This window comes from Micromonospora sp. CNZ303, assembly GCF_004345505.1.
Map to the genome: position 1 here is coordinate 57136 of NZ_SLVT01000007.1, position 228589 is coordinate 285724.

Here is a 228589-nt window from a genome sequence, read left to right on the forward strand (position 1 = left end):
GGCGACTACCGACTCGGCACGCCGGCCTACTCGGGCGACCTGGCCGACCTCTACGACGTCGGGGCCGACCGGCTGCTCAAGCTGCCCCGGCGACCCACCGACAACGACCTGATGGCCCGCGAGGCGCACGCCCTGCGCACCATCGCCGAGCGCGGCGACCCGCGCTACCTGCCGTACGTGCCCCGGCTGGTCGAGGACTTCCGGCACCTCGACGCCGCGACCGGCGCCGAACGGCGGATCAACGTGCTCGCCACCGCGCCCGGCCTGCACGACCTCGACGAGGTCCGGCGCGCGTACCCGGACGGGCTGGACGCCCGCGACGTGGCCTGGATGTGGCGCCGGCTGCTGGTGGCGCTCGGCCTGGCCCACCGGGCGGGCGTCGTGCACGGCGCGGTCCTGCCGCCGCACGTGCTGATCGAGCCGGACGCGCACGGCGTGGTGCTTGTCGACTGGTGCTTCTCCGCCCCCGTCGGCGGCACGATCCCCGCGCTGGTGCCCGGCTACGACGACTGGTACCCGCCCGAGGTCTACCGGAAGCAGCCCTGCGGGCCGGGCAGCGACATCATGATGGCCACCCGCTGCATGACCTGGCTGATGAACCGCCACGCGCCGCGCGAGCTGCTCACCTTCGCGCAGGGCTGCCGGCAGCGGTTCCTGCGCGACCGGCCCGACGACGCCTGGCGCCTGCTCGGCGAACTGGACGAGGTGCTGGACCGGCTCTACGGGCCACGCACCTTCCGACCCTTCACCCTCAACCCCTAAGGAGCTGTCATGGGCAGTGGAATGTGGTCCACCGACGTGTACGACGCCGCCGACCGCTACCGCCGGAAGACCGGCAAGAGCGCGTTCTCCTACAGCGACAGCGGGGCACGCAAGGTGCACCCCGCCCTCGACCCGCGCGACGCGACGCGCGAGAGCCGCGACTCCGACGAGCACCCCCGCTCGACGCCCATCGCGGTGCTCTTCGATGTCACCGGCTCGATGCGCAACGTGCCGCGCGTCCTGCAGACCAAGCTGCCGCAGCTGCTCGGGCTGCTGCAACGGCAGGGCTACGCCAGCGACCCGCAGATCATGTTCGGCGCGATCGGCGACGCCACCTGCGACCGGGTGCCGTTGCAGGTCGGCCAGTTCGAGTCGGACAACCGGATGGACGACGACCTCGGCCGGATCGTGCTGGAGGGCGGCGGCGGCGGGCAGATGACCGAGTCGTACGAGCTGGCCATGTACTTCATGGCCCGGCACACCGTGACCGACTCCTGGGAGAAGCGCGGCCGGCGCGGCTACCTGTTCATCATCGGCGACGAGCTGGCGTACCCGCAGGTGAAGGCCCGGGAGGTGGCCCGCCTGACCGGCGACGACCTGCGCGAGGACGTACCGCTGCGGCAGGTCGTCGACGAGGTGACGCGCCGCTGGGACACCTACTACCTGCTCCCCGCCGGCAGCCACTACGCCGGCAACGCCAAGGTGCTCGACTTCTGGCGGGACCTGCTCGGGCAGAACGCCGTCGTGCTGGACGACCTCGACGCGGTCTGCGAGACCATCGCGCTCACCATCGGCCTCGGCGAACAGGCCATCGACCTGGACGAGGGCCTGCGCGACCTGGACCGCGCCGGCTCGGGCGCCACCGGCACCGTCTCCAAGGCGCTGGCCCGCCTGCGCGGGGGGCGGCGTGCCGAGGTGTCGACGCTGCCCGCGTTCCGCGACACCGGCGGCGAGGTGACCCGGCTGTGAACCACGTGACGGCGGTCGGCGGCGGCTCCGGCCGCCGCTGCGGCAGCGGGCAGGGCTCCGGCGGCGGCTGCGGGGAGGTCCGGTGAGCAGGCACGTCGCGGTGGTGGACCTCGGCTACGGCGACGCCGGCAAGGGCACGGTCGTGGACTGGCTCTGCGCCACCCGGCCCGTGCACACGGTGGTCCGCTTCAACGGGGGCGCGCAGGCGGCGCACAACGTCGTGCTGCGCGACGGCCGGCACCACACGTTCGCGCAGTTCGGCGCCGGCACGTTCCACCCCGGCGTCCGTACGCACCTGTCGCGGCACGTGGTGGTGGACCCGCTGGCGCTGGCCGCCGAGGCCGACCACCTCGCCTCGGTCGGGGTGCCCGACGCGCTCGACCGGCTGACCGTCGACGGGGAGGCGCTGCTCGCCACCCCGTACCACCGGGCCGCGAACCGGGCCCGGGAGATCGCCCGGGGAGCCGACCGGCACGGCTCCTGCGGGCTCGGGGTGGGCGAGACCGTCGCGTACGGGCTCGCCCACCCCGACGAGGCGCCCCGGGTGGCCGACTGCGGCGATCCGGCGCTGCTGCGGCGGCGGCTGACCGCCCTGCGGGACCGGCTGACCGCCGAGCTCGGCCCGCTGGACGCCCCGCCCGTCGACGACTGCCTGCCCGCGTTCACCGGCTTCGCCGGGCGGGTCGCGATCGTCGACCGGAGCTGGCTGGCCGGGGCGCTGCGGGCCGGCACCTGCGTCTTCGAGGGCGCGCAGGGGGTACTGCTCGACGAGTGGCACGGCTTCCACCCGTACACGACGTGGAGCACCACCACCTTCGCCAACGTCGACGGCCTGCTCGCCGAGGCGGGCCAGCCCGGCGACGTCACCCGGATCGGGGTGCTGCGCGTGGTCACCACCCGGCACGGGCCCGGCCCGCTGGTGACCGAGGACCCGACCCTGTCGCTGAGCGACCCGCACAACCCGACCAACCCGTGGCAGGGCCGGTTCCGGTTCGGCCACTTCGACGCGGTCGCCCACCGGTACGCCCTCGCCGCGGCTGGCGGGGTCGACGGCCTGGCGCTCACCCACCTCGACCTCGCCGGCCCCGGACTGCGGATCTGCCGCCGCTACGACACCACCGACCGGCTCACCCCGGGACCGCCCGGCGACCTGGACCGGCAGGCCGCGCTCACCGCCCGCCTGCTGCGCTCCCGCCCGGTGTACGACGACGCCCCGCCCGACTGGGTGGAGGCGGTGTCCACGGAGCTGACCGCGCCGGTGGTGCTCACCTCCCACGGCCCCACCGCCAACGACAAGGCCTCACACGGCCCGCTCCTGACCCCACCCTCCCTCCTCACCACCCCCTGACCCCCCTCAGGCGCCCCCCACCCCGCCTCAGGCGTCGATCTTGCACTTCCGTCCTCCCGATGCGAGTTTTGCAAAATTTGTCCGGACCTCAAGTGCAAGATCGACGCTCAGGGTGGACGGGAGGGCGAGGGGGTGGGGGAGAGGGTTCTGGGAGTCGGGGACCGGGGGCCTGTCGGGCGGCGAGCATGGGAGGCATGGAGTCCGTGCTCGACCTGCTCCGGCAGCTGGTCGCCTCACCGTGGGTGTACCTGCTGATCTTCGGGCTCACCGCGGTCGACGCGTTCTTCCCCGCCGTACCCGGCGAGACGGCCGTGATCACCGCCGCGGTGCTCGCCACGGGCGGCGACCCCGACCTGGTGGGGGTGATCGTCGCCGCCGCGCTGGGGGCGTGCCTCGGCGACCACGTCTCGTACGCCATCGGGCGCGGCGGCGGCGCGAACCGGCTCGCCCGCTTCCCGGCGGGCAGCCGGCGCCGGGCCAGCTCCGAGTGGGCCCGGCGGGCGGTGCATCGGCGCGGCGGGCTGATCCTGACCACGTCCCGGTACGTCCCCGGTGGCCGGACGGCGGTCACCCTCACCATGGGCGCGGTCCGCTACCCGCTCCGGTCGTTCCTGCTCTTCGACGCCATCGCGGCGGTGAGCTGGGCGCTCTACTGCACCCTGCTCGGCTACTTCGGCGGGCTGGCCTTCGAACGCGACCCGGTCAAGGGCATCCTCGCCGGCGTGGGCCTCTCGCTGGCGGTCACCCTGCTGCTGGAGTCCGCCCGCTGGCTACGCCAGCGCAGGCGCCGCGCCACGTCTCGCCATTGAACGCGCGACCGTGGAGCCGCCGCTCAGCCGGGGGGCACCCGTGGGTGCCAGGTGACGCCGTGGAGGAGTTGACCGGCACCGAGCCAGGCGACGTTCATCATCCGGGTGGCGGTCTTCTCCGGGTCGGCCTCCGGGTGGTCGGCGAGCCAGTCCGCCAGCGACTCGGTCGCCCCCACGAGGGCGTACGCGACGACCTCCAGGTCGGTCTCGCCCACCTCGCGGCCCTCGGCGCGCAGCGCGTGGTCGAGCATCCCGGCGACCACCTCGACCAGCCGGGCCCGCATGCCGGCCAGCTCGCCGGCGAAGGGCTGCTCGCCCCGGGCCTGCCGGTAGAGCACCGCCCACCCGTCGCGGTGCGCCCCGACGAAGCCGAAGAAGGCGCGCAGCCCGCGCCAGAGCCGCTCGTCGGCCGGCAACTCGGGGGCGGCGGCCCCGGCGATGGCCTGCATCATCCGGGTGCCCTCCCGGTGCAGGCAGGCGACGAAGAGTTCTTCCTTCGTGCCGAGGTACGCGTAGACCATGGGCTTGGAGATGCCGGCGTCCTCGGCGATCTCGTCCATGCTGGCCGCGTGGAAGCCCCTGCGTGAGAACACTTTCACGGCCGCGTCGAGCATCTGCTGCTCGCGTACGGCCCGGGGGAGGCGCTTGAAGGTGGGTGGGGTGGACACCTTGCGAGCATACCTACTCGCCCGTAAGGTTACGCACGAGTAGCCAATACCCGGAAGGTGCAGCCCCATGACTGACTTCGACCCGGCCAACTTCGCGAACGTCGGCCCCAAGGAGTTCGCCCAGCTGGTCAAGTCCACCCCGGACGACAAGATCGCCGAGGTGATGTCCGGCGACCTGCGCGGCAAGATCCTCGGCGAGGTCTTCGGCCGGATGCCGCAGCTCTTCCGCGCCGACCGGGCCGGCTCGACCAACGCGGTCATCCACTGGAACATCACCGGCCGTCCCGACGGGGGCACCGACACCTACGAGGTGGTCGTCGCCGACGGCACGTGCACCGTCAACGAGACCCCGCAGCACGACCCGAAGCTCAGCCTCACGATGGGCCCGGTCGAGTTCCTGAAGATCGTCTCCGGTGGCGCGAACCCCGTCATGATGTTCATGACCGGCAAGCTCAAGGCCAAGGGCGACCTGGGCCTGGCCGCCAACATCGCCAACCTGTTCGACATCCCCAAGGCCTGACATGGCCGAGTTCTCGCTCGACCTGAACGAGGAACAGCGGGATCTGCGCGACTGGGTGCACGGCTTCGCCGCCGAGGTCGTGCGCCCGGCCGCGGCCGAGTGGGACGCCCGGGAGGAGACCCCTTGGCCGATCATCCAGGAGGCGGCGAAGGTCGGCCTCTACGGCTTCGAGTTCCTCGCCACCTGCTGGGCCGACCCCACCGGCCTCTCCCTCCCGATCGCCAGCGAGGAACTCTTCTGGGGTGACGCCGGCATCGGGCTGGGCATCTTCGGCACCTCCCTCGCGGTGGCCGCGATCTACGGCGCCGGCACCCCCGACCAGATGGTCGAATGGGTGCCGCAGTGCTTCGGCACCGTCGACGAGCCGGCCGTCGCCGCGTTCTGCACCACCGAGCCCGAGGCCGGCTCCGACGTCGGCGCGATGCGCACCCGCGCCGTCTACGACGAGGCGACCGACGAGTGGGTGCTCAGCGGCCAGAAGGCGTACGCCACCAACGGCGGGATCGCCGGGGTGCACGTGGTCACCGCCTCGGTCGACCCGACGCTCGGCTCCCGCGGGCAGGCGGCGTTCGTCGTACCGCCGGGCACCGCCGGCCTGGCCGCGACCCGCAAGCTGCGCAAGCTGGGCCTGCGCGCGTCGCACACCGCCGACGTCTTCCTCGACGACGTACGCGTGCCGGGGCGCTGCCTGCTCGGCGGCCGGGACGCCCTGCTCGAACGGCTCGACCGGGCCCGCTCCGGCAAGCGCGTCTCGGGCCAGGCCGCGATGCGCACCTTCGAGCTCTCCCGGCCCACCGTCGGCGCGCAGGCGCTGGGCGTGGCCCGGGCCGCCTACGAGTACGCCCTGGACTACGCGAAGGAGCGGGTCCAGTTCGGCCGCCCGATCATCGAGAACCAGGCGGTCGCGTTCGCGCTGGCCGACATGAAGATGGAGATCGACGCCGCCCGGCTGCTGGTCTGGCGGGCCTCCTGGATGGGCCGCAACAACCGGCCCTTCACCGCCGGCGAGGGCTCGATGTCCAAGCTGAAGGCCGGTGAGGTGGCCGTCTCCGTCACCGACAGGGCCGTGCAACTGCTCGGCGGGGCCGGCTTCCTGCGGGACCACCCGGTCGAACGCTGGTACCGGGACGCCAAGATCTACACCATCTTCGAGGGCACCTCCGAGATCCAGCGGCTGGTCATCTCCCGGGCCATCTCCGGCGTCCAGATCCGCTGACCACCGCCGGCGCGGTCGCCGTCCAGGGGCCGGACGTCCGCCGCGCCCGTACCGCTGCGCGCTCGATCTCCAGATCGCCCGCGTGGGGTCCCCGGCCCGGGGGCCCCACGCGCACCGCACGAGGAGGCCGCGTCATGGACCTGCCGTTCGTCGTCGCCACCCTGACCCGACGCGGGCTGCTCGCCCCCGGCCGACCGATCCGCGTCGCCTCGCAGCTCCAGGCGCTGCGCAGGTGGGGCTGGAACATCGCCGGCGAGCTGCGCCAGGCCGCCGCCCGCGACCCCGACCGGGCGGCCGTCGTCGACGAGCAGGGCACCCGCCTGACGTACGCCGAACTGCTCGACCGGTCGGAGCGGCTGGCCCGGGGGATGCGGACGGCGCTCGGGGTACGACCCGGGGACCGGGTCGGCGTGCTCTGCCGCAACCACCACGGCCCGGTCGAGACGATCGTGGCCGCCACCCTGCTCGGCGCGGACGCGGTGCTGGTCAACACCGGGCTCTCCACCGGCCAGCTCGCCACCGTCGCGCAGGAGCAGCGGCTGCGGGTGCTGGCGCATGACGCCGAGTTCGGCGACCGGGTCGCCAACCTCCCCGCCGAGGTGCAGCGGCTCGACGAGCGAGCCCGGGAGGCGCTCGTCGCCGGCGTGGTCCCCGGCGAGCTGCGTCCCCCCGAGCGCGACGGCCGGATCATCGTGCTGACCTCCGGCACCACCGGCGCCCCCAAGGGTGCCCGGCGCCCCACCCCGAACGGGTTCGGCCCGCTCGTCTCCATCATTGACCGGATCCCGCTGCACGCCCGGGACACCGTCATGATCGCCGCGCCGCTCTTCCACACCTGGGGCTACGCGGCCCTCCAGGTCTGCTTCGCCCTGCGGGCCACCGTCGTGCTGCACCGCCGGTTCGACCCGGCCGCCACGCTGGCCGCCCTCGTGGCGCAGCGCTGCGACGCGCTCTTCGCCGTGCCGGTGATGCTGCAACGGCTCCTGGAGGTGCCGCCGCCGGACCCCCGCCCCCCGCTGAAGGTGGTCGCGGTCAGTGGTTCCGCGCTGCCGGGCGGCCTCGCCCTGCGGTTCATGGACGTCTACGGCGACGTGCTGCACAACCTCTACGGCTCCACCGAGGTCTCCTGGGCGTCCATCGCCGGCCCCGCCGACCTGCGCGCGGCTCCGACCACCGCCGGCCGCCCGCCGCACGGCACCCGGCTGGCGATCCTCGACGCGGCCGGCGAGCCGGTGCCGGCCGGACAGGTCGGCCGGATCTTCGTCGGCAACGAGATGCTCTTCGAGGGCTACACCTCGGGGGCGGTCCGGGAGCACCGCGACGGCCTGCTCGACACCGGCGACCTGGGACGGCTCGACGCCGGCGGGCTGCTCTTCGTCGACGGCCGGGCCGACGACATGATCGTCTCCGGCGGGGAGAACGTCTTCCCGGCCGAGGTGGAGGACCTGATCGCCCGGCTGCCGCAGGTACGCGAGGCCGCCGTGATCGGCGTACCGGACCAGGAGTACGGCCAGCGCCTCGCCGCGTTCCTCGCCCTGCACCCCGGCGAGACGCTCGACCCGGAGGCGGTCCGCGAATACGTCCGGCACTACCTGGCCCGGTTCTCCGTACCCCGGGACGTGGTCTTCGTGAAGTACCTGCCCCGCAACGCCACGGGCAAGGTGCTGGCCCGCGAGCTGCGCCGCTACTACGGCTGACCGTTCCCCGGCCGTTACTGCCCGGATGCCCGGCCGCCCCTAGGCTGACGGCACCATGATCGGCTCCGGACCGCGCCGCCGTGCCCGTCACCGCCACCATCCCCGTCACCGCCAGCCGGCACCACGGAAGGCACCGCTGCTGCTGGTCGAAGCGGCGACCCTGCTCTCCAACACCGGCAACGGCGTGGCGAACGTGGCCCTGCCCTGGCTGGTGCTGGAACGCACCGGCAGCCCCACCGCCGCCGGCGTCGTCGCGGCGGCCACCGCCCTGCCGCTGCTGCTGTCCGGCCTCGTCTCCGGCACCGTCGTGGACCTGCTCGGCCGGCGGCGTACGGCGCTGGTCTCCGACACGCTCTCCGCCGTCTCGGTCGCCGCGATCCCGGTGGTCGACGCGCTGCTCGGGCTGAACCTCGGCTGGATCGTGGCGCTGGCCGTGCTCGGCGCGGTGTTCGACCCGGCCGGCCTGACCGCCCGGGAGACGCTGCTGCCGGCCGCCGCGCAGGCCGCCGGCTGGCGGATCGAACGCGCCAACGGGGTGCACGAGGCGGTCTGGGGGCTCGCCTTCCTGATCGGGCCCGGCGTCGGCGGCATCCTCATCGCCGCGATCGGCCCCGGCTCGACCCTCTGGGTCACCGCCGCCGGGTTCGCGCTGGCCGTCGCGATGATCGCCGCCGTCCGGCTGCCCGGGGCCGGCCGCCCCGAACGTCCCCCGTCCGGGCTGTGGCGCGGCACCGTCGAGGGGCTGCGGTTCGTCTGGCGGGACAAGCTGCTGCGGACCATCGCGCTGCTCACGATGGTGCTGGCCGCGCTCTACCTGCCGGTCGAGGGCGTGCTGCTGCCGGCGTGGTTCGTCGGCCGGGGGGAGCCGGCCAGGCTCGGCGCGCTGCTCATGGCGATGAGCGCCGGCGGGGTCGTCGGGGCGCTCGCCTCCGGCATGGCGGGCCGGCTGATCCGGCGCCACACCCTGATGGTGATTTCCCTCGTCGTCATCGGGCTGGCCCTCGTGGGGCTGGCCACCCTGCCGCCGTTCCCGGCCATGATCGGCTTCGCCGTCGCGATCGGGCTCGCGTACGGGCCGGTCAACCCGCTGTCCAACTACGCCATGCAGACCCGCACGCCGGAACGCTTGCGCGGGCGCGTGGTCGGGGTGATGACCTCGTTCGCGTACGCCGCCGGCCCGGCCGGCTACCTGCTCGCCGGGCCGCTGGTCGGATGGGTCGGGCTGCGTACCGCCTTCCTGGTGCTGGCCGGGGCGCTGCTGGTGGCGACGCTGGCCGCCGCGCCGCTGCCGGCGCTGCGGGCGCTGGACGAGCCGCCCCGCTACCCGCCCGCCCCGCCCGGCGGCCCGGGCGACCGGGTGGAGGAACTCGTGCCGCTCAACGGCCAGTACGCCTCCGCGACGCGCCGCGACACGCCCCGCGTACAGGGGCGCGTCCGGGTCGAGGGGCTGTGGACGCCCGCCACGCACCGGGACGCGCCCGTAGGGGGGTGACGGCACCGGGTCGGAGGCGAGGCGGGTGGAGGTTGCCCGGTCAGCCCGGAATGCTGATCCGACCCTCGACGGCGGCGGAGGCGATGTCGGTGCGGTGGTGCGAGCCGGCCAGCTCCACCCCGGTGACCAGCGCGTACGCGGCGTACCGGGCGGCGGGCAGGTCGGTGCCGGTGGCGGTGGCGCAGAGCACCCGGCCGCCGGAGGAGAGCAGCGCCCCGTCGGCGCCCCGTCGGGTGCCGGCGTGGACGATCCCCGGTCCCTCGCCCCCGGTGATCACGTCGCCGGTACGCGGGGCGGCCGGGTAGCCCTCGGCGGCTACCACGACCGTGACGGCGGCGCCGTCGCGCCAGCGCAGCGGCGGGTGCGCGGCCAGCGTGCCGGTCGCGGCGGCGTGCAGCAGCCCGGCCAGCGGGGTCTCCAGCAGCGCCAGCACCACCTGCGTCTCCGGGTCGCCGAAGCGGGCGTTGAACTCGATCACCCGGGGGCCGTCGGCGGTGATCGCCAGCCCGACGTAGAGCAGGCCCGCGAACGGGGTGCCCCGCCGGGCCATCTCCGCCAGGGTCGGGTGGACGACGTCGCGCATGACCTCGTCGACCAGGCCGGACGGCGCCCAGGGCAGCGGCGCGTACGCCCCCATGCCGCCGGTGTTCGGGCCGGTGTCGCCGTCGCCGACCCGCTTGAAGTCCTGCGCCGGCAGCAGCGGCACCGCCGCCTCGCCGTCGGTGACCACGAAGAGGGAGACCTCCGGGCCGGCGAGGTATTCCTCGACGACGGCCCGGCCGCACTCCTCGGCGTGCCGCAGCGCGGCGGCGCGGTCGTCGGTCACCACGACGCCCTTGCCGGCGGCGAGCCCGTCGTTCTTCACCACGTACGGCGCGCCGAACTCGTCCAGCGCCCGGCCGGTGCTCTCCGCGTCCGCGCAGGTGTATGCGCGGGCGGTCGGCACGCCGGCGGCGGTCATCACGTCCTTGGCGAACGTCTTCGAGCCCTCCAGCCGGGCCGCCTCGGCGGACGGCCCGAACGCGGGGATCCCCTTGGCGCGTACGGCATCGGCGACCCCGGCCACCAGCGGCGCCTCCGGCCCGATCACCACCAGGTCGACCCCGGTCTCCACCGCCAGCGCGGCAACGCCCGCCGGGTCACACGGATCGACGGCCCGTAGCTCGGCGACCGAGGCGATCCCGGGATTGCCGGGCGCCGCGATCAACTGCTCGACGGCCGGATCCGCAGCCAACCCGAGCGCGAGCGCATGCTCCCGCCCCCCACCACCAAGAAGAAGAACCCGCACACCGGCATCCTACTGACCCCCACCCCCCACCCCGTTGATCATGAGGTTGACGGCGCTGACGGCGATCGACTTCGCCGCCAACCTCATGATCGACGGCGTCGTGCCGCGGCTGCGATGGCCTCGCGGACGGTCCAAGGGATGTAGTCGGGGTGGAGGGTGTCGGCCCAGGTGAAGCGGAGGACGGTCCAGCCCGCGTTGACCAGGCGGTTCTGCCTGCGCCGGTCGGCGAAGGCCGCCACGGGAGTGCCGTGGGGTCCTCGGCCGTCGGCCTCGGCGATCACCTTCGGTCCTCGCCAGCCGAGGTCGCCGACCCCGAGCAGATAACCGTCGCCGTCCCGCACCGCCACCTGGAGGACGTCCGGCGGAACCTTCCCGTCGACGCAACGGAGCCGGGTGCGGGTCTCCAGCGGGGACTGCGCCCGGCCGTCCGCCTCGGCCAGGTGACGGCGCGCGGCCACGGCTCCCCGCCGGCCTCTGACCAGGCGCGGAATGGTCAGCAGGTCAGCCTCGGTGATCAGACGACGGTTCAGCGCCGAGTCCAGGACCGAGACCGCCGGATACCGGCCGACGCGACGGATCACCTCCGTCACGGTGCAGAGCGGGCTCGTGGCGGGCATACCGCCGATGCGGACGACCGAGGCCGCCGGGTGCTCGATCTGATGGACCACGAGACCGGGTTCCCGAACCCGCGTCTGCCTCGCGGAGGTGCCGGGCAGCGCCACGTGGATCTCGTCACTGGGCGGAAGACCGGCGATGCCGTGAAGCTCGGCGGCCGTTCCCAGCACCGCATGCGCCCGGGGCCCCAGCGACAGCAGGGCCGCGCGGACCAGTTGCCGTCGGGACGCCTCCTCGACCGCCCCGCCGTCAGTCAGATAGACGGCCCGCGCCACGCGACGCCAACGGCCGAACGCGACCAGGTTGTCGATCTCGTGCCGGCCGAATCCGACACCCATGGCCTGGCCCCGGGTGACCAACCCGTCCTGCCCACCGGCGATCCGCCGCAACTCCCCCGAACGGTCCATGGCTGACCACCATGGACCAATCCATCCGCCTCACGCTCCCTCTGTGGACAACCACCCCACCCTGTGGAAAACCTGCCCCTCCCCCACCCCGCCCCCGCCCCCCGCCTCCCGCCGAGTCGATCATGAGGTTAGCAGCACCGATAGCGATCAACTTCGCCGCCAACCTCATGATCACCGCGCAGGGGCCCGGGAGGGGGTGGGGGGGAGCTGGGGGTTAGGGGAGGAGGGGGTGGCGGAGGACGTTTTCCTCGCGGCCCGGGCCCACGCCGACGACGCTCACCCTGGTGCCGCAGAGTTCCTCGATGCGGGCGACGTAGCGGCGGGCGTTCTCCGGGAGCTCGTCCTCGGTCCTCGCCTTGGTGATGTCCTCCCACCAGCCGTCGAGCTCCTCGTAGATCGGAGTCGCGTGGTGGAAGTCGGTCTGGGTCATCGGCATGTCGTCGAAGCGCTCGCCGTTGATCTCGTACCCGACGCAGATCGGCACCTTCGGCAGGCCGGTGAGCACGTCCAGCTTCGTGACCACCAGGTCGGTGACGCCGTTGAGGCGGCAGGCGTACCGGGCGACGACGGCGTCGAACCAGCCGCAGCGGCGCTCCCGGCCGGTGGTGGTGCCGTACTCGTGGCCGACCTTGCGCAGGTGCTGCCCGTTGTCGTCGAAGAGCTCCGTCGGGAACGGCCCGGAGCCGACGCGCGTCGTGTACGCCTTGCTGACCGCGATCACCTTGCTGATCGCGGTCGGCGGGATGCCGGCGCCCACACAGGCGCCGCCGGCCGTCGGGTTCGACGAGGTCACGAAGGGGTACGTGCCGTGGTCCATGTCGAGCATGGTGGCCTGGGCACCCTCCAGTAGGACCGTCTCGCCGCGGTCCAGCGCGTCCCAGAGCATGACCCGGGTCTCGGCGATGTACGGCTTGAGCCGCTCCGCGTACCGCAGGTATTCCTCGACGGTCTCCTCGACGTCGATCGCCTTGCGGTTGTAGATCTTGAACAGGAGCTGGTTCTTCTCGCGCAGCGCCAGTTCCAGCTTCTTGCGCAGGATGCCCGGGTCGAGCAGGTCCTGGAGCCGGATGCCCATCCGGGCGACCTTGTCCCCGTACGCGGGGCCGATGCCCCGGCCCGTGGTGCCGATGCGGGAGCTGCCGAGGTAGCGCTCGACGACCCGGTCGAGGGCCCGGTGGTGCGGCATGATCAGGTGCGCGTCGCCGGAGATCCGCAGGCGGCTGACGTCGACACCGCGCTCGGCGAGCCCGTCGATCTCGGCCAGCAGCACCTTCGGGTCGACCACGACGCCGTTGCCGATGACGATCATCGCGCTCGGGGAGAGCGCACCCGACGGCATCAGGTGCAGCGCGTACTTCTGGCCGTCCGGCGTGATCACCGTGTGGCCGGCGTTGTTGCCGCCGGAGTAGCGCACGACGTAGTCGACCCGCCCACCCAGCAGGTCGGTAACCTTGCCCTTGCCCTCGTCGCCCCACTGGGCACCGAGGAGCACGATCGCTGGCATCTCTTCGCCTCCAGAAGGCTCGGGTGCCAGGTGGCGACCGGTCAGCGAGCCCGGGGTGTCAGGCTAACAAGTAGTGGCGGCGCGGCCGGCAGGGGTCGCGTCGGGAGGCAGGAGGCCTTTCCGTGTACGACGTGGTGCTGCTCACCCTCGGCTCGGAGCGCGACGCGTCCGGCGGGGCCTGCGGCAGCGGCGGCTGCTGCGGCGCGGCGCCTCTAGAGGGGGGCGCCCAGGCCGCCGACGCCTGTGCCCCCGCCGGTGGCGCTACGGCCGACGGGCGCTGCGACACCCCGCGGGTGCCGGTGCTGGCCTGCGCGGACGCGCTCACCGCCCGGGGCGCCCGGGTCGAGACGGTCACCGCCCGCTCCGACGCCGAGATCGACGAGGTGCTGGCCCGGTTCGACGGCCCGCCCCGCCCGGACGGCCTCACCTGGCCCGACCCGGACTCCAAGGCCCGGCTCGTGGTCGCCTCGGCCAGCGACGCCCAGTTGCGCGCCGTCGTGCGCCGGCTCGTCCGGCGGTACGCCCCACCGCCCAGCCGCCGCCCCGACGACCTGCCCGGCAACCGGACGGTGCCGGACCTGCCGTCGATCGGCGTACTCCCGCTCGATCCGGCAGGAAGCACGACGCACCGTGACCTGGCGGCGCAGCTCGGGCTGCCCCGCGACCCGGCGGCGGTGGCCGCCGCGGTGCTGGACGGCACGCCCCGCCGGCTCGACCTGCTGCGCAACGACGGCGGCTCGGTGACCCTGGACGGCGCGCTCCTCGGCGCCGCCGACGACAGCGGCCGGCCGCTGCACTGGCGCGGGCGGGTGGAGGTGGACGACGCCGTGCTCTCGAACGGCGACGATCCGCTGCTGGCCTGCGCGGTCGGCAACGCGGGCGGGTACGCCCGGCTCGACGACGTGGCCCTGCTCGACGACCCGGACCCGACGGACGGGCTGGTCGAGGTGGCGGTCGCCGTTCCCGTGGTGACCCGCTCGGCGTTGGGCAGGAAGCGGGTCCGGCTGGAGGTACGACGCGCCCGGGGCCGGGCCGTGGCCGTGCTGCCCCGCGAGGGGAAGGTCCCGTTCCTCGACGACGGGGCCGAGGGCGAGCTGAGCCGGAAGCGGTCCTGGTGGACCGAGCCGGGTGCCTGGGCGGTCTGGGCGGGCTGACCTCGGCGTCCCCGACGCGACCGACGCGGCCGGCCCGCGACGGCCGGCCCGGCGCGGTCACTGGGCCTATCCTCGGCAGGAGGAATGGGGAGGAACCGTGGTGGACGAGAACGTCGACCGGGTCCACGGGCCCGGCCAGCAGCCGATGCCGGAGCGGGACATCGAACCACTCTGGCCGCCGGAGCAGATCGACGGCACCGACACACCGCCCTGGGCGTCGACCGCCGCGCCCCCGTCCCCCGTACCGCCCCAGGGCCGGCCGGGTGAGCCGCCCTCGCCGGCCGACTACCCGTCGCTGCACGGGGTGCCGCTCCCCGACGCGGGGACGACCGCCCCGCAGGGCGCGAACACCGGCTGGGCGTCGCCACCACCCGCACTTCCGGGCCATCCCCCGGCCGCAGTCCCGGGGCCCACACCGGCCACAGTCCCGGGACCTCCACCGGCCGCGATCCCGGGGCCTCCGCCCACCGCAGTCCCGGGGCCTCCACCGGCCGTGGCCCCTGGGCCTCCGCATGCCGCCGCCTCGGGCCACCCAGCGATCGGGGTGTCGGCCCGTCCACCGGCCGAGGCCTCTGGTCCCCCACCGGCCACGGCGTCGGGATGGGGGCCGGACGCCTCGGCCTGGGCACCGCCGACGCCCACCGCGCAGGCCACCCCGGCCACCCCGAACGCCCCCACGGGCCCGACGAGCCCGATCTCAGACCCGAGCCCGACCCCAGGCCCGAGCCTGGGCCCGAGCCCGACCGCAGGCCCCAGCCTGGGCCCGACCGCAGGCCCGGGCCCGGGCCTCGGCGCGGTCGGCGCGCCTGCCACCGGCCCCGCCGGCGACCGCATGTCGGTCGGTGCGGGCAGAGGTCCGTCGGTGGCCGCCGGAGGTGGCGTACCGGCTCCTCGGGCTCCGCAGACCGGGCCCGCCCCGGTCGACCTCGACATGCCGTTCAGCCTCGACCAGCCGGCCGTGCCCGTTCCGGTGGCGTCTTCGCAGCCCGTGGGCACCGCCCGGACCGACACGGCACCGGCCAACTCGACTCGTCCCAGCGGTCCGGGCGAGCCGACCGAGGGGCTCGCCAAGCGGCAGGACAGTCCCTCGCCGGACGCCACGGCCGACGCCATCCCGGGTGGTAGGCCGTCGCCCCACGACACGGCGCCCGGCCCCGGCGGATCCGCCGGGGCTGACGGCCTCCACCGGACCGGCGACGCCCCGACGGCCGGCACGCCGACGGGCGGGAACGGAACCGGCGACCCGACCAACGACGGCCCGACCAACGGCGGCCCGACGAATGGGAGTACCAGCGTTCCGACGGATGACGGTGTCGGCGACCCGGCGAAGGGCGGTGCCGGCGGACGGGCGGATGACGGTCCCGGCGACCCGACGCACGGGGATGCGGGCGGCGCCGCGAATGACGGCGCCGGCGGTCCCGCGAACGGGGGTGCCGGCGGGGCGGCGACGGGCGGCGGCCAGGCCAACGGCGGCGGGGCGCGGATGCCGGCCGAGTCGCCGTGGGCGCAGCCGCCGCAGCGGCCGGCCACGGCGGCCGTCGAGCCCGGACCGGGACCCGGCGCGACCGATCCCGCGCCCACGCACCAGGGCGCCACGCTCCGACCGACTCTCCACCACCAGCAACCGGCCCAGCCGGGCACGGCCGGCCAGGCCCTCCCCCCGCCGGGTCCGGCCGACCAGGGCCCACTCCGGCAGGCCCCGCCCCGGGCGGGTGCGCCCCAGGTGCCGTTCCCGCGCGATTCGGCTGGGCAGGGCGTGCCGGTCGGCCCCACGCCGAGCCATGAGCCGAACCCCGGGCGCGACCCGGCGACGCCACAGCAGAACTTCGGAGCCGATCCGGCGGCACAACAGGACTTCGGACCCGCCCCGGCGACGGCACAGCAGGGCCTGGGACCGAACCAGGCGGCGGCACAGCAGGACTTCGGGGCCGGCCCGGCGGCGGCACAGCAGTCCGCGCCGCCCGGGCCCTACCCACCGCAGCAGGGCGCCCCCTACCCGGGGCAGCAGGCCGGTCCGCCGGGGCCGTACCCGCCGCAGCAGGGTGCGACGCCGCCCGGGCCGTACCCGCCCGGCTGGTATCCGCCGCCCTGGCAGCAGGCCGCCCCGGGGGGCCACGCCCCGGCTCCGCAGCAGGCGTACCAGCCGGCGGAGGGGGTCGTCGCGGTGCCGCCGGCACAGCCCGACCCGAACTGGCGCCCGGCGATCACCGACCCGCCGACGGCCGAGGACTTCGCGCGCCGCCGGCAGGTCCGGCCCGCCGACCCGGTGGCCACGATGGGCGTACGGGCGGTGGCCAACCGGATGGGGCTGCGGCTGCCGCCCGGGCGGCACGAGCAGGAGATGCGGCGGGACATCGAGACGGTACGCCGCAACTTCGGCGGGCTGCGCCAGGTGACCGTGGTGAACCCGAAGGGCGGGGCCGGCAAGACGGTGGCCATCCTGCTGCTGGCGATGACGTTCGGCCAGAAGCGCGGCGGTTACGTGCTGGCCTGGGACAACAACGAGACCCAGGGCACCCTCGGGATGCGCGCCCAGCAGGACTTCCACTCCCGTACGGTGCGGGACATGCTGCGGGACCTGGGCCAGTTCCAGGGCGCACACGGGCGGGTGGGCGACCTGTCGCAGTACGTCCGCTCGCAGGGCGAGGGGATGTTCGACGTCCTCGCCTCGGACGAGTCGGCCACGGGTGGCGAGATGCTCACCGCCGCCGCCTTCGCCGAGATCCGCGAGGTGGTCAGCCGGTTCTACAAGTTGATCTTCGTGGACACGGGCAACAACGTCCGGGCCCAGAACTGGCAGGCCGCCATGGACGCCACCGACCAGTTGGTGGTCACCATGTCGGCCCGCAACGACTCGGCGGAGACGGCCGCCCGGATGCTGGACCACCTGGAGCAGAGCGGCCGGCAGCGGCTGGTACGGCAGGCGGTCACCGTGGTCTCCATGCCGCCGTCGCGCAAGGAGATCGACCTGCCGGCGATCCAGGAGCACTTCGCGGCGCGCACCCGGGCGGTGCTGCTCGCGCCGTACGAGCGGCTCATCGACACCGGCGAGCCGATCCGGTACGGAGGGCTCTCCGCAGCCGCCCGGGACGCCTGGCTGAAGATCGCCGCCGCCGTCGCGGAGGGGCTGTAGGCCCTCGCGGGCGCGGCGGGATGGCGGACTCGGCCGAGCCGACGGCCGGCGGGACTGACGCCGCGCCGGCCGTCGGCTCGGGCGTCAGTTGCTCGCGAGCGCGTCCGCCGCGGCGGGGTCGCAGTCGCGCAGGAACTGGGCGCAGCGGGCCGCCTCGTCCGCCTCGCCGATCTCGTCGGCGGCCCGGGACAGCACGTAGAGGCAGCGCAGGAAGCCCTGGTTCGGCTCGTGCGACCACGGCACCGGACCGAATCCCTTCCAGCCGCTGCGGCGCAGCTGGTCCAGGCCCCGGTGGTAGCCGGTGCGCGCGTAGGCGTACGCCGGGATGACCTGGCCGGCGGCGAAAGCCCGCGCGGCCAGCGCACCCCAGCCGGCGCTGTAGGTCGGGAAGCGCGCCGCCACCTGGGCGTACGCCTCGTCGCTGCCGGCCTGCTCGGCGGCGGCCAGGGCGGCGTCGGCCTCGTCGTGCGCGGGGAGGAGAGTGGCCGGTGGTTCCGGCAACAGGTTCTGCATCGCCCCATTCAACCCGCTTCGCCCTGGGGCGCGCGAGGGGGTTGGGCGAGCCGGCTGGCTGAACGGCTGAGGAGTTGGTCACGCCTGCGGCCCATGCCCCGGGCCGATGCTTTCGACTACAACTATTGGTCCGGAGCCTCCCCAGGACCCGGTACCGCGGAAGCCCGGTGGTCACGGCCGCCGGGCTCCCGTCGTTCCAGCGCGAGTGCGGTGACGCGCGGGTCAGGCGACCTCCGGCGGCAGGGTCGCCGGAGCGCGGAGGGCTCCCAGGTTTGGCCGGTTGACCCGGCGGGGCAGGATGGCCAGGGTGCCGACCCCACCTCCCGCGGACGTCATCGAGCCGCACACCTGCACCGACGAGATCGAGACCCGCGCCGAGTTCGACCGGCGGCTGACCACCGGCAGCCTCGTCGGGCTGACCGTGCAGGGGCTACGGCTCGACCTCGATCCCGTCCCCGACCTCACCGCCGTCGAGGTGACCGGCACCCTCTTCGTGGGCTGCCGCTTCGCCTCCCGGGAGGTCGGCGCCGACCTGGTCCGGCGCGGCGCGAACGTGGTGCCGCCGTTCTCCGGGCTGCCCTACCCGACCCAGCCGTCGCACCTCTACACCCCGGAGGAGCTGGCCGCCGGGTTCGCCGAGGGCGGGTTCGCCGGGATGTACGACACCCGCGTCTACGAGCACTTCCGGGCGCACGGCGGGGCGCTGCCGGACGTCCGGGAGGCGCTCGGCCAGCGGCTGCACGACCACGGCGTGGACAACGCGTTGGCCGACGCCACCCGCGCCTGGCTGGCCACCCACGGGCCGCAGTCGGTGGTGGGCATCATGGGCGGGCACGCCGTGCCGCGCGGCAGCGCGCCGTACCGGATGGCGGCGGTGCTGGGCTGGGAGCTGGCGCGGGCCGACCGGCTGGTGGTGACCGGCGGCGGCCCCGGCGTGATGGAGGCCGCCAACCTCGGCGCCCACCTCGCGCTGCGGCCGGTCGAGGACCTGGACGCCGCGATCGACCTGCTGGCCGGGGCGCCGGACTTCACCGACCACGACCGCTACACGGCGGCGGCGCTGCTGGTCCGGGAGCGCTACGGCCGGCAGGTGGTGCCGCCCCGGCCCCGGGACGCCGACGCCGACAGCGTGTCCCGCGCCGACTCGGCAGCGCTGGCCGCCGGCGACGTGGACTGGGCGCGCGCCGGCGGGCTGGCCATCCCCACCTGGCTGTACGGGCACGAGCCGGCGAACCTGTTCGCCGGCCGGATCGCCAAGTACTTCTCCAACGCCATCCGCGAGGACACCATCCTGCGGCTGGCCCGGGGCGGGATCGTCTTCGCCCCCGGTCGGGCGGGCACGGTGCAGGAGGTGTTCCAGGCCGCCACGAAGACCTACTACGGCACCGACGGGGCCAGCGGCGCGTACGTCTTCCTCGACCGCGCGTACTGGACGGACGAGCTTCCGGTGGAGGCGCTGCTGCGGCCGCTGCTGGGCGCCTCGCCGTTCGGCGACCTGTCGTCCTCCGTGCACCTCACCGACGACGTCCACGAGGCGGTCCGGGTGCTCACCGCCGGTTAGGAAGGGCACCTTCCTATCGCATTCCGATGTGCAAGGTGCCCTTCCTAACCAAAGCGACGGCCGGCCCCCCGGGTGGGGAGCCGGCCGTCGGCGGTACAGGTCAGCGCGTCACTTGGCCAGCGTGGTGCCGGTCGAGCGCAGGTGCTCGCAGGCCTCCGCCACGCGGGCGGCCATGCCGGCCTCGGCGGCCTTGCCCCAGACCCGCGGGTCGTACTGCTTCTTGTTGCCGACCTCGCCGTCCACCTTGAGCACGCCGTCGTAGTTGCGGAACATGTGGTCCGCGACGGGCCGGGTGAAGGTGTACTGGGTGTCGGTGTCGATGTTCATCTTCACCACGCCGTAGTCCAGCGCCTCGCGGATCTCCGAGAGCAGCGAGCCGGAGCCGCCGTGGAAGACCAGGCTGAGCGGCTTCTCCTTGCCGTACTTGGCGCCGACCGCCTCCTGGATCTGGTTGAGGATCTCGGGGCGGAGCTTGACGTTGCCCGGCTTGTAGACACCGTGCACGTTGCCGAAGGTCAGCGCCGCCATGTAGCGGCCCTTCTCGCCCAGGCCGAGCGCCTCGACCATGGCCAGGCCGTCCTCGACGGTGGTGTAGAGCTTGTCGTTGATGGCGTTCTCGACGCCGTCCTCCTCGCCGCCGACCACGCCGACCTCGATCTCGAGGACGATCTTGGCCTCGGCGGCCCGGTCGAGCAGCTCGGCGGCGATCTGCAGGTTCTCCGCCACCGGCACGGCCGAGCCGTCCCACATGTGCGACTGGAACAGCGGCTCCTGGCCGGCGGCCACCCGCTCCTTGGAGATCTGCATGAGCGGCCGGACGAACTTGTCCAGCTTCTCCTGCGGGCAGTGGTCGGTGTGCAGGGCGATGTTGACCGGGTACTTCTTGGCCACCTCGTGCGCGTAGGCGGCGAACGCCACCGCGCCGGTGACCATGTCCTTCACGGAGGGGCCGGAGAGGTATTCCGCGCCACCGGTCGAGACCTGGATGATGCCGTCGCTCTCCGCGTCGGCGAAGCCCTTGAGCGCCGCGTTCAGGGTCTGCGAGGACGTCACGTTGATCGCGGGGTACGCGTACCGGCCGGCCTTGGCGCGGTCCAGCATCTCCGCGTAGGTCTCGGGGGAAGCGATGGGCATGTCGAACGCTCCTTACTTACCGCTGTCGGCCGTCACCGGCCGCTGTTGTCCCTGGGTGCGCCGGACCGCGCTGTCCACCGTCGGCAGTATCCCGTAGAAGACCGGTGCCGGCACAACCGACCCGGTACGCGCCCGGTCCCTGGCCACCGTCCCGCCGCCCCTCCCACCTGTCGGGCGCGGAAGACGCCGATCAGCCAGGTCGCCACGGCCAGCACGACGGCACCCCGGGACGCGGGCACGCGACGGCGGTGCTCGCCGACCGGATCAGGAAGCCCACCGTCCCATCCTGGCACCGGGGGCGGCGGCCGGTGGGTCGATTCGGTCGACTCGGCTTCCGAGCGGCGGGCGGGCGCAACCCGTACGGTGTGTGGGGAACTGTCCGCTGAGATCCCGGGAGGGACTGATATGGGTCAGCCCGAAGAGGACTTCGCACCCAGCGACCACCTCAGCCCCGAGGAACGCGACATGGAGGCGGAGCCGGCCGACGCTATCGAGCAGGCCGCCGCGGTCGACCCCGGCGACGCCGACACCGAGCCGCACCGCGGCCTGGAGGTCGACGACTGGGACGCGATGGAGCAGGCGCGGGTGGTCGCCGCCGACGAGGACGACTACCGCTGAGCCGTACGTGGGCCGGACGCCGCCGGAGGACCGGTGCCGTCCGGCCCGCGCGTCAGCGGGTGCGGTGGACCCGTTCCGGATGCCGCGCCGCCCACTGCGCCAGCCGGTCCTCCCGCAGCGCCGCGAGGAACTCCGGCGCTTCCTCCCGGTCCGGTGTCAGCCGCCAGCCGAGGCCCTCCGGCGGCCCGACCGGGAGGCTGAGCCCGACCGGGTCGACGGACGCCAGGCCCGGAAGCACCCTCAGCAGGTCCACGAGAGGCGTGCCGCCGCCCACCACCAGCCCCGCGCCGGCGGCGTCGACGAGGGCGCGGAGCCTGACGGGGCTGGTCAGCACCCCCTGTTCACCTGCCCGACGGATCAGCCCGGCGGCGAAGAGCTGCGCGTGCCGGTCCCGGTCGAGCCCGCCCTCGGGCAGTTCCCGCCGCTGCCGCAGCAGGTCGACCGAGGCGGCGCCGTCGAGCCGCTGGCAGCCGCTCGGGAAGACCCGCTCTGTGTGGAAGGAGCGCACCTCGCGCGGTAGGCAGACCTCCACCCCGCGGACCTCGTCGGTGAGCCGGCGCAACACCGGGTAGGTGAGCACCGCGCCGGCGTCGACGCGTACGCCGGTCAGGTCGGCGACCGTCCGGCGGGTCAGCTCGTAGCCGCGCTCCAGGTCGGGCCGGCCGTTGCCGGCGCCGTGCAGGAAGGCGCTGCTGAGCTTGTCGGTCCCGTGCCCGGGGATCGGCACCGCCAGGTCGCGGGGCAGTGAGATGAGGTACGGCCGGCTGCGGTCCGCCGGAATGTGCACCAGCAGGATCGAGTCGGCCATCCGGGCGGGGGCCTTCGTCGAGCCGTCCGCGCCGAGCAGCAGGATGTTCAGCGCGCCGGTCGGTGCCGGCCCGGTGGGCCCGGCGAGCACCGTGGCGTCCTCGGCGACCCGGTCCGGCGTGAGCTGTGGCACCCCGATCCCGAGTACGCCGAGCAGGGCCAGCGCGGCACCGCCGGCCCGGAGCCGCAGCCGGCGACGACGGCGGGCAGCCGCGAGCCGGTCGATGGCGGACCGCAGCGGGTCGGCGGGCGGCGTCAGGGTCTCGTGCCGGGCGAAGGCGGCACGCAGGTCGTCCTCGATCACGATCGGGCCTCCACGTATTCGGCGCGCAGTGTGGCCAGGGCTCGGGAGATGGACGAGCGGACCGTCCCGACGGCGCAGCCGAGGATGTCGGCGATCTCCGCGTCGGGCAGGTCCTCGTAGTAGCGCAGCACCAACGTGGCCCGCTGCCGGCGCGGCAGTCGGGACAGCCAGGACCAGACCTGGTCCCGCTCCACGGCGTGCTGGGCGTGGTCGGCCGGCACCGGCACCGCGTCGTCGGGCTCGGCACGCAGCAGCACCCGGCGCATCCAGGAGCCCCGCCGCCAGTCGACGTACTGGTTGGTCAGCATCCGGCGGACGTAGCGCTCGGGCGAGTCGGCGCGGGCCACCCGGCGCCAGTTGAGCTGGACCCGGACCATGGTGTCCTGCACCAGGTCCTGCGCCTGGTGCGGGTCGCCGGTCAGCATGACCGCGTACCGCAGCAGCGCGGCCAGCCGCGAGTCCGCGAACTCCTCGTACGTCACTGCACCTCCAGGGCTCCTGACCCTGTTGACGCATGCGGGCGACCGGAACGTTGCGGCGGTCCTGGGCAGCCGTTCGGTCGATGTTCGGCCGTTGCCGGCGAGGCGGGCAGCGCCGGCGCTCAGGGATTCCTAGGATTCACTGACCGGTCCGGGCATCGCATGGGAGGAACCCCCACATGCTCAAGCACTCCATCCGGCGGTGGCTGGCCGGGCTGGGCGTCGTAGGCGCGCTGGTCGCAGCCTCCGCCATTCCCGCCTCCGCCGCTCCGACCGGGAGCCTCAAGCTCATTGCCAACGACGTGATCGTCGCCCCCGGCGGCGCGACGAAGTGGATTACCCTCTCCGCCCTCGGCATCGAGTGGTCCGACGACATCGTCGTGAAGGTGGACCGGAGCGAGGTCGCCGGGTTCGCCGACGTGCGGAGCACCGCCCCCGCCGGCGTCTGCACCGAGGCCGGCGTGATCCTGACGTGCAGGGTTCCCGACCTCGGCGATGGTGACCCGCCCGTGCAGGTCGAGCTGTCGGTGCGGGCGAAGGACGGTGCCAGGCCGGGCCAGGAGGGCAAGCTGGCGTTCACCGTCACCGCGCCCGGTTCCGGTTCGGGCAGTTTCCGCTCGACCGTCGCCGTCGGTGAGGGTGTGGACCTCGCCGCCGCCTATTCGTTGAAGCTGACCGGCGCCCCGGGCGGCACGCTCAAGGCCCCGCTCACCCTGGAGAACCGGGGCGAGACGGCCGCCCGCGGTGCGGTGCTGCTCGTCTCCGCCAGCTACGGGCTCCGCCCGTCGCAGCGATACGAGAACTGCCGGTACGCCAGCGGCGCGTTCAAGGACTACGCGTTCGTCTGCACGTTCGACACCGTCATCGCGCCGCACGGGGCCGCCGCGCTCGACCCCAGCTTCGGCTTCACCGTGCCGGCCGACAGTTGGGCTCCCGCCGTCTACTCCGGCTCCGCGTTCTGGTTCACCCCGGCGGACTGGAAGGAGTACAAGGCCCAGACGAACCTGGATGACGATCTCGGGCCGGGGGGCACCGACGGCAAGCTCGAACTGCGGCCCGTCACCACGCGTCGTTCGGCGCAGACCGATGTCGACCCGTACGACAACCAGACGTGGATCGAGCTCCAGGTGACCGGCGACCAGCGGGCCGACGTGGCGGCGCTCGGGGCGAAGGTGGACGCCCGGGTGGGCAGGACCGTCCCGGTGACCTTCGGTTACGTCAACCACGGCCCGGCGGCGGTCGGCACCGGAAGCCGCCCGGGCGTCGAGGTCTCGACCACCGTCACGCTGCCGAAGGGTGTCACCGCCGTACGCGCCCCGAAGACCTGCGTCAGCAACGCGAGCGGCGAGGGCGAGCCGGGCGAGCCGGGAGCCTCGGCCTATCGATGCTTCCTGATCGGCCCGGTCGGCAAGGGCGAGAAGGTGGAGTTCGCCTTCACGCTGCGCATCGACAAGGCCGGCAGCCACACCGGTGAGGTGCGGCTGCGCACGGGCGACGAGAACCCGGCCAACGACACCGCCAGGATCCTGGTGAACGCGACCGGCGGCCAGGGCGGCGGGAACGACGACGGTGACGGTGGCACCCTGCCGATCACCGGCGGGTCCACCGGCCTGATCGTCGGCGTCGGCGGGCTGTTGCTCGTCGCGGGCGTGGGTGGCTACGTGCTGACCAGGCGCCGCAGGACCCGCTTCGTCGCCTGATCGACCCGGATCGCGGGAAAACGGGACGACGCAAGATCGACGCGACTGACACCATGGGCGCGTGCTGCTCACCCTGACCACCACGCACCGGCCGGCCACCGACCTCGGGCACCTGCTGGTCAAGCACCCCGACCGCGCGCACGCCTTCGACGTGCCGGTCGGCACCGCGCACGTGTTCTACCCGGAGGCGGACGAGCAGCGTTGCACCGCCGCCCTGCTGCTCGACGTCGACCCGCTGCGGCTGGCCGGCGCGCGGGGCCGCAGCCGGCAGCAGGCGCCGACCCCGGACAGCTTCACCCTGGGGCGGTACGTCAACGACCGGCCCTACGCGGCGTCCAGCCTGCTCTCCTCCGCGCTGTCCAAGGTGTACCGCTCGGCCCTGCGCGGCGAGTCCCGCGAGCGTCCCGAGCTGGCCCGTACGCCGATCCCGCTGGAGGTGCGGGTGCCGGTGCTGCGCTGCCGGGGCGGCGCGGACGTGGCGGTCCGGATGTTCGGCCCGCTCGGCTGGGCGGTCACCGCCGCCCCGATCCCGCTCGACGAGCGGCACCCGGAGTGGGGCGACAGCCGGTACGTCGACCTGACGCTGACCGGCACTCTGCGCGTCGCCGACGCGCTCAACCACCTCTACGTCCTGCTGCCGGTGCTGGACGACGCCAAGCACTACTGGGTCGCCCCGGACGAGGTCGACAAGCTGCTGCGGGCCGGCGAGGGCTGGCTGGCCGACCACCCGGAACGCGACATGATCACCCGTCGCTACCTGGCGCACCGGCGGGCGTTGGCCGGGCTGGCCCTGGCCCGCCTGGCCGAGCGACGCCCGACCGACGAGCCGGCCGCCGACGATGCGACCGCGGACGAGGCGAGCGGCGACGCGACGACCGGCGACGGGGTGGGCGGCGGCACCGGGGGCGGGCAGGTCGCCGCCCGCCGGGCGTCACTGGCCGCGCGCCGGCGGGAGGCGGTGCTCAACGCGCTGGCCGGTGCGGGCGCGGGCCGGGTGCTGGATCTCGGCTGCGGCGGCGGTGCCCTGCTCGCCGCGCTGGTCGGCGACCGCCGGTTCACCGAGATCGTGGGCACCGACGTGTCCACGCACGCGCTGGCCCTGGCCGCCCGGCGGCTGCGGCTGGACCGGTTGCCCGAGCGGCAGCGGGACCGCATCCGGCTCTGGCAGTCGGCGCTGACCTACCGGGACGACCGGCTGCGCGGGTACGACGCGGCGGTGCTGATGGAGGTGATCGAGCACGTCGATCCGCCCCGGCTGCCGGCGCTGGAGGACGCCGTGCTCGGTCACGCCAACCCGGCGACGGTCGTGGTGACCACGCCGAACGCCGAGTACAACGTCCGCTACGAGGGGCTGCCCGCCGGGCGGTTCCGGCACGCCGACCACCGCTTCGAGTGGACCCGCGCGGAGTTCGCCGCCTGGGTCGACCGGGTGTCCACCACGTACGGCTACGCCGCCGCGATCAGCGGGGTCGGCGACGACGATCCCGAGGTCGGCGCCCCCACCCAGCTCGTCGTGCTGACCCGGAAGGAGAACCCGTGACCACCCTCGACATCCCCGAGCTGGCCCTGGTCGCACTCGTCGGCGTCTCCGGCTCCGGCAAGTCCACCTTCGCCCGCCGGCACTTCGCGCCCAGCCAGGTGCTCTCCTCGGACACGTTCCGGGCGATGGTCGCCGACGACGAGAACGACCAGTCCGCCTCCGCCGACGCCTTCGACGCGCTGCACCACGTCGCCGCCACGCGGCTGCGCCGGGGCCGGCTCACGGTGGTCGACGCGACCAACCTCCAGCCGCACGCCCGGGCGGGCCTGGTGCGGGTGGCCCGCGAGCACGACGTGCTGCCGGTGGCCGTCGTGCTGGACGTGCCCGAGGCGCTGGCCTGGGAACGCACCGAGGGCCGCGCCGACCGCACCTTCAACCGGCACGTGCTCGCCCGGATGCAGCGCGACCTGCGCCGCTCGTACAAGCTGTTGGCCCGGGAGGGCTTCCGCAAGGTGCACGTGCTGCGGGGCGTCGAGGAGATCGACGCCGCCGAGATCCGCTACGAGAAGCTGTTCAACGACCGGCGCGAGCTGACCGGGCCGTTCGACATCGTCGGGGACGTGCACGGCTGCCGCGCCGAGCTGGAGGCGCTGCTCGTCCGGCTCGGCTGGGAGCTGCGCCGCGACGAGCGGGGCCGGCCGGTGGACGCGACGCACCCGTCGGGGCGTACCGCCGTCTTCGTCGGTGACCTGGTGGACCGCGGCCCGGACTCCCCCGGCGTGCTCCGCCTGGTGATGGGCATGGTGGCCGCCGGGCACGCGATCTGCGTGCCCGGCAACCACGAGCAGAAGCTGCTGCGCCGGCTGCGCGGCCGCGAGGTGCGGCTCACCCACGGGCTGGCCGAGACGATGGCGCAGCTGGCGGCGGAGCCGGACGCCTTCGTGGCCGAGGTGGCGGGCTTCATCGACGGCCTGACCAGCCACTTCGTGCTCGACGGCGGCCGGCTGGTGGTCGCGCACGCCGGGCTGAAGGAGGCATACCAGGGCCGCGCGTCGGGCCGGGTGCGCTCCTTCGCGCTGTACGGCGAGACCACCGGCGAGACCGACGAGTACGGGATGCCGGTGCGTTACCCGTGGGCGCGGGAGTACCGGGGTTCGGCGATGGTGGTCTACGGGCACACACCGGCCGCCGTGCCGGAGTGGGTGAACAACACCATCTGCGTCGACACCGGCTGCGTCTTCGGCGGCCGGCTCACCGCGCTGCGCTACCCGGAGAAGGAGCTGGTCTCGGTGCCGGCGGAGCGGGAGTGGTACGCCCCGGTCCGCCCGCTGGCCGCCGCGCCGGCCCGACCCGACCAGGTGCTGGAGCTGACCGACGTGACCGGCCGGCGGCACGTCGAGCACCCGTACGGGTCGCTGACCGTGCCGGCGGAGAACGCGGCCGCCGCGCTGGAGGTGATGAGCCGATTCGCGGTCGACCCGCGCTGGCTGGCCTGGCTGCCGCCGACGATGGCGCCCTGCTCGACGGCCACGGCGGGCGGCTTCCTGGAGCACCCGGCGCAGGCGTTCGCCGACTACCGCGCGGCGGGCGTGGACCGGGTGGTCTGCGAGGAGAAGCACATGGGCTCGCGGGCGGTGGTGCTGGTCTGCCGGGAGCCCGACGGCGGGCCCTTCGGCCCGGGTGGCGGGGTGGTGCACACCCGCACCGGCCGCCCGTTCTTCGGCGCGCCGCTCGACACCGAGCTGCTCGACCGGGTGCGCGCGGCGGTCGGCGGGGCGGGGCTCTGGGACGAGCTGGGGACCGACTGGCTGCTGCTCGACTGTGAGCTGCTGCCGTGGTCGGCGAAGGCGGGCGGCCTGATCCGCGAGCAGTACGCCGGGGTCGGCGCCGCCGGCCGGGCCGCCCTGCCGGCGGCGCTGGCCGCGCTGGAGGCAGCGGCCGGGCGGGGGCTGCCCGTGGTGGAGCTGCGCGACCGGATGGCCCGTCGCCGCGACGAGATCCTGGCCTACTCGGACGCCTACCGGGCGTACGTGGGGCCGACCGACGGGCTGCGCGGGGTGACCCTGGCCCCGTTCGCGGTGCTGGCCGGCGCGAAGGCCAGCTACGCCGACCGGGACCACGGCTGGCACCTCGGGCTGGCCGACCGGCTCTGCGCCGCCGACCCGGAGTTCTTCACGCCGACGCGCCGCCAGGTGGTCGACCTGTCCGATCCGGCCGACGAGGCGGCGGCCACCGAGTGGTGGCTGGCGCTGACGGCGGCCGGCGGCGAGGGCATGGTGGTGAAGCCGTACGCCGGCCCGGCCGCCCGCACCGAGCGGGGTTCGCTGCTCCAGCCGGGCATCAAGTGCCGGGGCCGGGAGTACCTGCGGATCATCTACGGCCCCGGCTACGACGAGCCGGAGCAGTTGGCCGCGCTGCGCCGCCGGTCGCTGGGGCGCAAGCGGGGGATGGCGCTGCGCGAGCACGGGCTGGGGCTGGCGGCGCTGGACGCGCTGGTCGCCGGCGCTCCGCTGTGGCGCCGGCACGAGCTGGTGTTCGCGATCCTGGCCTGCGAGTCCGAGCCGGTCGACCCCCGGCTGTGACGACGCGCGACGGGTGACGGCGGTCGACGGCGGCCGTCACCCGTGACCGCCGGGCGCCGGCTGTCGGTGGCCGCGGGTATGGTCGCCGGCCATGACGTACGAGGCGTTCTACGAGCCGGCCGGCGGTGGTCGGTTCGGGTCGACGCCGGCGACCGCCGGTCCGTGGGATCCGGCCGCCCAGCACGCCGGCCCGCCCTCGGCCCTGCTCGCCCGGGCGCTCGCCGGTCACGACCCGGTCGACGGCCAGCTCCTCACCCGCGTGTCGGTGGACATCCTGCGCCCGGTGCCGGTGGCGGAGCTGACGCTGCGGGTCCGTACGCTCCGGGCCGGCCGCCGGATCACGCTGGTGGAGGGGATCGCGGAGGCCGGCGGGCAGGAGGTGCTGCACGCCCGGGGCTGGCGCATCCTGGCTCCGGCCGAGCCGACGCCCGCGACGGCCGACGACGGGCCACCGGTGCCGGGGCCGGACGCGGGCACCGAGCCTGCGGACTGGGCCAGCGCCCACTCCGGCGGTTACCTGTCGGCCATGCAGTGGCGTTTCGTCTCCGGCGCGTTCGTCGAGCCGGGCCCGGCGCGGGTGTGGGTACGGCCCCGGATCCCGTTGCTGCCGGGCGAGGCCGTCGCCCCGGCGGAGCTGGCGCTGCTGGTCGCGGACTCGGGCAGCGGGGTGAGTGCCCGCCTGGACCCGGCCCGGTGGCTGTTCGTGAACGTCGACCTGACGGTGACCCTGCACCGGCCGCCGCGCGGCGAGTGGATCCTGCTCGACTCGGCCACCACGATCGGGCCGCACGGTTCGGGCGTGGCGGCGAGCCGGCTGGCCGACGCCGACGGCACGGTGGGTGGCGCCGTGCAGACGCTCGTCGTCGCACCCCGCTGAGGCGGCGCGGCGGCCGGGCCCCGGTGCCGGATGTCACTGCCCGGCGGGGGACGGCACCGCCTCGCGCGCTGTGACGTCGAGCACCGGGCCGGCCGGCGGCCACCTAGACTACGGACGTTCCGTCACCGACCGGCATACATCGGAGGTCGCCTCGTGCCGACGCCCACCACCACCCTGGCCCTGGGGCCGAGCTGGCTCGATCCAGAGGTGTTGATCTCGACGTTCGGGCTGATCGGCATCTTGGTGATCGTCTTCGCCGAGTCCGGCCTGCTGATCGGGTTCTTCCTGCCGGGCGACTCGCTGCTGTTCACCGCGGGGCTGCTCACCGCGGACGGGAAGTACATCACCTACCCGCTGTGGCTGGTCTGCCTGCTCATCACCATCGCGGCGATCGCCGGCGACCAGGTCGGATACGCGTTCGGCCGCAAGGTCGGCCCCGCGCTGTTCCGCCGGCCGAACTCGAAGCTGTTCAAGCAGGAGAACGTGCTGAAGGCGCACGAGTTCTTCGAGAAGTACGGCGCGCGCTCCATCGTGCTGGCCCGCTTCGTGCCGATCGTGCGGACGTTCACGCCGATCGTGGCCGGGGTCAGCCGGATGAACTACCGCACGTTCGTGATCTACAACGTGATCGGCGGCGTGCTCTGGGGCACGGGCGTGACGGTGCTCGGCTACTTCCTCGGCCAGATCCCGTTCGTCAAGGCGAACATCGAGGCGATCCTGATCGCCATCGTGTTGATCTCGGTGATCCCGATCGCCGTCGAGCTGTTGCGGGCGCGGATGGCCGCCAAGCGGGGCACCACCGCGCAGGAACGCGCCGCCGCCGAGGAGGCGATCCGGGAGACCCGCGAGCACTACGGCAAGCACTGACCGACCGGCCGTCCGGTGCCGCCCCCGGTGGGGGATGGCACCGGACGAACGGTGAAGGTCAGCGCGCCTTCTTGGTGGCGCGCTTGCGCGGCGGGGTCAGCAGATCGGCGATCGTGGCGATCGCCGTCGGCACCAGCCGGTAGTACGCCCAGACACCGCGCTTCTCCCGCTCCAGCAAGCCGGCCTCGGTGAGGATACGCAGGTGGTGACTGACCGTCGGCTGCGAGAGGCCGAGGGGTGCGGTCAGGTCGCACACGCACGCCTCGCCCTCGGGCGCCGACTGGATCAGGCTGAGCAGCCGAAGTCGAGCAGGGTCGGCGAGGGCCTTGAGGACCCCCGCCAGACGCTCGGCATCGGCACGTTCGATCGGCTCGCCGGCAAGCGGCGAGATCTGAGGCATAGTCATTTCGGCCAACGCAGTTCCCACGTATTCCATCCTTCCACCAGCAGCATCGATCCGCCTGCATATCGGCGGATCCGAATCGGCAGACTTTTACGCCACAAGGCCGAGGTCAGCCAACGTATAGGCCGCTCGATACGGCAATCCGGCGGCTCGCACCGCGTCGCCGGCGCCTCGATCAACAATAACCGCCACACCCACAATCTCGGCCCCGACCTCGCGAAGGGCCTCGATCGCGGTCAACACACTTCCCCCGGTGGTGGAAGTGTCCTCCACCGCCAACACCCGCCGGCCGGCCACGTCCGGCCCTTCGATCCGACGCTGGAGACCGTGTGTCTTACCCGCCTTGCGGACCACGAACGCGTCCACCGGACGGTCGGTCCCGGACGCGGCGTGCACCATCGACAGCGCCACCGGGTCGGCGCCCAGGGTCAGCCCGCCCACCGCGTCGTACTCCCAGTCGGCCGTCAGGTCACGCATCACGCGCCCCACCAACGGAGCAGCCTGGTGATGGAGCGTGACGCGACGTAGATCGACGTACCAGTCGGCCTCGCGGCCTGAGGAGAGCACCACCCGGCCGTGGACCACCGCCAGGTCAGTGATGAATTTACGCAGGTCGTCGTGGTCCCCCATGCCGATAGAGGGTACTGCTCAAGTCTGGGAGTCGTGTGCGGGGTCCACCGGGATCAGCCCTGGGGACGACCTACGGGTGGCGATGGCCGGCTACGCTGAGCGACCGTTCAGCCGGACATATCGGACGATCGGCGGAGGTCGACAGGGCGGGACGCCCCCGACCCGCCCCTCAGCCGCCGTCGCGGCCGATCCGGCCCCGGGTGTCCCGGGACACCGCCTCCAGCAGCCGCCGGGGCGCGTGCCGCAACCCCGCCACGGCGAGCTTGTACTTCCACGCGGGAACGCTGACCAGCTTGCCTTTCCGCAGGTCACGCAGGGCTTCTTCGACCACGTCGTCGGCCCGCAGCCACATCCACTCCGGCGTCTTCGACATGTTGATGCCGGCGCGCTCGTGGAACTCCGTACGCGTGTAGCCGGGGCAGAGCGCCATCACGCGTACGCCGAAGGGCCGGGCGGACTGGCCGACGGACTCGCTGAAGTTGGTGACCCACGCCTTGCTGGCGGAGTATGTCGACCCCGGCATGACCACGCCGAACCCCGCCACCGAAGAGACATTTATCACTGCCCCACGCCGCCGCTCGGTCATCGGACGCAGGGCCGCGAGGGTCAGCCGCATCACGGCGTGCACGTTGAGCCGCAGCAGCCGCGCCTCGTCCTCGGCGGACGAGCGCAGGAACGGGGTGTTCAGGCTGATCCCGGCGTTGTTGACCAGCAACTCGATCGGCGGGCCCTCGGCCAGCCGCCGCTCCACCGTCGCGCAACCGTCGTCGGTGGACAGGTCGGCCGGAATCGTCTCGACCTCCCGGCCGTGCCGCCCGGTCAGCTCGGCGGCCGTCGCGGCCAGCCGGCTCGCGTCCCGGGCCACCAGCACCAGGTGCCAACCGTCGGCGGCCAGCCGGCGGGCGAAGGCGGCACCGATGCCGGCGGTCGCTCCGGTGATCAGGGCCCGTCGCTCGCTGGCCGACTGGTCGGGCGTCACGGGCGGTCCTCACTCGGCGGGTACGGGGGCGCGGGCGGCTGGTGCGGGGGCTGGACGGGTGGCGGCGCGGGCGACGCCGGAGGGTGGTGCGGGGCGGACGGCGCGGGCCGCGGACGGAACCAGGCGCCCGCCGCCGGCAGTGCCAGCAGCACGGCTACCACAAGGTAACCGAGCACCTGGCCGACGGAAAGCCCCGCGCCCAGCGGAATCCACCAGGACGGGTAGGCCTCGGCGAGAAGGCCGAGGAGTTCCGCCGTCGCCCGATCGTCCTCGCCCGACCCGAACGGAGTGGCGCGCTGCCCGACCAGCAGCGCGAGCCCGCAGCACCCGGCGATCAGCCCCAGCCCCGAAACCACCCAGGTCGCGGTGCGGGCGCCGTCCCGGCCGGCCCGCAGGCCGAGGGCGAGACCGGCGAGGAGCAGCCCCGCGAGCAGGCTCACCACCGCCGTCAGCACGGTGGACACGCCCAGCAGGGTGACCGTCCCGTCGATCTGGTCCGGGAGTGCCGAGGTGTCCGCCGCGGCGGCGCGGAACCGGTCGACGGTGCCGCCCCGCGTCGCCACACCGGCGGCGGCGTACGCGAGGGCGGCGACCGCCATCAGCGCCAGCAGCGCCACGGCCGCCGTGACCGCGGCCGGGCGGCGGGCCGGTGCCCGATCGGGGTGCGACACGACGAGTCCCTCCGGTAGGCGTCGGGTTGCAACCTACTCGGAGGGACCGTCGGCGTCGCTGTTATCGACCGGTCAACTCACCGGCGGCGGGGTCGGTCCGGGACGGTCCGAACCGGGCTGCTCGCCACCCGGGTTCGTCCCCGGCTGGCCCGGCTGGCCCCCGCCGTACGGGGTGGACGGCGGCTGGTCGCCCGGGGCCGGCGGGTAGCCCGGCTGGTCGGACGCCTGCGGCTGGCCGGGCGTCGGCGGGTACCCCGGAGTGGGCGGGTAGCCGGGCTGGCCGGACTGCGGGTAGCCGGGCTGGCCACCGGATTGCGGGTAGGCCGCACCCGGGACCGGCGGCTCCCAGCCCTGCTTCGGCTTGCGGAAGAACTCGTTGGCCTTCGGCAGCGCCAGCAGGATCAGCGCGGCGAGCAGCGCGAGCAGCCCGAGCACGCTGAGCAGCGTGGTGACCGGGGTGAACCAGCCGGGCAGCGCCTCGTCGAGGCGGCGCTGGATCTCCTCCGGGCTCGGCGCGTCGCCGGTCGTCTGACCGGTGCCCATGCCGCCGCCCACTCCGCTGACCAGTCCACCGCCCGTGCAGCAGACCATGATGCCGCCGATCACCCAGGTGGTGATCCGCGACCCGTTGCTGCCCCGGTTGTTGAACACCCCGAGCACGGCCAGCACGACCGCGAGCAGGAGCACGAAGACGGCGCCGCCGATGGCGATCATCGTGGTGATGTCGGCCAGGTTCTGCGTGCCGTTGGCGTCGGTGCCCCGGTACGCCTCGTCGAGCACCTCCGACATCGTGCCGACGGTGGAGAGCGTGATGATGAGGCCGATCAGCTGGGTGAGCGCGAACAGCCACAGCAGATACGTGGATATGGTCACCACACCCGGCCGGGTGCGGGCCGGCGTGTTGTGGGAATCGACCATGATTCTCCTTCCCTAGATCGCGGTCACACCGTATCCAGGTCGAGCCAGTCCGGCACGTCAGACGGGCGTTGACCCGCCGAGACGGCGGCGATCGCGGGCCACGGGCGGCACCTCAGTAGCCGCGCCACTCCGCGCGGGCGTACTCCAGCACCCGGGGCTGGAGCAGGGTGGAGGCCGGCACGTCCACCCGGCCCCGGTCGGCGGGGAAGGACCCGGCGGCGGAGAGCGTCGCCGCGTCGAGGAAGCGCAGCGTGGGCGCGTCCGGCGGCAGGGCCAGGGCGGGCGCGGTCGGGCCGGGGGCCGCCAGCAGGAAACCCCAGTCGCCGAAGGACGGCACGTCCACGTGGTACGGCGTGGTGGCGAAGCCCGCCTCGCGCAGCGACGCCTCGATCGACCAGTACGACCGGGGCGCGAAGTACGGCGAGCCGGACTGCACCACCAGCCGCCCGCCCTCGGCGAGCACCGCCCGCACCAGCGCGTAGAACTCGACCGTGTAGAGCTTGGCGGTGGCCGTCTCGTCGGGGTCGGGCAGGTCCGCCACCACCGCGTCGAACCGGTCGGGGGCGGTACGCAGCCAGGCGAACGCGTCGGCGTGCACCACCCGGACCCGGGGGTCGTCGAGCGCCCCGCCGTTGAGCCGGCGCAGCTGCGGCTCGCTGCGGGCCAGCGCCACCACCGCCGGGTCCAGGTCCACCACCGTGATCCGCCGGACGTCCGGATAGCGCAGCAGCTCGCGTACGGCGAGACCGTCACCGGCGCCCAGCACCAGCACCTCGCCGCGCGGGCCGTTCAGCACCGGATGCACCAGCGCCTCGTGGTAGCGGTACTCGTCGACCGAGCTGAACTGGAGGTCGCCGTTGAGGAAGAGCCGCAGGTCGGTGCCGGCGCGGCCGGTCTCGGCGACCGAGCGGGTCAGCACGATCTCCTGGTAGCGGCTGCGCTCGGAGTGCACCACCGGATCCCGGTAGAGCTGCTGGCGGGCGGTCAGCTCGAAGTCGTGCGCGGTCACCCACGCGTACCCGAGGCTGAGGAAGACCACGACGCTGCCGGCGCCGAGCGCGACGCGCGCGCGGCGGCTCAGCTCCCGCCGGAAGACCGTGCAGATCAGCGCGAGCCCCGCGACGGCGTTCACCGCGCCGACCACCAGCGCGCCCTTGAGCAGGCCGAAGACCGGCAGCAGCAGGAACGGGAAGGCCAGCCCGCCGAGCAGCGCGCCGACGTAGTCGGCGGCGAACAGGTCCGCCACCGCGCTGCCGGCCGCCTGCTCCCGGATGCGTTGCAGCAGCACCATCAGCAGCGGGATCTCCGCGCCGATCAGCAGGCCGAGCACGAAGGCGGTGGCGACCAGCGCCGGGCCGTAGAGGTCCAGCCACGCGAAGGCCGCGTAGAGGCCGAGCACGGAGAGGCCACCGAGCAGGGCCAGGGCCAGCTCGATCGCGGCGAACGCGGGGGCGGACCGGGGCTGGAGGGGCTTGGCGGCGAGCGCCCCCACGCCCATCGCGAACACCATCACGCCGAGCACGATCGACGCCTGTCCGACCGTGTCCCCGATCAGGTAGCTGCCCAGGGCGACGAGGGCCAGCTCGTAGACCAGGCCGCAGGCGGCACAGACGAAGACCGCGACGAGTACCGCCGCGCGGGACAGCCGCCACCGCGCGGGCGGTGCCGGCGCGTCGACGGTCACCGGCCCTCCGGCGTACGCCTGGAGTCCCGCGCGGCGGCCTGCCGGGCGACCCTGAAGTCCCGCATCCCGGCTCCCGCCTGTGCCTGCCGCTGGGCCTCCTCGCGGCGCTGCCGGCCGCGCTGCCAGAAGCCGACGGCGAACAGCAGCGCGGTGAACAGCAGCAGGCCGACCGCGGCGAGCAGGTAGCCCCAGCGGTCACGCCAGAGGTCGCTACCGGCGTCCGGCAGCGGTGGCGCGTCGGCCGCCGCGGCCGCCGGGGTCGCAGCCGGCTCCACCAGGCCCGCCTCGGCGGCGAGCAGCGGCAGCGAGACGGCGGCCCGGGTGACCGCCCAGCCGGGCTCGTCGACGAAGGCGTCCTCGGTCAGCCCGAGCCGTTCCAGCCCGCTCTGCATGCGGTAGCGGGCGGTGGTGGAGACGTCGCTGGAGGTCTCCACCGTGATGCGGGCGAAGTCGTTGCTCTCGCTGCTCTCCGAGGTGTACGCAACCTGGGCGACCACCTGCACCCAGCGCGGGCAGGCCGCGTTCTCCTCGACCGCCACCCCCTCGCCGAGGTTCGAGCCGACGCTGAGGTCCGTGTACTCGTAGAAGTCCCGCAGCACCCAGCCGTAGCAGATGCCCTGGCTGGCGCTGGAGCGTTGCAGGATCGGCACGGTGTCGCCGCGTTCCTGCGCCGTCGGCGGCAGCACGTTGTCGCCGCCGCCGCTCCGGTTGATCAGGCCGATGCCCACGCAGCCCAGGACGACCACACCGATGACCGCCCAGACGATCCAGGTCCCCTTGGCCGCGTTCGCCTGCGCGGACCGTTGCCCGCCGGTGGTCTTCGTCCCGGTCATCAGCTGATGGCGGCGGCGATGATCGCACCGGTGGCGAGGTGCACGACGGCGGAGACCCAGACCGCCGGGTGCGGCTGCTGGTCGACCAGGATCTCGCCGAGCTTGCCCGGCGTGGCGACGTCGAGCAGCACGAAGGCCGCCGCCATGATCACCAGGCCGAGGATCCCGTACGCGGACGCGCCCACGATACCGAGCGCGAAGTCGTCGTCGCTGGCGGCGATCGCGGCGACCACGATGATGCCGACGCCGGCCAGGTTCGAGGCGAGCAGCAGCGCCGCGTTGCGGTTGCGCTCGGTCCAGATCAGCTGGTTGAGCTTGCCGGGGGTGGCGAGGTCCACCAGGACGTAGCCGATGCCCATCAGCAGGACACCGACCACCCCGTAGGCGAGGGTGACCAGCAGATCGGTGACGAGGGTCTGCACAGGAGGCTCCAGGGTGAGGGGGGTCGGTGCGTCACTTGCCGCTGCCGGGGCCGCCGCCCCGGACGGTGCTGCCACGGCCCCAGCCCCAGTGGGAGCCGACCGTGGAGTGGTAGCGGGGGTAGGCGGTGCTCATGCGCTCCAGCAGGATCACCGAGCCGGCGGCGATCGGCAGGATCACCACCGAGTCGTCGTCGTAGCGCAGGTAGACGCCGCTGCCGTCGACGTACTGGTCGGCCGGCTGCCACGCGTCGGTGACCTCCTTCGCCACCTGGCTCGGCGACCGGGACGAGGTGTAGGCGACGGCGTTGCGGCCGATGTCCCGGCTCGCCGCCCGCTTGTACTTGTCCTCGACGTAGCCGCGCGGGGAGAAGCTGCCGTAGAAGATCGCGAAGGCGGCGACCAGGGCGCCGATGACGGCGAACGCCACCCCCACCACGAACCAGCGTCGGTACGTCATCGCAGTGCCACCACCGTCTCGGTCAGGACCAGCTCGTTGGTCTGGGGGTACGCGTGCCAGGTGCGCCAGGCGAGGGTGCCGGCCGGCGGGTCAGGGCGGACCGCCAGCGCGGTCACCGCGTCGGCGTCGCCGGGGAACACGCCCACCAGCGCGTACGGGTCGTCGGCCAGGTCGGCGCGGAGGGCGGCGACCTGCTCGCTCAGCCCCGCGCCGGCGGGGCGCAGCACGGTCGCCGTGAAGTGGTAGCCGCTCGCCTCGTCCCGCACCGCCGGCGGCAGCTCCGGCGGGCGGCCGGGCAGGCAGGCGACCGTCTCGGTCAGCGCGGCGCCGGGCGCGTGCAGAACCACCTGGTGCGAGGCCCCGAGCAGCCGCAGCCGCAGCCGGACGCCGTCGGGCAGGTCGAGGTCGAGCACGTGCAGCGCGGGCCGCTCGACGTCGTCGAGCGCCAGGCTGAGGTCGGCGGCGCTGGTGTCGACGTACGGGGCGTCGAGGGTGACGAGCATCAGCCCACCTCGGACTGCGGATAGATCATCACGTCGCCGCGGTGCAGCAGCTCACCGAGCGCCACCTCCCAGCCCGCCTCGCCGTACGCCTCGAAGGAGAGCCGGGCACCGCCGGGCGCCTGGTAGTCGTGGTACCGCATCGTGCCGGTCGGGTCGAGCCCGGTGTTGCCGACGGCGGTGAAGCGGGCCTGGCCGGACTCGTTCCAGTTGTAGCGGCGGCCGGCGAAGTCGATGGTCGGGGCGCCGGGGGTCACGGTGGCGCCCTGCTCGGCTCCCCAGAGCACCAGTTCCAGCTCCGGGTCCTCCTCGACGGAGAGCCAGCGCCGCACGCCGCCGGCGTCGTCGAGCAGGTGCTCGGCCCAGCTCCAGCTGCCCTCGACCAGGCGGATCGAGCCGCGCACCGCGTACGAGGTGCCCCGGATCTCGACGATGTCGCCGGGCTTCAGCCGGCGCGGGTCACCGCGCAGCGCGTCGGCGTCCCGGTCCCGCAGCGGGTCACCCGGCCCCTTCGCCCGTTGTTGCGGGCGGGAACGCGTCCGGTTCCAGGCGACCGCGGCCACCACCAGGCCCGCCACTCCGACCAGACAACCCACCGCCGCCAGTACGTACGCGAGCGTTCCGCTCAACCCGACCACCTCCCCAGGTACGTCGGCGCAGACGGTAACAACCCCGCGCACCTGGGGAAAATGCCTGGTCGGGGAGTGAGAGGCCGGTTACCCCACGTGCCCGGCGGCCGCCCTGTGCCGGGCCCGCTCTTCGCGGCGCTACGGCCCGTCGGGGCGGTCCGTGGCGTACTCGCGCAGCGTGGTGCGGCCCATGACGCAGCCCGTGAAGGTGCCGAACTCGGCCGGGTCGTCGCGCAACGCCGTCCAGGCGGCGCGCCCGGCGGTCGGGTCGACGCGCTCCAGCAGCGTGGCGGCGTAGACGCGCCCGGCCGGGGTGCCCTCGGCGAGCAGCCGGTCGAGCTGTCCACGCAGGCCCTCGGGATCGTCGCCCAGCGCGGCCTCGACCCGCCGGTACGCCTCGGTCACCGGCAGCAGCGTCCCGGCGATCCCCACCCCGCCGAACGCCACCGTCTCGGCCTGCCGCAGCTCGTCCAGCGCCGCCGCCACTTCCCGGTCGTGCTCCTTCTTCCGCCCCATCCCAAACACCCTCCACCCTCCCCTCTTCCAACCTCTTCCCCACCCCCTTCCCCACCCACCCCCGCCCCCACCCTGTTGATCATGAAGTTGTTGCCCGCCGAATCGGCGTGTCGCGACAACAACTTCATGATCAACGCGACCGGGAGTGGGGGGTGGGGTGGGGGGTTAGGCCCGGGTGATCGTCAGGGATTCCTTGGTGGGTGCCAGGTCGACCTTTACCGTGTCGCCGTCGCGGATGTGGCCCGACAGGAGTGCCTTGGCGAGTTGGTCACCGATGGCCGTCTGGACCAGGCGGCGCAGCGGGCGGGCGCCGTAGATCGGGTCGTACCCGTGCTCGGCGAGCCAGACCCGTGCCGGCTCGGTGATCTCCAGGCCGAGGCGGCGGTCGGCGAGACGCTTGCGCATCCGGTCGAGCTGGATGTCGACGATCGCCCGCAGGTCGTCCCCGAGCAGCGCGGCGAAGACCACGATGTCGTCGAGGCGGTTGAGGAACTCCGGCTTGAAGTGCGACCGGACCACCGCGAGCACGCCCTCCCGGCGCTGCTCCTCGGCCAGCGTCAGGTCGCCGATCACCGACGAGCCCAGGTTGGAGGTGAGGATCAGGATCGCGTTGCGGAAGTCCACGGTGCGGCCCTGCCCGTCGGTGAGCCGCCCGTCGTCGAGCACCTGGAGCAGGATGTCGAAGACGTCCGGGTGGGCCTTCTCGACCTCGTCGAGCAGGATCACCGAGTACGGCCGGCGGCGCACCGCCTCGGTGAGCTGGCCGCCTTCCTCGTAGCCGACGTAGCCGGGCGGGGCACCGACGAGCCGGGCGACGGAGTGCTTCTCGCCGTACTCGCTCATGTCGATGCGGACCATGGCGCGCTCGTCGTCGAAGAGGAACTCGGCGAGCGCCTTGGCCAGCTCGGTCTTGCCGACGCCGGTCGGGCCGAGGAAGAGGAAGCTGCCGGTCGGGCGGTCGGGGTCGGCGACGCCGGCCCGGGCGCGGCGGACCGCGTCGGAGACCGAGCCGACCGCCTCGGCCTGACCGACCACGCGGGTGCCCAGCGACTCCTCCATCCGCAGCAGCTTGGCGGTCTCGCCCTCCAGCAGCCGGCCGGCGGGGATGCCGGTCCAGGAGGCGACCACGGCGGCGATGTCGTCCGCACCGACCTCCTCCTTGAGCATCGCGCCCTCGGCCTGGAGGCGGGCCAGCTCCTCCTCGGCCTGCTTCAGCTCGGCCTTGAGGGCGGGAATCCGGCCGTAGCGCAGCTCGGCGGCCCGCTCCAGCTCGCCGTCGCGCTCGGCCCGCTCGGCCTCGCCGCCGAGCCGCTCCAGCTCCTCCTTGGCCGTGGAGAGCTTGGTGATGTGGCTCTTCTCCAGCTGCCAGCGCTCCGACAGGACGGTGAGCTGCTCGCGCTTGTCGGCCAGTTCCTTGCGCAGCCGCTCCAGCCGCTCGGCGGAGGCGGCGTCCGGCTCCTTGGCCAGCGCCATCTCCTCGATCTCGAGCCGGCGCACCGCCCGCTCGATCTCGTCCACCTCGACGGGCCGGGAGTCGATCTCCATCCGGAGCCGGGACGCGGACTCGTCGACCAGGTCGATCGCCTTGTCCGGCAGGAACCGGTCGGTGATGTAGCGGTCCGACAGGGAGGCGGCGGCGACCAGGGCGGCGTCGGTGATGCGTACGCCGTGGTGCACCTCGTAGCGCTCCTTGAGCCCGCGCAGGATGCCGATGGTGTCCTCGATCGTCGGCTCGCCCACCAGCACCGGCTGGAAGCGGCGTTCCAGGGCCGGGTCCTTCTCGATGTGCTCGCGGTACTCGTCCAGCGTGGTCGCGCCGACCATCCGCAGCTCACCGCGGGCCAGCATCGGCTTGAGCATGTTGCCGGCGTCCATCGAGCCCTCGCCCTTGCCGGCGCCGACGACGGTGTGCAACTCGTCGAGGAAGGTGATGACCTTCCCGTCGGAGTTCTTGATCTCCTCCAGGACGGACTTCAGCCGCTCCTCAAACTGGCCCCGGTACTGCGCGCCGGCGACCATCGCGCCCAGGTCGAGCGAGACGAGCTTCTTGTCCCGCAGCGACTCCGGCACGTCGCCGGCGACGATCCGCTGGGCCAGGCCCTCCACGATGGCGGTCTTGCCGACGCCCGGCTCACCGATGAGCACCGGGTTGTTCTTGGTACGCCGCGACAGCACCTGGATCACCCGGCGGATCTCCGAGTCCCGGCCGATGACCGGGTCGATCTTGCCGTCGCGGGCGCTGGCGGTCAGGTCCACGCCGTACTTGGCCAGGGCCTGGTAGGTCTGCTCGGGGTCGGCGCTGGTGACCCGCCGGTCCCCGCCGCGTACGGACGGGAAGGCGGCGACGAGCGTCTCCTCGGTGGCACCGGCCGACTTCAGCGCGTTCGACACCGCGCCGCCCACCCGGGCCAGGCCGGCGAGCAGGTGCTCGGTGGAGGTGTACTCGTCGCCGAGCGGCCGGGCGATCTGCTCGGCGGCCCCGATGGCGTTGACGAACTCCCGGGCCAGGGTCGGCTCGGCGATGCTGGAGCCCCGCGCGGCGGGCAGGTTGTCGACCGAGCGCTGGGCCGCCCGGCGCAGCTCGCCGGGGTCGGCCCCGACGGCGCGCAGCAGGCCGGCGGCGGTCGAGCCGTCGGTGTCCAGCAGTGACAGCAGCAGGTGCCAGGGCTCCACGGTGGCGTGGCCGCGCTGGTTCGCCAGCGCGACGGCACCGGTGATGGCCTCGCGGCTCTTGGTGGTGAGACGTTCCGTGTTCATGGGCTCCCCCGGATCGGCGTGTCCACTGGAAAGGACACAACCAGAGTTGAGCCTATTCCGCTCAACCCTGACCACGTGAGCTGACTCACACCTGCCCCGCGCAGGGCCGAAATCCCCCCGGACCCGGGTCCGGCCCTCGACGAGCCGAGCCGTCCGCTTCCGTGGCGGAGAAGCACTGACAGATGACTCAGCGACAGGCCACGTCCTGACCGGATCCGCAGGTGACGGCGGGGAGTAGCCTGACCGCGTGCGCGTACGTGTCGAACAGACCGCCCTGCCTGGCATCGGGGTCCGTCACGATCTGCTGACGGAATCCGGCCGCCGCCTCGGCGTCGTCTCCCACCGCAATGGCCGCCGTGACCTCGTCCTGTACGACCCGGACGATCCCGACTCATGTCAGCACGACATTCCGCTGACCGACGACGAGGCGGAGGCGCTCGCCGACATCCTCGGGGCGTCCCTGATGCTGGGCCAGCTCTCCGGGCTGCGCGACCAGGCCGCCGGGCTGCTCACCGAGCAGATCGCCATTCCGGCCGGGTCGAAGTACGTCAACCGGAAGCTCGGTGACACGCAGGCACGCTCCCGCACGAGCGCCTCGATCGTCGCGGTGCTGCGCCACGGCGAGGTGATCGCCTCGCCGGACCCGTCCTTCCGCTTCGCGGCCGGTGACGTGGTGGTCGTCGTCGGGACCCGCAAGGGCCTCGACGGCGTGACAGCCATCCTCGCCGACAGCGACCCGGACGGCTGAGGCGCGGATGCACCACACGACAACACTGCTCGTCGAAGTCGGCGCGCTGCTGTTCCTGCTCGGCCTGCTGGGCCGGCTGAGCCGCCGGATCGGCCTCTCGCCCATCCCCCTCTACCTGCTCGCCGGGCTCGCGTTCGGGCACGGCGGCCTGCTCCCGCTCAACGCCAGCGAGGAGTTCTTCGCGGTCGGCGCCGAGATCGGCGTGATCCTGCTGCTGGTGATGCTGGGTCTCGAATACTCGGCCAACGAACTGGTCGGCAACCTGCGCTCGGCCGCCCCGGCCGGGCTGATCGACGGGCTGCTCAACGCGCTGCCGGGAGCCGCGTTCGCGTTGCTGCTCGGGTGGGACTGGGTGGCCGCCCTGGTGCTCGCCGGCATCACCTGGGTCTCGTCGTCAGGTGTCATCGCCAAGGTGCTCGCCGACCTCGGTCGCCTCGGTAACCGGGAGACGCCGGTGATCCTCTCGGTCCTGGTGATCGAGGACCTGGCCATGGCGCTCTACCTGCCCCTGCTGACGGCCGTGCTGGCGGGCACCGGCCTGCTCGGCGGCGGCATCGCGCTCGGCGTCGCGGTCGGCACCGTGCTCCTGGTGCTGGTGGTCGCCATCCGGTACGGCAACCTCATCTCCACCGCCATGTCGGCGAAGGACCCGGAGGCGCTGCTGCTCGGCGTACTCGGGATGACCCTGCTGGTGGCCGGCATCGCGGCGAAGCTCCAGGTGTCGGCGGCGGTCGGGGCGTTCCTGGTCGGCATCGCCCTCTCCGGGCCGGTGGCGCACAACGCCACGGAGCTGCTCACGCCGCTGCGTGACCTCTTCGCGGCGGTCTTCTTCGTCTTCTTCGGCCTGGTCACCGATCCCCGGGACATCCCGCCGGTGCTGCTGCCCGCGCTCGCGCTGGCCATCGTCACCATGGCGACGAAGACCCTCACCGGCTACCTGGCCGCCCGCCGGGTCGGCATCGCCGAACCCGGTCGATGGCGCGCCGGCCTGGCCCTCGTGCCACGGGGTGAGTTCTCCATCGTCATCGCGGGCCTCGCGGTGGCCGCCGGCAGCGTCGAGCCGAAACTGGCGGCGCTCGCGACGGCGTACGTGCTGATCACCGTGGTGACCGGGCCGATGCTGGCGCGGCTGCCCGACTTCGCGTGGTTCAAGCGCTGGCTGCGGCAGCGCGGCGCCGCGCAGCGGGCCCAGCCGGCACCCGTGGCGGAGTGATCGACGTCGGCCGAGGGCCGCATCGACCGTACGGTCGGGTCGGCCCTCGGCCAACGGATGTCGAATTGCTCCGCACGGGGTCTACCGCCGATCAGCGCTCCGGGTTACCGTTTCGCCCCAGCAGCCAGAGCTCGCGGGTGGCCGACGTCCTCGCGGGCTCAGAGCGGAAGGTTGGCCGGTGAGCGTGCAGGAGTCGACGTTCCACGGCTTCGCCAACCCCGTCGACCCGACCCCCGCCGAGTTGCGGGCGTGGGCCTACCAGCCGGACTCCGTACCGCTGACCTCGATGCCGCCGGACTGGGACCTGCTCGTCTCCGGCGACCGGCTGGTGGCGGTGCTCTTCGGCCTGGCGATGGACCCGGCCTGCCCGGCGCGCCGGTTCGCGCTGCACTGCCTCTACATCTACGCCGCCGACGGCATCCGGACGAACTTCCGCGCCCACCCGAAGCGGCGTTTCCGCAAGCTCGTGGAGCAGGCCGAGCGCGACGGCGACGACCTGATGCGCACCTGGGCGTACAACAGCCGGGTGCTGCTGGCCCGCCCGGAACTCTTCGTCTACCGGGACTGGTGCGAGGGCGGCCTGGTCCGGGAGAACCGCCGCATCGCCTGAGCAACGCAGACAGTCTCCGACGACGAACGGGCCGGGACCCCCGCACGGAGTTCACGAGCGTCCCGGCCGCACCCCCGACGACGTGCGGGCCGGGACCCCCCGTGGGTCCCGGCCCGCACGTCGGCGGAACGTCAGCGCTCCGATCCGCCCTTTTCGCGGCGTCTCGCCTCGTCGCGTACCTGCTCGGTGCCGTGGTCGGCCCGGTCGGCGAACGCGCCGTTCTTGACCTTGTCGGTGAAGCGGCCCTCGGTGACCCGGTCGAATCTCTCCCGGACGTTCTTCGCCACCTCGTCGAGCCGTTCCTCCGCCTGCTGGGCAACCTTCCTCGCGGCTTCCGTCATGGCTCCCCCTGCCACTGGAGTCCGGATTAAGCGGGTTGGAGCTGATTCGCAGATTAACGGATCCGGTGCCTCCCCCGCCGGCAAACCGGCAACCGCGGCGGGTGGAACACCACGGGTGTCATCCGAGGGCTGAGACACCCATGGCGTTCCACTGGTGGCTCAGGCGGAGCGGTGTCCGGCGACACGGCGGACGCGACGCGCCGGAGAGGCCTACTGCGCTGGCGACGCGGGCGGTGCGGCGACCGGCGGCAGCGGGCAGCTACCGCGGCACACCCGGGGCCGGGGCCGAACGACCGCGCCTGGCCCGCCGAGGGCCGCCGCGCGGCAGCAGAAGAACGACCGCATCCAGCGCGCCGAGGGCAGTCGAGCGGGAGCGGAAGGACGACCGCGCCCGGCCGCGGGAGAGCGGCCGGGCGCGGGAGGTGTCGTCAGCGCTCGGGGCCCCGGCGGGGACGCCAGACCACCAGCGCGGTGGAGGTGCGGTTGGTCGGCACGAGGTCGCTGCCCGGGAAGCGGGCCAGCGCCTCCAGTTCGGCGATCCGCCGGTACGCGGCGTCCAGCTCCGCCTCCAGCCGGGCCACCCGCTGCTGCGCCTGCTCCAGCAGCCGTTCCAGCCCGATGATCCGCTTGACGCCGGCCAGGTTGATTCCGTCGTCCTGGCTGAGCCGCTGCACCTCGCGCAGCAGCACCACGTCGCGGACGCTGTAGCGGCGCCCGCCGCCGGCGGCACGTCCCGGCTGGACCAGGCCCAGCCGGTCGTACTGGCGCAGGGTCTGCGGGTGCATCCCCGCCATCCGCGCCGCCACCGAGATCATCAGCACCTTGGCCTCGTAGGCAGGGTCACCCGAGCTGACGAACTCGTCCGACATCCCGCTCACCTCCGCGTGCACTCCACCGAGCCAACTGAACACCGGGTCAACTGAATCGACGTACCCGCGCCTCGAGATGTTCCCGGGCGGCCGGCGGGGTCTGCGCGGCGAAGTCCTCCAACGCCGCTCGCGCCTCGTCGGACACCTTGGCGGGTACCACCACGTCCAGGGTCACCAGCAGGTCGCCCGCCTGACCGTCACGGCGGACCACCCCCTTGCCCCGCGCCCGCAGGATCCGGCCGCTCGGCGTGCCCGGTGGCACCCGCAGGGTCACCGTGCCGTCGAGGGTGGGCACCCGCAGGTCCGTGCCGAGCACGGCCTCCGCGAACGTGACCGGCACCGTCAGCGTGAGGTCGTCGCCCGTACGCCCGAACAGTTCGTCCGGCCGCACCTTCACGTGTACGAAGAGGTCGCCCGCCGGGCCACCTCGGGCGCCGGGCTCGCCCCGCCCGGCCAGCCGGATCTTCTGGCCGTCCGCCACGCCTGCCGGGAAGCGGACGTTCAGCGTGCGGGTCTTGGTGACCCCGCCGGTGCCCTGGCACTCGGGGCACTTCTCGTCCACGACGGTGCCCACGCCCTGGCAGTTGCGGCACGGCTCGGAGAAGCTGAACGACCCCTGGTTGCGGTTGGTCACCCCGGCCCCGTGGCACACCGGGCAGGTACGCGGCTGGGTGCCGGGCTTGGCCCCGTTGCCGTGGCAGGTGTCGCACACCCCGGGGGCGCGCAGTGTCAGCGGGAGCGTCACCCCGCGTACGGCGTCCTCGAAGTCGAGGGCCACCTCGGCCTCGACGTCCCGCCCCCGGGCCGGGCCACGGGCCGCCGCCCCGCCGGCGGGACCGCCGGCACCGCCCGAGAAGATCGAGCTGAACAGGTCCTGGAAGCCGGCCCCGCCGAAGCGGCGGTCACCGCCCCCGCCCGCGGCGCCCCCGAACAGGTCGGAGACGTCGAACGGCACGCCGCCGGGCTGGCCGGCGCCACGGGCCCCGCGCCGGAACGCCCCCGAGCCGAACAGCGACCGCAGCTCGTCGTACTCCCGCCGCTTGGCGTCGTCGCCGAGGACGGCGTACGCCTCGGAGGCGGCCTTGAAACGCTCCTCGGCCTTCGGGTCGCCGGGGTTGTGGTCCGGGTGCGAATCCCGGGCCAGTTTCCGGTACGCCTTCTTGACGTCGTCGGCGGTGGCGGCCTTGTCCACGCCCAGCACGGCGTAGAAGTCCTTCTCGATCCAGTCCTTGGAACTCACCGGTCCACCCCCTTCCCTAGCTGGGGACCGACCGTCCCGCCGGCCCTCTGCGGGCGGGCGGGACGGTCCGGTCGTCGTTCCGCACTACTCCGGGTCGGCGACTGCGACCATCGCGGGCCGCAACAGCCGCTCTCCGACCTGGTAGCCCCGACGCATCACCTGTACGCAGGTGGGCTCGGTGACGTCGGCCGAGGTCTGGTGGGCGACCGCCTCGTGCCGGGTCGGGTCGAACGGGTCGCCCTGCTCGCCGAACGGGGTGAGCCCGAACTTGCCGAGCGCCGTGGTGAGCTGTTCGGCGACGGTGCCGAACGGCCCGACCAGGTCGCCGTGCTCGCGGGCCCGGTCCAGGTCGTCGAGGATCGGCAGCAGCGCGGCGAGCACCGCGCCGGTCGCCTGCTCGGTGACGAGACCCTTGTCCCGGTCCACCCGCTTGCGGTAGTTGGCGTACTCCGCCGTCACCCGCTGGAGGTCCCGGGTCCGCTCGTCGAGGTCCTTGCGCAGCGCCTCGAGTTCGGCGCCGAGCGCGCTCGGGCCGCCGTCGACCGGCTGGGCCGGGGCGTCCACCACCGGCGGGCCGCTCACCTCGGTCGCCTCGACCTCGATCTCGTCGACGACGACCTCGGACTCCTCGACCAGGCCCTCGGCCGGGGCGTCCGAGCCGGCGTCGGCGGCAGCCGGCTCGGACGTCTCGCTGATCTTGCGGTTGTTACGGATGACGACCCGCGGCCCGTCGCCGGCCTGCTCGGCGGGCGCGGAGCCACCCGGCGTCGACCCGGTCGCACCCGGGTCGGCGGCTCGTGGCTTCTCCGTCATGGGGCTACCTCATCCCTCTGCCGTGGTTCCGTGTCCGGGACGAACCGTCACTTCTTGTCCTTGTCCTCGTCCACGATCTCCGCGTCGACCACGTCGTCCGCGCCGCCGGCGGGCCCGCCGGCCTGCGTACCGCCGGTCGCCCCGGCGCCCGCGGCACCCGCCGCGCCCGGACCGGCCTCGCCCGGCTGCTCACCCTGCTGGGCGTAGAGCAGCGAGCCGGCCTCCTGGGAGACCTGCGCCAGCCGCTCGTGAGCCGACTTGATCTTCTCGATGTCCTGGCCGCCGAGCGCGCCGCGCAGGTCGCCGAGCGCCTCGTTGATCTTGTCACGGGACTCCGACGGCAGCTTGTCGCCGCTCTCGGCCAGGAACTTCTCGGTCTGCCACTGGAGCGCCTCGGCCAGGTTGCGGGTCTCGGCCTCCTCGCGGCGACGCTTGTCGTCCTCGGCGTGCTCCTCGGCGTCGCGGCGCATGCGCTCGATGTCGTCCTTCGGCAGCGAGGAGCCGCCGGTGATCGTCATCTTCTGTTCCTTGCCGGTGCCGAGGTCCTTGGCGTGAACGTTGACGATGCCGTTGGCGTCGATGTCGAAGGTGACCTCGATCTGCGGCACGCCGCGCGGCGCCGGCGGGAGGCCGGTCAGCTCGAAGGTGCCGAGCTTCTTGTTGTAGGCCGCGATCTCCCGCTCGCCCTGGAACACCTGGATCAGCACCGACGGCTGGTTGTCGTCCGCCGTGGTGAAGACCTCGGAGCGCTTCGTCGGGATGGTGGTGTTGCGCTCGATCAGCTTGGTGAAGATGCCGCCCTTGGTCTCGATGCCCAGGCTCAGCGGGGTCACGTCGAGCAGCAGGACGTCCTTGACCTCGCCCTTGAGCACGCCGGCCTGGAGGGCGGCGCCGACGGCGACGACCTCGTCCGGGTTCACGCCCTTGTTGGGCTCCTTGCCGGTGAGCTGCTTGACCAGGTCGGTCACGGCCGGCATCCGGGTCGAGCCGCCGACCATGATGACGTGCTCGACGTCGGAGACCTTGATGCCGGCGTCCTTCACGGCCTGCTCGAACGGGCCCTTGCAGCGGTCCAGCAGATCCTGCGTCATCCGCTGGAACTCGGCCCGGCTGAGGGTCACGTCCAGGTGCAGCGGGCCCGCCGCGCCGGCCGTGATGTACGGCAGGTTGATGTTGGTGGTGGTGGCGGCGGACAGCTCGATCTTGGCCTTCTCGGCCGCCTCGCGGAGCCGCTGGAGGGCCATCTTGTCCTGGCCCAGGTCGATGCCGTGCTCGCCACGGAAGGTCTTCACCAGGTGGTCGATGATCCGCTGGTCCCAGTCGTCGCCACCGAGGTTGTTGTCGCCGCTGGTCGACTTGACCTCGACGACGCCCTCGGCCAGCTCCAGCAGCGACACGTCGAAGGTGCCGCCGCCGAGGTCGAAGACCAGGACGGTCTGCTCCTTGGAGCCCTTGTCCAGCCCGTACGCCAGGGCCGCCGCGGTCGGCTCGTTCACGATCCGCAGCACGTTGAAGCCGGCGATCTCGCCGGCCTCCTTGGTGGCCTGACGCTGGCCGTCGTTGAAGTAGGCCGGGACGGTGATCACCGCGTCGGTGATCTGCTCGCCCAGGTACGCCTCGGCGTCCCGCTTGAGCTTCATCAGCGTGCGGGCCGAGATCTCCTGCGGGGTGTACTTCTTGCCGTCGATGTCGACGGACCAGTTGGTGCCGATCTCCCGCTTGACCGAGCGGATGGTCCGGTCCGGGTTCGTCACCGCCTGGCGCTTGGCGACCTCACCGACGAGCACCTCGCCGTTGCGGGCGAACGCGACGATCGACGGGGTCGTCCGCGAGCCCTCAGCGTTGGCGATGACGGTGGGCTCACCGCCCTCCAGAACGCTGACGCAGGAGTTCGTCGTGCCGAGGTCGATACCGACCGCACGTGCCATCTTCGCTTCCTCGCTTCATCACGTTGTGGGCAGGTGACGGGCGACGCCCGTCGAGCTGCCCGGCGGGCGTCGCCCGCAGCGACCCCACCACAAGTTGAGTGAACTTGACTCAATAGTGCCACGCCCCGCGAAATCGTCAAGTCGGGGTTGAGTCGACCCGACGCAACCCCAGGTTCGTACCGATCGGTTGTCTTCCCTTGCGTCGGTCGGGCACGCTTTAGCGGTGACGACGCACGGCGATCCCGCCACCCCGGCCGGCACGCCCACCGTCGCAGCCCGCACCGGCCCCACGGACGCCGGGGAGGACCGGCCCGCCACCACCGGGGACGACAGCCTGCCCGCCACACTGGCCGGCCTGCGCGCCGCGATCGGGGCGGCCCGGTTCCCGCTCGCGCTGCCCTCCGCCGAGCCTGCCCGGCGCGCCGGTGGGAGCCTCACCGACCAGCTCGACGACTACCTGCTGCCCCGGCTGCGCCGGCTCGACGCGCCGCTGCTCGTGGTGGTCGGCGGGTCCACCGGCGCGGGCAAGTCCACGCTGGTCAACAGCCTGGTGCAGGCGCGGGTGAGCGCCGCCGGGGTGCTCCGCCCGACCACCCGCTCCCCGGTGCTGGTCTGCAACCCGGCCGACTCGGGCTGGTTCCGCCAGGGCGAGCTGCTGCCCGGCCTCACCCGCACCACCGAGCCCAGCGAGGACCCGCGCACCCTGCAACTGGTGACCGCCCCGGCCCTGCCCGCCGGGCTGGCCTTCCTCGACGCCCCCGACATCGACTCGGTCGTCGACGCCAACCGGGCCCTGGCCGGTCAGCTCCTGGCCGCCGCCGATCTCTGGCTCTTCGTCACCACCGCCGCCCGCTACGCCGACGCCGTCCCCTGGGAGCTGCTGCGCAGCGCCCGGGCCCGGGGCGCGGTCATCGCCATGGTGCTGGACCGGGTGCCTGCGGAGGCGGCCGACGAGATCGCCGCCCACCTGTCGGAGATGCTCGCCGCGCAGGAGCTGGGGGCGGCCCCGCTCTTCGTGCTGCCGGAGACCTGGGTCGACGGGCAGGGCCTGCTGCCCGAGCGGGTCACCGCGCCGCTCGCCGCCTGGTTCGCCCGGCTGGCCGCCGACGCCGACGCCCGCGCCGCCGTGGTCCGGCAGACCCTGGACGGCGCGCTCGCCGCGCTGCACCCGGCGGTCGAGGGGCTCGCCGACGCCGCCGAGGAGCAGGTCGCCGCCGCCGACGCGCTCGACGAGCGGGTGCTGGCCGCGTACCGGGGGGCGTACCGGACCGTCGGGCAGGGGTTGAAGGACGGCCGGCTGCTCCGCGGCGAGGTGCTGGCCCGCTGGCAGGAGTTCGTCGGCACCGGCGAGTTCTTCCGCACCATGGAGGCCCGCATCGGGCGGCTCCGCGACCGGGTGGTGGCGGCGGTCACCGGCCGGCCCGCGCCCGCGTCCGAGCTGCGGGACGCGATCGAGTCCCAGCTGGTGACCCTGCTGCGGGGCGTCGCCGCCGAGGCGGCCGAGAACGCGTACACCGGGTGGAAGGCGCATCCCGCCGGGGCGGCGCTGCTCGAACCGGAGCTGGCCCACCCCTCCGCCGACCTGCCCGAACGGGCCGAGCGGCTGGTGCGGGAGTGGCAGCGGGGCGTGCTGGAGCTGGTCCGCGCCGAGGGCGGCGACCGCCGCTTCGTGGCCCGGACGGCCGCGTACGCGGTGAACGCCACCGGGCTCGCCGTCATGATCGCGGTGTTCGCCTCGACGGCGTTCATCCCCACCGGGCTGGAGGTGGCCACCGGGGCCGGCACGACCGTCGCCGCGCAGACCGTGCTCCAGGCGATCTTCGGCGACCAGGCCGTGCGTACGCTGGCCGCCAAGGCCCGCGCCGACCTGCTGGACCGGGTGCGGGCCCTGCTCGACGACGAGGCCGCCCGCTACCTGGACCGGACGGCGCAGGCGCGGCCCGCCGCGGACACCGCGGAGGGCCTGCGCGGCGCCGCCAACCGGGTCGAGATCGCCCGCAACCGCAGCGACCTCTCCGGCGCGGCCGTCGCGGGCCCGCCCGGCACCGGGGACGGAGCGTCATGACCAACATCGTCGGGCGGATGCGCGAGGCGTTCCGCGGTGACCAGCGGGTGGACGCCGACGCGCTCGTCGCCCGCCTCGACGCCGTACGCCGGTTCCTCACGGTCGTCGACGGTCACCTGCCGGACGCGCGGCTCGTGTCGGCGCACACCCTCGTCGAGCGGGCCGGCACCCGGCTGACGCTCTCCCGCGACCACACCGTGGTGGCCCTCGCCGGTGCGACCGGCAGCGGCAAGTCCAGCCTGTTCAACGCGCTCGCCCGGATGGAACTCTCCACGGTCGGGGTACGCCGCCCCACCACCGGCGTCGCGCACGCCTGCGTCTGGGGGCCGCTCGACGGCGGCAACCGCCTGCTCGACTGGGTGGGCGTGCTGCCCCGGCACCGGTTCGTCCGGGAGAGCGTGCTGGACGGTGACGACGAGTCCGCCCTGCACGGGCTGATCCTGCTCGACCTGCCCGACTTCGACTCGGTGCAACGGTCGCACCGGCTGGAGGTGGACCGGCTGCTCGGCCTGGTCGACCTCGTGGTGTGGGTGGTCGACCCGCAGAAGTACGCCGACCGCGTCATCCACACCAACTACCTGCGCGAGTTCCACCGGCACCGGGACGTCACCCTGGTCGTGCTCAACCAGGCCGACCGGCTGCCACCGGCCGAGCTGCCCCGGGTGCTGGCCGACCTGCGCCGGCTACTCGACTCCGACGGCCTGGAGGGCGTACCGCTGCTGGCGACCACCGCCGTCGACCCGGCGGGCATGGTCGGGCTGCGGGAGGCGCTCGAACGCACGGTGGCCGAGCGGCAGGCCGCGCTGCGGCGGCTCCAGGGCGACGTGGACGCGGTGGTGGCCGGGCTCGAAGAGCTGGTCGGCGGCGCCTCGCCGGCCGGTGGACCCGACGACGACGCCGTCAGCGCGCTGCACCGGGCGCTCGCCGGCGCCGCCGGGGTGCCGGCGGTCGCCGAGGCGGTCGAGCAGGCGTACCGGCACCGGGGCGCCGCCACCACCGGCTGGCCGCTGGTCCGGGGCTGGCGGCGGCTGCGGCCCGACCCGCTGCGCCGGCTGCACCTGCCCGGCCCGGCCACCGGGCGCGACGAACCGGCGGAGAGCCTCGTCGCCGCGACCTCGGTGCCCGACCCCACCGCAGCGCAGCGCGCGGCGCTCGGGCTGGCGATCCGGTCGGTGGCCGACCGGACCGGGGCGGACCTGCCCGCCGCCTGGCCGGCCGCGGTGACCGCCGCCGCCCGCTCCCGCCTCGCCGACCTGCCGGACGCGCTGGACCGCGCGGTGGCCGGCACGGACCTGGGCATGGACCGGCGACCGCTCTGGTGGCGGTTCGTCGGCGGCCTCCAGTGGCTGGTGACCCTGGCGGCGCTGGCCGGGCTGGGCTGGCTGGCACTCGGCTACGCGCTGCGCGCGCTGGGCCTGCCGGCGCTGGAGCACCCGATGGTCGGCGAGGTGCCGCTGCCCACCCTGCTGCTCCTCGGCGGCCTGCTCGCCGGGCTGCTGGTGGCCGCCCTGACCAGGCCGATCGTCCGCTGGGCGGCCCGCCGCGCCCGCCGCCGGGCCGAGCGGCGCCTCACCGACGCGGTGGCGACGGTCGGCGAGGAGCACGTGCTGACCCCCGTGCGGGCGGTGCTCGCCTCCTACGCCGAGGCCCGTACGGCCCTGGGGGAGGCCGCCGGCCGCTGAGCCGAAGATCCCGTGCCACGACAACCGCAGGTCGGCGGCGTGACGGCACGACGCGGACCGGACGCTCGGGTCGCTCGTACCGTTCCGGGGCGGGCGGCGGCGTAGGGTCGGTGGATGGGAACGCCTCAGACCCCGTACGACGCGGTGCTGCACGCCGCCCGCGACGTGGCCAAGCTGGACAACGCCCTCGACGCGGAGATGCTCGGCGCGGCCCTGCTCGGCAGCGTCTACTCGGTCGCGGAGACCGAACGCGACGCCGCCGTCCGGGACTTCGTGGCCGGCTTCCTGGCCGCCACCTCCCGCCGCCGCTCGGCCGCGGCGACCACCATCCGTTCCGTGTTCGCCGCGCTGGTGCCCGACGCCGAGGGCACCGACCGGGTCCGGCCGGGCGCCGCCACCCCCGCCTGGGCCGGCCAGCTCGGCCGCGTGCACCTGACCGGCTGCTGGTCCTACGGCGACGTGTACGGCGACCAGACCTCCTACCTGGCGACCTTCGCCTACGACGACCCGGCCGGCGGTTCCGCGCACGCCGTGGTGACGCTGCTCGACCACAACATCGGCATCACCAAGGACGTCTTCGTCGGCGGGCCGCCCGACCGCATCCTCGACCAGGTCCGGCAGATGTGCGCCGGGGACGAGCTGACCTGGTTCCGCGACGAGGAGCCGGCCCGGATGCGCGCCGAGGTGACCCGCCACCTCGCGATCACCGACGGCCTGACCGAGTTGCCCGGGGAGGGCTCGCTCGCCACCGACCGCGCCCTGCTCGGCGCCCGGCTGGCACGGCTGCCGCAGGCGGCCCGGGCGGCCCCCGCGCCCGCCGCCGAACCGCTCTCCGCCGCCGAGCGTACGGACCTGGTCCGGCGGTTCCTCGCCTCGCCCGAGGCGGCCCGGTTCGGCCTGGACACCATCGACGGGGCGGAGCTGGCCTCGCTGCACTTCTGCCTCAGCCTGCTGCTGGACCACGCCGCCAGCTTCCCGGACGCCGACCCGCTGCGGTGGAGCCCCACCGTGGCCGGGCTGTTCCTGCTGGACTGGGTGCACCGGCGCGCGGTGCTGGACATGGACGACGCCGCACTGCTGCCCCGGGTGCTGCGCGCCTGGGCCGGCTACGCCGCCCGCAAGCGCGGGCTGCCCGAGCAGGCGGCGACGCAGATCGACACGGCCGTCGAGGAGATGGTGCCGGAGTTCGCCCGCCTCTACAGCACGGGCGAGCGCCGCAGCCCCGCCACCGCCGCCGTCGCGCAGCTGATGGCCGACGGCGTCGACCCCGACGACCCGGCCGCCCTCGACGCCTGGATCGAGGCCAACCGCCACCGCCTCACGGACGACCCCGCCTAATCCACCCCCACCCTCCCCGCGCCCCGCGCGCCCCACGCGCCCCGTGCGCGTCGATCATGCAGTTGTGGTGGGCGAAAAGCAGCATTGCGCGGCTTTTGCGGGGCACCACAACTGCATGATCGACGGCCTTGGTCGGGGGGCGCACGGACGGGGTGGGGTGGGGTGGGAGGGGTGAGTGGGAGGGGGTTAGCGGAGGGGGGCGAAGACTAGGGCGGATACCAGGGCGCCCAGGGCTAGGCCCGTGACCACCTGGGGCACCGTGTGGTCGCGCAGGCGGACCCGGGACCAACCGACCAGCACGAGCAGTGGCGCAGTCGCCAGCAACCCGGCCCCGAACGTGAGCACCAGCACGACCACCGTGCCGGCGGCCACCGCCGAGTGGATCGACATCTTCCACCAGTGGCTCACCGTCACGGCGACCACCAGGCCGACGAGCCCGGCGGCGGCCAGGGCCAGCACCGGTCGTGGCGCGCCGAGCACGGCGAGCAGGGCCAGCCCGGCGGCGACCGAGCAGAGCCCGAACAGCAGCGGGACGCGGCGCTGCTCGCGGATCCCCACGTGATGGTCGGTCAGCCGGCCGCGACGCACCCCGCCGAGGATGTACGCGAACGGGATCCCGCTGACGAAGAGCGTGGCCAGCAGTCCCCAGGCCAGCCCGTGCGCGCCCTGGGCGCTGTGCCAGCCGACCGCCAGCGTCAGCGCCGAGACCAGTACCGCGGGCGCGGTCAGCTCGGTCACGAACCGGGCGAGCCGAAGGGTACGGCCGGGTGGTGGCGCGGCGGCCGGACGGCTCTGGGGTTCCGCGTCCGAACCGCCCGTCCCGCTCAGCGTCCCGCCTCTTCGTCCGCCCCGGGCCGCCGCCCGGAACCGTTCCCGTCCATACCCCGGCACTCCGACCGGGCCGGGGCCCGCCGTGGATCACCGGCCCCGCCGAGGATCACCTGCCGTCGACCGTCACCGTACCCGCGGCCGGCCGTCCCGGTGCCCGGTCCCGCCGGGATCGCCGGTGGTCGGGGCGGGGTCGACGGTCGCGCTGGCGGTCGGTTCGTCGGGCGCCGGGGACGCCGTGGGCTCGGGCGGCGGTAGCGAGAGGGTGCTCGTCGGCTCCACCGACGTCGGCTCGCCGGTCGGCGTGGGTGCCGGGCTCGGGCTGGGGCTCGGCGAGGGCTTCGGCGACGGGCTCGGGGACGCGGAAGGCCTCGGGGACGGGGGTGCCGAGGGCTTCGGGGACGAGGGCGGCGGTACCGGTCGGCCGCCGGGCCGGGACGGGGGCTTCGGACGCGCCGCCGGGCCGAGCGGCGGCGGCGGGGCGGGCGCCGCGACGATCGGCGTACCCGGGAAGGGCACGACGGTCCGCCAGTCGCCCGGGTCGGCCACGGCGGGGGACGGGGTCGACGGGGCTACCGGGGGCCGACCCGTCGCCGGCACCGGGATCACCACGGGGCCGACCGAGGGCGTCGGGAGGAACGGGGTGCTGCCGTCCGGCAGGGCCGTGCTGCCGACGGTGGCGGAGCCGGTGCTGATCGCGGCGAGGATCGGCATCGACGCGGTGCCGGCGAGCAGTGCCACGGTGAACAGGTAGCCCCGGGACGGCCCGCCCGAGCCGGGGGCCCGGTGCGCGCCGACCAGCCGGCGGTAGCCGCCGGCCCGGTGCCGGCCGAGGAGGGGGACGGTGGGATCTGGGCCTGGCTCGGACACCACACACCCCTTTCGTCGACTCCGGCGGTGGACGGGCCGGTACGGCAACCGGCCCGAGCGCGCGGCACCGCCCGGACACAAGGAAGCGGCAAACCGCCCCGACGCGGACGATCCCGCGCCAATCAGCCTGGACCAGTGACGGTCGGTCGGCCAACCTGTACAGCGTGTCGACACGCGTATCTGGCCGAACGGTGACGAACCATCGCCGGATCGGCCGCGCGTCGATGCAACGGACACCGGGCGCACCGTGCGACGAAGCGGGCCACCCCGAGCGGCCGGGACAGGCGCACTGTGGGCGCGCTCACGTGTGATGCGAATATGGACCACGACGGCAACGCAGCCACGACCTCCGCGCACCCTCGCGGCAGGCGCGGCTGGGCGCCGGCGCTCCCGATCCGGGTTCGGCCAGAATCCGGCTCACGCCGCGCGGCAACCCCCACCGGGGCTAGGCGCGGCCGCCAGGAACCCGTCCGGCACCAGCCGGGCAGGCGCACGAGTTGCGCGGCCGGGTGACCCCCCGGTGCCGACGCAGACAGACAGGGAGAGACGGATGGCAAAGGGCGACCCCGGGGTCTCCAGTCGCGGCCGACGGGCCGCACCCCGGTCCAAGAAGGGTGCGACCGGCGACCCGCAGCTGGTGCAGCTGCTCACCCCGGAGGGTGAGCGGATCGAGAGCGCGACCGGCCCGGACGGAACCGAGTACCGCGTCGACTTCACCGACGAGGAGTACCGCGGGCTCTACCGCGACCTCGTGCTGGTCCGCAAGCTCGACGCCGAGGCCACCGCGTTGCAGCGCCAGGGCGAGCTGGGCCTGTGGGCCAGCCTGCTGGGCCAGGAGGCCGCGCAGGTGGGCTCGGGACGCGCGCTGCGTACGCAGGACATGGCCTTCCCGACCTACCGGGAGCACGGCGTCCTCTACTGCCGGGGCATCGACCCGATCATGCCGCTCGGCCTGTTCCGGGGCGTCGACCAGGGCGGCTGGGACCCGAACGAGTTCAAGTTCAACATGTACACGATCGTGATCGGGGCGCAGACCCTGCACGCGACCGGCTACGCCATGGGCGTCCACATGGACGGCAAGACCGGCACCGAGGACGGCGAGGCGGTGATCGCCTACTTCGGCGACGGCGCCACCAGCCAGGGCGACGTCAACGAGGCGTTCGTCTGGGCCAGCGTCTTCAACGCCCCGCTGGTGTTCTTCTGCCAGAACAACCAGTACGCCATCTCCGAGCCGCTGGAGCGCCAGACCCGCGTGCCGCTCTACCAGCGGGCCGGCGGCTTCGGCTTCCCCGGTGTCCGGGTGGACGGCAACGACGTGCTCGCGTCGTACGCGGTGACCCGGCACGCGCTGGACAACGCCCGGCTCGGCCAGGGCCCCAGCCTGATCGAGGCCTACACCTACCGGATGGGCGCGCACACCACCTCCGACGACCCGACCCGTTACCGGATCGCCAGCGAGGTCGAGGCCTGGCAGGCGAAGGACCCGATCGCCCGGATGAAGGCGTTCCTGGAGAAGCAGCAGATCGCCGACGCGGACTTCTTCGCGGCCGTCGACGAGCAGGCCCGCACCGAGTCGGTGCACCTGCGCGAGCGGGTGCTCGCCATGCCCAACCCCGAGCCGGTGACGATGTTCGACCACGTCTACCCCAACGGGTCCCCCGAGCTCGACGAGCAGCGGGCGCAGTTCACGAAGTACATGGAGTCGTTCGAGGGGAGCGCCCACTGATGGCCACGGAGACGCTCACCCTCGGCAAGGCCCTCAACACCGGTCTGCGCAGGGCCCTGGAGAACGACCCGAAGGTCGTCATCATGGGCGAGGACGTCGGCAAGCTCGGCGGCGTCTTCCGGATCACCGACGGCCTCCAGAAGGACTTCGGCGACCAGCGGGTGATCGACACCCCGCTCGCCGAGTCCGGCATCATCGGCACCGCGGTGGGCCTGGCCATCCGCGGCTTCCGGCCGGTCTGCGAGATCCAGTTCGACGGCTTCGTCTACCCGGCGTACGACCAGATCGTGTCGCAGGTGGCGAAGATGCACTACCGCTCGCAGGGCAAGGTGCGGATCCCGATGGTCATCCGGATCCCGTTCGGCGGTGGCATCGGCGCGGTCGAGCACCACTCGGAGTCGCCGGAGGCGTACTTCGCCCACACCGCCGGACTGAAGGTGGTGTCCTGCGCCAACCCGCAGGACGCGTACACGATGATCCAGCAGGCCGTCGCCTCGGACGACCCGATCGTCTTCCTGGAGCCGAAGCGGCGCTACTGGGAGAAGGGCCCGGTCGAGCTGGACGACCCGCTGTCCGGGGCGTACCCGCTGCACTCGGCCCGGGTCGTCCGGCCCGGCACGGACGCCACCGTGCTGGCGTACGGGCCGATGGTGCGGACCTGCCTGGACGCGGCGACCGCCGCCGCCGAGGACGGCCGGGAGCTGGAGGTCATCGACCTGCGCTCGCTCTCCCCGCTGGACCTGACCGCCGCCTACGAGTCGGTGAAGCGCACCGGCCGCTGCGTGGTCGTGCACGAGGCCCCGGGCAACCTGGGCCTGGGCTCGGAGATCGCGGCCCGGATCACCGAGGAGTGCTTCTACTCCCTGGAGTCCCCGGTGCTGCGGGTGACCGGCTTCGACACCCCCTACCCGACCGCCCGGGTGGAGGAGGAGTACCTGCCCGACCTCGACCGGGTGCTCGACGCCGTCGACCGCACCTTCGGCTGGTGAGCGGCATGTCGCGGATCAAGGAGTTCAACCTGCCCGACCTGGGCGAGGGCCTGACCGAGGGCGAGATCCTCGCGTGGCTCGTCAAGGTCGGCGACGTCATCGAGCTGAACCAGCCGATCGTCGAGGTGGAGACGGCCAAGGCGGCCGTCGAGATCCCGGCGAAGTGGGCGGGCCAGGTGCAGGCGATCTTCCACCCGGAGGGGAGCACGGTCGAGGTCGGTACGCCGATCATCGCGATCGACACCGACCCGGGCGCCGGCCCGATCGAGGCGTCGACGACCGGCGCCCCGGACGCCGCCCTGCCCACCCCGTCGGCGGCGTCGCTGGCCGCGGTCGAGGTGGCGCCGGCAGAGGGCGCGGTCGAGCCGGGCCTGATCGGCGGTCCCGCCCCGGGCGGCCGTACCGCCGTGCTGGTCGGCTACGGCCCCCGCACCACGACAGCCAAGCGCCGCCCCCGCAAACCCGACACCCCCGCAACCACCCCCAAGGCCGTCGATCATGCAGTTGTGGTGGGGGACAGAACGCCTCCACTCACCACGATTCCGGCACCACAGGTCCATGATCGACGCAACGGGGGCGGCGGGGGCAACGGGGGCGGGCCCGTGCTGGCCAAGCCGCCCGTGCGGAAGCTCGCCAAGGATCTTGGGGTCGATCTGTCCGCGCTTGCCGGGTCGGGGCCGCTGGGCTCGATCACCCGGGAGGACGTACAGCGGGCGGCGAGCGGGGCCACGGCGGCGGCCGAGCCGCTCGCGGTGTCGGCCCCGGCCACGGCGGTCGCGAGCTTCGGCGCGGACCGCGAGCAGCGCATCCCCGTCAAGGGGGTACGCAAGCTCACCGCCGAGAACATGTCCCGCTCGGCGTTCACCGCGCCGCACGTCACGGAGTTCCTCACCGTCGACGTGACCCGGGCGATGAAGGCCCTGGACCGGCTCCGCAACCGGCGGGAGTGGCGCGACGTGCGGGTCTCGCCGCTGCTGCTGGTGGCCAAGGCGGTGCTGCTGGCCGTCAAGCGCCACCCGATGGTCAACTCGACCTGGGCCGGCGACGAGATCGTCGTCAAGGACTACGTCAACCTGGGCATCGCGGCGGCCACCGAGCGCGGGCTGATCGTGCCGAACATCAAGGACGCCGGCCGGCTCTCGCTGCGCGAGCTGGCGGACGCGATGACCGGCCTGGTGCAGACGGCCAAGGCCGGGAAGACCTCGCCGGCCGACATGTCCGGCGGCACGCTGACGATCACCAACGTCGGCGTGTTCGGGGTGGACACCGGTACGCCGATCCTGCCCCCGGGCGAGTCGGCGATCCTGGCCTTCGGCGCGGTCCGCGAGATGCCCTGGGTCCACAAGGGCAAGGTCCGGCCGCGTCAGGTCACCACGCTGGGCCTCTCCTTCGACCACCGGATCATCGACGGTGAGCTGGGCTCGAAGTTCCTGCGCGACATCGGGGAGTTCCTGGCCGACCCGGAGGCGGCGCTGCTCGCCTGGACCTGACGTCCTGACGCCAGCCGAACGGCCGGTGTGCGACGGGTTGACGCCCGGCACACCGGCCGTGTCCTTTTGTGGCGCGCGCACCGCCTGGCGTCGGCCACCCCTGGAGACAGAGGATTGCGTGGGTCACAGACCCCTCTCACCTTCGATTGTTCGGCCCGTGTCCCAGCTCACCTAATAATCGATGGAAGTTGCGCCCGTCTTGGGGTTCAATGGAAGACATCAAGGGGCTGACAACCGAATAGCCAGGAGGAGAGACCCATGAGCATGATCGAGCGAATCCGCAACCGCCGCGACGCCAACCGCCGCGCCCGTGCCATCGAGCACGCGCTGCGCTCCGCCAACTCGCCCGCGGTCCGCGAAGAGATCCTCGCCATCGCCCAGCGTCACATGAGCTGATGCCCGGAACCTTTCTCACCTCCTCCAGATCGATGACCCGCCCGGTCCGCCCGGGCGGGTCATCGGCGTTTCGCAGCGGTTGACACCGGGATTCCACCTCGCCTCAGCGCCCGGTACGGTGGGCTTCGGTCGTCGCCCGCCGACCCGGAGCAGTCGAGTCGATAGAAGCCACTCGACACCGTCCGGCCACGGGGAGTGACGACCGTGCTCCCCGGTCGCCCTCGGGCGGTCACCGGATACGGTGCGGGGAGCCGGCACGGCCGGTACACCGGCGACGCCGGCCACCCTGCCGAGAAGACCGATCGGCAGTGGCGGCCGACAGGTGATGGAGGAGGCGCACGCATGACGTCCGAGGGCACGCACCACCCCGGCCAGCAGCCGGACGAGGTGTCGCCGGGCGCCGGCGGACCGGCGCCGTACGGCGACCGCCCGGCACAGCAGGACAACGGATACGGCGCCGGCGCCCCCGATCTGGGCTGGGCACCCCCGCCCCCGTCGGAGCGGCCGAACCCGCCCGCCTGGGGCGCGCAGGGTGAGCAGCAGCCGGCCCCCGCGTGGGCCGCCCAGGCGCCGCAGCAGACCGACCCGGCCCAGTCCGGCCAGTGGGGACCGTCCGGCGCGTCGCCGCAGCCGCAGCAGCCGCCGTGGCCGGGCGCGCAGGAGCAGGCCGGCCCGGCCTGGGCTGCCGCCGCCCCGCAGCCGCCGCACGCCGCCCCGGAGCAGCCCGCCTGGGGAGCCGGCGAGCAGGCATCCCCCGCCTGGGCGCAGCCCGAGCCCGCCGCCCGCGGCGCCGCCCGCGTCCCGCAGCCCGCACCCGCGCCCGCACCCACCCCCCAGCCCTGGCCCGCCCAGGACGACCCCAACCGCTCCGGCGGCTGGGCCGGCGACCAGCAGCAGGACGAGCAGGCCCGGCCCGGCGGCTGGGCCGGCGGTGCCGCCCCGGACGACCGGCCCGCACAGGGCGACTGGGCCGCGCAGCAGAACGACGCCGACCGCCCCGGCGACGGCCAGCAGCAGGACGATCCCAACCGCTCCGGCGGCTGGGCCGGCGACCAGCAGCAGGCCGAGCAGCCCGCCTGGGGAGCCGGCGAGCAGGCATCCCCCGCCTGGGCGCAGCCCGAGCCCGCCGCCCGCGGCGCCGCCCGCGTCCCGCAGCCCGCACCCGCACCTGCGCCCACCCCCCAGCCCTGGCCCGCCCAGGACGACCCCTCCCGCTCCGGCGGCTGGAACGCCGAGTCCCCTCAGGACCCCGCCAACGGCTGGAACCCCGGACAGCAGCAGGACGACCCCAACCGCTCCGGCGGCTGGGCCGGCACCGAGCAGCAGCAGGGCGAGCAGCCTCCGGGTGGCGCCTGGGGTGCCTCCCGCGACGACGCCCCCCGGGACGACCAGCCCCAGGGCGGCGACTGGCCGGCCCGGGACGAGCGCTCCGCACGGGGTGCCGCGTCCGTACCCTCGCAGTCCGACGACCGGGACGCGAACGGTTGGGGCGCCCCGCAGCCCACCTCCACCCCGCCCGGTCGCGCCGCCATCCCGGCGCCCGGCGACGGCGGGCCGAAGCCGTGGGCTCCCGCTGCCGAGAACCCGCCGCAGTGGGCCGGCAACGCTGCCGAGCGCCCGGCCGTACCGGATGTCGAGCCGTGGTCGGCGGACGAGGTGTGGGGCCGCGCGGAGGCGGGCGAGCCCGCCGCGGGCCGGGCCGGCAACGGCTGGGAGCCCGAGCGGGCTGAGGAGCCCCCGATCTACCAGCCCGCACCGGGGCCCGGCATCTCGCCGGCCAACGCCGTGCCGCTGCCGCCGCAGGAGCAGCGGGTGCCCGGCGCCAGCCTGGCCTCCGCCCCGCCCGTCGACTACGCGCCGCCGGCCCAGTTCGCCCCCGAGCAGCCCGGCCGGGACGGCGGCCTGCCGGCGTACGAGCAGGAGCAGCCGGGTTGGGCCCAGGCCGGCTCCCGGCACGACGAGCCGCAGTCGCCCGCCGGTCCGGTGGTCCCCGCGCCGCGCACCTCGCCCGAGGTGGGCGGGCGGGCGGCCGTACCCTCGCCGGAGGGTGCCGAACCGGCCGCCGGCAGCGTCTCGGCGAGCGCCTCGGTGCCGCTGGCCAGCCGGGTGCTGCCGCCGACCGACCAGGCCCTGCGACCGGGCGGTGCGCCCGCGCCGCAGCCCCGGGTGTACGGCCGACCGGCCCGCCCTGAGCCGGCGGACGAGCCGGAGCAGGAGGACCCGCGCGGACACCGGCCGGACCATGCGCCGGCGCCCAGCTTCGAGCAGGGACCGGACCCGCGCTTCGGCCAGGGACCGGACCCACGCTTCGACCAGGAGCCGCGCTTCGACCAGGGTCAGGACAACCGGTTCGACCAGGGCACCGAGGGCCGGTTCGACCAGGGCACCGACAACCGGTTCGACCAGGGCCCCGACAACCGGTTCGACCAGGGCCACGAGGGTCGCTTCGACGACCGGGACCGGGCACCGAGCGGAACCGCCGTCTTCGGCGCGGTCGCCCCGATGGCGCCCGCCTCGCCGGCCGCGCCTCCGGCCTTCCCGCCGGGCGTACCGTCCTTCGTCGACCCGCCGGCCAGCGACCGGCCGGTGAACGGGGTCCGGCCGCACGACAGCGCCGACCGGCCCGCCGACCCCTTCGGTACGCCGAACGCCGCCGGCGCGGCACCCGGCTACGGGCCCGCCCCGACCGCCGCGCCCACGTCGGGTGGCGCGTTCCCGTCGGCGTTCCCCCCGCCCCCGCAGCAGCCCGGTCCCTGGGACCAGGGCGGCCCGGAGCAGGAGCAGAACCGCTTCGACTCGTTCAAGCCGATCGCGGAGCCGAAGGCCGAGCCGGCCCCCACGCCCAAGGTCCGCAACGGCCGGGTGCTCGCCGCGGTGCTCGTCGCGGCGGTGCTCATCCTGGCGGTGCCGCTGGGGCTGCTCATGCTGCTCGGCAAGGTCGGCGGCGACGACCCGGCCCCGGCGTTCGACCCGGCGGTCGGCAGCTGCGTCAAGAAGTCGGGCGAGACGGCGGCGGAGGCGGAGTGCGGCGAGGCGGGCGCCTTCACCGTGGTCTCCAAGGTGGACGCGAAGGACAAGTGCGCCGACCCGGCCCAGCCGCACGTGGTGCTCAAGGGCGGCGGGACAAACCGCGTTCTCTGCCTCAAGCCGGCGGGCCAGTAGCGGACGAAGACGACGGCGGGGCCACGGGAGACCGTGGCCCCGCCGTCGCCTCTCCGGCCGGCAGCGCCGTGGAGCGGATGCGGAAAAACGGCAGTGACCGTGGTACGGCAACGGAAAGCGCCCGCCCCGGGAATCAGGGACGGGCGCTTTCGGGAGTCTGGTTCAGGGCCGTTCGGCGACCTGGACGACGAAGGCCCGCCATGCGGCCGGGGCGAAGAGAAGAGCGGGGCCGGTCGGGTCCTTCGAGTCGCGGACACCTACGACACCGGGAAGGTTGTCGGCGACCTCGACGCAGTCGCCGCCGTTGCCGCCGCTCTTCGTGCTCTTGCGCCACTGCGCGCCGGTCAGGTCCATGATGCTGCCACTTCCCTCAGAAGTTCCAAGGATCGCCCTCGGGGAAGAGCCTCACCCCGTATGCGTTCCCACCGGTGCTCCAGCGTAGCAATGTCGGATGTTTGGTCGACTATTTGCGCGCGCGCCTGGCTATCGACGTGCGCCACGCGCGTCCCGTCGGGAAGCTCGGCGAGTGTGAACGGTCCGTCGAGGCCTGGATAAGTCGATGTCTCACGTGGCACGACGTGGAGTTGAACGCTCGGCATCTCGGCGCAGCTCACCAGATGGGCTAGCTGCTCGGCCATGAGTCTCCGGTCTCCTGCTGCGGGACGACGGATGATTCCCTCGTCCAGCACCGCGACGAACAGAGGTCCGCGATCGCGAGTCAGGATCGCCTGACGGGCAACGCGTGCCGAGACCAACTCGCCTACCTCGTCCGGCGCTAGCGGCTGGCCTGTGAACGTGGCCCGCGCATAAGCCCTGGTCTGAAGGAGGCCCGGCACCCAGGCGAGTTGGAACGCCCTTAGGGCTACCGCCTCACGCTCGATGTCGACCCACGGTCGGAACCACACAGGTTCGCGCCGGTTGAGCAAGTCCGGCCAAAGTTCCAACACGTTCTTGCCCAAGATCTTCGCGACTTCGGCACGGTGCCGACTCTGCGGAATACGTCCCGGGTTTGCCCACCGAGCGACGGTCTTCGGATGAATCCCGAGGCGACCTCCCAGACTTTCGGCCGTCTCGCACGCCTCGGCAAGCGCCGCCACAAACGCATGGTTCATGCCGCGTCCCTTCTGGAGCGATCAGAACGTTCCCGAGAAATCATCTAACGCTGTGTGATTGTCCGGCAACCCTCGGCAGGGTGCTTCGTAGACGGCGCGAGCCGGTGGAGGCGATGGAAGCCCGCCGGTCGCGCTGACGGGCCGCTCTGGGCGAGCAACAGGGGCGGCCCTCCCACCAACCCGCCGGACAAGGGAGAGCGATGCCCGAGGAGAGGCCGAAGCCGACACCCGCGCCGAAGAGCAATCCGCCGCCGGCCCGCCCGATCCTCCCGGGGCCGATCGGTCCCTTCATCCCGCCGTACCGGGGCCCAGGCCGCGTGAGCAACGTCGTTCCGGCGTCGCGCTGGTCGGTCCGGCGGAACGGGAGCCGCTGGTGACCGCCCGGACGCCGCCACCCGTACGGATGCTGCGGGCCGGCGAGGTCCTCGACCTGACCCGGGCGGCGTCGCCGCAGTTCGTAACCCCGATGCGTGTCCGCGTCATCCGCGAACTCGTCGACCGCTTCCCGCCGTACGGCTGGCTCTGGTTCGAGGGTTACCAGCTCGACGCCAAGGGCCGCGCGGTGGCGAAGCGCGAGCTGTTCGTACTGCGCGAGGGCCTTGAGTGGGTCGTCACCGCGCCGCCCCCGGCGCGGCCCGCCCCCGCACGGCGGCCGCCGGCCCGACCCCGCACGGCGGTGGGCTGATGGTGCACGTCCGCGCCCACGTTCCCAGCCGGCCCACCTGGCGCTGTGGCGCCTGCGGGGTGGCGTGGCCCTGCTCGACGGCGAAGCTCCTTCTACTCGCGAGGTACCGCGAGGACCGCGACGCGCTGATGGTCCACCTCGCCGAGCTGTGCGACGAGGCCGCCGAGGAACTCGCCGGGCTGGACCACGGCAGCCCGCCGGCGGACCTGACGGTGCGCTTCACCGGCTGGGCCCGCGCCCGCTAGCCCGGCTCGCCGCTGTCGTCCGGGTCACGGGTCCGACTTGATGCGAGCCCGACGTGGCAGGCTGGCGGGCATGGGAACGACACCGCGCGTACGTGCCCCCGAACTGCGGGGCCGGCAGTGGCTCAACACGGGTGGGCGAGAGCTGAAGCTGTCCGATCTGCGGGGCAAGATCGTAATCGCCGACTTCTGGACCTTCTGCTGCATCAACTGCCTGCACGTGCTCGACGAGCTGCGCCCGCTGGAGGAGAAGTACGGCGACGTGCTCGTCGTGATCGGCGTGCACTCGCCGAAGTTCGAGCACGAGAAGGACCCGGACGCGCTGGCCGCCGCCGTCGAGCGGTACGGCGTCCACCACCCCGTGCTCGACGACCCCGAGCTGGACATGTGGCAGCAGTACGCGGCCCGCGCCTGGCCCACCCTGTCGGTGATCGACCCCGAGGGCTACGTGGTGGCGACGATGGCCGGCGAGGGTCACGCCGAGGGGCTCGCCCGCCTCGTCGACGACCTGATCGCCACCCACGAGGCGAAGGGCACCCTGCACCGGGGCGACGGCCCGTACGTCCCGCCCGCCGAGCCGCAGACCACGCTGCGCTTCCCGGGCAAGGCGGTGCTGCTGGAGAGCGGCAATCTGCTCGTGTCCGACTCGGCCCGGCACTCGCTGGCCGAGCTGGCCCCCGACGGCGAGACGCTGCTGCGGCGGATCGGCACGGGCAGCCGGGGCCGGGCCGACGGTCCCGCCGGGGCGGCCACCTTCTCCGAGCCGCAAGGGCTGTGCCTGCTGCCGGCGCACACCGCCGAGGTGGCGGGCTACGACCTCGTCGTCGCCGACACCGTCAACCACCTGCTGCGCGGCGTACGGCTGGCCGACGGCGAGGTGGTGACGGTCGCCGGCACCGGCCGGCAGTGGCGTTCCACGGTCGACGACCACTCGCACGACGCGCTCTCGGTCGACCTCTCCTCCCCCTGGGACCTGGCCTGGTACGACGACAGGGTCGTCATCGCGATGGCCGGCATCCACCAGCTCTGGTGGTTCGACCCGGTGAAGCGCACCGCCGGCATGTACGCGGGCACCACCGTCGAGGCCCTGCGCGACGGCCTGCTGGCCGAGGCGTGGATGGCGCAGCCGTCGGGCCTCTCCGTCTCCGCCGACGGCGCCCGGCTCTGGATCGCCGACAGCGAGACCAGCGCGATCCGGTACGTCGAGAACGACGTCATGGGCACCGCCGTCGGGCAGGGGCTCTTCGACTTCGGGCACGTCGACGGGCCGGCGGCGGAGGCGCTGCTCCAGCACCCGCTGGGGGTGTGCGCGCTGCCGGACGGCTCGGTGCTGGTGGCCGACACGTACAACGGGGCGGTCCGCCGCTTCGACCCGGAGAGCGACCGGGTCTCGACGGTCGCCGAGGGGCTCGCCGAGCCGAGCGACCTGGTGCTCACCCCGGCCGGCGAGGTGCTCGTGGTGGAGTCCGCCGCGCACCGGCTGACCCGGCTGGCGCCCGGCGCGCTCTCGGCGGCCGGCGCGAGCACCGTCGACGGTCCCCGGCACCGCACCGAACGCAAGCCCACCGACGTGGCGGCCGGCGAGGTGACCCTGGACGTGATCTTCACGCCCGCGCCGGGGCAGAAGCTCGACGAGACGTACGGCCCGTCGACGCGACTGGTGGTGTCGGCGTCGCCGCCGGAGCTGCTGCTGGAGGGGGCGGGGACCGGCACCGAGCTGTCCCGCCGGCTGGTGGTCGACGGCACGGTGGCCGGGGGTGTGCTCCAGGTGACCGCGCAGGCGGCGACCTGCGACGCGGACGTCGAGCACGCGGCCTGCCACCTGACCCGGCAGGACTGGGGCGTACCGGTCCGGGTGGTCGAGGGTGCCGCCGCCCGGCTCCCGCTGGTACTCAGGGGCCTGGACGACGCCTGACGTCACGCGAACGGAGTGAGCGCGACCCCCGCGTCGATCAGGGCGGCGCGCACCAGTTCGGCGCAGCGGACCGCGCCGGGGGTGTCGCCGTGCAGGCAGATCGACTCGACCGGGCACGGGACGACGCTGCCGTCGACCGCGACCACGGTCCGCTCGGTGGCCATCCGCACGGCCCGGGCGGCCACCTCCTCCGGGTCCGTGACCAGCGCCCCGGGTGCGGTGCGCGGCACCAGCGAGCCGTTGGGCAGGTAGCCCCGGTCGGCAAAGCCCTCGGCGACCACCCGCAGCCCGGCGCCGGCGGCGAGCTGGGCGAGGACCGAGCCGGGCAGGCAGAGCAGCGGCAGCTGGTCGTCGTAGTCGCCGACCGCCGCGACCAGCGCCGCCGCCTGGGTCTCGTCGCAGGCGGCGGCGTGGTAGAGCGCCCCGTGCGGCTTCAGGTAGCGGACCCGGGTGCGGAACAGCCGGCAGAACGCGTCCAGGGCCCCGAGCTGGTAGGTGACCTCGTCGCGCAGCTCCGCGAAGGCGTACGCGATGTGCCGCCGGCCGAAGCCGGCGAGGTCCCGGTAACCGACCTGCGCGCCGACGGCCACCCCGCGCTCGGCGGCGCCCTCGCAGACCCGGCGCATGGTGGACGCGTCGCCGGCGTGGAAGCCGCAGGCGACGTTGGCGGAGGTGACGAGGTCCAGCAGCGCGGCGTCGTCGCCGAGTCGCCAGATGCCGAATCCCTCGCCGAGGTCAGCGTTGAGGTCCATGGAACCTGACCGTAGTCCCTGGCCGGGCCTGCGCGAGCGGGGTCACGTCGTCCACCACCCCGACGACGGGGTACCCGCCGGTGGTCGGATGGTCGGCCAGGAAGATCAACGGTTGGCCGTCCGCCGGCACCTGCACCGCCCCGAGCACGATGCCCTCGCTGGGCAGTTCCCCGGCCACCCCGCGGGGTAGCGCCGCGCCGGTGAGTCGCGCGCCGACCCGGTTGCTGACCGGGCTCACCGTGTACGCGCTGCCGAACAGCCGGTCCAGCGCGGTGGCGGTGAACCAGTCGTCGCGCGGGCCGAGGCGCAGGGTCAGCCGCAGCTCGGTCGGGGTGGGCGCCGCGACGGTGACGTCCACCGGGGCGGGCGGTCCGGCCGGTGCGCCCAGGGGCAGCCGGTCGCCGTCGCGCAGCGGCGGCGGGCCGAGCCCGGAGAGGGTGTCGGTGGCCCGGCTGCCGAGCACCGGCTCGACGGCGAACCCGCCGCCGACCGCGAGCCAGTTGCGCAGGCCGTCGCGGGGCGGGCCGATCCGCAGCACGGCGCCCGCCGGCACCGACAGCGGCCGACCCACGTCACCGGGACGGTCGCCGACCCGCACGGCGGCACCGGCACCGGTCACCGCGACTGCCGTCGCGCGGAGGAACCGCAGCTCGCAGCCGGTCATCGTGATCTCCAGGCCGGCGGCGGACTCCGGGTTGCCGACGAGCCGGTTGGCCAGCCGCAATGCCGCCGGATCGAGCGCGCCCGACCGGGGTACGCCGAGGTGCGCCCAGCCGGCCCGGCCCAGGTCCTGGACGGTGGTCAGCGCCCCGGCGCGGAGCACCTCGACCACCGGGGTCACGCGGCCACCAGGCGTACCCGGGTGCCCGGGGTGAGCCGGGCGGGCGGGTCGGCGTGCACGTCGAAGAGGCCCACCGCGGTACGCCCGACCAGCAGCCAGCCGCCGGGCGAGGCCGCCGGATAGATCCCCGCGTACGGGCCGGCCAGAGCGACCGAGCCGGCCGGCACCCGGGAGCGCGGGGTGGGCAGCCGGGGCACCGCCAGTTCGGCGGGCAGCCCGGTGAGGTAGGCGAACCCGGGGGCGAAGCCGCAGAAGGCCACCCGGAACGGGGTACGCCGCAACCGGTCCACCACCGCCGGCACGTCCACGCCCCAGTGCTCGGCGACGAGAGGCAGGTCCTCCCCGTCGTACGTCACCGAAACCTCGACCAGTTCGGCGGCGGCTGCGGAAGCCTCCCCGGCGGCGGCGGTGGTCGGTGCGGCTGGTCGGGGCGGCCAGGCGGCGATCTGCTCGGCCGCCGTGTCCGGGTCCGGCACGCCGTCGAGCAGGACGGTGGTGGCCGCCGGCACGATCTCGACGGCGGTCAGCTCACCGCGTTCGCGCCGCCGCCACAGCTCGGCCCGCCAGGCCTCCACCTGGTCGGCGTCGGCACAGTCGATCAGCAGGGCGTGGGCGCCGACGGGTCGGATCCGCATGCCGCCATACTCCCCGACCGGCGCACGGCACCAGGGGCGGTCGGCCGCCGTCCCACGTGACCGGAAGCACTACTTGAAAGTAACCTACGGTGCCGTAACCTAATAGCGTGACCACCCCCGCCCCGCTTCGACTGAAGCCGGTCGACATCGGTAAGCCCCGGATGCGCGGCTGGCTGCACACGTACGCGTTCTTCGTCGCAGGACTCTGCGGCATCGTGCTCAGCGCGGTCGCCGCCACCCGACCCGGCTGGGCCCCGCTGGTCAGTTGCCTCATCTACAGCCTCACGGTGTGCGGGCTCTTCGGCACGAGCGCGCTCTACCACCGGCGGGTGTGGTCCGAGCGCGGCTACCAGATCATGCGCCGGATGGACCATTCGATGATCTTCGTGTTCATCGCCGGCACCTACACGCCGTTCTGCGTACTGCTGCTGGAACCCCGGCCGGCCACGATCATGCTGGCGCTGGTCTGGGGCGGCGCGCTCGCCGGCGTGGCGCTCAAGCTGGTCTGGCCGCACGCCCCGCGCTGGGTCTCCGCGCCGCTCTACCTGGCGCTCGGCTGGGTCTCGGTCGCGATGCTGCCCGACATCCTGCACCGGGGTGGCGTCACCGCCCTGGTGCTGCTCATCGTGGGCGGCGCGATCTACAGCGTCGGCGCGGTCTTCTACGCGCTCCGCCGGCCCAACCCCTGGCCCACCGTCTTCGGCCACCACGAGTTCTTCCACGCCTGCACGCTCGTGGCCGCGCTCTGCCACCACATCGCCATCTACTTCGCCCTCTTCGCCTGACGGACACGCGTCCGGGGGCCCCGCCGCGTGGCGGAGCCCCCGGAGAAGAAGGTGTCCCGTCCTGACGTCAGACGGTGCGGCGCGGCTGACGCACCTCGCGGTACTCCTCCACGACGCGGTCGTCCCGCACCGGCACGACCTGCTCGGCGACCACGCGCTCACCGCGCACCGGGGCGACCACGGCCCGACGACGCGAGTTCCAGAAGTGGAGGGTGAGCAGCAGACCGGCCACGCCGGCGAGCATCAGCACCCAGCCCACCACGGCCAGGTTGAGCCAGCCCAGATCCGCCTCCACGGCGAACGCGAAGATCGCACCCAACGCGATCAGGAAGATACTGCCACCAAAGCCCATCTCGTCGCCTCCTCGGCTGTCCCCTGGCGTTTCCTTCCGCCGCGGCCATCGGTGAGGTTGCGGCATCCATCGACTTACCCAGGCGCTCTGATCGCCAATCGGGCAAGCTGAGGACATGACCGACGCTTCCGCCCGGAAACGCACGCTGGTGCTGCTCCGGCACGCCAAGGCCGAGCCGCCCGGGGAGGTGGTGCCGGACGTGCAGCGTCCCCTGGCCGTACGGGGTCAGGCCGACGCGGCTGCGGCCGGCGCCTGGCTGGCCAAGCACGACCTGCTGCCGGACGTGGTCATCTGCTCGGCCGCCCGGCGCACCCGGGAGACGTGGCACGGCGTGGCGATGGGCATGACCGGTTCCCCACCGGAGGGCGGCTCGGCCGGCCCCGCTCCCGTCGTGCGCTACGAGGCCGACGCGTACGAGGCGCACCCGGAGGACCTGTTGACGCTGGTCCGGAACGTGGACCCGACCGCCCGTACGGTGCTGCTGATCGCGCACAACCCGGGCATCTCGCTCCTCTCGGCGCTGCTCGACCCGGAGCGGGCGGACCAGGACGGGTTACGCACCAGCGACGTGGTGGTGCACCGGCCCGACGTCGACTGGCCGGAACTGGGCCCGGGCAGGGCACCGATCACCGACCGCCACACCGCACGCGGCTGAGCCACCCGCCGGTACGTGGCGGGTGGCTCAGGACGGTGGTGGTGACTCAGGCCAGTGGCGCCGTCGCTGGCTCGGTGGCGGTGGCACCGTCGATGTTCAGGCCGGTGGCGCCGAGGGGCGCGGTGGCTCAGGACGGTGGCGCCGTCGGCGGCGGCGGATCGGGCGGCGGTGGCATCATCGCGGTCGGGTGCGAGAGCCGGTTCTCCTCGACGATGAGGGTCCGCGCCCGCTTGCGCCGGTCCTGCCAGAACCAGAGCGTGGTGAGCAGGACGCCTAGCCCGGCCAGGATGAACACCCAGCCGACCGCGCGCAGGTCGACCCACCAGACGTTGGCTCTGATGGCGAAGGTCAGGATCGCGCCGATGGCGATCAGGAAGATTCCGCTACCAATGCCCATGTGCGCTGCACTCCCCCGTGCGGTGGCTCTGGGCGTTCTCTGACGTGGCCTCGCGACGGTTACCCGCCACACCGCCCGGCTACCCGGATGGCGTCCCCGAATAGCCGGCGGAACCCATCGGCGGGTCAGCCACAGCTCTTCCGAACCGACCCGGTTGCGCGCCACGACTACACAAGGTGACCGCAACCCCAAAATCCTCGCCGTTACCTACCGCAACTACGGCTACCGACAAGCGCCACCCCGCAAAACGGGCATCATGCCTAATTGTTGGCCATTAGGTGCGACCGGACATCCCCACTGGCACCCCCTTCGCAGGCGCTTTGCTCTGCATCCATAGACGCAACAGGCACCCAGAGTTGCTGGTGCCTCCGTGGATGCAGAGCAAAGGGCGGCGAGGGGCAAGTCGGAGAGGCGGCCGGTTGATAACGCTGCGTGATCGACTTGACCCTGACGTGCCCTCGTGGCGCAGGGTGCGGGCCGCCCACGAAGGCAGCGGAGCCAGGCTTGCGACGGTCGGAGGCAGCGGAAGCACGCTCGCGCGGAGGCTCCGACGACACCTTCGGCGGTGCCCGGGGCGGTTTCGGGGCCGGCGGGTGGACGGCGACGGCCGGCGAGCTGCTGCCCGCCGGCCGTCGTGCCGATCATCTCCGGGTCGTTCCCGGCCCCGCCGCCGCGCCGCAAGGCGCTACGGCGTACCTCAGAAGGCCTCCTCCGGGAGGTCCATAACGTCCAGGTCGGTGCTCTCGACGATCCGCCGGTCGGCGCCGATGCGGGGCAGCACCTCGCGGGCGAAGAACCGGGCGGCGGCCACCTTGCCGGTGTAGAACGCCTTGTTGGCGGCGGAGACGTCGCCGGCCAGGGCCTTCAGGGCCACGTCGGCCTGCTTCTGGAGCAGCCAACCGACGACCAGGTCGCCGATGGCCAGCAGGAAGCGGCGGCTGCTCAGGCCGACCTTGTAGAGCGCCCGGGTGTCGCCGCCCTGCGCCTCGCCCAGCCAGCCGGTCATGACGCCCAGCATGTTCTGGATCTCGGCGAGCGCCTTGCCCAGCGCCAGCCGCTCCTCCTTGAGCTGACCGTTGCCGGCCTCGGTGGCGATGAACTCCTGGATCTCGCCGGCGACCGCCATCAGGGCCTTGCCGTTGTCCCGGACGATCTTCCGGAAGATGAGGTCGAGGCTCTGGATCGCCGTCGTGCCCTCGTAGAGGGTGTCGATCTTCGCGTCCCGGACGTACTGCTCCAGGGGGTAGTCCTGGAGGAAGCCGGAGCCACCGAAGGTCTGCAGCGACTCGTGCCCGAGCAGCTCGTACGCCCGCTCCGAGCCGACGCCCTTGACCAGCGGGAGGAGCAGGTCGTTGACCCGCTTGGCAAGCTTGGTCGCCTTCTCGTCGCCCGCCGCCTCGGCGATGGCGACCTTGTCCTGCCAGGTGGCGGTGTAGCAGACCAGGGCGCGCAGGCCCTCGGCGTACGCCTTCTGCAGCAGCAGCGAGCGGCGGACGTCCGGGTGGTGGGTGATCGTGACGCGCGGCGCGGTCTTGTCCGCCATCTGGGTCAGGTCGGCGCCCTGCACCCGGCTCTTGGCGTACTCCAGGGCGTTCAGGTAGCCGGTCGAGAGGGTGGCGATGGCCTTGGTGCCGACCATCATCCGGGCGTTCTCGATGATCATGAACATCTGCCGGATGCCCTCGTGCTTCTCGCCCAGCAGCCAGCCCTTGGCCGGTACGCCGTGCTCGCCGAAGGTCACCTCGCAGGTGTTGGAGACCTTCAGGCCCATCTTGTGCTCGACGTTGGTGGCGAAGACGCCGTTGCGCTCGCCCAGCTCGCCGGTGTTCTCGTCGAAGTGGTACTTCGGCACCACGAAGAGGGAGAGGCCCTTGGTGCCCGGGCCACCGACGCCCTCGACGCCGACCGGGCGGGCCAGCACGTAGTGGATGATGTTGTCGCTCAGGTCGTGCTCGGCGGACGTGATGAAGCGCTTCACGCCCTCGATGTGCCAGGAGCCGTCGGGCTGCTGAATGGCGCGGGCGCGGCCGGCGCCCACGTCCGAGCCGGCGTCCGGCTCGGTGAGCACCATCGTGGAGCCCCACTGCTTGTCGGCGAAGAGCTTCGCCCACCGCTTCTGCTGCTCGGTGCCCTCGACGTGCAGCACGTGCGCGAAGGACGGGCCGGAGGAGTACATCCACACGGCGGCGTTGGCGCCGAGGATCAGCTCGGCGAGGGACCACACGAGCGCCCGGGGCGCGTTGCTGCCGTCCAGCTCCGTCGGGAGCTCCAGCCGCCAGAACTCGGAGTTCATGAACGCCCGGTACGACTTCTTGAACGACTCCGGCAGCGGCGCGGTGTGCGTGGCCGGGTCGAAGACCGGCGGGTTGCGGTCGCTGTCCGTGTAGCTGGCGGCCAGATCCTCACGGGCGAGGCGGTCGACCTCGGCGAGGATGTCGCGTGCGGTGTCGACGTCCAGGTCCGTGTACGGCTCCTGGCTGAACGCCTGGTCCGCCCCGAAGACCTCGAAGAGGTTGAACTCGAGGTCCCGAAGGTTGCTCTTGTAGTGGGTCATGCTCGCTGGCCCCGCTTCCGGACAGGTGTTACCGATCAGTAACTCCAGACTGTATTACCGATGGGTAGGCAGCGACAAGCCGATCACCGAAGTGACGGCGATTACACACTTGTCGTTCGGGTTGCGGAGGCGGGCGCCGAGCGGGCCCGGCTCAGCTCTCGGCCGCGCCGACTTCCCAGCTGGGGACGGCCACCGTGGCGGCGCCGCGCGAGCCCGTGTACTCCATCAGGACCAGAGCGATGTCGTCGTCGAGCCGGCCGTGCACCCACTCGACCAGGGCGGTCTCCAGCGAGGCGAGCCCGTCGCCGACGGTGCCGTGTCCGAGCAGCCGCCAGGCCCGGTCGGCGGTCGGGAAGAACTCCCCGTCCCGGCGGGCCTCGCCGAGCCCGTCGGTGAAGAGCAGCAGCCGGTCGCCAGGCTCCAGCCGCTCGACCCGGGGGCGCACCACCGGCATGAAGCCCAGCGGCGGGGCGGGGGCCGGCGGTTCGAGCGGGATGACGGCGCCCCGGCGCAGCAGCAGCGGCGGCGGGTGGCCGCAGTTGACGATGGTGAGCGTCCCGCCCCGCTCCTCGACCAGCGCGGCGGTGACGAAGTCCTCGTCGCCCACGCTCCGGGCCACCGCCCGGTCCAGGTCGGTCACGACGGCCCGTAGGTCGGCCCGCTCGTACGCCACGTGCCGGTACGAACCCAGCACGATGCTGGCGAGCCGGACCGCGTCGAGGCCCTTGCCCCGCACGTCGCCGATGATCATCCGCACCCCGTACGGCGTGTCGACCGCCTCGTACAGGTCGCCGCCGATCTCGGCGGTGGCGGTGGACGAGATGTATCTGGCGGCCACCGAGAGCGTGCCGACCTGCGGCCCGAGCGGGCGCAGCACTGCCTGCTGGGCGACCGAGGCCAGCCGGGACAGCTCGGCGATCCGTTCGGCCTGCCGCTGCCGTACGGCCGCCGTGGCGACCGCGATGGCGGTGCCCAGCGCGATGCCCGCGACGGCGACCGTGGTGGGCAGCGCCACGGTCTCCTCCCAGAGCGCGAAGCCGGCCCCGAGGGCGGTGGCGGCCAGGCCCACGCCGAGCACGATCCGCCACGACGCCAGCGCGGCGGTCAGGAACGGCGCGGCCACCATGAGCGCGATGTAGTTCGCCGGACGGCCGTCGGCCAGTTCCACGGCCGAGACGATCGCGAGCAGGACGAAGGCCGCGCCGAGGCCGGCGCGGGATCCGGGGCTCAGTGGGCCGGGGCCCGACTGGAAGGGTCGCGTGCGTACGAGGGACAGCATGCCTGATGGACGTGAGCGGGTGAATGAACCTGGCCCGTCGTCCGAGGATGTTCTGCCCACCCGGACCGTGTCGCCGGACCGATCGCCACCCGGCCGGCGCTCAGCCGAGCACCTCGTAGCGGACCTCCACGTGGCCGGCGTCGAGCGAGGCGATCTGGGCGAACGCGGCCCGGGACAGGTCGAGGCAACGCCCCTCGATGAACGGGCCACGGTCGTTGACGCGCACCGTCACGGACTTGCCGTTCGCCGGGTTGGTGACCCGGACCTTCGTGTTGAACGGCAGGGTCTTGTGGGCGGCGGTCAGCGCGGACGGATCGAAGTTCTCGCCGTTGGCGGTGAGCTGCCCCTCGGAGTAGAACGACGCGCCGCACGAGCCGGTGTCGACGACCGGGCGGGCGGTGCTGCTCTTCTTCGTCGCGGTGGGCTTCGGCGCGGCGGTGCGTGGCTTGCTCCGGGAGGGGGCCTGGGCGGACCGGCTGGCCTTGGGGGCGGCCGTCGCGCTCGGCGACGCGCTGGCGCTCGGCGAGGCGGCCGGCGGGGCGGCCGGGGAGCTGGGGGCCGCGCTGGTCGGCAGGCCGGTGGGCGCGAGGTCGACCGCGGTCGGCCGGGCGGGCTCAGCGTCCGAGGTCAGCTGGACGGCGCCGACGGTGCCGCCGACGGCGAGGGCGACCCCGACCGCTGCGGTGGCCGCGATGCCGGCCGGCGAGGAGAACATGCGGGTACGGGAGTGCCTGCCAGCCACCGGCCCGGTCCTTTCGTCATCTGAACAAAGCGGGTCGGACCGTAACGAGAGAAGCACATCCGAAGTCAACGTGATCATGGTGGTATGACCGCAATTGCAGTGATACGTGTACCCGATCATCCGATCCGAGGTGGGCCGGGCGGCCCGGGTGCGGGGCGGACCGCCCGGCCCGGTCCCGTCGGGGTCACCCACTCGGCGGCCAACCAGACCGCGTGGCGCAGGATGGGTCCATGCCCTCCGAGCTGAGCGGACGCCTCGCCGCGCTGGTCAGGTGGATCGATCCCGGCCCCGGCGCCACGCACCTGGTCAGCGACGTCTCCGGCTGGTGGCGGGACCCGGAGGTCCTCGCCCGGCTGGGGCCGGCCCTCGTGGAGCCGTTCCGGGCCGCCCGGCCGACGGTGGTCGTCTCGCCGGCGGTCACCGGATACCTGCTCGGTCCGCTCGCCGCGACGGCGCTCGGCGTCGGCTTCGTGCCGGCGCACAAGCCGGGCGACGGCCGGCTGCCCGCCGGGGCGCTCACCTGGGCGCAGAGCCCACCGGACTTCCGGGGCCGACGGGTCGACCTGGCCGTGCGGGACCACGGCCTGCAAGGGGGTGACCGGGTGCTGGTGGTGGACGACTGGGTGGCCACCGGGGCACAGGTCCGCGCGCTCTACGAGATCTGCGCCGCGCGGGGCGCGGAACCGGTCGGCACCGCCGCGGTCGTGCTGGACTGCCCTCCGGCGATCGCCACCGAGCTGCGCGTACGGGGGCTCGTGGACGGGGCGGATCTCACGGCTTGACCTGAACCTCGGTTCTTGCTCGCCGCCGCCGGCTATGCCGGTCACCTGATCTGAACGAAGTCCTCGACGGCCGTGCAGACCCGGCCGAGCGCCTCCGCCGAGCGGGCCAGCGGGCCCGGCACCATCAGCGCGTGGTCGGCCTGCTCGATCTCCACCACGTGCGGGGTGAGCCGGCGGGCGAGCGGGCCCTCCCAGGACGGGTCCGCCGTGCCGCCCACCAGCAGGAACGGCGCGGTGGCGCGGCGCAGGCCGTCGACCACGGCGGGCACGTGCAGCAGCGGGGTGAGCCAGACGGCCGGCAGCCCGCGGTCGGCCGCGAGCGGCGTGGCCATCGAGCCGAGCGACTTGCCGACCAGCAGGTGCGTCGGCTCGGCGAGGGTCGGGGCGACCTGCCCGACCACCCATTCGATGGCCGGCCCCGGCCCGTCGCGGTCGGGGGCGAACTGCTCCGGCACCTCCCACGAGAGGGCGTGCAGGGCGTAGCCGACGCGGCGCAGCGCCTCGCCGGCGTAGACGAAGAGCGGGAACCGGGTGTCGTAGCCCCGGCCGGGGATGAGCACCGCGCGCCTGTCCGCCATGCCGCCTCCCGATCGTCGCCCCACTTACCGTAGCGCCCGCCGCACCGACGGTGGGGGCGGAAATGCCACGACGGTTGATCGACGGTGCCGGTACGGTCGGCAGGATGTGGCCTCGGATCGGTGGACTGCGCACCCTCGCCCTCGGCACCCCCGGTGAGCTGCGTACGCGGCTCAACGCCCTGGTGCTCGCCGGGGTGAAGACGGCGACCGCCGGGCTGACCACCGAGTACGCCGAGGAGGGCGAGGAGCTGGAGCACGCCGGCGAGCGGCTGGCCCTCGTCGACGACGAGGACGCGCTGGTCGGCGTCGTGGAGGTCACCGGCGTCGAGGTGGTCCGCTTCGCGGACGTGCCGTGGGAATTCGCCCGCTCCGAAGGGGAGGGGGATCGTTCCATCGAGGAGTGGCGCGCCGGTCACGCCGCCTACTGGGCGCGCGTGGGTACCCCCGTCACCGACGACAGCGAGGTCGTCTGCATCCGGTTCCGGTTGGTCTCCGGCGGCGACGGCGGCATCACCACCGGAGACCTCGGCACCTGAGCGTGCCGGCTCGACGCGTCCACCGGGCGGCTGGGCTGACGCCTCCGGCGAGGGCGCCCGGTCAGGCGCGACGCAGCTCGGGCAGCAGGCGGGTGGCGACGTCCGCCAGGACGGCCTCGTCGCCGGCGTACCAGCTGCTGGCCCGGGGCCAGTGGGTGACCACGTCGGTGAAGCCGAGGGCGGCGGCCCGGCCGACCTGGTCGGCGAAGAACTCGGCACTGCGCAGCGAGAAGACCGGCGCCGAGTCGAGCGAGAGGTAGCGGTCCAGGGTGCCCGGGTCGCGGCCGGCGGCGGCGAGCGTCGCGTCCATCCGGACGGCGGCCTCGGCCACCCCGCCCCACCAGCTCTCCAGGTCGTCCTCGTCGGGCCCGGTGGTGACCCAGCCCTGGCCGAACCGCGCCACCAGCCGCATCGACCGGGGCCCGTTGGCGGCCATCACGAACGGCACCCGGGGCGTCTGTACGCAGCCCGGGTTGTTCCGCGCGTCCACGGCGGTGAACCACTCACCGCGCCAGGTCGTGCCGTCCTCGCGCAGGATGAGGTCGAGCAGCTCGGTGAACTCGGCGAGCCGGTCCACCCGCTGGCGCGGTGGCAGCGTCTCCCCGCCCAGGACGGCCGAGTCGAAGCCGATGCCGCCGGCGCCGAGGCCGAGCAGCAGCCGCCCGCCGGAGACGTCGTCGAGCGCGGTGACCTGCCGGGCGAACGCGGCCGGGTGGCGGAAGTTCGGCGAGGCGACCAGCGTGCCGAGCCGGATCCGGGAGGTCACCGTCGCGGCGGCGGTCAGCGTGGTCACGGAGTCGAACCACGGGCCGTCGACCAGGTCCCGCCAGCCCAGGTGGTCGTACGTCCAGGCGTGGTCGAAGCCCCACTCGTCCGCCTGCGACCAGCGGCGACGCGAGTCGGACCAACGCTGGTCGGGAAGGATCACGATGCCAATCCGCATGATCGCCAGCCTAGGCCTCGTGGCGGAGGACTGGGCGGGCCAGGCCGTCGCGGTCGGGGCGGGCGTTGACCATATATCGATGATCTGAATATGGTGTCGCCCGTGACCGCGATGCGAGAGCCGACCTTCCTGATCCTCACCGCGCTCGCCGGTGGCCCCCGGCACGGCTACGGCATCATCCGCGAGGTCACCGCCCTGTCCGCGCAGCGCGTCACCCTGCTGCCGGGCACCCTCTACGCCGCGCTCGACCGGCTGCACGCCCAGGGGCTCGTCGCGCCCGACCGCGAGGAGACCGTCGACGGCCGGCTCCGCCGCTACTACCGCCTCACCCCCGACGGGATCCGTGCCCTGGACGTCGAGACCGCCCGGCTGCGCCAGCTCGCCACCGCCGCCGAGAGCCGGCTGCGGGCGCTCCGCCCCGGCACCGCCTGACCGCCCCGCACCTCTTCTGCCGCACCCGCACCGGGCCGCCGGTGCGTACCGATCGGAAGGACAGTCATGCCGACGACCGGCGACCCGCTCGCCCGCCGCTACCGGCGGCTGCTGTTCTGCCACCCCCGCGCCTACCGGCAGGCCCGGGGCGACGAGATGGTCGGGGTACTGCTGGACGCGGCGCCGCCGGACCGCACCCGGCCGACGCCGCGCGAGGCCGCCAACCTGATCCGCCACGGCCTGCGCTGCCGGCTGGGACGACCGGCCAGCCGTACGGTCGGCGTCTGGGCCGCCCTCACCGCCGTCATCTGCGGCCTGTTCACCGCCGCCCTCGCCACCCGGGCCGCCTGGGAGACCTCTCCGCCGCAGCCCGACCGGGCCGAGACCGCCGCCGTCTTCGCCGCCGTTCTCCCCGGTCACGACCTCGGCGACGTCGACCTGGCGCCGGCCCTCTTCACCTTCTACAACCAGCCGCTCACCGTCCGCGCGCTGGACAACCTGCTGCTCGGGGACGGCGGCGAATACCAGCAGAGCGCCGTCGTGGTCGGCGCGGCCGGCACACCCCCGATGCCCGCCGACGAGACGCTCGCCCTGGCGCAGCAGCGCCTGCGCGAGACCGGCTGGCAGGTGTACGCGCCGGAGGTCCGCAGCAACCCGGGCTGTGTCGACAAGACATGCGTCCAGGCCGTCACGATCACCGACACCACCGTGCTCGCCCGGCGCGGCGACACCGTCCTCCAGCTCCAGGTGGCCGCCCCGCCCTCGCCCGACGGCAGCAACCTGTCGCTGGCGCTGAGCCGGACGGCCCCGCCGGCCGTGCTGCCGTCCGGCGTCGCCGGTGGCCTGCTGGGAGCGGCCCTCGGCTGGCTGGTCTTCGGCTGGGCCAGCCGGCGCACCGAGGCGGGGCATCCCGCCCGGGGAGCGGTCAGCGTCCTGCTCGCGATCACCCTGTTCCTCTGGTGGACGCCCGTACTGCTGACCGTTCCCAGCCTGCTGCGGCACCACCGCGCCGAGCCGCACCCGACGTGGCACCCGCTGTGGGAGTGGCTGGGTCAGCCGGCGGGCTCGCTGCTGTTCGTGGTGGGCGCGGCGAGTGCGCTGCTGGGGCTGGCGCTGGCCGCCGTACCCCGGCGCAGCCCGCAACCGACGGCCGCCGTCGGCTGAGCCGTCGTCAGTCCCACCAGAACGACCAGGAGTTCAGGCCGAGGAGCTGCTCGGCGTAGGCGGTCAGGGAGCCGACGCCCTGCCAGACGTTGTCCGGGCAGAAGGCGAAGTGCTCGGCCGCGACCGCCAGGGCGTGCCCGGTGGACATCGGTGGCGCGGCGACGCTGAGATCCAGGGTGGCGAACCCGACGCCGACCACCCGTACACCGAACCGGTCCTCCCAACTCCGTAGCACCGCCGAGATCTCCCCGGCGTCGCCCGTGTGGTTCGCCGGGCCGTACCAGCCCACCACGGCGAGCGTGTCCGCGCTGCGGGCGGCCGGCACGAGCCCGAGACGCGTCCGCCCGTCCGCGAGGAACTCCGCGCACTCGTCGGCGAGCTGGGCGGGCGCCTCCGCCTGGTCGCCGGGCGGGGCGAGACCGGGCCAGTCCTGGCCGAACGGGGCCGTGACGTCCGACGTGCCGTCCTCGTCGGTGGTCGCACAGTCGGCCCACCATCGGGCCAGCAGCTCCGCCACGTCGTGCTGCTCCGGCGACGACATGTCGGCCGGAGACACCTCGCCGTCGGCCCACGGGCGGTTCTCGTCGCTCGACAACCCGCTCAGCAGCAGCGGCCACAGCCCGGACTCCGGATGCAGGGCCCGCATCCGCGCCCACAGACCCGGATCGGCCGGGGCGTCACTCAGCCAGTACGGCGGCGGTCCGCCGTCCTCCGGCTCGACGGTGCGGCCGGGCGGCAGTGCCGCCGGCGGTAGCGAACTCAGCAACCGGGAGAGGTCTGCAATCACGGCGGGAGCGTAGGCGGCCCGTACGACCAATCCCGGCCTGCCCGCGACGCCCCGGGCCTACGCCGCTCGTCGTGCCGCGGCAACGCGCCTGGTCGTCGTCGATGCTCGGCGTGAACGCGGCGCGTGAACGCCTGGTAAGTCCATCGGGGTTTGCCGCCGCGCCGCTGGGCCCCCGGTAGCGATCACGCCGCCGTCCGGCCGGGCGGTGGATTTCGGTGGCCGGGCCCTGCCCGCAGAGGCTAGAACGGTGGTCGTGACCGCCGACATGGAAGCCGACGAGGTCCACGCCGTCCTGGCCGCGCTCACCGCCGCCGGGTGCCGGGCCTGGATCGGCGGCGGCTGGGGCGTCGACGCGCTCGTCGGACACCAGACCCGTACGCACCGCGACCTGGACCTGGCCGTCGCCGCGGAGCAGGAGGCCGCGGCGTTGGGGGCTCTCGGCCGGCTCGGCTACGTCGTCGAGACCGACTGGCGGCCGGTCCGCGTCGAGGTCGTCGCCGACGGACGGGGGCGGGTCGACCTGCACCCGCTGACGTTCGATGAGGCCGGCGACGGCCACCAGGCCGGCCTCGACGGCGGCACCTTCCGCTGGCCGAAGGGCTGCTTCACCACCGGCACCATCGCCGGTCGCCGGGTCGACTGCATCTCCGTCACCCAGCAACTGCTGTTCCACAGCGGCTACGAACCGCGCGACGTGGACCTCGCCGACCTTGCCTGGCTGCACCGCCTCGCCGGCGAAGCGGTCAGGCCGGTGTGAGGATCAGCCAGCCGAAGCCGACGACGTCGCGGTAGCCGGTGAGGTATTCGACGCGCCGCTCGTCGGCGAACGCGCGCCCCTCCGGCGTGCCGAGGCGCTCGATGCCCGCACGCCAGTCGGACTCGAAGTCGTCCCACTCGGCGAGGGTGGACACGGCGACGTGCAACGGTCGGAACCCGGCGTCCACGGCGAGCTGGGTCAGGCCAGCCAGGTCGGGCATGTCGCCGAAGATCTCGCGGACCTGCGCGCCGGGGCTGGCCTGGTAGAAGCCGTCAGCGAACAGCAGCCTGCCGCCGGGCAGGGTGAGCCGGCGCAGCGCGGCGAGGGCTCGCGCGGCGTCGCCCCAGATCTGGCCGGCCCCGACGTTGACGACGAGGTGGGCGGGCCGGTCCCAGGTGGCCGCATCCGCGCCGTGGAACGTGATCCGCTCGGCGGCTCCCCGTTCCGTCGCGCGCAGCCGGGCCCGTTGAGCCTCGCCGGCGCCGCGCTCCACCCCGTCGCCGGGGATGCCGTGGGCCTCGCACAGCCGCAGGAGCAGCTCACCGTTGCCGCAGCCCAGGTCCAGGGCCCGCCAGCCCGGCCCCGTGGGGGTCAGTCGCCGGACCAGGTTCGCCACCCGCTCCTCGCCGAGCGGCGAGTTGAAGGTCAGGTTGGCCGCGGCGGCGACCAGGTACGTACTGCGATCCTGGCTGTTCACCGGCACACGGTACGACAGTGGACCCGGTGAGCCCTGTAGCCGCTCCATCGGCCGTACAGCTCGGAACGCCTGTGGCCGTTGGTTGCGTTTCGTGCCCACGTACCGATCAACTCCCTGGCTACTGGCCCGTGGGTGGCCCGTCGGAATCAGCCTGGCGCTCGACCTGCCAGTTGGCGTGCCCCTTCAGCAGGTAACCGGTCCAGTAGATCGCGAACAGGATCAGGAAACACATGAAGAACACCCCCGAGACAATGCTCGCGATGACCAGTGCTTCCCTGCCGTCGGACAGTCCGTGTGCGGCAAATCCGGCGAGACCCAGGAAGAAGAAGATGACCATGTAGATCGGCAATGTCGGGCTGTCGGCCGGGTGAGGAACGCGAGGCAACCATGGGGCGTGAGGGTCCTTGTCGATCACGCTGCGAGTATCGAGGACCCTGGCGGTAGGAGCTAGCGGATCTCCTCGCCGGACAGTTGTGGACCGTCCGATGCCGCCCGGAGGCGGCCGGTCGGCCGGGAACGCCCAGGACTGTCGACACGCGGCGAAATCGCCATGACCGACCCGGTCTGCCGCTTGGCTGTACGGGTGGCTGTACAGCCAGCTCCATTGCGCGTCAGGCGACTCGACCGGCGCCAGGTGCCGCGGGAAATACCTTGGCGGGCAACGGTGGAGCGGGGAAGATCGACCGTGAGGTGACCACGTGCGTACGCGATTGCGGCAGATACGAATCGGTGCACGGATCTTCGTCTGGCGCGCGGAGATCCGGCACGTGCTGGGCAGCGGTGATTGCCACCGGTGCATCCGGCTGCGGGTGTGGGGCGACGGTAAGACGAGCCAGGCACTCCAGGCGGATCTGCTCTCGGTCGCCTGGCCCGCGCCGTGGGGGGCATGCGCCACCGACGGCACCTATCCGACGCCGGCCGACGTACGAGCCGTCATCGGATATGGCTTGGAGCACGGGTGGCAGCCCGAGAGGCGAGGCGGAACGTTCGTGCTGACCGAGCACGAGCACGGGTCCGGGTTCAGCTTGTCCGATTTCCTTCTGACCGACCGGCTACGGACGTCCGAGAGCGCCGATCCCACGGTCCGGGTAATCCGCGCCTACGAGCTCCGTCAGGAAGCATGACGGTCTCCGGCACATCAACATGCGAGTTCGCCCCACAGGCGCTCGGGCGCCACCGACCGTAACCAGAACGTCTGAGCGGCCAAGGCCGGCTGTTGTGCATGCGCTGGGACGAATTCGTCGAGTGGGTGGTAGGACTAGACAAAACCGCCCTCCGTCGACTGATGTGCAGCCGTCCGCCAACTGATCTGCGACGCCTCAGCGCGCTGGTCGCGGCTGCTTCGGGTAGCGCTGGGCTAGGGGCGCTGGCCATGGCCGTTACGTGCCCAATTCCGACTCTGCCTGATCTGCGAGCTGGGCGCGGGGGCGATGCGCTCGTCACGCTCGCGGGCGGTGTGCTGGTAGATCATCGCGGCTCAGGTCGAGGCGTGCGCAAGAAGCGATAGCAACCAATGGGCCCCAGCCAGGAAAACTTTCCTGGCTGGGGCCTCACGTTGGAGCGGGTGACGGGAATCGAACCCGCACTGTCAGCTTGGGAAGCTGATGTTCTGCCATTGAACTACACCCGCAGGCGGCACCACTGTACCTGAGTCGTCACGCCGGTGCACCCAGGTACCCCTCCAGCACCACCCGACGCCGCGATCTTGGCAGCTAACGACCCCCGGAGGGGCCTGAACTCACCAAGATCGCTCCGCGCCTCCGCCCGCCGCGCCAGTTACGCCGCCACCCCAGTCACGCCACCGTCCGCGCCCGCCACCGCCTGCCCCATCACTGCCCGCCCGCGCCCGCCACCGCCAGCCGCGCCACCCCAGTCACGCCACCCCAGTAACGCCACCGCCGCCGCGTCATCGCCAGCCAGGAGCCGCCCGGCCGCGTGGCACGACGTGCCCGCTCCGCGCGGCGTGGTCCGGATCCGGACCGCGAGTCGCGTCCCGCGTCAAGCAACATCGATACGCGCCCAGCCGCTGCCAGGAAAATTTCCACCGCGGCAACATATGGCCATTCTCAAATCAATCGATGGGTTGTAACGTCTGCCCAACGTTCCAGTCACGGCGTGACATACCCCCTGTCGCGTCGCCAGAAAGAGGTGGGCCCATGGGACTCCGTCCCAACCTGCTGACCCGGCGTACGGCCGGCGTCGCGTCGACGACCCTCGCGCTGCTGCTCAGCACCGCCGCCGTGGGTGTCGTACCGGCTGCTTCGGCCTTCTCCGCCGCCCCGACCGAGGTCTGCGTCGAGCCGGCCGACGTCCACTCGGACGCCCGCGTCAAGCCGGGCAGCGGCGCCAAGCACGAGCCGAACGAGCTGACCCTCGCGGAGACCCGCGAGCGCGAGGCCGACATGGCCGCCGCGCTGCGCGAGCGGGCCCGGTTCCGTACCGGCGCCGGCGCCTCCACGATGGCCGCCGCCGTCACCATCCCGGTGGTGGTGCACGTGATCCAGGAGAACAGCACCCGGGCCGGCGGCAACATCCCCGACTCGATGGTCAACTCGCAGATCAACGTGCTGAACCAGTCGTTCAGCGGGGCGACCGGCGGCGCGTCCACCGCCTTCAGCTTCCAACTCCAGAAGATCAACCGGGTGACGAACCCGTCCTGGTACCCGATCGTGCAGGGCTCCTCGGCGGAGCGGTCGATGAAGACCTCGCTGCGTACGGGTGGCAAGAACACCCTCAACATCTACCTGGGCGAGCTGAGCGACAGCCTGCTCGGCTGGGCGACCTTCCCGACCCGGAAGCTCAGCAGCATGGACGGCGTCGTCGTGCTGAGTGAGTCGCTGCCGGGCGGCACCGCCACCAACTACAACCAGGGCGACACGGGCACCCACGAGGTCGGCCACTGGCTGAACCTCTACCACACCTTCCAGGGCGGCTGCTCCGGCTCGGGCGACAGCGTCAGCGACACCGCGGCCGAGGCGTCGCCGGCCTCCGGCTGCCCGACCGGGCGGGACACCTGCACCGCCCCGGGCGTCGACCCGATCACCAACTTCATGGACTACAGCTACGACTCCTGCATGTACCAGTTCACCGCCGGGCAGGCCAGCCGCATGCTGACCGCCTGGAACGCGTACCGCGCGGCGTAGTTCCGCCGTACGACTGCACCGGTGCCGGCCTCGCTCGACGGGGCCGGCACCGGCGTCTGTGCGGCCGGGCACGCGGGGGTCGGGCGGTGGCACGGTGCGGCGCCCCGGAGGGGGACGGCCCGGGGCGCCGCACCGCGTCTCAGGCGGCGGGGCGGGCGGCGTGGTCGCCGACGCGCCCCGACCGGGTCTCGGGCACCAGCGCGGTGCCGGCGGCGGCCGCGCGGGGGTCGAGCCACACCTGGACGGCGGGCCGGCCGTGCCACTCGCTGGCGCCGCCCGCGACGCCGGACTCGCGGCGGGCCAGCATCGCCACGTCGACCGTGAACTCGAAGACCCGCCAGTCGACCTGCGGCGCGGCCCGGTGGCTGCGGGCCAGCCGGGCCACCCGGGCCGGGTCGGTCACCGGCCGGGCGTGGCCGGCGACGTAGGCTTCGTCGTCGCTCTCCTCCGGCGGGAACGAATGCAGCGCGTAGCGGCCGTCGCGCTCCAGGTCGCGCCGCTTGGGCGAGTCGACGACAAAGCAGAAGAGCCCCTCGTCGGTGATCACCGGGGAGACCGGGTGCACCCGGGGACCGCCGTCGGCGCGGACGGTGGCCAGGTAGCCGAAGCCCGGCCCGTACTGCTGCATGAGGAGGCGGATCCCGTCGGCGAGGCGGGGCTCGTCGGCGGCGAATTCGGACCAGGAAGCCATGCCGGCATTCTATCGAACAATTGTACGAAGATGCACTCCGACACGCAGGTCACGCGTGCCGGTCGCTAAGGTGTGCGGATGCTGCTCTCCGATCGCGACCTGGCCTCCGAGATCGAGGCGGGAACGCTCGCGCTGGAGCCGTTCGAGCCCGCGCTGGTGCAACCGTCCAGCATCGACGTACGCCTGGACAAGCTCTTCCGGGTCTTCAACAACCACCTCTACACCCACATCGACCCCGCGCAGCAGCAGGACGACCTCACGTCGATGGTCGAGGTGCCCGACGGCGAGCCGTACGTGCTGCATCCGGGCGAGTTCGTGCTCGCCTCGACGCTTGAGGTGATCACGCTCGGCGACCAGCTCGCCGGCCGCCTGGAGGGGAAGAGCTCACTGGGCCGACTGGGCCTGCTCACCCACTCCACGGCGGGCTTCATCGATCCGGGCTTCTCCGGTCACGTGACCCTCGAACTGTCCAACGTGGCCAACCTGCCGATCACCCTCTGGCCGGGCATGAAGATCGGCCAGCTCTGCATCTTCCGGCTCTCGTCGCCGGCGCAGCACCCGTACGGCTCGGCCGTCTACGGCTCGCGCTACCAGGGGCAGCGCGGCCCGACCCCGAGCCGCTCCTGGCAGCACTGGCGCACCTGGCCGACGCGCTGACCCGACCCCGTGGGCGCGCGGAGGGCCCCCGCCGGGCAGGGGCCCTCCGCGCGCCTCAGCCGGGGCGGCCGTAACTGTGGATCGGGCCGTCGTCGACCTTCTTCATCTTGATCGGCACCCCGGCGCGGGAGGCGTGCACCACCCAGCCCCCGCCGACGTACATGCCGACGTGGTGCAGGTCGCTGTAGTAGAAGACGAGGTCACCCGGGCGCAGCTCGCCCCGGCTGACGGACGCGGTGGCCCGGCGCTGCTGCGCGGCGTTGTGCGGCAGCGACACCCCCGCCTTCGCCCAGGCGGCGAGCATCAGGCCGGAGCAGTCGTACGAGTTCGGCCCCTCGGCGCCCCAGACGTAGGGCTTGCCAATCTGCGCGCAGGCGAACTTCACGGCGGTGCCGGCCGGGCCGCCGGGATAGCCGGCCGGACAGGGGGCGGGACGCAGCGGCCCGCCGCCGCCGTTGCCGTAGACCCGCAGCCGCAGCTTCTGCAACCGGTCGATCTCGGCGTTGATCTGCTTCTTCTTCGCCGCGAGCTGGGCCTCGGTGCGGCTGAGCTGGACGACCATCTCGTCCAGGGGCGCCTTTTTGGCGGCCAGCCGGTCGCGCAGCTCGGCGACCTGCCGCACGTCCTGCTGCTGGTGCTGGGCGAACTGGTCGAGCAGTTCGAGCTGCCCGATCATCTCGCTCGGTGAGCGGCTGCCCAGCAGGGCGTTGACGGCGGAGACGTTCTCGCCCTTGTAGGCGCGGGCCGCCAGCGCGCCCACCTTCTCCATCGCCTGGTCGACCTGCTTCTCCAGCGGCCCGATCTGCGCGGCGAGCGCGTCGGCCTGCTTCCGCCTGGCGGTCAGGTCCTGGCGGGTGGCGTTGTGCCGTTCGATGATCGGTTCGAGCTTGTTCCAGTCCTCGTCGATCTGCCGCTCGATCTCGGCGACCGTCGGTTCGGCGTGGGCCGCCGTGGCGCCGCCGGTCAGGACGACGGCGAACGCGGCGAGGGCGGCGAGGGCGGTGGTGCAGCGGTACCAGCGTGGGCGCGGCGCAGCCGTCATCGGGTCGGCGAGGGCCGACCGGGCCGACGGTGGCCGCGGGGCATGGTGTGCCACCGGGCTCAGTACTCCTTCTTCCGTACCGCCTACCGGGTTAGCTGACGGGTTCGGGCGGGAAGGGGCGCCCTACCGCAGGACTGCGGATTCACCCCGGGGAACCTGGGTCCCCGGCTCGCTCGGGAGCGACTCGGCGGTGTCGGACCGTCACCGCCCTGGTTGGACGGAGTGTCACCGGCCGACGAATGACCAGAGTAGAGACGACCGTTATCGATCCGCAACCCTACGGGCGGTGACACTCCGTACCCATCGGGAGCCGGGCGGATCCGCAACCCGGGCGACGAAGATTTTCTTCCTTTTGAAGTGTCTAACGGAAAGGTATTGACCAGAGGCGGCGGGCGGGGCGAAGGTGACCCCACCTTTGCCCGTCCGAACTGGGGGTCTGATGCACCTGTCAGCGACATCGAGGAGCAGACGCGTCCTGCTGGCCGCCGCCGTGGCCGCCGCCATGGCGACGACGCCGCTCACCGCCGCCGGGTCCGCCGCCGCGGCAGAGCCGGTGAACGACCGGCAGCAGCAGTACGCCGCCGCGGCCGCCGAGTACGGCGTACCGGAGAGCGTCCTGCTCGGGGTCTCCTACCTGCAGTCCCGCTGGGACACCAACGCCGGCACGCCGAGCACCAGCGGCGGCTACGGACCGATGCACCTCACCGACGCCGAGCACGTCACCGCCCTCGCCGGCGGCACGCACCACGACGAGGGCACCGAGGACCCGCGCGGCGACGAGTCCCGCCCGTCCCTGGCCGAGGCCCACGAGACGCCGGCCGCGTCGCCTCCCGCCGAGGCCGCGCTGCGGACCGTCGACGCCGCCGCCGAGCTGACCGGCGCCAGCGAGGAGTCGCTGCGGACGGACGTCACGGCGAACATCCGGGGTGGCGCGGCGCTGCTGGCCGCGTACCAGAAGGAGATCGGCGCCCCGGTCGGCGCCGACACCGACCCGGCGGCCTGGTACGGCGCGGTGGCCCGGTACTCCGGCGCGGACAGCGCCGACGCCGCGGCGGCCTTCGCCAACGAGGTGTACGCCACCATCGCCACGGGCGACAGCCGGGTGACCGACGACGGGCAGCGGGTCACGCTGGCCGGCCGGGCGGTGCAGCCGAACCGCTCCTGGCTGGACCGGCTGAACCTGCGCAAGCTCGCCCGGCCGGACGGGCTGGAGTGCCCGAGCGACATCTCCTGCGAGTGGATCCCGGCGCCGTACGAGAACTACGGCCCCACCCTGGGCGACTACGGCAACCACGACCTGGGCAACCGTCCCACCCAGCAGAAGATCGAGTACATCGTCATCCACGACACCGAGGGCTACTTCGGCCCCAGCGTCAACCTGGTCAAGGACCCGAAGCGGGTGGGTTGGCACTACACCCTGCGCTCGGTGGACGGGCACATCGCCCAGCACATCAAGACCAAGAACGTCGGCTGGCACGCCGGCAACTGGTACGTGAACGCCAAGTCCATCGGCCTCGAACACGAGGGCTTCGCCGGGCACGGCACCTGGTACACCGAGGCGATGTACCGCACCTCCGCCAAGCTGGTCCGCCACCTGGCGCGGGCGCACAACATCCCGCTGGACCGCAACCACATCATCGGGCACGACAACGTCCCCGGCACCGTCGCCGCGAACGTGCGCGGCATGCACTGGGACCCGGGACCGTACTGGAACTGGTCGCACTACTTCGACCTGCTCAAGGCGCCGTTCAAGTCGACCGGCACGCACCGCACGGGGCTGGTCACCATCGACCCGGACTTCGCCACCAACCAGCCGCCGTTCACCGGCTGCAACCGGCAGCCTCCGGGCGTGCCGAACCCGCCCCCGGCGACGGCCCCCTGTCCGCTGCGCGGCTCCTCCGCGCTGTTCCTGCACAACGCCCCGAGCCACGACGCGCCGCTGGTCAACGACATCGCGCTGCGGCCCGACGGCACGCCGAACACCACGTACGTCTCCGACCACGGCGCCCGCGTCTCGGCCGGCCAGACGTACGCGCTGGCCGAGGTGCAGGGCGACTGGACCGCGATCTGGTACCTCGGCCAGAAGGGGTGGTTCCACAACCCCGCCGCCAAGCCGACGGCGAAGTGGACCGTCGGGTTCGTGGTGACCCCGAAGGCCGGTAAGGCCACCATCCCGGTGTACGGCCGGGCCTACCCGGAGCAGGCCGCGTACCCGGAGGGCGTGCCGTACCAGGCGATCTCGCCGTTGCAGTACACGCTCTCGGCAGGCCAGCGGTACGCCGTCGGCAACCTGCTCCCCGGCGAGTACTACCGGGCCACCACGTTCGACGGCTCCGCTCCCCACGACCAGACGGTCGTCCGGGGCGACAACAGGTACGTGCAGGTCCAGTTCGGTCACCGGATCATGTACGTCAACCTGGACGACGTGAACCTGGTGCCGTCCCCGCTGGGCGCGCCCCGCTGATCCCACCGCACGACGAGGGCCCCCGGTCGATCCGACCGGGGGCCCTCGTGTCGTTGCGGGTGCGGGACGTCAGGGCCGGCGGAACCCGGCCACCGGCATCGTGTTGATGCTGGAGACGTTGACCGGTTTGCCGGCCCGCGGTGCGTGCACCATCTTGTCGTTGCCGAGGTAGAGGCCGACGTGACTCAGGTCGGCCTTGAAGAAGACCAGGTCACCCGGGCGTGCCTCGGAGCGCGGGATGGCCTTGCCCTCGTTCCACTGCGCACCCGTGAAGTGCGTCAGGTGGACCCCCGCCGCCTTGTAGGCGTACTGGGTGAGGCCGGAGCAGTCGAACGAGTTCGGGCCGGTGGCACCCCAGACGTACGGGTCGCCGACCTGCGCGCAGGCGGTCCGGATCGCGGTGCGGGCCTTCTCGCTGACCACGCCGTTGATGGTCGGGCACTTCTCCGTCTTGACCGTCGTCACCGGCATCGACGCCTCGAGCTTCTTGATGTCGGCGTCGATCTGCTTCTTCTTCGCAGCCAGGTCGTTCTGCTGCTTCGTCTGCGACACGATGAGCGTGTCGAGCTTCTGCTTCTCCGCGTCGTACTTCTGGCGGACCTTGGTCACGCCCTCGAGCTGCTTGCGCTCCTGGGCGGCCAGCCGGTCCAGCAGCGTCAGCTGCTCAGTCAGCGTGTCGGGCTTGGCGCTGACGAGCAGCGCGCCGATGTCGTGGGACGGGCCGGAGATGTAGTAACGGGAGGCGAGATCGCCGACCCGGTCCATCGCCAGCTCGCTCTCCAGCGCCAACGGCTGGATCTTCTTCTGGAGGTCCTCCGACTTCTTGCGGTTGACCTTCAGCTGCGCCCGCACCTTGTTGTACTGCTCGATGGTGGGCTCGAGCTGCTCCCACTTCTGGTCGATCGCGGCCTCGATCTCGTCGACCGAGGGCTCGGCGTGGGCGGGCGCAGCCAGCATGCCGGCGCCGACCGCTGCCGCGGCGACCAGGGTGAGCAGACGGTGGGCGACCCTGCGCAGGCCACCCGGACGAGCAGACCGTCGAGGTGCGTGACGATGAGGGGGCATGGTTGCCACCGGCACCGACTCCTTTTGCAACCCGGCCGCTTGGCGCCTCGCGCGAGGGAAGAGGGGCGAGACAGACGACCCACAGCGGCCGGTGCCCAACATTAGGGAAGGCCGGCAGCGGAATCAAGGCGACCGAGGCCCACTTCACGCCTGCGCAACCGCTTGCGCACCAAGGGTGTCGGCCCGCCTGCCAACGATCGCAGTCAATACGTCGTCGAGCGTGACCACCCCGAGGGGGCGGCGACCGTCGCTGACCAGCACCATGTGCCGCCGCTCCCGGCGCATCGACAGCAACAGGTCGGCGAGCGTACGGTCCGGCGGCACCACCGCCAACGGCCGGTAGACGTCCGCCGGTACGGGAGCCCGCCGGCTCGCGCCCGCGTACCCGAGGACGTCCTTGACGTGCACGAAGCCGAGCACCCGGCGGGTGTGCCGCTGCACCACCGGGAAGCGGGACCGCCCCGTCAGGGTGGCCAGCACCTCCAGCGAGGCGGGTGAGACGTCCTCGGCCACCGTGGTCACCGTGGACCACGGTTGCAGGGCGTCGGCGGCCGTCCGGCTGTGCAACGCGAGCGCACCCGTGATCCGGGCGTGCTCCTCCGCGTCGAGCAGCCCCTCCGTACGCGCCTGCGACACCAGCCCGGCCAGCTCCTCGGCGGTGAAGACCGTCTTCACGGCCTCGGCCGCCTCGACCCGCCACAGTCCCAGCACCCGGCGGGACGCCCACTTCATCGCCACCAGCAGCGGCTTGGTGGCCAGGCAGAACGCCAGCATCGCCGGCCCCAGCCAGAGCGCCGACGGCTCCGGTCCGGCCAGGGTGATGTTCTTCGGCACCATCTCGCCGACCACGGTGTGCAGGAAGACCACCACCCCGAGGGCGAGTACGAAGGCCACCGGGTGGACCACCCCCTCCGGCAGCCGCGCCGCGCGGAACGCCGGCTCCAGCAGGTGCGCGAGGGCGGGCTCGGCGATCGCGCCCAGCCCCAGCGAGCAGATGGTGATCCCGAGCTGCGCCCCGGCGATCATCAGCGGGATCTGGTTCATCGCCGACAACGCCCAGCGGGCCCGCTTCGAACCGCCCGCCAACGGCTCGACCACGGTGCGCCGGGACGCGATCAGCGCGAACTCGCTGCCCACGAAGAACGCGTTGCCGAGCAGCAGCGCGACGGTGACCAACAGCTCAGGCATCGCCGTCCGGCTCCTCGGGACGGAGCACCCGGACCTGCTCGATCCGGTGCCGCTCGACCTCCACGACGGTGAACCCGAAGCCCGACTCGTCGACCGTCTCGCCCGCGAGCGGGATATGCCCCAGCCGGGCCATCAGGAACCCGGCGAGCGTCTCGTACGGCCCCTCGGGCAGCCGGAAGCCGGTCTGCTCCGCCAGCTCGTCGGAGCGCAGCACCCCGTCGACGAGGACCGTCCGCTCCCCGCCCGGCACCCGCAGCCCGACCGCGCCGACGTCGTCCACCGCGGCCGGGTCGAACTCGTCGGCGATCTCCCCGACCAGCTCCTCCACGAGGTCCTCCGTGGTGACCACGCCGTCGGTGCCGCCGTACTCGTCGACGACGATGGCGAGGTCGGCACCCGCGCTGCCGAGCGCGGCCAGTACGCCGTCGAGGTCCAGGCTCTCCGGCACGTACACCGGCTCGCGGGCCACCGACCCGACCGTGGTCGAGCCGCGCAGGGCCAACGGCACGCCCAGCGCGTCCGGCACCCCGGCGACGCCGGTCACCAGGTCGAGGGTCTCCTCGTACACCGGGAACCGGGTCCGCCCGGTCCGGCGGGACAGCGCCAGCAGCTCCGCCACGGTGGCGGTGGCCCGCAGCGCGACGACGTCGACCCGCGGGGTCATCGCCTCGGCGGCCCGCTTGTCGCCGAACCGGATGGTCCGGCGCAGCAGCATGGCGGTGTCCGGCGGCAGCGCCCCCGCCCGCGCCGAGATGGCCGCCAGCAGCCCCAGCTCCTCCGGCGAGCGGGCGCTGGCCAGCTCCTCCTGCGGCTCCACGCCCAGCAGCCGGACCAGGCGGTTCGCCGAGTCGTTCAGCGCCCGGATCAGCCAGCCGAAGGCGCGGGAGAAGGCGCGCATCGGGCCGGCGGTCGCGAGGGCGGTGGGCATCGGCCGGGCCAGCGCGAGGTTCTTCGGCACCAGTTCGCCGAAGAGCATGGAGAGCAGGGTGGCCAGGGCCAGGGCGAGGAACGGGGTGAACCGGCCGGCGGCGTCCCCGGCGACCGGCCGCAGCAACGGGGTGAAGAGGCGGGCCAGGGCGGGCTCGGCCAGGTAGCCCGTGAGCAGCGCGGTGAGGGTGATGCCGAGCTGCGCCCCGGAGAGCTGGAAGGAGAGTTCCCGCAGCGCCCGGCGTACGGTCGCGGCCCGGCCGTCGCCCGCGGTCGCCCGCCGCTCGATCTCCGGGCGGTCCACCGTGACCAGGGCGAACTCGGCCGCGACGAAGAACGCGTTGCCGCCGGTCAGCAGCACGAAGCCGACCAGGGGCAGCAGCGTGGTCAGCAGCAGGCCATCGATGGTCGTCTCACCTCGGCGAAATTCTCGCACGGGCGGCGGCCCCGGTCACGGGCGGAAGATCTGCCGGGTTCGCCGGCCCCGGCTACCGTCGGGGCATGGCCCCGCTCACGCTCGCCCACGAACTCGCCCTGCTCGGCTACGACGACGCGGGCGTCAACCAGCTCGGCCGGCCCACGCTCGACTACGGCCTGGCCGGCGCCCTGCTGCTGGAGCTGACGCTCGCCGGCCGGGTCGAGGTCGCCGACGACCGGCTGGTGGTGACCGATCCGACCCCCGTCGGGCAGCGGCAGCTCGACGACGCGCTGACCCGGATCGCCACCGAGCCGAAGCGGCGCAAGCCGAAGGACTGGGTCACCCGGCTCGCCAAGGACCTGCCCGAGCAGGTGCTGGACGGGCTGGTCACCGCCGGCGTCCTGCGCCGCGACTCGGACAAGGTGCTGTGGGTCTTTCCGCGTACCCGCTATCCGTCCACCACCGGCGCGGAGCCGGCGGTGGAGACGCAGGCCCGGCAGCGGATGGTCGCCGCCGTGGCCGCGGACGGCCCGGTGGACGGGCGGACGGCCGCGCTCATCGGCCTCGCCCGGGCCGTCGGCCTGGACCGCAAGCTCTTCGCGGAGCTGCCGAAGGAGCACGTCAAGCGCCGGCTGACCGAGATCGCTGCCGGGGACTGGGCGTCCGCCGCCACGAAGAAGGCGATCGAGGAGATCCAGGCGGTCATCCTGATCACGACCACCACGGCCGTCACCACCACGATCATCACCACGACCTCCTGAACGACGACGGCGGCGGCACCGGGGGTGCCGCCGCCGTGAGACGTCGCAGGGGTACGCGTCAGCCGGCCGCCGGCGCCCGCTCGGTGTCGCCCGGCGCCTGCTCGGGCTTGACGGAGCGGAGCAGCACGCTGGCCACGTCGACGACCTCGACCTGCTCGCCGGCGCCCTTGCCGTTCACCCCGTCGTTGAGCATCGTCGAGCAGAACGGGCAGCCGACGGCGACCGTCTTCGCCCCGGTGGACATGGCCTCCTCGACCCGGTCCACGTTGATCCGCTTGCCGATCTTCTCCTCCATCCACATCCGGGCGCCGCCGGCGCCGCAGCAGAAGGAGCGCTCGCTGTTGCGCGGCATCTCGATGAGTCCGCCGTCGCCGCTCGCGCCGTCCCCACCGGCGATGGCGCTGCCGAGCACCTCACGCGGCGGGGCGAAGACCCGGTTGTGCCGGCCCAGGTAGCAGGGGTCGTGGTAGGTCACGCCACCGTCGACCGGCTGCACCGGGGTGAGCTTGCCGGTGGCGACCAGGTGCGCCAGGAGCTGGGTGTGGTGGACCACCTCGAACTCGCCGCCGAGCTGGCCGTACTCGTTGCCGAGGGTGTTGAAGCAGTGCGGGCAGGTCGCGACGATCTTCCGCTTGCTCTTCTCCCGGCCCTCGAACGCCTCGTTGAGGGTCTCGACGTTCTGCTGGGCGAGCATCTGGAAGACGAACTCGTTGCCGATGCGGCGGGCCGGGTCACCGGAGCAGGTCTCGCCCTCGCCGAGGATCGCGAACTTCACGCCCGCCTCGTTGAGCAGCGTGGCGACCGCCCGGGTGGTCTTCTTGGCCCGGTCCTCGAACGCGCCGGCGCAGCCGACCCAGAAGAGGTACTCGAAGTCGTCGACCTCGCCGACCCGCGGCACCTCGAAGTCCAGGCCCTTGGTCCAGTCCTCGCGGGTGTTCTGCGGGGCACCCCACGGGTTGCCCTTGTTCTCCAGGTTGCGCAGCATCACGCCGGCCTCCGACGGGAAGCTCGACTCGATGAGCACCTGGTAGCGGCGCATGTCGACGATGTGGTCGACGTGCTCGATGTCCACCGGGCACTGCTCGACGCAGGCGCCGCAGGTGGTGCAGGACCAGAGCACGTCCGGGTCGATGATGCCGCCTTCCTCGGCGGTGCCGATCAGCGGCTTCTCGGCCTCGGCCAGGGCCAGCACGTCCATGTGGGCGAGCTGGGCGGCGGTGGCCTTCTCCTCGCCGGTCAGGTCCTTGCCGCCGCCGGCCAGCAGGTACGGCGCCTTCGCGTACGCGTGGTCGCGCAGGCTGAGCACCAGCAGCTTCGGCGACAGCGGCTTGCCGGTGTTCCAGGCCGGGCACTGCGACTGGCAGCGGCCGCACTCGGTGCAGGTGCTGAAGTCCAGCAGGCCCTTCCAGGTGAACTGCTCGACCTGGGCCACGCCGAACTGGTCCTTCTCCGGGTCGGCCTCCTCGAAGTCCAGCGGCTTGCCCTGGCTGGTCATGGGGCGCAGCGCGCCGAGGCCGGAGACGTTGGCGCCCGGGTCGCGCTTGAAGAAGATGTTGAAGAAGGCCAGGAAGCGGTGCCAGGCGACGCCCATGGTGACGTTCAGCGAGATCACGATGAGCCAGGTCATCGAGATGACGATCTTGATCAGCGCGGCGACGCTGACGCCGGCCGCCCAGTTCGGCAGCAACCCGCCGACGGCGTGGCTGAGCGGGGCGGCCCAGACCGGGTACTCGAAGTGGTCGGTGGCGACCTTGAAGCCCCGGATGACGAAGCCCATGATCAGTACGGCGAGGATGATGCCCTCGACGAAGTAGCCCTGCCACATGGTCGAGCCGGTGAACCGGGACTTGCCGCCCGGCCGGGTGGGCCGGTTGCGGAGCCGGATCGCGATCAGCACCAGGATGCTGACGATGCCCAGGATCGCGAGCCACTCGGTGACCAGCCCGTAGATCGCCCAGTTGCCCACCAGCGGCAGCCCGCCGGTCGGGGAGACGACCTCGAAGTACGCCTCCAACACCAGCAGCGACAGCACGATGAAGCCGACCATCACGAACCAGTGCGCCGCACCCACCACGCTCCAGCGGAGCATGCGGGTATGGCCGGCGGTCTCGGCCAGCATCGTCTTCGCGCGGGTGCCCGTGTCACCGAAGCGGGTCGGGTCCGGCTGACCCAGCCGGATGACGGCCACCATCTTCATGACCGCGCGTACCGCAAGCCACACCGCCACGGCGGTGATGGCGAACGCGAGGATCGTGGTGACGATCTGGACGCTGCCCATCGAGTTGGCCTCCCCGGTCTGCTGCCTGTCGAGCGGCTCGGCGACCGGGGCCCGGGTCAGGGCACGACCGGCGAGCCACAGCTGCCGCACCCTCGACCGGACCGGTCGATGACCTCGCTCCGCTCGGTCATGCAGTGCAGCCTACGCGCAAGGTTACCCAGGAGTAACGTGAGTCATCTCGCACCGGGCCGCGCCGCCCTGCGCACACCTTAGGGCGAAGACACCCCCACCGCCGGGTAGGGGCTCCACCGAGTGACATGGATTGCCACCCGTCGGCCCCGAACCGGACGGCTTCGACGCAGGGCTGGCCGCGCCCGGACGACCCCGCCGCCGGTCCGGCGGCGGGGTGCGGCGCTCAGCGCCAGCGGGAGAGCAGGATCAGGGAGGCGACCATCGCGCCGAAGCCCACCGCGAGGTTCCAGTAACCCCACGACATGACCGGGTACTCCTGCTCGGAGAGGTAGTAGACCACCAGCCAGCCGATGCCGAGAACGATGAGGGCGACCGCCGAGACCGGGAGCCACACCGGGCTAGGCTTGCGCGTCGCCGCCGTCGCCGTCGGACGGACGTCCGTCGGCGGGGTGTACACCTTCTTCTTGCGAACCTGAGACTTGGGCACGACGCTCTCCAGAGGGGTTACGACCTCGTCCGGCCTGACAACCGGGCGCGGGGGCGACGGTCCATGGCCAATAATGTTCGACAGCTAGCGTAGTCCCGAAGGCCCGTCCAATCCACGAATGGGGCGAGGCCAGTGCACGGAGTGACCGAAAAAGGCGGGACTGTTCGGGTCGCCGCGGCGGCTCGCGCCTCCGCGGGCTGAACCAGACGACGGGGAAGGAACGCTCGGTGGAGTACACATCCGGCGCGGCCTCCTGGCAGAAGGTGCTCCGGCGGGCGGTCGCCGGGCTGCTGCCTCGACGCCCACGGCAGCGACGACCGGGCTGGTCGATCGGGGTGCCGCTGATCGCCGCCGCGGCCGGGCTGCTCTTCACCACCACGGCGACCACCGCGGGCGGCACCGCCCTGCGCGAGGACCGCCGACCCCAGCTCAACCAGCTGATCGAGGACCGGCGCGCGGAGGTGGCGGCCAGCGAGCGGCGGGCGTCCGACCTGCGCGCCGAGGTCGAGGGCCGCACCAGCGCCCTGGCCCGCTCCGACGGCCCGATCAAGGAACAGCAGGACCGGGCCGCCGCCAGCCGGGCCGACGCCGGCTTCACCGCGCTCGCCGGCTCCGGGGTGACGGTGGAACTCGACGACGCGCCCCGGCGCAACGACGGCACGCTGCCCGCCGGGGCCACCAACGACGACCTGGTCGTCCACCAGGGGGACGTGCAGGCGGTGGTGAACGCACTCTGGGCGGGTGGCGCCGAGGCCATGTCCATCATGAACGTCCGCGTGCTGTCGACCAGCGCGGTACGCTGCGTGGGTAACACCCTGCTGCTGCACGGCCGGGTGTACTCCCCACCATTCAAGATCGTAGCAATCGGCGATCCCGCTGCCCTGCAGCAGGCCCTCGCCGACTCACAGGGAGTCCGGTTGTTCAGGGACCTGGTCGACGACTACAAGCTCGGTTACAAGGAGACCGTCTCCTCGGTGACCGTGCCGGCGTTCGAGGACTCGACCACGCTGCGCTCGGCGACGGTGCCCAGGTGAACCGCGTACCGGACGACCGGCCCGAGGACCGCGACGCCCGTCACCGCGACCAGGACGACGGGCCGACCGCCTTTTTGCCCAAGGTCGACCGGCCCGCCCCGACCCGCCCCGCCCCGGCCGGCGCCTGGCCGGAGCCCACGCTCCCGTCCCGGTCCCCGGCTCCCCGTCCGCCCCACGGGCCCGCCCCGGCCGCCGGCGACGCTCACGCGCCTGCCGGGCCCTCCGTCGGATGGTCGCGCGCCACGCCCGACCCGACCCGCCCGGCACCGGAGCCCGGCCGTCCCGCGAACCTCGGCCATTTCCCGCCGAACGCCGACCAGAGCCGCTCCGCCGGCAGCCCCGCCCGGCCCACCGAGCCCGGCCGTCCCGGTCCGGCGGACCACGGCCACCCCTGGCCCGCCAACTTCGGGCGGCCCGGCTCCGCCGACTCCGACCGACGCGCCCCTGCCGACCCCGGCCGCCTCGGCCCTGTCGAGCCTGGTCACGTCGGCCCTGCCGAGCCCGGTCGCCCCGGCCCTCCCGACCCTGGCCGCCCCGGTCCTGCCGACTTCGGCCGCGGGGAGACCACGGACTTCGGCCGCATTGGGCCCGCCGAGTCCGACCGGCGCGGGTCCGGCTTCGACCGGCATGGGTCCGGCTTCGACCGGCGCGGGTCCGGCGATCTCGGCCGCCCACTGCCTTCGCGCTACGACCGGCCCGCTGATTTCGACCACTCCCGGCCCGCCGAAGCCGATCGTTCCCGGCCCGCCGACCTCGACCGCTCCCGGCCCGCCGACTTCGATCGGCGTGGGGGTGGCAACTTCGACCGACCCGGTCCTGCCGGCTTCGGTCGGCCGGGGCCCGCCGAAGCCGATCGTTCCCGGCCCGCCGACCTCGACCGGCGCGGTGGTGGCGACTTCGACCGGCCCGGCCCTGCCGACTTCGGTCGGCCGGGTCCCGCCGACCGTCGGCCGGAGCCCGCCGACCTCCGCCATGCCGGCCCGGCCGATTCCGGCCCGTCCGCCCGGGCCGGTGCCGGCGGATCGCCGCCGTGGCCCGGTCCTGGCCCGGTCCGGCCGGCCGCCCCGCCGCACCCCGCGTCGCCGTCCGACGATCTCCGACTGCCGGCCGCCGCCGGGGGCGCCGGCCCCGGCGGCGAGCGCTCCGTCCGCCCGCCGGTCGATCGGGCCGCCGCCAGGGAAGGCCGGCCGGCCGCCGACGCGCCGACCGCCTTCATCCCGAAGGTGGGCGCGTCGGCGAACGGCCCGTCGACCCCGGTCTCCCCGGCCGGTCCGGGCCGCGACGTCGATCCCGGGGCCACCGCCCTGATCCCGGCCGCCTCCGGGCGTACGCCGACCGTCCCGGCCGCGCTCGTCGAGTCGACCGCCCTGATGGGCGCGGTGCCGCGTCCTCCGAAGACGGACGAGCCGGAGGGCTCCGACACTCCCGCCGAGCAGCCTCGGCCACGCCGGGGTGAGCGGGTGGTCCAGCTCCGCCCGGAGCAGACAGGCGAGGGCTACAAGAGCGTCTACTCGGAGCTCACCCGACCGTCGCTGGGCTCCCGGCTGCGTACCGGCATCCGGGTCAGCGGCGAACTGCTGATCACCTTCGGCCTGGTGGTGCTGCTCTTCGCCGGCTACGAGGTGTGGGGCAAGTCGGCAATCGTCGACGCCCATCAGAACGACCTCAGCCAGCAACTGGCGCAGGCGTGGGGCCCGGAGGGCGACCCGACGGTGGCGCCGTCGGCCAGCGCGTCCGCCAAGCCGAAGCCGCCCGTGCAGGGCAAGCCCATCGCCGGGCTCTACATCCCCAAGCTCGACAAGAGCTGGGTCGTCGTCGAGGGCGTCACCCAGAAGGACATCCGGTACGCGCCGGGCCACTACCCCTCCAGCGCCCTGCCGGGCCAGGTCGGCAACTTCTCCGTCGCCGGGCACCGCAACCGGGCCACCTTCTGGCGGCTCGACGAGTTGAACAACGGGGACGCCATCGTGGTGGAGGGCAAGACCGACTGGCACGTCTACAAGGTGACCCAGAGCCGGATCGTCAAGCCCACCCAGGTCGAGGTCGTGGCGCCCGTGCCGGGCAAGCCCGGGCAGAAGCCGACCAGGTCGATGCTCACCCTGACCACCTGCAACCCGAAGTTCGACAACTACCAACGCCTGATCATCCACGCCGAGTTGGCGCGCAGCCAGCCGAAGTCGGCGGGGCGCCCGGCGGAACTGGGGGCCTGACGGTGTACGGCTGGATCTGGCGCAAGCTCCCCTTCGGGCTGCCCGGCAAGCTCGTCGGCAGCCTGCTGATCACCAGCGCGATGGTGGCCCTGCTCTGGTACGTGGTGTTCCCGTGGGCCGAGCCCCTGCTGCCCTTCGACGACGTGCAGGTCACCCAGGATGCCGGCGATCCCGGCGGCGACTCGGTGCCGAGCGGCGGGGAGAACGGCGACGCCCCGCCCGGCGACGAGCACGAGTTGCCGTACGACACCGACCAGAACAACACCCCGCCTGCCTCCCCGGACGAGTGAGCCCCTGATGCGTGTCCTGGTGATCGACAACTACGACTCGTTCGTCTTCAACATCGTGCAGTACCTGGGCCAGCTCGGCGTGGACTGCGACGTCCGGCGCAACGACGAGATCGAGGTCGCCGAGGTGGGCAGGGTCGGCGCGGCCGGCGTCCTGCTCTCGCCCGGCCCCGGCAGCCCCGACCGCGCCGGCATCTGCCTCGACGTCATCCGCGCGTACGCGGGCGAGCTGCCGATCTTCGGCGTCTGCCTGGGCCACCAGGCGATCGGTGAGGCCTTCGGCGCCACGGTGACCCGCGCCCCCGAGCTGCTGCACGGCAAGACCTCCGAGGTGCGCCACCACGGCGCCGGGGTGCTCGCCGGCCTGCCGGACCCGTTCACCGCCACCCGCTACCACTCGCTCGCCGTGCTGCCGGAGACGCTGCCCGAGGAGCTGGAGGTCACCGGCTGGACGGGTTCCGGCGTGGTGATGGCGATGCGCCACCGTACGCTGCCGATCGAGGGCGTCCAGTTCCACCCGGAGTCGGTGCTGACCGAGGGCGGTCACCTGATGCTGGCGAACTGGCTCGCCGCCTGCGGTCACCCGGAGGCGCTGGAGCGGGCCCCGGCGCTGGCCGCCGAGGTGGACGCGCGCCGCCGCGCCGCCTTCGCCACCGCCTGAGCATTACGTCGCCGCTGCGGAGATCCACTCGCCCTGATGCCACCCACACAAAATGGCCAAGGCCGACTTGCCGGATCCTTGCGTCCGCTCACCTCACGGTCAGCTCTCGAGTGCGTCCTCGACGGCCGGGTCTGCGGGTGAGCTGACCGCGGGCGGCCTGCCCCGGACCGCGTCCCAGGCCGCCTTGCCGCTGGCGAAGTAGTCGCGGACGGCCTTGCCGACGAGCAGGGCCGGTCCGCAGCCGGCACAGCGGGCGGTCACCCCGTCGACGTCGAGGCCGAGGTGCCGGCACAGCGTCACCGCGCGGGACAGGTGGTAGGACTGGGTCACGATCAGGGCCCGCTCGACGCCGTACACGTCGCGCGCCCGGGCGCAGGTGTCGTAGGTGTCCAGGCCGAACGGGTCGGCCACGACGCGACGAGGATCGACGCCGAGCCGCTCGGTCAGGTGGGCGGTCATCGCCGCCGGCTCGTCGCCGGACGTGCCGCCCCCGTCGCCCGACACGAGGACCACCCGGGCCCGCCCGCTCTTCACGAGCGCGGCGGCGGTCTCCAGGCGGCCGGCGAGGCGGTCACCCGGCTGACGGCGGTCCGCCGCCACCGCCGTACCCAGGACGATCACGACGTCGGCGGCGGGCGCGTCGGCCTCGCCGTACAGGTGGCCGCGGGCGGCGGCCGTCGTCCAGAGCCAGGGAATGCTGGCCAGGAGCAGCGCCGCCAGGCCCAGGACCGCCGCGCGGATCAGGCGCCGTCGCCACCGGCTCGAACGGTCCGCCGCACCGGTCGCCGGCCGCCCGTCGTCGACCGGCGGAGGGCGCTGCCCGGCGGCATCGGAAGGCCGCCGCGCGGCGGCGTCGACCTGCCCGGCGGCGTCGGCAGGGCGCTGACCGGCAGCGTCCGCAGGGCGCTGACCGGCAGGGTCCCCCGCGCTCACGAGCGGGTCAGCGCTCGGGCAGTCGGATCGGCGGGGTGGTCGGCAGCGGGAAGCCCCCGCCGCCGCCGTCACCGGGGGTGGTCGGCGTGGCGCTGGGCGTCGGGCTCGCCGAGTCGGTGGGCGTCGGCTCGGTTTGCGGCACGGTGACCACGATCGTCACGGTCTTGCCCCTGGCGAGGTTGCTCCCGGCCGGCGGGGTCTGCGAGGTAACCTGGCCGGCCTCCTCCGGCGGCACCTCGCGGCCCCGCTTGACGTCGACCCGGTAGCCCGCCTCGTCCAGCTCCTCCTCGGCGTCGTCCTTGCTGGAGCCGACCACGTTGGGCACCTTGCCGACGTTGCCCCTGGAGACGGTGAGCGTGACCGTGCTCTTCGCGGCGACCTGCTTGCCCTCATCGGGCGACACCGCGAGGACGATGCCCTCCTTCTCGGCGTCGTCCTTCTCCTTCTTGTCCACCTTGAAGCCGGCTTCCTCCAGCCGCTTCTTCGCGCCCTCGTAGGTGGAGCCGACGAGGTCCGTCGGGATGGCCTTCATCTCCACGCCGCCGCAGACCCGGACGACGACATCGCGGTTCGCTTCGAGGAGTGAGTTGGCGGGCGGGTCCTGGTCGACGACCTGGCCCTTCTGGCAGGTGCCGAAGACCTGGTCGCCCTCCTTGGGCACCAGGTTGGCCTGCTGGATCCGGGCGAACGCCTCCTGCTGGGTCAGGCCGGTCACCGTGGGGACCGTGGCCCGGTCGTCGCCGTCACGCTGGCTCAGCAGGGCGGCGGCGAGGGCGATCACCGCGAGGACGCCCACCGCCGCGAACGTCGCGATCAGCCAGGAGGACGCCTTGCGCCGGCGCGGGTCGCCGACCCGGGCCGGCATCTGCCGGGTCTGCGGGGCGCCGGGGGTGCCCGCGTAGCCGCCCGCGGCCGGGGCGAGCTGCGTCGTCTCCTCCTGCGGCAGCACGGGGGTCGCCATTACCGGGCGGCCGGCGGCCGCGCGGAGCAGGTCGGCCCGCATCTCGCCGGCGCTCTGGTAGCGGTTGAGGGGGTTCTTCGACAGCGCCTTGAGCACGATCGCGTCGACCGCGGGGTTGACGTCCGGGTTGATGTCGCTCGGGGTCGGGGGCGCCTCCCGCACGTGCTGGTAGGCCACGCTGACCGGGCTGTCGCCGACGAACGGCGGATGCCCGCAGACCAGCTCGAAGAGCACGCAGCCGGCGGCGTAGACGTCGGAGCGGGCGTCGACCGCCTCGCCGCGCGCCTGCTCGGGCGAGAGGTACTGCGCCGTACCGATGACCGCACTGGTCTGGGTCATGGTGGTGGCGCCGCTGGCCAGCGCCCGCGCGATGCCGAAGTCCATCACCTTGACCTGGCCGGTCTGGGTGAGCATCACGTTGCCGGGCTTGATGTCGCGGTGGATGATGCCGTGCCGGTGGCTGAACTCCAGGGCCGCGCACATGTCGGCGCAGATCTCCAGCGCCCGGCGCGGCTGGAGCCGCCCCTCGACGCCGAGCACCTCCTTGAGGGTCCGCCCGTTGACGAACTCCATCACGATGAACGGCAGGGTCTCGCCGGTGGGCGCGGTCTCCTCGCCGGTGTCGTAGACGGCGACGATCGCCGGGTGGTTGAGGGACGCGGCGTTCTGCGCCTCCCGGCGGAACCGCATCTGGAAGGTGGCGTCCCGGGCGAGGTCGGTCCGGAGCATCTTGATCGCGACGTCCCGACCGAGCCGGAGATCGCGACCGCGGTGCACCTCGGCCATACCGCCGTAGCCGAGCAGCTCGCCGACCTGGTACCTGCCACCGAGCAGGCGGGCCTGCGCTGTCATCGCGTCTGTCGTCCTTCGCTCGTCGTCTCGTCGCTGCCCGACCGGGGCAGTTCCTGTCGACGGTACGACGTTCCGGTCGGATCGTCGCGTCCGTCGGGCCACAGCGCGCCGGACGTCACCGTCCGCGAGGTGGCCGCACCCGACTTCGTGTTCTCCCGCAGGTGGTAGGAAATCACGCCGGAGCAGACGAGGACCAGCACGGCCACGAGGATGGCGAGGAACACCATCCCGGGCCGGGACCGCTGCCCACCCGGCTGGTGCGCCGGCGGGACGGCGTGTCCCGCGTACGGCATCGGTCGGGCCTGCGGCACTGGCGCCGCGCCGCGCGGGTAGCCCGTCGGCGCCATCTGCGGATGCTGGACGGGCGCGGCGGGCGCGACCGAGGTGGGGCGGTGCGGCGCGGCGGCCGGCCGGGTGTTCGCCACGGGCGGCCGGTGAGCCGCCATGGGCGGACGCGGCGGCTGCGCGGCGACGTTCGGCTGCCGGTGCGGCGGCGACACCGGCGGGCGCGGCGGCGGCACCTGGGCGCGGCCGGGCGGGCCGGCGGGCGACGCCGGGGCGGCGGAGATGGGCTGACCTGCCGCCCGGGCCTGCTGGGAGAGCTGGGCCTTGAGCTGACGGGCGACCCCGGCCAGCGTGGCGGCGCTCGGCCAGCGTGCCGCCGGGTCCTTCGCCAGGGCCCGCTCGACCACCGCCCGGACCTGCGGCGGAATGTCCGCCGGCAGCGGACGGGGCGTCTCCCGCACGTGCCGCATGGCGATGTCGAGGGGATTGTCGCCCTCGAAGGGGCGTCGGCCGGCGAGGCACTGGTAGGCCACCACACCGAGCGCGTAGACGTCGGACGCGGGCGTGGCGACCCCGCCGGTGGCCTGCTCCGGGGAGATGTACGAGGCGGTGCCGAGCACCGAGCCGGCTGCGGTGAGCTGGGCGACCAGCTCCGACCGGGCGATGCCGAAGTCGGTGAGCACCAGGGTGCCGTTGGGCCGGACCAGCAGGTTTCCGGGCTTCACGTCCCGGTGCACGATGCCCTTCACGTGCGCGGCGTGCAGCGCGTCGGCGGCCTGGGCGACGAGCGCCATCGTGCGGGCCGGGGTGAGCCGGCCGACCCGGGCCAGGGTGGCCGAGAGCGCGTCGCCCTCGACGTACTCCATGACCAGGAAGGCGATCTGCTGGTCGTTGCCGAAGTCGTAGACGTCGACCACGCCGGGGTGGTTGATCGTGGCCATGGTGCGGGCCTCGCCCCGGAAGCGCTCGGCGAAGTCGGGGTCGTCGAGCAGCGCGGGGAGCAGGCTCTTGACGGCGACCGTACGGCCGAGCACCTGGTCGGTGCCGCGCCAGACGTCACCCATGCCGCCGCTGGCGATCCGCTCGTCCAGGCGGTAACGGTTGCCGAGCTGCACCCCCGGGCTCAGCATGTCAGCGGCCCCCCGGGTCGGCGATGGCGGCGCGCATGATCTGCCCGGCGATCCGGGCCGCCTCGGCGCTGCCGCCGGGGCCGGCCTGCTCCAGCATCACGCAGACCGCCGAGACCGGCGTGCCGTTCTTGTCCAGGGCGAAGCCGATGAACCAGCCGTGGTCGGGCCGATCGGGCGCCGACTGGGCGGTGCCCGTCTTGCCGCCGACCGTGTAGCCCCTGAGCTGCGCGTTCGTGCCGGAGCCGTTCTCGACCACGCTGACCATCATGTCCCGCAGGTCCTTGGCGACCTGACCGCTGACCGGCTGCCGCAACTCCCTGGGCTTCGCGGTGTAGTAGCTGGTGGTGCGGTCCGGGGCGAGCAACTGGCGGACCAGGTACGGCCGCATCTGGCTGCCGCCGTTGGCGACGGACGCGGCGATCAGGGCGCCCTGGAGCGGGGTCATCCGCACGTTGTTCTGGCCGATCGACGACTGCGCCAGCGCGGCCGGGTCGGTGCTGCCGTCCGGGTTCTGCATGTCCCCGGTCCGGCTCGCCGCCACCGGGTGGCCGGCCTCGTTGAGGTGGCCGACGGTGAGGTCCTCCTGCTCGAAGCCGAACTGCCGGGCCTTCTCCTTGATCTTGTCGGCGCCGAGCCGGACGCCCATCTGCGCGAAGCCCGTGTTGCACGACTCGGTCACCGCGTTGATCAGGGTGACCTCGTCCTCGGGGCAGATCGACGGGGCCGCGTTGCGGATCGGCGTGCCCGAGGTCGGCGGGGTCCAGCTGGCCCCGGCCAGGATCTTCGTCTGCTGACCCACGCCGCTCTCCAGCGCCGCGGCGGCCACCACGATCTTGAAGGTGGAGCCCGGGGGGAGCACCTCGCCGAGGGCGCGGTTCTTCAGCGGGCCCGCCGGGTCCTGCTCCAGCTTGTTGTACGCGGCCGTGGCCTCGTTGGTGCTGTGGCTGACCAGCGGGTTGGGGTCGAAGCTGGGCATCGAGACCAGCGCCTGCACCGCCCCCGTACGCGGGTCGACGGCGATCGCCGCGCCCTTGGCGGCGTCGACCCGGTTGTTGCGCAACTGCTCGAACGCGGTGTTCTGGGCGCCCTTGGAGACCGTCAGCAGGACGTTGCCGCCGCCGGACTGGTCACCGGTGAACATGTCCTTGACCCGGTTGGCGATCAGCGCGTCGCTGGTGCCGGCCAGGAAGTCGTTCTCGAACTTCTCGATGCCGGTCTCGGCGAGGTTGACCGGCTTGTAGCCGAGGATGTGGGCGTACCTCGCCCCGCCGGGGTAGCTGCGCTGGAACTTCAGCTCGCCGTCGGTCTCCTTGCTGAGCGCGAAGGCGGTGCCGCCGGCCTCGATGTTGCCGCGCCGGCGCTCGTACTCGGCGACCTGGACCCGACCGTTGTAGTCGCTGGTGCGGTACTCGTCGGCCTTGTATGCCTGGATCCAGTTCAGGTTCGCGAAGAGCAGGCCGAAGAGAACCATGACGACGACGCCGACGCGGCGCAGGGGTGCGTTCACGGCCTGATCACCTCCGTGGGGGCACCGTGCAGCTGCTCCGGCGGGCCGCCGGACGGTCGGGCCGCCTTGCCGCCACCGCCGGCGACGGGGCGGCGGGCCCCGTCGGAGATCCGGAGCAGGGCCGCGATGAGCAGCCAGTTGGCCATCAGCGAGGAACCGCCGGCGGAGAGGAACGGGGTGGTCTGCCCGGTCAGCGGGATGAGCTTGCTGATCCCGCCGACGATCACGAAGACCTGGAGCCCGAGGGTGAAGGCCAGGCCGCCGGCCAGCAGCTTGCCGAACGAGTCCCGGACCGCCAGCGCCGCGCGCAGCCCCCGCTCCACGATCAGCAGGTAGACCACGAGCAGGGCGGAGAGGCCGAAGAGGCCGATCTCCTCACCGATGCCGGCGAAGATGAAGTCGTTCTGCACCTCGGGCAGCAGGCCGGGCTGGCCGCCACCGGGACCCGCGCCGAACAGGCCACCGGTGCCGAGCGCGAGCAGGCCCTGCACGAGCTGGTAGCCGTCGTTGTAGGGGTCGGCGAACGGGTCGAGCCAGATCTGCGCGCGCAGGTAGAAGTTGGCGAACGGCCCGCCGACCACGTCGCCCAGCACGTACGCCAGGTAGACGCCGCCGAAGAAGAGCACCAGACCGATGAGCAGCCAACTGACCCGCTCGGTGGCGATGTAGAGCGTCACCACGAACATGCCGAAGTAGAGCAGCGAGGTGCCCAGGTCCTTCTCGAAGACGAGGACCAGGACGCTGACCAGCCAGACCGCGACCACCGGGCCGAGGTCCCGCCCGCGCGGGAAGTCGATGCCGAGGAACCGGCGGCTCGCCAGCGACAGCACCTCGCGCTTGCGCACCAGGTAGTAGGCGAAGAAGACCAGCAGGGCCAGCTTGGCGAACTCACCGGGCTGGATCGAGAAGCCCCCGACCCGGATCCACAGCTTCGCGCCGTTGATCTCGGAGAACCGGCTGGGCAGCACCGCCGGGATCATCACCAGCACGATGCCGGCCAACCCCAGCGTGTACGCGTAGCGCGACACCGAGCGGTGGTCCCGCATGAGCGCGAGCAGGCCGGCGGCGAGGATGACCGAGGCGAGCGTCCAGGCCAACTGCCTGCCGCCGGTGCCGGCGAAGATGGCCAGGTCCTCCCGCTCGGCGGGCGCCGCGCTGCCCAGGTCGAGCCGGCGCAGGAAGCCGACCCCGATCCCGTTGAGCAGGGCGACCGCCGGCAGCAGGGCCGGGTCGGCGAAGGGCGCCAGGAACCGGATCACCAGGTGCAGGCCGAGGAACACGGCGGTGAGCGCGGCGGCCGGCATCCAGAAGTCGGCCGTGACCGTGTCGAGCACCTTCGCCTCGACCATCGCCCCGTACGCGGCCACCAGCACCATGGCGACCAGCAGCAACGACAGCTCGGCGTTGCGCCGGGACCGGGCCAGGCGTACGCCGGGCTGCTCGCCCGTGGTGGCGGGCGAGGATGCCGGAATGGCCGCTGCGGTCACGGAACGTCCTCGGATCGAGCCGCGCCTACTCCGGCGACCGGCACGCGGCGGGGTCGAGCGCCGGCGAGTCGGTGTCGGAGGGCGGGGCGTCGGGCGTGGTGGTCGGCGCGGCCGGCGTGCTTGGCCGGCCGCTGACCGGGGCGCTCGCACTCGCGCTGACGGTCGGAGCGGGCGACACCGGGACGGAGGTCGGCGTCGGGACGGTGGTGACGGCCCCGGCGCTCGGACTCGGGCTCGGCGGGCAGATCGGCTTCAGGTTCGGGTTCATCGGGTCGTCGCTGGTCAGCTCGGCCAGTCGACGCTCGGCGTCGGGCTCGCTCTTGGCCGGGATGCCCTGCTTGACCTGCTCCTGGGCGGCCAGCGTCAGGTCCTCCAGGTCCGCCGGGCTCTTGGAGTGCACGGTCGACAGGTTCATCCCGGCGATCTCGCCCTGGATGCCCCGGAACACCGCGACCTGGCCGTTCTCGGTCGCGCCGACGTAGTACTGCCGCTGGGTGTAGCTCCAGCCGCCGAAGACCGCGCCGCCGACGAGGACCAGCAACGCCACCGAGATCGCGGCGGCCCGTACCGGCCGGCGCCTCGGGCGCTCCGACTCGTCGTCGGCGCCTGCCGTCGGTTCCTCGGGAACGGGCGGGCGCGGCGCGGAGAGGGCGGACGCGCGGGCGGCCGGCGTGGACACGTCGGCGGAGGTCGCCATGCCCCGGTCCCGGGCGGCGGCGCCGCCGACGATCGGGCTCGCCTCGACGATGTCCTGGTCGGTGGCGTCGGCGATGATCACCGTGATGTTGTCCGGGCCGCCGCCGCGAAGGGCGAGCTGCACCAGCCGCTCCACGCACTGCTGCGGGTCGGTGTATTCGCGCATCGTCTCGCCGATGGTGTCGGCGCTGACCACACCCGAGAGGCCGTCGCTGCAGATCAGGTAGCGGTCGCCGGGAAGCACCTGACGGACGCTGTATTCCGGGTCGATGTCGCGGCCGTCGAGCGCCCGGGTGAGCAATGAGCGCTGGGGGTGGCTGCTCGCCTCCTCGGCGCTGATCCGGCCCTCGTCGACGAGCATCTGGACGTACGTGTCGTCCTTGGTGATCTGCGCGAACTCACCGTTGCGCAGGAGATAGGCCCGCGAGTCACCGATGTGGACCATGCCCAGCTTGCTGCCGGAGAAGAGGGTCGCGGTGAGCGTGGTGCCCATCCCCTCCAGCTGGGGGTTGGCGTCCACGGTGTCGCGGAGCTGCTGGTTGGCGGTGCCCACGGCCGAACGCAGCGCGTCGACGAGGGCGTTACCTGGGACGTCCTCGTCGAGCGGCGCCATGGCACCGATGACGATGTTGCTGGCGACGTCACCGGCGGCCATGCCGCCCATGCCGTCGGCGACGGCGAGAAGCCGCGGCCCGGCGTAGACGGAATCCTGGTTACCGTCTCGGATCAGACCGCGGTCGCTGTGGGCCGCATAGCGCAGGGTCAGAGTCATGGCCGTAATTCGAGAGAAGTGCGGCCGATCCGGATCGGCACGCCGAGGGGGACGGGGGTTGGTCCGGTGACCTTAGCGCGATCCAGGTACGTGCCGTTAGTCGAGCCGAGGTCCTCGACGAACCACTGGCCGTCGCGCGGCACCAGACGGGCGTGCCGCGCCGAGGCGTAGTCGTCGGTGATGACGAGGGTGGAATCCTCCGCCCGGCCGATGGTGATCTGCGCTTCGCCGAGGGTGATCCGGGTCCCGGCAAGTTGACCGGCGGTTACCACGAGCTGGTGGGCCGCCCTGCCCCGCTTCCCCTTCGTCGGTTTCGCCGCCTGCCCGAGCGAGGCGCCGACGGCCCGGGGGGCAGCCACCAGCCGGCCCGACCGGGCGCCCGCGAACAGGTCCCGGCGGATCACGCCGACCACCGTGAACACGAAGATCCACAGCAGGATGAGGAACCCGAACCGGGCGACGGTGATGACGAGTTCCGGCAACGCGGGTCAGCCGTCCACGCGGAAGGTCAGCGTCGTGGTGCCGAGCTGGATCATGTCGCCGGGGTTGAGCGCCACGGCGGAGACCCGCTGGCCGTTGACCATGGTGCCGTTGGTCGACCCCAGGTCGGTCAGCACGACCTGACCACCGTCGAAGTCCAGCCGGGCGTGTCGCCGCGAGATCCCGACGTCGGGCAGGCGCAGGTTGGCCTGGTCGCCGCGGCCGATCACGGTCGAGCCCATCTGGAGGGGGTAGGTGCGCCCGTCGCCGGAGACCAGCCGCACGTTGCGGCCGCCGCCGTGGCCGGGCGGGGGACCGTAGCCGCCGCCCTGGTCGTAGGCCGGGTAGGCGGGCGGGCCCGCGTCGTAGCCGGGCGCCGAGACCGGGGCGACCTCGCCGCCGGTGTAGACCTCGGCGGTGACCCGGAACATCCCGGTGTCCAGCCCCTCGCCGCGTTCGATCTCGACGATCACGTCGCCGTAGACCGTCCAGGCCTGCTCGCCGATGAACTCCGCCTGCGACTGGGCCAGCTCCTGGGCCAGCGCGGCGGCGTACGGCGCCAGACGACTGTGGTCGTAGGGCGAGAGATCGATCACGTAGCGGTTGGGCACCAACGTGCGCCCACCGGCCAGGATCGCCTTGTGCGCCTCGGCCTCCCGCTGCATGGCGTTGAGGATCTCCACGGGGTGGACCACCCCTTTGAAGACCTTGGCGAAGGCCCCCTCGACCAGGCCTTCCAGACGCTTCTCGAAGCGTTGCAGCACGCTCACCGGCTCCTCCTCGGGTCCCGAGGACATGATGGTATCCGGCCGGCGCGCGCGCAGCTCACACGCCGCTCGGCCGTCTGACGGCGGCCCGTTCGGGCGGGCCGATAATGCCGTGCTACTCTTTCGTCCGCCACGAACGGTAACCGCTCCTCGGACGGTAACCGATCGTCGCAACGACCACGGACCGGCTAGGATGTCCGGGGCCCGCTGGAGACAGCAGGTCCGGCACAGACTACAGTGTTCGAGGTCAAGCCACGGGGAAGTGGCGGAATGGCAGACGCGCACGGTTCAGGTCCGTGTGCCCGAAAGGGCGTGGGGGTTCAACTCCCCCCTTCCCCACCAATACGCGAGGGCTCCGCAGCGATGCGGGGCCCTCGCGCCGTATCGGGGCGTGCCGTACGTCACGCTATGCTCCGATGGTTTCTGCCTCCGATGGACCAGGAGTGGCGTGTGAGTGTCGCGTTCGTGACCGGGTCGGGCGGTCTGATCGGCTCCGAGGCGGTCCGGCACTTCGCCGGCCTCGGTCTCGAGGTCGTCGGCATCGACAACGACATGCGGCAGGAGTTCTTCGGCGCGGAGGCGTCCACCGCGTGGAACGTCCGCCGGCTGACCGACGAACTGGGGTCCGCGTACTCGCACCACAGCATCGACATCCGCGACCGGGCCGCGCTGGCCAAGCTGTTCAAGCGGTACGGCACCGACGTCGCCGTGGTGATCCACACCGCCGCCCAGCCGTCGCACGACTGGGCGGTACGCGACCCGTTCACCGACTTCGACGTGAACGCCGCCGGCACGCTCAACGTCCTGCAGAACGTGCGCGAGCACTGCGTCGAGGCGCCGCTCATCCACTGCTCCACCAACAAGGTCTACGGCGACCGGCCGAACAGCCTGCCTTTGGTCGAGCTGGAGACCCGCTGGGAGATCGAGCCCGGGCACCCGTACGAGCAGGGCATCCGCGAGGACATGTCCATCGACGCCTGCCTGCACTCGATCTTCGGCGCCTCCAAGGTGGCGGCCGACGTCATGGTGCAGGAGTACGGCCGCTACTTCGACATGCGGACGGCCTGCTTCCGGGGCGGGACGCTGACCGGTCCGGCGCACTCCGCGACGGAGCTGCACGGCTTCCTGGGCTACGTGATGCGCGCCAACATGGAGCGCCGCACCTACAAGATCTTCGGCTACCAGGGCAAGCAGGTCCGCGACGCCATCCACAGCTCGGACGTGGTCAGCGCGTTCGAGGCGTTCTTCCGCAACCCGCGCTCGGCGGCGGTCTACAACCTCGGCGGCGGCCGGCACTCGAACACCTCCAACCGCGAGGCGTTCGCGCTCGCCGAGCAGATCACCGGCCAGGAGATGGTCACCGAGTACGTCGAGGCCAACCGGATCGGCGACCACAAGTGGTGGATCGGCTCGAACGAGGCCTTCCAGGCCGACTACCCGGAGTGGAAGCAGGTCTACGACGTGCCCATGATCATGCGCGAGATCTACGAGGCCAACGTGGACAAGTGGGTGCCGGGCGCATGACCGGCAGGGGCAAGCGGAACGTCCTCGGGGTCCTGGTCGACGCCACCGACTACGCCGAGGCGACCGAGCAGGTGGTGGCGGCCGCGCAGGAGCGCCGACCGCTGGCGCTGACGGCGCTGGCCGTGCACGGCGTGATGACCGGGGTGCTCGACCCGGCGCACAACGCCCGGCTGAACTCCTTCGACGTGGTCACCCCCGACGGCCAGCCGGTGCGCTGGGCGCTCAACCTGCTGCACGGCGCGGGGCTGACCGACCGGGTCTACGGCCCGAACCTGACCCTGCACGTGCTCGCCCGGTTCGCCGACGAGGGGCTGCCGGTCTACCTCTACGGGTCGACCGAGGAGACCCTGGCCAGGCTGATCCCGGCGCTGGAGCGGATGTTCCCGGCGCTGAAGATCGCCGGCGTGGAGCCGTCCAAGTTCCGGGCGGTGCAGCCGGGCGAGGACGTGGAGATCGCCGACCGGATCCGGTCCAGCGGGGCCCGGCTCGTGCTGGTCGGGCTGGGCTGCCCGCGCCAGGAGGTCTTCACGTACGCCATGCGACCGCTGCTGGACATGCCGCTGATGGCGGTCGGGGCGGCCTTCGACTACCACGCCGGCCTGCTGCGCCACCCCCCGCCGTGGATGCAGCGGGCGGGCCTGGAGTGGTTCTGGCGCCTCGGCCTGGAGCCGAAGCGGCTCTGGAAGCGCTACGTGATCCTCAACCCGGCCTACCTGACCCGGCTCGCCGGGCAGAAGACGGGGCTGTGGAAGGCGAAGCCGCCGGCCCCGGCCACCGAACGACCGGCAACCTTCGCCGTCTGATCACCGACAGAAGTCGGGACGGGCCCCTTCCCACAGCGGTGGGAAGGGGCCCGTTCTCGTGTCGCGTCAGAGGGTGAGGGTCCAGGTGTTCAGGTAACCCGTGTCGCCCGAGTAGACGTCGCGCACCCGCAGCTGCCAGGTGCCGTTCGCCGCCTCGCTCGACAGGTTCGCCGTGTAGGTGGCGTTGATGTTGTCCGCGCCGTCGAAGAAGCTGCTGTTCTTCAGCCGGTAGGTCGAGCCGTCCGGCGCGACCAGGTCGATGACGACGTCACCGCGGTAGGTGTGCACGATGTTCACCGCGACGGTGGAGGCCGACGAGGCGTTGCGGGCGCAGCCGGCGATCACGATCGAGCTGCTCACCGCGACGTTCGTGTCCGGGATCGCGAGGTCGGTGCCGTTGGTGCCGGAGCAGCCGCCGCCGGTGCCGGTGACCGTCAGCGAGTAGGTGGCGGTCCTGCTGCCCGAGGCCGCGGTGCCCGTCACGGTCACGGAGTAGGTGCCGGCCGGTGTGCTCGCCGAGGTGCTGATGGTCAGCGCCGACGAACCACCCGAGGTGACGGTGGCCGGGCTGAACGAGGCGGTCGCCCCGGACGGCAGCCCGCTGGCCGAGAGGCTCACCGACTGGGCGGAGCCGTTGGTCGTGGCGGTGGCGACCGTGGCGGTCACCGAGCCGCCCGGCGCGGTCGAGCCGGAGGTCGGCGAGACCGAGACGGAGAAGTCGTTGGTCGGCGGCGGGGTGTCGCCGTTCACGACGTAGAGCAGCTTGTTCGGCGAGCCGGTGCCCGGGTTGGTCACGACGTTGCTGGTGGCGTTGTTCACCAGGTAGTCGCGGACCTGCTGCGGCGTCCAGGCCGGGTTGGCGCTGGCCACCAGGGCCGCCGCGCCGACGACGTGCGGCGTCGCCATCGAGGTGCCGCTGATCGTGTTGGTCGAGGTGTCGCTCGTGTGCCACGCCGAGGTGATCGACGACCCGGGCGCGAAGATGTCCAGGCAGGTGCCGATGTTGGAGAACGACGACCGGGCGTCGGTGTTGGTCGTGGAGCCGACGGTGATGCCCTCGGCGGTCCGGGCGGGCGAGGTGTTGCAGGCGTTGCCGCCGGAGTCGTTGCCCGCCGCCAGGCCGTAGCTCACGCCGGAGTTGATGGAGTTGCGTACGGCGGTGTCGAGCGTGGTGTTCGCGCCGCCGCCGAGGCTCATGTTGGCCACGGCCGGCTTGACCGCGTTGGCGGTCACCCAGTCGACGCCGCCGATGACGCCGGCGTTCGTGCCGCTGCCCTGGCAGTTCAGCACGCGTACGCCGACCAGCTGGACGCCCTTGGCCACGCCGTACGCCGAACCGCCGACGGTGCCGGCGACGTGCGTGCCGTGCCCGTTGCAGTCGTCGGCCGAACCGCCGTCGACGGCGTCGTAGCCGGAGACCGCCCGGCCGCCGAAGTCGCTGTGGCTGAACCGGATGCCGGTGTCGATGATGTAGGCGTGCACGTTGCTCGCCGTGTTCGGGTACGTGTAGGAGCTGTCCAGCGGCAGGGCGCGCTGGTCGATCCGGTCCAGGCCCCAGGAGGGCGGATTGGTCTGGGTGCCGGCGATGGAGACCGTGTGGTTCTGCTCGACGTACGCCACGGCGGGGTCCGCGGCGATGCGGGCGGCGGCCCTGGCGTCGACCCGGACCTCGAAGCCGCGCAGGGCGGCGCCGTAGGTGCGGGCGACCGCGCCGCCGTGCCGGCCGACCAGCCGCTGCGCGGTGTCACCGACGCTGCTGCGGGCGACCGAGCTGTCCTTGAAGACGACGATGTAGCTGTCGGCCACGGCGGTGGCGCCGCCGGCGGCGCGGATCGTGCCCACCGGTTCGGCGGCCATGGCGGGCGTGGCGGTGGCCACCATGGCCAGCGCGGCCACCCCGACGAGTACGGACCTGCGTGGAAGACCCATCTTCTACTCCCTCCGACCGGCACCGACCGTCCAACTGTTCGAGACGAGTGAATCGATGAATGCCGATCAAGCTGAGGGTAGGGGGGCGCAAACGGGAATTCAAACATGTCGACTTCCCCATACCACCGGAGGGATGACCCCCTAGGGGCGGCGGCTGCGGGACGAACCGGGGACCTGCCCGGATTCACGGTCGTCGAAAACGGGCAAGGCTGTCGGTCATGGAGATTCACCTGGCCGTGCTGCTGTCGCTGGCCGCCGTCTGGCTCGTCGCCGGTTGGCTCGCGGACGGGCTGCCCCGGCTGGACCACGCCCGGGCCCTGCGCCGGCGTACCGGATGGGTGCTCGCCCTGACGCTGACCGGCCTGGGCCTGACGGCCGCCGTGCTCGGCGCGGGGCTCTCCAGCGCCGGCGCGGCCCCCGCGGACCGGGCGGCCGCCGGCCTCACCCTCGCCGCCGCCCCCGCGCTCGTGGTCGCGGCCTGCACGGTGCGCCGGGTACGCCGGCTGCGGGCGGGCGCGGGCGCGCTCTCGTCGGCCCCGGGCACCCCGGCGCCGCACGGCCTGCGGGCCTCCGCCGCGCACCCGCTGATCGGGCTCCCGGTGCAGGTCACCGGGCTGGCGATCCTGCCCGCAGTGGCTGCGGCAAGCGCCCCGGACCTGCTGTCCGGACCCGGCGTGGCCGGGCCGGCGGTCACCCTGGGCGTGCTGGGCGTCGCCGCCATCGGCGTACGCCATGCCCTGCGGCACAGCCGGCTCGTGGAGCGGGCCGTGCCGGTACGGCCCGCGTCACCGCGAGCGGCCGGGGCCCTGCACGTATAGCAGTTCCAGGATCGCCCGGGTCGCCTCGAACCAGCGGTCGAGCCAGCCGGGCGGCGGGACGCTGCCCTTCGGCGGCAACTCCATCAGCAGCCCGCGCAGCAGCGGATGGTCGACCAGCGACTCTGCCGGCTCCACCGACCAGTTGCCGGGCGGGAACGACGGCTCGGTCAGCGGGTTGGGGTCCAGCGAGGGCAGGGAGAGCGGCGGACCGGGCTGCTCCGGCGGCGCGGCCGGGCTCTCCCGGCCACCCATCTCGGTGTCGGTCGACACCACCTCGGTGAGGACGGTGTCCCGCCGTGCCCCCCGGTACTTGCCCCCGAACCGTTCCGGCTTGCCCGGCCCGTTGGTGAGGTTGTCCGAACCGATCGTCGTCATCCGTCTCGCCTGCCTCGCTCGGTTGCCGATCCCGGCGGCGGCTCGTCGACCACCGCCGTGCCGAGGGGTACAACGACACGGACCCGATGTGGCGACGCCGACGGCGGGACGAACTCGCGGCCGGTCCGGGACGCGGGCACGACGATGCCCCCGCCCGGCTCCACTGCCGGACGGGGGCATCGCGTCACGTTCCGGTCCCGTCAGCCCTTGTCGAACACACCGCCCCTGGCGCCGGCGACGAAGGCGTGCCAGCCACCCGGGGAGAAGACCAGGGCCGGGCCCGTCTTGTCCTTCGAGTCCCGCACGCCGACCGCCCCCGTCACGTACGCCACCTCCACGCAGTTGTCGCAGTTCGGCCCGCTCTTCGAGCTCTTGAACCACGTCGCCTGCGTCAGGTCCACGGGGAACCCGTTGGTCGCCATTTCCACATCGGCTCCTCTGCCAGTTTCGCGATGTGTGCGATGGACTCCTCAGGACGTATGGCCGCCGCTCGGATGTGATCGAAGATGAAGCTGTACTTCTGCAGTTCGTCACTCTTCTCCAGGAAGAGCCCACCCGTGGCATTCTCCGCGTACACGACATCCGGATCACCGGGCTCAGGGAAGCTGAGGATCGTGAAGGTGCCGTCCATGCCGGCGTGCGCCCCCACCGTGAAAGGCAGGATCTGGAGCGTCACGTTCGGCAGTTCCGCCACCTCGACCAGGTGTTTGAGCTGGTCACGCATTACCTCGTCCCCGCCCACCGGACGGCTCACCACCGCTTCATCGAGCACCACCCACAGATCGACCGGATCATCCTGCGTCAACAACGACTGACGGCCCAGACGGACACGCACCCGTTGCCGCACCTGTTCGGGAGTGAAGTCGGGCCGGGCGGCCCGGATCATCGCGCCCGCGTAGTCCTCGGTTTCCAGCAGCCCGGGCACCACCTGCTGCTCGTACGCGCGGATCGAACCGGCCGCCGCCTCGAGCCCGACGTACGCGCCGACCAGCACCGTGCTGTAGGGGTGCCACCAGCCCTTCTGCCGCGCCTCGCGGGCGATCTGCACCAGCTCGTCGCTCTCGGCACCCACCACGCCGTAGATCCGCAGCATGTCCCGCACGTCGCGGGGCGTCGCCGTGGTGTGGCCGGTCTCGATCCGCGAGACCTTCGACGCCGAGCACTCCAACTGCTCGGCGACCGCCTCGATGGTGATGCCGGCCGTCTCCCGCTGGCGGCGCAGTTCGGCGCCGAGGCGACGCCGCCGGATGGTGGGGCTGCGCCGCTCGCTCACGACACGACCCCGCCCGCTGGTCGGAACCACCGCCTGTCAGGCCTCACCCGGTCCACCTCCGCCTCGCCGTGCGCCACTGTCGTCACCCGCCAGGGGCGCGACCGTCGTACGGCGGGCGTCGTTCGCGGCGTGGGGTGGTGCCGGTCATCGGCCGGCCGCGACGGGCGAAACCGCTCCCAGTGTGCCGGGCATACGTGAATGGCTTCAAGCGCTGCTTTGCACGAGCCGCTCACGTATCGGCAAAAGTCGACGTGCAACTTGCATCAAGCACGTCGCTGATGCACTCTGTCCGTATGGCACGGGTTACTCACCGTCTCCGTCCGCTTCCTCGCCGTGGTGACCCCACGGACCGCGGGACGCGCGGCGGTGGGAGCGCCCGGCAGTCCACAACCAGACCTGCCCCGGGTTGATGACCTCGCCGCTGCACGCCAGTTGGCTGCGGCGGCGGGAGCGGTACCCGGAGTAGCCGGGTGTTGGTCGGGTGACGATTCGCCACCAGCGGACACGGCCCGACCACCACCGCCCGCAAGACCGGTCCACGAGGCACGACCCCGCCACCGGGCCATCGACGTCCCCCGACCCTCACCGCCGGCCCGTCGGCCGGCCTACCCTTCCCAGGAGCCCATGTGCTTCCCCGCTCCGGTGACGTAGTGCACGTGACTCGCGCGGCGAGTGTCCAGTTCCTCAGGCCCATCATGTTCCGGGTCATCCGGGTGCTGGACTGGCCGACCTACGACGGCTGGATCTGGCTCGAAGGCTACGAGTTGAACGCATCGGGGGACGCGGTCAGCCGGCGGTCGATCTTCGTCCAGCGGGAGGGGCTGCGCCACCTGCGGTCGGCCCCCGAGCCGCGTCCGCACACCGTGCGCGCGCCGCGCCGGCCCGCCGCCCGCACCCCGGTCCGGGTGGGCTGACCTGCGCGATCGGCAGCCGAGAGGCGTGCCGTCGCCATAGGATGAGGTACGCCCACCCCGGCACGTTTCCACCCCGCGCGTCCAGGACCCCGAACCTGGGATGGCCATGGTCAATCAGCCCGCCGCGCGGCGGCACCACCGCTCCCGTATCGCCTACGCCTTCGGACTACTGGCGCTGATCGGCGCCGTCACCACACTGGTGGTCGTGGTCCGCGATCCCGCCCTCTCGTCCACCACGCGGCTGACCACCCCGGTCCCGGCACCGGAGATCACCGTGGTGGATGAGGACCCGCCCTACGACGACGTGCCGGACGCCCTCGACCCCCCGTACGCGCTGACCGGGCCAGACGAGGCGGACGCGCTCGGCGCCGCCGGCGACTCCGGATCCGCCGCCGGGGCCGGGGTTCCCACGGGCTCCCCGGACGGTGCGGCACACGCCGCCCGCCCTGCGCCCGACGACGTCCGCCGTTCCCTCTTCTGGTCCGGCATCTTCGGACTGGCCATCTCGCTGGCCGGGCTCGGCATGGTCGGAACGAGACGACGCATGTGGTGACGCGGCGGCGCGGGCCGGCGGCTCACCGGGTGGCGGTCGGTTCGACCGACGGCGTGACCCCGCCGGTCGGCGAGGCGGCGTCGCGAGCCACCACCAGCGTGACCTCCTCGTCCGCCGGCACCAGCTCCCCCGCCGCCGGTTCGGTGCGGATCACCGTGCCGGCCGGACGGTCCGACGTCTCGTACTCGACCCGGTGGTCCAGCCCGACGTCGTCCAGGATGGCCTGCGCCGTCTCCAGCGGCAGGTTCACCACCGGCGGCATCGGCAGTGCGGCCGGCTCCGAGGGCGTCGGGGACGCCGAGGGCGACGAGCTGGTGGGGGCCGCCGAGGTCGGCGCGGCGGTGGTCGGCGACGCGCGGGTCACCGACGGCGACGGCGACGGCTCCGGCCCGCTCGGGTCGTCGTCCGTCGACTGGAGGGCCAGCCACAGCCCGGCGCCGAGCAGGCCGAGCAGCAGCAGCACGATCACGCCCCACAGGATCGGCAGCCACCAGCGCCGCGAGTCCTGCTCCTCGGCGTACCACTCGGCCTCCGGCTGGTCGGCCGGCCCGCCGGGCCGCACCTCTGCCCGGCCGGACCACGCCGCCGGCCCGGACCGCTCCGGCGGCGCGGCGGCCGTACGGTCCAGCGGGGCGGTGTCGCCCGGCACCGGTCGGGTGGCGTCGCCGGCATCCGGGGGGCTCCGGTCGGGGCGGGGCAGCGGCTGCGTACGGTCGGGTTCCGCCCCGGCCGAGGAATCGCCCGGCGGAGGCAGCGGGCGGGTCCGGTCGTCGTGTTCCCCGGCGGGAGGCTCCCAGCGGTCGTCGCTCATGCCGGCACTCCGCTCCGCTGCGTGCCGACCTGAGGCACCACCGCACCGTGCCGATGATTCACTCGCTGACGCTCACTCATGCCCGGCACTCCGCTCCGCTGCGTGCCGACCTGAGGCACCACCGCACCGTGCCGATGACTCACTCGCTGACGCTCACTCATGGCGCGTCCTCTCCCGACCCGGGCGGGCGTCGCGGGCCCTGACCGCCAACCTAGCGGTCCCGGAGGCCATCGGCCGGGACCAGCGTGCCGGACGCTCCGTCAGGGTGTCGGGGAGGGCGAACCGCCGTCCTCCGGCGCGTCACCGCACCAGATCGACACCTGGTCGTTCCACCGGCCCGCACCGTCGCCGGCCGGATCCTGGCGGCTGACCTTGCCGGTCCTGCCCGTCCGGTACTGCGGGTAGAAGCCCTCGTCGACGAGCTCGTCCGCCGCGTCGTCGCAGTCGTCGCCCACCACGTCCGGCACGGTGGCGGCTGGCGCCGGACCGCTCACGTAGAGCGTCACGGTGCGCCCGGGCTGCACCTCGGTGCCCACCGCCGGGGAGGTGCGCTCCACGAGCGTCCCGGTGCCACCGCCGAAGACGAGCCGCCAGCCCAGCCGCCTCTCGCGGAGCTCCTCTCGGGCGTCCGTGAATTCCTCGCCGACCACCGGCGGGACGGTCAGCCCGGCGGAGCGGCTCGGTGCGGTCGTCCGGGGAGCCGCCGCCGGCGCGGACCGGCCCGGGGTCGCGCGGGTCGCGGCGGGCGCGCTGGTGGCGGGCAGCCCCTCCGCCGCCGTCGGCGGGGCCGACGGGTCGCCCTCGCCGGCCAGGAGCCAGCCGCCGGTCGCGCCGACGGCAGCGAGCAGCACGACGGCCAACCCGCCCCTGAGCAGCAGCGCCGACCGGTCCGGCCCGGCGTCGTCCCGCGCGCCCGTGTCCCCGTCCGTCATACGCCCACCCCGCCTCGATCACCGGCGACCGTACCCGCTCCCGTCAATGCCGGCGTCATCGCGGTTGCCCGGGCCGGACCGCCACGACTCGCCGCGCCGACCACGGGACGTTACGCTCCCCGGCATGGCCAGACGAGGCTGGGGAGGATCGATCGCGATCGCGGTCGGCGTCGCTGCCGGCGCGGGCGCGGCCCAACTGGGCTTCGGCTACGGGCTGGGCATCATCAACTGGGCGCCGGCGGACGCGACCGCCGGCGGGACCGCCTGGGTGGCGGGTCTGATCTGGGCCACCTGGATCGCAGCCACCTCGACGGTCTTCGGCGCGGTCTGCGCGCAGCGGCTGCGCGACCGCGCCCCGGAACCGGCCACCGGCCCCGCCTACGCGGCTCCGGCCGGACCGGGTGGTGGCGTCCTCGGCTCCGCCGCGCTCGCCGTGGCCGCCGGGGTGGGCGCGCTGATCACCGTGCTGCTGGTGGCCGTACCGGCCCGGCAGGCGGTGGCGGTGGCCGACACCGGTTCGCCCCGGAACGTCGCGGCCGCCTACGCGGCGGTCGGCGTGCTGGTCGGCGTGCTGACTGCGGCCTGGGCGCTGCGCTCGCGGGCCGCCGCGGACAACGTGCTCGCCACCGTCGGCTGGCTCTGGCTGCTCGCCGTGATCGCCGTCGTGGACGGCGTGCTGGCCGGGCGCGGTCTGACCAGCGCCCAGCTCGGCATCTGGCAGCTCGGGCCCGACGACGGGCGGTACTGGATCCGCGACTACTTCTACTGGCCGGGGGCGCTGCTGTCCCTCGGTTCCGCGCTGGTGATCGGTGCCCTCGCGGCCCGCCGGGACGCCCGGGACCCCGACCACCGGGTCGGGGCGGCCGCCTCGGGTGCGGCCGGGCCGCTGCTCGTCGCGACCGCGTACTTCCTGGCGGTGCCGAGGCTGACCGCGATCAGCCCGGAGCAGGTGTCGGCGCACCTGATCGCGCCGTACGCGGTGATCGTCGGGGTCGGCGGCGCCGTCCTGGTCACCGTCCTCGCCCAGCGGGCCGCCCGACGGGCCGCGGCCCGGGGGCCCGTGCGGGTCCCCCGCCAACGCACCGGCGAATCCGCCGACCACCCGGGCGACCCGGCCCCGGGGCGGCACACTGCTCCGGTCGACGGCACCGACGGCAACGCCCAGGCGACGCCGGGCGGCAGCGACACCTCCGCCATGTCGGGCGGCAGCGACGCCTCCGCCATGTCGGGTGGCAGCGACGCCTTCACCGCGCCGGGCGGCAGCGACACCTTCACCGGGTCGGGCGGCAGCGCGCCGGGCGGGGGGCCCGTCGCAGCGGACGGAGGGGTGCTCCCCGCCGACCGCGAACCGGCGCCGGTCCCCGCCGCCGCGCGGCCCGCGACCGCGTCCGGCACGCCGGCCAGAGAACCGGCCCCGTTCGGCACGCCGGACGGGGAGCCGGCCGCTTCGGCCGCCGGGGACGACACGCCGGCGTCGGTGACGACCGGGGAGCCGGCTGTGCCGTCCGCCGGCGATCCGGCGGAACCGCAGACCACCGGCCGCCGATCCCGCTCCGCCCGCCGCACCCGCTGACCGACGGCCGGGCGGTGTTGGCCACTCCCGCCCCGACCCCACTGAGGGCCTCACCGCCGCGCTCCCACCCCGGCCCACTGAGGCCTCACCGCCGCGGGGCGCCAGGCCGGGTCAGTCGACGGGCCAGGTGTGCACGGGCTCGTTGCTGCGTTGCAGCTCGGCGTAGCGCTGCACCATGTGGTGCAGGGCGGCGCCCCGGCCCATGCCGCGGTGCCGCTCGGCCGCCCAGACCGCCTCGGTCTGCCAGACCGCGCCGTTGCGGCCCGTACGGCAGCGCTGCTCGATGATGCCGAGCAGCCGGTCGCGTTCGGCCGGGGACACCCCGAACCGGTCGAGCCCGGCGGCCGCCTTGGGCAGCAGGACGTCCGGGACCAGCTTGGTCACCGGCACCTCGCCGAGGCGGGGCCAGTGCAGGACGGCGTCCATGCCGCGCCGGGCGGCGGCGTGGAAGTTCTCCTCGGCGGAGCTGAAGGTGAGCTGGCTCCAGATGGGCCGGTCGGACTCCGCCAGCCCGCGCGCCAGCCCGAAGTAGAAGGCGGCGTTGGCCAGCATGTCGACCACGGTCGGGCCGGCCGGCAGCACCCGGTTCTCCACCCGCAGGTGCGGGCGGCCGTTCATGATGTCGTAGACCGGCCGGTTCCACCGGTAGACGGTGCCGTTGTGCAGGCGCAGCTCGCCCAGCTCCGGTACGCCGCCGCCGTGCAGGACCTCGACCGGGTCCTCGTCCTCGCAGATCGGCAGCAGCGGCGGGAAGTAGCGGACGTTCTCCTCGAAGAGGTCGAAGATCGAGGTGATCCAGCGTTCGCCGAACCAGACCCGGGGTCGTACGCCCTGCGCCTTCAGCTCGTCCGGCCGGGTGTCGGTGGCCTGCTCGAACAGGGCGATGCGGGTCTCCGCCCAGAGCTGGCGCCCGTAGAGGAAGGGCGAGTTGGCCCCGACGGCCACCTGCACCCCGGCGATGGCCTGGGAGGCGTTCCAGTAGTCGGCGAAGCTGTCCGGGGCGACCTGGAGGTGGAACTGGAGGCTGGTGCAGGCGGCCTCGGGGGCGATCGAGTCGGTGTGGGTCTGGAGGCGTTCGACGCCTCGGATGTCGAGCTCGATGTCCTCGCCCCGGGCGCCGACGATCTGGTCGTTGAGCACCCGGTACCGCTCGTTGGTGGAGAGGTTGTCCTCGACGAGGTGACGCTCGGTGAGGGTGGGCAGGATGCCGACCAGGACGATCTTCGCGTCCGACTTGGCGGCCCGCTCGTCGGCGCGGGAGAGGCTGCCGCGCAGGTCCTGCTCGTAGTCGGCGAAGCCGTCGCCCTCGATCAGCCGGGGCGGCGCGTTCAGCTCCAGGTTGAACTGGCCCAGCTCGGTCTGGAAGAGCGGGTCGGCGATGTCGGCGAGGATCTGGTCGTTGCGCATCGCCGGCTCGGCCGCCGAGTCGACCAGGTTCAGCTCGATCTCCAGCCCGGTCATCGGCCGGTCGGCGTCGAAGCCGAAGTCGTCCAGCATCAGGGCGAAGACGTCCAGGCACCGCCGGACCTTCTGTCGGTAGCGGACCCGGTCCTCCCGGGAGAAGGCGCCCTGCTCGACGTCCCTGCCCATGTTTCCTCCCGGCGCGAGGCGCAGTCGGACCGTGCCGGCCCGGTAAGCGCGTGGTTAACCCCTCCACGTTAGGAGTGTCGGCATCGCCGGGACCAGAGGAGGTAGCGGCGGTCCCACGGCCGGGACGACCGTACTCCGGTCGGCGGACGCGCTCCCGGCGGCATCTCTACCCAGCGGCGCCGCCCGGCACCCGATCGAACCGCGAATGAGTCGTGACAAATCGCACCCGGCCGGCGGCTCTCACCCTGCGTACACGCGTCGGGCCCGCGCCGTGACGCGGCGCGGGCCCGGAAGCGGTACGGCGGATCAGGCCTGGCGGACGGCCTCGCCCTCGATCTCGATCTTGATCTTCTTGCCGACCAGCACGCCCCCGGTCTCCAGAGCGACGTTCCAGGTCAGGCCGAAGTCCTCGCGGTCGATCTCGGTGGAGGCGGAGAAGCCGAAGATGTCCTGCCCGAACGGGCTGCGGCCGACGCCCTCGAACTCGACCTCCAGGTCGACCGGGCGGGTGACGCCCTTGACGGTCAGCTCGCCGGAGAGGACGAACTCGTTGCCGTCGCGGGACTTCACGCCCGTGCTGCGGAACTCCAGGGTCGGGAAGGCCTCGGCGTCGAGGAACTCGGGACTGCGCAGGTGCGCGTCCCGGTCGGCCTGGTTGGTGTTGATGGTGGCCGCCTGGATGGTGGCGCTGACCGAGGACCGCATCGGGTCCTCGGCGACGGTGATGGTGGCGCTGGCGTCGGCGAACTCACCGCGTACCTTGCTGACCATCATGTGCCGGGCGACGAAGCCCACGCGCTTGTGCGCGGCGTCCAGCAGGTAGGTGCCGGCGGTCGGGATCGTGAGGCCGTCCCAGTCGCGGGTAACCGGTGCGGTGCTGCTGGTCATGAAGCTGCCCTCCGTGGGAAAGTTGTTTAGTGGCCCAACGACTGCCGCAGCAACTATAGGCACAGCAATATTCCTCGTGTCAAGTACTGCTACGATGGGCGCGTGGACCAGAACGTGTTCGACGACCCCCGGATCACCGCTGTCGGCCTGCTCGTCGAGGCGCACGCCGGGCTCTCGGCCCGGTTCGCCGCCCAGTTCGAGGAGCACGGCCTCTCACCGGTCGAGTTCGAGGTGCTGACCAGACTCGCCCGCTCACCCGGCAACCAGTTGCGGATGACCGACCTCGCCGCCCAGACCTCGCTCTCGACGAGCGGCGTCACCCGCGTGGTGGACCGGATGGAACGTGACGGGCTGCTCACCCGCCGCGCCTGCCCCTCCGACCGGCGCAGCTCGTTCGCCGTGGTCACCGCCACCGGCCTGCAACGCCTCGACGAGACCCTGCCCGGGCACCTACGGATCATCGAGCAGTGGTTCACCGGCCAGCTCGACCCGGCGGCCCTGGACGCCCTGCTCGACGGGCTGCGCCGGGTCCGGGACGCGGTGCATCCCGGTGCCACCGCCGGAAGCACCGGGTCCGCCGCCGACTGGGATGAGACGGCCGCGTCCTCCTGACCCGTTCCCGGGACCCGCCCGGCACCGGCAGAAAGAGCGGCAGAACTGCCGCACCCACGGGACGATAGACGTTCAAACCGGACGGGACCGCGTGCGGGCGGTGGCTAGTCTTCGGGCAGTGGGGACGCACCGGGGGGTGATGGCGCGGGCGACGAGCGAGGGGTAGCAAGAGGGGCTTCGTCGCCCGCGTCACCCCCGGTCGCTCTGCGCAACGCCCTCCACCTGTCGACCGACGCCGTCGCCGACGGGCCACCCGCTCCGGCGCGCCCTCCACGGGCGCAGTTGCTCCTCCTCGTGCGGCAGCAGCCGGACACCACTCTGTCGGCAGGCCCGGTCGAGACGGTCCAGCACGCCGGGTTCGCCCGAGCTGGCCGCCAGCCCCACCAGCGCCTCCACCACGCCACGCCGGTCCTGGCCGTCGACGCCCGCTTCCGCCGCGGCGGCGAACCACTCCGCCGCCAGCTCACGGTCGCCCCGGCACAGGGCCAGGTTCCCCTCGATCAGCGCGCAGATCCCGTCCTCCGGGCGTGCCCCGGGCGTCGGCGCACCCGGCAGGCGCCCGGGCGACCAGACCTCCTCGGCGCGGGGCACCGGGGGTGGGCGCAGCTCGGCCAGCACCTCGGCCGCCTCGGCGGACCGGCCGTCGCGGGCCAGCGCCAGCCCCACCGTGCCGAGCACCCGGCGACGGTGGCCCGGGTCGCCGAGGTCCGCCAGCGCCGCCACCACCCGCCGGCCCTGGTCGACGGCGTCGGCGTAGCGGCCCTCCAGGCGGGACACCTCGGCGAGGTTGGCCCGCGCGAGCACCCGCAGCCGCTGCTCCCCGCCCTGCGCGGCGAGCCGGTCGACCGTGGCCAGCCGGCGCCGGGCGGCCGGCAGGTCACCGACCCGGATGTCGTGCCAGGCGAGGTTGTTCTGCGCCACCGTCATGTCGCGGGCCCGCCCGTGCCGGATGGCCAGCGCGAGCACCGCCTCGGCCTGCGTACGCGCCTCGTCGTGCTCGCCGAGGGCGATCAGCAGCGCGCAGAGCACCGAGCGCGCCTCCAACTCCCCGGTGATGTCGCCCGCGTCCCGGAACGCGGCCAACGCCCGCCGCGCGGCCGGCAGTTCCTCGGCGCCAGCGCCGTGCTCGGCGGCGAGCCGGGCCACCCCGAGGAACGCCCACGCCCGCAGCACCGGGTCGACATCGGCGGTACGCGGATCCGCCAGCAGGCGCCGGAGCCACTGCCTGCCGGGGACGTCGCGCCCCCGGAAGCGCCACCAGCGTGACAGCGCCGCCGCCAACCGCAGCGCGGTCAACGGGTCGTCGACGGCGGCGTGCGCCAGGGCGGAGCTGATGTCGCCGGACACCTCGTCCAGGCGGTGCACCGCCGCCGGCAGGTTGGCCCCGACCAGCTCCGGTGCGGTCCGCGCCACCAGCCGGGCGACGACCTGGGCGTGCCGGCGCCGGATCGCGGTCAGCTCGCCCGCGCCGGTCGCCTGTTCCGCGGCGAAGTCCCGTACGGCGTCGAGCAGGCGGAACCGGAACGGCCCGGCGCCCCGGACGCTCAGCAGACCGAGTTCGACGAGCCGGTCGAGCAGCGGCACCGGGTCCACGACCACCGTCCCGTCCCGGTCGGCGGGGTCGGCGAGCATCTCCTCGGCCAGCTCGACCGACCAGCGGTTGCCGAACGCGGCGAGCCGGCGCAACGCGGCCCGCTCGTCGGGGGCGAGGAGGCGGTAGCTGACGGCCACCGCGTCGCGCAGGGTCTCCGCCACCGCCGCCCGTGGGCTCTCCGGACGGCCCGGCTCCGTACTGTCCCAGCCGGGCCGCCCGGCCGCCCCCGACGAGGTGGTCAGGTCGAGGACGCGGTCGCCGTACCGGTCGAGCAGTTCGTTGAGGTCGAGGATCCGGCCCCGGGCCGCCATCAGCTCGATGGCGAGCGGGAGCCCGCCCAGGCGGCGTACCAGGGCGGCGAGGGCGGGCAACTCGGCGGGACCGGGCGGCTCCCGGCGGACCTGGGCGAGCCGGGCGGTGAAGAGGGCCACGGCGGGATAGCCGGCCAGCGCTGCCGGGCCCTCCCGCTCGCTGCCCGGCGGCGGCACGTCGAGCGGGGCGACCGGCCACACCCGCTCCCCGGGCAGGCCGACCGGGTGCCGGCCGGTGACCAGCACCCGCAGCGACGGCACCGCGCCGGCGAGCCGGTGCACCGTCTCGGCGACCGCGTCGGGGGCCCGCTCGGCCGCGTCCACGAGCAGCAGCGCCGGCCGGCCGGCGAGGCGGGCGCTCAGCTCGGGCAGCCGGGCGACGCCGAAGACGGCGACCGAGGCGGCGAGCACGTCGGCCGCGTCCGAGCCCTCGCCGATGAGCACTCCGGCCGCCCCGCCGGGATGGTCGTCGGCGACCGCGTGGACCACCGAGAGGGCCAGCGCGGTCTTGCCCACGCCGGCCAGCCCGACCAGGCTGGCCAGCCGGGGCCCGCGCCCGTCGGTGAACAACCCGACCAGCTCGGTCAGGTCACGGTCGCGGCCGACCAGCGCGACCGGGGGTGGGAGCGCGGCCGGCGTACCGGCGTGGTGGTCGAGGTCGACGCGGGCCGGCGGGGCGCCGCCGGGGGTGGCCGACGCGGCGACCGGGACCGGCCCCCGGGCGGCGGCCAGGAACGTCGACCGGACGGCGCCGGCCAGCTCCAGCGCGCCGGCGAGCAGCTCGACCGTGGTGCGCTGCGGCCGGGACGAGCGGCCCCGCTCCAGGTCGCGGACGGTCCGGACGCCCACACCGGCCCGGCCCGCCAGCTCGGCCTGGGTCAGGCCGGCGGCGAGCCGGTGCCCGCGCAACAGCTCCGGCAGCCCGGTGCGACCGCCCGGATGCGGCGAACGATCATGAACCGGCGTCATGGGCAGGAAGGGTACGGAGGGGGTACGACCGACGGCAGCCGAGCGTCGCCCTGCCGACGCCCCGGTGCGGATATCCGACAGCGGAACGGACCGACGGCGACGCGGACCGGACCCGGTGGCACGGAACGGACCGGCAGCGGGAACGGACCGGCGGCGCGCAGCGGACGGGTCACCCCGGGCGGACCGGACACGCCGGGCGGGCCCGGTGGCGCGGAGGCGGCTGCCTCGACGCCAGCGGACCCGTCGCCGTCACATACCCAGATCGCGCGCGATGATCATGCGCTGCACCTCGGACGTGCCCTCGCCGATCTCCAGGATCTTGGAGTCGCGCCAGAAGCGGGCCACCGGGTACTCGTTCATGAAGCCGTAGCCACCGTGGATCTGGGTGGCCTCGCGGGCATTGTCCACCGCGATGGTGCTGGCGTGCAGCTTGGCGATGGCGGCCTGCCGCTTGAACGGCTCACCGGCGAGCATCCGCGCGGCGGCGTCGTAGTAGGCCAGCCGGGCGGTGTGCGCCTTCATCTCCATGTCGGCGATCTTGAACTGGATCGCCTGGTAGTTGCCGATCGGCTGGCCGAACGCCTGGCGTTCCTTCGCGTACCTGATCGACTCGTCGACGCAGCCCTGGGCGAGGCCGACGGCCAGGGCGGCGATGGCGATCCGCCCCTCGTCGAGGATGCGCAGGAACTGGGCGAAGCCCCGGCCGCGCTCGCCGAGCAGGTTCGCCGCCGGCACCCGGCAGTCGTCGAAGGTCAGCTCGTGCGTGTCCGAGGCGTTCCAGCCGACCTTGGAGTAGCCCGGCGCGACGGTGAAGCCCGGCGTACCCGAGGGGACGATGATGGTGGAGAGCTCCTTGGCGCCGTCCGGGCGGGTGCCGGTGACCGCGGTGACGGTGACCAGCGCCGTGATGTCGGTGCCCGAGTTGGTGATGAACGCCTTGGAGCCGTTGATCACCCACTCGTTGGTGGACTCGTCGAGCACCGCGCGGGTCTGGGTGCCGCCGGCGTCCGAGCCGGTGCCCGGCTCGGTCAGCCCGAAGCCGGCCAGCGCCTCGCCGCTGAGCAGCTTCGGCAGCCACGTCGCCTTCTGCTCGTCGGTGCCGAAGCGGTAGATCGGCATCGCGCCCAGCGAGACCGCCGCCTCCAGGGTGATGGCGACGCTGGAGTCGACCCGGGCCAGCTCCTCCAGCGCGAGGCAGAGCGCGAAGTAGTCGCCGCCCATGCCGCCGTGCTCCTCGGCGAAGGGCAGGCCGAACAGACCCATCTTGCCCATCTGCCGGATCACCTCGTACGGGAAGGTGTGCTTCTCGTAGTGTTCCGCGATGACCGGGGCGACCACCTCGCGCGCGAATTCCCGCACGCTCTCCCGCAGCGCCTCTTGCTCCTCGGTGAGCCGGAAGTCCATGGAATCCTCCTGTGTGGATGGGCCGCCGGGCGCTCGTGACGCCGGGAACGGACGGGTCGCTGGTGCGGTGCGGATCCGGGCCGGCCGGGTGGGGCCGGCGGCGGATCAGACCGGGGTGACGCCGTGCCGGCGCCGGGAGAAGTGCCGCTCCTTGGTGCGGGCGGCGGCGAACCGGCGGACCAGCTCGGCGCGCAGCTCGTGCGGCTCGACGATCGCGTCGACGACCAGCTCGCTGGCGAGCCGGACCACGTCGATGTCGCGCTCGTACTCCTCGCGCTTCGCGGCGACGAACGCGGCCCGCTCCGCCTCGTCCCCGATCGCCGCGATCTTGTTGGCGTAGACCGCGTTGACCGCCGCCTCCGCCCCCATCACGGCGATCTTGGCGGTGGGCAGCGCGATCGTGGCGTCCGGCTCGAAGCCGGGACCGGCCATCGCGTAGAGGCCGGCGCCGTACGCCTTGCGGACCACCACGCAGATCTTGGGTACGGTCGCCTCCGAGATCGCGGTGATCATCTTGGCACCGTGCCGGATGATGCCCTGCTTCTCCACCGCGCTGCCGACCATGAACCCAGGGACGTCGGAGAGGAAGAGCAGCGGCACGTTGAACGCGTCGCAGAGCTGCACGAAGCGGGTCGCCTTGTCGGCCGAGTCGACGAAGAGCACGCCGCCCTTGAACATCGAGTTGTTGCCGACCACGCCGACGACCTCGCCGTCGAGCCGGCCGAAGCCGATGGTCAGTTCCTTGGCCCAGAGCGCCTGGATCTCGAAGAAGGAGCCGTCGTCGAGCAGGCCCTTGACGTACCGCCGCATGTCGAACGCCTGCCGCTCGCTCGCCGGCACCAGCGCGGCCAGGTCGGCCTTCTCCGGCGCCGCGACGGCGGGCGCGGCCGGCGGCTGCTGCGTCCAGTTCCCCGGTAGGTAGGACAGGTAGCGCCGCACCACGTCGAGCGCGTCGGCCTCGGTCTTGCAGAGGAAGTGCCCGACGCCGGACTCGGCGCAGTGCACCTTGGCGCCGCCCATGGCCTCCAGCGTGGTCTTCTCGCCGGTGACCATCTCGACCATGCGGTCGGAGCCGAGGTACATGCTGGCGTTGCCGTCGACCATGGCGACCACGTCGCAGAACGCGGGAATGTACGCCCCGCCGGCCGCGCTCGGCCCGAAGAGCGCGCAGACCTGCGGGATGGAGCCGGAGGCGCGGACCTGGTTCCAGAAGATCTTGCCGGCGCCGCGGCGGCCGGGGAAGAGGTCGACCTGGTCGGTGATCCGGGCGCCGGCCGAGTCGACCAGGTAGACCATCGGCACGCTCGTCGAGTAGGCCCGCTCGATGATCCGGATGATCTTCTCGACGGTACGGGCGCCCCAGCTGCCGGCCTTGACCGTGGAGTCGTTCGCCATCAGGCAGACCGGCCGGCCGTCGATGGTGGCGGTGCCGGTCACCACGCCGTCGGCGGGGAGGCCCTCGGCCATCGCGTTGGCGTAGAGGCCGTCCTCGACGAAGGAGCCCTCGTCCACCAGGAGCGCGACCCGCTCCCGGGCGAAGAGCTTGCCCTTGGCGGCGTTCGCCGCGTGGTACTTGTCCGCACCGCCGGCCCGGGCCCGCTTGCGCAGCTGCTCCAGTGCCTCACCGTCGAGCGTCACGCCGACTCCCTCGCCACCTGAGCCGGTCGCCTCGCGGGCGGACCGACTGACCTGAACGATCGTTAGGCTAGCGCATCCTCCCGCCCCCCGGCGAGCCACGGCCGGCGGGGGCGACGCCACCCGACCCCACCCGGTCGAGAGGCATTGAAAATCATGAATTTATGGGGCTACGCTCCTGACACCCCTCCACCCGGATTGGAGTCAGCGATGACCTCACGGCTCAACCGGCTCGCGGTCGCGTTCGTCGCGACGGCACTGGCCACCCTCGGCGTCACGGTCGCCAACCCGTCACCCGCCTCCGCCGCCATGACCATCTGCTACAACACCAGCCAGGCGGGGAGCTTCGCCGGCACCGCCAACCAGGCCGCCTCGATCTGGAACAACGCCACGTCGAACCTGACGCTCACGGCGAACTGCGGTTCCAACCTGCGGATCTACCAGATCACCGGCGGCGGCTCGTACGCCGTCCGGACCAGCCTCGGCAACGGGCGGGTCTACATCGACACCCAGCAGGCCCAGCAGTACAGCCCGCTGCGGATCATGACCCACGAGATCGGGCACATCCTCGGCCTGCCCGACAACTACAACGGCAACTGCGCGCTCCTGATGTCCGGCGGCAGCGCCGGCACCAGCTGCACCAACCCGTACCCGAGCACCACCGAGGCGAACCGGGTGAGCAGCCTCTTCGCCGGCACCCTCAGCACCAACCGCGCCGGGTCGCAGATCTTCCAGGACAGCTGGCCGGCCACGCTCGCCACGGTGGGCTGACCGACCAGGCACGTCGGAGGGGCCGGCACGACGCCGGCCCCTCCCCGCGTTCGGTGAACGGTCAGCCCGGCAGCGGCGTCAGCCGGGTACGCGGGCCCGCGCGGAGCACCCCCGACGGGAGCCGCTTGCCGACCAGCTCCTCGGCCAGCTCGGCCACCTCGACCAGGGCGTCCAGGTCGATGCCGGTTCCGATGCCCATGTCGTGCAGCATGTGCACCGCCTCCTCGGTGGCCAGGTTGCCGCTGGCCCCCGGCGCGTACGGGCAGCCGCCGAGGCCGCCGACGCTGGCGTCGAACTCGGTCACGCCCAGCTCCAGCGCGGTGAGCATGTTGGCCAGCGCGGTGCCCCGGGTGTTGTGGAAGTGCAGCAGCACCGGCACGTGCGCGTTGCGGTCGCGTACCGCCGTCAGCAGCTCGCGGACCCGTCGGGGCGTACCCATGCCGGTGGTGTCGCCGAAGGCCACCCGGTCGGCGCCGTCGCGGACCACCCGGTCCACGATGGCGGCCACCCGGGCCGGGTCGGTGTCCCCCTCGTACGGGCAGCCGAAGCTTGTCGCCACGATCACCTCGGCCTGCGCGCCGGCGCCGTGCAGCAGGTCGATCAGCTCGGCGATGTCGTCCAGCGACTCGTCGGTGGAGCGGTTGACGTTGCGCCGGTTGTGCGTGTCGCTGGCCGAGACCACCACCTCGATCTCGGTGAAGCCGGCGGCCAGGGCCCGCTGCGCGCCCCGGGTGTTCGGCACCAGCGCCGAGTAGCGCACGCCGTCGGCCTTCGCGGCCCGCTGCCACACCTCGTCGGCGTCGGCCATCTGCGGGATCGCCTTCGGGTGCACGAACGAGACGGCCTCGATCCGCTGCACGCCGGTGCCGGAGAGGGCGTCGAGCAGCCGCACCTTGGCCTCGGTCGGGATCGGCTCCTCGTTCTGGAGCCCGTCGCGCGGCCCGACCTCCCGGATCGACACGGAGTTCGGCATTTCCGCCATAAGGGGTCACCTCACTGTGACGCAGAGCTGTTCTGTCCCCTCCAGCCTCCCACCCCCTTCACCGCCCCATCCCGGTTGATCATGAAGTTACCGCCACGACACGCCGCAGCCGAGGGCAACAACTTCATGATCAACGGGACGGGACCGGGGTTCAGCGCATTCGGGTGACGATGGCGGTGTCGTAGTCGCCGGAGAGGAATTCCTCGTTCTCCAGGAGTTCGGCGAAGAAGGGGAGGTTGTTCTTCGGGCCGGCCAGCTCGAAGGCGGCGACCGCCGCCCGGGCCCGCTCGACTGCCTGCGCCCGATCCTCGCCGTTGACGATGAGCTTGGCCATCAGGCTGTCGTAGAACGGGGTGACGGTGTTGCCCTCGACGTAGCCCGAGTCCACCCGGACGCCCTCGCCGGTCGGCTCCACCCACGTCCTGATCACGCCGGGGCCGGGCAGGAAGCGCTTCGGGTCCTCGGCGTTGATCCGCAGCTCGATGGCGTGCCCGCGCGGGGCGAGCGCGTCCGGGTCGAAGGTCGGCGCCAGGCCGGCGGCCACCCGCAGCTGCTCCTCGACCAGGTCGACGCCGTAGACCAGCTCGGTGACCGGGTGCTCGACCTGGAGCCGCGTGTTCATCTCCAGAAAGAAGAACTCCTGCGTGGCAGGATCGAGCAGGCACTCGACCGTGCCCGCGTTGCGGTAGCCCACCGCCTCGCCGGCGCGCACGGCGGCGGCCAGGATGCGCTCGCGCAGCTCCGGGGAGACCGCCGGCGACGGCGACTCCTCGACCAGCTTCTGGTTGCGCCGCTGCACCGAGCACTCCCGCTCGCCGAGGGCGACCACCCGGCCGTCGGCCAGGCCGAGGATCTGCACCTCGACGTGGCGCACCCGGGGGAAGTACCGCTCGATCAGCACCGAGCCGTCGCCGAACATGCGCTCGGCGAAGGAGCGCACCTTGTCGTACTCGGTGCGCAGCGCGGCCTCGTCGTTCGCCACGCCCATGCCCATGCCGCCGCCACCGGCCGCGGCCTTGACCATCACCGGGTAGCCGATCCCCGCCGCCGCGACGACCGCCGCGTCGAGGTCGGCCGCCGGGTCGGTGGTGCCGGGCGCGACCGGCACCCCGGCCGCCGCCATCAGGTTCCGGGCGTTGATCTTGTCGCCCATCGCGGTGATCGCGTCCGCGCCGGGCCCGACCCAGATCAGCCCGCTCGCCTCGACGGTACGGGCGAAGTCGGCGTTCTCCGACAGGAAGCCGTAGCCGGGGTGGATGGCCTGCGCGCCGGTCGACTTGGCGGCGGCGAGAATGGCCTCGACGTTGCGGTAGCTCTGGGCCGGGTTGGCCGGACCCACGCACACCGCCTCGTCGGCCTCCGTCACGAACGGCAGGTCGGCGTCGGCCTCCGAGTGCACCGCGATCGCGCGGATGCCGAGCCGCCTGGCGGTCCGGATGATCCGGCGGGCGATCTCGCCCCGGTTGGCGACCAGCAGCGACTCGATCATGTTTCCCTCCAGCGTCCAGGGGTGGGGACGGGTGCTAGGGAACCACGGCCGGAAGGTTACTGACGAGTTGCCCCCGCCCGGTTCAGGGACCGGGGTGGGCCAGCAGTGCGGCCAGGGTGGCGGCGCGGAGCAGCTCCGCCCGGCGACGCCGGTCCACCTCGCCACCCAGGAACGGCGTCGAGTTCATCAGGCCGAACGCGGCGTGGGCCAGCACCCGCGCCTCACCGTCGGGCATGCCCGGGTGCAGCGCGGTCAGCACCGTCACCCACTGTTCGACGTAGAGCCGCTGGAGCCGGCGGATCCGGCGGCGCGGCTCGTCGGGGAGGCGGTCCAGCTCGTGCAGGTGCAGGGCGATCACCGCCGGGTTGGCCAGCGCGAAGTCGACGTGGAAGTCGATCAGCGACTCCAGCGCGCCGCGCGGGTCGTCCGGGTGGCCGGCGGACCGCTGCTGACCGCCGGCCAGCAGTTCCTCGCTGACCGGGATCAGCGCGGCGACCAGCATGGCCTCCTTGCCCGCGAAGTGGTGGTAGAGCGCCGGGCCGGTGACCCCGGCGGCCGCGCCGATGTCGTCCATCGAGACGCCGTGGTAGCCCCGGGACGCGAAGAGGCCGACCGCGATCTCCAGGATCTCGTCCTTGCGGGACCGGCGCCGGGCCGACCCCGCGGCACCGTTCGCCCTGCCCCGCGCCTGCTGCTCGACCGTCACCGGGCAAGCGTAGACCTCGACCGGCCCGGCGTGGAGCCTCCGCTACCCGTCGGTTGGCTCACGTCCGCCGCCGCTGACCGGCGCGTCCGGGCCCCTTGACCCTCGACCCGGTCGAGCCCGGAGGGTCGCCGGCATGACCGCACCCCCGCTCGGCCGCGACTACCGGCTGCTCTGGTCCGCCGCCGTGTCCTCGCGCCTCGGCGACGCCCTGCGTACGCCGGCACTGGCGCTGCTGGCCGCGACGCTGACCCGCGATCCCCGGGTGATCGCGGCGGTGACCGTGGCCGGGCAGCTCCCGCCGCTGCTGTTCGGCCTGCTCGGCGGCGTGTACGCGGACCGCTGGGACCGCCGCCGGACGATGGCGGTGGTGGACGGCCTGCGCGCCGCCGTGATCGGCGCACTCGCCCTCGCACTCGCCCTCGACCGGGCCAGCGTCGCCGCGCTGGTGGCCGTGGCCTTCCTGCTCGCCGCGCTCGGCACCCTCTTCGACGCCGCCTCGTTCGCGATGCTCCCGTCCGTGGTGCCGCCGGCCGCGCTGCCCCGGGCCAACGGCCGCCTCCAGGCCGGCTCGGCGGTGGCGGGCGGCTTCCTCGGCGCCCCGGCCGCCGGCGTGCTCTTCGCCCTGGCCGCCCCGCTGCCGTTCGCCGTGGACGCCCTCACCTTCCTCTGCGCCGCCCTGCTGACCCTCGCCCTCCGTCCCGTCCCGCCCAGCCCCCGCGCCCACGCCAAGCGGCGGTCGGTGTGGCGGGAGGGCGTCGAGGGGGTGCGGTGGGTGCGCGGGGACGCGACGCTGTGGCGGCTGACCGTGGCGACCGCCGGGAGCAACCTGGCGATCAGCGGGCTGATGGCGGTGCTGGTGCTCTACGCGCTCGACGTGCTGCGGGTGCCGCCGGCCGGGTACGGGCTGTTCGCCGCGGGGGCGGTCCTCGGCGGGCTCGCCGGTGGGCTCGGGGCGGGCCGGTTGGCCGCCCGGCTCGGCACGGTGTCCGCGCTGCGCGTCGTGCTCGCCGGCCAGGCCGTCGCGCTGACCGGGCTGGCGCTGGCCCGGCACCCCGTGCCCGGCGGGCTGGCGCTGGCCGTGTTCGCGGCCGGCACCACGGTGTGGAACGGCCTCTGGGCCGCGTACGGGCAGCGCCGCGTGCCGCCCGCCCTGCTCGGCCGGGTGGGCGCCGCCCAACGGATGGTCGGCCTGCTCACCGCGCCGGTCGGGGCGGCCCTCGCGGGCATGGCCGGCGCGGCGTACGGGGTGGGACCGGTGGCGGCGGCGGTGGCCGGGGTCTTCGTGCTGGTCACCCTCGCGGCGTGGCGGACGCTGCGACCTCCCGCGCCGGCACCGGCCGCCGGGCCCACCAGCGCCGCGACAGCAGCCCGGCCAGGGCGGCGCCCGTCGCGTTGAGCAGCACGTCGTCGGCCGAGGAGACCCGGCCGAGCTCGAGCGCGTACTGGAGGGACTCGACCAGCACGGAACCGGCCGCCCCGAGCAGGAACAGCCGGCCGACGCCGGCCAGCGCGGCCAGGCGTACCGGGGCGAAGAAGCCCAGCGCGGCGAAGACCAGCAGGTTGCCGACGACCTGGACCACGGCGGTCGCCGGCGGCCCGGTGAGCAGGTCGGCCAGGTCGCGCAGCGGCACCGGGTCGACCTGCCGGGGCGCGGGCCGGGGGGTGAGGATCATCCACACCCACGGCAGGGTGCCGGCCACCGCGCCCACCTCGGCGACGCTGCGCCGCCACGACTCCCCGACCGTCGCGGCGTCGCGGCGGTGGCGCGCCAGCACCGCGGTGAGGAGGGCCAGCAGGGGCAGCGCGGCGGCCACGGCGAGCAGCACGCCACCCCAGTCCCGCCACACCTGACCCACCGGGGCAGCCTAGCCGCGCGCCCCGCCGCGCCTGGCCCAACGGGCAGCCCGGCCGCGCGATCCGAAGGGCAGCCCGGCCGCGCGATCCACTGGCCAGGTCAGCCGCGCGATCCGTCGCGGTGGTGCAGGCCGGAGAGGCGCATCGCGATCCGGTGCCGGGCCGGCGGCACGGCGCCGAGCAGGCGGAACAGCAGGTTCCGGGCCGGCCGGGCGGCCGGTGGCAGGGTGGCGAGCCTGGTCAGCCGGGCGGCCAGGGCCACCACCTCCCCGGCCATCGGGCGGCGCCGGGCCGCGTACGCGTCGAGCAGCGCGTCGGGCGCGCCGGCCAGCACGTCGGCGAGCGTGCCGCCGAGGTCGACCGCGTCCACGATGCCGAGGTTCATCCCCTGCCCGCCGGCGGGGCTGTGCACGTGCCCTGCGTCGCCGGCGAGCAGCACCGGCCCCCGGCGGAAGGTGTCGGCGATCCGGTGGTGGATCCGGAACCGGGAGCCCCAGAGCACCTCCGTCAGCCGGTCGGGGCGGCGGGCCGGCCCGCGCTCGTCGAGCAGCGCCTGGAGGTGGGCCCGGTCGGGCGCGGCCGGAGCCTCCGCCACGGCCGCGACCAGCCGGACCACCCCGTCGGGCAGCGGCGCCCAGACCAGCGGGCCGGAGCGGGCCAGGAAGAGGGACACCCGGTCGCGGGGCAGCGCGCTCTCCAGCCGGACGTCGGCGAGGACGAACGACTCCTCGCCGCCGGCCGGGCCGGAGAAGCCGATCCCGGCCCGCTCCCGCACCGTGCTGTGCATCCCGTCGGCGCCGACCAGGTAGCGGGCCCGGACCGTCGCGCCGCCCGCGAACGTCGCGACCGCGCCGGCCGCGTCGGGGACCAGCCCGGTCATCTCGTACGGGCGCAGCACCGGGACGCCGAGCGCGGCGAGCTGCCCGGCGAGCACCTCCTCCGTGACCGACTGGGACACCATCAGCGCGTAGGGGTGCCGGGAGGGCAGCGTGTCGAACGGCACGGTGAGCAGCGCCCGGTCGCGGTCGCGGACGGTGAATCCCGGCGACCGCAGCCCGCGCGCCACCAGCGGGGCGCCGGCGCCGATCCGGTCCAGCGTCTCCAGGGTGTACGCGTGCACGACCGCCGCCCGGGAGGTTCGCGGCGGCCGGTCCAGCCGGTCGACCACGGTCACGTCGACACCGCGCCGGGCGAGGGTCAGCGCAGCGGTCAGCCCGGTCGGGCCGGCCCCCACCACCAGGACGTCCGTGCTCGTGGGCAGCATCGTCGACCTCCGTCCGCTCATGCCAACATCTGTTGGCAAACGATTGTTGGCAACGGTAATTCTCCTGGCGCTGGAGTGTCAACAGGCGTTGGCATACGGTCGTGGGCATGACCGACGCCGCGCCGCCCCGAACCCGCCGCTCCGACGCCACCCGGGCGGCGATCCTCCGCGCCGCCCGCGAACGCTTCGCCGCCGACGGCTACGACCGGGCGACCATCCGGGCCATCGCGGCGGACGCGCGGATCGACCCGTCGATGGTGATGCGCTACTACGGCAGCAAGGAGGGGCTCTTCGCGGCGGCGGCCGAGTTCGACCTGCGGCTGCCCGAGCTGGCCGACGCGCCACCCGAACGGCTCGGCGAGCTACTGGTCCGGCACTTCGTCGACCGGTGGGAGACCGACGGGACGATGGCCGCGCTGCTGCGTACGGCCGCCACCAACCACGCCGCCGCCGAGCGGATGCGGGGCATCTTCGCCGACCAGCTCACCACGGCGGTGGCCCGGGTCGTGCCGGAACCGGCGCAGGCCCCCCGGCGGGCGGGGCTGGTCGCCAGCCAGATGCTCGGCCTGGCGCTGACCCGGTACGTGCTCCGGCTGCCCCCGGTGGTGGACGCCGATCCGGCCGAGCTGGTCGCCTGGGTCGCGCCGACCGTCCAGCGCTACCTGTGCGGCGCGCCCGACGCCTGACCGGGCACCGCCCCAACGGCCACCCAACCTTTTCCGGCCCCGGTGCGTCTGTCTTGTGACGCACGACGGCCGGCCGGAGGGGAGGGCGGATGGGACCGCCGACGACCGACGACGGGCGGGACGGCTACGTCGCCTTCGTCGAGTGCCACCAGCACCGGCTGCTGCGCGCGGCCTACCTGGTCTGCGGCAACCGGCACCAGGCCGAGGACCTGCTCCAGGACGCCCTGCTCAAGCTCGCCCTGCGCTGGCCCTCGGTGCGGCACGGCGACCCGGCCGCGTACGTGCGGACCATCCTCTACCGCGACGCCGTCTCCTGGTGGCGCCGACGCCGCCGGGAGTGGCTGAGCGAGTACCCGCCGGAGCGGGCCACGACCGAAGGCGACGGGGCACTGCGGCTCGCGCTGCGCGACGCGCTCGGCCACCTGCCGCCCCGGCAGCGGGCCGTGCTGGTGCTGCGCTACTTCGAGGATCTCACCGAGGCCGCCACCGCCGAGGCGCTCGGCGTCACCGTCGGCACCGTCAAGAGCCAGTGCCACATGGCGCTGCGCCGGCTCCGGGAGATCGCGCCGGAGCTGGGACGCGACGAGGAACGGCCCGGCGGCGGCCTGGCCACCGGAATGGAGGTGAACCCGTGAGGGAAGAGGAACTGCACCGGCTGCTCACCGTCGCCGCCGAGGACGTCCGGCCGGCACACCCCGCCCCGACCGGCTGGGAACGGGCCCGCCGGGTGCGGCGCGCCCGCCGCGCCGCCGGCGCCACCGCGCTCGCGGTCGCCCTGCTCACCGGCGGTGCGGCACTGGCTCTGCGCCCCGCCGCGCCGCCACCGTCGGCCACCACCGCGACACCGGAGAAGAACCCGACCCCGCACCCCGTGCCCGTGCAGACGCCCCCGGCCGACCTGACCTATCCCGGGCACCCGCTGGGCCGCCTCGGCGATCCGGTCGGCGCGACGCTCTCCGACCGGCCCGTACGCCGGGCACTGGCGCTGCACCAGCCGGTCGACCCCGGGACCGGCGTCGCCGGCCGGATCCGGGTGCTCGGCGACGACGGCGTCGTACGGGACCTCGACGTGGTCACCCCCGCCCCGACCCGAGACGCCGGGGGCAACGAGGCGGTGCCGCTGAAGAGCGGGAGCCTCTCCCCGGACGGGCGGACCGCCGCCTTCGCCCAGACCGACGAGGTGATCGTGGTCGACCTGACCACCGCCGCCGTACGTCGCCACCCGCTCAAGGGCTATCTGGAGCACGTCCTCTGGTCCGGCGACCGGCTGCTCGTCGGCGACGACGACACCACGTACGAGCTGGATCCGCACACCGGCGCGGCCCGGAACATCCCGGTGTCGCCCTGGGACGCGGTCACGCCCGACCCGGCGACCACGCCGAACGTCCCGCTCGAACTGGGCGGCACACCGCCGAGGCTGACGGAGGTCCGGCGGGCCGGCGACGGGACGTACCGGGGCATCGGCGCGGTCGACTTCCGCGCGCTGCCGCCCGGTCACCGGGTCGACGAGTTCTACGGGCGGGGCTGGCAGCGCGGCGACCGGGTCGCCCGGGCCGGCTGGATCACCACCGACACGATGGGCGGGCTGGAGGGCGTCGCGCTGCTGAACGCCCGGACGCGCATCGTGACCCACCTGCTCGACCTGGGCCGCGACCGCTGGAAGGGCTGCTGCGAGGTGCTCGGCTGGGACTCGGACGGCGCGGTGCTGCTGCGCCACAACCCGGGCGGGTTGCTGCGCTGGAAACCGGAGACCCGCGAGATCACGGGCGTGACGCGGAACCTGTTCGGGGCGGTGTCGCTCTCCGCCGGTTGAGCGGCCGGCGCCTCAGCCCGCCAGGCCGCCGGGCTGGTCGCCCTTCACGACGGGGGCCCGGACCAGATTGCCCCACTCGGTCCACGAGCCGTCGTAGTTGCGCACCTGCGGATAGCCCAGCAGGTGGCGCAGCACGAACCAGGTGTGGCTCGACCGCTCGCCGATCCGGCAGTACGCCACGATGTCGTCGTCCGGGCTCAGGCCGAGCTGGTCGGCGTAGATGGCGCGCAGCTCGTCGGCCGACCTGAACGTGCCGTCGTCGTTTGCGGCGGATTTCCACGGCTTGCTGACCGCGCCCGGAATGTGCCCGCCGCGCAGCGCGCCCTCCTGCGGATAGTCCGGCATGTGCAGCATCTCGCCGGTGTACTCGCCCGGCGACCGGACGTCGACCAGCGGGCGGCCCGCCGCCACGTGCGCCATCACCTGCTCGCGGTACGCCCGCACCGGCGCGTCGTTGCGCTGCGGCACCGGGTAGTCGGCGCGGGGCCGGGTCGGCTTGTCCCGGGTCGTCTCGCGGCCCTCGGCGACCCACTTCTGCCGGCCGCCGTCGAGCAGCCGCACGTCCGGGTGGCCGAAGAGCGTGAACACCCACAGGGCGTACGCGGCCCACCAGTTGAAGTTGTCGCCGTAGAAGACGACCGTGTCGTCCCGGCCGATGCCCTTTGCGGCGCACAGCTCGGCGAAGCGCTCGGCGTCCAGGTAGTCCCGGCTCACCTGGTCGTTCAGCTCGGTGTGCCAGTCCACCTTCACGGCACCCGGGATGTGGCCGGTGTCGTAGAGCAGCACGTCCTCGTCGCACTCGACGACGACGAGGCCCTCGTCGCCCAGGTGCTCGGCCAACCATTCGGTGGTGACCAACCGCTGCGGGTGCGCGTACGACTGGAGTCGGGGATCGGGATCGCTCGGCACAGACATGATCCCCAAGGTACGCCGCATCCCGGGCCGGCGGCCGGCCATCGGGAACGGCGTCGCCGGACGGTCAGGCGCGGCGGTGGGCGATCCGGCCGGCGACCACGGTCACCAGGCAGGCGCCGTCGGCGTCGAGGACCGCCAGATCGGCGCGCCCGCCGGGCGCCAGCGCCGGCGGTACGGCGGCCGGCAGCACCAGCAGGTCGCTGCGCTCCACGGCGGCCCGCAGCGCCGGATCGGTCAGGTGACCGGCCAGCACGGCGGTCACCCCGAGGCGCAGCAGCGCGTGCACCCGCTCGCGCGGAGTGTCGGCGGCCGGCAGCGGCCCGTCGTGCAGCAGCCCCGGCCCGAGCGTGCCCGGCCAGCAGCGGATCCGGGCTCCCGCGTACGCCCCGGTCAGCTCGGCCAGCGGCCCGACCGCGACGATCCGGTCGGCCCGGACCGCGACGGCGGTCCCCGGGGTGGGCAGGACGTCGGGCGCGGTCCGCAGCAACGGCGCGGTGTGCAGGGTGAGCACGAGTCAGTCGGTGATCGGGCCGGCCGGCCCGATCACGCACAGCGCACGACGGTTTCGCACAAACATGATCTCCACGGTACGCCGGTCGCCACGCCCGGCGTCGGTGACGGAACCGGCCCACCACCCATATGCAGGTGGTGGGCCGGATCAACGGGTCGTCAGCCCTGCACCACGAACCAGTGGTAGGTGACGTCCGACCGGTTGCCCGCCGCGTCCACGGCGAACACCGAGAGCGGGTACCAGCGCGCCTCGGTGGGCGTCAGCGTGACCGAAGCGGTGCCGTCCGGAGCAGCCGGCACGGTCACCTCGGGGCCGTTGTCGAACTGGTAGACGTACCTGTCCACGTTCGGCATGCGCGGGGCGAAGGTGAAGACGCCCGGCACATTCACCCCACCGGAGGTCTCGCCGTACGGGTAGGTGGTCGAACCGACCGTCGGCGAGGTGCTCACCGTGAAGACGTACGTCGCCGCCGGCGACAGTTCCCCGGACGCCGAGCGGCTGCGCACCGTGAGGGTGTTCCGGAAACCTCGGTCCGGGGTGACGGTCAGGTCGACCGCCGTCCCGTCGGTCACGGCGACGGTCTGCTCCGGCCCGTCGTTGAGCTGGTAGACGAACTCCACCGTGCTCGGCAGCTCCGAGCTGAACCGGAAACCACCCGGGACGCCGATGCCGCCCATCGGGTCGTACTCGTAGTACAGGTACGAGGTGATGGAGGGCTTCGGTTCCCGCACCGAGAAGACGTGCTCACGCATCTGGGTGACCGTGCCGTCATGGGTGACGCCCCGCACGGTCAGCTGATGCCAGCCGGACCACTCCGGCGTCCACGTGACCGTTGCGCCGCCGTCCGCAGCCGCCTCGACGGTCTTCTCCTCTCCGCCGAACGAGTAGCGGTAGGTCACCACATCCGGCCGCTGCGGCCGGAAGGTGAATACCCCGGGAGCGCCGGGCAGGCCGCTGTTGGCGTTCCTCGGGTAGTCCGCCGACTCCACCAGGGGCGCGTCGTACACCTCGAAGGTGTGCGTCCGAACGGGCGACACCGTGCCGTCCGCGGTGACGCCGCGCACCATCAGCGTGTGCGTCCCGCCCTGCTCCGGGGTCCAGGTGACCTGGGCGGAGCCGTTGGCGTCGGCACCCACACCCTGCTCGGGACCGTTGTCGAAGCGGTACCGGTATTCCACGGTGTCCGGCACCTCAGAGGTGAACCGGAACTGCCCCGCCTGGCCCGGCCCACCGTTGGAACCGCTTTGGCCGTAGGGGTTCGCCAAGATGCCCGGCAACAGATCCCGCACGGTGAAGTACCAGGTCGCCGGCTGCGACTCCGTGCCGTCCCGGCTGATGCTCCACACGGCCAGCGACTGGAAGCCGGCCGCGCTGGGGGACCAGGTCACCGAGGCGGTGCCGTCCGCGGCCGCGTCGACCGTGGCGGTCTCCTCGCCGAAGGAGTAGCGGTAGCGGACCGTCTCCGGCAGGCGGGGGGTGAAGGTGAACACGCCTGGCACCCCTTGGCCGCCGCCGTAGCCGTACTCCTCGTAGACGGTCGCGGTGATCATGGGCTCGGTGGGCAGATTGAACGTCAGCCGCGAGGGCGCGGCCACCCCGTTGGCCGTCTCGCTGATGACCGTGAGCGTCCGGCTGCCGCCCCGGTTCGCGGTGACGGTCACCGAGGCGGTCCCGTCGGCTCGCGCGTCGACGCTCTGTTCGGGGTCGCCGTCCAGGTGGAAGCGGTAACGGACCACGCCGTCCATCCCGGGTCGCACCGCGAAGGTGGTCGGCACCCCGACCGCTGCCAGGGTTCCCTCGACGATCGGGCCCACGTGATGGGCGAGGAAATCGTAGCTGGTGCTGACGGACCGGTTACCGGCCGCGTCGAGACTCCAGACCTCGACACGGTTGACGCCCACGTCGGGAGTCACCGACACCGTCGCCGAACCACCCTGCCGGTCCGCCGTGACCGTCCTGGTGCCACCGCTGTTCACCCGATAGCCGAAACCCACAACGTCCTCGGCTCCGTTGGCGTCGAAGACGAACTCACCGGTCAGGGCCGGCGCCCCCGGGTCGCCCGAGGGAAAGTCGGTGGAGGTGACCTTCGGTGCCACCGCCGGGCCACGGAAGTCGGTCCGGAGGTAGCAGATGTCGCTCCATTCGCCGGTGGCACGGCTGTCGGCTGCCCGCACCTGCCAGGCGTACACCCGGTCGTGCTGGAGCAGGTCCTGGCCGAAGCGGCCGACCGCCCGGTCGCCGTCCCGGGCGTTGTCGATCCGCTCGATCCGCGCGCCCGGCTCGTCAACGGGCCAGAGCGCGAAGGTGGCGGTCAGCATGTCCGTACCGCCGGTGTCGTTCCGGTCCCGGTCGTGCAGGACGGCGGAGAGCCCCAGCTCGCCCCGCACGAGCTGGTACGGCTCGGAGGTGGTGCAGGCCTTGCCGGCGGTCGTCTGCGGATCGGTCGGTACACCGGGCGGGTAGTTGTGGTCGATGGAGAGGCCGACCTCAGTGGCGTACCTCCGTGCCAGCGTCCGGTCCTGCTCCGTCCCGGCCGGCAGCCGGAGCGAGAGGGTGAGGGTCGTCCTGCCCTCAGCGAGCGCCTGGCGCAGTCCCTCCGTGGCGTCGAAGCCGACATAGGACGCGGGGCAACCGGCGAAGGCCGGCAACGTGGTGGTGTCGAGCTTCGCCAGGTCGGCCGGGGGCTTGGCCCAGCTCGAACGCGACGTGTAGGGGGCGGTCCGCCACAACTCGACCTCGGGCCGCTTGGTGCAGTCAGCCGCCGAGACCTCCTTGGCGTCGAACTTCGCGAGTTCGATCACCGCCCCCTGGTAGCGGGTAATGTCGAAGGTGAAGTAGGCCCGGGCGGTGTGCGGGCGTCCACGGTCGTCGGCCCAGGACCCGACCGGCACGTCGCCAGCCTGGTCGATGTAGACCTTCGTGGGCCGGTGCGAGTCGGTGTACGCCCAGGAGGTGTTCTCCTCGTACCGCACGTCGTAGGCGGCGGCCGGCGCGGCGTTGACGGCGACCACTCCGGCGGCGACCGTCGTCGACAGGGCCGTGGCCAGCAGAGACCGCCCGATTCTTTTGGACATTGTCGTACCAGGCATGAGGGTCATCCCTCATCCACCTTTCCCCATGTCCCCGCAACCCATCGGCGGGGGCAGCGGATGCTATCGGGAGAGGCGGACACACGGCGATCCCGAAACAGAAATCGGGCAGATCAGCCGTTCGCCACGTCGGGTCACCCCGTCGTTCCGGCGGGTCGGGGCGGCGCTCAGTCGGTGATCGGGCCGAGCGACGGGCGCTTGGCGGTGACCGTGTCGCCGGAGGAGCGGCCGGTGAGCCGGCGCTTGATCCACGGCGCCAGGTGCCGCCCGGCCCAGCGCAGGTCGGCGGCGCGGGCGGCCAGCCAGGGCGTCGGCGCCGGATGCGGCGGCACCATCAGCCACTCCTCGTCGCAGCCGACGCCGAGCGCGTTGAGCACCTGCGCGGCGACCCGCCGGTGCCCGACCTCCGACAGGTGCAGCCGGTCGGTGCTCCAGAGCATCGGGTTGAGGTACGCGTCGTCGGCGTACAGGTCGACCAGGATCGCGCCGTGCCGCTCGGCGGTCTCGCCGACGGCCCGGTTGAGCAGTTGCACCCGGGGCGCGACGAGGCGCTGACCAGGCAGCCGGGCCATCACGTCGGCGAACCGGAAGAGGACCACGTCGGCACCGCCGGAACGCAGCCTGCGCACCACGTCGTCGAAGCGGGTGACCAGGGCGTCCGGGTCGAAGGTACGGCGGAGCACGTCGTTGCCGCCGGCCGCGAAGCTGATCAGGTCGGGCTTCATGGCGAGCGCGGCGGGCACCTGCTCGGCCACCACGCCCGGGAAGAGCCGGCCCCGGATGGCCAGGTTCGCGTAGCGGAAGTCGGGGCCGGCCTCGGCGGCCAGCCGGGTCGCCACCAGGTCCGCCCAGCCCCGGTAGCTGCCGTCCGGGTACGCGTCGTCCATGCCCTCGGTGAAGCTGTCCCCGACCGCCACGTAACTGCGCCAGCGCACCTGATCATCCCTCCGACGTGCGGTGGGAAAGAGCACCCGGTGGAGGAAGGGGCCCTTCCCGACGCGGGACAGTCTTCACCAGGAGAGCCGGCGCCGGGGGGCACCGACGGACAAACGTGGCGGAGGTCATCGTTGGCGGCGGGACCGTGCCCGGAGGCGTGATCCGGGACCGGGGCCACGAGCCGATCACCGCGCTGCGTCGATGCGAGGAGTTCCGTGGCGCCGTCGACAACCCTCGGAACGTCCCACTTGCGGGACCGCCGGCCGTCCCGCGCGGTCCGGTCAGGTGGATGGCGGCGCCAGCGGGTGCGCTACGGCCTCCGGTGTGCGAGCCTCGTCCAAGCCTTTTAACAAGGTTGTAACATTTGTCACCGCCGTGTCACCCTCTGCACCGCAGCGGGCGACGCCGCCCGTACGTCCTGGGAGAAAGCACGTGCCGAACCTCGACCTGGCACTGAAGACCGCGATGAGCATCGACGGCGCGATCGGCGCCGCACTCGTCGACTACAACAGTGGGATGACCCTCGGCGTGGCGGGCGGAACCGGGGAGATCGACCTGACCGTCGCCGCCGCCGGCAACACCGATGTCGTCCGCGCCAAGCTGCGCACCATCGAGATGCTCAACCTCAACGACGAGATCGAGGACATCCTCATCACCCTCGGCACGCAGTACCACCTGATCCGCCCGGTGACCAGCCGCACCGGCAAGGGGCTCTTCCTCTACCTGATGGTGAGCAAGAGCCGCGCCAACCTGGCGATGGCGCGTCACCAGCTGCGCAGCATCGAGGAGAGCCTGGAGCTGTGAGCGGGATCGACGACACCGAGACCCCCCTTCCCCGCCGCACCGCACGCACGGGCACCCTCCCGCCACCCCGGTCGTTGCCCCCGTCGCTGGCCGGGAACACGTCGCTGCCGTACCCGGCGATCGGGCACGAGCTGTCGGAACTGCGCCTCCAGATCCCCGGGGTGCACGGCTGCGTCCTCGGCGGCGTGGACGGCCTGCTCATCACCCACAACCTGCAGACCGACGTCGACCCGAACGACCTGGCGGCGCTCGCCGCCACCACGTACGGGCTGGGCCGGCAGGTCGGGCTGCGGCTGGGGCAGGGCGCCTTCCAGCAGTCCACCGTCCGCAACGCCGGCGGCTACCTGAGCGTGTACGCGGTCAGCCCGCAGGCGCTGCTCGCGGTCGTCGGCGAGGACAGCATCAACGTGGCCCGGCTGCACCTGCACGCCCCGCCGGTGGCCGAACGGCTCGCCGCCCTGCTGGAGCAGCCCGTCCACGCCGGCCACGGGTCCTGAGGGCAGGCACTGCCAGGGGTACCGCCACCGGGGAGGGAACTTCCCGCCTTCGCACCGCCGACGGTCGGGCAGATCGGGCCCGAAGATCCGATCCGCCGGACCGGCTTCGGCAGGTCGCCGGCCAGGGCGCGGGCCGCGTCGGCGGGTCAGGCCGCCGACGACCGCTGCCCGACGCACAGGCGGATGGCGAGCAGCGCCAGGGTGACGCCGGCCAGCGCCGCCCCGGCCAGGAACGTGCCACGCGTCGAGGTGGCCGCCTGGACCGACCCGAGCAGCAGCGGCGAGACGAACAGGCCGGCGAAGGTGGCGCTGGCCAGCAGCGCGGTGGCCTGGCCGCGCCGGGCGGGCGGGGAGTGTTCGGCCACCAGGACGGTCAGCGCCGGTACGACCAGCCCCATGCCGATCCCGAACACGGCCGGCGCGACCAGCATGAGCGCCGGCGAACCGGTCAGCCCGAGGGTGACCAGCGCGACCGCGAAGACGGCGAGGGTGATCGCGAGCAGCCGCACCTGACCCAGGCGGGCCCGGGCCCGGGCGTAGCCCAGACCGACGACGCTCATGGCCAGCGACGGGGCGCCCGTGAACAGCGCCACGACAGCCGTCTCGGTGATGCCGACCTCGGCCAGCCGCAGCGGCAGGAACACCAGCACCCCGTACAGCAGCAGGCTGGTCACCACCTGGAGGCCGTAGATCCCGACGAGCGCGGGATGCCCACGCAGCAGGTTCCACAGCGACCCCGACCGGCCCGGTGGCGCGCCGGCGTCGACGGCGGCGCGCCGGGCCGGGAGCACCCGGAGCGTGACCAGGCCGAGCGGCACCCCGACCAGGTAGACGCCGAAGGGGGCGTGCCAGGAGAGCCCGCCCAGCACTCCGCCCAGCACGGGGAACAGCACCCCGCCGAGGCTGATCGCGGTGGACCGCCAGCCCATCGCCCGGTCGCGGGCCGCCCCCTCGTGCAGGTCGAGCAGCCCGAGCGTGGTCCCCGCGAAGACGAGCGCCGCGCCGACGCCGAAGAGCAGGCGGGTGGCGATCAGCAGGGGGTAGCTGTCGGTGACCAGACCCGCGCCGCCGGCGAGGCCGTACAGGATCAGCCCGAGGGCCAGGGGCGTGCGCACCCCCCACCGGTCGATGGCGCGGCCGACCAGCGGGCCGGCCAGGGCGAGGGAGAGTCCGTGGGCCGTGAGGACGAGCCCGGCGGCGGTGCCGGTGAGCCGCAGTTCGCCACGGATCAGCTCGACCACCGGGGTCAGCACCGCGCCCGCGAGCACGGTCAGCAGGGAGCCGGCGAGCAGGACGGCCGTCGCGGCCCGGCGTCCGGCAACGGGGGCGGTGCCGGCGGGAGCCGCGGCGATGCCCGTCACGGGCGGGCCGCCCGGTCCGCCCTCGGCTGGCCGGCGTCGGCCGCCGGCGGCAGGGCCGGGTTCGCCGCCACCGGCGGGGCCGGGGCCGCCGCCGGGCGGCGGATCGGGGCCAGGGCCGCGGCCCAGGTGAGCAGTTCGTCGAGCATCGCGTCCAGGCTGCGTTCCTGGTGGGCGGCGGGGGTCAGGCGATCCCCGGTGAAGTCGGTGGGCAGGGAGAGCCCGACGGCGGTACGCACTCCGGCGACCCGGACCTCCGCCAGCACCAGGCGCAGCGCCTCGACGGCCCGCCAGCCCCCGGTCACGCCGTACCCGACGAAGCCGGCCGCCTTGTGCTGCCACTCGGCACACAGGTAGTCGATCGCGTTCTTGCAGGCGGCCGAGGTGGAGTGGTTGTACTCCGGGGTGACGAAGACAAACCCGTCGCACGGCTCGACGGCGGCGGCCCAGGCCCGCGTGTGCGGGCGGCGGTAGTCGCCGAACGCCGCCGGGACCGGCTCGTCCAGCAGGGGCAGGTCGAAGTCGACGAGGTCGAGCAGCTCGAACGCGACGGCCCGGTGCCGCTCGCGTGCGACGTGGTGCACCCACTCGGCCACCGCCCTGCCCCGTCGTCCGGGCCGCGTCGACCCGACGACGATTCCGATCCGTATCGGCTCCATGGCGCGAGTCTTCAACCTCGACCATGGTCGAGGTCAAGCCGCTAGCATGCCGACATGGCGAGCCTCCCGCCCCAACACACCGAACTGACCATCGGCCAGGTCGCGGCCCGCACCGGCGTCGCCGTCACGGCCCTGCACTTCTACGAGGCCAAGGGGCTGATCCACAGTCGACGCACCAGCGGCGGACAGCGCCGCTACCCCCGCGACGTGATCCGGCGGGTGTCCTTCATCCGGGTCGCCCAACGGGTCGGCATCCCGCTCCGGCTCGTCGCCGAGGCGTTGGCCGGTCTGCCGGACGGGCGTACCCCGACCCGGGAGGACTGGGCCGCGCTCTCCACCACCTGGCAGGCCGAACTCGACGAGCGCATCGCCCAGCTCCAGCACCTGCGCGACGACCTGACCGACTGCATCGGGTGCGGCTGCCTCTCCATCGACCGCTGCCTCCTGCGCAACACCGACGACCACCTCGGCGAGACCGGTCAGGGCCCGCGCCGCCTGCTCGGCCCCGTCCCGGCGACGCCATCCGCCCCGGAACCCGGCTGACCGCCGTACCCGAAATGGATCGTCGTCCCGCCGCTGGCCCCCGTACGCTGCGCCAATGCTGCTACGCATGTCGACCCTGCTGCTCCGGACCCTGCGCGAGGACCCGGCGGACGCGGAGGTGCCGAGCCACCGGCTCCTGCTGCGCGCCGGCTACATCCGTCGCGCCGCACCGGGCGGCTACACCTGGCTGCCGCTGGGCAAGCTGGTGCTGGACCGGGTCACCGAGGTGGTCCGGCAGGAGATGACGGCGATCGGCGACCAGGAGGTGCACTTCCCGGCGCTGCTGCCGGCCGAGCCGTACCGGACCAGCGGCCGGTGGACGGAGTACGGCGACGACATCTTCACCCTCGCCGACCGGCGCGGCGCGGAGCACCTGCTGGCGCCCACCCACGAGGAACTGGCCGCGCTGCTGGTCAAGGACCTGTTCACCTCGTACCGGGACTTTCCGGTGACGCTCTTCCAAATCCAGACGAAGTTCCGGGACGAGGCCCGGCCACGCGCCGGACTGCTGCGCGGGCGCGAGTTCCTGATGAAGGACGCCTACTCGTTCGACCTCGACGAGACGGGCCTCGCGGCGGCGTACGAGCGGCACCGCGGCGCGTACCGGCGGATCTTCGACCGGCTCGGGCTGGAACACACGATCGTGCGCGCCACCTCCGGGGCGATGGGCGGTTCGGCGTCGGAGGAGTTCCTGGCGGCGACGCCGGTCGGCGAGGACACCTTCGTCGGCTGCACCGCCTGCGACTACGCGGCCAACACGGAGGCGGTGACCACGCCCGCCCCGCCGGCCGGCGACCCGGACGCCCAGCCGCCCGCCGAGGTGCACGACACCCCCGAGACCCCGACCATCGCCAGCCTGGTCGAGCTGGCCAACGCCCGACGCCTCGGCGGCCGGGACGACTGGACCGCCGCCGACACCCTGAAGAACGTGGTGCTCGCCCTGCGCCGGCCCGGTGCAAAGGAGACCGAGCTGCTGGTGGTCGGGCTGCCCGGCGACCGCGAGGTCGACCTGAAGCGACTCGGCGCGGCGGTCGCCCCGGCCACGGTGGACGTCTTCGACGGCTGGGACGCCCACCCCGAGCTGGTCCGGGGCTACCTCGGGCCGCAGGTCCTGGCCAAGCTGGGCATCCGCTATCTGGCCGATCCCCGGGTGGTGCCGGGCAGCGCGTGGCTGACCGGCGCGAACGAGCCGGGCCGGCACGCGACGGGCGTGGTCTGCGGGCGGGACTTCGTGCCGGACGGCACGGTCGAGGCCGCCGAGGTGCGCCCCGGCGACCCCTGCCCGGCGTGCGGCACCGGCGAGCTGACCATGCGGCGGGGCATCGAGATCGGGCACATCTTCCAGCTCGGTCGCCGCTACACCGACGTCTTCGCCGTCGACGTGCTCGGTCCCGCCGGCAAGCCCGTCCGGCCCACCATGGGCTGCTACGGGATCGGGGTGTCCCGTGCGGTCGCGGCGATCGCCGAACAGCACCACGACGAGCGGGGACTGGTCTGGCCGGCGGCGGTCGCGCCGTGCGACGTACACCTGGTGGCTGCCGGGAAGGGGCCGCAGCTCGACGCGGCGCTGGAGCTCGGCGGGCGGCTCGCCGCCGCCGGCCTGCGGGTGCTCGTCGACGACCGGACGCACGTCTCCGCCGGAGTGAAGTTCACCGACACCGAGCTGATCGGCATCCCGCGCGCCGTCGTGGTCGGCCGCCGTCTCGCCGAGGGGTACGTGGAACTGCGCGACCGGGCGTCCGGCGAGCGCGTCGAGCTGCCGGTCGACGGGGTGGCGGACCGGCTGGTCGAACGGGTACACCGGGAGCGCGGAAACGTGTAGCGAACGTGTCACGGGGTACCGCAGTCCGATCGACTGAATGCGTTCTGGAGGCTCTCATGACCGGTTACCGGGTCAGCGACGTGATGACGAAGCAGGTCATCTACCTGCCGGCCGAGACCACCCTGGACGAGGCGGCCAGGGTGATGAAGGAGGCGGACATCGGCGACGTGGTGGTCACCGACGGCGCCACCCTCGCCGGCATGCTCACCGACCGCGACATCGTCGTACGGGCGGTGGCCGAGCGCAGCGACCCGGCCACCACCACGATCGGCTCGATCATCACCCGCGAGGTGGTGATGATCGAGCAGCACTCGACCGCGGCCGAGGCGGCGGCCCTGATGCGGGAGCGGGGCATCCGGCGGGTGCTGGTCTGCGACAGCGAGCGCAAGCTGGTCGGCATCGTCTCCCTCGGCGACCTCGCGATGCAGCTCGACCCCCATTCGGCGCTGAGCGACATCAGCGAGCAGGCACCGACCGTCTGAGGTGCAAGGAAGGGCCCCTTACTAACGCCTGCGGTATAGGAAGGGTCCCTTCCTTCGGCGGTAGCCTCGGAGGCATGTCATCCATGCCGGCCAGGCTTTCCGAGATCGTCGACGAGTTCGCCGCCGCGCCCCGCGACGTGGTGCTGGAGATGCTGCTGGAGTACGCCGACGTCATCCCGCCGCTGCCCGCCGGCGCCGCCGACCGGGAGGGCATGGAGCAGGTGCCGGAGTGCCAGACGGCGTTCTTCCTGCGTGCCCGGGTGACCCCGGGGAAGACGGTGGAGACGCTGTTCGACTGCCCGCCGGAGGCGCCCACCACGCGCGCGTTCGCCGGCATCCTCGCCGAAGGGCTGGCGGGGGCGAGCGCGGACGAGGTGCTCGCCGTGCCCGACGACCTCTACCAGCGGATGGGACTGGCCCAGGCGATCAGCCCGTTGCGGGTGCGCGGCGGCACGGCCATCCTGGCCCGGCTCAAGCGGCAGGTCCGGGAACAGACCAGCTAGACGGAGGGTTGTCACCCGACATGGAGATCGAGATCTACGCCGACGTCGTGTGCCCCTGGTGCTACATCGGCAAGCGTCGGCTGGAGCAGGCCCTGGAGTCGCACGACGGCGAGGTGACCGTCCGCTACCGGCCGTTCCAGCTCGACCCGTCGCCGGTGTCGGAGCCGCGTCCACTTGTCGACGCGATGGCCGCGAAGTTCGGCGGGCCGGACCGCGTCCGGCAGATGTTCGGTCAGGTGACGGAGGTGGGGGCCCAGGTCGGCCTGAAGCTCGACTTCGACCGCGCGGTCGCGGCCAACACCTTCGACGCGCACCGCCTGGTCGCCTGGGCCACCGACCGGGGACGCGCCGCCGAGACGGTCGACGCGCTCTACCGCGCCCACTTCACCGACGGCGTCGACGTCGGCTCCCGCGACGCGCTCGCCGCGCTCGCCGCCGAGGTGGGCCTGGACGCGGCCGAGGCGCGCCGCTTCCTCGACTCCGGCGAGCGGGTGGCGGAACTCTCCGACGAGCTGGCCACCGCCCGGCAGATCGGGGTGACCAGCGTGCCCACCTTCGTACTGGCCGGTCGGTACGCGGTCACCGGCGCGCAGGAGCCGGAGACGCTGCTCGCCGCCCTGGCTGAGGTGGACCGCCGCGAGTCCGAAGCCGACTGAGCCGTCCACGGCGACCACGAGGCCAACCCCGACTGAGCCGACCACGGCGACCGTAAGGCCGGAGCCGACTGGGTCGTCCACGGCGACCGTGAGGCCGGAGCCGACCGAGCCGTGAAGCGGGGGCGGTGGGCCGACTCCGACGACGGACATCGACGCACGTGATGTTTCACGTGCAACGGCATCGATGCCCGTCACCGGTCAGGCCGGCCTGGCCAGCCCTTCGACCACGCGCGCGCCGGGCAGCGCGCCGAGCGCCGGCCCGGGCAGCGCGATCTTGCTGTGCCGTACGCCCGACCCGATGATCACGTGCGGGGCGGCGATCACCCGCGCGTCGACCAGGATCGGCCACTGCTCCGGCAGGCCGATCGGGGTGATGCCGCCGTACTCCATCCCGGTCAGCTCCACCGCCTCGGCCATCGGCGCGAAGCTCGCCTTCCGCACGTCGAGCGCGCGGCGGGCCACCCCGTTGACGTCGACGCGGGTGGTGGCGAGCACGACGCAGGCCGCGTAGCGCACGACCCCCTCACGCTTGCCGGCCACCACCACGCAGTTGGCCGACTCGTCCAGCCCCACCTCGTACGCGTCGCAGAAGGCGGCGGTGTCGGCCAGCTCGGCGTCGATCGGCGCCACCAGCACGTCGTCCACGTCCACCGGCGCCTCGGCGGGCCACTGCCCGACGGCGACGGCGACCGGCGGAGCGAGCAGGTCGAGCCGACTGCGGGCGGGTTCGGTCTTCAGCGTCCCCATCACGCCTGCGATCCTCGCACCCGCCCGGGCCCGGCGTTCCACCACCTGACCAGCGAGCGGAACCGTCGCCGGCAGGGGGTCACCCCTATCGATCCGGAGACGGGTCCCGACGGCGTGTGGGAGCGGGTGATGCCGGGTACCGGCGATCGGCATGAGTGAACTTCCGCTGCACATCCTGACCGACGCAGGCTTCACGACCGACGAGGCGAACTCGATCGTCGACCACCTTCTCAAGGGTGTCGACACCCACGACGGGAGAGGCGAGACCGACCGGATCGACGTCGAGGCGCTCCCGGAGGAGAAGAAGGCCGCCATCGACAAGTTCAACCTGGCCGTGGCCGCCGACTTCTAGTCACCCGGAACACCGGCCCCGTCCCGGACCGCCGCCACGGACCGCCGGGACGGGCCGGTCGGGACGGCGGTCCGGGACGGCCCGGTCGGACGGGAAGACCGCGACAGCCAGGACGGGAAGACCGGGCCGGCTCGACGGAAGACGCCGGGCCAGCCGGAACGGGGCCGGTCAGTTGCCGGTGAGGAAGCCGTTCTCGCGGAGCAGCGCGCGGTCCCGGACGGAGGCCAGTTCCTCCGCCCGCTCAGCCTGGACCCGGCGCACCTCCATCTCCTCCAGGGCGTGGCGGATGGCGAGCCGGATCACGCCGTAGAGGAAGACGAAACCGGCGACGTACAGGATGACGGTGGCGACCATGGCGAACATGGCGTCACGGTAGGCCGGACGTGAATGCGCATGCCGTTCATCTTGCGCCGGTTCCCCCGTACGTGTCGGCGAGGTGGTCGGCCCAGGTCCGGATGCCCGTCGGGGTCGCTTCGGTGACCAGGCCGCCCGAGCGCAGGGCGCGACCGATCCCACCGGGTATCCGGACCGGGAGCAGCGGACGGCGGGACCGCCGCGCGGCCGTCCACGCGCGGGCCGCGTCGTCGAAGCGGAGCACCTCCGGGCCGCCGTACTCCTCGATGCCGTGCAGCGGGCCGGCGGTGAGCCGCCGGACGAGGCGGTCCGCGACCTCGCCGGGATCCACCGGCTGGGCGAGTACGGCCGGGTCGCCGATCACGGGACCGAGGCGGCTCGCCCCGCGCAGCATCCCGTCGAGGAACTCCGGGAACTGGGTCGCCCGCAGCACCGTCCACGGCACCGTGCCGGCCGCCACGACCTGCTCGGCGGCGAGCTTGTGCCGGTAGTAGGGGATCGGCACCCGGTCCACCCCGACGATCGAGACGTAGACCAGGTGCCGTACGCCCGCCTGCCCGGCGGCGATGACCAGCCGGCGGGTGCCGAGCACGTCGACCCGGTGGGTCTGCCGCCCCCGGTTCGGTGCCGAGGCCAGGTGCAGTACGGCGTCCACGCCGGCCACCGCCTCGACCACCCCCTCCCCGGTGGCCAGGTCGGCGACCACCCACGAGCCGGTACGCGCCCGCCGGCTCGTCGCCCGCACCTCCCACCCCTCGGCGCGCAGCCGGGGCAGCACCACCCGCCCGAGCCGTCCGCCCGCCCCGGTGACCAGCACCCGCATGGTTCCCTCCCTCTCCGGCCGTCGCGCGCCCGCCGCGCGACAGTGGTGGTGACGGCGCCCGGTCCCCGCGTGTGACCGGCTGTGCGACGGCTCACCGAAGCAGGCCGGCCCACCGCAGCACGCCGGCTCACCCGAGCAGGCCGGCAGCCGTCAGGACCACGAAGAACCCGATGACGATCTCGCTGACCACCCAGGAGTGCCGCCCGGCCCAGTCCCGGATCCGGGGCAGCACCGCCTCGGCCCGGCGGCCGAGCAGCAGCAACGCCAGCAGCGGCAGGGCCAGCAGCGCCAGCGTGAGCAGGACGAACGGCAGCAGGTGCCACCAGGACAGGTCGTGCCGGGCGGCGCTCGCCCCGACGGTGAGCATGGTGAGGTCGTCCGTCGGCATGGCCAGGAAGAGCAGCACGCCGAGCCGCAGCGCGTACGCCGGGCTCGCCTGCTGGAGGCCGCTCATCCACTTCGGCGGGCCGGCGGTGTGCCGGCGCAGGAAGACGACCACCGCCAGGACGAGCAGCAACGCCAGCACGACCACGTCGATCCGGCTCTCCACCGCGCGCCGCCCGAGCCCGGCACCGACGTCGACCTTCACCGCCCGGGTGAGCAGCCAGCTCGCCGTGACCCCGCCCGCCACCACGAGCCCCGCACCGCCCAGGTAGCCCAGCGACGCGGCACGCGGCCGGTCCGCCGAGGCGAGGAAGACCGCCGCGACCAGCTGCGTCCCGGCGACCATCACCACGGCCATCGGCAGGATGGTCAGGAAGTTCATCGCCCGCCCATCCTCCCCGGCCGACGGCTGCCACCGGACCGGATCGGCACATCGCCGCCGGCCGTGCCGGAGTCGGGCACCCGGCGGGCGGTCAGCCGGCGCGGATCCCGGACTCGCCGGGCACCACCCGACCGGCGAGCACGACACCCAGCAGAGCCAGCCCGGAGGCCACCGCGAGCGTGCCGGCGTAGCTGGCCGGTCCCGGGGCCGCGCCGGCCGCGAGCACCGCACCGGTGAGCGCCAGCACGGTCGCCGCGAAGAGCGAGTCGCCCAGTTGCAGCGAGGAGCTGTTGCGGCCCTGCTCGCCGGGGGCGGACAGCTCCAGCGTGAGCACCGACAACGAGGGGTAGAGCAGCCCCATGCCGAGACCCGCGCCGGCCCAGCCCAGCACGCCGACCCAGACCGGCACCGCCGGCGCGACGGCGAGCGTGACCACGGCCGTACCGGCGGCGATGCAGGTCAGCCCCGCCCTCGGCAGCGTGGCCCGGGAGCGCGGCGCCGGCATCCGCCCCTGCAACCAGGAACCCGCCGACCAGGCGAGCGCGCCCGTGGTCAGGACCAGGCCGGCGGCGGTCGGCGACAGCCCGCGCTCCCGCGAGAGCATCAGCGGGATCACCACCTCCGCGCCCACGAACGCGGCCGAGGCGAGACCGCGCAGCCCGATCACCGTGGGCAGGCCCCGGCCGGCGCGCAGGAACCCGGCCGGCAGCAGCCGGGGCGCGCAGACCATCAGCCCGATCAGCGCCAGAGCCACCAGCCCGACGGCGGCAGCGCCGCGCTGCTGCCCCCCGATGTGCAACAGTGCGGCGCTCACCCCCGCCCCGCAGGCCCAGCCGATCCGGGCCGCCGCGCCCGACGGCAACCGGGTCACCGGGGGCGCGCCGATCGCCCGCAGGCCGGGGTGGATCAGCAGCACCGCCGGCACCGCCACCACCGGCACCGCCAGGAAGACCCAGCGCCACCCGAGGTGTTCCACGATCAGGCCGGCCAGCGCCGGCCCGACCAGCGACGGTACGACCCACGCGGCGGCGAACGCCGCGAAGATCCGCCGGTGCAGCGCCTCCGGGTACGCCTGCCCGACGATCACGTAGAGCGCCACCGAGAGCAGGCCGGAGCCGAGGCCCTGCACGATCCGGCCGGCGACCAGGACGCCCATGGTGGTGGCGCCACCGGCGAGCACCAGCCCCAGCACGAACCAGCCGAGCCCGTGCCACATCGGCGCCCGGGGGCCCCGCGAGTCGCACCAGATGCCGGAGGCGACCATGGCGAGCACGCCGGCGGCGAACGGACCCCCGAAGGCGATCCCGTAGAGGGCCAGCCCGTCGAGGCTGCGGGCGACGGTCGGCATGGCGGTGCCCACCGCCAGCGCCTCGAAGGCGAGCAGCGAGATCAGCGCGACGCTGCCCACCGTCATCGCGCGCAGCCGGGGCGCGAAGAGCCCGGCCTCGTCGGCGACCGGAGCGGCGTACGTCGCCGTTCCGGTCACCTCCGGCCCGCCGCGCCCGGCAGCCACAACGGTTGGTGGCCGAGGCGGGCCCGTGGGTCCGACGGACCCGTCCCGCGGCGGAGCAGTTCGATCAGCATGCGACCAGCCTCGGACCTCAACCCGGCTTCAGGTCAAGGGTGACCCGACTCTCTCCGGCCCATCCGGGGAACTTCCGCTGCTCCGAGCGCATAACGGACGATCAGCCGGGAAGCCAGGCCGCCGGAGCTTCGGGCGTGGGAGGCGAGATGGCGTACGGCGGGAGCAGCGGCAGCGAGGGGCCTGACCGGCGCCTGTCCGGTCGTACGCCTCGATGATCTCACTGGTCCGCACCGCCGGCCGGCTCCTTCCGCCGGTGCCGGTGCCGCCGGCCGTCGGCGAGGCGTCCCGGAACGTCGGTGCCGTCGCCGCCCGGCTGGCGCGGGCGGCCGGGCTGGGCCGGCGTCGGGTCTGGTCCCGCCCCGGGCGGCACCACATCGAGGTGCTCGGGGTCTGCCAGGACGGCGGCGACGTCCTCGCGCGTCAGGTCGAGGCGGCGTTGGAGCGGATGCCCGGTGTGGAGTGGGCGCGGGTCAACGCCCCGTCCGGCCGGGTGGTCGTCGCCGTCGGTACGCCGGAGCCCGCCCTGCGGGACCTCATCGCGACCGTCGCCCGCACCGAACACACCTGCCCGCACGAGCCGGACCCGGAGATCCCGCCGCCGCACCCGCCCGAGGAGGGGCCGCGCACGCCGCGCACCCTCGGCGCACTGGCCTCCGACGCCCTCGGCCTGACCCTCGCCGCCGCCACCCGGATCCTGCCGTTCACGCCGGTGCCCGGGGAGGTCGCCGGGCTGCTCGTCGCGGTCGACCTGCACCCGAAGCTGCATGCGCTGGCGGACCGAGGGCTACGCGCCGACCCCCGCGCCGATCTGCTGTTCCCGCTCGCCGAGGCGGTGGCGCTGGGCCTGACGGGCGGCTGGACCGGGCTCGTGCTCGACGGCGCCCAGCGGGTGGTGCAGTGGGGCGAGGCCCGCGCCCAGCTCCGCGCGTGGGCGCGGGCCGAACCTCGGCTGACCGGGCGTCCGGAGCGGGCCGCCGCCCCGGTGCCGAAGTACGAACGCCCCCGGCCGACGCCGGACGGTCCCGTCGAGAAGTACGTCAGCCGGATGCTCGACGCGGGCGCCGTCGCGGTGGCCGCCGCGACGCCGGTCGTGGGTTGGAAGCGGGCCGCCGCGCTGGGCCTCTCCGCGCTGCCGAAGGCCCCCGTCAGCGGACGCGAGGGGTACGCCGCGCAGCTCGGCCGGATCCTCGCCCGGCGCGGGGTGATCGCGATGGACCGCAGCGTGCTGCGCGAACTCGACCGGATCGACACCCTGGTGCTGGACGCCGCCGTACTCGGCTCCGACCGGGGTGTGCTGACGGACCTGACGCCGCTGGCCGGTGCGGACACCGGGCGGGTGGCGGCACGCGCGTTCGCCCTCTTCGACCCCGCCGCGCCCCGGGAGCTGCGGCACGCCGACGGCTGGCGGCTCGGGCCGCTGGACGCGCTGGACGTCGAGGACCCGGCCGACACCGCGGACAGCCGGCGGCTGCGCGACGCGGGCGGCCCTCTGCTCGGCCTGGCCGACGGCGACACCCTCACCGCCGTACTGCGGGTCGAGCCGGAGCCGGCGCCGGGCGTCGACGCGCTGCCGACCGCCGCCCGCCAGGCGGGCCTGCGGCTGGTCGTGGCCGGCGACGACGAGCGGCGGTACGACTTCGCCGACGCCCACCTGCCCGGCCGCGACCGGCTGGCCGAGTCCGTACGGGAGCTGCAACGCGACGGGGCCGTGGTGATGGTGGTCTCCGGCGACCGGGCCGCGCTCGGCGTCGCCGACTGCGGGCTGGGGATCGCCGCCCCCGAGGACCTGCCGCCCTGGGGCGCGCACCTGCTGGTCGGCGCCGACCTGCGGGTGGCGGCGCTGGTGGTCGAGGCGGCCGGGGTGGCCCACCGGATGACCCGGCAGAACATCGGCCTGGCCATGGCCGGCACCGGCCTCGGCGTGCTGGGGGCGCTCACCGCTTCGCGCGCACAGCTGCCCGGCCGCGCCGTCGCCTCCGTGAACGGAGCGGCGGCGCTGGCCTTCGCGCACGGCGTCCTGCGGGCGCACCGCCTGCCCGGCCCGGCGGACTCCCCGGCGCCGGCCATCACCGCGTGGCACCTGATGCCGTCCTCGACCGTGCTCGACCAGCTCCACACCGGCCCGGACGGGCTCGCCACCGCCGAGGCCGAGCGTCGCCGCAGCGACCGGGACGCCCGGCCCTCGGGGCCGACGGGGCTGCTGCGCGCCTTCGTCGACGAGCTGGCCAACCCGCTCACCCCGGTGCTGGCCGCCGGGGCGGTGCTCTCGGCCACCTTCGGCTCGCCCGTCGACGCCGCCCTGGTCGGCGGCGTGGTCGGCGGGTCGGCGCTGCTCGGGGCGGTGCACCAGCACAACACCGAGCGGTCGCTGGCCGAGCTGCTGTCCCGCTCGGCGGTGACCGCCCGGGTACGCCGCGACGGCGCGGAGCGGATCCTGCCGGCCGAGGACCTGGTGCCGGGGGACGTCGTCCTCCTCGAATCGGGGGACGCCGTCCCGGCCGACTGCCGGGTGCTGGAGTCGGCCGGGCTGGAGATGGACGAGTCCTCGCTCACCGGCGAGTCGCTGCCGGTCGGCAAGACCGACCAGCCGGTGGTCGCCGCCGCCGTCGCCGACCGGCGGTCGATGCTCTACGAGGGCACCAGCGTCGCCGCCGGCCACGGAACGGCGGTGGTGGTCGCGACGGGTGCGGGCACCGAGGCGGGGCGGAGCCTGGCGATGGCCCGGCAGGCCCCGCCGTCGAGCGGCGTGGAGGCACGGCTGGGCCGGTTGACCCGGGCGGCGATCCCGCTGGCCGCCGGCTCGGCGGTGGCGGTGGCCGGCGCGGGCCTGCTGCGGGGCGTACCCCTGGCCCAGACCGCCGCGACCGCCGCGAACCTGGCCGTCGCGTCCGTGCCGGAAGGGCTGCCCTTCCTGGTCAGCGCCGCACAGCTCGCCGCCGCGCGGCGGCTGGCGGAGCACGGCGCGCTGGTCCGCAACCCGCGCACCATCGAGACGCTCGGGCGGGTGGACGTGCTCTGCTTCGACAAGACCGGCACCCTCACGGAGGGGCAGCTGATGCTCGCCGGGGTCGGCGACGACGGCCGGTACGCACCGGTCGACCGCCTCGACGACGGCCTGCTGCGCACCCTCTCGGCCGCGCTGCGCGCCACCCCGGGCGCCGACGACCCCCACGACCTGGCCCAGCAGACCGACCGGGCGGTCCGGTCCGGCGCGCAGGCCGCCGGGGTGACCGAGCAGACCGGCGCCCAGGGATGGAAGCCGGTGGGTGGGCTGCCGTTCGAGCCGTCCCGCGGCTACCACGCCACCGTCGGCCGGGCCGGGGAACGGCTGCTGCTCAGCGTGAAGGGGGCGCCGGAGTCGGTGCTGCCCCGGTGCTCAAGCTGGCGTACGCCGGGGGGACGCGACGAGCCCCTCGACGACGAGGGCCGCGGCGGACTGCACGCCGTGCTCGCCGACCGGGCGGGGGCGGGACACCGCATCCTCGCCGTGGCCGAGTGCCGGGTCTCCTCGCCCGAGGTCACCGACGAACAGGTGCACGACCTGACCTTCGTCGGCTTCCTGGCCCTCGCCGACGGGGTACGCGAGAGCGCCGCCCCCGCCGTGCGCCGGATCCGCCAGGCCGGCGTGCACACGATCATGATCACCGGTGACCATCCGGCGACCGCCGAGGCGATCGCGGCCACCATCAGCGACCACGAGGACCAGCGGGTCGTCACCGCGACGGAACTCGACCAGCTCGACGACGAGGCCCTCGGCGCGCGGCTCGCCGCCACGGACGTGGTGGCCCGGTGCACCCCGGCGCACAAGGTCCGGATCATCCAGGCGCTGCAACGGTGCGGACGTACGGTCGCGATGACCGGCGACGGCGCCAACGACGCCGCGGCGATCCGGCTGGCCGACGTGGGCATCGCCCTCGGTCAGCGGGGCACCCCGGCGGCCCGGGCTGCGGCCGACCTGGTGGTCACCGACGACCGGCTGGAGACCATCATCGCCACCCTGGTCGAGGGCCGGGCGATGTGGTCCTCGGTACGCCACGCGCTCAGCATCCTGGTCGGCGGGAACCTCGGCGAGATCGCGTTCAGCGTGCTGACCGCCGCCGCGACCGGCCGCTCGGCGCTCACCGGCCGGCAACTGCTCCTGGTCAACCTGCTCACCGACCTGGCACCGGCGTTGGCGATCGCGATCCGGCCACCCGACGCGGACCACGCCGACGGCCTGCTCCGGGAGGGCCCCGACACCTCGCTGGGCGAGACGATGACCCGGGAGATCGGGCTGCGCGCCGCCGCCACCACGCTGGGCGCCACCGCCGGCTGGACGTTGGCCCGCTACACCGGGCGACGCAGGCGGGCGGGCACCGTCGCGCTGGTCTCGCTGGTCGGCACCCAGCTCGGGCAGACGGTGCTGGCCGGCGGCACCAGCCCGGCCGTACTGGCCTCCACCGCCGCGTCGCTCGGGGCGCTGGTGGTCGTCGTCCAGACGCCGGGGGTCAGCCACTTCTTCGGCTGCACACCGCTCGGCCCGGTCGGCTGGACCATCGCGACGGGCTCCGCGCTCGGCGCCACCTTCGCCAACGGCGCGCTCACCCGCCTCGTGGAGCGCCTGCCCGGCTCCGGGTCCGGCGCGGACGACGAAACGGCGTGACCGGGCCCGGCGTCCGCAGTCGACCAGCACGCCGTGACGCCGGCCGGAATGAGCCCGCCGATCACGGGTAGGGCTACCGGTGGAGGTGCGCATGTCGACGACGCAGCCCGAGGTCACGTTCATCGGCACCGCCACCACGGTGCTGCGGATCGGCGGGTTCACCCTGCTCACCGATCCGAACTTCCTGCACCGGGGCCAACGCGCGTACCTGGGCAAGGGGCTCTGGTCGCGGCGGCGCACCGACCCCGCGCTGCGGATCGCCCAACTGCCGTCGCTGGACGCGGTCGTCCTCTCCCACCTGCACGGCGACCACTTCGACCGCGTGGCCCGCCGGGAACTCGACCGGGAGCTGCCCATCGTCACCACTCCCGCCGCCGAGCGGAAGCTGCGCCGCTGGGGCTTCCGGGCCGCCGAGGGGCTACCCACCTGGAACTCCCGGGAGCTGCGCCGCGACGGCGAGACGCTGCGGCTGACCTCGATGCCGGGAAGGCACGGGCCGGGCGCGCTGGACCTGCTGATGCCCGACGTGATGGGCACGATGATCGACCTGGAACGCGACGGCAGCCGCCGGTTCCGCCTCTACGTCACCGGCGACACGCTCAACCGGCCGGTGCTGGCCGACATCCCCGAGCGGTACCCGGACATCGACGCGATGCTGATCCACCTCGGCGGCACCAGGATCGCCGGCATCCTGCTCACCATGGACGCGCGGCAGGGCGCCGACCTGGTCGAGCTGGTCCGGCCGAAGCTCACCGTGCCGATCCACTACGACGACTACCCGGTGTTCCGCTCACCGCTGGGCCACTTCGTGGCGGAGGCCCGGCGGCGCGGCCTCGCCGGAACCGTCCGCACCATCGCCCGTGGCGAGACCGTCCCGCTGACCCCGCCGGACTGAGCCGCCGACCTCCTGCCCGTTCGGGGCCTCCTCCCGCGCGTCCGGCCCGCCGGTGCCCTCGTACACCGATCGCCGCCTTCCCGGCCGGGGCCGGAGGGCGGCGATCGGTCGTGACGTGCGGTCAGGCGCGCTCGGAGATGGCCTCGATGAGGTCGCCCACCGGGCGCTCGGGCAGGGAGCGGGCCACGTCGGCGACGGCCACGATGCCGACGAGCTCGTGCCCGTCGATCACCGGCAGCCGGCGCACCTTGTGCTGGCTCATGGTCCGCAGGATCTCCGCTGCGTCGTCGTCGGCGCCGATCGTCACCGCCTCGCCCTGGGCGAGTTCACCGGCGGTGACCCGGCCCGGGTCGCGGCCCTCGGCGAGGACCTTCACCACGATGTCGCGGTCGGTCAGCATTCCCTTGAGCCGGTTGTCGTCCCCGCAGATCGGCAGCGAGCCGACGCCCAGCTGGGCCATCTGCTTGGCGGCCGTCTTGAGGTCGTCCTGCTCACGGATGCAGGTCACGTCGTTCGTCATGATCTCGCGTGCGGTCGGCATTTGGCTGGCACCTCACTTTCCAGGGGGTCGTTGCCGTTTCTCCTACCCCCGTCCTCCCGGCCCATGCGCCAGGAAGGAACCACCGGTCCCGACAGCCGTTCGCGCCGCCCGGCCCGGCCGCCCGCGCCCGCCTCAGGTCGTCGGGTGCCAGGTGGCGGCGGCGCGGCGCAGCCGGTCGTTGACCGCGCGGCCGACGCCCACCTCGGGGACCGGCTCGACCAGGATCTCGCCGACCCCGGCGGCGTCCAGCTCGTGCAGCGCGTCGAACAGCCGCGCGGCGGCCTCGGTCAGGTCGCCGGCGGCGGAGAGCACCTCCACAGCCGCCCAGTCGCCCGCCGGCCGGTCCCGGAAGGCCAGGAAGCCGCGCCGGACCCCGTCGGCCACCGGCGGCTCGCCGCCCGAGGCCAACCGCAGCGGCGTACGCGGGGCGTAGTGCGCCGCCAGCGTGCCGGGCGCGACGGGCTGCCCGGAGCTGCCCGGGCGTACGGTCACCGGGCCGGCCGCCTCCTCCAGCGCCTCGATCGGCAGCGCGCCGAGGCGCAGCACGACCGGCCGCCCGCCCCTGGCGTCCACGATGGTCGACTCGATGCCGCACCGCGTCGGCCCACCGTCGAGCACCACGTCCACGGCGGCACCCAGCCCCCGCACCACGTGCTCCGCCCGCGTCGGGCTGAGCTGGCCGAACCGGTTCGCGCTCGGTGCCGCCACCGGCACCCCGGCCTCGGCGATGAGCGCCCGCGCGTACGCGTTGTCCGGCACGCGGACCGCCATCGTCGCCAGCCCGGAGGTGACGATCGGCGGAATCGCCGCCGGCCGGTCCACGATCAGCGTGAGCGGCCCGGGCCAGAAGCGCCCGGCCAACGCCGTCACCGCCGCCGGCACCGCCCCGACCAGCTTCTCCAGCTCGGCCGCGTCCGCGAGGTGCGTGATCAGCGGATCGAAGCTGGGCCGCGCCTTCGCCTCGAAGATCCGGGCGGCGGCCCGAGCGTCCAAGGCGTTCGCGCCGAGCCCGTAGACGGTCTCGGTGGGAAAGGCCACCAACCCGCCGGTACGCAGGACGGAGGCCGCCTCGGCGATGCCGCTGTCGGCCGGGAGCACGCGTGGGGATCCGGTGGTCACGCCTCCGACGCTAACCTGCCGGGGCGGGCGGCTCGTGGGCGGCCGGGCGGAACCGCGGTGCCCCGCGCCGGCCGCGCCCGCACGTGCGCCGACAGGAAGGATCGTGACGTGTCCAGCGACCGTCTGATGCGCATCCACAGCCCCGAGTTCCAGGCCATGGCCGAGCGGGTCCTGCGGGTCACCGAGCTCACCTCCCACCTGAACGTCCTGCCCTTCGAGGACGAGGCGGGCAAGGCGAAGCTGTTCGCACAGATCCTCGGCAGGCCGCTGCCGAGGAGGGTCACGATCTATCCACCCTTCTACACCGACCACGGCCTCCGCCTGGACCTCGCGGAGCGCGTGTTCGTCAACCAGAACTGCACGTTCCTGGACTACGCCGGCATCCGGCTCGGTCAGGGGGTGATGGTCGGGCCGAAGGCCACCTTCATCACCGTCGGCCACCCGGTCGATCCGGAGGAGCGACGGGGCTGGCTGAGCGGAGGACCCATCGACGTGGCGGAGAACGTGTGGATCGGCGCCGGTGCCACGATCCTCCCCGGCGTCAGCATCGGCCGGGACGCCGTGGTCGCCGCCGGCGCGGTCGTGGCCGAGGACGTACCGCCGGCCAGCCTGGTGACGGGCGGCAAGGCGACCGTGTATCGGCAGTGGTGACGCCCGACCTGGTGCGCGAGGATGACGGGCATGCTTCGTACCCCTCGGGCCCTCCTGCTGGACTTCGGCGGCGTCCTGGCCGACGCGCCACCCCGACCGCCGGCCCCGCCGGGTCTGGTGCGGCGCCTCGCCGAACTCGTCGACGGCGCCGTGCCGGACGAGCAGATCGCCCGTGACCTGGGCGAGGGCGCGCGGGCATACGCGCTGTGGCGCGACGACGTGAGCAGGACGGGCGACCCGGTCGAGCTGCCGCACGCCCAGGTGTGGGCCGACTTCGTGACCCGGTCCTGGCCGCGGGAGGCCCGCGCCGCCGTCGAGCGGGAGGCGACCCCGCTGGCGTACGCCTGGACCTGGCGCCGGGAGTGGGCGGTGCGTCCCGGCATCGGCGAGGCCCTGCGGCACGCCGCCGACGCCGGCCTGCCGATGGCGGTCGTCAGCAACACGCTCTGCGGCGCCGCCCACCGGGACTTCCTGGCCGCCGCGGGGCTCTCCGGGCTGTTCGGGGCCGAGTTCTACAGCGACGAGGCCGGGCCCCGGAAGCCGAACCCGGAACTGGCGCTGCTGGCGGCCCGCGCCGTCGCGGTACCGATCGGCGACTGCTGGTTCGTCGGCGACACCGTGCACCGCGACGTCGTCTGCGCCCGTCGCGCCGGCACGGGCGCCGCGATCCTCATGCGCTCGCCCCGCACCGACCGGGAACCGGCGCTCCCGGGGGTCGAACCGGACGCGCGGATCGAGGACGGCCACGGGCTCCTCGCGCTGCTGCGCGAGCACGCCCGCCCGTGACCGGCGGTACCGACTGGCAGGCATGGCACGAGCCGTACGCGGACGTGGACTCACCGCTGTCACGGCGGCTGCGGCTGGTGCAGCGGCACATCGCCTCGTGGCTCGACGAGCGCTCCGAGCAACGGCTCACGGTGGTCAGCGCCTGCGCGGGGCAGGGCCACGACCTCATCGGCGTCCTCACCGCACGGCCCGACTCCCCGCGCGTGCACGCGACCCTGCTCGAGTACGACGCCGGTAACGTGGCCGCCGCAAAGGCCGCCGCCGAGCGGGCCGGACTCTCCCACCTCGTGATCAGGCACGCGGACGCGGGCCAGCCCTCCTCCTACGCCGGGACGGTCCCGGCCGACCTGGTGCTCATGGTCGGAGTCTTCGGCAACATCCCGGACGCCGACGTGCGGCGTACGGTCGCTGCCCTGCCCCAGTTCTGCGCGGCGGGCGCCACCGTGATCTGGACCCGGGCGCGGCGGACCCCGGACCTCACGCCGGCCGTACGGGAGTGGTTTCGCGACGCCGGCTTCGGGGAGGAGGCGTTCCACGCTCCGGCCGACGTGCGGTTCTGCGTCGGCGTCCACCGCTTCCAGGGCACACCGCGACCTCTGGACACCAGGGGAACGCTCTTCACGTTCCTGCACTGACCGCTGACGCTGCCACGAGCATTCAGGTGGTGCTGCGAGGCCCGGGCAGACCGACCGGACCGTGCCCCGCAGCCCGGCGGGTCCGTCACGTCGGCTCGACGGGTAGCCACAGCTCGCAGGTCGCGGTGCTGAAGTCGTCCGCACGCTCCAGGATCGCCACCATCGAGGGACCCGGCCGCAGACGCCACGGGTTGGAGGGAAACCACTCGGTCGCGGTCGCGGCCCAGGTGTCCTGTAGTGCCTGCGGGTGGGGCCCGGCGGTACGGAAGACCGCCCACCTGCCGGCCGGCACCTCGATGGCGTCGAGATCCTCGGGGACCGGCGTGCCCCGGGACACAGCGACACCGTGCAGGTAGGTCAGGTCGCTGCCCTCGGTGCCGTCGGGATCGAGGTCGTCGCTGACCTGGAGCAGCCCGCCCGGGTCGGTGTCGCTGAGGGCCTTCAGCCGGGGATGCTCCTGCGGCGGGAGCGCGGTGATGTGCTGCTGGATGTGCGGGTTGACGCCCTGGTGGATGAGGGGGACCCGGGCCGCGTGTCCGACGAGCCGGAACGCGGGGCGGTCCACGATGCGGGTGTCCATGGGGATGCTCCCTTCGACGGTCAGGCGGAACCTGACCTGCGGTTGCGCGCGAAGGGGACCTCCGTCGCGGCGAACGTCACCGGGGTTGGCGCCGTGGACCGCCCGGAACGCACGTCCGAACGCCTCCGTCGAGCCGTACCCGTGCCGGACGGCGATGCTCAGCAGATCGTCCTCACCCCGCACGACGTCGGCGGCGGCGACGGTCATGCGACGCCGGCGCACGTACTCCGACAACGGCATGCCGGCCAACGACGAGAACATCCGGCGCAGGTGGTACTCGGTCGTGCCGAGCGCCCTGGCCGGTCCGCTGACGTCGAACTCCTCGGTGAGGTGCTCCTCCACGAGGTCGACGAGCCGGTTGAGTGCCGCGATCACGAGGCCTCCTTCGACGTCGATCCTGGTCGAATGATCCGGGCCGCGCCCGACTGTAGAGGCCCGATCCGATCAGGTGCCCGGAAGGTCGCGGCGCCGACGGGTGCCGCACTTCGACGGCACAGGTCCACGGCTGGGTTGCCGAAACGGCTTCACAGACCGATCTGCACCGGCTTGGGCGGGACGCCACCGACGACCAATGCCGTCAGCAGTTCGGCGAGGTCGCGGGGCCCGAACAGGTCGGGTCCCGGGTAGTCGTTGCCCCGGCTTGTGCCCGTGGATCTTGCGAAGAGGAATCGCCTGGTCAGAGGCGATGTTGGTGGAGCCCAGGGGACTCGAACCCCTAACCCCTGCCTTGCAAAGGCAGTGCTCTGCCAGTTGAGCTAGGGCCCCCGGGGCGGACGACGCCGCCGGTGCCGGCAGTGCCAGCGAGATCAGCGCAGGTCGGGCGCGGTGGTCGCCTCGTGCCACAGGGCGCGCTCGTCGTTGGAAGCCTTGACCTTCCTGGCCACCACGGCTGCCACACCAACGACGCCGGCCAGGATCAGAAGCTTCTTGAACATGGGGCCTACCCCTCGCGCTCGACTGCCGTCGGACGAATGTGCGGTGGGGCTAGCTGGAATCGAACCAGCGACCTCAGAGTTATCAGCTCTGCGCTCTAACCGACTGAGCTATAGCCCCGCGTGGCGACGAGCAAGGTTAACCCATCCGTCCGTCCGGCCCCAAATCGGGGGCCGCCGCGACGTCCAGGCGTTGCCGTCGCTCCTGAACCTACCGGAGGCTTCCGGCCCGGCCCAGCCGATTACACCGCCCGCACGTCCCGCCCGGACGCCCGGTGACGTGCTCCGGACGCACGGAAGCCGGGACTCCGCGCTCTGCGGTGCCCCGGCTTCCGAGGTGGTTCAGTCGCGCTCGGCGAGGGTCAGCTCGATGCCGCCGACCAGGTCCGCGCAGACGTTGTAGACGAACGCCCCGAGCGTGGCGAGCGCCGTGAACAGCACGACGTTGACCAGGCCGATCAGCGCCGAGCTGAGGATCACGCCCTTGGCGGTGATCTGGAAGCCGCTGGTGCTCTGGCCGCCGCCCGCGCTGACCAGGTCGGTCAGGCTGTCGTTGACGCTGGTGAACACGCCCATCGCGTCGAGGGCCAGGTAGAGCACCGAGGTGGCCACCACCACGACGATGAAGAGCACCACCGAGACCGCGAACGCGAACTTCATGACGGACCAGGGGTCGATCCGCTTGAGGTTCAGCCGGGCCCGGCGCGGCCCGCGCGACGCGGCCGAGCTGACCGACGTACGCGCGGCGCGTACCGCGTCACCCACACGGGCCGCCCCGACGGCTGCGGCGCCGCTGACACCCGGCGGCAGGCCGCCCCCGTTGGCGGGGCGGCCGACACCGGTCGGGCGGGCGCCGTCCGGCTGCGGCTTCGCGGTGCCCGTGACGCGGGGCTGCGTGCCGGTGGTGCCCGTGATCCGCGGCTGCGTCCCGGTGGTGCCGGTCGACTGGGCGGCACCGACCTTCAGCGGCTGCGTCGTCGTCGGTGTGGCAGCGGCCGGCTTGGCGGCGGGGGCCGGCTTGTCGCCCCCCACCGCTTCGGTCCGGTCCGCCGCGTCGCCGTCCTCGGAGGGCTTGTCCGGAGGCGGTGTCATCCCGGGAGCCCGGGTGAATTTCGGGGCAGGCGCGTCGGCGGGGACGGTCGCCCGACCCACGGCCGCGCGGCCGGTCGCTGGTGTGCCGCTCTTCGCGGCCTCCTCGTCGACCGGGGTGGCCGAGGTCCCCGTGTTCCCCGACTTCGCCTGTGTCTCCGTCATTCAACTAGTCCTGTTCGTCAGGCTCGTCGGCATTGCGAGCAATCGCCACGATAGTCACGCCATCCGGAAGGTCCATCAGCTTGACCCCCATTGTGTTCCGGTCACGCGTACGGCGTACAGGCTTCACCGGAGTCCGGATGACACCACCGTTGCTGGTGATCGCGAACAGCTCGTCGTCCGGGTCGATCACCACCGCGCCGACCAGACCACCGCGCCGCTCGGTGATCTTCGCAGTCAGCACGCCCTTACCTCCCCGGCCCTGCACGGGGTATTCCTCGATCGGGGTGCGTTTCGCGTATCCCCCGTTCGTGGCCACCAGGACGTCCAGCCCTTCGCGGACCACCTCCATGGCCAGCAGGACGTCGTCCTCGCTGAAGCGCATGCCGATCACGCCCGAGGTGGCCCGCCCCATCGGGCGCAACGCCTCGTCGCTCGCGTTGAACCGGATCGCCTGCGCGTTCTTCGAGACCAGCAGCAGATCCTCCTCCGGCGCGACGAGCGCCGCCCCGACCAGCTCGTCCTCGTCGCGCAGGTTGATCGCGATGATGCCGCCGGACCGGGGGGAGTCGAACTCCTCGAGCCGAGTCTTCTTCACCAGGCCGTTCTTCGTGGCAAGTACCAGGTAGGGAGCCACCTGGTAGTTCGGAATCTCGATGATCTGCGCGATCTGCTCGTCGGGCTGGAACGCGAGCAGGTTGGCCACGTGCTGGCCCTTGGCCACCCTACTGGCCTCCGGCAGTTCGTACGCCTTCGCCCGGTAGACGCGCCCCTTGTTGGTGAAGAAGAGCATCCAGTCGTGGGTCGAGCATACGAAGAAGTGGCTGACGATGTCGTCCTGTCGAAGCGTCGCCCCGCTGACACCCTTGCCGCCACGACGCTGTGACCTGTAGAGGTCGACCTTGGTCCGCTTCGCGTAACCCGTGCGGGTGATCGTGACCACCACGTCCTCGCGGGCGATGAGGTCCTCCATGGAGACCTCGCCCTCGAACGGCACGATCTTGGTGCGCCGCTCGTCGCCCCACTTCGCGACGATCTCGCCCAGCTCCTCGGAGACGATCCTGCGCTGCCGCTCGGGCTTGGCGAGGATGTCCTTGAGGTCGGCGATCTCCACCTCCAGCTTGGCCAGGTCGTCGAGGATCCGCTGCCGCTCCAGCGCGGCGAGCCGGCGCAGTTGCATGTCGAGGATCGCGGTCGCCTGGATCTCGTCGATCTCCAGCAGCCGGATCAGGCCCTGCCGGGCGTCCTCGACCGTGGGCGAGCGCCGGATCAGGGCGATCACCTCGTCGAGGGCGTCCAGCGCCTTGGACAGGCCGCGCAGGATGTGCGCCCGCTCCTCCGCCTTGCGCAGCCGGAACGCCGTCCGCCGGCGGATCACGTCGATCTGGTGCTCGACGTAGTAGCGGATGAACTGGGCCAGGTTGAGCGTGCGCGGCACCCCGTCGACCAGCGCCAGCATGTTGGCGCCGAAGGTCTCCTGGAGCTGGGTGTGCTTGTAGAGGTTGTTCAGCACCACCTTGGCGACCGCGTCGCGCTTGAGCACGAGCACGATCCGCATGCCCGTACGCCCGGAGGACTCGTCGCGGATGTCGGCGATGCCGGCGAGCTTGCCCTCCTTGATCAGCTCGGCGATCCGCTCGGCCAGGTTGTCCGGGTTCACCTGGTAGGGCAGTTCGCTGACGACCAGGCAGGGGCGGCCCCGCTTGTCCTCCTCGACCTCCACCACGGCCCGCATCCGGATCGACCCGCGCCCGGTGCGGTACGCGTCCTGGATCGCCTGCGTGCCCACAATCAGGCCGTGGGTGGGGAAGTCCGGCCCCTTGACGATCTCCAGCAGCGCGTCGAGGGTGGTGGCCTCGTCCTCCTCCGGGTGCTCCAGGCACCACTGCACGGCCGCGCCGATCTCGCGCAGGTTGTGCGGCGGGATCTTGGTGGCCATGCCGACCGCGATGCCCTCGGAGCCGTTGACGAGCAGGTTCGGGATCCGCGACGGCAGGATGGTGGGCTCCTTGGCCCGGCCGTCGTAGTTGTCCTGAAGGTCGACGGTGTCCTCGTCGATGTCCCGCAGCATCTCCATGGCCAGCGGGTCGAGCTTGCATTCGGTATATCTCATCGCCGCAGCAGGATCGTTGCCCGGCGAGCCGAAGTTGCCGTTGCCGTCGACCAGCGGGTAGCGCAGCGACCAGGGCTGCGCCATCCGGACCAGCGCGTCGTAGATCGCCGAGTCGCCGTGCGGGTGGAACTGACCCATCACGTCGCCGACCACGCGGGAGCACTTCACGTAGCCCCGGTCCGGCCGGTAGCCGGAGTCGAACATGGCGTAGAGGATCTTGCGGTGGACCGGCTTGAGCCCGTCCCGGACGTCCGGCAGCGCCCGCCCGACGATGACGCTCATCGCGTAGTCGAGGTAGGAGCGCTGCATCTCCACCTCGAGCCCGACCGGTTCGATGCGGTCGTGCGCGACGACGGCGGCGACGGTCTCCGGGAGCTCGGGCTCGTTGGGTGTGGACTCGGGGATATCGGTCACTGTTAACCCTTATCAGACTCAGAGTCGTTTTCGTGCTGTGGATAACGGCTGTGGATACCGGCCGCGCTGTGGATAACTCTGTGGACAGGCGGGTCGGCCGGTGGATGACCGGCCGACCCGCCGGGACCCGTCAGATGTCCAGGAACCGGACGTCCTTGGCGTTGCGCTGGATGAACGAGCGGCGCGCCTCGACGTCCTCACCCATCAGCACGCTGAACAACTCGTCGGCGGTGGCCGCGTCGTCGAGCGTGACCTGACGCAGCGTACGCGTTGCCGGGTTCATCGTGGTCTCCCACAGTTCGGGGTAGTTCATCTCGCCGAGGCCCTTGAACCGCTGGATGTCGTCCGGCTTCGCGTTCGGCTTCTTCTGCTGGCGCAGCGCGATCAGGCCGTCCCGCTCGCGGTCCGAGTACGCGTACTGCGCGTCGTCGCCGCGCTTGTTCCACTTGATCTTGTAGAGCGGCGGGGCGGCCAGGTAGACGTGCCCCATCTCGACCAGCGGGCGCATGAAGCGGAAGAGCAGCGTGAGCAGCAGCGTCTGGATGTGCTGGCCGTCGACGTCGGCGTCGGCCATCAGCACCACCTTGTGGTAGCGCAGCTTCTCCATGTCGAAGTCGTCGTGGATGCCGGTGCCCAGCGCGGTGATCAGCGCCTGGACCTCGTTGTTCTTCAGCACCCGGTCGATCCGGGCCTTCTCCACGTTGAGGATCTTGCCGCGGATCGGCAGGATCGCCTGGGTCCGCGGGTCGCGGCCCTGCTTGGCCGAGCCGCCGGCCGAGTCGCCCTCGACGATGAAGACCTCGGACTCGCGCGGGTCGGTGGACTGGCAGTCGGCCAGCTTGCCCGGCATCGAGCCGGACTCCAGCAGGGACTTGCGCCGGGCGAGCTTGCGCGCCTGCTGGGCGGCGATCCGGGCCCGGGCGGCCTGGGACGCCTTCTGGATGATGATCTTCGCCTCGGCCGGGTTGCGGTCGAACCAGTCGACCAGCCACTCGTTGCAGACGCGCTGCACGAAGCTCTTCACCGGGGTGTTGCCCAGCTTGGTCTTGGTCTGGCCCTCGAACTGCGGGTTGGCCAGCTTGACCGAGATGATCGCGGCCAGGCCCTCGCGGATGTCCTCGCCGGAGAGCTTCTCGTCGCCCTTGAGCAGCTTCTTGTCGGTGCCGTAGCGGTTGACGACACTGGTCAGCGCGGCCCGGAAGCCCTCCTCGTGGGTGCCGCCCTCGTGGGTGTTGATCGTGTTGGCGAAGGTGTAGACCGACTCGCCGTAGGACTCGTTCCACTGCATGGCGATCTCGACCGACATGCCCTCCTCCTCGGCGCCGAACTCGACCACGGTCTTGTGGATCGGGTTCTTCGAGGCGTTGAGGTGCCGGACGAAGTCGGCGATGCCGCCCTTGTAGCAGAAGGTGACCTCGCGCTGGCGGCCGTCCTCCTCCTCCGGGACCCGCTCGTCAAGCAGGTGGATGGTGAGGCCCCGGTTGAGGAAGGCCATCTCCTGGAGCCGCCGGTAGATCGTCTGGAAGTCGAAGTCGACCGTCTCGAACACGTCGGCGTCGGGCCAGAAGGCCACCGCGGAGCCGGTGCGGTCGGTCGACTCGCCCTTCTCCAGCGGGGTCGGCTTGGAGTTGTGGTACTGCTGCCGCCAGACGAAGCCGGACTTGTGGATCTCCACCGCCATCTTGGTGGAGAGGGCGTTCACCACGGAGACGCCGACGCCGTGCAGACCGCCGGAGACCGCGTACGCCTTGCCGTCGAACTTGCCGCCCGCGTGCAGCACGGTCAGCGCCACCTCGACACCCGGCTTCTTCAGCTTCGGGTGCAGGTCGACCGGGAAACCCCGGCCGTTGTCGGTGACCCGGACCCCGCCGTCGGCGAGCAGCACCACGTCGATGGTGTCGCAGTGGCCGGCCAGCGCCTCGTCCACCGCGTTGTCGACGACCTCCCACACCAGGTGGTGCAGACCGCGCTCACCGGTCGACCCGATGTACATACCGGGGCGCTTCCGGACCGCCTCCAGCCCTTCGAGAACGGTGATCGACCCGGCGCCGTACTCCTGCTTGTCCTGCGCTGCCACCTTCGGCCACTTTCTCGCGCCGTCCGCGCCTGGTGGCGCGTCGGGCGCGGGTTCGGCGGACAGGACGCGACGTCGACGCGCAGACCGGCACCGGGGACAATTCCGGGGTACGGGTCGAACGCGCCGGTCGCCGCGGTTGCCCGCGGATCGCGATCGGCTCGACCCGACGTGGACAATGATCGCGGGCCCCGCTCCGGGCCCGTGTCTCGTCGCTCCGCACCGGGTCTTCGTCTCAGGCTCAATCTTACTGTGCGCGGACGACAGAACCACCACTCGGCACCCCTGCGAGGCGGCTGAGACCGACGTAGCCGGCCGAACCGCGCCGCCCGCGACTCCCCCTACACGCCAGGGGGCGATCGAGGGCGGCGCCGCCTGACGATCGGTGCCGGTCGGACGGCGGGGACGCCACCGCCGCCACGCCGTCGGCCCGGCCTTGATCTTTTCGGGCCGGAACCGGACGATCGAGCCGATACGAACTATCCGTGCTCTCGAAGAGGTGACGCCCGATGGGGCTGGACAACGTCGCGGTGCAGTGGCCGCGGACCGGCCGCTTCTACGATCCGGTCGCGCCGGCCGAGTTCGTCGACTTCGGCGACATCGTCGACATGCCCCGCATCTCCGCGCCCACCGCGGCGCTCGCCGAGCTGATCGCCAAGACCGGCACCGTGCGGGCGACGGCGTACACCGAACTGGTCGACCTCCTGCTCGGCCTGGAGGGTGTGCTCTACGCCACTGACGCGGCGGCCGAGGACGAGGATCCGGTGATCGATCCCGACGGCTGCGCCTGGGTCGCCGGCGGCATCGAGCGGTTCGTGACGGGCCACCGCCCGCACGGCGAGGCCGTCACCTTCGACTCGGTGAGCCAGGTGCTGCGGTCGCTGCTCGCCGACGGGCGGTTGGCCGAGCAGCAGCTGCGCTGGCTCGACAGCCGCCTGGACGCGCTGCGCGACGAGAGCGGCGAGCCGCCGCAGTGGAACTTCACCTGCGCCGAGCTGGCCGTGCTGGCGGCCTTCTACCGGCGCTGCGCCGACCGCGGCTTCGCCGTCTACGCCGACGCCTGACCCCTCTCGGCGGCGGACCCGCGGTTGGCGGCGTCGATGACCCGGGTCAGCACGGCGTGCAGGTGGCGCAGGTCTTCGACCGGCATGCCGAGCCGTTCGACGATCGCGGGCGGGATCTGCTCGGCCCGCGCCCGCAGCGCCTGGCCGGCGGCGGTCAGCGTCACCGCGAGGCTCCGCTCGTCGGCGGGGTCGCGCTCGCGCCGGACGTAGCCGGTCGCCTCCAGCCGCTTGAGCAGGGGCGACAACGTGCCGGGATCGAGCTGGAGCAGGCGGCTGAGGTCGCGTACGGACAGCGGCGCGTGTTGCCAGAGGGCGAGCATCACCAGGTACTGCGGATGGGTGAGCCCCATCGGCTCCAGCAGCGGCCGGTAGACGGCGACGACGCCGCGCGCGGCGACGGAGAGCGCGAAGCACACCTGCTCTTCCAGCGCCAGGGGATCCCCGTCGGGCTGGTCGGTCACGGGCGGGCCTCCTCGTCGTCGTTGCGAGCGTACCAATCATTGGTGTACCAATGGTTTGCACGCCAATCGTTCCCGTCGCACCGGAGGCCAGGCGATGACCGAGGAGAAGCCCACCCCGAAGGCCCCGGGCGAGGGCGGCCGCCTGATGGCCTGGGCGTTCCGGCGCCTCGCCGGCCCGCCGGAGGTCCAGGGCGCGGTGCAGGGCGGCTCGAACCACGCCCGGGAGGCGTGGAAGCGGGACCTGGAGCGACGCAAGCAGTGGAGCCGCGAGCAGCGGGAGCGCAAGCGCGCCGAGCGGGAGGCCCGGCGCGAGGGTCGCTGACCGTCAGCCGTAGGTGTCCCGCGGGCCGCGACCACGGACCCGGCGCGGGCCCTTCGACCAGGAGGGCGCGGCCGGGCCGTGGATGTGCAGCTTGCGCACCACGTTGTGGCCGACCTCGCTGGCGATCTGCTTGAGCAGCGAGCCGGCCAGCAGCCGCAGCTGGGTGGCCCACGCGGTCGAGCGGGCCTCCACGGTCAGCTCGCCGTCCTCCAGCTTCACCGGCCGGCTGTGCTGGGCCACCTCCGGGCCCACCACCCGCTCCCAGGCGCCGAACACCGTCGCCTCGGCCGCCGGCTGCTGCCAGCCGCGCGCCTTGACGAGCCGGTTGAGCACCGCGCCGAGCGGCTGCGGATCGCGCGGGTCCGGCCCGGGGCCGGAGTAGCCGCGCAGCCGCCGCTGGCCGTCCTCGCCGTCGCCCCCGCCGGGGGTACGCCGACGCGTGCGGGCCGCCGACTCCCGGCGGGCGCGCGCCGCGTCCAACACGGCCCGCGCCAGCTCCGGGCCGCTCGCCCCGGCCGGCGCGTCGCCGCCCGCCGCGCCGCCGGAGTCGCCGCCGGTCGTTCCGCCGCCACGGCCCGGGCCGAGCCGGGCCGGCGGAAGCTGCTCATCCGGCACGTCGCACCGTCCCCTCGCCCACGGCGTACCGGGCGCCGCGCAGGGACACCGGCACGTCCTCGTCGACCGCGCAGGTCACCAACAGCTGGCTCGCCCCGCCGACCAGCTCCGCCAGCCGCTCCCGCCGCCCGGCGTCCAGTTCGGCGAAGACGTCGTCGAGCACCAACACCGGCTCGATGCCGTCGGAGCGGAGCAGGTCGTAGGCGGCGAGACGCAGCGCCAGGGCGTACGACCAGGACTCGCCGTGGCTCGCGTACCCCTTGGCGGGCAGCGGGCCCAGCGTCAGCGCCAGCTCGTCGCGGTGCGGGCCGACCAGGGTGGTGCCCCGCTCGACCTCGGCGGAGCGGGACTCGGCGAGCGCGGCGGTCAGCGCCGCCGCCAGGGCCTCGCGGTCGGTGGTGGGCTCCGCCAGTTCCACCGACGGCCGGTACGCGATCCCGGCGGCCCCCCGTCCCGCCGCGACAGCGTCGTACGCCTTCGTCACGTGCGGGCCCAGCGCGGCGACCAGTTCCAGCCGGCCGGCGAGCAGTTCGGCGCCGTGTCGGGCCAGGTGGGTGTCCCAGACCGCGAGGGTCGACAGGTCCCCGCCCCGCGACCCGCCCGTCTTGCGGGCCAGGTACGCGGTGCGCAGCAACGCGTTGCGCTGCTTGACCACCCGCTCGTAGTCGGCCCGCACCCCGGCGAACCGGGGCTGACGGCTGACCAGCAGGTCGTCGAGGTAGCGACGGCGCTCGGCCGGGTCGCCCCGGACGAGTTCCAGGTCCTCCGGGGCGAACAGCACGAGCCGGAGCGCGCCGAGGACGTCCCGCGCCCGGCGGGCCGGCGACCGTCCGAGCCGGGCCCGGTTGGCCTTGCCCGGAACGATCTCCAGCTCGACCAGCAGCTCGCGCCCCTCGTGCACGACCGCGCAGCGGATCACCGCCGAGGAGGCGCCCATCCGGACGAGGGGGGCGTCCGTGGCGACCCGGTGCGAATCCAGGGTCGCCACGTAGCCCAGCGCCTCGACCAGGTTCGTCTTGCCGACGCCGTTGGCGCCGATCAGGACGTTCGCCCCCGGCTCCAGGTCCACGCCGACCCGCTCGTACGAGCGGAAGTCGACCAGTTCGAGCCGGCGGACGTACACAGGCTGTGGATACCGGTCAGCGCTTGCGGACGGCGTGGCCGCCGAACTGCTGGCGCAGCGCGGCGACGGCCTTCATGGCGGGCGAGTCGTCCTGGCGGGAGGCGAAGCGGGCGAAGAGCGAGGCGGTGATCACGTTCAGCGGTACGGCCAGCCGGACCGCCTCGTCGACCGTCCAGCGGCCCTCGCCCGTGTCCTCCGTGTAGCCGCTCAGCTCGGCCAGCTCCGGGTCCTCGTCGAGGGCCCGGTCCAGCAGGTCGAGCAGCCAGGAGCGGACCACGGTGCCCTCGCGCCAGGACTTGAACACGCCCGGCACGTTGGTGACCAGCTCGGACTTGGCCAGCAGCTCGTAGCCCTCGGCGTAGGCGTGCATCAGGCCGTACTCGATGCCGTTGTGCACCATCTTGGCGTAGTGCCCGGCGCCGACCGGCCCGGCGTGCACGAAGCCGAACTCGCCTTCCGGCTTCAGCGACTCGAAGATCGGCATGAGCCGGTCGACGTGCTCCTGGGCACCGCCGACCATCAGCGCGTAGCCGTTCTGCCGGCCCCAGACGCCGCCGGAGACGCCGGCGTCGAGGTAGCCGATGCCGCGTTCGTTGAGGCGCTCGGCGCGGGGCGCGTCGTCGCTGAAGCGGGAGTTGCCGCCGTCGATGATGATGTCACCCTCGCCGAGGACGTCGGCAAGCTCGTCGATGGTCGCGTCGGTGACGCCGGCGGGGACCATGACCCAGATCGCGCGGGGCGACTCCAGCTTCTCCGCCAGCTCCGCCAGGGTCGCGACATCGCTCAGCTCCGCGTTGTGGTCGAAGCCGACCACCTCGTGCCCGGCGGCGCGCAACCGCTCGCGCATGTTGCCGCCCATCCGGCCGAGCCCTACCAGGCCGAGCTGCATGTGTTCCTACCTCCGTGCGTCGGGGTCTTCTCGGGGTGCGATCAGCGGGAGACGCGGATCGGCATGATGAGGTACCGGTACCCGGGGATGACCTCGCCATCCTCGCCGGCGGGCGAAATCACCGCGGGCTTGAAGGCGTCGACGAACGAGAGCACGGCGAACTGGGCCCCCAGGTTGGTCAGGCCGTCGATCAGGTACTGGGGGTTGAAGCCGATGGTCAGCGGGTCGCCGGTGAAGGTGGCCTCCATGGCCTCGCTGGCCCGCGCCTCCTCGGTGCCGCCGGCCTCGACCACCAGGCCGTCGGTGCTGAAGCTGAGCAGCACGGGGGTGGTCCGCTCGGCCACCAGGGCGACGCGCTTGACGACCTCGATCAGGGTGCTGACGGGCACCCGTGCCTCGGCGTTGTGGCTGGCCGGGAAGAGCGAGCGCACCGGCGGGTAGTTCGCGCCGTCGAGCAGCCGGCTGGTGGTGCGCCGGGTGCCGCCGGCAAAGCCGATCATCCCCTCGCCGGCCGCGCCCTGGGAGAGCGCCATGACGACCTGGCCGCCGATCGGGCCGAGGGCCTTGGCGGTGTCGTGCAGCGTCCGGGCCGGCACCAGGGCGTTGACGCTCACCTCGGGGTCGTCCGGGTTCCACTCCATCTCGCGCAGGGCCAGCCGGTAGCGGTCGGTGGCGAGCATGGCCAGCGTGCCGCCGGAGAGCTCGATGCGTACGCCGGTCATCATCGGCAGCGTCTCGTCGCGCCCGGCGGCGATGGCCACCTGGGCGACCGCGGCGGCGAAGGCGGCGGCGTCGACGGTGCCGGTGCTCTCCGGCATCTCCGGCAGGGACGGGTAGTCCTCGACCGGCATGGTGGGCAGGGTGAACCGGGCGCTGCCGCAGACCAGCTCGAGGTGCGCGCCGACGGCGGCGATGTCCACCGGCTTGGCGGGCAGTGCCTTGGTGATCTCGGCCAGCAGCCGGCCGGAGACCAGGGCGGCGCCGTCGGCGTCCCCCTGCACCTCGACGGTCACCTGGCTGGAGACCTCGTAGTCGAAGCCCGAAACCTGCAGGTTGCCGTCGGTGACGCGCAGCATCACGCCGGCGAGCACCGGTACGGACGGCCGGTTGGGCAGGCTCTTCGCGGTCCAGGCCACGGCCTCGGCGAGCGCGTCGCGCTCCACTCGGAACTTCATCAATGCCTCCGCGTCGACGTCAGCGACAACTCTCTCATGCCGACCGCTGCCTACCGACCCGCCTGTCCGTGCGGGTACCCATCGCACCTTAGGGCGCGTGGGCATCGGCTGTGCGCCCGACCCCGTGGACTCCTGGTGCCGGGAGGCCGTCCACGACGGCGTTCCGGCCAATCCACAGGAAGTCCAACGGTGATGATTGGTTTTTGTTCTCTTAGAAGAGATAACTCGTCATCTTCATCGCACCTGTGCAAACTGTGGAGAACCCGCGTTTGCGCAGCTCAGACACGTTATCCACCGGTGGTTTACCTGTGGAGAACCCGGGGTATAACTAGCGTCCCGGTCCACAGGCGGCCGGCGCCCCCAGGTTGTCCACCGTCGTCCACCGGTTATCCACCGGTTATCCACCGACTTTCTCCCCAGACCTGTGGACAGGCGGAAGCCGCGGCGACGGCGTCATCCCCAGAACCTTCAACAGGTTTCCCACAGGCCGGCCGTCTTCGGTGGACAACGACCCGGTTGTCCCCAGGCGTCCACAGGCCGTCCCCAGGGTTTGTCCACAACCTGTGGGTAACCGGAGCGTGGACGGACCGTAGTTTCCCACAGCCTGTGGACAACGAGATGTGGACAACGATCGGGGCGGTGGACGGTCACGGCTCAGATGCTGTGGCCTAGACCATGTCGAGGGTCAAGCCGGGACCGGCTGTGGAGGACGAAAAAGCGCCCGACCGATGATCCGGTCGGGCGCGTCCGTGGGCCGTCGCTCAGGTGTTCTGCTTGATCCGGTTGGTCAGCTCGGCGATCTGGTTGTAGAGCGACCGGCGCTCGGCCATCTGCTGGCGGATCTTGCGGTCGGCGTGCATCACCGTCGTGTGGTCCCGGCCGCCGAAGGCCTGCCCGATGCGGGGCAGCGACAGGTCGGTCAGCTCCCGGCACAGGTACATGGCCACCTGACGGGCGTTCACCAGCACCCGGGAGCGGGAGTGGCCGCGCAGGTCCTCCAGGCTGACCCCGAAGTAGTCGGCGGTGGAGACCATGATCTGGTCGGCGGTGATTTCCGGCCCGGCGCCGTCCGGGATGAAGTCCCGCAGCACCTCCTCGGCCAGCGCCAGCTCGACCGTCGAGCGGGTCAGGCTGGCGAACGCCGTCACCCGGATCAGCGCGCCCTCCAGCTCCCGGATCGAGTTCGACACCCGCGAGGCGATGAACTCCAGCACGTCCGGCGGGGCGTAGAGGCGCTCCTGCGCCGCCTTCTTCTGCAGGATCGCGATCCGCGTCTCCAGGTCCGGCGGCTGGATGTCGGCGAGCAGTCCCCACTCGAAGCGGGTACGCAGCCGGTCCTCCAGGGTCGCGAGCTGCTTCGGCGACCGGTCCGAGGTGATCACGATTTGCTTGTTGGCGTTGTGCAGGGTGTTGAACGTGTGGAAGAACTCCTCCTGCGTACGCTCGCGGTTCTCCAGGAACTGGATGTCGTCGATCAGCAGGATGTCGACGTCGCGGTAGCGCCGCTGGAACGCACTGGTCTTGTCGTCCCGGAGCGAGTTGATGAAGTCGTTGGTGAACTCCTCGGTGGAGACGTACCGCACCGAGCGCGCGTTGCCCAGCGTCGTGGCGTAGTGCCCGATGGCGTGCAGCAGGTGCGTCTTGCCCAGCCCCGAGCTGCCGTAGATGAACAGCGGGTTGTACGCCTTCGCCGGCGACTCGGCGACCGCGACGCTCGCCGCGTGGGCGAAGCGGTTGGACGAGCCGATGACGAACGTCTCGAACATGTACTTCGGGTTGAGCCGGTTGCCCCCGCCGTCGACGCCGGGCATGCGGCGGTCGTCACGGCCGCCGGGGCGGTGGTGATCCGCGCCACCCCGCCCGGGCCCGTTGTCCGTGCCGGTGTCGCGGGGCAGCGCCCGGATCACGTGCTGGTCCCGGGGGGAGACGGCGTCCTCGCGGTAGCGCGGCTCGTACCCCCGGGTGTCGGCGGCCGGCGGGTCCAGCCGGGCGGCCTGCTCGTCGTAGCCCCGGCGCTCGGACGGGTGCCGCGGCGGCCCCGACCGGTCGGGGCGCGGCGGCTCGGCGAAGGCGGTGCTGAACAGCGCCTCCTGCCCGTCCCGGTCGTCCGGCCGGTGCCCGTCGTCGCCCGGCGACGACGCGTCGGGCCGGCGCCGGGGGTGCGCCTGCTCGGGGATGAGCGGCGACTGTCCGGCGTCGTGGTCCCCGCCGTCGCGCTGCCCGGGCAACCCGTCGTAGCCGGCGTCGGCGTAGCTGGGCGGCCCGCCGTCGTGGTCGGCCGGCCCCGGCTCCGGAACACTGCGGTAGACGGTCCCCGCCGGGCGGCCGGAACCGTCCTCGGGCAGGCGTACGGTCACCGCGACCTGGATCGGCCGGCCCAGTCGGCGGGTGAGCGCCTCCGTGATCGCCGGGCGCAGGCGGGACTCGATCACGTCCCGGGTGAAGGCGTCCGGGACGGAGAGCAGCGCCGTGTCCTCGACGATGGCCCGCAGCCGGGTCAGCCGCAGGTACGCCCGCTGCTGCGCGGAGATGATCTCGTCGGCGAGCTCGTCGGTCGTTGCTGTCCACACCGCGGCAAGGTCGGTCGTACCGGTCACCGTCGTGCCACCCCCTCGCCTCTGCTCCGCCGACGCCGCCGTCTTCTCCGGTCGGCCGTCCCGGGCCCGCCGCGTGAGCGCGGGTGGAACGACACCCACCGGACGGCCGACCGGTCCCTCGTCCACAAGTTATCCACAGCCTGTGTACGCACCGATTGTGGCCGCCCGCCGGACGCGGGTCGGACCTGCCCCCTGCCTGAACGGGCGCTGAAGCGGGTTCACCGTGCCGAACGATTCACTACCTTGTCCGGTCTTGCCCGCCGGCGACGACCGGACCTTTCGACGCTGACCGCAATCGGGCACGGTAACAGCGTTGTCGGCGCGCCATCAACCGCCGACGCGCGGCGACCCTCGCCGACATCAGCGAAAACCGCCGCTCCGGCCGTTGGGAGGGCCCGGTGTCCGCCCTGCTGAGGGTGTTTGACGGTGGTTGCCGCCCTGCGTAGGCTGGAACGGCTGCTCTCACGCCCTCTGCTAGGGTGTTAGGTGCTTGCTGCCCGCGGTCGCTTCCCCGCATCGCCGAGGTCCCGCGCCGCCGGGCAGCACCGATCGGGGGCCACCGCCGAGGTGGCCTGGACCACCACACGATCCCGGCGACCCCTCGCCCGGGGCGTACGAAAACGGAGAGCCTGACGTGAGCAAGCGCACCTACCAGCCGAACAACCGCCGGCGCGCGAAGACCCACGGCTTCCGGCTGCGCATGCGCACCCGTGCCGGCCGCGCCATCCTTTCGACCCGTCGCTCCAAGGGCCGCGCCCGACTGTCGGCCTGAGGCCGACCGGGGCAGGTCCGGGGGACGTGGGCAGTCGTGCTGGCGGCCGCACAGCGACTGCGGCGCAGCACTGACTTCGCCGCAGCGGTCCGCGGTGGTCGACGTGCCGGCCGTGGTGCGGTCGTCGTCCATCTGAGCCTGCCGACAACCCCCGACGCCGCGACAGCAACCTCGCCGGAGCCGGCGCGGAGCAGCGGTGCGGAGCAACCCTCCGCACCGGCCCGCGCCGGCTTCGTCGTGTCCAAGGCCGTCGGGAACGCCGTGGTCCGCAACCGGGTCCGGCGTCGCCTGCGGCATCTGGTCCGCGAGCGGCTGGCGGCTCTGCCCGCGGGAAGCACCCTGGTCGTACGCGCGCAGCCCGCTGCAGCCGACGCCTCGTACCCGCGACTCGGCGCCGACCTGGACGCGGCGATCGTCGCCGCGAAGGCGCCCCGCGGGCGGCGGTCCCGGTGACCAGCGGACCGGCCGGGCCCCGGCCGACGACGATCGGTGCCCGGGTGCTGAGCGGGCCCGTCATCGCGTACCGTCGGTGGATAAGTCCGGCTCTGCCGGCCCGCTGTCGGTTCTACCCGTCGTGCAGTGCCTACGCCCTGGAAGCGGTGGCGGTGCACGGCGCGATCCGGGGAGCTGGCCTGACGGCCCGGCGGCTGTTGCGCTGCCACCCCTTTCACCCAGGTGGACACGACCCGGTGCCGAAGCCGGGCGGCCGCCGCCGCGCCGATGTGACTGGAGCCTGAGAATTGAGTCTCGACTGGATCTACTACGCGATTTCGTGGATCCTGCTGGTCTGGCACGGGGCCTGGGACTTCGTCGGGGTGCCGGATCCGGCGGTGATCGGCACCAACTGGGCCTGGATCCTCGCCATCATCTTCCTGGTGGTCACCGTCCGGGTGATCCTCTTCCCCGTCTTCGTCAAGCAGATCAAGTCGCAGCGGGCGATGCAGGCGCTTCAGCCACAGGTGAAGGCCCTGCAGGAGAAGCACAAGGGTGACCGGGAGACGCTCCAGAAAGAGATGATGGAGCTCTACCGGAAGGAAAAGGCCAACCCGCTCATGGGCTGCCTTCCGATGTTCCTCCAGATTCCCGTGTTCCTGGGCCTCTTCCACGTGCTCCGCCGGCTCAACCCGGACAAGAGCGAGGCCGGTAAGACCCTCTACGGCTGGACGATCAGCCAGTTCGAGAGCGCCTCGTCCGCGAAGCTCTTCACCGCCCCGATCGCCGGCAAGTTCGGCTCCACCGCCGAGGAGCTGACGCGGCTCGGCGCCAACGGCACCACCGTGAAGATCATCGCCGGGATCCTCGTCCTGGTGATGATGGGCACCACCTACCTCACCAGCCGCCAGATGATCCTCAAGACCGGCTGGGCCGAGGACCCGCAGCAGCGGATGATCCAGAAGCTGATGCTCTACGGCATCCCGCTGTCGCTGCTCATCTCCGGCGCCATCTTCCCCATCGGTGTGATCATCTACTGGGTCACCAACAACCTCTTCACCCTGGCGCAGCAGCAGTGGGTGCTGCGGAAGTTCCCACCGCCGCCCACCGCTACCAGCAAGCCGGGCGCCTCGTCCCGCAACCCGGTGCAGCCGGCGAAGACGGGCGGCCTGCTGGGCCGCACCAAGTCGGCCCCCCCGGCCCCGGCCAAGCCGGTCGCTCCGAAGGTCGCCGGCCCCAAGCCGGGCGCCAAGCCGGTCAACCCGAAGAAGGGCCCCGCCAAGCGGCAGGGCTGAGAACGTCCGGGCCGCCGCCGGGAGACCGGCGGCGGCCCGTTCCGCACCGCGCAGCCGCCGTACGGTCGGCGCCGGGCGGAACGGCCGCGCGCGGCGCGGCCACGGGCGAGACTGCCCGTACGACAGACGTGCCCGTGGGCACCGGCGACCTCCCGCCGGCCCCGGGAAACCAGCGGACCCGACGGTCCGGCCGAGCGACTACGGAGATGAGACCGTGACCGACACCAGCACCCCCCGCGCCGACGAGTCCCTGGACGAGGAGGGGACCGAGCCGACCGCGGTGAACGGCGAGACCGAGGAGACCGACGAGGAGTCGGGCACCCGGGAGAAGAAGACCGTCGGCGAGAGCGAGCTGTTCCGGCAGAGCGAGATCGCGGCCGACTACGTCGAGGGTCTGCTCGACATCCTCGACTACGACGGCGACATCGACGAACTGGTCTCCGCCGGTCGTCCCGTCGTCGAGGTGGTCGGCGGCCGGCTGCAGAACCTCGTCGGCCAGCGCGGCGCCACCCTGGAGGCGCTCCAGGAGCTCGCCCGGCTGGCCGTCTTCCGGCAGACCGGCACCCCGAGCCGGCTGCTGCTCGACGTCGGCGGCTACCGGGCGACCCGCCGCAAGGAACTCGCCGCCGTCGCCAAGAACGCCGTGGAGAAGGTCAAGGAGCACGGCGAGCCCGTGCGCCTGGAGCCGATGTCCGCGTTCGAGCGCAAGTGCGTGCACGACGTGGTCAACGCGATGAGCGGCGTGGAGAGCGAGTCCGAGGGCGTCGAGCCGAACCGGCGCATCATCGTCCGGCCGGCGGACTGACCGGGTGACCCACGACGACACCACGGCCGGTGCCGTGGACGGCCCGGGTGGCACGCCGCCCGGGCCGTCGCCTGTCCGGCCCGAGCCGACCGTGACCCCGGACTCCGCGCCGTCGACCGACGTCCCCGAGGGCGCGCCGTCCTCGACCGTCGCCCCTGAGGACGCCCCGTCCTCGACCGTCGCCGCCGAGGGCGCCCCGTCCTCGGCCTTGACGGCGGAGGGCACCTCGTCCTCGGCCGTAGCTGCGGAGGGCACCTCGTCCTCGGCCGTAGCTGCGGAGGGCGCTTCTCCGGCCGTGGCGGTGCTGCCGCCGGAGTTGGCCGGTGCGGCGCGCACCCTCTTCGGCGACCGACTCGACCTGGCCGCCGCGTACGCCGAACTGCTCGCCACCGACGGCGTGCTCCGCGGCCTGATCGGCCCGCGCGAGGCCCCCCGGATCTGGGACCGCCACCTGCTCAACTGCGCGGCGGTCGCCGAGCGCATCCCGGAGGGCGCGACGGTGCTCGACGTCGGCTCCGGGGCCGGGCTGCCCGGCCTGGTGCTGGCCATCGCGCGACCCGACCTGACGGTGACCCTGATCGAACCGCTCTCCCGGCGCACCTCCTTCCTCATCGAGGCGGTGCAGCACCTCGGGCTGGCCAAGATGGTCCGGGTGTTTCGGGGGCGCGCCGACGAGGCGGCAAGCGGGTCGACGGGCATCGGACCGCTGAGCGGGGACGTGGTTACCGCGCGCGCCGTCGCACCCCTCGACCGGCTCTCGACGTGGTGCCTGCCGCTGGCTGTGCGCGGCGGTCGGCTGATCGCCCTCAAGGGGGCGTCCGCCGCGGAGGAGATCGCCGAGCACGCGCAGACCGTGGCCCGGCTCGGTGGCGGCGCGCCCGAGGTGCACCGCTGCGGCGAGGGAGTGATCGACCCGCCGACGACGGTGGTGGAGATCGTGCGGGAGCGGATGATCGGCCCGGCCCGGCCGAAGGCCGCGAAGAGCGCGCGCGGCGGCCGCTCCCGGCGGCGTTGAGTCCCTCTCGGACACCCGCGCGGGATGTCCGCCTACCGGCTTCCCGGCCGGCGGTTGCGTCGTTGAACGGTACGGGTGGACGGAAGGATGAGAACCCGACGTGGACCGGCCGCGCCCGTGAGCCGTAGGCTGGCTGCGCGTCGATAGTGTGGAGCGGGCGGCAACGGACGTTCACCGGTCCCGCCGCTCCCGCCGGGCCGTACGCTCCGCGGTGCGATCGCGTACGGCCAGTTGACGGGGTGCGGACCGACCATCCGAAGCGGGCAGGGATGACAGGTGCATGACGACGGAAGGTACGACGATCCACGCGTGACGGGGCCAGCGGGCGACCCCGTTTCACGTGAAACCGACTACCCGAGCTGGTCGCCCGACGGGCCGACGAACCGGCCCCCGGACCGGGACGCGGCAGTCCAGCCGGGCGGCGCCGAGCCGGACCTGCCGGAGCCTCCGGCGACCCGCGCCGCGCCCGACGTGCCGCGGGCCGGCAATTCGGCCGGCGGCCGGGTGATGTCCGTTCGGCGCAACCCCTCGGCCTCGGCGCGGTTCGAGTCCGCCGTGCCGCAGCAACCCACCCCGGACTCCGTGCCGGACGCGACTTGCGAACCCGTTCCCGTCACCGACCCGTTCGCGCCCCCGGCCGGCTCCCCCGGAGCCGCAGTCGCCGAGGCCGCGTACGTTTCACGTGAAACCCCGACGCGCGAAGAGGATGACCCACCGTTGGCTATGGAGGCGATGCGCGCCGTGCAGATCCTTAATCCGAGTGGCGAGGTGACGATGCCTCGCCCGGAACGGACCCGGGTCATGTGCGTCGCGAACCAGAAGGGCGGCGTGGGAAAGACCACGACCACGGTCAACCTTGCGGTGGCGCTGGCCCTGCACGGCAACCGGGTGCTGGTGGTCGACCTGGACCCGCAAGGGAACGCCTCCACCGGGCTGAACGTCCCGCACCACACCGGTGTGCCGGACGTCTACGACTGCCTCATCAACAGCGTGCCGCTGGAGGAGGTCGCCCAGGGCGTCGAGGGGATCCCCAACCTCTGGTGCGTACCGGCGACGATCGACCTCGCCGGCGCGGAGATCGAGCTGGTGTCGGTGGTGGCCCGCGAGTCCCGGCTGGCCCGGGCGATCGCCGCCTACCCCGGCCACTTCGACTACGTCTTCATCGACTGTCCGCCCTCGCTCGGCCTGCTCACGGTCAACGCGCTCGTGGCCGCGCAGGAGGTGCTCATCCCGATCCAGTGCGAGTACTACGCGCTGGAGGGGCTGAACCAGCTGATCAACAACATCAACCTGGTGCGCCAGCACCTGAACCCGAAGCTCGACGTCTCCACCATCCTGCTCACCATGTACGACCGGCGCACCCGGCTGGCCGACGCCGTCGAGCAGGACGTGCGGAACCACTTCGGCGACAAGGTGCTCCAGGCGGTCATCCCCCGCAACGTCCGCGTCTCGGAGGCACCCAGCTACGGCCAGTCGGTGATGACCTACGATCCGGGATCGCGGGGGGCGACGAGCTACTTCGAAGCCGCCCAGGAGATCGCCGAGCGTGGCGTCAAGGAGCCGGTGGGCCGGAATGCGTAGTGCGGAACAGTCGCTGGGAGGCGTGGCATGAAGAACCGTCCTCGGGGCGGTCTGGGGCGAGGCCTGGGGGCGCTCATCCCGACCGGGCCGGCGCCGACCGCCGTAGTTGAGCCGACCACCACAGAGGAGCCGCCAGCTCCCGTGGAGGCGGCTGCTGACACTGCTGTGGCTGCGCCGGCGGGACCGGTGCCGACCGGCCCGGTGCCGGCCGTGGCGATTCCACCGGTGGCGGCGCAGCCCGAGCCGCAGCCCGAGCTCAGCCCGGTGCCGGGTGCCCGGTTCGCCGAGATCCCGGTCGACGCCATCGTGCCGAACCCCAAGCAGCCGCGCCAGGTCTTCGACGAGGACGCCCTGGAGGAGTTGAAGACCTCCATCCAGGAGGTCGGCTTCCTCCAGCCGATCGTCGTACGACAGCTCGACGACGAGAAGTACGAGCTGGTCATGGGTGAGCGGCGCTGGCGGGCCGCGCAGGCCGTCGGGCGGGAGAACATCCCGGCGATCGTCCGTGACACCCACGACGACGCCATGCTCCGGGACGCGTTGCTGGAGAACATCCATCGGGCGAACCTGAACCCGCTGGAGGAGGCGGCCGCGTACCAGCAACTGCTGGACGAGTTCGGCGCCACCCACGAGGAGCTCGCCCGGCGCATCGGGCGGAGCCGGCCGCAGATCTCGAACACCATCCGGCTGCTCAACCTGCCCGCGCAGGTCCAGACTCGGGTCGCCGCAGGGATCCTCTCCGCCGGGCACGCCCGTGCGCTGCTGAGCCTCGACGAGGCCGAGGCGCAGGAGCAGCTCGCGCGCCGGATCGTCGCCGAGGGGATCTCGGTCCGCGCGACCGAGGAGATCGTCGCGCTGGCCCTGAGCGACGGTACGAGCAAGAAGGAGACGGCCAAGCGTCGTCCGAAGCCGCACGCTCCCGCCCTGACGGATCTGGCCGACCGCCTTTCCGACCGGTTCGACACCCGCGTGAAGGTGGACATCGGCCGGAGCAAGGGCAAGATCACCATTGAGTTCGCGACGGTCGACGACCTGGAGCGGATCGTCGACCTCATCGGCGTCGGCCAGGAAGAGGAACCGGAGGCCTGATTCCTCCGAGCCGCCCGGCCGCGTGACCCCAGGGCCACGCGGCCGTTCCATGTCCGACCGCTGCGGTCGTCAACCCTGCCGACGTACGCGCCACAACCCGGCCTCCGCGCCGGACTGTCGGGCCAGTCGGCGTGGCACTTCCCGGGCGGGAGCGGCCCTGGGAGGTCTGCCAGTTCGCTACAGAGGCAGCGGCCCTCAGCCTGATGCCTGGGGGCCGCTGCCGATTGGTGGGCGGAGTGGCGTTCCGTGGGTGGCGATGGGCTACGTCAAGCAGGGGTGTTGAAAGTGCTCACGTCCTTGACGTTCCCTGAGAAGATCCAGCCGTGGGGAGACGTGCCCCCGACGCTGACGTAGTACCAGAGGCTTCCTGCCTCGTTCCTCGTGAAGCACCAGCCGCCGAGTCGCGAGCCTACGGGGGATCGGGTAGGTGCTCGTGTAGCCACAACCGGTCCCGTGGGGGCCGTCCTTGAGGAAGACGGAGTTCTTCACGGTTGCGCCCCCGCTACCCTTCTCGTCCGGCTCCCATCCGCAGGCCATGACATCGACGTTCGACGGTGTCCAGTTCGGCGGTTCGCCCGCCGCTCGCGGGCGCGTCTTGGCCGGCCATTGCCGGCGAGGCCGGCGCGACCGTCAGGCCTCCCACGAGGAGCAGCCCCGTCACGATCGCCGACACCTTCCGCTTGGTCAGGGTGTTCATCCCTTTTCCTTCCTGCCGGGTCAAGGGCCGCAGGACAGGCCGTCCTGCGTGCCACATCGATCTGGCGATAAGCCTGGCCGGCGGTAGGTGACGGCGGGAAGGGTCTGCGCTGGGCGGGACAGTTCCGCACGCGTTCCGTCCAGCGAGCGCGGCTGCCCGGAGGGTTCAGGCGCAACGGGATGAGCTGTGACCTGAGAGCGAGCCAGCCTGGAAGGGAAGAGAACGGACCGTTGACAGGGTCGGGAGCCGGCGGCGAACCCCGACGGGGCTCCACCAGGGATTCTCTCAGGACGCTACTGAGGCGCGCCCACGCGCGGACCCCGGTTGCCCTGCCCGACGTAGATCCGCTCCGGTGCGGCCCCACGTCCTGATGCGGGATGCGTCCGGGCCACCGTCCCGGCGGCCGTCCGGAGCTGCCGGGACGGTGGGTAGGGATGGCTCCGGCTTTCTGCGCAGCCTAGGAGGCGCTACGGGGCGCGGGTAGCGTTGCCGCCCCTCCAGGCGCCCCGGCTCCAGTGTGGGTCGTTGCCGGTCGGTGCGATCGCCAACATCCGGGCCCGGATGGTCGCCCGGCCGGCGGCCTGGACGGCCGCAGAGACGACTCAACGCGCATCGCCCGATCCGCTGTCGCATCGGTTCCCGACCCAGCAGCATCTCCGTGAACTGCCAGCGGCCTGGTTGCTCTGCTGTTGCGGACCCGTGAAACGACCCGGTTTCACGTGAAACCGGTGACGCGCGGGCAGACCTGCGGGCAGGCGCTCGACTCGCGACCCGCGCCGGCCGCTCCGGACCCAAGGAGTGGACCAGCCGCCTGGCTGACTGGTCGGAGTGGCACAGAGGCGCGCCATCCTGGTTTCACGTGAAACGGCGCCGCCTGGCAGGGGTGTACAGCCCGCACGAGTGGATGCCCCGATCGAACTCCACCGCAGCGAATGCCGTCTGAGCCGCCAAGGGGCCGACCTCCGCCCCAAAGGCCGAGGGGACCCGTTCTCGACAACGGCCCGTCGTTCCGGACCGGACTGCTCCGGCCGTCTAGGTCGCCGCTCGGCAGCTCCCTGCGGTTGGAGCGGCGATTCCGTGGAGGGCCGGGGTCAGGACGTGGAGGACCGCATCGGCCGGCGGGCACTGATCATCGTCATCGGGTCGGCTCGGAAACCGGGACGCACACAAACTCCTGAACGCTCCTGCGCCTTTGTATCGATGCGAGGGTGCGACATGCGCACCAGAACAGCGGTCACGGATCGAGCGGCTCAGCACATCGGCTTGCAGCCGGGTCTGGCGCGGCTGGCCGCCGCTCGGAGCCTTCAATCCGGGTGGGGCTTGCCGCCGGGTCATCGGTCTGCCGTGGGGCTCCGCTGCCGGCATCTGCGGACCTGTTCCTGCGGCGGGGTGGCGTACGCCATGGGCCACCCCAGCATCCCCCCGGCCACCGTCAGCGACCCCCGGTTCCACGTGAAACGGCGCTCGCCGTCCGGCCGCATGAGTGGATGACGGCGTACGACAAGTTATCCACAGGGGTTATCCACAGGGAGCCCCGTTTCACGTGAAACCCCGCGTGAAACGGGGTGCCGGCCTGTGGATGACGGTGGGTGTGCGGCACTCGACCGGCCTGTGGATAGCTGTGGACAACGTCATACCCGACTCGTAACGCACGGCCTGAGTGGCGCTGCTCCCGTCGATCGTTCGGGTAGGGACAGCGGTGCCGGAACCGGTTAGTGTCAGCGTCGTGCCCGACACCCCTCCCTCCGTTCCGGACTTCACCCAGTGGCCGTCCTTTCCCTTCGAGGGCGATCTTCGCGTCAAGCAACTCGACGATCCGGTCCCGGTCGAACCGCCGCGCAAGGGCGAGGGGCACCGGGAATGCACCGCCTGCAACGCCCCCGACGACGCCTACATCTGGGTGGGTGAGCGGTGGCGGGTACGCGCCATGGACCGCCCCACCGGGCTGCCGATGGTGCTGATCCTGGAATCCCGCTCGCATCTGGATCTCGGCGACCTGCCGAACCTGCTCGCCGCCGAGTTGGGCGTGATGACCGTACGGCTGGAGCGAGCCATCCGGTCCCTCGACGGGGTCGCCCGGGTGCACGTCAACCGCTGGGGCGACGGCTCGGCGCACCTGCACATGTGGTTCCTCGCCCGGCCGTACGGGCAGCTCCAGCTGCGGGGGACTTTCCTCTCCCTGTGGGATTCCATCCTGCCGCCGATCTCGGAAGCGCAGTGGCGGGAGAACCTTGCCATGGTCGCCGCCTGGCTGGCGGAGTTCGGGGGTCGACCGCTGGCGGAGCCACCGCGCATCCAGTGGCAGGCCCCGTCAAGCTTCACCGGTCAGCTCCCGGCGGAAGACGCTCCGGCAGAGGGCGAGGCAGTCTCCGTGATCGAGTCCGCCGAGGAGACCCCACCGGCGCAGGAACCGGAGACCGAGGCGCCTGCCACGGACGCCGGACGGTCGGGCAGCCAGACGTAGAACCGGGGCGGCCACCCGAGGAAGTACCCTCCGGGTGGCCGCGCGGCGGACAGTGAGGCGGCGGATCGGACGGGGCGACGTCCGGCGCCGACCCCCCTCCCGCGCCGGAAGGTGGGGCGGCGGAGTCGGTGTCAGGGGTGCCGGGCTGCGGCGCGGGCCACCAGGGTGCCGACCATCCTGCCGAAGTCCAGTCCGGCGGCCTGGACCGCGAGCGGCAGCAGCGAGGTCTCGGTCATCCCCGGTGAGACGTTGACCTCCAGCACGTGCGGCTGGCCGGCTGAGTCCACGATCAGGTCGACGCGGCTCAGGTCGCGCAGCCCCAGCGCGGTGTGCGCGGCCAGCGCGACGTCGGCCACCGCACCGGCCACCTCCGGCTCCAGCCGGGCGGGGGTGTGCCAGGTCGTCCGGCCGGCGGTGTAGCGGGCGGCGTAGTCGTACACCCCGTTGCGGGGCACGATCTCCACCGCGGGCAGGGCGCGCGGTCCGTCGCCCAGGTCGACCACCGAGACCGCCACGTCCATGCCAGGCACGTACCGCTCGACCAGCGCCGTGGGATCGTACGCGAAGCAGCCGACCATCGCGGCCGGCAGCGACGCGGCCTCCCGGACCACGGCGGCGCCCAGCCCCGAACCGCCCTGGGCGGGCTTCACCATGAGCGGCAGCCCCAGCCGCTCGACGATCCGGTCCAGCACCGCCACGGCGCCCAGCTCGGAGAACCGGTCGTGCGGGAGGGCGACCCAGTCCGGGGTCGGGATGCCCGCCTCGCGGAGCACCGCCTTGGCCGAGGGCTTGTCCCAGGCGAGCCGGGACGCGCGGGCGTCGCACCCCACGTACGGGATGCCGCAGAGGTCGAGCACGCCACGCAGCGACCCGTCCTCGCCGGTGGCGCCGTGCAGGGCGATCACGACGGCGTCCGGCGGGTCGGCGCTCAGGGCCGGCAGCAGCGCCACGTCGGCGTCCCGCAGCTCGGCGTCCATCCCGACCGCGCGCAACGCGTCGAGCACCCGGCGTCCGGACCGCAGCGAGACGTCACGTTCGTAGGAGAGCCCGCCGGCGAGCACCAGCACCCGCAGGTCGGCGGTGACGGCGGCGTCGGTCACGACGGAACGGTCGGCAGCGGTGGGAACCATGCCGGAATCATGCCAAGTCGGGTCCCGGCGTGTCCGCGCCGGCCTGCCCGCGCCGCGTGCCGGGGCGGCCGACCGTGCCGAACACCCGCCGCGTGGCGATGTCCTGCTCCATCACGCCGGCCAGCCGGCGCACGCCCTCACGGATCCGATCCGGGGACGGGAACGAGAAGTTCAGCCGCATGTTGCCGCTGCCGGTGCCGTCGGCGTAGAAGCCGGTGCCCGGGACGTAGGCCACCCGGGCGGCGATGGCCCGGGGCATCATCGCCTTGGAGTCGAGGCCGTCGGGCAGGGTCGCCCAGACGAAGAGACCGCCGCCCGGCGTCGTCCAGGTCGTGCCGGCGGGCATCAGGTCGTCCAGCGCGGCGAGCATCGCGTCGCGCCGTTCCCGGTAGACCTCGCGGTAGACCTTGAGCTGCTCCCGCCAGGGCATGGTGCCGAGGTAGGTGGAGACGGCGGCCTGCGCGTAGCCGCTCGGGCAGAGGATCTGCGCCTCGCTGGCGATGACGAGCTTGTCGCGCACGGCGTGCGGCGCGAGGATCCAGCCGACCCGCAGGCCCGGGGCGAAGGTCTTGGAGAAGGTGCTGAGGTAGAAGACCCCGTCGCGGCGCCGCGCGCGCAGCGGTGCCGGAGCGTCCCCCTCGAAACCCAGCTGACCGTACGGGTCGTCCTCGACCACCAGCAGGCCGGCGCGCTCGCAGATGTCGAGCACCCGCTCCCGCCGCTCCTCGGTCAGCGTCACGCCCGTCGGGTTCTGGTAGGTCGGGATGGTGTAGAGGAACTTGACCCGCCGACCGGCGCGAGCCTGCTCGGCGATGGCCGCCTCCAGCGCCTCCGGGACCAGCCCGTCGTCGTCCATCGGCACGTGCACGACCTGCGCCTGGGCGGCCTGGAACACCCCGAGCGCGCCGACGTAGGTCGGGCCCTCGGCGAGCACCACGTCCCCGGGGTCGAGGAAGAGCCGGGCCACCAGGTCGAGGGCCTGCTGCCCGCCCACGGTGACCACCACGTCGTCCGGGGAGGCGCCGCAGGCGGCGTCGATGCCGGAGAGCGCCATCACCTCGCAGATCCGCTCGCGCAGCTCCAGGGTGCCCTGGCCGATGCCGTACTGGAGGGTGGTGGCGCCGTGTTCGGCGCCGAGCCGGCCGAGCATCTCGCCGACCGCGTCGAGCGGCAGCGCCGCGATGTAGGGGGCGCCACCGGCGAGCGAGACCACCTCCGGCCGACTGGCCACCGCGAAGAGCGCACGGATCTCCGAGGCGGTCATGCCCCGTACGCGGCGGGCGTACCGGTCGGTGTAGTCGTCGAGCGTCGTGCCGGTCATGACATCACCTCGATGGCTGCTCGGGTGGCTCCCGCCCCGGCGTACCCGGGACACCTGCGACCATGGCGACGCGGGACGCCGAAGGTCGATCCTAGTCGCCGTCTGCCAGGTGCGTAACCGCGACGTGACCGGCGTCCACATCGCGGACCCCGGCCGGTGCCCTGGAAGGAGAGGCATTCGCGCGTCCCCTCCCGCAGCGTCCGTTTGCGGCGTACGATCGCTCGTCGGGGGCAGGTAGGCGGTGTCGTCGTTCCGTGCCGGTCTCACCTCCGAGCCTAATGTGGGGATACACCAATGTCGCGACGTCTGGTCAGCTTGACCCTCGACACCCTGGAGGACCTGCCCCGCCCGTGTCGGCAGTGCGTCTACTGGGAGCTTGATCCGGTCTCGGCGGACCGGGCCTGTGCCGCGGGCGACCCGGGGCTGGAGAAGGAGGCCTGGGTCTCGCAGACGCTGCTGGAGTGGGGCTCCTGCGGCAAGCTCGTCTACGTCGACGGCATGCCGGCCGGCTTCGTCCTGTACGCCCCACCCGCCTACGTGCCCCGCTCGATGGCCTTCCCCACCTCCCCGGTCTCCGCCGACGCCGCGCTGCTGATGACGGCCAACGTGGTGCCCGCCTTCGCCGGCGGAGGGCTGGGCCGGATGCTGGTCCAGGGCGTCGCCCGGGACCTCACCAAGCGCGGCATCAAGGCGATCGAGGCCTTCGGCGACGCCAAGTTCGGCGACGCGGCCGACCCCGCCGGCGCCTGCGTCGCCCCGGCCGACTTCTTCCTCTCCGTGGGGTTCAAGACGGTCCGGCCGCATCCGCGCTTCCCCCGCCTGCGGCTGGAGCTGCGTACCGCGTTGAGCTGGAAGTCCGACGTCGAGTACGCGCTGGAGAAGCTGCTCGGCTCGATGAGCCCCGAGACGCTGCTCCGTCCGGTCCGTCCGGCCCCGGCCACCCGCTCGACCGCCGGCTGATCCCACGCCGGCGCGTCCGGCCCCGGCGACGGATCCCGGTCGGGAGCCGGCAGGCGGCTCAGTCGACGACCGTGCCGGCGGCCACCACCGCCCGCAGGGCGCTCACGTCGATCGAGCCGGTGGGGACGTCGCGCTCGACGGGGAAGTACATGCGCTGCACGGCGGCGACGACGGCCTCCACCACCCTGTCCCGGAACCGGTGGTCGACCAGCCGGGCCCGGTCGGTGGGCGAGGTGAGATAACCGACCTCGACGCGTACGGCCGGCATCCGGGTCAGCCGGAGCAGGTCCCACGCCTTCGCGTGCGTACGGCAGTCGCGCAGCCCGGTGCGGGCGACGATCTCCCGCTGCACCAGCCCGGCCAGCCGTTCCCCGGTCGCCGAGGTCACCCCGTTGTCGGTGCCGTAGTGGTAGGTCGCCACCCCCTCGGCCGCCGGGTTGGCGTGCTCGTCGACGTGCAGCGAGATGAACACGTCGGCGCCGAGCGAGTTGGCCAGCTCCGCCCGGTCGACGTCCGGCAGGCAGTCCTCCTGGGCCGGCCCACGGGTGAGCTGCACCCGGACACCGGCGGCGGCGAGCCTGCCCTCCAACCGGCTGGCCAGGTCGTACACGAGATCCGCCTCGGTCCACCGCAGCGACCCGTCCGGCACCACCACGCCCGGGTCGGTGCCCCCGTGCCCGGGATCGACGACGACGGTCCGGCCCACCAGCGCCGGGCCGGACTGCCGGATGGCGTCGGACTCGCGCAGCCACTGCGGCCGCCCGCCGACGACCTTGCGGCCGAGCCGGCGCAGTGCGTTCATGGTGTGCGGACCGCACGAGCCGTCGGGCGTCAGCCCGACCTCGCGCTGGAACTGGGCGACCGCCCGGGAGGTCCGTACGCCGTAGATGGCGTCCGCGCGCCCGACGTCGTACCCCATCTCCAGCAGCCGCTCCTGGAGCGAGCGGACGTCCTCACCGGTGAGTGGCTCCGGAACCGCGTGGTAGAGCGTGCGGGCGCCCAGCCGCCAGCGGGCGGCGTCCAGGGCCCGCCAGGTCTCCGCACCGACCCGGCCGTCCACGCTGAGCCCACGCGACTGCTGGAAGGCCCGCACGGCCCGTTCGGTGTGGGTGTCGAACTCGTCGGCGCCCGGCGCCGTCGGGACGAGCAGGTCGAGGCCGGTCAGCACCGTACGGATCTCGGTCACCGCGGGTCCACGGTCACCGGGTCGGATCGGACGCACGCACGACCCCCTCTGCACGGACGGTTGCTGGCCGGGCGGCCCCCGCTTGAGGTTATGCGTTCCGGGGGCTCCGGGTGCCCCGCGTCGGGAAAAACGCGTCGACCCCGTGCCCGGCGGACCGGGTACGGGGTCGACGCGCGTCGGTGCTGCTCAGAGCGCCGATTCGATGAGCCTGACGAGCTCGCCCTTCGGCTTGGCGCCGGCGATCGACTGCACCGGCTCGCCGTTCTTGAAGACGGTGAGGGTGGGGACCGACATCACCCGGTAGGCGCGGGCGGTCTCCGGGTTCTCGTCGATGTTGAGCTTGACGATGGTGACCTGGTCGCCCATCTCGCCGGCGATCTCCTCCAGCAGCGGCGACACCTTGCGGCACGGGCCGCACCACTCGGCCCAGAAGTCCACCAGAACCGGCTTGTCGGACTTCAGCACGTCGGCGGCGAAACTCGCGTCGGTGACCGACTTCGTTGCTCCCACTATGACCCTCCTCCGGGATGTGTTTCGGTTGTTCAGCCCTGCAGCGTGGCGATGAAGCGCTCGGCGTCGAGCGCGGCGGCGCAGCCGGTGCCGGCGGCGGTGATCGCCTGCCGGTACGTGTGGTCCACCAGGTCGCCGGCGGCGAAGACGCCGGGCACGCTGGTCCGGGTGCTGGGCGCCTGGACCTTCACGTAGCCCTCGTCGTCGAGCTCCACCTGCCCCCGGAAGAGCTCGCTGCGCGGGTCGTGACCGATGGCCACGAAGACGCCGGTGACGTCGAGGACCTTGGACTCGCCGGTGTGCGTGTTGCGTACCCGCACCCCGGAGACCTTGCCGTCGTCGCCGAGGATCTCCTCGACCGTGGTGTTCCACTCGACCTTGATCTTGTCGTTGCCCAGTGCCCGCTCGGCCATGATCTTGCTGGCCCGGAAGGAGTCCCGGCGGTGGATGATGGTGACCGAGTCGGCGAACCGGGTGAGGAAGCTGGCCTCCTCCATCGCCGAGTCACCGCCGCCCACGACCACGACGTGCTGGTTGCGGAAGAAGAAGCCGTCACAGGTCGCGCAGGACGAGACGCCGTGACCCAGATACTCCTGCTCGCCGGGCACGCCGAGCGGACGCCACGCGGAGCCGGTGGAGAGGATGACCGCCCGGGCCCGGTACGCGGTCTGGCCCACCCAGACGGTGCTGACGGCGTCGGAACCCACGCTGCCGGTGTCCTTCAGCTCGACCCGCGTCACGTCGTCGGTGAGGAACTCCGCGCCGAACCGCTCGGCCTGCTTGCGCATGTTGTCCATCAGCTCGGGGCCGAGGATGCCGTCGGCGAAACCGGGGAAGTTCTCCACCTCGGTGGTGGTCATCAGCGCACCGCCGGACTGCACGCCCTCGATGATGAGCGGCTTGAGGTTGGCGCGCGCCGCGTAGACCGCCGCCGTGTAACCGGCTGGCCCGGAGCCGATGATGATCAGGTTGCGGACCTCGTCCACTGCCGTCTCCCGATTGTGTTGTTCGCCATCGGCGCGCACCGATGCCGATCCGATGCCGACGCCGCTCGGTGCCGGCACTTCGATGTGCAGAACGTCATCGTACGAACCGGGGATTCCCGAGCCGGTCATCCGGTGGGTCAGGTCACGTGGACGGCCAAACGGCCGGTGACCGCGAATTCACCCTACCCGCGTGCGGTAGCGGCTGTCCGAGCCGGACCCGGGCACCCCGCATTCCGGCCCGCTCGCCCAGGCCCAGTGCGCTCCCGTGGCGTCGGTGAAGCGCACGATCAGCGCCGGGCGACCCTGGAACCGGGCGTAGTCGACCACGTCGACCACCAGCGGACCGCTGCCGTGCTCGGCCTTGATCTCGCCGATGCAGGCGCCCAGCGCGGCGGGGTCGGTGAGCCGGTCGAGCCCGGTGACGGAGCTGGGCAGCCGCCCGCCCTCCGCCTGGACGCCGGGCTGCTCTCCCGGCGGGCCGCTGGTGAACTGCCGTGCCTTCGTCGACGACGGAAGGGCGGCCAGGGACTCCGGCGTGTAGTCCGTTCCGCTGCGCACCGACGGCTCGCCGGCGATCCGGAAGGGCGTGGCGGCGGGGGCGGCGCCCTCACGGTTCGTCGCGGGCAACGCCGTGTCCGCGGCGCCGCCCGTCTGCTGGTCCCTGGTGAGCTGGTCGACGCCGAGCCCGACCGCCGCGATCGACACGGCGGCCAGCGCGACCGGCCCGGCCAGCCGGGACCAGCGGCGCCGTCGTCGCCCGGGCCCGGTGGCCCCGCCGCGGCCCGGCTCCGACCGGGGTACGCCGGCAGGACGTCTCCCGGACCCGCCGAGCGGCTGTGCCGGCACCGCCCCGATGCCCGTTCTGACCGTCGGTTGACCCTCCGCCGGCCGTTCCTCGGCGGATGTCGCGTCGTCCCCCGCCCCCCGGCCCTCCGGCTCGGCCCGGCCGGGCCCCGAACGGCCCGGCTCGGATCGGTCCGGCCCGGCGGAGTCCGCGGTGCCGAGGTCGGCTGCGGTGCCGAGGTCGGCTGCGGTGCCGAGGTCGGACGCCGTGGCGTGGGCCAGGGCGGCAACGATCCGGTCGGTGACGTCGGCCGGCATCTCGGGGACGGACGCGCCCCAGGTGGCCAGGTCCGCGTGGACGTCCGCCACGGCCGGGGCCAGCAGCGCGTACGCCTGCGCCCAGCCGGGGTCCTCGTCGACCAGTCGGGCGACGAGCTCCTCGTCCGGGGTGCCGTCCAGCGCCCCGCCGAGGTAGTCGGCGAGCAGGTCGTGGTCGACCTCCCTGTACCCCCCGGCAGTCACGCGTCCTCCTGGTGGAGATCCCGCCGGGACCGTCCCGACCCCGATCGGACGCCCTCGGGCGACCGCGGGTTCCCTCGGGTGACGGCCGGCACGTTCGGGCCCGTCGCCGGGGCCGGCTCCGCCCGCTGCGGGGTCGCCTGCGGCTCCGGCTTCTGCCTGGTGGGACGCAGGTGCCCGAGCTGTGCCGCCAGGCGGGCCCGGCCCCGGGCGCACCGGCTCTTGACCGTGCCCTCGGCCACGTCGAGGATCCGGGCCACCTCGGCCACGGGGTAGCCCTGCACGTCGACCAGGATCAGCGCCGCCCGCTGCTCGGCCGGCAGTTCGGCGAGCGCCTGCCGGACCACGAGCGCCGTGTCGTGGTCCTGGACGGGTGCCGCCGGCTCGACGCCCCCGGTGCCGGAATCGGTGTCCCGGACCCCGTCCGGCAGCGGCACCGTCGGGTGCGCCTGGCGGCGGCGGATCCGGTCCAGGCACGCGTTCACCACGATCCGGTGCAGCCAGGTGGTGACCGCCGAGTCGCCCCGGAACCGCCCGGCGGCGCGGTGGGCGGACAGCAGGGCGTCCTGGAGGGCGTCGGCGGCCTCCTCGCGGTCGCCGAGCGTGCGCAGGGCGACCGCCCAGAGCCGGTCCCGGTGCCGGTGGAAGAGCTCGGCGAAGGCGTGCGGGTCGCCGGCCACGTGGGCGTGCAGGAGATCGAGGTCCGCCGGCCCGGACGACGAGACCGGCGGACCCGCCGGTCCACCGGTCACTCGTTCCCCGCGTACGCCCATCACCACGTCCGGCGGATGCGGTGCCCGGAGCGCGGTGGCCGCCTCACGACCCCTGGACCGTGATCTCCTGGACGCCGAGCTTGTAGCCGCCGTCGCTCGGCGGCAGCTCGGTGATCCAGAACAGCAGGTAGCGGTACTTCTGGTCGGCGTTGAAGCCGTTGAAGGTCATCTTGGTGCCCCCGTGCTCCTCGAACGGCTGCCCGATCGCGGTCTTTTTGTAGTCCGCGAAGAGCTGGGCGTCACCGGAGGACGACGACGGCCGGTCGGTGGTGCCGGCGTAGAGCTGGGCGGAGGCGCCCCGGGCGGACAGGAGCACCTGCACGGACTTGACCGTGTGCTCGCCGCCGAGGTCGATCCAGACGCCCATGCCCTTCTTGAGGTTGCCGAAGTTGGCGCGGCCCCGGTAGGTCTGGGTCTCCCAGCCCTCGTCCTCGTCCCCGTCGTGCACCTTGTCGGCGTTGCGGACCTCGGTCCGGTCGCCCTCCGGGTCGATGATCCGCGCCGTGCTGATCTTCAGCGGCCCGGCCGTGATGGCGGCCGGGGTGGCGTCGCCGGCGGGCGCGTTGGACGAGGGCGCGGCCACCGGGTTGGTCTGTGGGTCGTCGTCACCGCCGCCCAGGGCGGTGATGCCGATCAGCAGGCCGACGAGGGCGACCGCCAGCAGGCTGGCGATGCCGATCGCGACCTTGCGTCCGCCGGCGGCGGCGAGCGGCGACGGCTCCTCGCCGGTGTCGGCCGCGAAGCGCAGCGGGCCGGCGTTGTCGAGGAACTGCTCGTCGGCCGGCACGTCCAGCCGGGCCAGCTCGGCCGCGAGCACGTCCGACGAGGGCGGCTCGATCTCGGTGTCCAGCAGGTCCATGGTGAGGTCGTCGAGGTACGCCGGCACGCCCGCCCGCACCTGCCGGGGGGCGGCGAGCGCGCCTGCCGCGTCGCGTACGGCGTCGGGGATGGCGGCCCGGCCGTGGCCGGCGGTGGCGCCACGCAGCGGGGCCTCGGCGTGCGGCCAGTGCCCGGTCAGGGCGAAGTAGAGGACCCCGCCGATCGCGCGGACATCGCTCTGCTGGCTGTCGGCGCCGTCGGTGCGCGCGTCGGCCAGCACCACCCGGCCGTCGTCACTGATCATCACCGTGCCGGGGTGGACGTTGCCGTGCACCATGCCGGTGGCGTGCACGGCGGCGAGGGCACTGGCGACCGCGTTGCCGATGGTGGTGGCGCGCGCCGGGTCCAGCGGCCCGTCGGTGACCAGCTCGCGCAGCGACTGCCCGTCGACCCACTCCCGCACCACGTACGCCCGCTCGGCCTCGTCGATCGCGTCGTAGACGCCGACCAGGTTGGGGTGGATGACGCGGCTGGCCGCGACGGCGCCCTGGAGCATCTCGGTGGCCGAGTCGCCACCCGGGTAGCGCAGCACGACCGCGACGGGACGGCGCAGGATGACGTCGACTCCGCGCCAGACCAGCCGACCCGCGCTGTCGTTGTTGATGTGCTCGACCAGCTCGTAACGCTCGGCGAGGATCTCACCGGCCGTGGGAGCACCGAAGGTCATGACCTGAGGAGCGCTCTCCTCCGCCTCCTGACCTTCGCCGACCTGGGTCACCCGTCCTCCCTCGGTGATCGTGTCGATCGATGGACCCGCGCTGCTGGGCATGTGGCTTCCCGCTCTGCCTTCGAAGGAACCGGCCGACCGGTGTCGACGCGGAGCGTCGGCGCCTGCCGTACCCGTCGAGAGCGACCTTACCCGGGTTGGCCGTCTCCCCGACATGTCATCTTCGCGCCGCTCCCGGGCCGAGCTGCCGGCAGGCGGCCGACTTGTCCGGTTGATCCCGTTGTCAGCCACGTTGCTGGCACATGTACTGGCCAATCTAGAGGTTGGCCGCAAGCACCCGCAGGGAGGGGGCCGGCCGTTGCGGCGATCGCGCCGACGCGGCCGGGTTCCCCCCGACCGGACCGCCATGCTCAGCCGTACGGCTGGTTATCCACAGGCCCTTTCGGTGCCTGAGCGGCGAATCACGGAGTTATCCACAGGCGCATCCCCAGGCTGTTGATCCTCGTTCACAGAGAGTGCAGTCCGCCTGCAGCGTGTCGCCCGCCCCGAGAGACGGGTTTCGGTCAGCGGCCCAGCCGGCGGCGGACCATGCCCACGACCTCGGTAATCTCGCCGATCCGCAGGACCATGGCCAGCCCGAGGTACGTCCCGCCGATCACCGCCCCACCGACCACGAGCTGGACGACGGCCTCCAGGCGGCTCGGCGTGTCGTCGCCGGGCAGCAGCTTGACCACGATCAGGCCGACCACCGCCGCGCCGAGCGCCGCGACCGCGACCCGCACGCCGGTGCGCATGATCTCGCCGAGGCCGATCCGACCCACCCGGGGACGTAGCAGCCAGGCGGAGGCGATCGCGGCGGCCAGGTAGGAGACGGCGTTGCCGATCATCATGCCGGCGCCAGCGAAGCTTGCGGAGAAGACCGCGAAGAGCACGATCTGCACCCCGATGCGCAGCGCCACCACCGGGATGTTGATCAGCGCCGGGGTGCGGGTGTCCGGCAGGGCGTAGAAGGCGAACGTGAAGAGCTGGCTGACGGCGAACGGCACCAGGGCGAGCGCGGCGGCGAGCAGCACCACGGAAGTGGCGGTGGCGTTGCCCTCGTCGAAGGCGCCCCAGCGGAACAGGGTGAACGAGATCGGGGAGGCGAGCACGGCGTAGCAGACCGCTATCGGGGCGAGCACCGCGGTGACCGTCCGGGTGCCCCGGGACAGGTCGGCGGCCACGTCCGCGTAACGGCCGTCGGCGGCGGCGGCGCTCATCCGGGGCATCAGCGCGGTGATGATCGAGACGGCGATGATGCCGTGCGCCGTCATCAGCAGCAGGAACACGTTGTTGTAGATCAGCGGGCCGGCAGCGTTCTCCCTGCCTGCCCGGTTCAGCAGGTTGAACAGCACGATCAGGCCGATCTGGCTGACCGCGACGTAGCAGAACATCCACGCCCCGAGCCGGCCCAGCTCGCGCAGGCCGAGCGCCCGGAAGTCGAAGCGGAGCTTCCAGCGGAAGCCGACTTTGCGCAGCGCCGGCAGCAGGCCGGCGGCCTGGATGGCGACGCCGAGCAGGGTGCCGCCGCCGATCAGCAGGATCCGCCCGGTCGTCATCTCGTCCGGCTTGATGATGTCCGCGCCGAAGACCGCGATGTAGAGGCCGGCGGTGGCGATCACCACCAGGTTGTTCAGGATCGGCGCCCACATCGGGGCGGCGAAGTGGCCCCGCGTGTTGAGCACCGCGCTGATCAGCGCGCTCAACCCGGAGAAGAAGATCATCGGCAGCATCAGGCGGGCCAGCGCCGTGACCAGCTTCGAATATTCGCCGGCCGACTCACCGCTGCCGTAGAGCATGGTCAACCACGATGCCGACAGCACTGCCAACAACGCGGCCACGCCGAGGGCGAGGACCGCCAGGGTGAGCAGTCGCTGGGCGTACGCCTGACCGCCGTCCGCGTCCGACTTGCGCCGCCGTACCAGCACCGGGATCAGCACGCTGGTGAGTACGCCGCCGAGCAGGAACTCGTAGACCATTCCGGGCAGGATCTGCGCGGTGGTGTACGCGTCACCGACCAGCGCGCCGCCGAGCGCCGCCGCGATCACCAGGTTGCGCAGGAAGCCCGTACCGCGGCTGACCAGGCTGCCCATGGCCATCACCGCGCTGTTGGCCGCGGCGCTGGCCTCGCCCACCTGCTCCTGCGGCGGCGCCGTCGACTCCATGGCCGGCTGGTTGAGCGGCTCGGCGGAGATGAACGTGGCGCCGTCCGACGGCCGGCCGGGCGCGGCACCGCCCTGGGCGGCGTTCGCGCTGCGGTAGAGACCGCCGCTCATCTTGTCGCCTCCAAGGCAGAGAGGTACGTCGGAGCCGGGGCACGGCCCGCACGTCACAGACGATAGTCAACGGCCACCCGTTACCCGCGCCCGGCGGACCGCATCCTCGTCGGGACCGATAGTCTGGCGCTCCCATGTCCGAAGCCTCCGCTCCCCACGCCGCCGACCGCCGCGAACTCACCGCCGCTCAGCGCAACGCCGTCGCCGAACTGCTCCGGGTTTCCCCGGTCGCCGACGAGTTGGGCCGCCGGTTCGCGCGGGCCGGCCACGAGCTGCACCTGGTGGGCGGTTCGGTACGCGACGCCCTGCTCGGCCGCCTCGGCGACGACCTCGACTTCTGCACCGACGCGCACCCCGACGAGACCCTGCGCATCGTGCGCGGCTGGGCCGAGTCGATCTGGGAGACCGGCCGCGAGTTCGGCACCATCGGGTGCCAGCGCGACGGGCTGCGGCTGGAGATCACCACCTTCCGCGCCGAGTCCTACGACCAGGTCAGCCGCAACCCGATCGTCGAGTACGGCACCGACCTCGCCGAGGACCTGCGGCGGCGCGACTTCACCATCAACGCGATGGCGGTCAGCCTGCCCGAGCACCGGTTCACCGACCCGCACGGCGGGCTGGACGACCTGGCCGCCAAAATGATCCGCACCCCGGGCACCCCGGCGGAGTCGTTCGGCGACGACCCGTTGCGGATGCTGCGCGCGGCCCGCTTCGCCGCGCAGCTGCGCTTCGCGGTGCACCCCGACGCGTACGCGGCGATGACCAGGATGGCCGGCGACCTGGACCGGATCACGGCCGAGCGGATCCGCGACGAGTTCACCAAGCTGCTCTGCGGCGCGGACCCGATCACCGGGCTGCGGCTGCTGGTCGACACCGGGCTCGCCGAGCGCTTCCTGCCGGAGCTGACCGGGCTCAAGCTGGAGATCGACGAGCACGCCCAGCACAAGGACGTCTACGAGCACACCCTGACCGTGGTGAGCAACGCCGTCTCGTACGAGACCGAGGGGCCGGACTTCGTCCTGCGGATGGCCGCGCTGATGCACGACGTCGGCAAGCCGGCGACGAAGGCGGTGGGCTCGGACGGCCGGGTCAGCTTCCACCACCACGAGGTGGTCGGCGCCCGGCTCACCAAGGCCCGGATGAAGGCGCTGCGCTACCCGAAGGAGATCACCGCCAAGGTGACCGCGCTGGTGGCGCTGCACCTGCGCTTCTACGGCTACGGCCGGGGCGAGTGGACCGACTCGGCGGTGCGCCGCTACGTCGCCGACGCCGGTGACCTGCTGCCGCGGCTGCACAAGCTGACCCGGTCGGACTGCACCACCCGCAACCGCCGCAAGGCGGCCCAGCTCGCCGCCGACTACGACGCGCTGGAGGAGCGGATCGCCCGGATCGCCGCCGAGGAGGACCTGGCGCGCGTCCGGCCCGACCTGGACGGCAACGCCATCATGGAGCTGCTGGGCGTACCGCCGGGACCCGTCGTCGGACAGGCCTGGAAACACCTCAAGGAGCTGCGCCTGGAGCGCGGCCCGCTGGACCGCGACGAGGCCGAGGCGGAGCTGCTGCGCTGGGCCCGCGACGAGGGCATCGTCGGCTAGTCCGGCCGGGTGCCGTGGGACGCGGTCCGACGGCGGACGAATCGCTCCAACCGAACCGTACGAACAGGGCGCCGCCCCCGGCCGGGGTACGGCGCCCTGTCGCGCTCAGCGGATCCGACCGCTGCCGGGTCGCGTCAGCGGGTCTCGACCGCCGTGCCGTCGACGGGCGGCTTGCCGTTGCCGGTGGTCGCCGCCGCCGAGCCGAGCTTCCCCAGCAGGCCGGCCAGGTCGATGCCGGTCAGGTCGCTGCCGAGCTGGAGCCCCTGGGCCACGTTGCCCGCCACTGACTTGGTCAGCGACGAGGCGCCGTCGGTGGAGATGACGGTCATCTTGTCGATCGCGCCGATCGGGGCGCTGGCCGCCTCGACCACCTGCGGCAGCACCTTGACCAGCAGGTCCAGCACGGCGGCTTCGCCGTACGCCGCGAAGGCCTCGGCCTTGCGGGCCATCGCGTCGGCCTCGGCCTGCCCCTTGGCGAGGATGGCCGCGGCCTCGGCCGCACCCTCCCGCTCGACCGCCTCGGCGATGGCGGAGCGGCGGCGCTGCTCGGCCTCACCCTCCTTGGCGCCTTCGATGGCGTTGGCCTCGGCCAGCGCGGCCCGGCGGGCCCGCTCGCCCTCACCGGTGAGCCGGGCCTGCTCGGCGGCGGCCTGGGCTGCGGCGATGACGGCCTGGCGCTGCGCGTCGGCGTTCAGCACGGCCGCGTTGCGCGACGCCTCGGCCTCCTGCTCCACCTTGTACCGGGCGGCGTCGGCCGGCTTGCGCACCTCGGTGTCGAGCTGACGCTGCTTGAGCTCGGCGTTGCGCTCGGCGACCTTCTGCTGCTCGGAGAGGATCGCCTGGTCCCGCTCGGCCTGGGCCAGCGGTCCGGCGGCGGCGGACTTCGCCTTGGCCGCGTCGATCTCCGCCTGGATGGCGGCCTGCTTGAGCGACAGGTTCCGGTTGGCCTCGGCGATGGCCTCCTCGGCGAGCAGCCGCTCCTGCTCGGCCTGCTGCCGGGCCCGCGCCTCGGCGATGGCCGCGTCCTTGAGCACCCGGGCGGCCTCCGGCCGGCCCAGGTCCTGGAGGTAGGAGCCCTCGGCCAGGATGTCCTGGAGCTGGAAGGTGTCCAGCACCAGGCCCTGGTTGGTCATCGAGTGCTCGGCCTCCTCGGCGACCGCGCTGGCGAACGCCGCCCGGTCCCGGATGACCTCCTCGACGGTGAGCCGGCCGACGATCGAGCGCAGCGCGCCGGCCAGCACCTCCCGGGTGAAGTCCTCGATCTCGTCCTGCTGGTGCAGGAAGCGCTGCGCGGCGGCGCGGATGGCGTCCTCGGTGCCGCCGACCTTGACGATCGCGACGCCGTGCAGGTCTGCGCGGATGCCCTGCTTGCTGACCGCGCCCTTGATGCCGACGTCGATGCGCCGGCTGGACAGGTCGAGCGACTGGAGCTTCTGCACCACGGGCAGGACGAAGACGGACGCGCCGAGCACGACCTTCTGCCCGGAGTTGTCGGTCGACCGACCGCCGTCGGCGGTCTGCGTGGTGCGGCCCTTGCGGCCGGTGACGATGAAGGCCTCGTTCGGCCCGGCGACCTTGATGCGGGAGAGCACGAAGAGCACGAGCACGAGGACGAGGAGGACCGCGCCGCCGATGGCGATGAGAAGGGGCATGTGACCGTCCTGTTTTCTATGAGGGGGGTTCAGTAGGTCTCGACGTGCACGCTGGTCTCGCTGAGCGCCTCGACCACGAAGATCTGGGCGCCGACCGGGATGGGTCGGTCGGCGCGGGCGTTGAGCTTGACCGGCTGGCCGGCCACCCGGACCCGGACCTCGCCGTAGCCGTCGGCGGGCACGGGGGTGACCACCAGGCCGAGCGCGCCGACCAGGTGGTGGCGGGTGGGGGTGGGGTCGGTGCGCATGTCGCGGGCCGCCCGGCTCAGCCGGGCCGCGGCCCAGGCGGTGGGCACGGCCGCGACGACGCCGCCGGCCAGGGCCACGGCGATCATGCCGGGCGTACGCCCACCGACCAGCTCGTTGACGATCGCGGCGCCGAAGCCGAGCGCTCCGGTGAACCCGGCGACTGCCTCCACCGACACCGGACCGTCGAAGTCCGGATTGCCGAAGTGGAGCAGCTCGCCGCCGAGCAGGGCGAGCGCCAGCACCGCGACGCCCGCGCCGCCGATGATGAGGAAGATCAGCGTCCCCGTGGCCACGGCCTGCACGGTATCGGTGCCCTGCAACGTCGGTCGGGACGCAAACGGCTCAGCGGGGCCGCGACGTGGGGCAGTTCAGCGGGCGCCGGGGACAATGGGGGGATGCGCTGGACCGTGCTCGACTCCCCGATCGGCGAGTTCTCCGTCGCCACCGACGGCACCCACGTGTGCCGGGCCCACTTCGGTCGGGTCGACGCAGCCGCCGAGGAGCCGGGCGACGAGGCGGCCCGACAGGCGCTGGCGGAGCTGCGGGCGTACTTCGCAGGCGAGCTGACCGGGTTCGCGGTGCCGCTGGCCGCGCCGGGCGGGTCCGACTTCGAACGGGGCGTCTGGCGGGAGATGACCCGCATCCCGTACGGGGAGACGCTCACCTACGGCGAGGTGGCCCGCCGGCTCGGCGACCCGGGTGCCGCCCGCGCGGTCGGGGTCGCCTGCAACCGCAACCCGATCCCGGTGCTCGTGCCGTGCCACCGGATCGTCGGCGCAGGCGGCAAGCTGGTCGGTTTCGGCGGCGGCCTGGAACGGAAGGTGAAGCTGCTGGAGTTGGAGGCCGGGGTCGCCCTGCGCCGCGCCTGGTCCTGACGCGGTCCCGTCCGCGCCGGTCCAGCCCGTGTGAGGCCGGTGGCCCGTTGCGCGTACGGCTGCGGAAGGGCCGGACGCGGCGAGGGCCGGATCCGTGCGGACCCGGCCCTCGATGGTGCTGCTGTCGGCGCGTCAGCGCTCGGCGTCACCGGCGATGAACGCCTCGACGGCGGCGTGCGCGTCGTGGTCGGCGTACTGCACCGGCGGGGACTTCATGAAGTACGACGAGGCCGACAGGATCGGGCCGCCGATCTTCCGGTCCAGCGCGATCTTCGCGGCGCGGACGGCGTCGATGATGACACCGGCCGAGTTCGGCGAGTCCCACACCTCGAGCTTGAGCTCGGCGTTGAGCGGGGTGTCGCCGAACGAGCGGCCCTCCAGGCGGATGTACGCCCACTTGCGGTCGTCCAGCCACGGCACGTGGTCCGACGGGCCGATGTGCACGTCGCTCTTGCTCATCTCGTGCGGGATCTGCGAGGTGACCGACTGGGTCTTCGAGATCTTCTTCGAGACCAGGCGGTTGCGCTCCAGCATGTTCATGAAGTCCATGTTGCCGCCGAAGTTGAGCTGGTACGTGCGCAGCAGCTCGACGCCCCGGTCCTCGAACAGCTTCGCCAGCGCGCGGTGCACGATGGTGGCGCCGACCTGGCTCTTGATGTCGTCACCGACGATCGGCAGGCCCGCGTCCTCGAACTTCTTGGCCCACTCCGGGTCGGAGGCGATGAAGACCGGAAGCGCGTTGACGAACGCGCAGCCGGCGTCGATCGCGGCCTGGGCGTAGAACTTGTCGGCCTGCTCGGAGCCGACCGGCAGGTACGAAACCACGACGTCGACCTGCGCGTCACGCAGCGCCTGGGCGACGTCGACCGGCTTGGCGTCGGACTCCTCGACGATCTCGCGGTAGTACTGGCCCAGACCGTCGAAGGTCGGACCGCGCTGCACGGTGACGCCGGTCGGCGGCACGTCGCAGAGCTTGATGGTGTTGTTCTCGCTGGCGACGATCGCCTCGGCGAGGTCCATGCCCACCTTCTTGGCGTCCACGTCGAACGCCGCGACGAACTGCACGTCCGAAACGTGGTAGTCGCCGAAGGTGACGTGCATGAGACCCGGGACGCGGTCGTTCGGGTCGGCGTTCCGGTAGTACTCCACGCCCTGTACGAGGGACGAGGCGCAGTTACCCACACCGACGATGGCGACGCGGACGGAGCCCATAGCGTCTGCCTCCTTCTTCTTCATCACGGCCGCTCTTTCCTGGACTCTCCAGGCGGAGGCGGGCTGTTGTCTTCTCGTCGGCCGCCGGCCGTCCCGGTTGACGGGACCGTCGGGGCACGGCCGGAGCGCTCGTTGGCGATGAGCTCCTCCAGCCAGCGGACCTCGCGCTCACAGGCGTCCAGGCCGTGGCGCTGTAGTTCCAGCGTGTAGGCGTCGAGCCGCTCGGCCGCCCGGCCGAGCACGTCGCGAAGCCCTTCACGGCGTTCCTCGATCTTTCGCCGGCGACCCTCGAGGATGCGGAGCCGGGTCGCCTGGTCGGTCCGGGCGAAGAACGCGAAGTGCACGCCGAAACCCGTGTCGTCGTACGTCTCCGGCCCGGTCTGCGCGATCAGCTGGGCGAAGCGTTCCTTGCCCTCCGCGGTGATCTCGTAGACCACCCGACCTCGTCGGCTGGTCAGCGCGGGAACCTCCTCGACCGTGGCGGGTGCCTCCGCGGCCTCGGTGATCCATCCCGCCGCCTGCAACCTGCGCAGCGTGGGATAGAGCGAGCCGTAGCTGATCGCCGCCCTGATCGCACCGAGCTTGGCGGTCAGCTCCTTGCGCAGCTCGTAGCCGTGCATCGGAGACTCCTGCAGGAGGCCGAGGATGGCGAGCTCGAGCACGGGCCATCCTCTCTGTACCCTCTACGCGGAGCGGTAACCGCCGCGATGTATCGGACCGATACATCGCACGCTAGCGGATCGCCGTGATCAGGGCAAACCCCCGCTCCGAGGTTCTCCGGTCACGCATCGTCACCGTGGTCGCCCCGTCCGGCGAGACCGCGTACCCTTCTCCGCATGCGTACGCAGCGCCAGGTAGTCGACTACTCGCTCCGGAAGCGAGCGGTGCTGCGTGAGCTCCTCGCGGGCCGGGTCGGCACGTACGACGTCTGCGACGCCTCGCCCTACCTGAAGAACGCCGCCCGCTTCCACGGTGAGCCGACCGACGAGCGGTGTCCGATCTGCCGGAGCGAGAACCTGACCCACGTCCACTACATTTACGGCGACGAACTCAAGCAGTCCGCCGGCCAGGCCCGGACACTGGCCGAGTTGCCGGTGCTGGCGATGACGGTGCGTGAGTTCCAGGTCTTCGTGGTGGAGGTGTGCCTCGGCTGTGACTGGAACCATCTCGTCGAGCAGTACCTGCTCGGCCGGGACGGCCTGACCGGGAGTCCGGAGGGTGGGCAGGAGCAGGACGCGGTGGGCGGCGCGGCCGCCTCGGGCAACGGTGCGGGCAGTCGACGGAGGCGAGAGGCGCAACGGTGATCTTCGCTCGATCGGCCGACCCCGGCCAGCGCACGCACGCCTGGGGAGACCGACGGATCGTTGGTCTGATTGGCCCGATTGATTCGCAAGTGGCACCGGTCGACCGGCACGCACGTGCCGCCCTCGACAGGTGTCCCATCTCACGGCAAACCGGTGGCGGCGCAGTCGCGTCCCACCGCGACGGCAGGGTGTGAGGAATGAACTCGTACGGCGATTCCAGTTCCCCGCGCGCGCGGGCCCAGATTCCGGGCCAGCACGGCGACCCCGGCGGTGACGCCTCCGGGGGCGGCTGGTCGGCTGCACAGGACGGTACGGCACCCGCGGGTCGCGCCTCGGTCGCGCCCCGCGCCGCCGGCGGGCGGGCCTCGGTCGGCGGCTCGGCCGCCGTTCCGCCGCGCGGCGGCTCCGTCTCCGGTTCGGCCTCCGCGGCCGTCCCGCCGCGCGCCGGTTCGGCCTCGGTGGGTTCGGCCTCGGTCGGTCGGGCGGCGCCGGGCCGGGCCGTGCCGGTCTCGCCTGCACCCGGCGCCGGCCGGGCGGCGGGCTCGGGTCGCGCTTCGGTGCCGGTCTCCCCGGCCGGCGGGCCGGCGGGTCGCGCCTCGGTGGGCTCCGCCGCCGTCGGCGCCGCCCCGGCCGGACGGGCCAGCGTCGGGTCGGCGGCGGTCGGTGGCGTCAGCGGCCGTGCCTCGGCCCGGGCGAGCGTCTCGCCGACCGCAGGCGGCCCGGGTGGGCCCGGCGGACCCACCGGCCCTGGTCGGCGCGGGCGCGGCGCGGGCGACCCGGCCGGTGCGTCGCGGGCGAAGAAGCGCAAGCGGGTCAACATGCTGATCGCCGCCTTCGCCGTGTTCATCATGCTCGCCGGGCTCGGCGTCGTCGGGTTCACCTACTACTCGACCAACGTGGTCCTTCCGGAGGACACCACGCCGCCGCAGGCGACCACCCTCTACGCGGCCGACAACAAGACGGTCATCGCGAAGGTCGGCACGCAGAACCGGACCCTGGTCACCATCGACCAGATCCCGAAGCACGTGCAGGACGCGGTCGCCGCGGCCGAGGACCGCAACTTCTACGAGCACTCGGGTGTGGACTACAAGGGCATCGTCCGGGCCGCGTGGAACAACGTCTCCGGCGGCAGCAAGCAGGGCGCCTCGACGATCACCCAGCAGTACGCGCGCAACGCGTTCGACAACCTGAAGGACGACACCTACGCCCGGAAGGTCAAGGAGGCGATCCTCGCCTCCAAGCTGAACGACGAGTACACCAAGCCGCAGATCATGCAGCACTACCTGAACATCATCTACTTCGGGCGGGGCGCGCACGGCATCGAGGCGGCGGCGCAGACGTACTTCGGCAAGCCGGCGAACAAGCTGAGCGTGGCCGAGGGCGCGGTCCTCGCCGCGCTGATCAAGCAGCCGGAGGCCGGGATGGGCCACAAGGGCTACGACCCGGCGGTGAACCCCACCGAAGCCAAGTCCCGTTGGGAGTACGTGATCGGCGGCATGGTCACCGAGGGCTGGCTGAACGCCCCGGGCAAGCCCGCGGCGCCCACTCTCGCCGAGTACCCGACCAAGACGCTGAGGAAGCCGAGCCAGGGCGGCGCCGGCATCGACTTCGGCGTCAACACCCCGTACGGCAACGTGATCAACTACGTCAAGCAGGAGATGCGGGACAAGGGCATCTGCGTCGACAAGGAGGAGCAGGTCACCGACGTCAAGCCGCTCTGTTCCCAGGCGCTCATGTCGGGTGGGTACAAGATCCGTACCACGATCGACACGAAGATCCAGAAGGCGGCGGTCGAGACCGCCCAGCGCAAGACCAAGGGGTCGGAACTCGCCGGCCAGCCGCCGAACCTGATGGCGGCGGTGGTCGCCATCGATCCGAAGAACGGTCGCGTGCTCGCCTACTACGGCGGCGACAACGGCACCGGCACCGACTACGCCGGCAGGAACATCGACGCCTCCGGCAACCCCTACGGCGGTCACCCGCCGGGCTCGAGTTTCAAGATCTACACCCTGGCGGCGGCGCTCAAGGCGGGCAAGGCCCTCGAGTCGCGCTGGAAGGGCAAGGCCTTCACGCCCGAAGGCACCAAGTTCAAGGTCAGCAATGCCGGCGTGGACAACCCCGAGTGCGGCAACTCCTGCACCCTGACGGTCTCCACCCTCAAGTCGCTGAACGTGCCGTTCTACCACGTCAGCCAGGACATCGGCCCGGACAAGGTCGTCGACATGGCGGCCAAGGCCGGGGTCAGCATGATGTGGCGCTCGGACACCAGCCCGCCGAAGGGCTACGACCTCACCAAGACCGACCCGAAGGACATCGCGCCGAACCCGTTCTTCCACGTCGTCGGCTACGGCCAGTACCCGATCACCGTCCTGGACCACGCCAACGGCGTCGCCACCTTCGCCAACCAGGGCCGCTACCACAAGGCCCACTTCCTCTACTCGGTCGAGAAGCGGGACGAGGTGACCGGCAAGTGGAAGAAGATCGCCGACGAGGGTTCGCTCAAGGGTGAGCAGCGCATCGACAAGGACGTCGTGGCGGACGTGACCTCGGTGCTGGAGCAGTACCCGGCGCGGGTCAACCACAAGCTCGACGACGGCCGGAAGGCCGCCTCCAAGACGGGCACCTGGGAACTCAAGGCGGACAGCGACGACAACGGCGACGCCTGGATGATCGGCTACACCCCGCAGATCGCCACCGCCGTCTGGGTCGGCAACGTCAAGGACCGCAAGCCGCTCAAGCTGAAGAACGGCACCAAGATCAGTGGCGGCAACCTGCCGGGCACCATCTGGGAGCGGTTCATGGACGAGGCACACAAGGTCAAGGACTGGGAGAAGAAGGACTTCCCGCCCGCGGCGAACGTCGGCGACCCGAACACCGGCAACGGTGAGGCGCCCCCGCCCCCGCCGCCTCCGACGGGACCGCCGAACTGCGGTCCGCTGGACCTGCTCTGTCCGCCCGGCGGCAACAACGGCGGTGGAAACAACGGCGGTGGCAATCCTCCGGGCGGCCCTGGTGGCCCCGGCGGGCCCACCGGGCCCACCACCCCGACCGATCCGCGGCCCGGCCGGGACGGTGGCGGCGGCGGGCTGCTACCGAGCCTGACACCCAGGCCGGACAACGACTGATCGACGAACGCCGCCGGCGGCCGGAGCAGCTCTCCGGCCGCCGGCGGCGTTTCACGTATCGACGTGTCGTGAGAGGGAGGGGACGCGGAGGCCCGATGTACGGCAGGATGCACCTTCATGAGCACGCAGTCGACGCGAGGCATCGACGACGCCGGTGCCCCTGACCATCCGTCCCGCTCCGACGGCTTCGTCCGGGGCGTCTCCGGCGCGATCGGCGGCCCGCTGGGCGACCACGCCGTCGCCCTGGACCGGCCCGCCGGGCGGGAGAGCCGGTTCTGGACCGCGACCCGCATCGTCCTGGCCCTGGTCTGCCTGACCCTGGCGTTGCACTGGGTGCAGAAGTCGCCCTGCCAGGACGGTGCCTGGCAGAACAACGTGCAGTACACCCGGTTCTGCTACACCGACGTGCTGGCGCTCTACTACGCCGAGCGGCTCAACGAGGGTGCGGTGCCCTACCAGGACCACCCCGTCGAGTACCCGGTGCTCACCGGGTACTTCATGGGCGCCCTCGGTCTGCCCGTGCACGCCCTCGGCCAGAACGACCCGGGAATCAACCAGGGCATGTGGTTCTACAACCTCAACGCGCTGGTGCTCGGCGCGCTGGCGGTCGCCACCGTGGCGGTGCTCCTCGCCCTACGCCGCCGCCGACCATGGGACGCCGCGCTCTTCGCGCTCGCCCCCGCGCTGATGCTCACCGCCACGGTCAACTGGGACCTGCTCGCCATCGGCCTGGCCGCGTTCGGCCTCTTCGCCTGGGCCCGCAGCCGACCACTGGCGGCCGGCGTCCTGCTCGGTCTCGCCGGGGCGGCCAAGATGTGGCCGCTGTTCATCCTCGGCCCGATCCTGGTGCTGGGGCTGCGCGCCGGGCGGCTCCGCGCCGCCCTCACCGCCTTCGGCGCGGCCCTCGTCTCCCTGGTCCTCGTGAACCTTCCGGTCGCCATTCCCTACCGGGAGAACTGGGACCGCTTCTTCGAGCTGAACTCGACCCGGCCCATCGACTGGGGCACCCTCTGGTACATCGGCCGCTACGTGGACGGAAAGTTCGGCAACGCCAACCCCGCCGATCTCGGGCCGTTCGAGTGGCTGAACGCCAACATCCCGACGCTGAACACCCTGTCGTACGCCCTCTTCGGGCTGGCCTGCCTCGGGGTGGCCGCGCTGGGGCTGCTGGCCCCGCGCCGGCCCCGGCTCGCCCAGCTCGCGTTCCTGGTGGTCGCCGCCTTCCTGATCTTCAGCAAGGTGTGGTCGCAGCAGTTCGTGCTCTGGCTGCTGCCGCTGGTGGTGCTCGCCCGCCCGAAGTGGGGCGCCTTCCTGGCCTGGCAGGTGGCCGAGGTCTGCTACTTCGTGGCCTTCTACGGCGAGCTGCTCGGCGCGGCGACCAGCCGGCCGGTCTTCCCGGAGGGCGTCTTCGTGCTGGCGTCGACGCTGCGCCTCGCCACCGTCGTGCTGCTCTGCGTGCTGGTCATTCGGGAGATCCTGAACCCCGAACTGGACGCGGTCCGCAAGACCTATCCGGACGATCCGGACGGTGGCGTGTTCAACGGCACCAGGGATGCACCCTGGCTCGACCGCTGGCGACACCGCCGGGTGGTGCCGGCCGAGCCGACGCCTGTCGCCTGACCGGTTCCCGGCCGTCGGAGGCGACCCCGACGGCCGGGAGCACCCGGTCAGAGGCGGTAGACGACCACGTCGCCGATCTCCTCGCGGGTGATGCCGAGCCCGTCGACCGGTGCGTCCACCGTGACCTCCCACGGCGTGCCCGCGATGTGGTCCCGCATCAGCAGCACGTTGCGTACGCCGAGGACGCGCAGGTAGTCGACGCTGGTCTGATCGGGGAAGGCCAGCGTCACCCGGCGTACGTCGTCGAGTTGGCGCGGGGTGAAACCGCTGCCCCCGTTGACCACGTCCTGGAACTTGCTGGTGGACCAGAGCATGACCGGCTGGTCGAGGCTCTGGCTGCTCGGCAGCACCAGCAGCGGCCCGGCCACGGTGCGCATCGCGGCCGGTTGGGTCGGCACGACCGGGTGCGGCGTGGCGTTCAACCCCTCGCCGAGCACCAGCACCAGCGGCAGCAGCGTGGCCAGCCGCAGCCACGGGCTCGGCCAGGAGGGGATCCGCTCCGCGTAGACCTCCCGGACGCGGGTGGCGAACGCGCTGACCGCGCCCGCCGCGAGCAGCCCGAGCAGCAGCGTGGTCCAGAGCATCAGCCGGCCCGGGGTGCGGATGCCGTTCCAGCCGGGCAGGTGATCGAACAGCGGCACGTAGGTGAAGGTGCCGTCGAAGAACCGGGTGCCCATGGCGAGCACCATCGTCACCACCACCCCGGCGAGCAGCAGCAGCCGGTGGCGCAGCTTCCACACCGAGAAGAAGAGCCCGCCGGCGGCGAGCGCGTAGAGCGCGAAGCCGGGCAGCAGGGTCATCTCCGGGTGCCAGGGCAGCGCCGCCCGCGCGCCCTCGTGCAGGCTGCCCCAGACCCGCGACTCGGCGGGCGCCGTGAAGAAGCCCGCCACCGGCGGCGAGTAGACGCCGATGTCGCCGATGGAACGCTCCGCCTGCGGGTGCGCCCCCGCCACCTTGAAGTACGGGATGGCCAGCAGGCCGCCGACGCCGGCGAAGAACAGGCCGCCGACCAGGTCCGCGATCAGCAACCGGCGGCCGAACGGGCGCTTCACCGGCCGGACGACCCACCGCCGCAGGAACCAGGTGACGGCCGCGACGAGCACGGTCCCGGCGAGGAAGTACGCGAACGGCAGCCCGATGCCGAAGCCGAGACTGAGTTGCCAGGCCGCCACGAACCAGCCGGCGTAGACCCAGCCGTCGTGCCGGCGCTCGGGACGGTACCCGTGCCGCAACGACCAGCCGTGCCCCCGGGCGAGCATCGCCAGCGCCAGCGGGATGCCGCCGTTGGAGATCACGTGCAGGTGCCCGGCCTGGGCCAGCAGCCACGGCGCGTACGCGAAGCTCGCCCCGGCCACCGCGGAGCCGATCCGGCCGGCGCCGAGCTGACGGGCCAGCGCGTACGCCCCGAGCATGGCGAGCGCGTGGGCCAGCACGAACATGATGTTGTAGCGGAGCACGGCGGCTTCGGGGCCGGTGCCGATCATGCCGGCCGGGGCGTAGCCGAGCAGGGTGTCGGAGAAGGCGAAGCTCCAGGACTCCGGGAAGAAGGTGTTCGACTGCCACAGCTGCCCCGGGTTGGTCAGCAGGATGTGCCCCGACCAAGCCATCTGCCATGCCTGGAGGCTGGGGTCCCAGTAGTCCTGCGGCAGGGTGTGTCGCGGGTAGCGCAGCGTGGGCCAGGTCAGCAGCACGGCCAACGCCAGCGAGGCGAGCGTCGCGAGCGTCCACTCGTGGATCAGCCGGCGGCCCAACGCCCGCGCGGCGCGCCCGAGCCGGGAGGGCACCGGTTCGGGGGCGGACGCGAAGGCCTCCCACCGGTCCGGCTTTCCCTCCTTCTCACCCCCGTCCTGGCTCTTGCCGGCCGCCTTGTCGCCGTCCTTGCCCTCGCCGCCGGCCCCGGCGGCACCGGCTGAGCCCGCCTTGGCGTCCGCCTTGTCGGCTGCACCCGCCTTGGCGTCGTCCTTGCCCGCCTTGGCGTCCGTCTTGCTGGCTGAGCCCGCCTTGGCGTCGTCCTTGTCGGCTGAGCCGGCCTTGACGTCGTCCCGGCCCGCCTTGGTTGCGGTCTTGTCGGCCCCGCCCGCCGTGGCGTCGGTTTTACCGTTCCCCGTCTCGGTCGCGCCGGTTCCGTCGGCCCCGACCGCCCTGCCTTGTGCCCCGGCCTCGGCATGGGCCGCGCCGGCACCGGACCGGGCTCCACCGGCCTTGGGCTCGGCTCCACCGGCCTTGGGCTCGGCCGCTCCGGCCTCGGGCTCGGTTGCGCCGGCCTTGGAACGGGCCCCGCCGGTCCTGGGTTCGGCCCCGGTGGTTCTGGCGGCGGCCGGGCCGGTCGTGGTGCCGGTCGTGTCGATCTTTCCGGCGGCTTCCGTCTTCCCGGCAGCGTCGGCCTTCTCGGTGGCGGCGTCGGGACGGGGGCTGCCGGAGGCGGACTGCTCGGTCGTCATGCCGCCGGGCTCCCCGTGCCCAGCCGGTCGCGCAGGAAGGCGATGTCGGCGCCCTGACCGTCGACCCCGCCCGGGGTCTCGACGATGACCGGTGCGCCGGCTGCGCGGATGACCGCCACCACCAGCTCCGGGTCGATCGTGCCGCCGTCGAGGTTGTCGTGCCGGTCCTGACCCGAGTTGAACGCGCCCTTGGAGTTGTTGGCATGGATCAGGTCGATCCGGCCGGTGATCGCCTTGACCCGGTCGACGAGCCCGAGCAGCTCCTCGCCGCCGGCGTGGGCGTGGCAGGTGTCCAGGCAGAAGCCCACCTCGTGATCGCCGACGGCGTCCCAGAGGCGGGCGAGCGCGTCGAGCCGCCGGGCGCAGGCGTTGTCACCGCCGGCGGTGTTCTCGATCAGGACGGGCACGCCGAAGCCGCCGGAGTCCGCCGCGTAGGCGAAGGTCTTGCGCCAGTTGTCGAAGCCGACGGCCAGGTCGTCGCCGGCGTTGACGTGCCCGCCGTGCACGATCAGCCCCTTGGCGCCGATGGCGGCGGCCGCCTGGGCGTGCCCGAGCAGCAGCTTGCGGCTGGGGATCCGGATCCGGTTGTTCAGGGTCGCGACGTTGATGACGTACGGCGCGTGCACGTAGAGGTCGACGCCCGCGGCCCGCAGCCGGTCCGCGTCCTCCCGCGGCTTCGGCGCCTTCCACCCCTGAGGGTCGGAGAGGAAGAACTGCACGGCCTCGGCCCCTCGGGCGGTCGCCTCCGCCACCGGGTCGGTCGAATCGACGTGGGCTCCGATACGCATGCAGGGGAGCCTACGTCGCGTCGCCGACAGCCGGGATGACGGCGGTGGCGAACTCGCCGTCCCTCGCGTCACCTCCCGGCGTCGGCGGTCGTTGATGCGAGTGGGATCCACGGTTGCCGCAGCCGGCCCGGAACGGCCGCTGGTCGGCCAGTCCCGGAGGCGCGTCGAACCGCCCGAGAGCGGGGGCACCCCCGTCGCGCGGCCCGGCGCGGCGGGGGCCCGCCCAGAGGGAACCGGGCTCATCGGGAAATTTGTCGGAGAATTCCGCCATTTCCCCCGACAAGGGGCAAGAGCCGTTGTAACGTCAGGTAACAACACGATAAAGCTCCGCGGGGCGTCTCCGGTCCAACCTCATCGGTGTGGTCGTTCCTCCCCAGGTCCCACCCAAGGAATGCGGACGGGACGCCCCGCGGCCTCGTGTACGGGGGCTCGCATCGACAGTGACGTCGACGCGGGCCCCCGTCGCCTCGCCTGGCGGAAGGGCCCCGCCGACCACCCCGGGCATGATCGTCGGGACCGGGTATCCTGGTCCGGTTGTCCGCGTACGGCCGGGTTCCCCCGGAACCGGCGCGGGCCACGACGCACGACCTCCTGCCACGGAAGGACCGTGGCCGCTTAGCCCACAGGAGGTGAGCACGTCTTGCGTCATTACGAAGTCATGGTGATCCTCGACCCCAGCCTCGAGGAGCGCACCGTCGCCCCGTCGCTCGACACGTACCTGAACGTGATCCGGACCGCGGGTGGCTCGGTCGAAAAGACGGACGTGTGGGGCCGCCGGCGCCTCGCGTACGAGATCAACAAGAAGGCCGAAGGCATCTACGCCGTCATCGACCTGCAGGCGACGCCCGCAGCGGTGGCCGAGCTGGACCGTCAGCTGCGGCTCAACGAGTCCGTGCTGCGCACCAAGGTCATCCGGCCGGAGATGCGCTAAAGCATTCAACCCCGGTCCACCCGGATCAGCCTCATCGGCACTGTCGGAGGGCTCTGGAAGCCTGTACGGCAGAACTTGATGAGTGCGCGAGGAGATGGTCATGGCAGGAGACACCACCATCACGGTCATCGGCAACCTGACCGATGACCCCGAGTTGCGGTTCACCCCGTCCGGTGCGGCGGTCGCCAAGTTCCGGGTCGCTTCGACGCCCCGGTTCATGGACAAGGCCTCCGGCGAGTGGAAGGACGGCGAGCCGCTCTTCCTGGCGTGCACCGTGTGGCGGCAGGCGGCGGAGCACGTCGCCGAGTCGCTCCAGCGGGGCGCCCGCGTGATCGTCTCGGGCCGGCTGCGTCAGCGGTCGTACGAGACGCGCGAGGGCGAGAAGCGCACCGTCATCGAGCTCGAGGTCGACGAGATCGGCCCGTCGCTGCGCTACGCCACGGCAAAGGTGCAGAAGATGTCCCGCTCCGGCGGCGGTGGCGGCGGCTTCGGCGGCGGTGGTGGTGGAGGTGGCCAGGGCGGCGGCGGAGGCAACTTCGACGACCCCTGGGCCTCGGCTGCACCGGCACCCTCGCGCGGTGGTTCGGGTGGCGCCAACTTCGACGAGGAGCCCCCGTTCTAATGGCGCCGAGCGCCCGCGATCGCAAACCAGGAGCACGAGCAATGGCCAAGGCCGCTGCACTTCGCAAGCCGAAGAAGAAGGTGAACCCGCTCGACAAGGACGGGATCACCTACATCGATTACAAGGACACCGCGCTGCTGCGCAAGTTCATCTCCGACCGCGGCAAGATCCGCGCTCGGCGGGTGACCGGCGTGACCTCGCAGCAGCAGCGGCAGATCGCCCGTGCGGTCAAGAACGCCCGTGAGATGGCGCTCCTGCCGTACACGGCCACGGCCCGCTGAGAGGAGGCACCGATATGAAGATCATCCTGACTCAGGAGGTGTCCGGCCTCGGTGCCCCGGGCGACATCGTCGAGGTCAAGAACGGCTACGGCCGTAACTACCTGCTGCCGCAGGGCTTCGCGATCGCCTGGACCAAGGGTGCGGAGAAGCAGGTCACGGTCATCAAGCGGGCCCGCTCGGCCCGCGAGATCCGCGACCTCGGCCACGCCAACGAGGTCAAGGGCCAGCTCGAGGGCCTCAAGGTCAACCTGAAGGCCCGTGCCGGCGACGGCGGTCGGCTCTTCGGCTCGGTCACCCCGACCGAGATCGTCGACGCCGTCAAGGCCGCCGGTGGTCCGGTCCTCGACCGTCGCCGGCTGGAGCTGTCCGGTCCCATCAAGTCGACCGGCTCCTACCCGGTGCAGATCAAGCTGCACCCCGAGGTGACCGCCAAGTTCGACCTCAACGTCGTCCAGGGCTGACACCTCACCCGAGCACCGCGACAGGGCCCGCACCGACCGGTGCGGGCCCTGTTCGTGTACGGCCTGCGGCGTACTCTCCCGCCCGTGCCGTCGGCCAGCTCGTCGCGGTGCGGGCTTACCAGGGCGGCGGCGCGTCAGCCACCGGGCGGCCACGCTGATCATCAGCCGACAAGCCGGCCGGTGCCTTCGGCGAGCAGCGGCACCATCATCGTACGGTTGCGCTGATCCGCGCCGGGGCCCAGCACTCGACGATCACGGCTTGTCAGCCGATCGGCTGGCCCGTCACCGCGCTGATCATCACCGTCGAGAGACCGCCGCCGACCACGGCCGCCGCCAGCGCGACGCTGGCCGAACGCCACGTCGTCCCGACCCGGCGCAGCAGCAGCGCCACGACCAGGCTGCTGGCCAGCGCCAACCCGAAGCGCGGCAGGCCCGCTGCCAGCGAGCCGAGCGCCCGCGCCCGGGGCGAGTCGCAACCGCCTCCGCTGATGTCGGTGACACACCCCGCCGGCACCTGCCCGTCCAGGGTCAGCAACCAGACGAAGATCAGCGCCACCGGCACCAGATAGCACGCGACCGTGTAGAGCAGCGACCGCCACGGCCCGCCCGGATCGGGATCGAGCAGGTCGTCCTCGATACGACGGCCCCACGCCCTCGCCCCGGCGGTCCCGGCCCGACGGCGTACGGCCGACGTCGTCGCGGCACCGACCGGCTCGGACACGCGCCGACGCGGCGCCGGCCGCGGCCGCGGCGCGGAGTAGGGCACCACGGGTGACCGGGGCGCCGACGTCGACGGGTCCATCCAGCGGGGATCGTCGCCCGCCAGCCGGGTGCCCGACCAGAAACCCTCGCTCCGGTCGTCCCGCCCCGGCCAGGGCCATTCCTGCACGGCGCCCCCGCCGGAACCCGGCGCGGTCCTGTCCCACCCACCGTCGTCGGAACACCGCTCCCACGCACCGGTGTCGTCGGACCGGCGCCACTCACCGGTGCCGTCGGTCCGGTCCCACCGACCCGTACCGTCGGTCCGGCCCCACCGACCCGTACCGTCGCTCCGGTCCCAACTGCCGGTGTCGTCGGCCCGGTCCCACCGGCCGGTGTCGGCGTGGTCCCAGCGGTCGACCTCACCGGCCGGGCGCCACGCGTGCACACCCGACGCGTCCCACGCGTCCACCGCCGGAAGGAAGGGCGTGCTCTCGGACGCGGCGAGGTGCGACTCCCGGTCCCAGGGATCGACGGCGGGGCGGTCCTCCGCCGCCCGCCGGCCCCGGCGGGCCGGCCGCTCGGCCTCCCCATCCGGTACGGACCCGGACGCGTCCGCCTCCTCCAGGCCGGACCAGACGACCTGCGGGCGCTCCGACGGCAGGCGCCTCGGCCGGCTCGGCGGCGCCGACCCCGAGACGGGGTCGTCCTCGGCCCGCCGCCGCCCGGAGTATCCCCGCTCCTGCGGACGGTCGAACGTCCACTCCCCGGTGTGCTCCGACTGTGGGGCCGCGCCGATCGCCGGGGTCTCGCGCCAGCTCGTCTCGCTGACCCGGTGCCAGCTGCTCGTGGTCTCCGTGGCCCGCCAGGCACCGGAGTGCGGTCGCTCGGCCTCGACCCCCACCTCGTCGTCGGGCGCGGCGTGACGGCCACCGCCGTCGGCGCTGCGGATCCCCGACTCCAGGGCCCAACGCGGCAGGTAGCTGTCGACCGGCTCCCGCTGCCCGCGCTCGACGGCCCGGCGTCGGCTCGGCGTGCGGTGCCGCGCGGGACCGCGCTCGTAGGGATCGACCGGAGCCGGGTCGGCGGGATCGTCCCAGGGGGCGACCGGCTCGCGCGGACCGCCATCTCCGCGTCCCCAGTCCCGGTTACTCACGGCCGGAGCGTGACCCTTCTCAACCGATGGCGCAATCCGCTGTGCAGGTGTAGCCGTTCGCTGGAGATAGTACGGGACGTTCGACCGCGCAGTTCGACCGAAAACTTGCCGTCCACAGGCTGGGGATTGTGTTTCCGCAGCTCAGCGCCTTGCGGCGGAGAATTCCCCAGCCGTTGTCCACAGGCTGTGCACACCCTGCGCACATGCTTGTCCCCCGGCGTCCACAGGTTGTCCCGAGGCTCGTCCACCGACGTAGTTGAGGGGCTGACCTCGGGTTCCGTATGGTTGGCCCCCGACCGGTCGTGCGATGACCCCCGATCGACCGGCAGGTCGAGGTTGTCCATCCCGGCGACAGGGCTGGATCCGGTTCCGACGCAGTGGAGGGGGGACCCGTGTCGGTCACCGACGACATGCGGACGGACTCGCGATCGGGCGGGGGGCAGGCGTCCCCGCCGCCGCAGCGCGACGGCCAGTTCGACAAGACCCCGCCGCAGGACGTCGCCGCCGAGCAGTGCGTCCTCGGCGGCATGCTGCTCTCCAAGGACGCCATCGCCGACGTCGTCGAGATCCTCAAGACCAACGACTTCTACCGGCCGGTGCACGCCACCATCTTCGACACCATCCTGGACATCTACGGCCGGGGCGAGCCGGCGGACTCCATCACCGTGGCGGCGGCCCTGGCCGACTCCGGGGATCTGGTGCGGATCGGCGGCGCCCCCTACCTGCACACGCTGATCGCCAGCGTGCCGACCGCGGCGAACGCGGCGTACTACGCCCGGATCGTCAGCGAGCGGGCGGTCCTGCGGCGCCTGGTCGAGGCCGGCACCAAGATCGTGCAGCTGGGCTACGGCACGAGCCAGGGCGGCAGCCGCGACGTCGACGACATCGTGGACCTCGCCCAGCAAGCGGTCTACGACGTCACGGAGCGCCGCGTCAGCGAGGACTTCGCCGTACTCGCCGACATGCTCCAGCCGACACTGGACGAGATCGAGGCGGTGGGCGCCCAGGGCGGCGTCATGACCGGCGTCCCCACCGGCTTCACCGACCTGGACCGGCTGCTCAACGGCCTGCACGCGGGGCAGCTGGTGATCGTTGCCGGACGCCCTGGGTTAGGCAAATCGACAGCAAGTATGGATTTCGCCCGAAACGCTGCAATTCGGGCAAATCAAGCGTCGGCCATCTTCTCGCTGGAAATGAGCAAGGTCGAGATCGTCATGCGGCTGCTGTCGGCCGAGGCGCGCGTGCCCCTGCACGTCCTGCGCAGCGGCCAGCTCTCCGACGACGACTGGACCAAGCTCGCCCGCTGCATGGGCGAGATCAGTGAGGCGCCGCTCTTCGTCGACGACACGCCGAGCATGAACCTGATGGAGATCCGGGCCAAGGCGCGCCGGCTCAAGCAGCGGCACGACCTCAAGCTGATCGTGGTCGACTATCTCCAGCTGATGACCTCTCCGAAGCGCACCGAGAGCCGGCAGCAGGAGGTCGCGGACCTGTCCCGTGGCCTCAAGCTGCTCGCCAAGGAGGTGGAGTGCCCCGTGATCGCGGTCAGTCAGCTGAACCGTGGCCCGGAGCAGCGCACCGACAAGCGACCGCAGCTGTCCGATTTGCGTGAATCGGGTTCGATCGAGCAGGACGCCGACGTCGTGATCCTGTTGCACCGCGACGACTACTACGACAAGGAGTCGCCGCGTGCCGGGGAGGCGGATTTTATTGTTGCCAAGCACAGAAATGGTCCGACCGACACGGTGACGGTGGCCGCACAGCTCCACCTGTCGCGCTTCGTGGACATGGCCATCGTCTGAGGACGGCCGTGCCGGTCAGCCCAGCAGCGGGAACCAGCCGGCGACCTCGCCGAGTTCGAGTTGGTCGCGGTCGGTGAGCGGCAGTCGGCCGGTGG

209 protein-coding genes, 4 tRNA genes, 1 pseudogene and 1 riboswitch (2 of these 215 running past the window's edge) are annotated in these 228589 nt (G+C 73.1%); of the genes and pseudogenes, 96 read left to right on the top strand and 118 right to left on the bottom strand.

The window, feature by feature from the left end:
• The 4 genes from EV374_RS13395 to EV374_RS13410 form a co-directional block, all read left to right on the top strand.
• A protein-coding gene (locus EV374_RS13395; RefSeq protein WP_132235170.1) for a serine/threonine protein kinase crosses the window boundary here: on the top strand, positions 1 to 762 show its 3' portion. The gene continues 210 nt to the left of window position 1, outside the view; only the last 762 of its 972 coding nucleotides appear in the window; its start codon lies off the left edge, out of view; the stop codon is at positions 760 to 762.
• Between the two features lie 9 nt (positions 763 to 771).
• The gene (locus tag EV374_RS13400) at positions 772 to 1731 is read left to right on the top strand and encodes a hypothetical protein (RefSeq protein WP_132235172.1); all 960 of its coding nucleotides are present in this window, start codon (positions 772 to 774) and stop codon (positions 1729 to 1731) included.
• An 82-nt stretch (positions 1732 to 1813) separates the two neighbouring features.
• Entirely contained in the window at positions 1814 to 3079 is a 1266-nt protein-coding gene (locus EV374_RS13405; protein WP_132235174.1) for an adenylosuccinate synthetase, read from the top strand.
• Positions 3080 to 3273: 194 nt separating this feature from the next.
• Entirely contained in the window at positions 3274 to 3888 is a 615-nt protein-coding gene (locus EV374_RS13410) for a DedA family protein (RefSeq protein ID WP_132235176.1), read from the top strand.
• Between the two features lie 23 nt (positions 3889 to 3911).
• Here the strand turns inward: EV374_RS13410 and EV374_RS13415 are convergent, their stop codons facing one another.
• Positions 3912 to 4556 (bottom strand): TetR/AcrR family transcriptional regulator, encoded by a 645-nt coding sequence (locus EV374_RS13415; RefSeq protein WP_132235178.1) that lies wholly within the window; start codon positions 4554 to 4556, stop codon positions 3912 to 3914.
• Positions 4557 to 4623: 67 nt separating this feature from the next.
• Between EV374_RS13415 and EV374_RS13420 the strand changes: the two genes are divergently transcribed.
• From EV374_RS13420 to EV374_RS13435, 4 genes are all read left to right on the top strand, one after another.
• The gene (locus tag EV374_RS13420) at positions 4624 to 5076 is read left to right on the top strand and encodes an SCP2 sterol-binding domain-containing protein (protein WP_132235180.1); all 453 of its coding nucleotides are present in this window, start codon (positions 4624 to 4626) and stop codon (positions 5074 to 5076) included.
• A 1-nt stretch (position 5077) separates the two neighbouring features.
• A complete protein-coding gene (locus tag EV374_RS13425) occupies positions 5078 to 6292 on the top strand; it encodes an acyl-CoA dehydrogenase family protein (RefSeq protein ID WP_132235182.1) in 1215 nt (404 codons plus the stop codon).
• Positions 6293 to 6426: 134 nt separating this feature from the next.
• Positions 6427 to 7989, top strand: coding sequence for an AMP-binding protein (locus EV374_RS13430; RefSeq protein ID WP_132235184.1), 1563 nt, complete (start codon positions 6427 to 6429; stop codon positions 7987 to 7989).
• A gap of 55 nt (positions 7990 to 8044) precedes the next feature.
• Positions 8045 to 9481 carry an MFS transporter gene (locus EV374_RS13435; RefSeq protein ID WP_132235186.1) on the top strand — a complete coding sequence of 479 codons (1437 nt, stop codon included), beginning with the start codon at positions 8045 to 8047 and terminating at the stop codon, positions 9479 to 9481.
• 40 nt (positions 9482 to 9521) lie between these two features.
• Here the strand turns inward: EV374_RS13435 and purD are convergent, their stop codons facing one another.
• From purD to EV374_RS13450, 3 genes are all read right to left on the bottom strand, one after another.
• A complete protein-coding gene (gene purD / locus EV374_RS13440; RefSeq protein WP_132235188.1) occupies positions 9522 to 10769 on the bottom strand; it encodes a phosphoribosylamine--glycine ligase in 1248 nt (415 codons plus the stop codon).
• 83 nt (positions 10770 to 10852) lie between these two features.
• Positions 10853 to 11791 carry a PDDEXK family nuclease gene (locus EV374_RS13445; RefSeq protein ID WP_132235190.1) on the bottom strand — a complete coding sequence of 313 codons (939 nt, stop codon included), beginning with the start codon at positions 11789 to 11791 and terminating at the stop codon, positions 10853 to 10855.
• Positions 11792 to 12005: 214 nt separating this feature from the next.
• Complete coding sequence (locus EV374_RS13450; protein ID WP_132235192.1) at positions 12006 to 13295, bottom strand: adenylosuccinate synthase; 1290 nt, start codon at positions 13293 to 13295, stop codon at positions 12006 to 12008.
• 122 nt (positions 13296 to 13417) lie between these two features.
• Here EV374_RS13450 and EV374_RS13455 point away from each other — a divergent pair, with 122 nt between their 5' ends.
• Positions 13418 to 14449: a hypothetical protein gene (locus EV374_RS13455; RefSeq protein ID WP_132235194.1), complete on the top strand. Its 1032-nt coding sequence runs from the start codon at positions 13418 to 13420 to the stop codon at positions 14447 to 14449.
• Positions 14450 to 15932: 1483 nt separating this feature from the next.
• Complete coding sequence (locus EV374_RS13460) at positions 15933 to 17582, top strand: MinD/ParA family ATP-binding protein (RefSeq protein ID WP_486485738.1); 1650 nt, start codon at positions 15933 to 15935, stop codon at positions 17580 to 17582.
• An 84-nt stretch (positions 17583 to 17666) separates the two neighbouring features.
• Here EV374_RS13460 and EV374_RS13465 read toward each other — a convergent pair whose 3' ends face one another.
• Positions 17667 to 18095 (bottom strand): DUF3151 domain-containing protein, encoded by a 429-nt coding sequence (locus tag EV374_RS13465; RefSeq protein ID WP_132235196.1) that lies wholly within the window; start codon positions 18093 to 18095, stop codon positions 17667 to 17669.
• 307 nt (positions 18096 to 18402) lie between these two features.
• On the opposite strand from EV374_RS13465, the gene EV374_RS13470 reads away from it, so the two are divergent.
• The gene (locus tag EV374_RS13470; protein ID WP_486485739.1) at positions 18403 to 19656 is read left to right on the top strand and encodes an LOG family protein; all 1254 of its coding nucleotides are present in this window, start codon (positions 18403 to 18405) and stop codon (positions 19654 to 19656) included.
• Between the two features lie 108 nt (positions 19657 to 19764).
• On the opposite strand, the gene fbaA is transcribed toward EV374_RS13470, so the two are convergent.
• The gene (fbaA, locus tag EV374_RS13475) at positions 19765 to 20790 is read right to left on the bottom strand and encodes a class II fructose-bisphosphate aldolase (RefSeq protein ID WP_132235200.1); all 1026 of its coding nucleotides are present in this window, start codon (positions 20788 to 20790) and stop codon (positions 19765 to 19767) included.
• 405 nt (positions 20791 to 21195) lie between these two features.
• On the opposite strand from fbaA, the gene EV374_RS13480 reads away from it, so the two are divergent.
• Complete coding sequence (locus EV374_RS13480; protein ID WP_132235202.1) at positions 21196 to 21408, top strand: hypothetical protein; 213 nt, start codon at positions 21196 to 21198, stop codon at positions 21406 to 21408.
• Between the two features lie 52 nt (positions 21409 to 21460).
• Here the strand turns inward: EV374_RS13480 and EV374_RS13485 are convergent, their stop codons facing one another.
• The gene (locus EV374_RS13485; RefSeq protein ID WP_132235204.1) at positions 21461 to 22519 is read right to left on the bottom strand and encodes an LCP family glycopolymer transferase; all 1059 of its coding nucleotides are present in this window, start codon (positions 22517 to 22519) and stop codon (positions 21461 to 21463) included.
• Positions 22516 to 23001, bottom strand: a complete 486-nt coding sequence (locus EV374_RS13490; RefSeq protein ID WP_132235206.1) for a SigE family RNA polymerase sigma factor — start codon at positions 22999 to 23001, stop codon at positions 22516 to 22518. The genes EV374_RS13485 and EV374_RS13490 overlap by 4 nt, the downstream gene beginning before the upstream one ends.
• A 176-nt stretch (positions 23002 to 23177) precedes the next feature.
• Here EV374_RS13490 and EV374_RS13495 point away from each other — a divergent pair, with 176 nt between their 5' ends.
• From EV374_RS13495 to EV374_RS13515, 5 genes are all read left to right on the top strand, one after another.
• On the top strand, positions 23178 to 24698 hold the full coding sequence (locus EV374_RS13495) for an LPXTG cell wall anchor domain-containing protein (protein WP_132235208.1): 1521 nt from the start codon (positions 23178 to 23180) through the stop codon (positions 24696 to 24698).
• 61 nt (positions 24699 to 24759) lie between these two features.
• Positions 24760 to 26238 carry a 3' terminal RNA ribose 2'-O-methyltransferase Hen1 gene (locus EV374_RS13500; protein ID WP_132235210.1) on the top strand — a complete coding sequence of 493 codons (1479 nt, stop codon included), beginning with the start codon at positions 24760 to 24762 and terminating at the stop codon, positions 26236 to 26238.
• Positions 26235 to 28760 carry a polynucleotide kinase-phosphatase gene (locus EV374_RS13505; protein ID WP_132235212.1) on the top strand — a complete coding sequence of 842 codons (2526 nt, stop codon included), beginning with the start codon at positions 26235 to 26237 and terminating at the stop codon, positions 28758 to 28760. The genes EV374_RS13500 and EV374_RS13505 overlap by 4 nt, the downstream gene beginning before the upstream one ends.
• Before the next feature lie 91 nt (positions 28761 to 28851).
• Positions 28852 to 29637: a thioesterase family protein gene (locus EV374_RS13510; RefSeq protein WP_132235214.1), complete on the top strand. Its 786-nt coding sequence runs from the start codon at positions 28852 to 28854 to the stop codon at positions 29635 to 29637.
• A 153-nt stretch (positions 29638 to 29790) separates the two neighbouring features.
• A complete protein-coding gene (locus tag EV374_RS13515) occupies positions 29791 to 30504 on the top strand; it encodes a VTT domain-containing protein (protein ID WP_132235216.1) in 714 nt (237 codons plus the stop codon).
• A gap of 58 nt (positions 30505 to 30562) precedes the next feature.
• Here the strand turns inward: EV374_RS13515 and EV374_RS13520 are convergent, their stop codons facing one another.
• The 13 genes from EV374_RS13520 to clpB all read right to left on the bottom strand — a co-directional run bounded on the left by EV374_RS13520 (position 30563) and on the right by clpB (position 41903).
• Entirely contained in the window at positions 30563 to 30940 is a 378-nt protein-coding gene (locus EV374_RS13520) for an ArsR/SmtB family transcription factor (RefSeq protein WP_007073957.1), read from the bottom strand.
• Positions 30941 to 30997: 57 nt separating this feature from the next.
• The gene (locus EV374_RS13525) at positions 30998 to 31537 is read right to left on the bottom strand and encodes an orotate phosphoribosyltransferase (protein WP_132235218.1); all 540 of its coding nucleotides are present in this window, start codon (positions 31535 to 31537) and stop codon (positions 30998 to 31000) included.
• Between the two features lie 169 nt (positions 31538 to 31706).
• Complete coding sequence (locus EV374_RS13530) at positions 31707 to 32516, bottom strand: SDR family NAD(P)-dependent oxidoreductase (RefSeq protein ID WP_132235220.1); 810 nt, start codon at positions 32514 to 32516, stop codon at positions 31707 to 31709.
• Entirely contained in the window at positions 32513 to 33187 is a 675-nt protein-coding gene (locus EV374_RS13535; RefSeq protein ID WP_132235222.1) for a hypothetical protein, read from the bottom strand. The genes EV374_RS13530 and EV374_RS13535 overlap by 4 nt, the downstream gene beginning before the upstream one ends.
• A gap of 72 nt (positions 33188 to 33259) precedes the next feature.
• The gene (locus EV374_RS13540) at positions 33260 to 34105 is read right to left on the bottom strand and encodes a hypothetical protein (RefSeq protein WP_132235224.1); all 846 of its coding nucleotides are present in this window, start codon (positions 34103 to 34105) and stop codon (positions 33260 to 33262) included.
• A gap of 112 nt (positions 34106 to 34217) precedes the next feature.
• Positions 34218 to 35789, bottom strand: a complete 1572-nt coding sequence (locus EV374_RS13545) for a polyamine aminopropyltransferase (RefSeq protein WP_132235226.1) — start codon at positions 35787 to 35789, stop codon at positions 34218 to 34220.
• A complete protein-coding gene (locus tag EV374_RS13550; protein ID WP_207914170.1) occupies positions 35786 to 36622 on the bottom strand; it encodes a hypothetical protein in 837 nt (278 codons plus the stop codon). Before EV374_RS13550 ends, EV374_RS13545 begins: the two co-directional genes overlap by 4 nt.
• A complete protein-coding gene (locus EV374_RS13555; RefSeq protein ID WP_132235228.1) occupies positions 36622 to 37044 on the bottom strand; it encodes a DUF350 domain-containing protein in 423 nt (140 codons plus the stop codon). The genes EV374_RS13550 and EV374_RS13555 overlap by 1 nt, the downstream gene beginning before the upstream one ends.
• Positions 37045 to 37075: 31 nt before the next feature.
• The gene (locus EV374_RS13560) at positions 37076 to 37501 is read right to left on the bottom strand and encodes a DUF4247 domain-containing protein (protein WP_132235230.1); all 426 of its coding nucleotides are present in this window, start codon (positions 37499 to 37501) and stop codon (positions 37076 to 37078) included.
• Positions 37498 to 38004 (bottom strand): DUF2617 family protein, encoded by a 507-nt coding sequence (locus EV374_RS13565; protein ID WP_132235232.1) that lies wholly within the window; start codon positions 38002 to 38004, stop codon positions 37498 to 37500. The genes EV374_RS13560 and EV374_RS13565 overlap by 4 nt, the downstream gene beginning before the upstream one ends.
• Positions 38004 to 38630 (bottom strand): DUF4178 domain-containing protein, encoded by a 627-nt coding sequence (locus tag EV374_RS13570; protein WP_132235234.1) that lies wholly within the window; start codon positions 38628 to 38630, stop codon positions 38004 to 38006. The genes EV374_RS13565 and EV374_RS13570 overlap by 1 nt, the downstream gene beginning before the upstream one ends.
• Positions 38631 to 38768: 138 nt before the next feature.
• Positions 38769 to 39146 carry a hypothetical protein gene (locus EV374_RS13575; RefSeq protein ID WP_132235236.1) on the bottom strand — a complete coding sequence of 126 codons (378 nt, stop codon included), beginning with the start codon at positions 39144 to 39146 and terminating at the stop codon, positions 38769 to 38771.
• A gap of 165 nt (positions 39147 to 39311) precedes the next feature.
• Positions 39312 to 41903 carry an ATP-dependent chaperone ClpB gene (gene clpB / locus EV374_RS13580; RefSeq protein ID WP_132235238.1) on the bottom strand — a complete coding sequence of 864 codons (2592 nt, stop codon included), beginning with the start codon at positions 41901 to 41903 and terminating at the stop codon, positions 39312 to 39314.
• Positions 41904 to 42150: 247 nt separating this feature from the next.
• On the opposite strand from clpB, the gene EV374_RS13585 reads away from it, so the two are divergent.
• The 3 genes from EV374_RS13585 to EV374_RS13595 all read left to right on the top strand — a co-directional run bounded on the left by EV374_RS13585 (position 42151) and on the right by EV374_RS13595 (position 44474).
• Complete coding sequence (locus EV374_RS13585; RefSeq protein ID WP_121397280.1) at positions 42151 to 42651, top strand: cation:proton antiporter regulatory subunit; 501 nt, start codon at positions 42151 to 42153, stop codon at positions 42649 to 42651.
• 7 nt (positions 42652 to 42658) lie between these two features.
• The gene (locus EV374_RS13590) at positions 42659 to 43864 is read left to right on the top strand and encodes a cation:proton antiporter (RefSeq protein WP_132235240.1); all 1206 of its coding nucleotides are present in this window, start codon (positions 42659 to 42661) and stop codon (positions 43862 to 43864) included.
• A gap of 178 nt (positions 43865 to 44042) precedes the next feature.
• On the top strand, positions 44043 to 44474 hold the full coding sequence (locus EV374_RS13595) for a hypothetical protein (RefSeq protein ID WP_132235242.1): 432 nt from the start codon (positions 44043 to 44045) through the stop codon (positions 44472 to 44474).
• A gap of 131 nt (positions 44475 to 44605) precedes the next feature.
• Here the strand turns inward: EV374_RS13595 and EV374_RS13600 are convergent, their stop codons facing one another.
• The 5 genes from EV374_RS13600 to dnaK form a co-directional block, all read right to left on the bottom strand.
• A complete protein-coding gene (locus EV374_RS13600; protein WP_132235244.1) occupies positions 44606 to 44815 on the bottom strand; it encodes a hypothetical protein in 210 nt (69 codons plus the stop codon).
• A gap of 428 nt (positions 44816 to 45243) precedes the next feature.
• Complete coding sequence (locus tag EV374_RS13605; protein ID WP_132235246.1) at positions 45244 to 45684, bottom strand: heat shock protein transcriptional repressor HspR; 441 nt, start codon at positions 45682 to 45684, stop codon at positions 45244 to 45246.
• A 46-nt stretch (positions 45685 to 45730) separates the two neighbouring features.
• Complete coding sequence (gene dnaJ, locus EV374_RS13610) at positions 45731 to 46924, bottom strand: molecular chaperone DnaJ (protein ID WP_132235248.1); 1194 nt, start codon at positions 46922 to 46924, stop codon at positions 45731 to 45733.
• Positions 46925 to 47008: 84 nt separating this feature from the next.
• Positions 47009 to 47737 (bottom strand): nucleotide exchange factor GrpE, encoded by a 729-nt coding sequence (gene grpE / locus EV374_RS13615; RefSeq protein ID WP_132235250.1) that lies wholly within the window; start codon positions 47735 to 47737, stop codon positions 47009 to 47011.
• Between the two features lie 47 nt (positions 47738 to 47784).
• Positions 47785 to 49665 carry a molecular chaperone DnaK gene (gene dnaK / locus EV374_RS13620; RefSeq protein ID WP_132235252.1) on the bottom strand — a complete coding sequence of 627 codons (1881 nt, stop codon included), beginning with the start codon at positions 49663 to 49665 and terminating at the stop codon, positions 47785 to 47787.
• Positions 49666 to 49888: 223 nt separating this feature from the next.
• Between dnaK and EV374_RS13625 the strand changes: the two genes are divergently transcribed.
• The 3 genes from EV374_RS13625 (at position 49889) to EV374_RS13635 (ending at position 54750) form a co-directional block, all read left to right on the top strand.
• Entirely contained in the window at positions 49889 to 51730 is a 1842-nt protein-coding gene (locus EV374_RS13625) for an ABC transporter (protein ID WP_132235254.1), read from the top strand.
• A complete protein-coding gene (locus EV374_RS13630) occupies positions 51727 to 53412 on the top strand; it encodes a GTPase (protein ID WP_132235256.1) in 1686 nt (561 codons plus the stop codon). The genes EV374_RS13625 and EV374_RS13630 overlap by 4 nt, the downstream gene beginning before the upstream one ends.
• Before the next feature lie 114 nt (positions 53413 to 53526).
• Positions 53527 to 54750: a hypothetical protein gene (locus EV374_RS13635; protein ID WP_132235258.1), complete on the top strand. Its 1224-nt coding sequence runs from the start codon at positions 53527 to 53529 to the stop codon at positions 54748 to 54750.
• A gap of 186 nt (positions 54751 to 54936) precedes the next feature.
• Here EV374_RS13635 and EV374_RS13640 read toward each other — a convergent pair whose 3' ends face one another.
• Positions 54937 to 55488, bottom strand: a complete 552-nt coding sequence (locus EV374_RS13640) for a phosphatase PAP2 family protein (protein ID WP_486485740.1) — start codon at positions 55486 to 55488, stop codon at positions 54937 to 54939.
• Between the two features lie 268 nt (positions 55489 to 55756).
• On the opposite strand from EV374_RS13640, the gene EV374_RS13645 reads away from it, so the two are divergent.
• The 6 genes from EV374_RS13645 to EV374_RS33390 all read left to right on the top strand — a co-directional run bounded on the left by EV374_RS13645 (position 55757) and on the right by EV374_RS33390 (position 64211).
• Complete coding sequence (locus EV374_RS13645) at positions 55757 to 56332, top strand: hypothetical protein (RefSeq protein WP_486485741.1); 576 nt, start codon at positions 55757 to 55759, stop codon at positions 56330 to 56332.
• 666 nt (positions 56333 to 56998) lie between these two features.
• On the top strand, positions 56999 to 58174 hold the full coding sequence (pdhA, locus tag EV374_RS13650) for a pyruvate dehydrogenase (acetyl-transferring) E1 component subunit alpha (protein WP_132235260.1): 1176 nt from the start codon (positions 56999 to 57001) through the stop codon (positions 58172 to 58174).
• Positions 58174 to 59163 (top strand): alpha-ketoacid dehydrogenase subunit beta, encoded by a 990-nt coding sequence (locus EV374_RS13655; protein WP_132235262.1) that lies wholly within the window; start codon positions 58174 to 58176, stop codon positions 59161 to 59163. The genes pdhA and EV374_RS13655 overlap by 1 nt, the downstream gene beginning before the upstream one ends.
• 5 nt (positions 59164 to 59168) lie before the next feature.
• Positions 59169 to 60653: a dihydrolipoamide acetyltransferase family protein gene (locus EV374_RS13660; RefSeq protein WP_132235554.1), complete on the top strand. Its 1485-nt coding sequence runs from the start codon at positions 59169 to 59171 to the stop codon at positions 60651 to 60653.
• A 258-nt stretch (positions 60654 to 60911) separates the two neighbouring features.
• Positions 60912 to 61049, top strand: a complete 138-nt coding sequence (locus tag EV374_RS32525) for a hypothetical protein (RefSeq protein ID WP_165947779.1) — start codon at positions 60912 to 60914, stop codon at positions 61047 to 61049.
• Between the two features lie 342 nt (positions 61050 to 61391).
• Complete coding sequence (locus EV374_RS33390; protein ID WP_132235264.1) at positions 61392 to 64211, top strand: LppU/SCO3897 family protein; 2820 nt, start codon at positions 61392 to 61394, stop codon at positions 64209 to 64211.
• Positions 64212 to 64373: 162 nt separating this feature from the next.
• Here EV374_RS33390 and EV374_RS13670 read toward each other — a convergent pair whose 3' ends face one another.
• Together EV374_RS13670 and EV374_RS13675 are read right to left on the bottom strand one after the other, a co-directional pair.
• Complete coding sequence (locus EV374_RS13670; protein ID WP_132235266.1) at positions 64374 to 64565, bottom strand: DUF397 domain-containing protein; 192 nt, start codon at positions 64563 to 64565, stop codon at positions 64374 to 64376.
• Positions 64556 to 65323: a Scr1 family TA system antitoxin-like transcriptional regulator gene (locus EV374_RS13675; protein WP_132235268.1), complete on the bottom strand. Its 768-nt coding sequence runs from the start codon at positions 65321 to 65323 to the stop codon at positions 64556 to 64558. The genes EV374_RS13670 and EV374_RS13675 overlap by 10 nt, the downstream gene beginning before the upstream one ends.
• Positions 65324 to 65696: 373 nt before the next feature.
• Here EV374_RS13675 and EV374_RS13680 point away from each other — a divergent pair, with 373 nt between their 5' ends.
• The 3 genes from EV374_RS13680 (at position 65697) to EV374_RS13690 (ending at position 68165) form a co-directional block, all read left to right on the top strand.
• On the top strand, positions 65697 to 66008 hold the full coding sequence (locus EV374_RS13680) for a hypothetical protein (RefSeq protein ID WP_486485742.1): 312 nt from the start codon (positions 65697 to 65699) through the stop codon (positions 66006 to 66008).
• Entirely contained in the window at positions 66008 to 66253 is a 246-nt protein-coding gene (locus EV374_RS13685) for a flavin reductase (protein WP_132235270.1), read from the top strand. Before EV374_RS13680 ends, EV374_RS13685 begins: the two co-directional genes overlap by 1 nt.
• Positions 66254 to 66323: 70 nt before the next feature.
• The gene (locus EV374_RS13690) at positions 66324 to 68165 is read left to right on the top strand and encodes an NHL domain-containing thioredoxin family protein (protein ID WP_132235272.1); all 1842 of its coding nucleotides are present in this window, start codon (positions 66324 to 66326) and stop codon (positions 68163 to 68165) included.
• Positions 68166 to 68167: 2 nt separating this feature from the next.
• Here the strand turns inward: EV374_RS13690 and EV374_RS13695 are convergent, their stop codons facing one another.
• Genes EV374_RS13695 through EV374_RS13705 form a run of 3 tightly spaced genes read right to left on the bottom strand, consistent with a single transcriptional unit; the run spans position 68168 to position 70393 of the window.
• Complete coding sequence (locus EV374_RS13695; RefSeq protein ID WP_132235274.1) at positions 68168 to 68917, bottom strand: 5-oxoprolinase subunit PxpA; 750 nt, start codon at positions 68915 to 68917, stop codon at positions 68168 to 68170.
• Positions 68901 to 69758 (bottom strand): 5-oxoprolinase subunit C family protein, encoded by an 858-nt coding sequence (locus EV374_RS13700; RefSeq protein ID WP_132235276.1) that lies wholly within the window; start codon positions 69756 to 69758, stop codon positions 68901 to 68903. Before EV374_RS13700 ends, EV374_RS13695 begins: the two co-directional genes overlap by 17 nt.
• Positions 69755 to 70393: a 5-oxoprolinase subunit B family protein gene (locus EV374_RS13705; RefSeq protein WP_132235278.1), complete on the bottom strand. Its 639-nt coding sequence runs from the start codon at positions 70391 to 70393 to the stop codon at positions 69755 to 69757. Before EV374_RS13705 ends, EV374_RS13700 begins: the two co-directional genes overlap by 4 nt.
• Positions 70394 to 70500: 107 nt before the next feature.
• Between EV374_RS13705 and trhA the strand changes: the two genes are divergently transcribed.
• Positions 70501 to 71178 (top strand): PAQR family membrane homeostasis protein TrhA, encoded by a 678-nt coding sequence (trhA, locus tag EV374_RS13710; RefSeq protein WP_132235280.1) that lies wholly within the window; start codon positions 70501 to 70503, stop codon positions 71176 to 71178.
• 67 nt (positions 71179 to 71245) lie between these two features.
• Here trhA and EV374_RS13715 read toward each other — a convergent pair whose 3' ends face one another.
• On the bottom strand, positions 71246 to 71530 hold the full coding sequence (locus tag EV374_RS13715) for a DUF6458 family protein (protein WP_132235282.1): 285 nt from the start codon (positions 71528 to 71530) through the stop codon (positions 71246 to 71248).
• A gap of 115 nt (positions 71531 to 71645) precedes the next feature.
• Here EV374_RS13715 and EV374_RS13720 point away from each other — a divergent pair, with 115 nt between their 5' ends.
• The gene (locus EV374_RS13720; protein ID WP_132235284.1) at positions 71646 to 72185 is read left to right on the top strand and encodes a histidine phosphatase family protein; all 540 of its coding nucleotides are present in this window, start codon (positions 71646 to 71648) and stop codon (positions 72183 to 72185) included.
• Between the two features lie 127 nt (positions 72186 to 72312).
• Here the strand turns inward: EV374_RS13720 and EV374_RS13725 are convergent, their stop codons facing one another.
• From EV374_RS13725 to EV374_RS13740, 4 genes are all read right to left on the bottom strand, one after another.
• Entirely contained in the window at positions 72313 to 72582 is a 270-nt protein-coding gene (locus tag EV374_RS13725) for a DUF6458 family protein (protein WP_013730795.1), read from the bottom strand.
• 697 nt (positions 72583 to 73279) lie between these two features.
• Positions 73280 to 75136 carry an acyl-CoA dehydrogenase gene (locus EV374_RS13730; RefSeq protein ID WP_132235286.1) on the bottom strand — a complete coding sequence of 619 codons (1857 nt, stop codon included), beginning with the start codon at positions 75134 to 75136 and terminating at the stop codon, positions 73280 to 73282.
• A gap of 151 nt (positions 75137 to 75287) precedes the next feature.
• On the bottom strand, positions 75288 to 76415 hold the full coding sequence (locus EV374_RS13735; protein ID WP_132235288.1) for a PP2C family protein-serine/threonine phosphatase: 1128 nt from the start codon (positions 76413 to 76415) through the stop codon (positions 75288 to 75290).
• Positions 76416 to 76515: 100 nt separating this feature from the next.
• Complete coding sequence (locus EV374_RS13740) at positions 76516 to 77157, bottom strand: septal ring lytic transglycosylase RlpA family protein (RefSeq protein ID WP_207914172.1); 642 nt, start codon at positions 77155 to 77157, stop codon at positions 76516 to 76518.
• A gap of 230 nt (positions 77158 to 77387) precedes the next feature.
• On the opposite strand from EV374_RS13740, the gene EV374_RS13745 reads away from it, so the two are divergent.
• Positions 77388 to 77939, top strand: a complete 552-nt coding sequence (locus EV374_RS13745) for a type I phosphoribosyltransferase (protein WP_132235292.1) — start codon at positions 77388 to 77390, stop codon at positions 77937 to 77939.
• Positions 77940 to 77980: 41 nt separating this feature from the next.
• On the opposite strand, the gene EV374_RS13750 is transcribed toward EV374_RS13745, so the two are convergent.
• The gene (locus tag EV374_RS13750) at positions 77981 to 78517 is read right to left on the bottom strand and encodes an alpha/beta hydrolase (RefSeq protein WP_132235294.1); all 537 of its coding nucleotides are present in this window, start codon (positions 78515 to 78517) and stop codon (positions 77981 to 77983) included.
• 104 nt (positions 78518 to 78621) lie between these two features.
• Here EV374_RS13750 and EV374_RS13755 point away from each other — a divergent pair, with 104 nt between their 5' ends.
• Positions 78622 to 79053: an ASCH domain-containing protein gene (locus EV374_RS13755; RefSeq protein WP_132235296.1), complete on the top strand. Its 432-nt coding sequence runs from the start codon at positions 78622 to 78624 to the stop codon at positions 79051 to 79053.
• Positions 79054 to 79114: 61 nt separating this feature from the next.
• Here the strand turns inward: EV374_RS13755 and EV374_RS13760 are convergent, their stop codons facing one another.
• Positions 79115 to 79996: an LLM class flavin-dependent oxidoreductase gene (locus EV374_RS13760; RefSeq protein ID WP_132235298.1), complete on the bottom strand. Its 882-nt coding sequence runs from the start codon at positions 79994 to 79996 to the stop codon at positions 79115 to 79117.
• A gap of 111 nt (positions 79997 to 80107) precedes the next feature.
• Here EV374_RS13760 and EV374_RS13765 point away from each other — a divergent pair, with 111 nt between their 5' ends.
• Positions 80108 to 80428, top strand: coding sequence for a PadR family transcriptional regulator (locus EV374_RS13765; protein ID WP_132235558.1), 321 nt, complete (start codon positions 80108 to 80110; stop codon positions 80426 to 80428).
• Between the two features lie 66 nt (positions 80429 to 80494).
• The gene (locus tag EV374_RS13770) at positions 80495 to 81592 is read left to right on the top strand and encodes a hypothetical protein (RefSeq protein WP_132235300.1); all 1098 of its coding nucleotides are present in this window, start codon (positions 80495 to 80497) and stop codon (positions 81590 to 81592) included.
• Between the two features lie 7 nt (positions 81593 to 81599).
• Here EV374_RS13770 and EV374_RS13775 read toward each other — a convergent pair whose 3' ends face one another.
• The gene (locus EV374_RS13775) at positions 81600 to 82379 is read right to left on the bottom strand and encodes a DUF4253 domain-containing protein (protein WP_132235302.1); all 780 of its coding nucleotides are present in this window, start codon (positions 82377 to 82379) and stop codon (positions 81600 to 81602) included.
• Between the two features lie 253 nt (positions 82380 to 82632).
• Between EV374_RS13775 and EV374_RS13780 the strand changes: the two genes are divergently transcribed.
• Positions 82633 to 83136, top strand: coding sequence for a nucleotidyltransferase domain-containing protein (locus EV374_RS13780; protein ID WP_207914174.1), 504 nt, complete (start codon positions 82633 to 82635; stop codon positions 83134 to 83136).
• On the opposite strand, the gene EV374_RS13785 is transcribed toward EV374_RS13780, so the two are convergent.
• Positions 83123 to 83833, bottom strand: coding sequence for a methyltransferase domain-containing protein (locus EV374_RS13785; RefSeq protein WP_165947780.1), 711 nt, complete (start codon positions 83831 to 83833; stop codon positions 83123 to 83125). The two genes, EV374_RS13780 and EV374_RS13785, sit on opposite strands and share 14 nt — an antisense overlap.
• Before the next feature lie 118 nt (positions 83834 to 83951).
• On the bottom strand, positions 83952 to 84248 hold the full coding sequence (locus EV374_RS13790) for a hypothetical protein (protein ID WP_132235306.1): 297 nt from the start codon (positions 84246 to 84248) through the stop codon (positions 83952 to 83954).
• A gap of 283 nt (positions 84249 to 84531) precedes the next feature.
• On the opposite strand from EV374_RS13790, the gene EV374_RS13795 reads away from it, so the two are divergent.
• Positions 84532 to 84957: an integrase gene (locus EV374_RS13795; protein WP_132235308.1), complete on the top strand. Its 426-nt coding sequence runs from the start codon at positions 84532 to 84534 to the stop codon at positions 84955 to 84957.
• Positions 84958 to 85389: 432 nt separating this feature from the next.
• Here the strand turns inward: EV374_RS13795 and EV374_RS13800 are convergent.
• Positions 85390 to 85463: transfer RNA gene (locus EV374_RS13800), tRNA-Gly, on the bottom strand.
• Between the two features lie 526 nt (positions 85464 to 85989).
• Between EV374_RS13800 and EV374_RS13805 the strand changes: the two genes are divergently transcribed.
• Complete coding sequence (locus EV374_RS13805) at positions 85990 to 86976, top strand: zinc metalloprotease (protein WP_132235311.1); 987 nt, start codon at positions 85990 to 85992, stop codon at positions 86974 to 86976.
• A gap of 139 nt (positions 86977 to 87115) precedes the next feature.
• On the opposite strand, the gene EV374_RS13810 is transcribed toward EV374_RS13805, so the two are convergent.
• Complete coding sequence (locus EV374_RS13810) at positions 87116 to 87667, bottom strand: pyridoxamine 5'-phosphate oxidase family protein (protein WP_132235313.1); 552 nt, start codon at positions 87665 to 87667, stop codon at positions 87116 to 87118.
• Between the two features lie 78 nt (positions 87668 to 87745).
• Between EV374_RS13810 and dcd the strand changes: the two genes are divergently transcribed.
• On the top strand, positions 87746 to 88324 hold the full coding sequence (gene dcd / locus EV374_RS13815; RefSeq protein WP_132235315.1) for a dCTP deaminase: 579 nt from the start codon (positions 87746 to 87748) through the stop codon (positions 88322 to 88324).
• A gap of 55 nt (positions 88325 to 88379) precedes the next feature.
• Here dcd and EV374_RS13820 read toward each other — a convergent pair whose 3' ends face one another.
• Positions 88380 to 89420, bottom strand: coding sequence for a C40 family peptidase (locus EV374_RS13820; RefSeq protein ID WP_132235317.1), 1041 nt, complete (start codon positions 89418 to 89420; stop codon positions 88380 to 88382).
• Positions 89421 to 89432: 12 nt separating this feature from the next.
• A riboswitch (cyclic di-AMP (ydaO/yuaA leader) is annotated at positions 89433 to 89566 on the bottom strand.
• A gap of 239 nt (positions 89567 to 89805) precedes the next feature.
• On the opposite strand from EV374_RS13820, the gene EV374_RS13825 reads away from it, so the two are divergent.
• A complete protein-coding gene (locus tag EV374_RS13825; protein WP_132235319.1) occupies positions 89806 to 91830 on the top strand; it encodes a peptidoglycan recognition protein family protein in 2025 nt (674 codons plus the stop codon).
• A gap of 69 nt (positions 91831 to 91899) precedes the next feature.
• Here EV374_RS13825 and EV374_RS13830 read toward each other — a convergent pair whose 3' ends face one another.
• From EV374_RS13830 to EV374_RS13840, 3 genes are all read right to left on the bottom strand, one after another.
• On the bottom strand, positions 91900 to 92895 hold the full coding sequence (locus EV374_RS13830; RefSeq protein ID WP_132235321.1) for a C40 family peptidase: 996 nt from the start codon (positions 92893 to 92895) through the stop codon (positions 91900 to 91902).
• Positions 92896 to 93039: 144 nt separating this feature from the next.
• Complete coding sequence (locus EV374_RS13835) at positions 93040 to 94083, bottom strand: hemolysin family protein (protein ID WP_132235323.1); 1044 nt, start codon at positions 94081 to 94083, stop codon at positions 93040 to 93042.
• The gene (locus EV374_RS13840) at positions 94076 to 95389 is read right to left on the bottom strand and encodes a hemolysin family protein (protein WP_132235562.1); all 1314 of its coding nucleotides are present in this window, start codon (positions 95387 to 95389) and stop codon (positions 94076 to 94078) included. The genes EV374_RS13835 and EV374_RS13840 overlap by 8 nt, the downstream gene beginning before the upstream one ends.
• A gap of 122 nt (positions 95390 to 95511) precedes the next feature.
• Between EV374_RS13840 and EV374_RS13845 the strand changes: the two genes are divergently transcribed.
• Positions 95512 to 96189, top strand: a complete 678-nt coding sequence (locus tag EV374_RS13845) for a GOLPH3/VPS74 family protein (protein ID WP_132235325.1) — start codon at positions 95512 to 95514, stop codon at positions 96187 to 96189.
• Between the two features lie 58 nt (positions 96190 to 96247).
• Here the strand turns inward: EV374_RS13845 and EV374_RS13850 are convergent, their stop codons facing one another.
• Together EV374_RS13850 and EV374_RS13855 are read right to left on the bottom strand one after the other, a co-directional pair.
• A complete protein-coding gene (locus tag EV374_RS13850) occupies positions 96248 to 98467 on the bottom strand; it encodes a (Fe-S)-binding protein (RefSeq protein WP_132235564.1) in 2220 nt (739 codons plus the stop codon).
• Between the two features lie 355 nt (positions 98468 to 98822).
• Positions 98823 to 99086: a cell division protein CrgA gene (locus tag EV374_RS13855; RefSeq protein ID WP_132235327.1), complete on the bottom strand. Its 264-nt coding sequence runs from the start codon at positions 99084 to 99086 to the stop codon at positions 98823 to 98825.
• 227 nt (positions 99087 to 99313) lie between these two features.
• Here EV374_RS13855 and EV374_RS13860 point away from each other — a divergent pair, with 227 nt between their 5' ends.
• The 4 genes and pseudogenes from EV374_RS13860 (at position 99314) to EV374_RS13875 (ending at position 103278) form a co-directional block, all read left to right on the top strand.
• On the top strand, positions 99314 to 100120 hold the full coding sequence (locus EV374_RS13860) for a DUF881 domain-containing protein (RefSeq protein WP_132235329.1): 807 nt from the start codon (positions 99314 to 99316) through the stop codon (positions 100118 to 100120).
• Between the two features lie 1127 nt (positions 100121 to 101247).
• Positions 101248 to 102330, top strand: a pseudogene (locus tag EV374_RS13865) (class E sortase); the annotation flags it as partial.
• 2 nt (positions 102331 to 102332) lie between these two features.
• Entirely contained in the window at positions 102333 to 102620 is a 288-nt protein-coding gene (locus EV374_RS13870; protein WP_132235331.1) for a hypothetical protein, read from the top strand.
• A gap of 7 nt (positions 102621 to 102627) precedes the next feature.
• Positions 102628 to 103278 carry an aminodeoxychorismate/anthranilate synthase component II gene (locus tag EV374_RS13875; RefSeq protein WP_132235333.1) on the top strand — a complete coding sequence of 217 codons (651 nt, stop codon included), beginning with the start codon at positions 102628 to 102630 and terminating at the stop codon, positions 103276 to 103278.
• Between the two features lie 99 nt (positions 103279 to 103377).
• On the opposite strand, the gene EV374_RS13880 is transcribed toward EV374_RS13875, so the two are convergent.
• From EV374_RS13880 to EV374_RS13915, 8 genes are read right to left on the bottom strand one after another with little or no spacing between them, the layout of a single operon-like run.
• Positions 103378 to 104211 (bottom strand): SanA/YdcF family protein, encoded by an 834-nt coding sequence (locus EV374_RS13880; RefSeq protein WP_486485743.1) that lies wholly within the window; start codon positions 104209 to 104211, stop codon positions 103378 to 103380.
• A gap of 7 nt (positions 104212 to 104218) precedes the next feature.
• Entirely contained in the window at positions 104219 to 106024 is a 1806-nt protein-coding gene (gene pknB, locus EV374_RS13885) for a Stk1 family PASTA domain-containing Ser/Thr kinase (protein ID WP_132235335.1), read from the bottom strand.
• Positions 106021 to 107439, bottom strand: coding sequence for a serine/threonine-protein kinase (locus tag EV374_RS13890; protein WP_132235337.1), 1419 nt, complete (start codon positions 107437 to 107439; stop codon positions 106021 to 106023). Before EV374_RS13890 ends, pknB begins: the two co-directional genes overlap by 4 nt.
• Position 107440: 1 nt before the next feature.
• A complete protein-coding gene (locus EV374_RS13895) occupies positions 107441 to 108946 on the bottom strand; it encodes a penicillin-binding transpeptidase domain-containing protein (protein WP_132235339.1) in 1506 nt (501 codons plus the stop codon).
• Positions 108943 to 110433 (bottom strand): FtsW/RodA/SpoVE family cell cycle protein, encoded by a 1491-nt coding sequence (locus EV374_RS13900; RefSeq protein ID WP_132235341.1) that lies wholly within the window; start codon positions 110431 to 110433, stop codon positions 108943 to 108945. Before EV374_RS13900 ends, EV374_RS13895 begins: the two co-directional genes overlap by 4 nt.
• Before the next feature lie 25 nt (positions 110434 to 110458).
• On the bottom strand, positions 110459 to 111901 hold the full coding sequence (locus EV374_RS13905) for a BofC C-terminal domain-containing protein (protein ID WP_132235343.1): 1443 nt from the start codon (positions 111899 to 111901) through the stop codon (positions 110459 to 110461).
• On the bottom strand, positions 111898 to 112383 hold the full coding sequence (locus tag EV374_RS13910; protein ID WP_132235345.1) for an FHA domain-containing protein FhaB/FipA: 486 nt from the start codon (positions 112381 to 112383) through the stop codon (positions 111898 to 111900). Before EV374_RS13910 ends, EV374_RS13905 begins: the two co-directional genes overlap by 4 nt.
• Positions 112384 to 112389: 6 nt before the next feature.
• Complete coding sequence (locus EV374_RS13915) at positions 112390 to 113178, bottom strand: FHA domain-containing protein (RefSeq protein WP_088996759.1); 789 nt, start codon at positions 113176 to 113178, stop codon at positions 112390 to 112392.
• A 226-nt stretch (positions 113179 to 113404) separates the two neighbouring features.
• Here EV374_RS13915 and EV374_RS13920 point away from each other — a divergent pair.
• The 3 genes from EV374_RS13920 (at position 113405) to EV374_RS13930 (ending at position 115475) form a co-directional block, all read left to right on the top strand.
• Positions 113405 to 113490: transfer RNA gene (locus EV374_RS13920), tRNA-Leu, on the top strand.
• A 66-nt stretch (positions 113491 to 113556) separates the two neighbouring features.
• The gene (locus EV374_RS13925) at positions 113557 to 114672 is read left to right on the top strand and encodes an NAD-dependent epimerase/dehydratase family protein (protein ID WP_207914176.1); all 1116 of its coding nucleotides are present in this window, start codon (positions 113557 to 113559) and stop codon (positions 114670 to 114672) included.
• Positions 114669 to 115475, top strand: coding sequence for a WecB/TagA/CpsF family glycosyltransferase (locus EV374_RS13930; protein WP_132235349.1), 807 nt, complete (start codon positions 114669 to 114671; stop codon positions 115473 to 115475). Before EV374_RS13925 ends, EV374_RS13930 begins: the two co-directional genes overlap by 4 nt.
• Positions 115476 to 115541: 66 nt before the next feature.
• On the opposite strand, the gene EV374_RS13935 is transcribed toward EV374_RS13930, so the two are convergent.
• A complete protein-coding gene (locus tag EV374_RS13935; RefSeq protein WP_132235351.1) occupies positions 115542 to 117404 on the bottom strand; it encodes a S8 family serine peptidase in 1863 nt (620 codons plus the stop codon).
• Between the two features lie 218 nt (positions 117405 to 117622).
• On the opposite strand from EV374_RS13935, the gene EV374_RS13940 reads away from it, so the two are divergent.
• A complete protein-coding gene (locus tag EV374_RS13940) occupies positions 117623 to 118222 on the top strand; it encodes a hypothetical protein (RefSeq protein WP_132235353.1) in 600 nt (199 codons plus the stop codon).
• Here EV374_RS13940 and EV374_RS13945 read toward each other — a convergent pair.
• The 3 genes from EV374_RS13945 to EV374_RS13955 all read right to left on the bottom strand — a co-directional run bounded on the left by EV374_RS13945 (position 118190) and on the right by EV374_RS13955 (position 119870).
• Positions 118190 to 118597, bottom strand: coding sequence for a hypothetical protein (locus EV374_RS13945; protein ID WP_132235355.1), 408 nt, complete (start codon positions 118595 to 118597; stop codon positions 118190 to 118192). The two genes, EV374_RS13940 and EV374_RS13945, sit on opposite strands and share 33 nt — an antisense overlap.
• Positions 118598 to 118797: 200 nt before the next feature.
• Positions 118798 to 119019, bottom strand: coding sequence for a DUF397 domain-containing protein (locus EV374_RS13950; protein WP_132235357.1), 222 nt, complete (start codon positions 119017 to 119019; stop codon positions 118798 to 118800).
• On the bottom strand, positions 118989 to 119870 hold the full coding sequence (locus EV374_RS13955; RefSeq protein ID WP_132235359.1) for a helix-turn-helix domain-containing protein: 882 nt from the start codon (positions 119868 to 119870) through the stop codon (positions 118989 to 118991). The genes EV374_RS13950 and EV374_RS13955 overlap by 31 nt, the downstream gene beginning before the upstream one ends.
• A gap of 626 nt (positions 119871 to 120496) precedes the next feature.
• Here EV374_RS13955 and EV374_RS13960 point away from each other — a divergent pair.
• A complete protein-coding gene (locus EV374_RS13960) occupies positions 120497 to 120784 on the top strand; it encodes a hypothetical protein (protein WP_132235361.1) in 288 nt (95 codons plus the stop codon).
• A 100-nt stretch (positions 120785 to 120884) separates the two neighbouring features.
• Positions 120885 to 121337, top strand: a complete 453-nt coding sequence (locus EV374_RS13965; protein ID WP_207914178.1) for a hypothetical protein — start codon at positions 120885 to 120887, stop codon at positions 121335 to 121337.
• Between the two features lie 22 nt (positions 121338 to 121359).
• On the opposite strand, the gene EV374_RS13970 is transcribed toward EV374_RS13965, so the two are convergent.
• Positions 121360 to 122148, bottom strand: coding sequence for a PASTA domain-containing protein (locus EV374_RS13970; RefSeq protein ID WP_132235365.1), 789 nt, complete (start codon positions 122146 to 122148; stop codon positions 121360 to 121362).
• A gap of 260 nt (positions 122149 to 122408) precedes the next feature.
• On the bottom strand, positions 122409 to 123080 hold the full coding sequence (locus EV374_RS13975) for a PASTA domain-containing protein (RefSeq protein ID WP_132235367.1): 672 nt from the start codon (positions 123078 to 123080) through the stop codon (positions 122409 to 122411).
• Positions 123081 to 123204: 124 nt separating this feature from the next.
• On the opposite strand from EV374_RS13975, the gene EV374_RS33395 reads away from it, so the two are divergent.
• Complete coding sequence (locus tag EV374_RS33395; protein WP_165947781.1) at positions 123205 to 124653, top strand: ICP22 family protein; 1449 nt, start codon at positions 123205 to 123207, stop codon at positions 124651 to 124653.
• Positions 124654 to 124764: 111 nt separating this feature from the next.
• Here the strand turns inward: EV374_RS33395 and EV374_RS13985 are convergent, their stop codons facing one another.
• Positions 124765 to 126243, bottom strand: coding sequence for a glutamate-cysteine ligase family protein (locus tag EV374_RS13985; RefSeq protein WP_132235369.1), 1479 nt, complete (start codon positions 126241 to 126243; stop codon positions 124765 to 124767).
• Positions 126244 to 126549: 306 nt separating this feature from the next.
• Complete coding sequence (locus tag EV374_RS13990; protein WP_132235371.1) at positions 126550 to 127131, bottom strand: YceI family protein; 582 nt, start codon at positions 127129 to 127131, stop codon at positions 126550 to 126552.
• A 102-nt stretch (positions 127132 to 127233) separates the two neighbouring features.
• Here EV374_RS13990 and EV374_RS13995 point away from each other — a divergent pair, with 102 nt between their 5' ends.
• Complete coding sequence (locus EV374_RS13995; protein ID WP_132235373.1) at positions 127234 to 127743, top strand: MarR family transcriptional regulator; 510 nt, start codon at positions 127234 to 127236, stop codon at positions 127741 to 127743.
• 189 nt (positions 127744 to 127932) lie between these two features.
• Here EV374_RS13995 and EV374_RS14000 read toward each other — a convergent pair whose 3' ends face one another.
• From EV374_RS14000 to EV374_RS14010, 3 genes are all read right to left on the bottom strand, one after another.
• Positions 127933 to 130617, bottom strand: a complete 2685-nt coding sequence (locus tag EV374_RS14000; RefSeq protein ID WP_132235375.1) for a helix-turn-helix domain-containing protein — start codon at positions 130615 to 130617, stop codon at positions 127933 to 127935.
• A 249-nt stretch (positions 130618 to 130866) separates the two neighbouring features.
• On the bottom strand, positions 130867 to 132021 hold the full coding sequence (locus EV374_RS14005) for an acyl-CoA dehydrogenase family protein (RefSeq protein ID WP_132235377.1): 1155 nt from the start codon (positions 132019 to 132021) through the stop codon (positions 130867 to 130869).
• A 105-nt stretch (positions 132022 to 132126) separates the two neighbouring features.
• Entirely contained in the window at positions 132127 to 133659 is a 1533-nt protein-coding gene (locus EV374_RS14010) for an acyl-CoA carboxylase subunit beta (RefSeq protein ID WP_132235379.1), read from the bottom strand.
• Between the two features lie 207 nt (positions 133660 to 133866).
• Between EV374_RS14010 and EV374_RS14015 the strand changes: the two genes are divergently transcribed.
• Positions 133867 to 134427, top strand: a complete 561-nt coding sequence (locus tag EV374_RS14015; RefSeq protein WP_132235381.1) for a snapalysin family zinc-dependent metalloprotease — start codon at positions 133867 to 133869, stop codon at positions 134425 to 134427.
• Positions 134428 to 134488: 61 nt separating this feature from the next.
• Here the strand turns inward: EV374_RS14015 and EV374_RS14020 are convergent, their stop codons facing one another.
• The 3 genes from EV374_RS14020 to EV374_RS14030 form a co-directional block, all read right to left on the bottom strand.
• On the bottom strand, positions 134489 to 135409 hold the full coding sequence (locus tag EV374_RS14020) for a hydroxymethylglutaryl-CoA lyase (RefSeq protein WP_132235383.1): 921 nt from the start codon (positions 135407 to 135409) through the stop codon (positions 134489 to 134491).
• Positions 135410 to 135560: 151 nt separating this feature from the next.
• Positions 135561 to 136898 carry an ATP-binding protein gene (locus tag EV374_RS14025; RefSeq protein ID WP_132235385.1) on the bottom strand — a complete coding sequence of 446 codons (1338 nt, stop codon included), beginning with the start codon at positions 136896 to 136898 and terminating at the stop codon, positions 135561 to 135563.
• An 82-nt stretch (positions 136899 to 136980) separates the two neighbouring features.
• Complete coding sequence (locus EV374_RS14030) at positions 136981 to 137604, bottom strand: TetR/AcrR family transcriptional regulator (RefSeq protein WP_132235387.1); 624 nt, start codon at positions 137602 to 137604, stop codon at positions 136981 to 136983.
• Between the two features lie 133 nt (positions 137605 to 137737).
• On the opposite strand from EV374_RS14030, the gene EV374_RS14035 reads away from it, so the two are divergent.
• Positions 137738 to 139000: an MFS transporter gene (locus tag EV374_RS14035; protein ID WP_132235389.1), complete on the top strand. Its 1263-nt coding sequence runs from the start codon at positions 137738 to 137740 to the stop codon at positions 138998 to 139000.
• On the opposite strand, the gene EV374_RS14040 is transcribed toward EV374_RS14035, so the two are convergent.
• Positions 138894 to 139460, bottom strand: a complete 567-nt coding sequence (locus tag EV374_RS14040; RefSeq protein WP_132235391.1) for a VanZ family protein — start codon at positions 139458 to 139460, stop codon at positions 138894 to 138896. The genes EV374_RS14035 and EV374_RS14040 overlap by 107 nt on opposite strands.
• A gap of 98 nt (positions 139461 to 139558) precedes the next feature.
• Positions 139559 to 140743, bottom strand: a complete 1185-nt coding sequence (locus EV374_RS14045; protein WP_486485744.1) for an FAD-dependent oxidoreductase — start codon at positions 140741 to 140743, stop codon at positions 139559 to 139561.
• Positions 140744 to 140829: 86 nt separating this feature from the next.
• Here EV374_RS14045 and EV374_RS14050 point away from each other — a divergent pair, with 86 nt between their 5' ends.
• From EV374_RS14050 to EV374_RS14060, 3 genes are all read left to right on the top strand, one after another.
• On the top strand, positions 140830 to 141408 hold the full coding sequence (locus EV374_RS14050) for a TetR/AcrR family transcriptional regulator (RefSeq protein ID WP_207914180.1): 579 nt from the start codon (positions 140830 to 140832) through the stop codon (positions 141406 to 141408).
• Positions 141409 to 141497: 89 nt separating this feature from the next.
• Positions 141498 to 142043: a SigE family RNA polymerase sigma factor gene (locus tag EV374_RS14055; protein ID WP_132235395.1), complete on the top strand. Its 546-nt coding sequence runs from the start codon at positions 141498 to 141500 to the stop codon at positions 142041 to 142043.
• Positions 142040 to 143221 carry a hypothetical protein gene (locus EV374_RS14060; RefSeq protein WP_132235397.1) on the top strand — a complete coding sequence of 394 codons (1182 nt, stop codon included), beginning with the start codon at positions 142040 to 142042 and terminating at the stop codon, positions 143219 to 143221. Before EV374_RS14055 ends, EV374_RS14060 begins: the two co-directional genes overlap by 4 nt.
• A 12-nt stretch (positions 143222 to 143233) precedes the next feature.
• Here the strand turns inward: EV374_RS14060 and EV374_RS14065 are convergent, their stop codons facing one another.
• From EV374_RS14065 to EV374_RS14080, 4 genes are all read right to left on the bottom strand, one after another.
• Positions 143234 to 144136 carry a sulfurtransferase gene (locus EV374_RS14065; protein WP_132235399.1) on the bottom strand — a complete coding sequence of 301 codons (903 nt, stop codon included), beginning with the start codon at positions 144134 to 144136 and terminating at the stop codon, positions 143234 to 143236.
• 64 nt (positions 144137 to 144200) lie between these two features.
• A complete protein-coding gene (locus EV374_RS14070; RefSeq protein WP_132235401.1) occupies positions 144201 to 144647 on the bottom strand; it encodes an imidazolonepropionase-like domain-containing protein in 447 nt (148 codons plus the stop codon).
• 158 nt (positions 144648 to 144805) lie between these two features.
• The gene (locus EV374_RS14075; protein WP_132235403.1) at positions 144806 to 147721 is read right to left on the bottom strand and encodes an Ig-like domain-containing protein; all 2916 of its coding nucleotides are present in this window, start codon (positions 147719 to 147721) and stop codon (positions 144806 to 144808) included.
• 182 nt (positions 147722 to 147903) lie between these two features.
• A complete protein-coding gene (locus EV374_RS14080; protein WP_132235404.1) occupies positions 147904 to 148671 on the bottom strand; it encodes an SGNH/GDSL hydrolase family protein in 768 nt (255 codons plus the stop codon).
• Positions 148672 to 149104: 433 nt separating this feature from the next.
• Between EV374_RS14080 and EV374_RS14085 the strand changes: the two genes are divergently transcribed.
• Positions 149105 to 149476 (top strand): hypothetical protein, encoded by a 372-nt coding sequence (locus tag EV374_RS14085; protein WP_132235405.1) that lies wholly within the window; start codon positions 149105 to 149107, stop codon positions 149474 to 149476.
• Positions 149473 to 149973, top strand: coding sequence for a roadblock/LC7 domain-containing protein (locus EV374_RS14090; protein WP_132235406.1), 501 nt, complete (start codon positions 149473 to 149475; stop codon positions 149971 to 149973). The genes EV374_RS14085 and EV374_RS14090 overlap by 4 nt, the downstream gene beginning before the upstream one ends.
• Positions 149974 to 150119: 146 nt before the next feature.
• On the opposite strand, the gene EV374_RS14095 is transcribed toward EV374_RS14090, so the two are convergent.
• Together EV374_RS14095 and EV374_RS14100 are read right to left on the bottom strand one after the other, a co-directional pair.
• Complete coding sequence (locus EV374_RS14095; RefSeq protein ID WP_207914182.1) at positions 150120 to 151334, bottom strand: MFS transporter; 1215 nt, start codon at positions 151332 to 151334, stop codon at positions 150120 to 150122.
• Complete coding sequence (locus EV374_RS14100) at positions 151331 to 151990, bottom strand: NAD(P)H-dependent oxidoreductase (RefSeq protein WP_132235407.1); 660 nt, start codon at positions 151988 to 151990, stop codon at positions 151331 to 151333. Before EV374_RS14100 ends, EV374_RS14095 begins: the two co-directional genes overlap by 4 nt.
• A gap of 54 nt (positions 151991 to 152044) precedes the next feature.
• Here EV374_RS14100 and soxR point away from each other — a divergent pair, with 54 nt between their 5' ends.
• From soxR to EV374_RS14125, 5 genes are all read left to right on the top strand, one after another.
• Positions 152045 to 152533, top strand: coding sequence for a redox-sensitive transcriptional activator SoxR (gene soxR / locus EV374_RS14105; protein ID WP_132235408.1), 489 nt, complete (start codon positions 152045 to 152047; stop codon positions 152531 to 152533).
• A 55-nt stretch (positions 152534 to 152588) separates the two neighbouring features.
• Entirely contained in the window at positions 152589 to 154355 is a 1767-nt protein-coding gene (locus EV374_RS14110; RefSeq protein WP_132235409.1) for a proline--tRNA ligase, read from the top strand.
• A 56-nt stretch (positions 154356 to 154411) separates the two neighbouring features.
• Positions 154412 to 154837, top strand: a complete 426-nt coding sequence (locus EV374_RS14115) for a CBS domain-containing protein (protein ID WP_132235410.1) — start codon at positions 154412 to 154414, stop codon at positions 154835 to 154837.
• A 74-nt stretch (positions 154838 to 154911) separates the two neighbouring features.
• Positions 154912 to 155340: a SufE family protein gene (locus tag EV374_RS14120; RefSeq protein ID WP_132235411.1), complete on the top strand. Its 429-nt coding sequence runs from the start codon at positions 154912 to 154914 to the stop codon at positions 155338 to 155340.
• Positions 155341 to 155360: 20 nt separating this feature from the next.
• Complete coding sequence (locus EV374_RS14125) at positions 155361 to 155996, top strand: DsbA family oxidoreductase (RefSeq protein ID WP_132235412.1); 636 nt, start codon at positions 155361 to 155363, stop codon at positions 155994 to 155996.
• 198 nt (positions 155997 to 156194) lie between these two features.
• On the opposite strand, the gene EV374_RS14130 is transcribed toward EV374_RS14125, so the two are convergent.
• The gene (locus EV374_RS14130; RefSeq protein WP_132235575.1) at positions 156195 to 156743 is read right to left on the bottom strand and encodes a YbaK/EbsC family protein; all 549 of its coding nucleotides are present in this window, start codon (positions 156741 to 156743) and stop codon (positions 156195 to 156197) included.
• 151 nt (positions 156744 to 156894) lie between these two features.
• On the opposite strand from EV374_RS14130, the gene EV374_RS14135 reads away from it, so the two are divergent.
• The gene (locus tag EV374_RS14135; protein WP_121397378.1) at positions 156895 to 157095 is read left to right on the top strand and encodes a hypothetical protein; all 201 of its coding nucleotides are present in this window, start codon (positions 156895 to 156897) and stop codon (positions 157093 to 157095) included.
• Between the two features lie 168 nt (positions 157096 to 157263).
• On the opposite strand, the gene EV374_RS14140 is transcribed toward EV374_RS14135, so the two are convergent.
• From EV374_RS14140 to EV374_RS14155, 4 genes are all read right to left on the bottom strand, one after another.
• Positions 157264 to 157458 carry a hypothetical protein gene (locus EV374_RS14140; protein ID WP_132235413.1) on the bottom strand — a complete coding sequence of 65 codons (195 nt, stop codon included), beginning with the start codon at positions 157456 to 157458 and terminating at the stop codon, positions 157264 to 157266.
• A gap of 37 nt (positions 157459 to 157495) precedes the next feature.
• Positions 157496 to 158272, bottom strand: a complete 777-nt coding sequence (locus tag EV374_RS14145; RefSeq protein ID WP_132235415.1) for an NAD(P)H-binding protein — start codon at positions 158270 to 158272, stop codon at positions 157496 to 157498.
• A 127-nt stretch (positions 158273 to 158399) separates the two neighbouring features.
• Positions 158400 to 159038, bottom strand: a complete 639-nt coding sequence (locus EV374_RS14150) for a GAP family protein (RefSeq protein ID WP_132235417.1) — start codon at positions 159036 to 159038, stop codon at positions 158400 to 158402.
• A 91-nt stretch (positions 159039 to 159129) separates the two neighbouring features.
• Positions 159130 to 160524 (bottom strand): MFS transporter, encoded by a 1395-nt coding sequence (locus EV374_RS14155; RefSeq protein WP_486485745.1) that lies wholly within the window; start codon positions 160522 to 160524, stop codon positions 159130 to 159132.
• 310 nt (positions 160525 to 160834) lie between these two features.
• Here EV374_RS14155 and EV374_RS14160 point away from each other — a divergent pair, with 310 nt between their 5' ends.
• Positions 160835 to 165265 carry a cation-translocating P-type ATPase gene (locus EV374_RS14160; protein WP_132235419.1) on the top strand — a complete coding sequence of 1477 codons (4431 nt, stop codon included), beginning with the start codon at positions 160835 to 160837 and terminating at the stop codon, positions 165263 to 165265.
• A gap of 91 nt (positions 165266 to 165356) precedes the next feature.
• The gene (locus tag EV374_RS14165; protein ID WP_132235421.1) at positions 165357 to 166160 is read left to right on the top strand and encodes an MBL fold metallo-hydrolase; all 804 of its coding nucleotides are present in this window, start codon (positions 165357 to 165359) and stop codon (positions 166158 to 166160) included.
• A gap of 121 nt (positions 166161 to 166281) precedes the next feature.
• Here EV374_RS14165 and EV374_RS14170 read toward each other — a convergent pair whose 3' ends face one another.
• Together EV374_RS14170 and EV374_RS14175 are read right to left on the bottom strand one after the other, a co-directional pair.
• Positions 166282 to 166701 (bottom strand): CBS domain-containing protein, encoded by a 420-nt coding sequence (locus EV374_RS14170; protein WP_121397384.1) that lies wholly within the window; start codon positions 166699 to 166701, stop codon positions 166282 to 166284.
• A 132-nt stretch (positions 166702 to 166833) separates the two neighbouring features.
• Positions 166834 to 167820: an L-threonylcarbamoyladenylate synthase gene (locus EV374_RS14175; RefSeq protein ID WP_132235423.1), complete on the bottom strand. Its 987-nt coding sequence runs from the start codon at positions 167818 to 167820 to the stop codon at positions 166834 to 166836.
• Between the two features lie 108 nt (positions 167821 to 167928).
• On the opposite strand from EV374_RS14175, the gene EV374_RS14180 reads away from it, so the two are divergent.
• The 3 genes from EV374_RS14180 to EV374_RS14190 are packed head-to-tail and all read left to right on the top strand — an operon-like array spanning position 167929 to position 169892.
• Positions 167929 to 168471: a DapH/DapD/GlmU-related protein gene (locus EV374_RS14180; protein WP_132235425.1), complete on the top strand. Its 543-nt coding sequence runs from the start codon at positions 167929 to 167931 to the stop codon at positions 168469 to 168471.
• 30 nt (positions 168472 to 168501) lie between these two features.
• Complete coding sequence (locus tag EV374_RS14185) at positions 168502 to 169257, top strand: HAD family hydrolase (protein WP_207914183.1); 756 nt, start codon at positions 168502 to 168504, stop codon at positions 169255 to 169257.
• The gene (locus tag EV374_RS14190) at positions 169254 to 169892 is read left to right on the top strand and encodes a class I SAM-dependent methyltransferase family protein (protein WP_132235429.1); all 639 of its coding nucleotides are present in this window, start codon (positions 169254 to 169256) and stop codon (positions 169890 to 169892) included. The genes EV374_RS14185 and EV374_RS14190 overlap by 4 nt, the downstream gene beginning before the upstream one ends.
• Before the next feature lie 85 nt (positions 169893 to 169977).
• On the opposite strand, the gene EV374_RS14195 is transcribed toward EV374_RS14190, so the two are convergent.
• From EV374_RS14195 to gyrB, 7 genes are all read right to left on the bottom strand, one after another.
• Positions 169978 to 170847 carry an AraC family transcriptional regulator gene (locus EV374_RS14195; RefSeq protein ID WP_132235431.1) on the bottom strand — a complete coding sequence of 290 codons (870 nt, stop codon included), beginning with the start codon at positions 170845 to 170847 and terminating at the stop codon, positions 169978 to 169980.
• Positions 170848 to 171161: 314 nt separating this feature from the next.
• Positions 171162 to 171237: transfer RNA gene (locus EV374_RS14200), tRNA-Ala, on the bottom strand.
• Between the two features lie 41 nt (positions 171238 to 171278).
• Entirely contained in the window at positions 171279 to 171407 is a 129-nt protein-coding gene (locus tag EV374_RS33400; RefSeq protein ID WP_210834795.1) for a DLW-39 family protein, read from the bottom strand.
• A gap of 44 nt (positions 171408 to 171451) precedes the next feature.
• Positions 171452 to 171525 (bottom strand) — tRNA-Ile (locus EV374_RS14205).
• Between the two features lie 221 nt (positions 171526 to 171746).
• Positions 171747 to 172658, bottom strand: coding sequence for a DUF3566 domain-containing protein (locus EV374_RS14210; RefSeq protein ID WP_132235433.1), 912 nt, complete (start codon positions 172656 to 172658; stop codon positions 171747 to 171749).
• Positions 172659 to 172662: 4 nt separating this feature from the next.
• A complete protein-coding gene (gyrA, locus tag EV374_RS14215) occupies positions 172663 to 175182 on the bottom strand; it encodes a DNA gyrase subunit A (RefSeq protein ID WP_132235435.1) in 2520 nt (839 codons plus the stop codon).
• Positions 175183 to 175312: 130 nt separating this feature from the next.
• Entirely contained in the window at positions 175313 to 177259 is a 1947-nt protein-coding gene (gene gyrB, locus EV374_RS14220) for a DNA topoisomerase (ATP-hydrolyzing) subunit B (protein WP_132235437.1), read from the bottom strand.
• A 506-nt stretch (positions 177260 to 177765) separates the two neighbouring features.
• Here gyrB and EV374_RS14230 point away from each other — a divergent pair.
• Positions 177766 to 178320, top strand: a complete 555-nt coding sequence (locus EV374_RS14230) for a hypothetical protein (RefSeq protein ID WP_132235441.1) — start codon at positions 177766 to 177768, stop codon at positions 178318 to 178320.
• On the opposite strand, the gene EV374_RS14235 is transcribed toward EV374_RS14230, so the two are convergent.
• A complete protein-coding gene (locus EV374_RS14235; RefSeq protein WP_132235443.1) occupies positions 178305 to 178781 on the bottom strand; it encodes a MarR family transcriptional regulator in 477 nt (158 codons plus the stop codon). The genes EV374_RS14230 and EV374_RS14235 overlap by 16 nt on opposite strands.
• Before the next feature lie 94 nt (positions 178782 to 178875).
• Between EV374_RS14235 and EV374_RS14240 the strand changes: the two genes are divergently transcribed.
• Positions 178876 to 179103 carry a hypothetical protein gene (locus EV374_RS14240; RefSeq protein WP_132235445.1) on the top strand — a complete coding sequence of 76 codons (228 nt, stop codon included), beginning with the start codon at positions 178876 to 178878 and terminating at the stop codon, positions 179101 to 179103.
• 3 nt (positions 179104 to 179106) lie between these two features.
• Here EV374_RS14240 and EV374_RS14245 read toward each other — a convergent pair whose 3' ends face one another.
• The 5 genes from EV374_RS14245 to dnaA all read right to left on the bottom strand — a co-directional run bounded on the left by EV374_RS14245 (position 179107) and on the right by dnaA (position 185502).
• Positions 179107 to 179718 carry a DciA family protein gene (locus EV374_RS14245; protein WP_132235447.1) on the bottom strand — a complete coding sequence of 204 codons (612 nt, stop codon included), beginning with the start codon at positions 179716 to 179718 and terminating at the stop codon, positions 179107 to 179109.
• Positions 179708 to 180841 carry a DNA replication/repair protein RecF gene (gene recF, locus EV374_RS14250; protein ID WP_132235449.1) on the bottom strand — a complete coding sequence of 378 codons (1134 nt, stop codon included), beginning with the start codon at positions 180839 to 180841 and terminating at the stop codon, positions 179708 to 179710. The genes EV374_RS14245 and recF overlap by 11 nt, the downstream gene beginning before the upstream one ends.
• A gap of 16 nt (positions 180842 to 180857) precedes the next feature.
• Positions 180858 to 181730: a phosphogluconate dehydrogenase (NAD(+)-dependent, decarboxylating) gene (gnd, locus tag EV374_RS14255; protein ID WP_132235451.1), complete on the bottom strand. Its 873-nt coding sequence runs from the start codon at positions 181728 to 181730 to the stop codon at positions 180858 to 180860.
• Between the two features lie 41 nt (positions 181731 to 181771).
• Complete coding sequence (gene dnaN, locus EV374_RS14260) at positions 181772 to 182905, bottom strand: DNA polymerase III subunit beta (RefSeq protein ID WP_132235453.1); 1134 nt, start codon at positions 182903 to 182905, stop codon at positions 181772 to 181774.
• A gap of 761 nt (positions 182906 to 183666) precedes the next feature.
• Positions 183667 to 185502 carry a chromosomal replication initiator protein DnaA gene (dnaA, locus tag EV374_RS14265; protein ID WP_132235455.1) on the bottom strand — a complete coding sequence of 612 codons (1836 nt, stop codon included), beginning with the start codon at positions 185500 to 185502 and terminating at the stop codon, positions 183667 to 183669.
• Positions 185503 to 186136: 634 nt separating this feature from the next.
• Here dnaA and rpmH point away from each other — a divergent pair.
• The 8 genes from rpmH (at position 186137) to EV374_RS14305 (ending at position 192491) form a co-directional block, all read left to right on the top strand.
• On the top strand, positions 186137 to 186274 hold the full coding sequence (gene rpmH / locus EV374_RS14270; protein ID WP_089002791.1) for a 50S ribosomal protein L34: 138 nt from the start codon (positions 186137 to 186139) through the stop codon (positions 186272 to 186274).
• A 36-nt stretch (positions 186275 to 186310) separates the two neighbouring features.
• Positions 186311 to 186727 carry a ribonuclease P protein component gene (gene rnpA, locus EV374_RS14275; protein ID WP_132235457.1) on the top strand — a complete coding sequence of 139 codons (417 nt, stop codon included), beginning with the start codon at positions 186311 to 186313 and terminating at the stop codon, positions 186725 to 186727.
• Between the two features lie 44 nt (positions 186728 to 186771).
• Entirely contained in the window at positions 186772 to 187011 is a 240-nt protein-coding gene (gene yidD, locus EV374_RS14280; protein WP_207914193.1) for a membrane protein insertion efficiency factor YidD, read from the top strand.
• A gap of 3 nt (positions 187012 to 187014) precedes the next feature.
• Positions 187015 to 188001 carry a membrane protein insertase YidC gene (yidC, locus tag EV374_RS14285; RefSeq protein ID WP_132235461.1) on the top strand — a complete coding sequence of 329 codons (987 nt, stop codon included), beginning with the start codon at positions 187015 to 187017 and terminating at the stop codon, positions 187999 to 188001.
• Positions 188002 to 188215: 214 nt separating this feature from the next.
• Complete coding sequence (locus EV374_RS14290; RefSeq protein ID WP_132235463.1) at positions 188216 to 188806, top strand: R3H domain-containing nucleic acid-binding protein; 591 nt, start codon at positions 188216 to 188218, stop codon at positions 188804 to 188806.
• 295 nt (positions 188807 to 189101) lie between these two features.
• Positions 189102 to 189821: a 16S rRNA (guanine(527)-N(7))-methyltransferase RsmG gene (gene rsmG / locus EV374_RS14295; RefSeq protein ID WP_132235579.1), complete on the top strand. Its 720-nt coding sequence runs from the start codon at positions 189102 to 189104 to the stop codon at positions 189819 to 189821.
• 507 nt (positions 189822 to 190328) lie between these two features.
• Positions 190329 to 191402, top strand: coding sequence for a ParA family protein (locus tag EV374_RS32535; RefSeq protein WP_486485752.1), 1074 nt, complete (start codon positions 190329 to 190331; stop codon positions 191400 to 191402).
• 27 nt (positions 191403 to 191429) lie between these two features.
• Complete coding sequence (locus tag EV374_RS14305) at positions 191430 to 192491, top strand: ParB/RepB/Spo0J family partition protein (RefSeq protein ID WP_132235467.1); 1062 nt, start codon at positions 191430 to 191432, stop codon at positions 192489 to 192491.
• Positions 192492 to 192993: 502 nt separating this feature from the next.
• Here EV374_RS14305 and EV374_RS14310 read toward each other — a convergent pair.
• Complete coding sequence (locus EV374_RS14310) at positions 192994 to 193188, bottom strand: hypothetical protein (protein ID WP_132235469.1); 195 nt, start codon at positions 193186 to 193188, stop codon at positions 192994 to 192996.
• A gap of 1726 nt (positions 193189 to 194914) precedes the next feature.
• Between EV374_RS14310 and EV374_RS14315 the strand changes: the two genes are divergently transcribed.
• Positions 194915 to 195652 carry a hypothetical protein gene (locus tag EV374_RS14315; protein WP_486485746.1) on the top strand — a complete coding sequence of 246 codons (738 nt, stop codon included), beginning with the start codon at positions 194915 to 194917 and terminating at the stop codon, positions 195650 to 195652.
• A gap of 131 nt (positions 195653 to 195783) precedes the next feature.
• On the opposite strand, the gene EV374_RS14320 is transcribed toward EV374_RS14315, so the two are convergent.
• Positions 195784 to 196782 (bottom strand): D-alanine--D-alanine ligase, encoded by a 999-nt coding sequence (locus EV374_RS14320; protein ID WP_132235471.1) that lies wholly within the window; start codon positions 196780 to 196782, stop codon positions 195784 to 195786.
• A 7-nt stretch (positions 196783 to 196789) separates the two neighbouring features.
• A complete protein-coding gene (locus tag EV374_RS14325; RefSeq protein WP_132235473.1) occupies positions 196790 to 198103 on the bottom strand; it encodes an aminotransferase-like domain-containing protein in 1314 nt (437 codons plus the stop codon).
• A 294-nt stretch (positions 198104 to 198397) separates the two neighbouring features.
• Between EV374_RS14325 and EV374_RS14330 the strand changes: the two genes are divergently transcribed.
• On the top strand, positions 198398 to 199063 hold the full coding sequence (locus EV374_RS14330) for a GNAT family N-acetyltransferase (protein ID WP_132235474.1): 666 nt from the start codon (positions 198398 to 198400) through the stop codon (positions 199061 to 199063).
• 58 nt (positions 199064 to 199121) lie between these two features.
• Here the strand turns inward: EV374_RS14330 and EV374_RS14335 are convergent, their stop codons facing one another.
• From EV374_RS14335 to murJ, 7 genes are all read right to left on the bottom strand, one after another.
• The gene (locus EV374_RS14335; protein ID WP_132235476.1) at positions 199122 to 200285 is read right to left on the bottom strand and encodes an N-acetylmuramoyl-L-alanine amidase; all 1164 of its coding nucleotides are present in this window, start codon (positions 200283 to 200285) and stop codon (positions 199122 to 199124) included.
• A gap of 150 nt (positions 200286 to 200435) precedes the next feature.
• Complete coding sequence (gene trxA / locus EV374_RS14340; protein ID WP_132235478.1) at positions 200436 to 200759, bottom strand: thioredoxin; 324 nt, start codon at positions 200757 to 200759, stop codon at positions 200436 to 200438.
• A gap of 32 nt (positions 200760 to 200791) precedes the next feature.
• Positions 200792 to 201745: a thioredoxin-disulfide reductase gene (trxB, locus tag EV374_RS14345; protein ID WP_132235480.1), complete on the bottom strand. Its 954-nt coding sequence runs from the start codon at positions 201743 to 201745 to the stop codon at positions 200792 to 200794.
• A gap of 177 nt (positions 201746 to 201922) precedes the next feature.
• Positions 201923 to 203050 carry a hypothetical protein gene (locus EV374_RS14350; protein ID WP_132235482.1) on the bottom strand — a complete coding sequence of 376 codons (1128 nt, stop codon included), beginning with the start codon at positions 203048 to 203050 and terminating at the stop codon, positions 201923 to 201925.
• Complete coding sequence (gene sigM / locus EV374_RS14355) at positions 203047 to 203820, bottom strand: RNA polymerase sigma factor SigM (RefSeq protein WP_132235484.1); 774 nt, start codon at positions 203818 to 203820, stop codon at positions 203047 to 203049. Before sigM ends, EV374_RS14350 begins: the two co-directional genes overlap by 4 nt.
• 43 nt (positions 203821 to 203863) lie before the next feature.
• A complete protein-coding gene (locus EV374_RS14360) occupies positions 203864 to 205468 on the bottom strand; it encodes a protein kinase family protein (RefSeq protein WP_132235486.1) in 1605 nt (534 codons plus the stop codon).
• A 461-nt stretch (positions 205469 to 205929) separates the two neighbouring features.
• Positions 205930 to 207681 (bottom strand): murein biosynthesis integral membrane protein MurJ, encoded by a 1752-nt coding sequence (gene murJ, locus EV374_RS14365; protein WP_132235488.1) that lies wholly within the window; start codon positions 207679 to 207681, stop codon positions 205930 to 205932.
• A gap of 134 nt (positions 207682 to 207815) precedes the next feature.
• On the opposite strand from murJ, the gene EV374_RS14370 reads away from it, so the two are divergent.
• Positions 207816 to 209276 carry a CCA tRNA nucleotidyltransferase gene (locus tag EV374_RS14370; protein ID WP_132235490.1) on the top strand — a complete coding sequence of 487 codons (1461 nt, stop codon included), beginning with the start codon at positions 207816 to 207818 and terminating at the stop codon, positions 209274 to 209276.
• A gap of 134 nt (positions 209277 to 209410) precedes the next feature.
• Here the strand turns inward: EV374_RS14370 and EV374_RS14375 are convergent, their stop codons facing one another.
• Positions 209411 to 210928 (bottom strand): flotillin family protein, encoded by a 1518-nt coding sequence (locus tag EV374_RS14375; protein WP_101413437.1) that lies wholly within the window; start codon positions 210926 to 210928, stop codon positions 209411 to 209413.
• A gap of 29 nt (positions 210929 to 210957) precedes the next feature.
• Positions 210958 to 211479 carry a hypothetical protein gene (locus EV374_RS14380; RefSeq protein WP_225852283.1) on the bottom strand — a complete coding sequence of 174 codons (522 nt, stop codon included), beginning with the start codon at positions 211477 to 211479 and terminating at the stop codon, positions 210958 to 210960.
• 93 nt (positions 211480 to 211572) lie between these two features.
• On the opposite strand from EV374_RS14380, the gene EV374_RS14385 reads away from it, so the two are divergent.
• Positions 211573 to 212052, top strand: coding sequence for a methylated-DNA--[protein]-cysteine S-methyltransferase (locus EV374_RS14385; protein ID WP_132235494.1), 480 nt, complete (start codon positions 211573 to 211575; stop codon positions 212050 to 212052).
• A gap of 132 nt (positions 212053 to 212184) precedes the next feature.
• Here the strand turns inward: EV374_RS14385 and EV374_RS14390 are convergent, their stop codons facing one another.
• Together EV374_RS14390 and EV374_RS14395 are read right to left on the bottom strand one after the other, a co-directional pair.
• Positions 212185 to 213264 carry an inositol-3-phosphate synthase gene (locus tag EV374_RS14390; protein WP_089002814.1) on the bottom strand — a complete coding sequence of 360 codons (1080 nt, stop codon included), beginning with the start codon at positions 213262 to 213264 and terminating at the stop codon, positions 212185 to 212187.
• Positions 213265 to 213287: 23 nt separating this feature from the next.
• Positions 213288 to 213926: a PadR family transcriptional regulator gene (locus EV374_RS14395; RefSeq protein WP_121397428.1), complete on the bottom strand. Its 639-nt coding sequence runs from the start codon at positions 213924 to 213926 to the stop codon at positions 213288 to 213290.
• 174 nt (positions 213927 to 214100) lie between these two features.
• Between EV374_RS14395 and EV374_RS14400 the strand changes: the two genes are divergently transcribed.
• From EV374_RS14400 to EV374_RS14410, 3 genes are all read left to right on the top strand, one after another.
• A complete protein-coding gene (locus EV374_RS14400) occupies positions 214101 to 214568 on the top strand; it encodes a DUF5318 domain-containing protein (RefSeq protein ID WP_132235496.1) in 468 nt (155 codons plus the stop codon).
• 197 nt (positions 214569 to 214765) lie between these two features.
• A complete protein-coding gene (locus EV374_RS14405; RefSeq protein ID WP_132235498.1) occupies positions 214766 to 217693 on the top strand; it encodes a transglycosylase domain-containing protein in 2928 nt (975 codons plus the stop codon).
• 117 nt (positions 217694 to 217810) lie between these two features.
• Complete coding sequence (locus tag EV374_RS14410) at positions 217811 to 219313, top strand: glycosyltransferase 87 family protein (RefSeq protein ID WP_132235500.1); 1503 nt, start codon at positions 217811 to 217813, stop codon at positions 219311 to 219313.
• A 47-nt stretch (positions 219314 to 219360) separates the two neighbouring features.
• Here EV374_RS14410 and EV374_RS14415 read toward each other — a convergent pair whose 3' ends face one another.
• Both EV374_RS14415 and EV374_RS14420 read right to left on the bottom strand, forming a co-directional pair.
• Entirely contained in the window at positions 219361 to 221754 is a 2394-nt protein-coding gene (locus tag EV374_RS14415) for a hypothetical protein (RefSeq protein WP_486485747.1), read from the bottom strand.
• Positions 221751 to 222542, bottom strand: coding sequence for a deoxyribonuclease IV (locus EV374_RS14420; RefSeq protein ID WP_132235502.1), 792 nt, complete (start codon positions 222540 to 222542; stop codon positions 221751 to 221753). Before EV374_RS14420 ends, EV374_RS14415 begins: the two co-directional genes overlap by 4 nt.
• Before the next feature lie 640 nt (positions 222543 to 223182).
• On the opposite strand from EV374_RS14420, the gene rpsF reads away from it, so the two are divergent.
• From rpsF to rplI, 4 genes are all read left to right on the top strand, one after another.
• Positions 223183 to 223473 (top strand): 30S ribosomal protein S6, encoded by a 291-nt coding sequence (gene rpsF, locus EV374_RS14425; protein WP_121397433.1) that lies wholly within the window; start codon positions 223183 to 223185, stop codon positions 223471 to 223473.
• Between the two features lie 82 nt (positions 223474 to 223555).
• Positions 223556 to 224095 carry a single-stranded DNA-binding protein gene (locus tag EV374_RS14430; protein WP_207914185.1) on the top strand — a complete coding sequence of 180 codons (540 nt, stop codon included), beginning with the start codon at positions 223556 to 223558 and terminating at the stop codon, positions 224093 to 224095.
• Positions 224096 to 224136: 41 nt separating this feature from the next.
• Positions 224137 to 224376, top strand: a complete 240-nt coding sequence (gene rpsR / locus EV374_RS14435) for a 30S ribosomal protein S18 (RefSeq protein ID WP_007073789.1) — start codon at positions 224137 to 224139, stop codon at positions 224374 to 224376.
• A gap of 14 nt (positions 224377 to 224390) precedes the next feature.
• Complete coding sequence (gene rplI / locus EV374_RS14440) at positions 224391 to 224837, top strand: 50S ribosomal protein L9 (RefSeq protein WP_089002825.1); 447 nt, start codon at positions 224391 to 224393, stop codon at positions 224835 to 224837.
• A 262-nt stretch (positions 224838 to 225099) separates the two neighbouring features.
• On the opposite strand, the gene EV374_RS14445 is transcribed toward rplI, so the two are convergent.
• Positions 225100 to 226692 (bottom strand): hypothetical protein, encoded by a 1593-nt coding sequence (locus EV374_RS14445; RefSeq protein ID WP_132235506.1) that lies wholly within the window; start codon positions 226690 to 226692, stop codon positions 225100 to 225102.
• A 410-nt stretch (positions 226693 to 227102) separates the two neighbouring features.
• On the opposite strand from EV374_RS14445, the gene dnaB reads away from it, so the two are divergent.
• Positions 227103 to 228494 carry a replicative DNA helicase gene (gene dnaB, locus EV374_RS14450; RefSeq protein WP_486485753.1) on the top strand — a complete coding sequence of 464 codons (1392 nt, stop codon included), beginning with the start codon at positions 227103 to 227105 and terminating at the stop codon, positions 228492 to 228494.
• Positions 228495 to 228509: 15 nt separating this feature from the next.
• On the opposite strand, the gene EV374_RS14455 is transcribed toward dnaB, so the two are convergent.
• Positions 228510 to 228589 carry the final stretch of a maleylpyruvate isomerase N-terminal domain-containing protein gene (locus tag EV374_RS14455; protein WP_132235510.1) on the bottom strand. 601 nt of this gene lie beyond the right edge of the window, so only the last 80 of its 681 coding nucleotides appear in the window; the start codon falls outside the window, past its right edge; the stop codon is at positions 228510 to 228512.

Bases quoted from the DNA above. Each gene is read 5' to 3' on its own strand.
- EV374_RS33400 (WP_210834795.1), bottom strand. From the start codon at position 171,407: ATGTTCAAGAAGCTTCTGATCCTGGCCGGCGTCGTTGGTGTGGCAGCC.
- EV374_RS13975 (WP_132235367.1), bottom strand. From the start codon at position 123,080: ATGACGGACGGGGACACGGGCGCGCGGGACGACGCCGGGCCGGACCGG.
- EV374_RS14015 (WP_132235381.1), top strand. From the start codon at position 133,867: ATGACCTCACGGCTCAACCGGCTCGCGGTCGCGTTCGTCGCGACGGCA.
- EV374_RS32535 (WP_486485752.1), top strand. From the start codon at position 190,329: ATGTCCGTTCGGCGCAACCCCTCGGCCTCGGCGCGGTTCGAGTCCGCC.
- EV374_RS14360 (WP_132235486.1), bottom strand. From the start codon at position 205,468: ATGCCCAGCAGCGCGGGTCCATCGATCGACACGATCACCGAGGGAGGA.
- EV374_RS13675 (WP_132235268.1), bottom strand. From the start codon at position 65,323: ATGAACCATGCGTTTGTGGCGGCGCTTGCCGAGGCGTGCGAGACGGCC.
- EV374_RS13970 (WP_132235365.1), bottom strand. From the start codon at position 122,148: ATGAGCGACGACCGCTGGGAGCCTCCCGCCGGGGAACACGACGACCGG.
- EV374_RS14135 (WP_121397378.1), top strand. From the start codon at position 156,895: ATGAGTGAACTTCCGCTGCACATCCTGACCGACGCAGGCTTCACGACC.
- EV374_RS14390 (WP_089002814.1), bottom strand. From the start codon at position 213,264: ATGGGCTCCGTCCGCGTCGCCATCGTCGGTGTGGGTAACTGCGCCTCG.
- EV374_RS14065 (WP_132235399.1), bottom strand. From the start codon at position 144,136: ATGTCTGTGCCGAGCGATCCCGATCCCCGACTCCAGTCGTACGCGCAC.
- EV374_RS14375 (WP_101413437.1), bottom strand. From the start codon at position 210,928: ATGCCCCTTCTCATCGCCATCGGCGGCGCGGTCCTCCTCGTCCTCGTG.
- EV374_RS13915 (WP_088996759.1), bottom strand. From the start codon at position 113,178: ATGTCCTCGGGACCCGAGGAGGAGCCGGTGAGCGTGCTGCAACGCTTC.
- EV374_RS13730 (WP_132235286.1), bottom strand. From the start codon at position 75,136: ATGACCCACTACAAGAGCAACCTTCGGGACCTCGAGTTCAACCTCTTC.
- EV374_RS14005 (WP_132235377.1), bottom strand. From the start codon at position 132,021: ATGGACTTCCGGCTCACCGAGGAGCAAGAGGCGCTGCGGGAGAGCGTG.
- EV374_RS14210 (WP_132235433.1), bottom strand. From the start codon at position 172,658: ATGACGGAGACACAGGCGAAGTCGGGGAACACGGGGACCTCGGCCACC.
- gnd (WP_132235451.1), bottom strand. From the start codon at position 181,730: ATGCAGCTCGGCCTGGTAGGGCTCGGCCGGATGGGCGGCAACATGCGC.
- dnaK (WP_132235252.1), bottom strand. From the start codon at position 49,665: ATGGCACGTGCGGTCGGTATCGACCTCGGCACGACGAACTCCTGCGTC.
- clpB (WP_132235238.1), bottom strand. From the start codon at position 41,903: ATGAACACGGAACGTCTCACCACCAAGAGCCGCGAGGCCATCACCGGT.
- EV374_RS13465 (WP_132235196.1), bottom strand. From the start codon at position 18,095: ATGCAGAACCTGTTGCCGGAACCACCGGCCACTCTCCTCCCCGCGCAC.
- sigM (WP_132235484.1), bottom strand. From the start codon at position 203,820: ATGGGCGTACGCGGGGAACGAGTGACCGGTGGACCGGCGGGTCCGCCG.
- EV374_RS13965 (WP_207914178.1), top strand. From the start codon at position 120,885: ATGGCCATGGTCAATCAGCCCGCCGCGCGGCGGCACCACCGCTCCCGT.
- EV374_RS13410 (WP_132235176.1), top strand. From the start codon at position 3,274: ATGGAGTCCGTGCTCGACCTGCTCCGGCAGCTGGTCGCCTCACCGTGG.
- grpE (WP_132235250.1), bottom strand. From the start codon at position 47,737: ATGACGGAGAAGCCACGAGCCGCCGACCCGGGTGCGACCGGGTCGACG.
- EV374_RS14415 (WP_486485747.1), bottom strand. From the start codon at position 221,754: ATGACGACCGAGCAGTCCGCCTCCGGCAGCCCCCGTCCCGACGCCGCC.
- EV374_RS14320 (WP_132235471.1), bottom strand. From the start codon at position 196,782: ATGGTTCCCACCGCTGCCGACCGTTCCGTCGTGACCGACGCCGCCGTC.
- EV374_RS13480 (WP_132235202.1), top strand. From the start codon at position 21,196: ATGGGTCAGCCCGAAGAGGACTTCGCACCCAGCGACCACCTCAGCCCC.
- EV374_RS14125 (WP_132235412.1), top strand. From the start codon at position 155,361: ATGGAGATCGAGATCTACGCCGACGTCGTGTGCCCCTGGTGCTACATC.
- EV374_RS13540 (WP_132235224.1), bottom strand. From the start codon at position 34,105: ATGGTCGATTCCCACAACACGCCGGCCCGCACCCGGCCGGGTGTGGTG.
- EV374_RS13720 (WP_132235284.1), top strand. From the start codon at position 71,646: ATGACCGACGCTTCCGCCCGGAAACGCACGCTGGTGCTGCTCCGGCAC.
- EV374_RS33390 (WP_132235264.1), top strand. From the start codon at position 61,392: ATGACGTCCGAGGGCACGCACCACCCCGGCCAGCAGCCGGACGAGGTG.
- EV374_RS13805 (WP_132235311.1), top strand. From the start codon at position 85,990: ATGGGACTCCGTCCCAACCTGCTGACCCGGCGTACGGCCGGCGTCGCG.
- EV374_RS13750 (WP_132235294.1), bottom strand. From the start codon at position 78,517: ATGGCGGACAGGCGCGCGGTGCTCATCCCCGGCCGGGGCTACGACACC.
- EV374_RS14305 (WP_132235467.1), top strand. From the start codon at position 191,430: ATGAAGAACCGTCCTCGGGGCGGTCTGGGGCGAGGCCTGGGGGCGCTC.
- EV374_RS13925 (WP_207914176.1), top strand. From the start codon at position 113,557: ATGCTCCGATGGTTTCTGCCTCCGATGGACCAGGAGTGGCGTGTGAGT.
- dnaB (WP_486485753.1), top strand. From the start codon at position 227,103: ATGCGGACGGACTCGCGATCGGGCGGGGGGCAGGCGTCCCCGCCGCCG.
- pknB (WP_132235335.1), bottom strand. From the start codon at position 106,024: ATGACAGCGCAGGCCCGCCTGCTCGGTGGCAGGTACCAGGTCGGCGAG.
- fbaA (WP_132235200.1), bottom strand. From the start codon at position 20,790: ATGCCCATCGCTTCCCCCGAGACCTACGCGGAGATGCTGGACCGCGCC.
- EV374_RS13990 (WP_132235371.1), bottom strand. From the start codon at position 127,131: ATGACCAGCAGCACCGCACCGGTTACCCGCGACTGGGACGGCCTCACG.
- EV374_RS14145 (WP_132235415.1), bottom strand. From the start codon at position 158,272: ATGCGGGTGCTGGTCACCGGGGCGGGCGGACGGCTCGGGCGGGTGGTG.
- soxR (WP_132235408.1), top strand. From the start codon at position 152,045: ATGGCGAGCCTCCCGCCCCAACACACCGAACTGACCATCGGCCAGGTC.
- EV374_RS13890 (WP_132235337.1), bottom strand. From the start codon at position 107,439: ATGCTGAGCCCGGGGGTGCAGCTCGGCAACCGTTACCGCCTGGACGAG.
- EV374_RS14055 (WP_132235395.1), top strand. From the start codon at position 141,498: ATGGGACCGCCGACGACCGACGACGGGCGGGACGGCTACGTCGCCTTC.
- EV374_RS13950 (WP_132235357.1), bottom strand. From the start codon at position 119,019: ATGGCGACCAACGGGTTCCCCGTGGACCTGACGCAGGCGACGTGGTTC.
- EV374_RS13435 (WP_132235186.1), top strand. From the start codon at position 8,045: ATGATCGGCTCCGGACCGCGCCGCCGTGCCCGTCACCGCCACCATCCC.
- dnaN (WP_132235453.1), bottom strand. From the start codon at position 182,905: ATGAAGTTCCGAGTGGAGCGCGACGCGCTCGCCGAGGCCGTGGCCTGG.
- EV374_RS13575 (WP_132235236.1), bottom strand. From the start codon at position 39,146: ATGGGGCGGAAGAAGGAGCACGACCGGGAAGTGGCGGCGGCGCTGGAC.
- EV374_RS13755 (WP_132235296.1), top strand. From the start codon at position 78,622: ATGTGGCCTCGGATCGGTGGACTGCGCACCCTCGCCCTCGGCACCCCC.
- EV374_RS14170 (WP_121397384.1), bottom strand. From the start codon at position 166,701: ATGCCGACCGCACGCGAGATCATGACGAACGACGTGACCTGCATCCGT.
- pdhA (WP_132235260.1), top strand. From the start codon at position 56,999: ATGGCAAAGGGCGACCCCGGGGTCTCCAGTCGCGGCCGACGGGCCGCA.
- EV374_RS13495 (WP_132235208.1), top strand. From the start codon at position 23,178: ATGCTCAAGCACTCCATCCGGCGGTGGCTGGCCGGGCTGGGCGTCGTA.
- EV374_RS13845 (WP_132235325.1), top strand. From the start codon at position 95,512: ATGGCCCCGCTCACGCTCGCCCACGAACTCGCCCTGCTCGGCTACGAC.
- EV374_RS32525 (WP_165947779.1), top strand. From the start codon at position 60,912: ATGAGCATGATCGAGCGAATCCGCAACCGCCGCGACGCCAACCGCCGC.
- EV374_RS13685 (WP_132235270.1), top strand. From the start codon at position 66,008: ATGGTGCACGTCCGCGCCCACGTTCCCAGCCGGCCCACCTGGCGCTGT.
- EV374_RS13770 (WP_132235300.1), top strand. From the start codon at position 80,495: ATGCCGACGACCGGCGACCCGCTCGCCCGCCGCTACCGGCGGCTGCTG.
- EV374_RS13715 (WP_132235282.1), bottom strand. From the start codon at position 71,530: ATGGGCTTTGGTGGCAGTATCTTCCTGATCGCGTTGGGTGCGATCTTC.
- EV374_RS13745 (WP_132235292.1), top strand. From the start codon at position 77,388: ATGCCCTCCGAGCTGAGCGGACGCCTCGCCGCGCTGGTCAGGTGGATC.
- EV374_RS13905 (WP_132235343.1), bottom strand. From the start codon at position 111,901: ATGACTCTGACCCTGCGCTATGCGGCCCACAGCGACCGCGGTCTGATC.
- EV374_RS14420 (WP_132235502.1), bottom strand. From the start codon at position 222,542: ATGCGTATCGGAGCCCACGTCGATTCGACCGACCCGGTGGCGGAGGCG.
- rpsR (WP_007073789.1), top strand. From the start codon at position 224,137: ATGGCCAAGGCCGCTGCACTTCGCAAGCCGAAGAAGAAGGTGAACCCG.
- EV374_RS14050 (WP_207914180.1), top strand. From the start codon at position 140,830: ATGACCGACGCCGCGCCGCCCCGAACCCGCCGCTCCGACGCCACCCGG.
- EV374_RS13935 (WP_132235351.1), bottom strand. From the start codon at position 117,404: ATGGGTCTTCCACGCAGGTCCGTACTCGTCGGGGTGGCCGCGCTGGCC.
- EV374_RS13565 (WP_132235232.1), bottom strand. From the start codon at position 38,004: ATGCTCGTCACCCTCGACGCCCCGTACGTCGACACCAGCGCCGCCGAC.
- EV374_RS33395 (WP_165947781.1), top strand. From the start codon at position 123,205: ATGGCCAGACGAGGCTGGGGAGGATCGATCGCGATCGCGGTCGGCGTC.
- EV374_RS13550 (WP_207914170.1), bottom strand. From the start codon at position 36,622: ATGACCGGGACGAAGACCACCGGCGGGCAACGGTCCGCGCAGGCGAAC.
- EV374_RS13635 (WP_132235258.1), top strand. From the start codon at position 53,527: ATGGGAACGCCTCAGACCCCGTACGACGCGGTGCTGCACGCCGCCCGC.
- EV374_RS13825 (WP_132235319.1), top strand. From the start codon at position 89,806: ATGCACCTGTCAGCGACATCGAGGAGCAGACGCGTCCTGCTGGCCGCC.
- EV374_RS14100 (WP_132235407.1), bottom strand. From the start codon at position 151,990: ATGGAGCCGATACGGATCGGAATCGTCGTCGGGTCGACGCGGCCCGGA.
- EV374_RS13725 (WP_013730795.1), bottom strand. From the start codon at position 72,582: ATGGGCATTGGTAGCGGAATCTTCCTGATCGCCATCGGCGCGATCCTG.
- EV374_RS14025 (WP_132235385.1), bottom strand. From the start codon at position 136,898: ATGATCGAGTCGCTGCTGGTCGCCAACCGGGGCGAGATCGCCCGCCGG.
- EV374_RS13765 (WP_132235558.1), top strand. From the start codon at position 80,108: ATGCGAGAGCCGACCTTCCTGATCCTCACCGCGCTCGCCGGTGGCCCC.
- EV374_RS14160 (WP_132235419.1), top strand. From the start codon at position 160,835: ATGATCTCACTGGTCCGCACCGCCGGCCGGCTCCTTCCGCCGGTGCCG.
- EV374_RS14115 (WP_132235410.1), top strand. From the start codon at position 154,412: ATGACCGGTTACCGGGTCAGCGACGTGATGACGAAGCAGGTCATCTAC.
- EV374_RS14240 (WP_132235445.1), top strand. From the start codon at position 178,876: ATGACCGAGGAGAAGCCCACCCCGAAGGCCCCGGGCGAGGGCGGCCGC.
- EV374_RS13945 (WP_132235355.1), bottom strand. From the start codon at position 118,597: ATGACGACGATCGGTTCGGACAACCTCACCAACGGGCCGGGCAAGCCG.
- EV374_RS14150 (WP_132235417.1), bottom strand. From the start codon at position 159,038: ATGAACTTCCTGACCATCCTGCCGATGGCCGTGGTGATGGTCGCCGGG.
- EV374_RS14230 (WP_132235441.1), top strand. From the start codon at position 177,766: ATGGGGCTGGACAACGTCGCGGTGCAGTGGCCGCGGACCGGCCGCTTC.
- EV374_RS14110 (WP_132235409.1), top strand. From the start codon at position 152,589: ATGCTGCTACGCATGTCGACCCTGCTGCTCCGGACCCTGCGCGAGGAC.
- EV374_RS13450 (WP_132235192.1), bottom strand. From the start codon at position 13,295: ATGCCAGCGATCGTGCTCCTCGGTGCCCAGTGGGGCGACGAGGGCAAG.
- EV374_RS13520 (WP_007073957.1), bottom strand. From the start codon at position 30,940: ATGGAATACGTGGGAACTGCGTTGGCCGAAATGACTATGCCTCAGATC.
- EV374_RS14120 (WP_132235411.1), top strand. From the start codon at position 154,912: ATGTCATCCATGCCGGCCAGGCTTTCCGAGATCGTCGACGAGTTCGCC.
- EV374_RS13460 (WP_486485738.1), top strand. From the start codon at position 15,933: ATGCCGGCCGAGTCGCCGTGGGCGCAGCCGCCGCAGCGGCCGGCCACG.
- EV374_RS13835 (WP_132235323.1), bottom strand. From the start codon at position 94,083: ATGCCTGAGCTGTTGGTCACCGTCGCGCTGCTGCTCGGCAACGCGTTC.
- EV374_RS14130 (WP_132235575.1), bottom strand. From the start codon at position 156,743: ATGGGGACGCTGAAGACCGAACCCGCCCGCAGTCGGCTCGACCTGCTC.
- EV374_RS13875 (WP_132235333.1), top strand. From the start codon at position 102,628: ATGCGTGTCCTGGTGATCGACAACTACGACTCGTTCGTCTTCAACATC.
- EV374_RS13560 (WP_132235230.1), bottom strand. From the start codon at position 37,501: ATGACGTACCGACGCTGGTTCGTGGTGGGGGTGGCGTTCGCCGTCATC.
- EV374_RS13445 (WP_132235190.1), bottom strand. From the start codon at position 11,791: ATGGACCGTTCGGGGGAGTTGCGGCGGATCGCCGGTGGGCAGGACGGG.
- EV374_RS13605 (WP_132235246.1), bottom strand. From the start codon at position 45,684: ATGTCGGACGAGTTCGTCAGCTCGGGTGACCCTGCCTACGAGGCCAAG.
- EV374_RS14075 (WP_132235403.1), bottom strand. From the start codon at position 147,721: ATGTCCAAAAGAATCGGGCGGTCTCTGCTGGCCACGGCCCTGTCGACG.
- EV374_RS14325 (WP_132235473.1), bottom strand. From the start codon at position 198,103: ATGACCGGCACGACGCTCGACGACTACACCGACCGGTACGCCCGCCGC.
- EV374_RS14165 (WP_132235421.1), top strand. From the start codon at position 165,357: ATGTCGACGACGCAGCCCGAGGTCACGTTCATCGGCACCGCCACCACG.
- EV374_RS14370 (WP_132235490.1), top strand. From the start codon at position 207,816: ATGTCCGAAGCCTCCGCTCCCCACGCCGCCGACCGCCGCGAACTCACC.
- EV374_RS14000 (WP_132235375.1), bottom strand. From the start codon at position 130,617: ATGACGCCGGTTCATGATCGTTCGCCGCATCCGGGCGGTCGCACCGGG.
- EV374_RS14330 (WP_132235474.1), top strand. From the start codon at position 198,398: ATGTCGCGACGTCTGGTCAGCTTGACCCTCGACACCCTGGAGGACCTG.
- EV374_RS14400 (WP_132235496.1), top strand. From the start codon at position 214,101: ATGCGTACGCAGCGCCAGGTAGTCGACTACTCGCTCCGGAAGCGAGCG.
- EV374_RS13930 (WP_132235349.1), top strand. From the start codon at position 114,669: ATGACCGGCAGGGGCAAGCGGAACGTCCTCGGGGTCCTGGTCGACGCC.
- EV374_RS14405 (WP_132235498.1), top strand. From the start codon at position 214,766: ATGAACTCGTACGGCGATTCCAGTTCCCCGCGCGCGCGGGCCCAGATT.
- EV374_RS13525 (WP_132235218.1), bottom strand. From the start codon at position 31,537: ATGGGGGACCACGACGACCTGCGTAAATTCATCACTGACCTGGCGGTG.
- EV374_RS13655 (WP_132235262.1), top strand. From the start codon at position 58,174: ATGGCCACGGAGACGCTCACCCTCGGCAAGGCCCTCAACACCGGTCTG.
- EV374_RS13985 (WP_132235369.1), bottom strand. From the start codon at position 126,243: ATGGGCAGGGACGTCGAGCAGGGCGCCTTCTCCCGGGAGGACCGGGTC.
- EV374_RS13705 (WP_132235278.1), bottom strand. From the start codon at position 70,393: ATGCGGATCCGACCCGTCGGCGCCCACGCCCTGCTGATCGACTGTGCC.
- EV374_RS13590 (WP_132235240.1), top strand. From the start codon at position 42,659: ATGCACCACACGACAACACTGCTCGTCGAAGTCGGCGCGCTGCTGTTC.
- EV374_RS13760 (WP_132235298.1), bottom strand. From the start codon at position 79,996: ATGCGGATTGGCATCGTGATCCTTCCCGACCAGCGTTGGTCCGACTCG.
- dcd (WP_132235315.1), top strand. From the start codon at position 87,746: ATGCTGCTCTCCGATCGCGACCTGGCCTCCGAGATCGAGGCGGGAACG.
- rplI (WP_089002825.1), top strand. From the start codon at position 224,391: ATGAAGATCATCCTGACTCAGGAGGTGTCCGGCCTCGGTGCCCCGGGC.
- EV374_RS14185 (WP_207914183.1), top strand. From the start codon at position 168,502: ATGCTTCGTACCCCTCGGGCCCTCCTGCTGGACTTCGGCGGCGTCCTG.
- EV374_RS13430 (WP_132235184.1), top strand. From the start codon at position 6,427: ATGGACCTGCCGTTCGTCGTCGCCACCCTGACCCGACGCGGGCTGCTC.
- EV374_RS14310 (WP_132235469.1), bottom strand. From the start codon at position 193,188: ATGAACACCCTGACCAAGCGGAAGGTGTCGGCGATCGTGACGGGGCTG.
- EV374_RS14045 (WP_486485744.1), bottom strand. From the start codon at position 140,743: ATGAGCGGACGGAGGTCGACGATGCTGCCCACGAGCACGGACGTCCTG.
- EV374_RS13695 (WP_132235274.1), bottom strand. From the start codon at position 68,917: ATGGACCTCAACGCTGACCTCGGCGAGGGATTCGGCATCTGGCGACTC.
- murJ (WP_132235488.1), bottom strand. From the start codon at position 207,681: ATGAGCGGCGGTCTCTACCGCAGCGCGAACGCCGCCCAGGGCGGTGCC.
- EV374_RS13660 (WP_132235554.1), top strand. From the start codon at position 59,169: ATGTCGCGGATCAAGGAGTTCAACCTGCCCGACCTGGGCGAGGGCCTG.
- EV374_RS14035 (WP_132235389.1), top strand. From the start codon at position 137,738: ATGACCGCACCCCCGCTCGGCCGCGACTACCGGCTGCTCTGGTCCGCC.
- EV374_RS14385 (WP_132235494.1), top strand. From the start codon at position 211,573: ATGCGCTGGACCGTGCTCGACTCCCCGATCGGCGAGTTCTCCGTCGCC.
- EV374_RS13810 (WP_132235313.1), bottom strand. From the start codon at position 87,667: ATGGCTTCCTGGTCCGAATTCGCCGCCGACGAGCCCCGCCTCGCCGAC.
- EV374_RS13630 (WP_132235256.1), top strand. From the start codon at position 51,727: ATGACCAACATCGTCGGGCGGATGCGCGAGGCGTTCCGCGGTGACCAG.
- EV374_RS13850 (WP_132235564.1), bottom strand. From the start codon at position 98,467: ATGGGCAGCGTCCAGATCGTCACCACGATCCTCGCGTTCGCCATCACC.
- EV374_RS13600 (WP_132235244.1), bottom strand. From the start codon at position 44,815: ATGACGGAAGCCGCGAGGAAGGTTGCCCAGCAGGCGGAGGAACGGCTC.
- EV374_RS13830 (WP_132235321.1), bottom strand. From the start codon at position 92,895: ATGCCCCCTCATCGTCACGCACCTCGACGGTCTGCTCGTCCGGGTGGC.
- EV374_RS14020 (WP_132235383.1), bottom strand. From the start codon at position 135,409: ATGGCGGAAATGCCGAACTCCGTGTCGATCCGGGAGGTCGGGCCGCGC.
- EV374_RS13670 (WP_132235266.1), bottom strand. From the start codon at position 64,565: ATGGACCTGACCGGCGCGCAGTGGCGCAAGAGCACGAAGAGCGGCGGC.
- EV374_RS13510 (WP_132235214.1), top strand. From the start codon at position 28,852: ATGACGTACGAGGCGTTCTACGAGCCGGCCGGCGGTGGTCGGTTCGGG.
- EV374_RS14410 (WP_132235500.1), top strand. From the start codon at position 217,811: ATGAGCACGCAGTCGACGCGAGGCATCGACGACGCCGGTGCCCCTGAC.
- EV374_RS13735 (WP_132235288.1), bottom strand. From the start codon at position 76,415: ATGCTGTCCCTCGTACGCACGCGACCCTTCCAGTCGGGCCCCGGCCCA.
- EV374_RS13690 (WP_132235272.1), top strand. From the start codon at position 66,324: ATGGGAACGACACCGCGCGTACGTGCCCCCGAACTGCGGGGCCGGCAG.
- EV374_RS13420 (WP_132235180.1), top strand. From the start codon at position 4,624: ATGACTGACTTCGACCCGGCCAACTTCGCGAACGTCGGCCCCAAGGAG.
- EV374_RS14140 (WP_132235413.1), bottom strand. From the start codon at position 157,458: ATGTTCGCCATGGTCGCCACCGTCATCCTGTACGTCGCCGGTTTCGTC.
- EV374_RS13400 (WP_132235172.1), top strand. From the start codon at position 772: ATGGGCAGTGGAATGTGGTCCACCGACGTGTACGACGCCGCCGACCGC.
- EV374_RS13425 (WP_132235182.1), top strand. From the start codon at position 5,078: ATGGCCGAGTTCTCGCTCGACCTGAACGAGGAACAGCGGGATCTGCGC.
- EV374_RS13940 (WP_132235353.1), top strand. From the start codon at position 117,623: ATGGAGATTCACCTGGCCGTGCTGCTGTCGCTGGCCGCCGTCTGGCTC.